At 69.2% G+C, this 229692-nt stretch carries 215 protein-coding genes, 3 tRNA genes and 3 pseudogenes (2 of these 221 only partly in view); 86 read left to right on the forward strand and 135 right to left on the reverse strand.

Annotation, left to right across the window (positions count from 1 at the left end; genetic code table 11):
* Window positions 1-927 carry the 5' portion of a L,D-transpeptidase gene (locus G6N30_RS20020; RefSeq protein WP_134058366.1) on the reverse strand. The gene continues 51 nt to the left of window position 1, outside the view, so the window shows 927 of its 978 coding nt (coding positions 1-927); the start codon lies at window positions 925-927; its stop codon lies off the left edge, out of view.
* An 80-nt stretch (window positions 928-1007) separates the two neighbouring features.
* A complete protein-coding gene (locus tag G6N30_RS20025) occupies window positions 1008-1520 on the reverse strand; it encodes a GNAT family N-acetyltransferase (protein ID WP_234880277.1) in 513 nt (170 codons plus the stop codon).
* 25 nt (window positions 1521-1545) lie between these two features.
* On the opposite strand from G6N30_RS20025, the gene G6N30_RS20030 reads away from it, so the two are divergent.
* Window positions 1546-1872 carry a thiamine-binding protein gene (locus G6N30_RS20030; RefSeq protein ID WP_134058369.1) on the forward strand — a complete coding sequence of 109 codons (327 nt, stop codon included), beginning with the start codon at window positions 1546-1548 and terminating at the stop codon, window positions 1870-1872.
* Here the strand turns inward: G6N30_RS20030 and ricR are convergent.
* Entirely contained in the window at window positions 1840-2163 is a 324-nt protein-coding gene (gene ricR, locus G6N30_RS20035) for a copper-sensing transcriptional repressor RicR (RefSeq protein WP_134058372.1), read from the reverse strand. The genes G6N30_RS20030 and ricR overlap by 33 nt on opposite strands.
* A 2-nt stretch (window positions 2164-2165) precedes the next feature.
* The gene (locus G6N30_RS20040; RefSeq protein ID WP_134058375.1) at window positions 2166-2783 is read right to left on the reverse strand and encodes a DUF305 domain-containing protein; all 618 of its coding nucleotides are present in this window, start codon (window positions 2781-2783) and stop codon (window positions 2166-2168) included.
* A 79-nt stretch (window positions 2784-2862) separates the two neighbouring features.
* On the opposite strand from G6N30_RS20040, the gene ilvD reads away from it, so the two are divergent.
* Complete coding sequence (gene ilvD / locus G6N30_RS20045) at window positions 2863-4596, forward strand: dihydroxy-acid dehydratase (protein WP_134058378.1); 1734 nt, start codon at window positions 2863-2865, stop codon at window positions 4594-4596.
* Between the two features lie 104 nt (window positions 4597-4700).
* Window positions 4701-5327 carry a chymotrypsin family serine protease gene (locus G6N30_RS20050; protein WP_234880278.1) on the forward strand — a complete coding sequence of 209 codons (627 nt, stop codon included), beginning with the start codon at window positions 4701-4703 and terminating at the stop codon, window positions 5325-5327.
* Between the two features lie 7 nt (window positions 5328-5334).
* Here G6N30_RS20050 and G6N30_RS20055 read toward each other — a convergent pair whose 3' ends face one another.
* Window positions 5335-6018: a nitroreductase gene (locus tag G6N30_RS20055; protein WP_134058384.1), complete on the reverse strand. Its 684-nt coding sequence runs from the start codon at window positions 6016-6018 to the stop codon at window positions 5335-5337.
* Between the two features lie 88 nt (window positions 6019-6106).
* On the opposite strand from G6N30_RS20055, the gene G6N30_RS20060 reads away from it, so the two are divergent.
* Window positions 6107-6670, forward strand: a complete 564-nt coding sequence (locus tag G6N30_RS20060) for a TetR/AcrR family transcriptional regulator (protein WP_134058386.1) — start codon at window positions 6107-6109, stop codon at window positions 6668-6670.
* Window positions 6671-6689: 19 nt separating this feature from the next.
* The gene (locus tag G6N30_RS20065; RefSeq protein ID WP_134058389.1) at window positions 6690-7301 is read left to right on the forward strand and encodes a LysE family translocator; all 612 of its coding nucleotides are present in this window, start codon (window positions 6690-6692) and stop codon (window positions 7299-7301) included.
* An 18-nt stretch (window positions 7302-7319) separates the two neighbouring features.
* Here the strand turns inward: G6N30_RS20065 and G6N30_RS20070 are convergent, their stop codons facing one another.
* The 6 genes from G6N30_RS20070 to G6N30_RS20095 all read right to left on the reverse strand — a co-directional run bounded on the left by G6N30_RS20070 (window position 7320) and on the right by G6N30_RS20095 (window position 11623).
* Entirely contained in the window at window positions 7320-7715 is a 396-nt protein-coding gene (locus G6N30_RS20070) for an SRPBCC family protein (RefSeq protein ID WP_134058392.1), read from the reverse strand.
* 40 nt (window positions 7716-7755) lie between these two features.
* A complete protein-coding gene (locus G6N30_RS20075) occupies window positions 7756-8415 on the reverse strand; it encodes an O-methyltransferase (protein WP_134058395.1) in 660 nt (219 codons plus the stop codon).
* A gap of 24 nt (window positions 8416-8439) precedes the next feature.
* A complete protein-coding gene (locus G6N30_RS20080; protein WP_134058400.1) occupies window positions 8440-8955 on the reverse strand; it encodes a TIGR04338 family metallohydrolase in 516 nt (171 codons plus the stop codon).
* Window positions 8952-9701 carry a DUF2786 domain-containing protein gene (locus G6N30_RS20085; protein ID WP_134058403.1) on the reverse strand — a complete coding sequence of 250 codons (750 nt, stop codon included), beginning with the start codon at window positions 9699-9701 and terminating at the stop codon, window positions 8952-8954. The genes G6N30_RS20080 and G6N30_RS20085 overlap by 4 nt, the downstream gene beginning before the upstream one ends.
* 96 nt (window positions 9702-9797) lie before the next feature.
* On the reverse strand, window positions 9798-10787 hold the full coding sequence (locus tag G6N30_RS20090) for a hypothetical protein (RefSeq protein WP_134058406.1): 990 nt from the start codon (window positions 10785-10787) through the stop codon (window positions 9798-9800).
* On the reverse strand, window positions 10784-11623 hold the full coding sequence (locus G6N30_RS20095; protein WP_134058409.1) for an alpha/beta hydrolase: 840 nt from the start codon (window positions 11621-11623) through the stop codon (window positions 10784-10786). The genes G6N30_RS20090 and G6N30_RS20095 overlap by 4 nt, the downstream gene beginning before the upstream one ends.
* Window positions 11624-11667: 44 nt before the next feature.
* Between G6N30_RS20095 and G6N30_RS20100 the strand changes: the two genes are divergently transcribed.
* Entirely contained in the window at window positions 11668-12693 is a 1026-nt protein-coding gene (locus G6N30_RS20100; protein ID WP_134058412.1) for a sigma-70 family RNA polymerase sigma factor, read from the forward strand.
* A gap of 58 nt (window positions 12694-12751) precedes the next feature.
* Here the strand turns inward: G6N30_RS20100 and G6N30_RS20105 are convergent, their stop codons facing one another.
* Window positions 12752-13399, reverse strand: coding sequence for a maleylpyruvate isomerase family mycothiol-dependent enzyme (locus tag G6N30_RS20105; RefSeq protein ID WP_134058415.1), 648 nt, complete (start codon window positions 13397-13399; stop codon window positions 12752-12754).
* A complete protein-coding gene (locus tag G6N30_RS20110; protein WP_234880279.1) occupies window positions 13392-14288 on the reverse strand; it encodes an alpha/beta hydrolase in 897 nt (298 codons plus the stop codon). Before G6N30_RS20110 ends, G6N30_RS20105 begins: the two co-directional genes overlap by 8 nt.
* 76 nt (window positions 14289-14364) lie before the next feature.
* On the opposite strand from G6N30_RS20110, the gene G6N30_RS20115 reads away from it, so the two are divergent.
* Window positions 14365-15018 carry a TetR/AcrR family transcriptional regulator gene (locus G6N30_RS20115; protein WP_134058421.1) on the forward strand — a complete coding sequence of 218 codons (654 nt, stop codon included), beginning with the start codon at window positions 14365-14367 and terminating at the stop codon, window positions 15016-15018.
* A gap of 113 nt (window positions 15019-15131) precedes the next feature.
* The gene (locus tag G6N30_RS20120; RefSeq protein WP_134058423.1) at window positions 15132-16256 is read left to right on the forward strand and encodes an NDMA-dependent alcohol dehydrogenase; all 1125 of its coding nucleotides are present in this window, start codon (window positions 15132-15134) and stop codon (window positions 16254-16256) included.
* On the opposite strand, the gene G6N30_RS20125 is transcribed toward G6N30_RS20120, so the two are convergent.
* On the reverse strand, window positions 16245-16700 hold the full coding sequence (locus tag G6N30_RS20125) for a MarR family winged helix-turn-helix transcriptional regulator (RefSeq protein ID WP_134058426.1): 456 nt from the start codon (window positions 16698-16700) through the stop codon (window positions 16245-16247). The two genes, G6N30_RS20120 and G6N30_RS20125, sit on opposite strands and share 12 nt — an antisense overlap.
* Before the next feature lie 71 nt (window positions 16701-16771).
* Here G6N30_RS20125 and G6N30_RS20130 point away from each other — a divergent pair, with 71 nt between their 5' ends.
* Together G6N30_RS20130 and G6N30_RS20135 are read left to right on the forward strand one after the other, a co-directional pair.
* Complete coding sequence (locus tag G6N30_RS20130) at window positions 16772-17536, forward strand: pirin family protein (RefSeq protein WP_134058429.1); 765 nt, start codon at window positions 16772-16774, stop codon at window positions 17534-17536.
* Entirely contained in the window at window positions 17514-18824 is a 1311-nt protein-coding gene (locus G6N30_RS20135; protein WP_134058433.1) for a PQQ-dependent sugar dehydrogenase, read from the forward strand. Before G6N30_RS20130 ends, G6N30_RS20135 begins: the two co-directional genes overlap by 23 nt.
* Window positions 18825-18879: 55 nt before the next feature.
* On the opposite strand, the gene G6N30_RS20140 is transcribed toward G6N30_RS20135, so the two are convergent.
* Entirely contained in the window at window positions 18880-19170 is a 291-nt protein-coding gene (locus G6N30_RS20140; protein ID WP_134058437.1) for a GlsB/YeaQ/YmgE family stress response membrane protein, read from the reverse strand.
* 235 nt (window positions 19171-19405) lie between these two features.
* Between G6N30_RS20140 and G6N30_RS20145 the strand changes: the two genes are divergently transcribed.
* Window positions 19406-20488 carry a phosphodiester glycosidase family protein gene (locus tag G6N30_RS20145; RefSeq protein WP_407664759.1) on the forward strand — a complete coding sequence of 361 codons (1083 nt, stop codon included), beginning with the start codon at window positions 19406-19408 and terminating at the stop codon, window positions 20486-20488.
* A gap of 51 nt (window positions 20489-20539) precedes the next feature.
* Window positions 20540-22687, forward strand: coding sequence for an acyltransferase family protein (locus tag G6N30_RS20150; RefSeq protein WP_134058440.1), 2148 nt, complete (start codon window positions 20540-20542; stop codon window positions 22685-22687).
* 3 nt (window positions 22688-22690) lie between these two features.
* On the opposite strand, the gene G6N30_RS20155 is transcribed toward G6N30_RS20150, so the two are convergent.
* The 16 genes from G6N30_RS20155 to fadD5 all read right to left on the reverse strand — a co-directional run bounded on the left by G6N30_RS20155 (window position 22691) and on the right by fadD5 (window position 41598).
* Window positions 22691-24982, reverse strand: a complete 2292-nt coding sequence (locus tag G6N30_RS20155) for an ATPase (protein WP_134058443.1) — start codon at window positions 24980-24982, stop codon at window positions 22691-22693.
* A 366-nt stretch (window positions 24983-25348) separates the two neighbouring features.
* Entirely contained in the window at window positions 25349-26119 is a 771-nt protein-coding gene (locus tag G6N30_RS20160) for a fructosamine kinase family protein (RefSeq protein WP_134058446.1), read from the reverse strand.
* Window positions 26116-26796 carry a YoaK family protein gene (locus tag G6N30_RS20165; protein WP_134058449.1) on the reverse strand — a complete coding sequence of 227 codons (681 nt, stop codon included), beginning with the start codon at window positions 26794-26796 and terminating at the stop codon, window positions 26116-26118. The genes G6N30_RS20160 and G6N30_RS20165 overlap by 4 nt, the downstream gene beginning before the upstream one ends.
* Window positions 26797-26811: 15 nt before the next feature.
* Window positions 26812-27687 (reverse strand): mammalian cell entry protein, encoded by an 876-nt coding sequence (locus tag G6N30_RS20170; RefSeq protein ID WP_134058452.1) that lies wholly within the window; start codon window positions 27685-27687, stop codon window positions 26812-26814.
* Window positions 27654-28205 (reverse strand): Rv1363c family protein, encoded by a 552-nt coding sequence (locus G6N30_RS20175; protein WP_134058455.1) that lies wholly within the window; start codon window positions 28203-28205, stop codon window positions 27654-27656. The genes G6N30_RS20170 and G6N30_RS20175 overlap by 34 nt, the downstream gene beginning before the upstream one ends.
* Entirely contained in the window at window positions 28202-29173 is a 972-nt protein-coding gene (locus G6N30_RS20180; protein WP_134058458.1) for an RDD family protein, read from the reverse strand. Before G6N30_RS20180 ends, G6N30_RS20175 begins: the two co-directional genes overlap by 4 nt.
* Window positions 29170-29841 carry an Rv1363c family protein gene (locus tag G6N30_RS20185; RefSeq protein ID WP_059097312.1) on the reverse strand — a complete coding sequence of 224 codons (672 nt, stop codon included), beginning with the start codon at window positions 29839-29841 and terminating at the stop codon, window positions 29170-29172. Before G6N30_RS20185 ends, G6N30_RS20180 begins: the two co-directional genes overlap by 4 nt.
* Window positions 29811-31370, reverse strand: a complete 1560-nt coding sequence (locus G6N30_RS20190; RefSeq protein WP_059097313.1) for a virulence factor Mce family protein — start codon at window positions 31368-31370, stop codon at window positions 29811-29813. The genes G6N30_RS20185 and G6N30_RS20190 overlap by 31 nt, the downstream gene beginning before the upstream one ends.
* Before the next feature lie 3 nt (window positions 31371-31373).
* A complete protein-coding gene (locus G6N30_RS20195; protein WP_059097314.1) occupies window positions 31374-32522 on the reverse strand; it encodes a virulence factor Mce family protein in 1149 nt (382 codons plus the stop codon).
* Window positions 32522-34168 carry a virulence factor Mce family protein gene (locus G6N30_RS20200; protein ID WP_134058461.1) on the reverse strand — a complete coding sequence of 549 codons (1647 nt, stop codon included), beginning with the start codon at window positions 34166-34168 and terminating at the stop codon, window positions 32522-32524. The genes G6N30_RS20195 and G6N30_RS20200 overlap by 1 nt, the downstream gene beginning before the upstream one ends.
* A gap of 14 nt (window positions 34169-34182) precedes the next feature.
* Window positions 34183-35769, reverse strand: a complete 1587-nt coding sequence (locus G6N30_RS20205; protein ID WP_059088704.1) for a virulence factor Mce family protein — start codon at window positions 35767-35769, stop codon at window positions 34183-34185.
* Entirely contained in the window at window positions 35766-36797 is a 1032-nt protein-coding gene (locus G6N30_RS20210) for a virulence factor Mce family protein (RefSeq protein ID WP_059097316.1), read from the reverse strand. The genes G6N30_RS20205 and G6N30_RS20210 overlap by 4 nt, the downstream gene beginning before the upstream one ends.
* Window positions 36794-38014 carry an MCE family protein gene (locus G6N30_RS20215; RefSeq protein WP_134058464.1) on the reverse strand — a complete coding sequence of 407 codons (1221 nt, stop codon included), beginning with the start codon at window positions 38012-38014 and terminating at the stop codon, window positions 36794-36796. Before G6N30_RS20215 ends, G6N30_RS20210 begins: the two co-directional genes overlap by 4 nt.
* A gap of 2 nt (window positions 38015-38016) precedes the next feature.
* Complete coding sequence (locus tag G6N30_RS20220; RefSeq protein WP_134058467.1) at window positions 38017-38910, reverse strand: MlaE family ABC transporter permease; 894 nt, start codon at window positions 38908-38910, stop codon at window positions 38017-38019.
* Window position 38911: 1 nt separating this feature from the next.
* On the reverse strand, window positions 38912-39712 hold the full coding sequence (locus G6N30_RS20225) for an MlaE family ABC transporter permease (RefSeq protein ID WP_134058469.1): 801 nt from the start codon (window positions 39710-39712) through the stop codon (window positions 38912-38914).
* Between the two features lie 212 nt (window positions 39713-39924).
* Complete coding sequence (gene fadD5 / locus G6N30_RS20230) at window positions 39925-41598, reverse strand: fatty-acid--CoA ligase FadD5 (RefSeq protein ID WP_163687699.1); 1674 nt, start codon at window positions 41596-41598, stop codon at window positions 39925-39927.
* Between the two features lie 119 nt (window positions 41599-41717).
* Between fadD5 and G6N30_RS20235 the strand changes: the two genes are divergently transcribed.
* Window positions 41718-42422 (forward strand): GntR family transcriptional regulator, encoded by a 705-nt coding sequence (locus G6N30_RS20235; RefSeq protein WP_234880281.1) that lies wholly within the window; start codon window positions 41718-41720, stop codon window positions 42420-42422.
* A gap of 60 nt (window positions 42423-42482) precedes the next feature.
* Here G6N30_RS20235 and G6N30_RS20240 read toward each other — a convergent pair whose 3' ends face one another.
* Both G6N30_RS20240 and G6N30_RS20245 read right to left on the reverse strand, forming a co-directional pair.
* Window positions 42483-42929 carry an SRPBCC family protein gene (locus tag G6N30_RS20240; protein ID WP_134058475.1) on the reverse strand — a complete coding sequence of 149 codons (447 nt, stop codon included), beginning with the start codon at window positions 42927-42929 and terminating at the stop codon, window positions 42483-42485.
* 16 nt (window positions 42930-42945) lie between these two features.
* A complete protein-coding gene (locus G6N30_RS20245) occupies window positions 42946-43389 on the reverse strand; it encodes an acyl-CoA thioesterase (RefSeq protein WP_134058478.1) in 444 nt (147 codons plus the stop codon).
* A gap of 41 nt (window positions 43390-43430) precedes the next feature.
* Here G6N30_RS20245 and G6N30_RS20250 point away from each other — a divergent pair, with 41 nt between their 5' ends.
* Window positions 43431-44537, forward strand: a complete 1107-nt coding sequence (locus tag G6N30_RS20250; protein WP_134059276.1) for an alcohol dehydrogenase catalytic domain-containing protein — start codon at window positions 43431-43433, stop codon at window positions 44535-44537.
* Here the strand turns inward: G6N30_RS20250 and G6N30_RS20255 are convergent.
* The 4 genes from G6N30_RS20255 to G6N30_RS20270 form a co-directional block, all read right to left on the reverse strand.
* Window positions 44534-45463, reverse strand: coding sequence for a mechanosensitive ion channel family protein (locus G6N30_RS20255; protein WP_134058481.1), 930 nt, complete (start codon window positions 45461-45463; stop codon window positions 44534-44536). The genes G6N30_RS20250 and G6N30_RS20255 overlap by 4 nt on opposite strands.
* A gap of 72 nt (window positions 45464-45535) precedes the next feature.
* Entirely contained in the window at window positions 45536-47302 is a 1767-nt protein-coding gene (locus G6N30_RS20260; protein ID WP_134058484.1) for an acyl-CoA dehydrogenase, read from the reverse strand.
* Window positions 47299-48072, reverse strand: coding sequence for an SDR family oxidoreductase (locus G6N30_RS20265; protein WP_134058487.1), 774 nt, complete (start codon window positions 48070-48072; stop codon window positions 47299-47301). The genes G6N30_RS20260 and G6N30_RS20265 overlap by 4 nt, the downstream gene beginning before the upstream one ends.
* Window positions 48065-48724, reverse strand: a complete 660-nt coding sequence (locus G6N30_RS20270; protein ID WP_134058490.1) for a TetR/AcrR family transcriptional regulator — start codon at window positions 48722-48724, stop codon at window positions 48065-48067. The genes G6N30_RS20265 and G6N30_RS20270 overlap by 8 nt, the downstream gene beginning before the upstream one ends.
* A gap of 149 nt (window positions 48725-48873) precedes the next feature.
* Between G6N30_RS20270 and G6N30_RS20275 the strand changes: the two genes are divergently transcribed.
* Window positions 48874-49002, forward strand: coding sequence for a hypothetical protein (locus G6N30_RS20275; protein WP_134058493.1), 129 nt, complete (start codon window positions 48874-48876; stop codon window positions 49000-49002).
* Here the strand turns inward: G6N30_RS20275 and G6N30_RS20280 are convergent.
* The 5 genes from G6N30_RS20280 to G6N30_RS20300 form a co-directional block, all read right to left on the reverse strand.
* Window positions 48999-49778 (reverse strand): ABC transporter ATP-binding protein, encoded by a 780-nt coding sequence (locus G6N30_RS20280; RefSeq protein WP_134058496.1) that lies wholly within the window; start codon window positions 49776-49778, stop codon window positions 48999-49001. The genes G6N30_RS20275 and G6N30_RS20280 overlap by 4 nt on opposite strands.
* Window positions 49762-50799, reverse strand: coding sequence for a taurine ABC transporter substrate-binding protein (locus tag G6N30_RS20285; protein WP_134058499.1), 1038 nt, complete (start codon window positions 50797-50799; stop codon window positions 49762-49764). Before G6N30_RS20285 ends, G6N30_RS20280 begins: the two co-directional genes overlap by 17 nt.
* A gap of 5 nt (window positions 50800-50804) precedes the next feature.
* Complete coding sequence (locus G6N30_RS20290; protein ID WP_134058502.1) at window positions 50805-51665, reverse strand: ABC transporter permease; 861 nt, start codon at window positions 51663-51665, stop codon at window positions 50805-50807.
* Between the two features lie 132 nt (window positions 51666-51797).
* Entirely contained in the window at window positions 51798-53357 is a 1560-nt protein-coding gene (locus tag G6N30_RS20295) for a Na+/H+ antiporter (RefSeq protein ID WP_179965500.1), read from the reverse strand.
* 40 nt (window positions 53358-53397) lie between these two features.
* A complete protein-coding gene (locus G6N30_RS20300; RefSeq protein ID WP_134058509.1) occupies window positions 53398-54342 on the reverse strand; it encodes an AraC family transcriptional regulator in 945 nt (314 codons plus the stop codon).
* A gap of 82 nt (window positions 54343-54424) precedes the next feature.
* On the opposite strand from G6N30_RS20300, the gene G6N30_RS20305 reads away from it, so the two are divergent.
* Both G6N30_RS20305 and G6N30_RS20310 read left to right on the forward strand, forming a co-directional pair.
* Window positions 54425-54859, forward strand: coding sequence for a pyridoxamine 5'-phosphate oxidase family protein (locus G6N30_RS20305; RefSeq protein WP_134058512.1), 435 nt, complete (start codon window positions 54425-54427; stop codon window positions 54857-54859).
* Window positions 54860-54972: 113 nt separating this feature from the next.
* Entirely contained in the window at window positions 54973-55650 is a 678-nt protein-coding gene (locus G6N30_RS20310) for an SDR family oxidoreductase (protein WP_134058515.1), read from the forward strand.
* A gap of 4 nt (window positions 55651-55654) precedes the next feature.
* On the opposite strand, the gene G6N30_RS20315 is transcribed toward G6N30_RS20310, so the two are convergent.
* The 4 genes from G6N30_RS20315 to G6N30_RS20330 are packed head-to-tail and all read right to left on the reverse strand — an operon-like array spanning window position 55655 to window position 59575.
* Window positions 55655-56470 (reverse strand): glycosyltransferase family 2 protein, encoded by an 816-nt coding sequence (locus G6N30_RS20315; protein ID WP_134058518.1) that lies wholly within the window; start codon window positions 56468-56470, stop codon window positions 55655-55657.
* Entirely contained in the window at window positions 56467-57402 is a 936-nt protein-coding gene (locus G6N30_RS20320; RefSeq protein ID WP_244964975.1) for a glycosyltransferase, read from the reverse strand. The genes G6N30_RS20315 and G6N30_RS20320 overlap by 4 nt, the downstream gene beginning before the upstream one ends.
* Window positions 57403-57449: 47 nt before the next feature.
* Window positions 57450-58541, reverse strand: coding sequence for a glycosyltransferase (locus tag G6N30_RS20325; protein ID WP_134058524.1), 1092 nt, complete (start codon window positions 58539-58541; stop codon window positions 57450-57452).
* Window positions 58538-59575: a glycosyltransferase family protein gene (locus tag G6N30_RS20330; protein WP_234880282.1), complete on the reverse strand. Its 1038-nt coding sequence runs from the start codon at window positions 59573-59575 to the stop codon at window positions 58538-58540. Before G6N30_RS20330 ends, G6N30_RS20325 begins: the two co-directional genes overlap by 4 nt.
* Window positions 59576-59680: 105 nt before the next feature.
* Between G6N30_RS20330 and G6N30_RS20335 the strand changes: the two genes are divergently transcribed.
* Genes G6N30_RS20335 through G6N30_RS20355 form a run of 6 tightly spaced genes read left to right on the forward strand, consistent with a single transcriptional unit; the run spans window position 59681 to window position 67183 of the window.
* Window positions 59681-60628, forward strand: a complete 948-nt coding sequence (locus tag G6N30_RS20335; protein WP_234880283.1) for a WcbI family polysaccharide biosynthesis putative acetyltransferase — start codon at window positions 59681-59683, stop codon at window positions 60626-60628.
* Complete coding sequence (locus G6N30_RS27310; protein WP_234880284.1) at window positions 60625-61623, forward strand: glycosyltransferase family protein; 999 nt, start codon at window positions 60625-60627, stop codon at window positions 61621-61623. The genes G6N30_RS20335 and G6N30_RS27310 overlap by 4 nt, the downstream gene beginning before the upstream one ends.
* Window positions 61620-62963 (forward strand): glycosyltransferase, encoded by a 1344-nt coding sequence (locus G6N30_RS20340; RefSeq protein WP_234880285.1) that lies wholly within the window; start codon window positions 61620-61622, stop codon window positions 62961-62963. Before G6N30_RS27310 ends, G6N30_RS20340 begins: the two co-directional genes overlap by 4 nt.
* Before the next feature lie 52 nt (window positions 62964-63015).
* Window positions 63016-64551, forward strand: a complete 1536-nt coding sequence (locus G6N30_RS20345) for a Re/Si-specific NAD(P)(+) transhydrogenase subunit alpha (protein ID WP_134058537.1) — start codon at window positions 63016-63018, stop codon at window positions 64549-64551.
* Window positions 64552-64555: 4 nt separating this feature from the next.
* Window positions 64556-65995 (forward strand): Re/Si-specific NAD(P)(+) transhydrogenase subunit beta, encoded by a 1440-nt coding sequence (gene pntB, locus G6N30_RS20350; protein WP_134058540.1) that lies wholly within the window; start codon window positions 64556-64558, stop codon window positions 65993-65995.
* 6 nt (window positions 65996-66001) lie between these two features.
* Window positions 66002-67183, forward strand: coding sequence for an acyl-CoA dehydrogenase family protein (locus G6N30_RS20355; RefSeq protein ID WP_134058543.1), 1182 nt, complete (start codon window positions 66002-66004; stop codon window positions 67181-67183).
* On the opposite strand, the gene G6N30_RS20360 is transcribed toward G6N30_RS20355, so the two are convergent.
* From G6N30_RS20360 to G6N30_RS20400, 9 genes are all read right to left on the reverse strand, one after another.
* The gene (locus G6N30_RS20360; RefSeq protein WP_134058546.1) at window positions 67170-67631 is read right to left on the reverse strand and encodes a GNAT family N-acetyltransferase; all 462 of its coding nucleotides are present in this window, start codon (window positions 67629-67631) and stop codon (window positions 67170-67172) included. The genes G6N30_RS20355 and G6N30_RS20360 overlap by 14 nt on opposite strands.
* Before the next feature lie 33 nt (window positions 67632-67664).
* Window positions 67665-68027, reverse strand: coding sequence for a helix-turn-helix domain-containing protein (locus tag G6N30_RS20365; RefSeq protein WP_197906149.1), 363 nt, complete (start codon window positions 68025-68027; stop codon window positions 67665-67667).
* 125 nt (window positions 68028-68152) lie between these two features.
* Window positions 68153-69358: a M20/M25/M40 family metallo-hydrolase gene (locus G6N30_RS20370; protein ID WP_134058553.1), complete on the reverse strand. Its 1206-nt coding sequence runs from the start codon at window positions 69356-69358 to the stop codon at window positions 68153-68155.
* A gap of 132 nt (window positions 69359-69490) precedes the next feature.
* Window positions 69491-70741 carry a hypothetical protein gene (locus G6N30_RS20375; protein ID WP_134058555.1) on the reverse strand — a complete coding sequence of 417 codons (1251 nt, stop codon included), beginning with the start codon at window positions 70739-70741 and terminating at the stop codon, window positions 69491-69493.
* A 29-nt stretch (window positions 70742-70770) separates the two neighbouring features.
* Window positions 70771-72753, reverse strand: a complete 1983-nt coding sequence (locus tag G6N30_RS20380; protein WP_134058558.1) for a hypothetical protein — start codon at window positions 72751-72753, stop codon at window positions 70771-70773.
* Window positions 72753-73283, reverse strand: coding sequence for a hypothetical protein (locus G6N30_RS20385; protein WP_134058561.1), 531 nt, complete (start codon window positions 73281-73283; stop codon window positions 72753-72755). Before G6N30_RS20385 ends, G6N30_RS20380 begins: the two co-directional genes overlap by 1 nt.
* Window positions 73280-74527, reverse strand: coding sequence for a hypothetical protein (locus tag G6N30_RS20390; protein WP_197906150.1), 1248 nt, complete (start codon window positions 74525-74527; stop codon window positions 73280-73282). Before G6N30_RS20390 ends, G6N30_RS20385 begins: the two co-directional genes overlap by 4 nt.
* Before the next feature lie 67 nt (window positions 74528-74594).
* Entirely contained in the window at window positions 74595-75326 is a 732-nt protein-coding gene (locus G6N30_RS20395) for a hypothetical protein (RefSeq protein WP_134058567.1), read from the reverse strand.
* A gap of 19 nt (window positions 75327-75345) precedes the next feature.
* A complete protein-coding gene (locus G6N30_RS20400) occupies window positions 75346-76545 on the reverse strand; it encodes a hypothetical protein (RefSeq protein WP_134058570.1) in 1200 nt (399 codons plus the stop codon).
* Window positions 76546-76803: 258 nt separating this feature from the next.
* On the opposite strand from G6N30_RS20400, the gene G6N30_RS20405 reads away from it, so the two are divergent.
* Together G6N30_RS20405 and G6N30_RS20410 are read left to right on the forward strand one after the other, a co-directional pair.
* Window positions 76804-78033 carry an acyl-CoA dehydrogenase family protein gene (locus G6N30_RS20405; RefSeq protein ID WP_179965648.1) on the forward strand — a complete coding sequence of 410 codons (1230 nt, stop codon included), beginning with the start codon at window positions 76804-76806 and terminating at the stop codon, window positions 78031-78033.
* A complete protein-coding gene (locus tag G6N30_RS20410) occupies window positions 78030-78830 on the forward strand; it encodes a tyrosine-protein phosphatase (protein WP_134058576.1) in 801 nt (266 codons plus the stop codon). The genes G6N30_RS20405 and G6N30_RS20410 overlap by 4 nt, the downstream gene beginning before the upstream one ends.
* A gap of 69 nt (window positions 78831-78899) precedes the next feature.
* Here G6N30_RS20410 and G6N30_RS20415 read toward each other — a convergent pair whose 3' ends face one another.
* The 9 genes and pseudogenes from G6N30_RS20415 to G6N30_RS20455 form a co-directional block, all read right to left on the reverse strand.
* Entirely contained in the window at window positions 78900-79385 is a 486-nt protein-coding gene (locus G6N30_RS20415) for a DUF456 domain-containing protein (protein WP_134058579.1), read from the reverse strand.
* Window positions 79382-80095, reverse strand: a complete 714-nt coding sequence (locus G6N30_RS20420) for a methyltransferase domain-containing protein (RefSeq protein WP_134058582.1) — start codon at window positions 80093-80095, stop codon at window positions 79382-79384. Before G6N30_RS20420 ends, G6N30_RS20415 begins: the two co-directional genes overlap by 4 nt.
* Before the next feature lie 9 nt (window positions 80096-80104).
* Window positions 80105-80810: pseudogene (locus G6N30_RS20425) on the reverse strand (haloacid dehalogenase type II).
* A gap of 89 nt (window positions 80811-80899) precedes the next feature.
* Entirely contained in the window at window positions 80900-81865 is a 966-nt protein-coding gene (locus G6N30_RS20430) for an NADPH:quinone oxidoreductase family protein (RefSeq protein ID WP_134058584.1), read from the reverse strand.
* A 6-nt stretch (window positions 81866-81871) separates the two neighbouring features.
* On the reverse strand, window positions 81872-82738 hold the full coding sequence (locus tag G6N30_RS20435; RefSeq protein ID WP_134058587.1) for an SDR family oxidoreductase: 867 nt from the start codon (window positions 82736-82738) through the stop codon (window positions 81872-81874).
* 76 nt (window positions 82739-82814) lie between these two features.
* Window positions 82815-84224, reverse strand: a complete 1410-nt coding sequence (locus G6N30_RS20440) for an aldehyde dehydrogenase family protein (protein ID WP_134058590.1) — start codon at window positions 84222-84224, stop codon at window positions 82815-82817.
* 73 nt (window positions 84225-84297) lie between these two features.
* On the reverse strand, window positions 84298-85086 hold the full coding sequence (locus G6N30_RS20445) for an SAM-dependent methyltransferase (protein ID WP_134058593.1): 789 nt from the start codon (window positions 85084-85086) through the stop codon (window positions 84298-84300).
* Window positions 85083-86020: pseudogene (locus G6N30_RS20450) on the reverse strand (class I SAM-dependent methyltransferase). Before G6N30_RS20450 ends, G6N30_RS20445 begins: the two are co-directional and overlap by 4 nt.
* Before the next feature lie 112 nt (window positions 86021-86132).
* Entirely contained in the window at window positions 86133-86768 is a 636-nt protein-coding gene (locus G6N30_RS20455; protein WP_134058596.1) for a TetR/AcrR family transcriptional regulator, read from the reverse strand.
* 144 nt (window positions 86769-86912) lie between these two features.
* On the opposite strand from G6N30_RS20455, the gene G6N30_RS20460 reads away from it, so the two are divergent.
* Window positions 86913-87479 carry a TetR/AcrR family transcriptional regulator gene (locus tag G6N30_RS20460; protein WP_134058599.1) on the forward strand — a complete coding sequence of 189 codons (567 nt, stop codon included), beginning with the start codon at window positions 86913-86915 and terminating at the stop codon, window positions 87477-87479.
* Window positions 87480-87511: 32 nt separating this feature from the next.
* Complete coding sequence (locus tag G6N30_RS20465) at window positions 87512-89683, forward strand: FUSC family protein (protein WP_134058602.1); 2172 nt, start codon at window positions 87512-87514, stop codon at window positions 89681-89683.
* A gap of 2 nt (window positions 89684-89685) precedes the next feature.
* Here the strand turns inward: G6N30_RS20465 and G6N30_RS20470 are convergent, their stop codons facing one another.
* Window positions 89686-90660: a pirin family protein gene (locus G6N30_RS20470; protein ID WP_059159185.1), complete on the reverse strand. Its 975-nt coding sequence runs from the start codon at window positions 90658-90660 to the stop codon at window positions 89686-89688.
* A gap of 35 nt (window positions 90661-90695) precedes the next feature.
* The gene (locus G6N30_RS20475; protein WP_134058605.1) at window positions 90696-92435 is read right to left on the reverse strand and encodes a putative PEP-binding protein; all 1740 of its coding nucleotides are present in this window, start codon (window positions 92433-92435) and stop codon (window positions 90696-90698) included.
* Window positions 92436-92476: 41 nt separating this feature from the next.
* On the opposite strand from G6N30_RS20475, the gene G6N30_RS20480 reads away from it, so the two are divergent.
* From G6N30_RS20480 to G6N30_RS20515, 8 genes are all read left to right on the forward strand, one after another.
* Window positions 92477-93244 (forward strand): DeoR/GlpR family DNA-binding transcription regulator, encoded by a 768-nt coding sequence (locus G6N30_RS20480; RefSeq protein ID WP_134058608.1) that lies wholly within the window; start codon window positions 92477-92479, stop codon window positions 93242-93244.
* On the forward strand, window positions 93241-94230 hold the full coding sequence (gene pfkB / locus G6N30_RS20485; RefSeq protein WP_134058611.1) for a 1-phosphofructokinase: 990 nt from the start codon (window positions 93241-93243) through the stop codon (window positions 94228-94230). Before G6N30_RS20480 ends, pfkB begins: the two co-directional genes overlap by 4 nt.
* 20 nt (window positions 94231-94250) lie before the next feature.
* Window positions 94251-96314, forward strand: coding sequence for a PTS fructose transporter subunit IIABC (locus tag G6N30_RS20490; protein ID WP_134058614.1), 2064 nt, complete (start codon window positions 94251-94253; stop codon window positions 96312-96314).
* A 32-nt stretch (window positions 96315-96346) separates the two neighbouring features.
* A complete protein-coding gene (locus G6N30_RS20495; protein ID WP_134058617.1) occupies window positions 96347-96604 on the forward strand; it encodes an HPr family phosphocarrier protein in 258 nt (85 codons plus the stop codon).
* A 190-nt stretch (window positions 96605-96794) separates the two neighbouring features.
* Complete coding sequence (mycP, locus tag G6N30_RS20500; RefSeq protein WP_134059279.1) at window positions 96795-98141, forward strand: type VII secretion-associated serine protease mycosin; 1347 nt, start codon at window positions 96795-96797, stop codon at window positions 98139-98141.
* On the forward strand, window positions 98138-99535 hold the full coding sequence (eccE, locus tag G6N30_RS20505; protein WP_134058620.1) for a type VII secretion protein EccE: 1398 nt from the start codon (window positions 98138-98140) through the stop codon (window positions 99533-99535). The genes mycP and eccE overlap by 4 nt, the downstream gene beginning before the upstream one ends.
* 44 nt (window positions 99536-99579) lie before the next feature.
* Window positions 99580-101214 carry a PPE domain-containing protein gene (locus tag G6N30_RS20510; RefSeq protein ID WP_134058623.1) on the forward strand — a complete coding sequence of 545 codons (1635 nt, stop codon included), beginning with the start codon at window positions 99580-99582 and terminating at the stop codon, window positions 101212-101214.
* 8 nt (window positions 101215-101222) lie between these two features.
* Entirely contained in the window at window positions 101223-101543 is a 321-nt protein-coding gene (locus G6N30_RS20515; RefSeq protein WP_134059282.1) for a YbaB/EbfC family nucleoid-associated protein, read from the forward strand.
* Between the two features lie 5 nt (window positions 101544-101548).
* Here the strand turns inward: G6N30_RS20515 and G6N30_RS20520 are convergent, their stop codons facing one another.
* The 13 genes from G6N30_RS20520 to G6N30_RS20580 all read right to left on the reverse strand — a co-directional run bounded on the left by G6N30_RS20520 (window position 101549) and on the right by G6N30_RS20580 (window position 116166).
* Window positions 101549-101857, reverse strand: coding sequence for a type VII secretion target (locus G6N30_RS20520; protein ID WP_134058627.1), 309 nt, complete (start codon window positions 101855-101857; stop codon window positions 101549-101551).
* A gap of 11 nt (window positions 101858-101868) precedes the next feature.
* Window positions 101869-103398, reverse strand: coding sequence for a type VII secretion integral membrane protein EccD (eccD, locus tag G6N30_RS20525; RefSeq protein WP_134058630.1), 1530 nt, complete (start codon window positions 103396-103398; stop codon window positions 101869-101871).
* Window positions 103395-104837, reverse strand: a complete 1443-nt coding sequence (locus G6N30_RS20530) for a MinD/ParA family ATP-binding protein (RefSeq protein WP_134058633.1) — start codon at window positions 104835-104837, stop codon at window positions 103395-103397. The genes eccD and G6N30_RS20530 overlap by 4 nt, the downstream gene beginning before the upstream one ends.
* 106 nt (window positions 104838-104943) lie before the next feature.
* Window positions 104944-105231 carry a WXG100 family type VII secretion target gene (locus G6N30_RS20535; RefSeq protein ID WP_011557499.1) on the reverse strand — a complete coding sequence of 96 codons (288 nt, stop codon included), beginning with the start codon at window positions 105229-105231 and terminating at the stop codon, window positions 104944-104946.
* A gap of 30 nt (window positions 105232-105261) precedes the next feature.
* Window positions 105262-105561 carry a WXG100 family type VII secretion target gene (locus G6N30_RS20540; RefSeq protein WP_059097366.1) on the reverse strand — a complete coding sequence of 100 codons (300 nt, stop codon included), beginning with the start codon at window positions 105559-105561 and terminating at the stop codon, window positions 105262-105264.
* Window positions 105562-105653: 92 nt separating this feature from the next.
* Entirely contained in the window at window positions 105654-106997 is a 1344-nt protein-coding gene (locus G6N30_RS20545; protein ID WP_134058636.1) for a PPE family protein, read from the reverse strand.
* A gap of 51 nt (window positions 106998-107048) precedes the next feature.
* Window positions 107049-107342, reverse strand: a complete 294-nt coding sequence (locus G6N30_RS20550; RefSeq protein WP_059160478.1) for a PE domain-containing protein — start codon at window positions 107340-107342, stop codon at window positions 107049-107051.
* A gap of 146 nt (window positions 107343-107488) precedes the next feature.
* Window positions 107489-109267 carry a type VII secretion protein EccCb gene (gene eccCb / locus G6N30_RS20555; RefSeq protein ID WP_134058639.1) on the reverse strand — a complete coding sequence of 593 codons (1779 nt, stop codon included), beginning with the start codon at window positions 109265-109267 and terminating at the stop codon, window positions 107489-107491.
* Window positions 109268-109298: 31 nt separating this feature from the next.
* Window positions 109299-111539, reverse strand: coding sequence for a type VII secretion protein EccCa (gene eccCa, locus G6N30_RS20560; RefSeq protein WP_134058642.1), 2241 nt, complete (start codon window positions 111537-111539; stop codon window positions 109299-109301).
* Between the two features lie 30 nt (window positions 111540-111569).
* Window positions 111570-113051, reverse strand: a complete 1482-nt coding sequence (gene eccB, locus G6N30_RS20565; protein ID WP_134058645.1) for a type VII secretion protein EccB — start codon at window positions 113049-113051, stop codon at window positions 111570-111572.
* A 3-nt stretch (window positions 113052-113054) separates the two neighbouring features.
* Window positions 113055-114776 carry a type VII secretion AAA-ATPase EccA gene (gene eccA / locus G6N30_RS20570; protein WP_134058648.1) on the reverse strand — a complete coding sequence of 574 codons (1722 nt, stop codon included), beginning with the start codon at window positions 114774-114776 and terminating at the stop codon, window positions 113055-113057.
* The gene (locus G6N30_RS20575; RefSeq protein WP_134058651.1) at window positions 114769-115305 is read right to left on the reverse strand and encodes a YbaB/EbfC family DNA-binding protein; all 537 of its coding nucleotides are present in this window, start codon (window positions 115303-115305) and stop codon (window positions 114769-114771) included. The genes eccA and G6N30_RS20575 overlap by 8 nt, the downstream gene beginning before the upstream one ends.
* Before the next feature lie 12 nt (window positions 115306-115317).
* Window positions 115318-116166 carry an ESX secretion-associated protein EspG gene (locus G6N30_RS20580; RefSeq protein WP_134058654.1) on the reverse strand — a complete coding sequence of 283 codons (849 nt, stop codon included), beginning with the start codon at window positions 116164-116166 and terminating at the stop codon, window positions 115318-115320.
* A gap of 578 nt (window positions 116167-116744) precedes the next feature.
* Between G6N30_RS20580 and G6N30_RS20585 the strand changes: the two genes are divergently transcribed.
* Window positions 116745-118121: a MinD/ParA family ATP-binding protein gene (locus tag G6N30_RS20585; protein WP_179965501.1), complete on the forward strand. Its 1377-nt coding sequence runs from the start codon at window positions 116745-116747 to the stop codon at window positions 118119-118121.
* Window positions 118122-118238: 117 nt separating this feature from the next.
* The gene (locus G6N30_RS20590; protein WP_134058657.1) at window positions 118239-119234 is read left to right on the forward strand and encodes an MPT63 family protein; all 996 of its coding nucleotides are present in this window, start codon (window positions 118239-118241) and stop codon (window positions 119232-119234) included.
* A gap of 81 nt (window positions 119235-119315) precedes the next feature.
* Here G6N30_RS20590 and G6N30_RS20595 read toward each other — a convergent pair whose 3' ends face one another.
* Together G6N30_RS20595 and G6N30_RS20600 are read right to left on the reverse strand one after the other, a co-directional pair.
* A complete protein-coding gene (locus G6N30_RS20595; protein ID WP_134058660.1) occupies window positions 119316-120251 on the reverse strand; it encodes a hypothetical protein in 936 nt (311 codons plus the stop codon).
* Between the two features lie 133 nt (window positions 120252-120384).
* Window positions 120385-121125 (reverse strand): helix-turn-helix domain-containing protein, encoded by a 741-nt coding sequence (locus tag G6N30_RS20600; protein ID WP_134058663.1) that lies wholly within the window; start codon window positions 121123-121125, stop codon window positions 120385-120387.
* A gap of 358 nt (window positions 121126-121483) precedes the next feature.
* Between G6N30_RS20600 and G6N30_RS20605 the strand changes: the two genes are divergently transcribed.
* Entirely contained in the window at window positions 121484-121777 is a 294-nt protein-coding gene (locus G6N30_RS20605; protein ID WP_134058666.1) for a WhiB family transcriptional regulator, read from the forward strand.
* 176 nt (window positions 121778-121953) lie between these two features.
* Here the strand turns inward: G6N30_RS20605 and G6N30_RS20610 are convergent, their stop codons facing one another.
* Window positions 121954-122232 (reverse strand): DivIVA domain-containing protein, encoded by a 279-nt coding sequence (locus G6N30_RS20610; RefSeq protein ID WP_134058669.1) that lies wholly within the window; start codon window positions 122230-122232, stop codon window positions 121954-121956.
* A 113-nt stretch (window positions 122233-122345) separates the two neighbouring features.
* Between G6N30_RS20610 and G6N30_RS20615 the strand changes: the two genes are divergently transcribed.
* The 3 genes from G6N30_RS20615 to G6N30_RS20625 are packed head-to-tail and all read left to right on the forward strand — an operon-like array spanning window position 122346 to window position 124002.
* Entirely contained in the window at window positions 122346-122816 is a 471-nt protein-coding gene (locus G6N30_RS20615; protein ID WP_134058672.1) for an EVE domain-containing protein, read from the forward strand.
* Window positions 122817-122849: 33 nt separating this feature from the next.
* Window positions 122850-123155 carry a GNAT family N-acetyltransferase gene (locus tag G6N30_RS20620; RefSeq protein WP_134058674.1) on the forward strand — a complete coding sequence of 102 codons (306 nt, stop codon included), beginning with the start codon at window positions 122850-122852 and terminating at the stop codon, window positions 123153-123155.
* A 16-nt stretch (window positions 123156-123171) separates the two neighbouring features.
* Window positions 123172-124002, forward strand: coding sequence for a thioesterase family protein (locus tag G6N30_RS20625; RefSeq protein WP_134058676.1), 831 nt, complete (start codon window positions 123172-123174; stop codon window positions 124000-124002).
* Here G6N30_RS20625 and G6N30_RS20630 read toward each other — a convergent pair.
* The 6 genes from G6N30_RS20630 to G6N30_RS20655 all read right to left on the reverse strand — a co-directional run bounded on the left by G6N30_RS20630 (window position 123980) and on the right by G6N30_RS20655 (window position 131863).
* Window positions 123980-124459 carry a nitroreductase family deazaflavin-dependent oxidoreductase gene (locus G6N30_RS20630; protein ID WP_134058679.1) on the reverse strand — a complete coding sequence of 160 codons (480 nt, stop codon included), beginning with the start codon at window positions 124457-124459 and terminating at the stop codon, window positions 123980-123982. The two genes, G6N30_RS20625 and G6N30_RS20630, sit on opposite strands and share 23 nt — an antisense overlap.
* Window positions 124456-124965 carry a pyridoxamine 5'-phosphate oxidase family protein gene (locus tag G6N30_RS20635; RefSeq protein WP_134058682.1) on the reverse strand — a complete coding sequence of 170 codons (510 nt, stop codon included), beginning with the start codon at window positions 124963-124965 and terminating at the stop codon, window positions 124456-124458. The genes G6N30_RS20630 and G6N30_RS20635 overlap by 4 nt, the downstream gene beginning before the upstream one ends.
* A gap of 46 nt (window positions 124966-125011) precedes the next feature.
* Complete coding sequence (locus G6N30_RS20640; RefSeq protein ID WP_234880287.1) at window positions 125012-126046, reverse strand: FHA domain-containing protein; 1035 nt, start codon at window positions 126044-126046, stop codon at window positions 125012-125014.
* Window positions 126047-126157: 111 nt separating this feature from the next.
* A complete protein-coding gene (locus G6N30_RS20645; RefSeq protein ID WP_134058687.1) occupies window positions 126158-127315 on the reverse strand; it encodes a hypothetical protein in 1158 nt (385 codons plus the stop codon).
* A gap of 1 nt (window position 127316) precedes the next feature.
* Window positions 127317-129809, reverse strand: a complete 2493-nt coding sequence (locus G6N30_RS20650; RefSeq protein ID WP_134058690.1) for a GAP1-N2 domain-containing protein — start codon at window positions 129807-129809, stop codon at window positions 127317-127319.
* Window positions 129806-131863, reverse strand: a complete 2058-nt coding sequence (locus G6N30_RS20655) for a SaeA-related protein (protein WP_134058694.1) — start codon at window positions 131861-131863, stop codon at window positions 129806-129808. The genes G6N30_RS20650 and G6N30_RS20655 overlap by 4 nt, the downstream gene beginning before the upstream one ends.
* A 221-nt stretch (window positions 131864-132084) precedes the next feature.
* Here G6N30_RS20655 and G6N30_RS20660 point away from each other — a divergent pair, with 221 nt between their 5' ends.
* Window positions 132085-132492, forward strand: a complete 408-nt coding sequence (locus G6N30_RS20660; protein ID WP_134058697.1) for a TOBE domain-containing protein — start codon at window positions 132085-132087, stop codon at window positions 132490-132492.
* Window positions 132489-133226 carry a molybdate ABC transporter substrate-binding protein gene (gene modA / locus G6N30_RS20665; RefSeq protein ID WP_407664761.1) on the forward strand — a complete coding sequence of 246 codons (738 nt, stop codon included), beginning with the start codon at window positions 132489-132491 and terminating at the stop codon, window positions 133224-133226. Before G6N30_RS20660 ends, modA begins: the two co-directional genes overlap by 4 nt.
* Window positions 133227-133229: 3 nt before the next feature.
* Here modA and G6N30_RS20670 read toward each other — a convergent pair whose 3' ends face one another.
* Genes G6N30_RS20670 through G6N30_RS20690 form a run of 5 tightly spaced genes read right to left on the reverse strand, consistent with a single transcriptional unit; the run spans window position 133230 to window position 138497 of the window.
* On the reverse strand, window positions 133230-133631 hold the full coding sequence (locus G6N30_RS20670) for a nuclear transport factor 2 family protein (RefSeq protein WP_134058700.1): 402 nt from the start codon (window positions 133629-133631) through the stop codon (window positions 133230-133232).
* Window positions 133628-134044 carry a Zn-ribbon domain-containing OB-fold protein gene (locus G6N30_RS20675; RefSeq protein ID WP_134058703.1) on the reverse strand — a complete coding sequence of 139 codons (417 nt, stop codon included), beginning with the start codon at window positions 134042-134044 and terminating at the stop codon, window positions 133628-133630. Before G6N30_RS20675 ends, G6N30_RS20670 begins: the two co-directional genes overlap by 4 nt.
* A 4-nt stretch (window positions 134045-134048) precedes the next feature.
* Window positions 134049-135257 (reverse strand): thiolase family protein, encoded by a 1209-nt coding sequence (locus G6N30_RS20680; RefSeq protein ID WP_134058706.1) that lies wholly within the window; start codon window positions 135255-135257, stop codon window positions 134049-134051.
* A gap of 13 nt (window positions 135258-135270) precedes the next feature.
* The gene (locus tag G6N30_RS20685; protein ID WP_134058709.1) at window positions 135271-137490 is read right to left on the reverse strand and encodes an acyl-CoA dehydrogenase family protein; all 2220 of its coding nucleotides are present in this window, start codon (window positions 137488-137490) and stop codon (window positions 135271-135273) included.
* On the reverse strand, window positions 137490-138497 hold the full coding sequence (locus tag G6N30_RS20690; protein ID WP_134058712.1) for an NAD-dependent epimerase/dehydratase family protein: 1008 nt from the start codon (window positions 138495-138497) through the stop codon (window positions 137490-137492). The genes G6N30_RS20685 and G6N30_RS20690 overlap by 1 nt, the downstream gene beginning before the upstream one ends.
* A 58-nt stretch (window positions 138498-138555) precedes the next feature.
* On the opposite strand from G6N30_RS20690, the gene G6N30_RS20695 reads away from it, so the two are divergent.
* Complete coding sequence (locus tag G6N30_RS20695) at window positions 138556-139146, forward strand: TetR/AcrR family transcriptional regulator (RefSeq protein ID WP_134058715.1); 591 nt, start codon at window positions 138556-138558, stop codon at window positions 139144-139146.
* Window positions 139147-139194: 48 nt separating this feature from the next.
* On the opposite strand, the gene G6N30_RS27415 is transcribed toward G6N30_RS20695, so the two are convergent.
* Entirely contained in the window at window positions 139195-139674 is a 480-nt protein-coding gene (locus G6N30_RS27415) for a hypothetical protein (RefSeq protein WP_308205130.1), read from the reverse strand.
* A 458-nt stretch (window positions 139675-140132) separates the two neighbouring features.
* On the opposite strand from G6N30_RS27415, the gene G6N30_RS20705 reads away from it, so the two are divergent.
* The 3 genes from G6N30_RS20705 (at window position 140133) to G6N30_RS20715 (ending at window position 144503) form a co-directional block, all read left to right on the forward strand.
* Window positions 140133-141485 (forward strand): protein kinase family protein, encoded by a 1353-nt coding sequence (locus G6N30_RS20705; protein WP_179965503.1) that lies wholly within the window; start codon window positions 140133-140135, stop codon window positions 141483-141485.
* A gap of 76 nt (window positions 141486-141561) precedes the next feature.
* Complete coding sequence (locus G6N30_RS27355; protein ID WP_264007058.1) at window positions 141562-141696, forward strand: hypothetical protein; 135 nt, start codon at window positions 141562-141564, stop codon at window positions 141694-141696.
* Window positions 141697-142154: 458 nt separating this feature from the next.
* Window positions 142155-144503: a tetratricopeptide repeat protein gene (locus G6N30_RS20715; protein WP_163687708.1), complete on the forward strand. Its 2349-nt coding sequence runs from the start codon at window positions 142155-142157 to the stop codon at window positions 144501-144503.
* Between the two features lie 252 nt (window positions 144504-144755).
* On the opposite strand, the gene G6N30_RS20720 is transcribed toward G6N30_RS20715, so the two are convergent.
* Window positions 144756-144838 (reverse strand) — tRNA-Leu (locus G6N30_RS20720).
* A gap of 238 nt (window positions 144839-145076) precedes the next feature.
* On the opposite strand from G6N30_RS20720, the gene G6N30_RS20725 reads away from it, so the two are divergent.
* The 7 genes from G6N30_RS20725 to pknB all read left to right on the forward strand — a co-directional run bounded on the left by G6N30_RS20725 (window position 145077) and on the right by pknB (window position 154632).
* Entirely contained in the window at window positions 145077-146459 is a 1383-nt protein-coding gene (locus G6N30_RS20725; RefSeq protein ID WP_134059290.1) for an FHA domain-containing protein, read from the forward strand.
* A gap of 141 nt (window positions 146460-146600) precedes the next feature.
* Window positions 146601-147065 carry an FHA domain-containing protein FhaB/FipA gene (locus tag G6N30_RS20730; protein ID WP_134058720.1) on the forward strand — a complete coding sequence of 155 codons (465 nt, stop codon included), beginning with the start codon at window positions 146601-146603 and terminating at the stop codon, window positions 147063-147065.
* Entirely contained in the window at window positions 147062-148549 is a 1488-nt protein-coding gene (locus G6N30_RS20735) for a PP2C family protein-serine/threonine phosphatase (protein WP_134058723.1), read from the forward strand. Before G6N30_RS20730 ends, G6N30_RS20735 begins: the two co-directional genes overlap by 4 nt.
* Window positions 148546-149961: a peptidoglycan glycosyltransferase RodA gene (locus G6N30_RS20740; RefSeq protein ID WP_134058726.1), complete on the forward strand. Its 1416-nt coding sequence runs from the start codon at window positions 148546-148548 to the stop codon at window positions 149959-149961. The genes G6N30_RS20735 and G6N30_RS20740 overlap by 4 nt, the downstream gene beginning before the upstream one ends.
* The gene (pbpA, locus tag G6N30_RS20745) at window positions 149958-151433 is read left to right on the forward strand and encodes a D,D-transpeptidase PbpA (RefSeq protein ID WP_134058729.1); all 1476 of its coding nucleotides are present in this window, start codon (window positions 149958-149960) and stop codon (window positions 151431-151433) included. Before G6N30_RS20740 ends, pbpA begins: the two co-directional genes overlap by 4 nt.
* On the forward strand, window positions 151430-152761 hold the full coding sequence (locus G6N30_RS20750; RefSeq protein WP_134058732.1) for a protein kinase domain-containing protein: 1332 nt from the start codon (window positions 151430-151432) through the stop codon (window positions 152759-152761). The genes pbpA and G6N30_RS20750 overlap by 4 nt, the downstream gene beginning before the upstream one ends.
* Window positions 152758-154632, forward strand: a complete 1875-nt coding sequence (gene pknB / locus G6N30_RS20755; RefSeq protein WP_134058735.1) for a Stk1 family PASTA domain-containing Ser/Thr kinase — start codon at window positions 152758-152760, stop codon at window positions 154630-154632. The genes G6N30_RS20750 and pknB overlap by 4 nt, the downstream gene beginning before the upstream one ends.
* Here the strand turns inward: pknB and G6N30_RS20760 are convergent.
* Both G6N30_RS20760 and G6N30_RS20765 read right to left on the reverse strand, forming a co-directional pair.
* Window positions 154610-155296, reverse strand: a complete 687-nt coding sequence (locus G6N30_RS20760; RefSeq protein WP_134058738.1) for an aminodeoxychorismate/anthranilate synthase component II — start codon at window positions 155294-155296, stop codon at window positions 154610-154612. The two genes, pknB and G6N30_RS20760, sit on opposite strands and share 23 nt — an antisense overlap.
* Before the next feature lie 44 nt (window positions 155297-155340).
* The gene (locus tag G6N30_RS20765) at window positions 155341-156177 is read right to left on the reverse strand and encodes a DUF881 domain-containing protein (RefSeq protein WP_163687711.1); all 837 of its coding nucleotides are present in this window, start codon (window positions 156175-156177) and stop codon (window positions 155341-155343) included.
* Between the two features lie 66 nt (window positions 156178-156243).
* Here G6N30_RS20765 and crgA point away from each other — a divergent pair, with 66 nt between their 5' ends.
* A complete protein-coding gene (crgA, locus tag G6N30_RS20770) occupies window positions 156244-156528 on the forward strand; it encodes a cell division protein CrgA (RefSeq protein ID WP_134058742.1) in 285 nt (94 codons plus the stop codon).
* 155 nt (window positions 156529-156683) lie between these two features.
* A complete protein-coding gene (locus G6N30_RS20775; protein WP_134058745.1) occupies window positions 156684-157103 on the forward strand; it encodes a PH domain-containing protein in 420 nt (139 codons plus the stop codon).
* Window positions 157104-157124: 21 nt separating this feature from the next.
* Here the strand turns inward: G6N30_RS20775 and G6N30_RS20780 are convergent, their stop codons facing one another.
* Window positions 157125-157652 (reverse strand): peptidylprolyl isomerase, encoded by a 528-nt coding sequence (locus G6N30_RS20780; protein ID WP_134058748.1) that lies wholly within the window; start codon window positions 157650-157652, stop codon window positions 157125-157127.
* A gap of 97 nt (window positions 157653-157749) precedes the next feature.
* Here G6N30_RS20780 and cwsA point away from each other — a divergent pair, with 97 nt between their 5' ends.
* Window positions 157750-158184 carry a cell wall synthesis protein CwsA gene (cwsA, locus tag G6N30_RS20785; RefSeq protein WP_134058751.1) on the forward strand — a complete coding sequence of 145 codons (435 nt, stop codon included), beginning with the start codon at window positions 157750-157752 and terminating at the stop codon, window positions 158182-158184.
* 29 nt (window positions 158185-158213) lie between these two features.
* Here cwsA and G6N30_RS20790 read toward each other — a convergent pair.
* The 10 genes from G6N30_RS20790 to dnaA all read right to left on the reverse strand — a co-directional run bounded on the left by G6N30_RS20790 (window position 158214) and on the right by dnaA (window position 170203).
* A tRNA-Ala gene (locus tag G6N30_RS20790) sits at window positions 158214-158286 on the reverse strand.
* Between the two features lie 161 nt (window positions 158287-158447).
* A tRNA-Ile gene (locus tag G6N30_RS20795) sits at window positions 158448-158521 on the reverse strand.
* Between the two features lie 59 nt (window positions 158522-158580).
* Window positions 158581-159426 carry a DUF3566 domain-containing protein gene (locus tag G6N30_RS20800; RefSeq protein WP_134058754.1) on the reverse strand — a complete coding sequence of 282 codons (846 nt, stop codon included), beginning with the start codon at window positions 159424-159426 and terminating at the stop codon, window positions 158581-158583.
* A gap of 17 nt (window positions 159427-159443) precedes the next feature.
* Window positions 159444-161954 (reverse strand): DNA gyrase subunit A, encoded by a 2511-nt coding sequence (gyrA, locus tag G6N30_RS20805; protein WP_134058757.1) that lies wholly within the window; start codon window positions 161952-161954, stop codon window positions 159444-159446.
* Between the two features lie 28 nt (window positions 161955-161982).
* Window positions 161983-164010 (reverse strand): DNA topoisomerase (ATP-hydrolyzing) subunit B, encoded by a 2028-nt coding sequence (gyrB, locus tag G6N30_RS20810; protein ID WP_134058760.1) that lies wholly within the window; start codon window positions 164008-164010, stop codon window positions 161983-161985.
* A gap of 221 nt (window positions 164011-164231) precedes the next feature.
* On the reverse strand, window positions 164232-164795 hold the full coding sequence (locus G6N30_RS20815) for a DUF721 family protein (RefSeq protein WP_134058763.1): 564 nt from the start codon (window positions 164793-164795) through the stop codon (window positions 164232-164234).
* Window positions 164792-165934 carry a DNA replication/repair protein RecF gene (gene recF / locus G6N30_RS20820; RefSeq protein ID WP_134058766.1) on the reverse strand — a complete coding sequence of 381 codons (1143 nt, stop codon included), beginning with the start codon at window positions 165932-165934 and terminating at the stop codon, window positions 164792-164794. The genes G6N30_RS20815 and recF overlap by 4 nt, the downstream gene beginning before the upstream one ends.
* Window positions 165935-165952: 18 nt before the next feature.
* On the reverse strand, window positions 165953-166846 hold the full coding sequence (gene gnd / locus G6N30_RS20825) for a phosphogluconate dehydrogenase (NAD(+)-dependent, decarboxylating) (protein ID WP_134058769.1): 894 nt from the start codon (window positions 166844-166846) through the stop codon (window positions 165953-165955).
* 27 nt (window positions 166847-166873) lie between these two features.
* The gene (gene dnaN / locus G6N30_RS20830; protein ID WP_179965650.1) at window positions 166874-168064 is read right to left on the reverse strand and encodes a DNA polymerase III subunit beta; all 1191 of its coding nucleotides are present in this window, start codon (window positions 168062-168064) and stop codon (window positions 166874-166876) included.
* A gap of 648 nt (window positions 168065-168712) precedes the next feature.
* On the reverse strand, window positions 168713-170203 hold the full coding sequence (dnaA, locus tag G6N30_RS20835; protein ID WP_134058773.1) for a chromosomal replication initiator protein DnaA: 1491 nt from the start codon (window positions 170201-170203) through the stop codon (window positions 168713-168715).
* Between the two features lie 547 nt (window positions 170204-170750).
* On the opposite strand from dnaA, the gene rpmH reads away from it, so the two are divergent.
* The 9 genes from rpmH (at window position 170751) to G6N30_RS20880 (ending at window position 177044) form a co-directional block, all read left to right on the forward strand.
* Window positions 170751-170894 (forward strand): 50S ribosomal protein L34, encoded by a 144-nt coding sequence (gene rpmH / locus G6N30_RS20840; protein WP_005142265.1) that lies wholly within the window; start codon window positions 170751-170753, stop codon window positions 170892-170894.
* 21 nt (window positions 170895-170915) lie between these two features.
* Complete coding sequence (gene rnpA / locus G6N30_RS20845; protein ID WP_134058776.1) at window positions 170916-171272, forward strand: ribonuclease P protein component; 357 nt, start codon at window positions 170916-170918, stop codon at window positions 171270-171272.
* Between the two features lie 68 nt (window positions 171273-171340).
* Window positions 171341-171595: a membrane protein insertion efficiency factor YidD gene (gene yidD / locus G6N30_RS20850; protein ID WP_234880305.1), complete on the forward strand. Its 255-nt coding sequence runs from the start codon at window positions 171341-171343 to the stop codon at window positions 171593-171595.
* On the forward strand, window positions 171588-172706 hold the full coding sequence (gene yidC, locus G6N30_RS20855) for a membrane protein insertase YidC (RefSeq protein ID WP_134058782.1): 1119 nt from the start codon (window positions 171588-171590) through the stop codon (window positions 172704-172706). Before yidD ends, yidC begins: the two co-directional genes overlap by 8 nt.
* 35 nt (window positions 172707-172741) lie before the next feature.
* On the forward strand, window positions 172742-173287 hold the full coding sequence (locus tag G6N30_RS20860) for a Jag family protein (RefSeq protein ID WP_134058785.1): 546 nt from the start codon (window positions 172742-172744) through the stop codon (window positions 173285-173287).
* A gap of 60 nt (window positions 173288-173347) precedes the next feature.
* Window positions 173348-174025, forward strand: a complete 678-nt coding sequence (gene rsmG / locus G6N30_RS20865; protein WP_134058788.1) for a 16S rRNA (guanine(527)-N(7))-methyltransferase RsmG — start codon at window positions 173348-173350, stop codon at window positions 174023-174025.
* 2 nt (window positions 174026-174027) lie between these two features.
* Window positions 174028-175026: a ParA family protein gene (locus tag G6N30_RS20870; RefSeq protein ID WP_407664666.1), complete on the forward strand. Its 999-nt coding sequence runs from the start codon at window positions 174028-174030 to the stop codon at window positions 175024-175026.
* 30 nt (window positions 175027-175056) lie between these two features.
* Entirely contained in the window at window positions 175057-176049 is a 993-nt protein-coding gene (locus G6N30_RS20875; RefSeq protein ID WP_134058794.1) for a ParB/RepB/Spo0J family partition protein, read from the forward strand.
* A 218-nt stretch (window positions 176050-176267) separates the two neighbouring features.
* Window positions 176268-177044 carry an acetyltransferase gene (locus G6N30_RS20880; protein ID WP_134058797.1) on the forward strand — a complete coding sequence of 259 codons (777 nt, stop codon included), beginning with the start codon at window positions 176268-176270 and terminating at the stop codon, window positions 177042-177044.
* Here G6N30_RS20880 and G6N30_RS20885 read toward each other — a convergent pair.
* The 7 genes from G6N30_RS20885 to G6N30_RS20915 all read right to left on the reverse strand — a co-directional run bounded on the left by G6N30_RS20885 (window position 177031) and on the right by G6N30_RS20915 (window position 187545).
* Complete coding sequence (locus G6N30_RS20885) at window positions 177031-178227, reverse strand: N-acetylmuramoyl-L-alanine amidase (protein ID WP_134058799.1); 1197 nt, start codon at window positions 178225-178227, stop codon at window positions 177031-177033. The genes G6N30_RS20880 and G6N30_RS20885 overlap by 14 nt on opposite strands.
* Window positions 178228-178372: 145 nt before the next feature.
* Entirely contained in the window at window positions 178373-178705 is a 333-nt protein-coding gene (gene trxA / locus G6N30_RS20890; RefSeq protein ID WP_134058802.1) for a thioredoxin, read from the reverse strand.
* A gap of 32 nt (window positions 178706-178737) precedes the next feature.
* The gene (gene trxB / locus G6N30_RS20895; protein ID WP_134058805.1) at window positions 178738-179709 is read right to left on the reverse strand and encodes a thioredoxin-disulfide reductase; all 972 of its coding nucleotides are present in this window, start codon (window positions 179707-179709) and stop codon (window positions 178738-178740) included.
* 82 nt (window positions 179710-179791) lie between these two features.
* On the reverse strand, window positions 179792-180472 hold the full coding sequence (sigM, locus tag G6N30_RS20900; protein WP_134058807.1) for an RNA polymerase sigma factor SigM: 681 nt from the start codon (window positions 180470-180472) through the stop codon (window positions 179792-179794).
* A 64-nt stretch (window positions 180473-180536) separates the two neighbouring features.
* Complete coding sequence (murJ, locus tag G6N30_RS20905; protein ID WP_179965504.1) at window positions 180537-184331, reverse strand: murein biosynthesis integral membrane protein MurJ; 3795 nt, start codon at window positions 184329-184331, stop codon at window positions 180537-180539.
* Window positions 184328-186787 (reverse strand): DUF6049 family protein, encoded by a 2460-nt coding sequence (locus G6N30_RS20910; RefSeq protein ID WP_134058810.1) that lies wholly within the window; start codon window positions 186785-186787, stop codon window positions 184328-184330. The genes murJ and G6N30_RS20910 overlap by 4 nt, the downstream gene beginning before the upstream one ends.
* Window positions 186769-187545 carry an NUDIX hydrolase gene (locus tag G6N30_RS20915; RefSeq protein WP_179965505.1) on the reverse strand — a complete coding sequence of 259 codons (777 nt, stop codon included), beginning with the start codon at window positions 187543-187545 and terminating at the stop codon, window positions 186769-186771. The genes G6N30_RS20910 and G6N30_RS20915 overlap by 19 nt, the downstream gene beginning before the upstream one ends.
* A gap of 85 nt (window positions 187546-187630) precedes the next feature.
* Here G6N30_RS20915 and G6N30_RS20920 point away from each other — a divergent pair, with 85 nt between their 5' ends.
* The 3 genes from G6N30_RS20920 to G6N30_RS20930 all read left to right on the forward strand — a co-directional run bounded on the left by G6N30_RS20920 (window position 187631) and on the right by G6N30_RS20930 (window position 191029).
* Window positions 187631-189079 (forward strand): CCA tRNA nucleotidyltransferase, encoded by a 1449-nt coding sequence (locus G6N30_RS20920; protein WP_134058815.1) that lies wholly within the window; start codon window positions 187631-187633, stop codon window positions 189077-189079.
* 140 nt (window positions 189080-189219) lie between these two features.
* Complete coding sequence (locus G6N30_RS20925; protein ID WP_134059299.1) at window positions 189220-189717, forward strand: pullulanase; 498 nt, start codon at window positions 189220-189222, stop codon at window positions 189715-189717.
* Window positions 189718-189772: 55 nt separating this feature from the next.
* Window positions 189773-191029 (forward strand): serine/threonine-protein kinase, encoded by a 1257-nt coding sequence (locus tag G6N30_RS20930; protein ID WP_134058818.1) that lies wholly within the window; start codon window positions 189773-189775, stop codon window positions 191027-191029.
* A 1-nt stretch (window position 191030) separates the two neighbouring features.
* Here G6N30_RS20930 and G6N30_RS20935 read toward each other — a convergent pair whose 3' ends face one another.
* Both G6N30_RS20935 and G6N30_RS20940 read right to left on the reverse strand, forming a co-directional pair.
* A complete protein-coding gene (locus G6N30_RS20935; protein WP_134058821.1) occupies window positions 191031-191807 on the reverse strand; it encodes a TIGR03084 family metal-binding protein in 777 nt (258 codons plus the stop codon).
* A 9-nt stretch (window positions 191808-191816) separates the two neighbouring features.
* Window positions 191817-193097, reverse strand: coding sequence for an MFS transporter (locus G6N30_RS20940; protein ID WP_134058824.1), 1281 nt, complete (start codon window positions 193095-193097; stop codon window positions 191817-191819).
* Between the two features lie 129 nt (window positions 193098-193226).
* Between G6N30_RS20940 and G6N30_RS20945 the strand changes: the two genes are divergently transcribed.
* Window positions 193227-193841 (forward strand): YqgE/AlgH family protein, encoded by a 615-nt coding sequence (locus tag G6N30_RS20945; protein ID WP_179965652.1) that lies wholly within the window; start codon window positions 193227-193229, stop codon window positions 193839-193841.
* Between the two features lies 1 nt (window position 193842).
* Here G6N30_RS20945 and G6N30_RS20950 read toward each other — a convergent pair whose 3' ends face one another.
* On the reverse strand, window positions 193843-194193 hold the full coding sequence (locus G6N30_RS20950; RefSeq protein ID WP_134058831.1) for a hypothetical protein: 351 nt from the start codon (window positions 194191-194193) through the stop codon (window positions 193843-193845).
* A gap of 71 nt (window positions 194194-194264) precedes the next feature.
* Window positions 194265-195173, reverse strand: coding sequence for an LpqN/LpqT family lipoprotein (locus tag G6N30_RS20955; protein ID WP_134058834.1), 909 nt, complete (start codon window positions 195171-195173; stop codon window positions 194265-194267).
* Window positions 195174-195384: 211 nt separating this feature from the next.
* Between G6N30_RS20955 and leuS the strand changes: the two genes are divergently transcribed.
* Window positions 195385-198261: a leucine--tRNA ligase gene (gene leuS, locus G6N30_RS20960; protein WP_134058837.1), complete on the forward strand. Its 2877-nt coding sequence runs from the start codon at window positions 195385-195387 to the stop codon at window positions 198259-198261.
* A 93-nt stretch (window positions 198262-198354) separates the two neighbouring features.
* Entirely contained in the window at window positions 198355-199104 is a 750-nt protein-coding gene (locus G6N30_RS20965) for a type IV toxin-antitoxin system AbiEi family antitoxin domain-containing protein (RefSeq protein WP_134058839.1), read from the forward strand.
* Between the two features lie 38 nt (window positions 199105-199142).
* Here G6N30_RS20965 and G6N30_RS20970 read toward each other — a convergent pair whose 3' ends face one another.
* Window positions 199143-199811 (reverse strand): SDR family oxidoreductase, encoded by a 669-nt coding sequence (locus G6N30_RS20970; protein ID WP_134058842.1) that lies wholly within the window; start codon window positions 199809-199811, stop codon window positions 199143-199145.
* Between the two features lie 53 nt (window positions 199812-199864).
* Between G6N30_RS20970 and ggh the strand changes: the two genes are divergently transcribed.
* Complete coding sequence (gene ggh / locus G6N30_RS20975; protein ID WP_134058845.1) at window positions 199865-201205, forward strand: glucosylglycerate hydrolase; 1341 nt, start codon at window positions 199865-199867, stop codon at window positions 201203-201205.
* On the opposite strand, the gene G6N30_RS20980 is transcribed toward ggh, so the two are convergent.
* The 7 genes from G6N30_RS20980 to G6N30_RS21010 are packed head-to-tail and all read right to left on the reverse strand — an operon-like array spanning window position 201202 to window position 208931.
* The gene (locus tag G6N30_RS20980) at window positions 201202-201666 is read right to left on the reverse strand and encodes a MarR family winged helix-turn-helix transcriptional regulator (protein ID WP_134058848.1); all 465 of its coding nucleotides are present in this window, start codon (window positions 201664-201666) and stop codon (window positions 201202-201204) included. The genes ggh and G6N30_RS20980 overlap by 4 nt on opposite strands.
* A gap of 53 nt (window positions 201667-201719) precedes the next feature.
* Entirely contained in the window at window positions 201720-202463 is a 744-nt protein-coding gene (locus tag G6N30_RS20985; protein ID WP_134058852.1) for an amino acid ABC transporter ATP-binding protein, read from the reverse strand.
* Window positions 202463-204238, reverse strand: a complete 1776-nt coding sequence (locus tag G6N30_RS20990) for an ABC transporter substrate-binding protein/permease (RefSeq protein WP_134058854.1) — start codon at window positions 204236-204238, stop codon at window positions 202463-202465. The genes G6N30_RS20985 and G6N30_RS20990 overlap by 1 nt, the downstream gene beginning before the upstream one ends.
* Before the next feature lie 9 nt (window positions 204239-204247).
* Entirely contained in the window at window positions 204248-204910 is a 663-nt protein-coding gene (locus tag G6N30_RS20995; RefSeq protein WP_134058857.1) for a GntR family transcriptional regulator, read from the reverse strand.
* A gap of 19 nt (window positions 204911-204929) precedes the next feature.
* The gene (locus G6N30_RS21000; RefSeq protein ID WP_163687714.1) at window positions 204930-205727 is read right to left on the reverse strand and encodes an LLM class F420-dependent oxidoreductase; all 798 of its coding nucleotides are present in this window, start codon (window positions 205725-205727) and stop codon (window positions 204930-204932) included.
* A gap of 32 nt (window positions 205728-205759) precedes the next feature.
* Window positions 205760-206836, reverse strand: a complete 1077-nt coding sequence (locus tag G6N30_RS21005; RefSeq protein ID WP_134058860.1) for a hypothetical protein — start codon at window positions 206834-206836, stop codon at window positions 205760-205762.
* A 25-nt stretch (window positions 206837-206861) separates the two neighbouring features.
* Window positions 206862-208931 carry a PhoX family protein gene (locus G6N30_RS21010; RefSeq protein WP_134058863.1) on the reverse strand — a complete coding sequence of 690 codons (2070 nt, stop codon included), beginning with the start codon at window positions 208929-208931 and terminating at the stop codon, window positions 206862-206864.
* Between the two features lie 207 nt (window positions 208932-209138).
* On the opposite strand from G6N30_RS21010, the gene G6N30_RS21015 reads away from it, so the two are divergent.
* Window positions 209139-210971: an Ig-like domain-containing protein gene (locus G6N30_RS21015; protein WP_134058866.1), complete on the forward strand. Its 1833-nt coding sequence runs from the start codon at window positions 209139-209141 to the stop codon at window positions 210969-210971.
* On the opposite strand, the gene G6N30_RS21020 is transcribed toward G6N30_RS21015, so the two are convergent.
* The 4 genes from G6N30_RS21020 to G6N30_RS21035 form a co-directional block, all read right to left on the reverse strand.
* Window positions 210968-211858 carry an Rv0045c family esterase gene (locus G6N30_RS21020; RefSeq protein WP_134058869.1) on the reverse strand — a complete coding sequence of 297 codons (891 nt, stop codon included), beginning with the start codon at window positions 211856-211858 and terminating at the stop codon, window positions 210968-210970. The genes G6N30_RS21015 and G6N30_RS21020 overlap by 4 nt on opposite strands.
* Before the next feature lie 84 nt (window positions 211859-211942).
* Window positions 211943-213022 carry an inositol-3-phosphate synthase gene (locus tag G6N30_RS21025; RefSeq protein WP_134058872.1) on the reverse strand — a complete coding sequence of 360 codons (1080 nt, stop codon included), beginning with the start codon at window positions 213020-213022 and terminating at the stop codon, window positions 211943-211945.
* Between the two features lie 72 nt (window positions 213023-213094).
* Window positions 213095-213640, reverse strand: coding sequence for a PadR family transcriptional regulator (locus tag G6N30_RS21030; protein WP_134058875.1), 546 nt, complete (start codon window positions 213638-213640; stop codon window positions 213095-213097).
* A gap of 136 nt (window positions 213641-213776) precedes the next feature.
* Window positions 213777-214655, reverse strand: a complete 879-nt coding sequence (locus tag G6N30_RS21035) for a DUF1707 SHOCT-like domain-containing protein (protein ID WP_134058878.1) — start codon at window positions 214653-214655, stop codon at window positions 213777-213779.
* Window positions 214656-214766: 111 nt separating this feature from the next.
* Between G6N30_RS21035 and G6N30_RS21040 the strand changes: the two genes are divergently transcribed.
* From G6N30_RS21040 to G6N30_RS21080, 9 genes are all read left to right on the forward strand, one after another.
* Window positions 214767-215192 carry a DUF5318 domain-containing protein gene (locus tag G6N30_RS21040; protein WP_134058881.1) on the forward strand — a complete coding sequence of 142 codons (426 nt, stop codon included), beginning with the start codon at window positions 214767-214769 and terminating at the stop codon, window positions 215190-215192.
* A gap of 133 nt (window positions 215193-215325) precedes the next feature.
* The gene (locus G6N30_RS21045) at window positions 215326-217764 is read left to right on the forward strand and encodes a transglycosylase domain-containing protein (RefSeq protein ID WP_134058884.1); all 2439 of its coding nucleotides are present in this window, start codon (window positions 215326-215328) and stop codon (window positions 217762-217764) included.
* A complete protein-coding gene (locus G6N30_RS21050; protein ID WP_134058887.1) occupies window positions 217761-219413 on the forward strand; it encodes a glycosyltransferase family 87 protein in 1653 nt (550 codons plus the stop codon). Before G6N30_RS21045 ends, G6N30_RS21050 begins: the two co-directional genes overlap by 4 nt.
* Window positions 219414-219530: 117 nt before the next feature.
* Window positions 219531-219821: a 30S ribosomal protein S6 gene (gene rpsF / locus G6N30_RS21055; RefSeq protein WP_011562740.1), complete on the forward strand. Its 291-nt coding sequence runs from the start codon at window positions 219531-219533 to the stop codon at window positions 219819-219821.
* A 75-nt stretch (window positions 219822-219896) separates the two neighbouring features.
* Window positions 219897-220424, forward strand: coding sequence for a single-stranded DNA-binding protein (locus G6N30_RS21060; protein WP_134058891.1), 528 nt, complete (start codon window positions 219897-219899; stop codon window positions 220422-220424).
* Between the two features lie 49 nt (window positions 220425-220473).
* On the forward strand, window positions 220474-220728 hold the full coding sequence (gene rpsR / locus G6N30_RS21065) for a 30S ribosomal protein S18 (RefSeq protein WP_059092395.1): 255 nt from the start codon (window positions 220474-220476) through the stop codon (window positions 220726-220728).
* Between the two features lie 29 nt (window positions 220729-220757).
* Window positions 220758-221216, forward strand: a complete 459-nt coding sequence (gene rplI, locus G6N30_RS21070) for a 50S ribosomal protein L9 (protein WP_134058894.1) — start codon at window positions 220758-220760, stop codon at window positions 221214-221216.
* Between the two features lie 449 nt (window positions 221217-221665).
* A complete protein-coding gene (dnaB, locus tag G6N30_RS21075; protein WP_134058898.1) occupies window positions 221666-223048 on the forward strand; it encodes a replicative DNA helicase in 1383 nt (460 codons plus the stop codon).
* 120 nt (window positions 223049-223168) lie between these two features.
* Window positions 223169-224197: a hypothetical protein gene (locus tag G6N30_RS21080; RefSeq protein ID WP_134058900.1), complete on the forward strand. Its 1029-nt coding sequence runs from the start codon at window positions 223169-223171 to the stop codon at window positions 224195-224197.
* Window positions 224198-224486: 289 nt separating this feature from the next.
* On the opposite strand, the gene G6N30_RS21085 is transcribed toward G6N30_RS21080, so the two are convergent.
* The 3 genes from G6N30_RS21085 to G6N30_RS21095 form a co-directional block, all read right to left on the reverse strand.
* Complete coding sequence (locus G6N30_RS21085; protein WP_134058903.1) at window positions 224487-224804, reverse strand: NIPSNAP domain-containing protein; 318 nt, start codon at window positions 224802-224804, stop codon at window positions 224487-224489.
* An 82-nt stretch (window positions 224805-224886) separates the two neighbouring features.
* Window positions 224887-225765 carry an SDR family NAD(P)-dependent oxidoreductase gene (locus tag G6N30_RS21090; protein WP_134058906.1) on the reverse strand — a complete coding sequence of 293 codons (879 nt, stop codon included), beginning with the start codon at window positions 225763-225765 and terminating at the stop codon, window positions 224887-224889.
* A gap of 40 nt (window positions 225766-225805) precedes the next feature.
* Window positions 225806-226522, reverse strand: a complete 717-nt coding sequence (locus tag G6N30_RS21095; RefSeq protein WP_234880288.1) for an SDR family NAD(P)-dependent oxidoreductase — start codon at window positions 226520-226522, stop codon at window positions 225806-225808.
* 67 nt (window positions 226523-226589) lie between these two features.
* Here G6N30_RS21095 and G6N30_RS21100 point away from each other — a divergent pair, with 67 nt between their 5' ends.
* Window positions 226590-227261 (forward strand): TetR/AcrR family transcriptional regulator, encoded by a 672-nt coding sequence (locus G6N30_RS21100; protein ID WP_234880289.1) that lies wholly within the window; start codon window positions 226590-226592, stop codon window positions 227259-227261.
* 15 nt (window positions 227262-227276) lie between these two features.
* On the opposite strand, the pseudogene G6N30_RS21105 reads toward G6N30_RS21100, so the two are convergent.
* A pseudogene (locus G6N30_RS21105) lies at window positions 227277-227848 on the reverse strand (LysR family transcriptional regulator).
* A gap of 248 nt (window positions 227849-228096) precedes the next feature.
* Between G6N30_RS21105 and G6N30_RS21115 the strand changes: the two are divergent.
* Together G6N30_RS21115 and G6N30_RS21120 are read left to right on the forward strand one after the other, a co-directional pair.
* Window positions 228097-228825 carry a MerR family transcriptional regulator gene (locus G6N30_RS21115; RefSeq protein WP_197906151.1) on the forward strand — a complete coding sequence of 243 codons (729 nt, stop codon included), beginning with the start codon at window positions 228097-228099 and terminating at the stop codon, window positions 228823-228825.
* Between the two features lie 227 nt (window positions 228826-229052).
* Window positions 229053-229692, forward strand: partial view of an alpha/beta fold hydrolase gene (locus G6N30_RS21120; protein ID WP_134059308.1) — the 5' portion only. It continues 230 nt past the right edge of the window; 640 of the gene's 870 nt are visible here — the first part of the coding sequence; its start codon is at window positions 229053-229055; the stop codon falls past the right edge of the window.

Below are 229692 nucleotides of genomic sequence, written 5' to 3' on the forward strand. Positions count from 1 at the left end.
CGAGTTCTTGATCACGACCGGATCGCCGCTGCCGAAGTTGTCGTAGAACCACTGGGCGTCCTCCGGGGCGAGGTTGATGCACCCGTGGCTGACGTTGCTGTTGCCCTGCGCACCCACCGACCAGGGCGCGCTGTGCACGAAGACGCCGCTGTTGTCGATGCGGACGGCGTCCTGGACCTTGAGCTTGTAGCCCTCTTCGTCGTCGACCGGCACACCGTAGGTGGACGAGTCCATCACGATGTCCTCGAACTTCTCCAGCACGTAGTAGGTGCCGTTCTTGGTGTCGTAGCCCTTTTTGCCCAGCGACACCGGGAAGGTCTTCACCACCTCCCCGTCGCGCACGATCTCCATCTGCTTGCTGGCGTTGTCCACCGTCGCGACGAGCTGTTCCGGCACGGTGAAGCTGGACTTGGTGCCGGAGGCGTCGATGTTCACCACCGTGCCCGCCGGCCAGAAGTCCTGCGGCCGCCAGCGCACCTGGGTGTCGCTGGTCCAGTAGAAGCGGCCCGGCACCGGCGGGTTCGACGAGATGTGGATGGCCTGCTCGGCCATCGCCCGGTTCCCGATGGGTCGCTGGAAGTTGATGTAGATCGGCTTCGCCGCGCCCACCTTGGATCCGTTGACCGGGTTGAAGGTCGGCGGCGCGAACACCGGCTGCCCGACGTACGGCGTCGGGTTCTGCCCGGCCGGAGTGCCCTCGGGGATCGGCAGCGGCTGCGCGGTCGGCGCGAACGGGTCCGGGGCGGCGGGCGCCGGGAACGCGAACGGATTGGCCGGCGGTGGCGGCGGCGCGAACGGATCCACCGGTGGTGGCGGTGGTGGGGGCGCGGGTTGGGCGAGCGCCGTCGGGGCGCCGAACGCCAGGCCTCCCACGAGTCCGGCCGCGAAGATCGCGGTGGTCAGCTTCCGCACTGTTCGCTGCGGCATGCGATACCTCCAGTCACTGATCAAGGTCCAGTGTCGCACAAGACGCCGAGCACCCACCCGCACACGGCTCACCCGCACCTTCACCGGGCGACGGCCGCCACGGCGATCTCCCAGCGCCACACGGGCCCGTCGTCGGGGTCTTCGATCTCGGCGACCCGCGTGAAGCCGAGCCGGCGCAACACCCCGGTTGAGGGGTTCTCGTGCGCGAGGGTGTGGGCGATGACCGTGGTCAGCCCGCCCGATGCGGACACCGCCTTGTCGATCATCGCCCGCGCGGCGGCGGTGGCCAGGCCGCGCTCGCGGAACTCCGGGGCGATCTCGTAGCCGATCTCCACCACGCCGTTGCGCGGCGGCCCGACGAAGCCGCCGGAACCGACCAGCAGCGCTCCCCCGTCGGCGAGGAAGAAGTGCATCCACCAGTCCGCCTGGTGCGGATGTTCGGTCAGCTTCTCGATCGTGAACTCGATGGACTCCGGGAACTCCGGCCAGCCGTCGGGCACGGCAGCTCCGAGCAGTTCACCGAAGGCGGCCCGGTCGCTGCGCAAGGTGGTGAGGTGCTCGAGGGTGGCGGGCAGCACGACGACGTCGGTCACGGTCGCAGTGTGTCAGGCTGGCGTGGTGATTGCGGCATTCAGCATCAGCCCGTCGGGCGGCGACGAGACCGGCGGTGTGCGCGAGGCCGTTGCGGCGGCGATCCGCGTGGTGCGCGCGTCCGGCCTGCCGAACGAGACCAACGCGATGTTCACCAACATCGAAGGCGAGTGGGATGAGGTGATGGCCGTCGTCAAGCAGGCCGTCGACGCGGTGGCCGCGGTGTCCCCTCGGGTGAGCCTGGTGCTCAAGGCCGACATCCGGCCCGGTTTCACCGGTCAGCTGACCGCGAAGGTCGAGCGGCTCGAAGAGGAACTCGCCTCAGGAGCGGACCAACCGGGCGATCGCCGCTGACGCCTCGGCGAGTTTGGCGTCGGCCTGCTCACCGCCTTCGGCGACGGCCTGGCTCACACAGTGGCCGAGGTGTTCGTCGAGGAGACCGAGCGCTACGGACTGCAGCGCACTGTTCACCGCGCTGATCTGGGTGAGCACGTCGATGCAGTACTTGTCGTCCTCGATCATCTTGGCGATGCCGCGGACCTGGCCCTCGATCCGGCGCAGCCGTTTGGCGTAGTTCTCCTTCTGCGCCGAATAGCCGTGCGTCGCAGTGCTTTCGGGGATGCCTTCGGGACTCGTTATGGACATCGCTAACCCTCCAGCATCTGCTTCATCTGGGCGATCTCCGCCTCCTGGGCCTTGATGATCTCCTCGGCGAGCGCCTTGGCCTCCGGGTTGGCGCCGTTGGCGATCTCGGCCTTGGCCATCTCCACCGCACCCTGGTGGTGGCTGATCATCGATTCCAGCCACAGTGTGTCGAATTCGCGGCCACTGAGCGACTCGAGACGCTGCATGGTGGCGTCGTCGACCATGCCGGGCATCGCCATGCCGTGGCCGCTGTGGTCCATGCCCGACCCGGGGTCCTGCCCCCAGCTGCGCAGCATCGCGGACATCTTCTCCATCTCGGGACCCTGAGCGGCGGCGATTCCCGAGGCCAGTTCCAGCAGCGCCGGATCGCTCGAGCGGTCGCGCGCCAGGTCGACCAATTCGAGCGCCTGCTGGTGGTGCGGCGTCATGTCGCGCGCGAAGGTGATGTCGTCGGCGTTGTGCGGCGCCTGCGCATCGCCGGCGTCACCGCCCGCGTTCTCGCTGTGGGTGTGATCGGTGTGGCCGTCGCTCTGCTGTTCGGTGCTGGTACAGGAGGACAGGAACAATGCCGCGAGAAGCGCGGCGAACAGGGCGAGCGGCCGGAGGGTGCGTGCAGTCATGGCACTAGCGTACCCGCATACCCCAAGGGGGTATGAGAATAGGTTTGGCCGGGCGAAACGCCGAAGGCATAATCGATAGATGCCCTCAGAGACTCCCGCTGACGCTCTTCGCGCAGGCGGCTCATCGCCCGACATCAAACCCAGAAGCCGCGACGTCACCGACGGCTTGGAGAAGACCGCTGCCCGCGGGATGCTCCGCGCGGTAGGGATGGGCGACGACGATTGGGTCAAGCCGCAGATCGGCGTGGCCTCGTCATGGAACGAGATCACGCCCTGCAACATGTCGCTGCAGCGCCTGGCGCAGGCGGTCAAGGGCGGCGTGCACGAGGCCGGCGGGTACCCGCTGGAGTTCGGCACGATCTCGGTGTCCGACGGCATCTCGATGGGCCACGAGGGTATGCACTTCTCGCTGGTGAGCCGTGAGGTGATCGCCGACAGCGTCGAGACCGTGGTGCAGGCCGAACGCCTCGACGGCACGGTGCTGCTGGCCGGCTGCGACAAGTCGATCCCCGGCATGCTCATGGCCGCCGCCCGACTCAACCTCGCGAGCGTCTTCTTCTACAACGGCTCGATCATGCCGGGCGTGGCCAAGCTCACCGACGGCACCGAGAAGGAAGTCACGATCATCGACGCCTTCGAGGCGGTCGGGGCGTGTGCCCGTGGGCTGATGTCCCGCGAGGACGTCGACATCATCGAACGCGCGATCTGTCCGGGTGAAGGCGCCTGCGGCGGGATGTACACCGCGAACACCATGGCCTCGGCGGCCGAGGCGCTCGGCATGTCGCTGCCCGGCAGCGCCTCGCCGGTGGCGATCGACAAGCGCCGCGACGAGTACGCACGCCGCTCAGGTGAGGCGGTCGTGGAGATGCTGCGCCGCGGCATCACCGCCCGCGACATCCTCACCAAGGAAGCCTTCGAGAACGCGATCGCCGTCGTCATGGCGTTCGGCGGCTCCACCAACGCGGTGCTGCACCTGCTGGCCATCGCGTGGGAGGCCAACGTCAAGCTCACGCTGGAGGACTTCACGCGCGTCGGGCAGCGGGTGCCGCACCTGGCGGACGTGAAGCCCTTCGGCCGCCACGTGATGAAGCACGTCGACGAGATCGGCGGCGTGCCCGTGGTGATGAAGGCGCTACTGGACGCAGGTCTGCTGCACGGCGACTGCCTGACCGTCACCGGCAAGACGATGGCCGAGAACCTCGCTCACATCGAACCGCCGGACCCCGACGGCAAGGTGCTGCGCGCGATGAACAACCCGATCCACCCCACCGGCGGCATCACGATCCTGCACGGCTCGCTGGCGCCCGAGGGTGCGGTGGTGAAGTCGGCGGGCTTCGACTCCGACGTCTTCGAGGGCACCGCAAGGGTCTTCGAGCGCGAGCGCGCCGCGCTCGACGCGCTGGAGGACGGCACGATCACCCACGGCGACGTCGTCGTCATCCGCTACGAGGGCCCCAAGGGCGGACCGGGCATGCGCGAGATGCTCGCGATCACCGGCGCCATCAAGGGCGCGGGTCTGGGCAAGGACGTCCTGTTGATGACCGACGGCCGGTTCTCCGGCGGCACGACGGGTCTGTGCGTCGGGCACATCGCCCCCGAGGCCGTCGACGGCGGCCCGATCGCGTTCGTGCGCGACGGCGACAAGATCCGCCTCGACGTGGCCAAGGGCACGCTCGACCTGCTGGTGGACAAGGACGAGTTCGAGTCACGCAAAGCCGGTTTCGAGCCGCTGCCCCCGGTGTACAAGACCGGCGTGCTGGCGAAGTACACCAAGCTGGTCGGCTCGGCGGCCGTCGGCGCGGTGTGCAGCTGAGGACGCGGGCGAGCGCGTTCGCTGTCGTGGGGGGAACGATGCGAAACCGACTGAGGGCTGCGGGCAGCGCGATCGCTGCGCTCGCCGCTCTGACGTGTACGCAGATGCCGGCGTCTCACGCCTTCGGCGAGTATCCCGTGGCCAGTCCGGGGGCCCACCTGGTGAGCACGGTGATGGCAGGAAACGGGCAACCCTTCCAGTGCACCTCGGGCTTCACCGTCCGGACACCGGGTGGAGCACCGGCGATGCTCACGGCGGGACACTGCCGCCGAGACCCGGCCAACGACACCGTCATACAGCGCACCCCGATGGGCGACCGCGTGATCGGGCGTTACGTGCGTTCGGAGGTGCAGCCCGGCGTGCACGACATGGGTCTGGTGGATCTCGCGGGCAGCACGGTGCCCCTGGTGAGCGACGTGGACGCGATGCGGGTGACCCGGGTGATGACGGCCGACGACGTCCGCCGTGAACAACCGCAGCTGTGCAAGTCGGGGGCGCGGACGGGACTGTCCTGCGGTCCGGTCACCGCCGTCACCGATACGCAGGTGTCCTTCCGGGCGTGGGACGACCTCGGCGACTCCGGCGCACCCGTCTACGCCCGCCAGCCCGACGGAACCGCTGCTGCGGTGGGCATTCTGTACGCGCATACCGACGACGCGTTCGGACGCATCGTCCACGCCTCGCTGGTGGCGCCGGTGATGAATCAGTGGGGACTCTCGCTCTGGAGCTGACGGAACGTCACCGGCGAAACCGCGTCGTCTCCGCCAGCTCCGCCCGGGGCACCCGCAGCGTGTTGACCCGTGCGGACTCGTCGGCGTAGCCGAATGAAATACCCATCAACAGCTTTCGCCCGGTGACACCCAGTTCGGTCCGCACGGTGTCGGCGTAGAACGAGAGCAACGCCTGCGGGCACGAGGCGATGCCGTAGGCGGTCATCGCAAGCAGCAACGTCTGGGCGTAGATGCCCATGTCGGCGGCGATCCGCGCCTCGGTCTGGGCCGGCGCGAAGAGCATCGCGACGTGCGGCGCCCCGTAGAAACGCAGGCTCTCGGTGTTGTACCCCTCGAGCAGGTCGGTGGCTTCGCGTGCGATGCCGAGCGTCCCGTAGAGCTGCGCCCCGAACTCCGCGCGCCGGGTCGCCAGCGCGCCGGTGAACAGACCTTCCCGGTAGGGGAAGTCGACGGACTGCGCACCGGCGGCATGGGCCGCGACGAGCGCATCGGCGAGCCGATCCCGGGCCGCGCCGCTGACCACCTCGACGTGCCACGGCTGGGTGTTCGAGTTGGACGGTGCGCGGTTGGCCAGCGCGAAGACTGCCCGCATCGTGTCGTCCGGCACCTCGTCGGGCAGGAACGCCCGGGTCGCGCGCCGGCTGCGGATCACGTGCTCGACCGATTCGCTCAGTGCGGTCGCCGATGTCATGGAAACCTCCTCAAGTACACGCTGACGTTTACCACGGCAACCCTAGCGATTCTCGGCGCCGTTGTAAACGCCAACGTATACTTCCGGCATGGAGACACCTCGGGGCCGCGGCGGCCGGGAGCGCATCCTGGCCGCCGCCACCACCCTGTTCGAGGCCCAGGGCATCACCGCGACCACCATGGAGCAGATCGCCGCCGCGGCCCCGGTGTCCAAACGCACGCTCTACATCCACTTCCCCGCCAAGGAGGACCTGGTCGTCGCCTATCTGCGCCACCTGTCCGACGCCGGGCTGACGATGGAGGGCATGCTCGACCGCGAGGACCTGCCGGCCCGCGACCGCGTCATGGCGCTGTTCCGGGTGCACCGATTCGACGGGCCCGTGCGCGGGTGCCCGTTCACCGCGGCCGCGACCGAATTCCCCGATCCGCAGAGCCCGCCCCACGCCTATACGCGAGAACGCAAGCAGCAGTTCACATCCCGGATCGCCGAACTGCTCGCGGAGTTGGGCGCGCGCGACGCCGACCGACTGGCCGAGCAGCTGGCCATCCTCGCCGACGGGGTCGCGGGCCGGGCCATGGTCTTCGACGATCCGGACCGCGGTGACTATGCCCGGGCGGCCGCCGAGACGCTGCTCGAGGCCGCCCTGCGCTGATGACCAGTAGGGTTTCGGCATGACGCTGGCGTTCCTGTTGACGTCGCTCGTCGTCGTCGCGACGCCGGGTGCCGGCGCGCTGTACACGGTGAGCGTGGGGCTCGCACACGGCACTCGGGCGAGCGTGTTCGCCGCCACCGGCTGCACCGCGGGCATCGCGCCCTCGATGCTGGCCGCGGTCACCGGATTGGCGGCGGTCCTGCACAGCAGCGCCGTCGCCTTCCAGGCCGTCAAGTGGGCAGGGGTGGCCTATCTGCTGTTCCTGGCCTGGGTGACCTGGCGGGACAGATCCGAGTTGACCGCAGGCCCAACGGCTTCGGCGCCTCCGGGAGCCTGGCGCATCATGCGCACAGCGGTCGCGGTGAACACGCTGAACCCCAAGCTGACCATCTTCTTCTTCGCGTTCCTACCGCAGTTCGTCGACCCGGCCCGGCCCGCGGTCGGGCAGATGCTCTGGCTCAGTGCGGTCTTCATGGCGATGACGTTCGTCGTGTTCGCCGGCTACGGCGCCTTCGCGGCGGGCGTCCGCACCACCGTCATCCGCCGGCCACGGGTGGTCACCGCGATGCGGCGCACCTTCGCGGCGACGTACGTGGCGCTGGCCGCGCGGATGGCGGTCACGACCCGCTGAACTGCCGACCGCGGGCCGTCAGCGACTGGTCATCCGGTCGATGCGCTGCAGTGCGATGGCGAGAACCGGGACATACGGGGCGGCCAGGAGCGGCGCCGACATCCACACCCGCGTGCCCGCGTCGACCGGATCGACGCCGTGCGCGGTGGCCGGGATGCCCGCGACCTGCCACGCCCAGCAGCGGCGCGGTTCGAACTGGGTGATCGTGAACGGCAGGGGTACGCCCAGCGGGGTGTAGACCTTCCCCCGCTCACCGAGCCCCAGTTCGGTGCCGTCGAGCAGTTCCGCGCCGGCCACGGTCGGACCCCACTTCGGCCACGCGTCGAGGTCGACGAGCACCGACCACACCGCGGCGGGCGAGGCGTGTACCACGCGGTCGACGGTCACCATCCCGTTTCGGTAGCAGATCCCCATGCGGCATCAGATACCCAGATTCCGGGCTACCTCACGAGGGCTACCTCACGACGGCGACCGCGAAGCCGTCCCAGTTCTTGGCGCCGACCGTCTGGATCGCGGCGGCACTCAACCGCGGGTGGCCGCCGATCATCTCGAGCATCTCGCGCACGGCGGTGGCCTGCAGGTCATCGGGCGCCGGGTCGTAGATGCGGCCCATCCGGGTGACGTTGTCGACCACGATCACCGTGCCCGGCCGGCCCAGCCTGATCGCCCATTCGACGTAGGCGATGTTGTTCTCCTTGTCGGCGTCGATGAAAACCAGGTCGAACGGCGCGGCGTGTTGCAGCGTCGGCAAGGTGTCCAACGCCGCCCCCACCAGCACCTCGACCCGGTCGGCGACACCGGCGCGGGCCAGGTTCGCCCGCGCGACCTCCGCGTGGCGCGGTTCGAATTCGAGGGTGACGACGTGGCCGTCGGGCCCGACGCCGCGGGCCAGGTTGATCGTGCTGTAGCCGGCCAGCGTGCCGATCTCCAGCACCCGCCGCGCGCCGACCATCGTCGCCAGCAGCGACAACAGCCTGCCGTGCTGTGCGGACACCTCGATCTGCGGCATCCCGGCCGCCGCGGCGGACTCCCGCGCGGCGACCAGCGCCTCGTCCTCGGTGTGCAGCAGACGGTCGAAGAGCTGGTCGACGGCCTGCGGATTCGGCTCGCTCACGGCGCCCACGTTAATCCGTGGAACTCAACCCTTGGAGCGGCTACCCAGCCGGACGCCCTCCTTGGCGTACACCACTCGCAGCACATGGGCCACCTCCGGACCCATCACCGCGTCGGCGATCTCGCAGAACGTGGAGGCGAACGCCGGGCCGTGCGGGGGTTGCGCGTCGCTCAGGTGGTGGGCGATCTCGTGCAGCACCACCAGCTCGCGCAGCGCCCAGGTGGTGTGCCGGTCGGGGACGGCGATGACGGCCCGGTCGCCGGCGCGTTCGTAGTGCGCGGCGGTGGCGCCGCGGCGGGCGCGGACGGTCAGTGGGCCGGCGCCGGGCCAGCCGGTGCGGATCCGCGGGTGCGCGAGCACGTCGTCGACGTAGGTCTGGACCGACGCCACCGACGCGAAGCGCGCTTCGGGCGGCAGCGTGAGCTGGGTGCCGAAGAACTCGACCACCTGGTTCCCGTGCTCGGCCGCACGGTCGAACAGCGTGCGGACGAACTGTTCGGCTGCGTAGACCCTGGCGCGCTGGGTGTCGCGGCCGCTCACTTCTCCAGTGCCGTGCGGCCACCCGACAATTCGGGGCTCGGGCCGAGCCGCGCCCGCCGGCCCGCCCGGTCCCCGGCGCGTCGTGCGGCCGAGGAGTACCCGGCCGTCGCGGACGTCGCCCGCCAGGTGCCGCGCGCCTGCGACGCCTCCCGGTAGAAGTCCTTGAGCTCGAGGTCCTTGTTGCGCAGGGCGATCGCGGTGCCGGGCCGGTTGTCGTGGTCCTTGGTCGCGGCTGCCCGCTCCTGGTCACGGGCTTCGCTGAGCCGCAGGCCGATCCGCGCACCGAACGCCAGCTGGAAGTTCAGCCGCGCCGTGATCGTCGGGGTGGGCCGGTGGGCGCCGGAGGCGATGTAGGCCTCCGACGCCTTGACCATCTGCATCACCAGTCCGGCGTAGAGCGCGTGGCTCGCGTCGATGTCCTCGGCGAACCCGTAGGCGTAGACGAACGTCGAGTTCGACGCGACGTCACACTTGACGTCGTTGGCGGCGGCGATGACCACGAACAACTGCACGTAGGTCCGCAGCCCGCGGGTGCCGGCCTCGCCGATCGTGATGGTGCGCTGCACAGGGGTCTGGGCCTTGGTGCGCTGATCGGAGTGTGACCGGGCGACCGCCAGGTCGATCGAGGTCGCCGTGGCCAGGCGTTGCGCGGCGGCCATGAACGCCTCGGCCTCGTGCACGTTGTCGGTGCCTTCGGCCTGGCGCAGCAGGGCCGCGATCCGCGCCAGCATCTTGTCGTCACTCATGCGCAATCCGCTGCGCTTCTTGCTTGTCCCTCATGCGCAATCCGCTGCGCTTCTTGCTTGTCCCTCATGCCACGAACCTAAGCGAGCGACCCGACATCACTTGGTGACGAACCCGTCGAGAGCACCGACCAGCTGTGGAGAAAGTGGCGCCTGTTGAGCGTAGTTCGCGACGTTGTCGCTCGGGTCGTCGCGCAGGACGTGGTTGACGCCCTCGAGCTCCACCACTGTCAGCGCGGTGTGCTTCAGCGCACCGATCAGCGGTCGCAGCGCCTCGCATCTGGCCTGCGCGTCGGAGTCCGAGCAGCTCAGCAGCACCGGCGTGCCCGCGGGTACCTTCGCGGCCAGCGCCAGCGGATCGACCCGGTCGGCCTCGATGACGGCCTTGATGTTGCCTGCGTTGACGATGGCGCCGAGACCCTCGGGCAGCTGCGCGGGCACCGTGCCCTCGGTGCGGATCTCCTCGACCGCGGCCAGCCAGCTCGTCAGCACCTGCGGATCGGCCTCGCCGCGGACGCGTTCGGTGATGATGTCGAGGTAGCGGGCGGCCAGTGGCTGCAACAGCGCCAGCGAATGGACCTTCGGATCACCCGCGGCGGCCAGCGACATGGCGTGGACCGTGCCCTCGCCGAGCGCGTAGACGGACACGCGGTCGCGGTCGGTGTCCGGTTGTGCGGCGAGGAATCGCAGCGCGGCGGCGGCCCCGGACGTGTACACCGCGGTACCGACGTCGGCCGGCCGACTCGCGTACGGGCCGAGGCCGGTCCGTCCGGTGCCCACCTTGTCGTAGCGCAGGCTCGCGACGTCGCGTTCGGAGAGCAGTTCGGCGAGTTGGCGCATGTTGCCGACCGGACCGGCCACCACGTTGTCGCCGTTGCGGTCGGTCTGGCCGCTCTCGGAGATCAGCAGCGCGGCGGGACCGGTCTCGTTCCGATGGCGGTAGGTGCCGTAGAGGGTGAGGCCGTCGGCGGAGAACTCCACCTGGTCATCGACCCAGCCGGTCGAGGCGGCCTGCTCGTCCGAGCCGCACCCGGCGACCAGCAGCGCAGCGGCCGCGAGAGAAACGAACTGTCGGACAGGTCTTTTCACAGGCGCACCCCGATCCACGAGGTGACGTCGTCGAGCACCAGCGCGCGCTCCGGCTCGTTGAACACCTCGTGGAACAGCTCCGGGTAGACCTTGAGGTGGACGTCCTGGCTGGCGACGCACTCCACCAGCCGGTGGCTGCCCTCGAGGGGGATGAGCCGGTCCTGCTCGCCGTGCACCACCAGCAGCGGCGCGGTCACCGCGGCGGCGCGCTGCGGCATCGTCTCTCCCACGGTGAACAGCCCACGCGCGATGCCGGCGGGGAGCTTGCCGTGATAGACGAGCGGATCGGCCTTGTAGGCGGCGACCACCTCCGGATCGCGGGACACCGCGTCGGCGTCGAGCTGTTCGACGGGCACACCGGGCGCGAAGCGGCCGAGCAGCTTCGCGACGGTGACCAGCCAGGGCTTGACCGCGGACTGCGCGTAGACGGCCGGGCCGGACAGCACCATCGCCGCGTAGTCGCCGGGGTGTTCGGCGCCGTAGGCGAACACGATGCCGCCGCCCATGCTGTGCCCGAGCACGATGCGGGGCAGGTCGGGATGTTCCCGGGCCGCGAGCCCGACCAGGGTGTGGAAGTCGGCGGTGTACTCGGAGATGTCGCGAAGGTAGACGCGCTTGCCGCCGGAGCGCCCGTGGCCGCGGTGATCGAGCGCGTAGACGACCAGGCCGGCCTCACCGAACCGCTGCGCGACGTGGTCGTAGCGGCGAGCGTGTTCGGCGTAGCCGTGGGAGAGCACGATCACGCCGCGTGCGGGCACCTCGGGGGTCCAGGTGTCGTAGACGATCCGTACCCCGCCGACGCCGTCGAAATGTCGCTCGCTGCGGGTGCTGGCCATGGCTTGAAAGACTATCGGTCGCCGCGGGGCTGACGGGGTGCCGGATGTCGGCCATGGTGCGTAAGCTCGCCAGCGTGACCGTCCTGGCTCGCACAGTGGATGACGGCCGTGACGACAGCCGCGCCGAAGACGCGTTCCTCGCCGATGCCCAGAAGTATCGGCGCGAACTCCTCGCGCACTGCTACCGGATGACGGGTTCGCTGCACGACGCCGAAGACCTCGTGCAGGAGACCTATCTTCGAGCGTGGAAGTCCTACAAGGGTTTCCAGGGCAAGTCGTCGGTGCGCACGTGGCTCTACCGGATCGCGACGAACACCTCGCTCACCGCGCTCGACGGGCGGGCGCGCCGCCCGTTGCCGACGGGTCTGGGCGCGCCCAGTTCCGACCCGGTCGACGAGATCCACGCGCGCGCCGAAGTGCCCTGGCTCGAGCCGCTGCCCGACGAGGCCGCTGACCCGTCGAGCATCGTCGGATCGCGGGAATCGGTGCGGCTCGCGTTCATCGCGGCGCTGCAGCACCTCTCCCCGCGTCAACGGGCGGTGCTGGTGTTGCGCGAGGTGCTGCAGTGGAAGGCCGCCGAGGTGGCCGATGCGCTCGGCACGTCGACGGCCGCGGTGAACAGCCTGCTGCAGCGCGCGCGGGCGCAACTCGACGCCATCGGCCCCAGCGAGGACGACCAGCTGCGGCCGCCGGAGTCGCCGGAGGCCCAGGACCTGCTGGCCCGCTACATCGCCGCGTTCGAGACCTACGACATCGACAAGCTGGCCGACCTGGTCACCGCGGACGCCGTCTGGGAAATGCCGCCGTTCGACGGGTGGTACCAGGGTCCGCACGACATCGTGCTGCTGTCGAAGACGCACTGCCCGGCCGAACGGCCCGGCGATATGCGGCTCGTCCCCACCACCGCCAACGGTCAGACCGCCGCGGCGCTGTACATGCGCAACCCGGCCACCGGCAGGCACGAGGCGTTCCAGTTGCACGTCCTCGACGTGACGCCCGACGGGGTGTCCCACGTGGTGGCGTTCCACGCGACCACGTTCGCACCGTTCGGGCTGGCCGACACCCTCTAGCTGTACTCGCGCGGCGTGGTTCCCAGCGCGGCCTCCAACCCGCCGGAGTCGCGCGTACTCACGCGTACGGAAGCCTCCGGCTGAGCCGCGACGTCAGCACGTCGACGCCGGCGCCATGGAGGCGGGGCAGCGCATGCGGCCGGTTACCGAGTACCGACACCAGATCCGCGGCTCGGCCCTCGACGACAGGGCCGGCGACGCCGTGCGACCAGTCCGCGTCGGTCGCGCGCAACCGCAGACCTCGGCTGTTGCGGTACGCGGGCACAAACGGGTTCGGTATCGCCACCTGGGTATCGAGCACTGCTCGAAGCGCCGTGACCGGAATCGCGGGCTCGCGGGCGACGGCGAAGACGATGTCGAGTTCGTGGGTGATGTGGTCGCCCAACAGCAGTCGGCGCGGGAACACGCGCCCGAGTCCGCGCGGCCGCTCGATCAACCGCTCGAACTCGTCGACCAGCTCGGTGGGACGGACCTTTTCGGCGAGCGTGCACGCCAGCGCGGTGTTGGCCCGGTCGAACGAACCACGCTGACGCAGGATCGCGGCGGCGGTCGTGGAGATGCCGGTGCGGTAGCCGATCACCAGGTGCGCGAGGACGGCGTGATTGGACCAGTCATCGCACAGGCTCTGGTGTGCCCACTCGTCGGAACTCAGTGTCCTGGCGAGCCTGCAGAAGCGAATATCGTTGAGTCGCAGAGCCTCAGACATTCAGGTGCTCTCGCAGAAAGGCGGTCTGGTCGGCGAGCACGGTACTCACCAGCGGCGGGTGGTAGATCTCGAAGTGGTCGGAGTCGTAGTGACGGGCGACCCCGTGCGGTGCCAGGCGAGCGGCACGGATGGCGTACTCGGGGTCCATCAGGGTCTCCCGATCGCATACGCAAACCAGGAGCGGGGCCTGCACCCTGCGCGCGTGTCGCAGCGCCGATGCCGTCACCATCGTCACCGCGTCCGCGGCGGCGATTCGGTTGTCGAAGCGTCCGCCTGACGGCACAGTCGAGTTCCAGCCGGCCTCCGCGCCTGCGACGGTCACCATCGCGAGACTGCCGGGCGGCCCCACGATCGGCACATGATGTCTGCCGCGCCGAAGTGCCGCACGCAGTAGATCCGCGAAGATCGCCGGGGTGATGCGCAGCGCGGACAGTACGCCGAGGCTGCGCGCTGCGCCTGGTCCGTGCACGATCGGACACTGCACCACCGCCACCGCCACGTCGTCGCGTGCGGCCGCGACGCGAATCACGTTCATGGCGCCGAGGCTGGTCCCCCACAGCCCCACTCGCGTGCGGTCGACGCGCGGGTCGTGCGCCAGGTGTGTCAATGCCGCGGCGACGTCGCTGCACTGCAGTCGCACGGAGATGTGCTGGCGCGGGGAGCCGTCGGAGTCTCCGGTGTGGCGGTAGTCGAACGCCAGCGTGGCGATGCCCGCGGCGGCGAAGTGCTGCTCGTACTGCGCCAGCATCATGTCGTGCGTCGCCCCGAGCCCGTGCACCAGCAGAACGGCCGGATGCGGGCCGTGGCCGACCGGCAACGTCAGCCACGCCGAGCACCGGGTGCCCTGTGACGTGAAGTCGAGCCGTTCGGTCGGGATGGTGGTCGGCATCGCGCCTCCTCGATAAGTACACCGTACGTATAAGTAGACTCCATTACGTACGACGTACTTGTCAAGGAGCGCCCGCGTGCGAGCACGGTTCAGCACCGACGAAATTGCCACGGCGGCATTGGCCCTCGTCGATGAGCGCGGCGTCGGCGCGCTCAGCATGCGCGCGCTGGCCGCCGCGCTGGGCACCGGTCCGATGACGATGTACAACTACGTCCGCGACAAAGAAGGACTCGAGGAACTCGTCGTCGCCGCCGTGGTAGCGAAGGTCGAAATCCCCGCGCCGACCGCAGACTGGATGGCCGACGTGCACGCGGTCGCCGAGGCGATGTGGCGCGGAATCCGTGCGCACCCCGCCGCGGTGTCCCTGGTGCTGACCCGCCGGACGGCCTCGGGCACCGGCTTCCAGGCCGCCGACGCGCTGGTCTCGGCGCTGGACCGCGGTGGGTTGGCCGACACCGACCGGTTGGCCGCTTTCCACGCGGTCCTGGCGTTCGTGGTCGGCGCCGTGCAGACCGAACTGGCCGGGCCCTTGACGCGCGGGCCCGAAGCGGGCGAGGTGGCCGCACGCATCGGCGCCGTGGCGGGTGACAGCCACCCACACATCGCAGCGCTGTCGAAGGTGGCCGTACACACCTCCGTCGAAGCGGATTTCGACCGCGGGCTGCGGATGTTGCTCGACGGGATCGCCGCGCGCAGCACACGCCCCGGGGCGCCACCGGATCCTGTCTGAGCATCGCGCCGGAACCTTGTTCCGCCGGGGAGTTGACGGCGTCTGGTGCGTAAATGCCCAGTTCAATGCGCGCGTTGTACCACAAACTGGAACGTGTTCTATGATCGCTGACCATGAAGACCAAGGGTGCCCTGCTCTGGGAACTGAACGCACCGTTCCGCGTCGACGAGATCGAGATCGGCGACCCCGTCGATGACGAGGTCCAGCTGCGCATGCATGCCGCGGGCATGTGCCACTCCGACTACCACCTGACCACCGGCGCGACCCCGATCGGCCTGCCGGCGCTCGGCGGCCACGAGGGCGCCGGCGTCGTCACCAAGGTCGGCAAGAACGTCACCGGGCTGGCCGAGGGCGACCACGTCATCCTCGCGTTCATCCCCGCCTGTGGGCAGTGTCAGCCGTGTCTCAAGGGCCACCGCTCACTCTGCGACCGAGGTGCGCTGCTGCTCGGCGGCAAGGCCATCGCCGACGGCACCAGCCGCGTTTACGCGGGCAGCACCGAGGTCTCGCCGATGAACCTGCTCGGCACCTTCGCGCCGTACATGACCGTGCACAAGGACTCCGTCGTCAAGATCGACCACGACGTCCCGTTCGAGACCGCCGCGATCATGGGCTGCGCGGTGCCGACCGGCTTCGGCTCGGCCACCAACGTCGCCGAGGTCCTTCCGGGTGAGACGGTGGTGATCATCGGCGTCGGCGGCATCGGACTGTCCGCGCTGCAGGGTGCGGTGATCGCGGGTGCGCGCAACGTCGTCGCCATCGACCCGGTCGCGTTCAAGCGCGAGCAGGCCGTGAAATTCGGTGCCACGCATGTGTTCTCGTCGATGGCCGAGGCGATCAACCCGGTCCTCGAGCTGACCCACGGATTCATGGCCGAGAAGACGATCATCGCGGTCGGGGAGATGCGCGGCGAGTACATCGAAGAGGCGATGACGCTGACCGCCAAGACCGGCACCTGCGTCGTCACCGGCATGGGGTCGATGTTCGAGGCCGACGTCAAGCTGAACCTGTTCCTGTTCACGATGCTGCAGAAGACGTTGAAGGGCAACATCTTCGGCGGCGGCAGCAGCCATGTCGAGACGCCCCGGCTGGTCGGTCTGTACAAGTCGGGCCTGCTCAAGATCGACGAGATGGTCACCAACACCTACCGCCTCGAGGACATCAACCAGGGCTACCAGGACATGCTGGACGGCAAGAACATTCGCGGCGTGATCAAGTTCGACGAATCAGACTGGTGAATTTCGCAGGCGCTCACGCACGGTGTCGATCACCTCGCTGAGCGCCTCGAGCCGCTCGGGCGGCATCCTGTCGAACAGCACTCCCCGCACCAGCGCCGCATGGCCGGGCGCCGCGGTCCGCAACGCGGCCCGGCCGGAGTCGGTCAGCGCCACGGTGGCACCCCGCCGGTCGTCGGTGGCACCGTGGCGGGTCACCAGACCCCGGTCCCGCATGCGCCGCAGCTGGTGCGACAGCCTGCTCTGCTCCCATGACAGCGCCTCGCCGAGCTCGAACATGCGTTGCTCGCCCCGCTCGGACAGCGCCACCAGCACGTCGTAGTCGGCCAGCGACAGTCCGCAGTCCCGTTGCAGCTGCCGGTTCATCGCGCCCTGCAGTTCGGCCACCATCGCGAGATACCCGCGCCACACCCGTTGCTCCTCCGCGGACAGCCACATGGAATACATGACACATCATCCGAGTTGTCGTGTCCAGATGCGCCACCTAGGCTGGCGCACGGTCTTGGAGGAGAAACGACATGACGACTGCCGAACGGATCGACATCCGGCGTTCCGGGGAGCGACCCAGAACCCAGATCTCCTGGCTGGACTCCAAGCAATCCTTCTCCTTCGCCGACCACTACGACCCGGCCAACACCCACCACGGGCTGCTGCTGGTCAACAACGACGACACCGTGACACCCGGCAGCGGCTTCGAGACACACCCCCACCGCGACATGGAGATCGTGACCTGGGTGCTGCGCGGTTCACTCGTCCACCAGGATTCGACGGGCCACTCGGGAGTGATCTATCCCGGTCTGGCGCAACGCATGTCTGCCGGCCGCGGCATTCTGCACTCGGAGAAGAACGACTCCTGGACCCTCACCGGCGGCGACACCCACCGCGAGCCTGTCCACTTCGTGCAGATGTGGGTGGTGCCCGACGAATCCGGCGTCGCCCCGGGTTACCAGCAGCTCGAGATCGACGACGAACTCCTGCGCGGCAAGTTCGTCACGATCGCGTCGGGGATGCCCGAGCATCGTGACGACACCGCGATCACGATCCGCAATCGCTATGCGGCGCTGCACGGTGCGCGACTCGAGCCCGGCGACAGCGTCGAACTCCCCCAGGCGCCGTACCTGCACCTGTTCGTCCCGCGGGGTGAGGTGACCCTCGAAGGCGCGGGCACCCTGAGCGAGGGAGATGCGGTGCGCTTCACCGCATCCGGCGGTCAGCGCGTGACGGCCGTCGAACCGGCGGAGATCCTGGTCTGGGAAATGCATGCGAATCTGGCCGGCGTATAGGGCATTCGGCGCCTGCGCCACGGCGACGGCGGTTCTCGCCGGGTGTGCGACGAACACGCCCGGCGAGACCGCGGCGCCGACCACCACCACCGCGACCGCACCGACTGCGCCGCAGGCGGCCGCCGGTCTCGCGTCGGTGACCGTGGACGTACCGTCGGGACTCGACGAGGCGCCGTTCGACGAACCCCGGCAGGCGTCGATCCCGCAGGGTTGGACGATGTCGGTCTGGGCCCGGGTGCCGAAGGCCCGGCTGGCGCGGTGGACGCCGGACGGCGCGCTGCTGGTGTCGCTGCCCAGCACCGGACAGATCGTGAAACTCACGCCCAGTGACGGCGGTACTCAGTCGACACCGTTGCTCGAGGACCTCACCCAACCGCACGGAATGGCCTTCGCCGGGTCGACGCTCTACATCGCCGAGAGCGACGAGATCGTCGCCTACGACTACGCCGGCGGCAGCGCGACGAACCGGCGCACCGTCGCCGCCGGCCTGCCCGACGACGAAAGCCCCGATCTGCGCGGCGCGTACGCCCACGCGCTCAAGAGCGTCGCGGTCGGCCGTGACGGAGCGGTGTACTTCTCGATCGGATCGACCGGCAACGTCTCGGCCGAGGACCGCGACGCCACCCCGCCGCGCGCCACGATCATGCGGGTGCCTCCTGGCGGCGGTCCCGCCGAACCGTTCGCCACCGGGGTCCGCAACGGCACCGGGCTGGCGGTTGCCCCCGACGGTGCTGTGTGGACGGCGGTGAACGGCCGTGACAACGTCGCCGACCCCGCCACCGGGGAGGTCGACCCCGCCTACGTCAACGACCACCCGCCCGAACAACTGGCGAAGCTCACACCCGGGCGCGAACTGGGCTGGCCGTACTGCAACATCGACGGCGGACCGGCCGACGTCCCGTTCATTCGGGACGTGCAGACGAACGCCGCCGGAGACAAGTTGGACTGCGACGCACTGCCGCCCGTCGAGCAGAGCTTCGGGGCGCATTCGGCGCCGCTGGGGCTGAGCTTCGTCGACGGCGAACTGCCGCCGCCGTATGCGCGCGGGGCGCTGGTCGGCATCCACGGATCGTGGAACCGGCGGCCGCCGCGCGCGCCCGAGGTGTCGTTCTATCCGTGGCGCGACGGCGGTCTGGGCAACCAGCAGACCCTGGTCGGCGGCTTCCAGGCCGACGACGGGTCCCGGTGGGGCCGGCCGGTGGACGCGGTGGCCGGGCCGGACGGCGCGGTCTACATCACCGACGACGACGCCGGCGCCGTCTACCGGTTGGCACCGCCGGGGCGCTGACACGCCGAAGTGGGCTCGAGGCAGGGATGCCCGAGCCCACTTGCGAGCGCGGTTACTACCGGACGGTGGTGCCGGGGCGCGAGCCGCGCTTCCCGGTGATCCCCACGTAGATCATGATCAGCACGATCGCGACGATGATGCCGACGAGGAACGGGATGAACTCGAATCCGCCGTTCGAGTTGCTGTAACCCAGCTGGTAGGTCAGCCAGCTGCCCACGAAGGCGCCGAGCGCACCCAGCACGATGGTCATGATGACGCCGATGTTCTGCTTGCCCGGCAGGATCAGCCGTGCCAGCGCACCGACGATCAAGCCGACGACCAGCGCGCCGAGAATGGTTCCGATCATTTCTGCTCCTTCGATCTTTCCGGGGGGACGTCGATGTCCGGCATGCCTGTCGGCGTCACCGCGTCGACGGGCACGCGATGGGGTTACCCCCGCCGGGCCCGATCCACGCAAACACGTATCGCCGATGCCCGAACAGCGACCATGCCGTTGCCCGACCGCGACCTCGCTGTTACGAAAGTTGACAGAGTGACGCTTGCGAATATCGTTGGAGCGAGGTGACCTCCGGCGAAAGGCGATCGTGGCCGTCCCAGCAAACGCACTGCGTCGCTTCACGGCAGCGCTGGCCGTGTTCTCGGTGTGCGCCGCGCTGGGGACCATGGGCGAACCGCACGCCCGGGCCAGCGATCCCAAGTCGCTGTTGCTCGGCGCCATCGCCAACACCAAGGGCTCCTACCTGGTCTACAACTTCGGCGGCGAGTTCGCGGCGCCGTTCCGCGCCGCCGACGGCCGCGAGTACACGCTGAACAACGGCGGCCACCTGATGACGATCAAGAACGCGTCGTCACGGCTCAACCCCCGGCTCCTCGTCGACACCCACCAGGGCTACCAGGCGCGATGCGAGCGGGACCCCAGGGCGCGCACCGGCGAGGGGCTCTGGCAGGCCTCGGAGACCTTCACCCCGCTGCAGGCATGGCAGGCGCTCGGTCAGCCGACCATCGCGGTCAACGCGAACTTCTTCGACGTCCGCGGCCAGCAGGGCGGCTCCTGGCGCGACACCGGATGCAGTTCGCCGCTGGGCGCCTACGTCGACAACACCCGCGGCCAGGGCCGGGCGAACGCGCCGATCACCGGGACCATCGCCTACGCAGGCAAGCAGGGGCTGTCCGGGGGCGACGAGACCTGGTCGGCGCTGGCGACGATGATCCTGCCGGTCGGCGGAGCGCCGTACGTCGTGATGCCCAAAGGCAAGCAGGACTACGACGCCGCCTCCCCGGAGATCCAGAAGCTGATGGACCGCAACGCCCGGTTCGTCGCCGTCGCGGGGCTCGGCCTGCTCGCACCCGGGGAGACCGGGCAGCTCAACGACGGCGGTCCGAGCGCGGCGCGCACCGCGATCGGCTACAGCGGCGCGGCCGACCAGCTCTACGTGTTCCAAGGCGGGAACTACACGCCCGACAACATCCAGGACCTGTTCCGCGGTCTGGGCGCCGAACACGCGGTGCTGCTCGACGGCGGCGGTTCCTCGGCGATCGTGCTGCGCCGCGACACCGGCGGCATGTGGAGTGGGGCGGGCTCCCCGCGCGGCAGCTGCGACACCCGCCAGGTGCTGTGCGATTCCCGCGAGCGGGCGCTGCCCAGCTGGCTCGCGTTCAACTGACTTCGCCAATACCGGGTTCCCGCCCCTTAACGTGGGAACATCGGGGTCGAAGTGACTGATGTGACGAAACCCCGGGCCACGACCCGCCGCGGCGCCCCCGCAGGCGGCCGCTCGAATGCCCGCGGGTTCCGCACCGACATCGAGGGTCTGCGCGCGGTCGCCGTCCTCGCCGTGGTGCTCTATCACGCCGGGATGCCCGGGCTCGGCGGCGGATTCATCGGCGTCGACGTCTTCTTCGTCGTCTCCGGCTTTCTCATCACCGGGCTGCTGTGGCGTGAGGTTGCGGCAGGCGAGGGTGTGCGCCTGGGCGCGTTCTACGCCGCGCGCGCCCGCCGATTGCTGCCCGCCGCGGCGCTCGTCCTGGTGGTGACCGCGGTCGGCGCGGTCCTGCTGCTGCCCCCGCTGCAGGCCCGCGGCGTGCTCGGCGACGCGATCGCCAACGCCCTCTACGTCGGCAACTACCGCTTCGCGATCGAGGGCACCGACTATCTGGCCGCCACCGATCCCTCACCGCTGCAGCACTATTGGTCTCTCGGTGTCGAAGAGCAGTTCTACCTCGTATGGCCGGTGCTGATCGTCGGCACCGGCTGGCTGATCGGCCGCCGGTTCGGCGCGGCGGCCGCCCGTTCGGTCCTGCCGTACGCGGCTGCGCTGGCCGCGGTGGCGGCGGGCTCTTACGCGGTGTCGATGGCCTGGACGCACGACTGGCCGTCGTGGGCGTTCTTCTCGCTGCCGACCCGCGCGTGGGAGCTGGCAGCGGGCGGCCTGATCGCGCTGAGCGTGCGGTGGTGGCGACGGCTGCCACCCGTCGTCGCGGCGGCGGTCGGCTGGACCGGGCTGGCGCTCATCGTGGTGGCCTGCACGCGGGTCACTGCCGCCACTCCGTTCCCCGGCACCGCCGCGCTGCTCCCGGTCGCCGGCACCGCCCTGGTCATCGTGGCGGGATGCGCCACCCCCAATCTGGGGGTGGGCCGGCTGTTGTCGAAACCCGTGCCGCGGGCGATCGGCCGCGTCTCCTACTCGTGGTACCTGTGGCACTGGCCGGTGTTGATCCTCGCCCCCGCCCTGTTCGGTACGGACCTCGGGCTCGCGAGCCGGCTCGCCATGGTCCTGATCTCGCTCGGCCTGGCGATCCTGACCCTGCACCTCGTGGAGAACCCGGCGCGGTTCGCCGACGCACTGCGCGGCTCGGCGGTGCGGAGCCTGGCGCTCGGCGGTGTCGCGACGGCGGCCGCGGTGTGCGCGGCGATCATGCTGCTCGTCGTCCGCCCGATCCCGACGGGCGCCGGGCCCGCGGCGACCCCGGCGGCGCTCACCGCGCCCGCACCGTCCTCCGCCGCCCCCGGCCCCGGCCGGGTCACACCCACGCCCCGCCAGCAGGTCCAAGCCGCTGTCGCCGCCTCCGCCGAGATGCGCACCGTCCCCGCCGATCTCTCGCCCCCGCTGGGCGACGTCGCCAAACCCGAGGTGTTCGTCAACGGCTGCGTCCTGTCGTGGCGGGACGTCGAACAACCCGACTGTGTGTCGGGAAACGCCGCATCCCCCGTACGGGTCGCCCTCGTCGGCGACTCGCATGCCGCGATGTGGCAGCCGGCTCTGGAAGCAGCTGCAAAGCAACATGATTGGCGGCTGGAGACCCTGAGTAAGGTGACCTGCCCGCTGATGGAGCTGCCGATCACCAGCCCTTACCTGGGCCGGACGTTCAGCGAGTGCGAACAGTGGCGCGTCGACGTGCTCGACCGGCTGGAGGCCGAACGCCCGCAACTGATCGTCGTCGACATGTCCCGCCGCTACGGCGCCGACTTCGGCTTCGCCTCCTACGATCCGGCGTGGGTCGACGGACTCTCCCGGCTCGTCTCACGGTTACGTGCGACGGGAGCCGCCGTACTCGTCCTGGGGCCCGTGCCGGATCCGTTGTCGACGGTGCCGTCCTGCGTCTCCGGCCACATGGACGACGTGGTGGCGTGTTCGCCCGTGCGAGCGGCGGCGTTGAACGACAACGGAATCGCCGCCGAGGCGGGCGCGGTGCAATCGGCCGGCGGCAGGTACGCCGACCTCAGCGATCTGTTCTGCACGGCGCAGCGCTGTCCGGTCATCGTCGGGAACACGTTGGTCTACCGCGACGACAACCACATCACCGGCGAGTACGCCCAGTGGCTGGCCCCGGTGATCGGTGAGATCGCGACCGCACCGGCCTGATCGTCAGGCGGCCTTGGCGTCGCTACCGGTGTCTGCTTTGTCGCCGGTGTCGGCTTTGTCGCCGGTGTCGGCGGTGTCCGTGTCTGTGGCGTCGTCGCCCGACGTCTCGGCGTCGGACGCCTCATCGTCCGCGGTCTCGTCGGCGGTCTCGTCGGCGGGATCCTCGGCATCGATATCGCCGTCCTCGTCGACCGGTGCCTCGTCGACCGGAGCCTCGTCCTCCGGTGCCTCGTCCACCGGTGCCTCGTCCACCGGTGCCTCGTCCACCGGTGTCTCGTCGGCGGACGGCGACTCGGTCTCGGTGGTGTCGGCGTCGGTGTCCGCACCCGTGGCGCCGTCGTCCTCGACGTCGTCCGCGGCGGTCGTCTTGAGCGCGACTCGGGAAGCGTTGTCGTCGGGCACGGCGTTGACAGCGACGCTCGGCGGGCGCGGCAGATCGAGATCGCTCAGCACGCCGTCGATGGTGTCGCGGATCTGGTCGAAGACCCCGTCGAGCCCCAGATTGCCGATCCCGCCCGGCAGCCCGCCGTCCAGACCCAACAGGTTGAGCACGGTGGCCAGGACGTTCTTGACCGGTCCGTCGCGGTTCACCAACCCGTCCTCGAACGCCTGGCGGACGCCGGCACCCAACGCCCCGACGATGTCGCCGGGCACGTTGAACCAGTTGATGTCGGGAAAGGAGCCGAACGCCGTGGGCACCCTGCTGTCGTCGAAGGTGCGGACGTACTCCCAGTAATCGCCGTCGTCGTTCCAGCGCCGCTCCACATCGGTGTAGCCCAGGTTGACCAGGCTGCTCAGCGCGGGCCCCAGCGCGGTCCCGATCGGGTTGTTGAGGTTGGCGCCGGTGAGCAGGTTGATCGCGTCGACGATCAGGTACGTCGGCTCGAGGAGCGGCAACGCGTCGATCGGGATCGTCACGTAGAAGTTGAGCGCCAGCGGGTCGCCCTCGAGCGGACCTTCGACCACCTCGCCGATCTGCGGGGCCAGCTGGTCGGCCACCGCGCCCGCGGTCAGCCCGACATCCAGCCCCCGCAGGTAGTACGTCGGAAGCGCCGATGCGGCAAGGTTGTTCAGCAGCGAGAACGGGTTGGGCCACGCCGCGAAGTCGGAGAAGGGGTCGTACTGCAGGCCGACGTCGATCTTGACGGGGACCAGCGTCGCGCCACCGAGATACAGGCCGCCGGGAAGCGCCAGGCCGCCGCTGTTGCTCAACTCGGTCTCCGGTGTGACGGTGTCGATGCCGAACAGTCCGGCCAGCGGGTAGAACCGGGCGAACAGGCCGCCGTTCGCGCGACCGGGGTTGCGCAGCAACAACATCGGCAGCACGGTGAGGCTGCCCAGCAGCGGCGCGGCCTCGCTGCCGTTGTAGTTCGACCCGCCGGGCTGATTCGGGAGGTCGGCGAGGATGTCCTGATAGGCCATCCCGGCCGCGAATGCTCCGACACCGTCGCCGATCACGATCGGCACCCGCGCCTTGATGGCGTCGGGGATGGCGTCGAGGTTGTCGAGCCCCAGTGCCTCGAGGATGTCGTTGAGCAGCCCGGGAATGGAGATGACGCCGGTGTCCACCAGGTCGAGCAGCCCGTCGACGCCGACGCCGAGGTAGTCGGTGCGGTTCACCTCGTCAGAGACGGAGTTCGGCAGGGTCGGCACCCAGCCCAGGTCGGTGCCGAGGACCTTGAGCAGCGTGAAGACGTGACCGGAGGAGACGAGGTTGACCCCGAGGCGGCCGCCGGTCTCCGACAGGTTGAACGGATCGCTGAGGTCGATGCCAAGGATCCCGAGGACCTCGCCGATCGTGTTGATCCCCGCCTGGTTCAGGCCGTTGCCGAGGATGTCGCCCAGCAGTCCGCCCAGCAGCGGGAGCTGGCTGACCAGGTTGCCGATCGGAAGCGGAATGTTGTTGACGATGCCGAAGATCGGATCGGTCAGCAGCGCCAGCGGCAGGTTCTCCAGCACACGTTCCAGGAGGCTCTGCGGATCGACGCCGGCCGCGCGCGCCAATGCCGCGAGGTTGACATTGTCGAAGATCGACCGGAACACGAAGTCGGCGAACGCGTTCTTGACGTCGTACGCGGCACTCCCCGCACCGTTGGTCAGGTCGGGGATGGCCTGGGGCGGCGGGAACAGGCGGAAGTCGGCCGTCAGATCGACGGCGTCCGTCGAGCGAGTACTCGCGGCCTCGGCCTCGGGTGCGGGCGTGATCCCGACCGTGAGGGCGGTCGCGGTGACGGTGGCCGCCCCGAGTGCAGCAATCTTCTTCGATCGCCGTTTCGCACCGCGATGTTTGGCCATTCGCCCGATCCTCCCCGCAGATTCACAGCTCGACCTCAGGAACCTAGCACCCCCTACTGCCGGCTGCGTCAAATTGCTGGGAAAACGCACGCACTGGGCCCTCCCGACTCAGCCCGCACCCGATGTCCGCCTCCGACGCTGGTGGGCGCCTGTCCTATCGGAGTCAAAGGAATCCGTCAGCCACGCAGAAACGTCACGAACCCGTTGCTGCTTAGGAGCCCCCCGGTCGCTTCGCCCGAGTTAGCCACGCGGCCTCAGGGCGCCGACGACACTGTCGGGATTTTGCGTATTCATCCACCTCATCGCGCATCGGCAACGTGTCATGCCGTCCAGCCATGTGTTCGCTGTAGTTGTGTAGGCAAGTATTCAGCGGGCGGTGCGCAGCACGCCGGCCAGCGCCGACTCCGTCTGCCGGGCGTACCCGCCGCCGAACAGCGCCACGTGGGCGAGCAGCGGATACAGCTGGTGCAGAGCGGTGCGGTCCCGCCACCCGTCGTGCAGCGGACGCACCGACCGGTAGCCCGCGAGCACCTCGCCCAGATGCGGGCAGCCGAACAGGTCGAGCATCGCGAGGTCGGTCTCTCGGTGGCCGCCGTGGGCAGCGGGATCGATCAGCACCACACCGTCCGGGGTCCACATCAGGTTCCCGCTCCACAGATCTCCGTGCAGACGGGCCGGTGCGTCATCGTCGTCGAACCGCCCCGCGCGGCATGCGTCGCGGACCTCCTCCAGGGCGTCGCGCGCCGTGGCGCTCAGCCGTGGCGCGGCGTGCTCCGCCATCGGACCGAGTCGCTCGTCGGCGTAGAACTCGCCCCAGCTGCGGTGCCCCGTCAACGACATCGGCAGCGGTTGATGCAGCGGCCCGAAGAACCCCGGCCCGTCCCAACCATCCGGGCCCGAACCGAACGCGTCGGCGCCGGCATCGTGGGTCACGGCCAGCCGCGCCCCGAACTCCGCCGCCGCCCGTGGTGTCGGCGATGCGGTGGCCAGGCGCGTGAGCGTCAATGAGGCGGCGTCCCAACCGATCACGGGCACACACGCCGCACCACCGGCCGCCGCGAGCCACCGCAGCCCCGCCGCCTCGCACGCGAAGAAGTTCGGTGGCGCGGCGGGATTGCGCTTCACGAATTCGGTCACGCCGGCGCCGCGCGCCCGAAGCGGAAGATCGCCATCGCGGTCGCCACCACACCGCCGGCCAGCGCGATCACCGGGGCGACCGTCACCAGGGACAGCGTGGCTCCGACAACTGCGCCCGCGCACATCGTGAGCACCACCCCGTAGCGCAGCTTTTCCCGATCACCACTGCCCCCGGCCAGTCTGCTGTCGAAGCCGAGCCCGACGATCGTCTGGGTCAGCACCGTGGTGCTCAGCTCCTGTATCCCGAACTGGCGCGCCGTCGCGTTCTGGATCCCGAAAACCACTGCGAGACCGGCGATCAGGATCAGCTTCGTATCGTCGTGGTAGTCGAGCACCCCGGAGCCGGCCAGGACCGCCAGCACCAGGAGTGCCACTACTTCGACGCTCAACGCGGTGGTCAGCCAGCGGCGCGGGTGAGGGCCGAGATGGCGGGCCAGCCGGCCTCCGACCACCGCGCCCGCCACGAAGCTGAGGAACGCGACCAGCGCCGCGGTCAGATCCACGCCCGAGTGCGGGACGAACCAGAAGCCGAGGAAGATCACGTTGCCGGTCATGTTGGCCACGAAGACGTGGCCGAGGACCAGGACACTGATCGCGTCGACCAGACCCGTCGCGAACGTCAGCAGCAGTAACGCGGTGACGGTCAACCGGTTCGAGACCGGTGAGCGGACGGCCATGGCGGAGTGCCGACGCTAGATCTGCGGTGTGAGATCCAGCTTGGTCACCGCGTTCATCCCGGTGATCAGCCAGTCCGAGCCGTCGCGCTCCATGGTCAACCGGTAGGACAGGTAGCGCAGCGACGGCACGTTCTTGCTCACTGGGCTGGTCGACACCGAGTTCGTGTACACCAGGGCGGTGGCCTCCGTCGGCGTGAGGCTCTCGACGGCCGTGCCCATCACCTGCGTCTGATTCGTCACCTTCGCCTGCTGGTTCGTCGACACGATCGCGTCGATGTACCGGCGATACTCCGTGGCGAAATCGCCTGCGAGATAACGCGACGAGCGGTCGGGCAGCGACGCCATGTCGTCCGGGGTGTAGCTCCACAGGGTGGTGATGGCTTCGGCCGCCGTGCGGGCGATGTCCAGTTTCGTGTCGACAGCGGCGCGGTCGGCAAGATACGGCTGGAGGGTGGCGCCGGCGAATGCGGCCGCCCCGACGAAGAGCACCGACGCGGCGGCGGCCGCAGTCAACAGCCGCTTGCCCGCCGGACGGTGCGGAACGAGGACCGGTTCCGGTTGCGGTTCCGTCTCAGCGGTTTCCGACTCGGGCTCGGTGGGGTCGGCTTCAGGCTCGGTGGGGTCGGACTCGGTGACTTCGCGCTCGGTGGCGGGGGGCTCAGCGACATCCTGCTCGGTCTCCAGGCCGGACACCGGGGCCGGCTTCGGCGTCCGACGCGACTTGCCCGTCGGTACCCGCGGCGCGGGCTCCTCGGGCACCACCGTGTCGGCAGCGGCTTCGACCTTCGGATCAGGCTGGGGCGCAACGGTTTTGTTGCGCCGGAACGACCACCGCCGCTTGCGCTGGGGATCGGTGGTCAGATCACCTGAATCAGCTGGCTGATCTTCCACTGCTGTCCCTCCTGAGTCGTGGTCGCCACCCAACGGTTGCCGCTCTCGATCGTCTGCTTACCGTCCGGTGTCTTCGATGTCGTCGTGGTGGCCACCAGCACGTCGACGCTGCCGTTGTCGTTCCAGCGCTGCACGCCGGCCTCGACCACTTTGCCCTCCGTGGGTTCGGCGCGGGCCACCTGGATCACGATCTCGTTCATCTTCTCTTTGAACATCTTCGCGAAGTCGCCGGTGCCCTGCGCCAGCACACGGTCGGCGTAGGCGTTGGCGTTGAACGGGTCCAGCGTGGTGTAGGTCGTCATGAAGCTCCGCACGTAATCCAGTGCGGCGGCGTCGCGCAGTTCGGCGCGCCGGTCGGTTTCATGTGAAACCAGCATGAACGTGCTCCAACCCACCGCCGCGGCGAGCAGCACCCCCGCCAGCGCGGCGATCAGCGGCAGACCCCACCGGCGCGGCGGCCTCGGCGACACCGCGAAGAAGTCCTTTTCGTCGGCGTCGACTCTGCGGCGCGGGCTCACTGACCACCTCCCTGCATCGCCGGTGCCTTGAGCACCGCCAGGCTGTCGACACGCCAGTTGTCACCGATCTTGTCGAAGTCCACGCGCACCGTCGCGGTGATGAACTTCAGGTCCTCGGCCTTGGTGCCGCGCTGCCCCTGCATCGCGAGCAGCATCGCCGCCTCGTTCTTCGACGACGACAGCACGGCGCTGCTGACCGCCCAGTATTCGTTGGTGGTCGCCCCGGCCTTGCGCGCGACGTCCTGCTGCGCCACCAACTGCGGCCGGTAGGCCTCGGTGGTCAGCGACTGCGCCCGGCTGAAGTCCTCGTCCATGGTCTCCACGCCGAAGCTCAGCATCTGCTCGACGATCCGCGGCCCCTGCTCGGCGATCTGTGCCCGCGACTGGTCGAGCGCCTGTTCCTGCCGGTAGACCGTCAGGTAGGTCACGGCCACCGCGACGGCGGCCACCACGACGACACCGATCAGCACCTTGGCGGTGAACCGGCGCATATCGCGCTCCGGGCGTACGACGGGGCGCGCCTCGGTGCGCACCAGCAGGTCCGCGAAGGTGCGGTTGCGCCGGTCCCACAGCGGCCACAGCCATCCGACGAAGAGGCCCGCGGTGTCGAGGAGGTGCGCCAGTTCGCGCAGCAGCAGTCGGCCCAGCCCGGCCTCGCCGCCGTCGCGCCGCACCACGCGGATCCCGACCAGCGCGCGGCCCAGCGTCCAACCGGTCAGCGAAGGCACCAGCACCCGGTTGACGATCACCGCGAGCAGCGCCAGTACGGCCACCGCCGTCAGCACCCACCACGACCACCCGATCCGCGGGCCCGCCAGGAACCACGGCGCGGTCGTCGCGACCACGGCCAGGCCCGGCAGCACGTCGACCGCGAGGGCGCCCGCCCGCACGTGCCACCTGGCGAGCGGCTCGGCGGGCACCGTCTCGGCGATCGGGGCCTCCGGCGGCGCGTCGACGACCGCCGTCATGAGGTCACCTGGTCGAGTTTGGCGACTTTGTACGCGCCTTCGTCGGGAGCCATCTGGACCCGGAGGCGATATCCCTGCTCCTGGTCGGCGGCCTCGGAGTTGGTCACCTTGACCCGCACCGCGACCAGCACGTCGATGGACCCGTCGTCGTTGTGCTTCTCCACCGCCGCGCGCATGTCGGACACCTGCACCTGCACGTTGGCGGCACGGTAGGCGTCGACGAGCAGCCCGCCGTACAACCCGGCCTGTACGCCGAAGTCGCCCGTCGAGCACTCGAGGATCTTGGCCTGGCTCTCGGTCATCGCCGCCGCGTCCGGAGCGTGGGTGGCTGCCACGCAGTCCCGCGCGGCCGCCAGGGCGGCGGCCTCGTTCGACGCGAGTTCCGCGCTGTCCTGGTGCGACCGCATCGCCAGGTATCCGCCGACGCCGGCACCGGCGCCGAGCAGCAGGAGCACGAGGCAGATCGCCGCCAGCCATCCGCGGCCCAGGCGCGGCGGGCGCCGCCCGTCGTCCCCGGTCAGCACACCGGTGTGCGCCTCGGGGCTGTCCTCGACGGGGGATTCGGTTGTGGGGTTGGCTGGGTCGTCTGAAGATACTGCTACCGACTGGTCCGGCGTTTCCTCAGCATCGGTGGGGTTCAGCTGGCGGGTGCCAGCATCTCCTTCCATCCGTCGTCTCCTGGGTTGCTCGAATTGCTGACGTTGTACTTGACGCCGTCAGGTCCGACCACCTCGCCACTGGCTGGGTTGTACACAGCGGTTCCCGGTGGTCCTGGTGCCGGAGTGTAGATGCAGGGGTTGGGCTGCTGTCCACTGCACTGGACGCGGCCCTGCCCCGGCGGGCTCAACGGGTCGCTGACCGGCGACGGCGGCTGCGGGAGCTGATCGGCGGGCAGCGGGTTCATCCCGTTGTTGATCGACGGGGCGGGGATCACGCCGTTGCGGCCCGGGTGCACCGGCTGGTTGCAGCGGGCACCGGCGGCCGGGCAGTCGCGGATCTGATTCGGATCGCCGTACCAGGGGTTGGTGCCCAGCGGCACGTACGGTTCGTCGCTGCGGCACTCCTTCGGCGTCGCCGCCCGCTTACCCGGCACGTCGGCGCACGGATAGTTGCGCGCACCGCGGACGACGTTGGCCTGGAAGTCCTTCGGGATCTTGCAGTAGGTGCCCGACGGCAGCTCTTTCATGCTGGTGTCGGCCGGCGCACGCCACTCCGATGCGGGCAGGAACCCGGTCAGACACGGCGGCGGCTGGTTGATCGACAGACCGAAGTGCAGCAGGCCCTCGCCCTCGAAGATCGTGCCCGCCTGCGCGACCGACGCGCCCTGCGGCAGCACCACCAGGGCCTGTTCCAGGCCCTTGTTGTAGCGCTTGAGCATGTCGATGACCACGGCCAGATTGGCCAGCGTCTGCGGCAACGAGTCCCGCACGCCGCTGAACACCGCGTTGAGCTGGTCGGCGGTCGGCGCGGCCTGCTGCAGCCCGCTGCGCAGTGCGGCGTCCTGTTCGGCCGACTGGGCCGCCAGGATGTTCAGGTTGCGCGACCACTGCGCGATGTTGTCGCCGGAGTTCACCTGGCTCTCCAGGATCGGCGCCGAATTCGCGATGATGTCGTTGACCGGACCCAGGTTGTCCTTGAAGTCCTGGGCGATCAACGTGGTGGAGTCCACCAGCCGCTGCAACGACGGGCCGAGGCCGCCGACCGCGTCCGCGGTCTCGGTGAGCAGCGCGTCGATCTTCTCCCTGGGCAGCACGGCAAGGCCCTCGTTGGCCGCATCGAGTGCGGGTCCCACCTCGCTGGGCACCGTGCTCTTGGTGATGGTCTGCCCGTCGCTGAAGTACTGGCCCGGGTTGCCGGTCGACACCAGGTCGAGGTACTGCTCACCGATGGCCGAGACCGAGTGCACGTTGGCGCTCGCATCGACCGGGATCCTGTACCGGTTGTCGATGCTCATCGTCGCCTTGGCGGCGCGCTCGGTGGGCTCGACCGCGGTGACCTTGCCGATCGTCGTGCCGCGGTAGGTGACGTTGGCGGTTGAGTAGAGGCCGCCCGACCTCGGCAGTTCGGCGTGCAGCGTGTACTGCCCGATCCCGACCAGGCTGGGCACCCGCAGGTAATACCAGCCGAGCACCGCGAGCGCGATCACCGTCAGCACCGTGAAGATGATCAGCTGGATCTTGATGAAGCGAGTCAGCACCGCTCACTCACCCCTTTCGACCAGCGGTCCGTTCGGTGCGCTGTGCGCGTTCGGCGTGAAGCGCACGTCCGGGATCATTGTCGCCGGGTCGCGGCCCCACGACTGTTCGAGCGCGCGGGCCATACCCGACACACCGGTGCCGGACAGGAAAGCGTTATCGAGGGCCGACAACGTCAGGTCCACGTTCAGCGACACGTTGATGTAGTCCCCGCGCACCACCTTCGGGATGTTCTCGATGCTGAACGGGGCGGTCAGCATCAGCTTGAGCGCACCGATCAGGTACGGCGACGACCTGGCCAACTGCTTGAGCGGACGCTGCAGGTTCTGCAGGTTGGTGTTCAGGGGGTCCTGGGCCTGGCCGAGGTAGGTGTCGGCCGCGCGGCTGATGCGGCCCACCGCGATCACGGCGTCGGCGAACAGATCCCGCGTCTCGGCGAAGTGCTCGATCAGCGGCGGGAACTCGGTGAGCACACGGTCGAGGGTGTCGTTGCGGCTCGCCACGATGTTGAGCAACCGGTTCGTCGAGTCGATGGCGCGGGTGAGGTCTTCACGCTGCTGGTTGAGCTCGTCGGTGAACACGTCGAGCCGGCCGAGGAACTCGCGGATCTGCTCCGCCCGCCCGGTCAGCAGGTTGTTCACCTCGGTCTGGATCACCTCGAGGTTGGGGATGCCTCCGCCGCGCAGGATCGTCGCGATGCTGGCGAGCACCCGCTCGGTGGTGGGGAACGCCGAGGCGTTCTTCAGCGGGATGGTGTCCCCGTCGCGAAGCGGCTCCGACGACGGATCCGGTGGTGCCTCCAGCTCGACGTGCTGGGACCCCAGGAGGCTGGTCTGACCGATCTTGGCCAGCGCGTTGGACGGCAGTTCGACACCCGGCTGGATGCCCAGCTTGAGGGTTGCGACCCAGTTCTTCAGCTCGATCGCGCGGACGGTCCCGACGAAGACGTCGGCCACCCGGACCCGGCTGTTGACGTTGAGCGCCAACGTGTCCGGCATCTGGACGTACACCGTCATGGCATCGCCGCCGGTGCCCGGACCGCCGGGCAACGGCACGTTCGCGATGCCCTTCCACGAACCGCACGACGTCAGCACCACCGCGGCCACGGCGAGCGCGACCGTGCGGGTGGCGAGACGACGGATCCTGTGCTTCATCACGGCGCTCCTGCTTCAGCGGGCAACGGCGGGCCTGCCGGTGCGGGTGCCTGCGCGGCGGGCGCGGGTCCTGGCGCCGGACCCGACAGCGGGGAGCCCCCGGGGTCGCCCGGGATGACACCCGGGGCGGGTGCGGGCGGCGGGCCGGGTTGCGGGTACCACGGCGGCGGCAACGGATTGCGTTCGTCGAAGGCGTTCGGCGGGCCGGGCAGGTTGCCGTCGCGCGTGGTGCCGAACGCGGGCGGTGCACCCGGGATCGGCGCGTCGGGTCCGCCGAGCAGCGCGGCCAGCGACTGCGGCGTCAGCATGTTCGCGGTGAACGGCTGCACGTCGACGCCCTGCATCCCCGGGGCGACGACCCAGCCGGGCTCGTGGTTGCCGTGGGAGAACAACGTGTCGCGGGAGAAGATGCCGGGCACCGTGGTGTCCTTGTATCCCGGCGGCGGGCGCAGCCGGTCCTCGGAGTAGGCGATCATCTTCGGCAACGTCATGGCCGTGCTGATCTGGTTCAACCCGAACGGCGGGAAGTTGAACTTCAGCGCATCGAGGATCGGCGCCAGGTACTGCGCGCACAGTTCCGCCGACTCCTGGTAGCCCAGCCGGCTGCCCGCCTGGATCGCACTGCAGATGAACTGCATCGGGTTGGCCATGCCGTTGATGACCGGCACACCGACGATGCCGCCGTTGACCGGTGAGCTGATGTTGAGGATGTTGCCGCCCAGGTTCGGTAACACGTGCAGACCCGTTTCCAGACCGTCGAGCGGTTCGGGCTGCAGGATCGCGTTGGTCACGTCGGCGAGGTTGTTGATGTCCTTGGTCAGGACCTCACTGTTCTCGTCGAGGAACCCGCGCGTGGTGGTGAGCAGCTCGTTGAGGTCCTGCAGCGCGGTCGCCAGCTCGCGGTCGGTGTTGGTGAACGAGTTGGTGAACTGCGCCAGGTCGTCATTGAGGGCGACGAACTGCTGATCGCTGCGGTAGAGCGCGTTGACGAACAACGCGAGGCTCTTGACCACGCTGAAGAAGTCACCGCGGCCCTCGTTGAGGGTGGTCAGCGCCTCCGAGAGGCTGTTCAACGTCGTGTTGATCTGCTTTCCCTTGCCGGACAGACCGTCGGCGAAGGACTCGATCACGTCACCGAACGGACCCTTGGGCTGGTCCGGCGTGGGGCCGAGGTCGGTGAGGATGCGGTCGAGCGAGTCACGCAGCTCGTCGTACTCGACGGGCACCTGGGTGCGGTCGATCGGGATGACCGCGTCATCCTCCATGACCGGGCCGCCCGTGTACGGCGGGGCCAGCTGAATGGTGCGCGAGGCCACCAGGCTCGGGTTGAGGATCGACGCGGTGGCGTTCGCGGGCACCTTGTACTTCGACTCGTAGCTGAAGGTCACCTTCATCTTGTCGCCCGCCGGTTCGATCTTGTCGATCGTGCCGACCCGCACACCCATGATCTGCACCTTGTCGCCGGGGTACAGCGCCAGGGTGTCGGAGAAGTACGCCACGACGGTGTTCGTGGACAGCCTCTTGTACAGCTGCCAGCCCGCGAACGCGGCCACCAGCGCCAGCACCACGACAAGCGTGCCGATGATCACCGAAGCGCGTGACAACGTCGGCATCTTCATGTTCCGCACGTTGAAGATCGTTGACATTGATCAGGCCCCCGTCATTGTTGAGATCCCGGCGGGAGGAACGGTGGATTGCCCGGCAGCGGACCCGTCTGGGCGGGCGACAGCTGCTGGCCCGGCCCCGGCGGCGGCGGCGGACCCGGCAGCGCCGGCGGCGGCGGCACGTTGTTCACCTGACCGCCTACGGCCGTCGGACCGGGGAACGGTCCCGGCGGCTCGTTGCGCGCACCCGGCGGGGCCGGCGGCAGCGGCACGGGCGTACCCGGCACCACGGGCGCCTGCTGACCCGGCACCCCGGAACTGGCGACGCCGGGAGTGGGCAACATGCCGTTCGGGTTCGGCTCCGACGTCGCCACGTTGGGCCGGCCGTGGTAGTTCGGACCGTAGGGATTGTCGCCGAACGGGCCGACGCTCAGGTCCGCACACGGCAGCGGATTGCCCGGTGTGGGCAGGCCGTCGGCCGGCGGGGTGTAGGAACATGGGTCGCCCCTCGGCACCGCGGGATTCGGGTACTCCGGAGTGCCCTGCAGGGTCGCCGGCGCAGGCGGCGGCGCACCGTTGGGCTGACGCACCCCGTTCGGATCCGGGAACTGGTAGGCCGGCAGACCGGCGTCACGCCAGAACTTCTGCGGGTCGATGCCGCGCTTCTTGAACGCCGCGTCGACGTACGGCTGCAGGATCCAGTAGGGCGCCAGGTTGACCAGCATGACCTTGAAGTACGGGCCGGACGCGAAGGCCTCGGCCAGCGATGCGGTGAACTTGCTCAGCGTGGTCAGCACGTCGACCAGGTCGAATTTGCGCTCGACGAGGATGTCGCTGATCACGCGCAGCTGCTCGAGCACCCTGTTGAGGTTCGGGTTGTCGTCGATGAAGCCCTCGACCTGCTCCGAGAACGCCGACACCCGCTCCAGCAGCTGGCCGACGGCGTAGCTGCGCTCGTTGATCGCGGCCAGCAGGGTCTGCGCGTTGACCAGCAGCGCATTCACCTGACCGCTGCGCTCACCCAGCACCCCGGCGATCTTGTTGGCATTGGCCAGCAGCTGTTTGAGCTGCTCGTCGCGCTTACCGATGGTGTCGGAGAAGCGGGCCACCCCGTCGAGCGCCGCGCTCAGGTGCGGATAGGTCTGGTCGATCGTCTCCGACAGCACATTGAGCGACTCGCGCACCGATGTGGTGTCCCAGCCGGATGCCGACTTGGTGAGGTCGAAGAACGCGTCGTAGATCTGGTACGGCGTGGTCGTCTGCCCCAGCGGCAGAATTCCGTTCGCCTCCAGCGCAGTCGACCCACGCGGCTCGATCTCGATGTTCTTGCGGCCCAGAATCGTATCCGTGCGAATCGCCGCGCGGCTGTCACTGCCGATCTGCGTACCGCCCAGCGTGAAGCCGACGACGACCTTGTCGCCCTCGATCTCGGTCTTGAGCACCTCGCCGACGTCGACGCCGGCGATGCGGACCTTGTCGCCGGGGTTGATGCCGCCGGTGTCGCCGAACTGCGCGAAGTACCTCGGCTTGGCGAACAGCATAGGCACGCTGGCGAAGCTCTGTCCGACCCCGACGACGAGCACCAGGATGATGATGCCCATCAACCCGCCGCGGAGGCGGTTCGATCCCTCGAGCGTTCTCATTGCGGAGTGCACCTACCCGTGGGCTGACCCCACACCTTGACGGTGCGCACCGGCCCGCCCGGCTGCAGGCCATTGAGCTTGAGCGTCACGTCGCAGGCGTAGAAGTTGAAGAAGTCGCCGTACACGCCGCCGGCGCGGCCGATGATCTTCAACGCGTTCGGCAACCGGACGAGGATGTCATTGAGCTGACCCTTCTGCTCGACCAGCGGCTGCTGGGTGGCCTCCAGGTAGCCGACCGTGTCCTGCAGCAGCGGCCGGTTCTCGGCGAGCAGGTCGGCCACGGTGCCCGCGGCGTCGCTGATGTCGGCGACCGACGACGCGATCGGGTCGGCGCGGTTCTTCAAACCGGTGATGAGCCGCTCGAAGTTCACCAGCGTTTCGTCGAACTGCTCCTGGTGCCTGACGGTGGTGTCGAGCACGGTGTTGAGGTTGCGGATCACCTCACCGATCGCCTGGTCTCGATCGGCCAGCGCCGACGTCAGCGACGCGGTCTGGTCGAGGATGTCGTTGATGGTGCCGCCCTGCCCCTGGAATACCGTGATGATCGACCTGGCGATGTTGTTGACCTTCTCCGGGTCGAGCGCCCGGAACAGCGGGCGGAAACCGCCGATGAGCGCGTCGAGGTCCAGCGCGGGTTCGGTGCGCTCGACCGGGATGGTGCCGCCGGAGGGCATCTTCCGATCGCTGTCGCCGCGCTTGAGTTCGAGGTAGCGGTCGCCGATCAGGTTCAGGTAGCGCACCGACGCGGTGGACTCGTCGAACAGGGGCAGGGACCGGTCGACCTTGAAGTCGACCTTGACCCGGCTGCCCCCTTCGATCAGCTCGATCTTGGAGACCTTGCCGACCTCGACGCCGGAGGCGCGGACGAACTGGCCGGGCCGCAGGCCGCTGACATTGGTGAAGATCGCCGAGTAGCCGGTGGTGCGATCGAAACGCATCTGACCGAACACCACGATGATGATCGCGGTGAACAGCAGCAGCACCAGCGAGAAGGCGCCGAGTTTGAGTGCGGTACCGGTGATTTTCATGGGTTGATCGTGTTCTCCCCGATCTGGCGTCCCCAGACGTATTCGATGGCGATCGGTTGACCGAGTTCGAGATGGTTGTACGGCGCAAGGGAGGCGCCTGTGTCGAGGACCAGGTACGGCGCGGGCCACAGATCCCGGGTGATGGGCTGCCAGCAGCCGGGCCGCCCCTCCGGACCACCCTTGGCGTTCACGCGCGGCAGGTTGTCCGGGTACACGTACGGGTTGCCCGCGCCGAGGGCCTCGGAGTGGGTGTTGAGCGAATAGCCGTTCCCGCCCAGCGACGACGAGATCTTCGGCTCCACGTCGTGGAAGTTGCGGATCGTGCAGAACAGCGCGGGGCTGTACTCGTCGAGCAGCGCACTCGTCGGGATGAGGTCCTCCGCACCGCGGACCAGGTAGGGACCACCACGTTCGAACACCTCACCGCCGGTGTTGCCGAAGCCGACCGCCGCGATGAGCGCCTGATCGAGGTTGCCGCGCTGTTCGTTGAGCGTGCGGGCCGTGGTCACCGCATTCTCCAGCCCGTCGAACAGATCGGGGGCGGCGTTGGCGTACACCTCGCCGAGGTCGGCCAGCCCGCGGACGTCCCGTCGGATCTGCGGCATCTGCGGGTTGAGGTCGGCCAGGATCGCGTTGCCGTTGACGATCGACTCGCCGAAGCGGTCGCCGAGGCCGTCCAGGGCCTGCGCGGTCGCGGTCAGGGTCTGGTTCAGCTTGACCGGGTCCACCTTCTCCGCCACCGACACGACGGTCTCGAACAGCGTGTTGAACTCCGTCGTCACGCTGGTCACGTCGATGACGTCGGTGGACTTGATCCGCTGCGGGACCGGGTCGGGCGGCGTGGTGAACGAGACGTACTTGTTGCCGAACACCGTGGTCGCCGAGATGTCCGCAAGCACGTTCGCCGGGATCAGCTGCATGTACTTCGTGTCGACCTCGAGCGTGATCCTGGCCCGGGGATCGTTGCCGACGCTGACCGCGTTGACCTCGGCGACGCGGCCGATCTCCACACCGTTGTAGGTGACCTTGGTGCCGGGGTCGAGGTTCAGGCCGGCGCGGGCGGCCATCATGGTCAGCTTCTCGCGCGAAGCGAAGTCGCCGCGGAACTGAAACCACACCACCGTCGCGACGACGGCGAAGACGAGCAGCAGAACGAGTCCGGCGAGCTTGTAAGGAGGCTTGCGCGGATTGTTGACCGGCGCTTGGGGAGAGCTCATCGCTACACCGTGAGGTTGAAGTTCGGGTCGGTGCCGTACAGCGCCAACGAGGCCAACAGGACCACCAGCACGATCGCGATCAGCGAAGCCCGCATCGACCGGCCGACCGCCTCACCGACGCCCACCGGGCCGCCGCTGGCGAAGTAGCCGTAGTAGCAGTGGTTGAGCATGACGATGATCGAGATGACGATCGCCTGCACGAACGACCACGCGACGTCGTCGGGTCGTAGGAACGTTCGGAAGTAGTGCTCGTAGGTGCCGGTCGACTGCCCGTAGAAAAGCGTCGTGGTGACCTGCGCTGACAGGAAGCTCATGATGATCGCCATCGCGTACAGCGGGATGATCACGATGAAGCCGGCCATGATGCGGGTGGAGACGAGGTACGAGATGGACTTGATGCCCATCACCTCGAGGGCGTCGATCTCCTCGCTGATGCGCATGGCGCCGAGTTCGGCGGTCGCCCCCGCGCCGACGGTGGCTGCCAGCGCCTGACCGGACACCACGGGTGCGGCGATACGCACGTTGACCAGTGCGGCGAAGAAGCCGGTGAACGCCTCCACACCGATGTTGCCCAGGGAGGCGAAGCCCTGGATGGCGATCAGCGAGCCACCGGAGAGGGTGACGAAACCGACGATCGCGACGGTGCCGCCGATGACGGCCATCGCGCCGGTGCCCATGCCGATCTCGGCGATCAGCCGGAGCACTTCCTTGCGGTAGTACCGCAGCGCGTGGCCGATCGAGCCGACGGCGGTGACGACGAACCAGGCGACGTGGCCGACGCTGTCCAGACCGCGCGACGGCGCGGCGACGAGCTTCTCGGCCCGGGCGTAGCCACGGGGGAAGCGCTGCCGGAGGACGGTTCCGGTGCTGGTGTTCGCCTGAGATGTGGTTGCCATGTCAGCGCCCCGTTCCGAACCGCACGCCGATGGTCGTCAGCACGACGTTGACCGCGAACAGCGCGACCACGCAGAGGACCAGGGTCTCGTTCACGCCGGTGCCGACGCCCTTGGCGCCGCCGCCGACGGTCAGGCCGCGGTAGCAGCCGACCAGGCCGGCGATCAGGCCGAACGTGGTGGCCTTGACGACCGAGATCAGCACCTCGGGCAGGCCGGTCACCAGCGTCAGCGTGGAGACGTAGGCGCCCGCCGAGACGTTCTGGATGTAGACGCCGAAGATGAAGCCGCCGACCAGGCCGATCGTGATGACCGCGCCGTTGAGCAGCAGCGCGACGAAGGTGGAGGCGACGACGCGCGGGACCACCAGGCGGTGGATCGGGTCGATGCCGAGCACCTCGAGGGCGTCGATCTCCTCGCGGATGGTGCGGGCGCCGAGGTCGGCGCAGATCGCGGTGGAGCCCGCACCGGCCACCACCAGCACCGTGACCAACGGTCCGAGCTGGGTGACCGCGCCGAGCGCGGCACCGGCACCGGAGACGTCGGCGGCGCCGAACTCCGCGAGCAGGATGTTCAGCGTGAAGATGATCAGCACGGTCAGCGGGACGGACACCGCGACCGTGGGCAGGAAGGACACCCGGAACAGGAACCAGGCCTGCAGGATGAACTCGCGCCATTGGAAGGGCGGCCGGAACAGCGCCTTGCCGGTGAGCACGCACATGCGCACGAAGCCGCCGACGGCCTCGAGCCCGGGCCTCACCTGATCGCGTACGTATCCTGTCAGCCCGCCACTGGAGGCGGTCACGAGTGCGCTCCCATGCCGGAACCGTCAAACCCGTGGCGCAACGGCAGAACCTGTCGCACGCCGCCTCCTTGCCCCATCCCGACCCTAGTGACGACTGTCTCCCTACTCACAAGTAGTAAGTGAGACCACAGGACTGTACCCGATGGTTTCGCGACCGTGTACCGCATCGGCCGGATTGGGCACCTAACCGTTAGCAAACCCGTCTCCATCAGCTAACTGTCCGACCGAGCGCCCGAAGGCGTTGCGGCAGTGGAACTTTCGCCAGCGTCAATCGGCTGGTTGCCGGCGTAGCGCTGCCGTAGCTCCGTTTTGAGGACCTTGCCCGCAGGGTTGCGGGGGAGCGCCTCGACGATCTCGAGGGCCTTCGGATGTTTGTACCGGGCAAGCCGCTCGGTCAGGAAATCGTCGAGATCGGCCAGCGACAGCCCCTGCTGCCTCCCCGCGGGGTCCACGGCGACGACGGCGACCGGGACCTCACCCCACTTCTCGTGGGGCCGTCCGATGACGGCCACCTCGGCGATGGCGGGGTGCGCGGCGAGCACGTTCTCGATCTCGGCGCAGTAGATGTTCTCCCCGCCGGAGATGATCATGTCCTTCTTGCGGTCGACGACCCAGATGTAGCCCTCCTCGTCCTGGCGGACCAGGTCGCCGGAGTGGAACCAGCCGCCCGCGAACGCCTCGGCGGTGGCTTTCGGGTTGTTCCAGTAGCCGGCCATCAGGGTCGGCGCGCGGTAGACGATCTCGCCGACCTGACCGATCGGCACGTCGTTCATGTCCTCGTCGACGATGCGCGCGGAGACCGTGGGGATGACCTTGCCCACGGAGCCGAGTTTGCGCAGTGCGTCCTCGCCCAGGAGCATGCAGGTCACCGGAGACATCTCCGTCTGGCCGAACGCGGCGAGGATCTGCGCGCCGGGGAACGTCTCGGCCATGTCGCGCAGCAGGGTGTCCGATGCCGGGGCGGCGCCCCAGGACAGCACCCGCAGCTTGAGGTCGCGCGGATTGGCCCGCTGCGCCGCGCACACCGCCTGCCACTGAGCGGGGACCAGGAAGATGCCGGTCACCTGTTCTTCGGCGAGCACGTCGAGCAGGGCGCCGGGGTCGAACGCGCCCAGCGGGTAGAGGACGGTCGGCCGGCCGAGGAGCAGGCCGACGATCATGTTGCCGATCCCGGCGATGTGGAACAGCGGGACGCCGATGAAGCCGACGTCGTGGTTGAGGTCCACACCGTTGGTGAAGAGGAATGTCATCGCCTGCCCGGCGATGTTGACGTGGGTGAGGACCGCGCCCTTCGGGCGCCCGGTCGTGCCCGAGGTGTACATGATCAGCGCGGGCGAATCGTTGGGGATGTCGACCGGGGCGGGCGCCTCACCGGGTTCGGCGATCAGGTCGTCATAACCCAGGACCGGTTTATCGGAGGCGGACTCGGTGGCGCCGCCGGCGACGATCACGGTCTCGAGCGTGGGATCGAGGTCTCGGACGGCTGTGGCGACGGGGGCCAGGACGGCTTCGGTGACGACCACCCGGGCGGCGCAGTCGCTGACCAGGAACGCGATCTCGGGCGGGGTCATGCGGAAGTTCACGGGCACGGCGATCGCGCCGAGTTTGTTGGCCGCGAGGAACGACTCGATGAACTCGGTGCGGTTGAGCATGAGGATGAGCACCCGGTCGCCGAAGCCGATGCCGCGGCGGCTCAGGGCGCCGGCGAGCTTGGTGACGCGCTGGTCGAGCTCGCCCCAGGTGGTGGTCCGGCCCATGAAGCGCAGCGCGGTGGCCCCGGGCTGCATCAGGGCGTGGCGAGAGAGCTGGTTGGTCCAGTTCTGCCTGCGTGCGAGATACGGCTGCTCAGAGGCGCTGGGCTCGGGGGTCAACGGCGGTGGCTCCATCGTCTCGGGGTTGCGTGTCGTTGATATTTGATCAAACATTGGATGGCCTCGGTCACACTATGGCCTCGGCGGCTCGTGGACAACCCTCGCTTGATCCCGCCCGAGAACCGGAGAGCATCGTGAACGCGCCCGTGAGATCACGTCCGGCGAAGCGGCGTACCAGCCGTCGTGAACAGCTCTCCGATGAGGTGGCGGCGCATCTGCGCGCGGAGATCATGACCGGGGCGCTGCGGCCGGGGACGTTCATCCGGCTCGACGAGACCGCCGCGCAGTTGGGGGTGAGCATCACGCCGGTGCGCGAGGCACTGCGCACGCTGCGCGGTGAGGGGATGGTGCAGCTCGAACCGCACCGCGGACATGTCGTGGTGCCGATGACGCGTGGCGACATCGAGGACATCTTCTGGCTGCAGGCGACGATCGCGGAGAAACTGGCGTTGTCGGCGGCCGAGCGCTTCACCGAACCGCAGATCCAGGAACTCGAACGGTTGAACGATGCGCTGGCCGAGGCGGTGGCACACCACGATCCCGAGGAGGTGGCGTTCGCCGAGTTCGCGTTCCACCGCGCGTTCAACCACGCCTCCGGCCGGATCAAGTTGGCGTGGTTCCTTCTCCATGTGGCGCGGTACCTGCCGCCGCTGCTGTACGCGACGGATCCGAGCTGGGGCGCCGAAGCGGTGGCCAGTCACCGGGAGTTGATCGCGGCGCTGCGGCGCCGGGACGCGGACACGGTGGTCCGATTGACGACCGGACAGTTCATCGACGGTGCACAGCGGCTGATCGCGCGGCTGGAGCAGATCGGGCTCTGGGACGAGAAGGTGCGGTGACTCTGCGGTGAGGGCGGAGAAGTACGAGTGGCCCGCGCCCTGGATGCAGAGTCGACGCGGCTAGGCGCTACCCGCGCTCAACTGTTCGGCCCGGGCCTTGAGGTTGTCGGCCAGATAGTCCAGCGTCTCCCCGATCGCCTTCTTCACCATCGGCTTCGGGATCGCGAGCTTCGTCTCGACGTCCATGTCGACGGTCAGCAGCGACGTCGCCCCGATCGGCACCACCGAGAACCTCTGCTCCTGCTTCTCGAAGTGGTCGCCCTGCTGCAGCATCGTGAAGATCTGGTTCTCCGCGGGGTAGTACACCGCCGTGATGAACGTGCCGGCCTGGCCCTGCACCTCGACGTCGAGTCGCAACTGGCTGGGGCGTCCATCGTCGTAACGCGCGAGGATCCAGCATCCTTTGATCTCCGGGTTCCACTCCGGGAACCTCTCGAAGTCGGCGACGATCGCCATGATCGCCTCGGCGGGCGCATCGACCTCGACGGTCTTGCTCACGATCGGCATCGGACGAGCATATCGACTACTCCACCCGCGCCTTCTCCAGCAGCGACCTGATCGCCTCCGGTATCGGGACGGGACGCCGGTTCTCCCGGTCGACGTACACGTGCACCCAGTGCCCGACGGCGGCGACCTCCGTCGCGTCCCGCTCGAACAAGGCCAACCGGTAGGTGACGCTGCTGTTGCCGAGCCGCGTCACCGCCAGCCCCACCACCAGCGGGTCGGGGAACTTCAGCTCCGCGAAGTACTGGCAGCCCGATTCCGCCACCACGCCCAGCCACGGCGCGGTCACCGGGTCGATGCCCACCGTGGTGTTGATCCACCCGTTGATCGCGGTGTCGAACAGCGCGTAATAGACGGCGTTGTTGAGGTGACCGAACATGTCGTTGTCGGTCCACCGGGTCAGCACCGGCCAGTGCACGGGGAAGTCGGGGCCGGTCGGCCGGCGTTCAGTGTGGGCGGGCATGGTGTCAGTTTCGCAGTCGGGGCAGTCTGGTGAGCATGACGATGACGATCCGCGGCGCCGTCCTCGAGGAGATCGGCCGGCCGCGACCCTTCACCGAGTCCGCACCGCTGTCGGTCTCCGAGTTGCAGCTCGACCCGCCCGGCCCCGACGAACTGCTCATCCGCATCGAGGCCGCGGGACTGTGCCACTCGGACCTGTCGGTCGTCGACGGCAACCGGGTGCGGCCGGTTCCCATGCTGCTCGGCCACGAAGCCGCCGGTGTCGTCGAAGAGGTTGGTCCCGGCGGTTCGGACCTCGCGATCGGGCAGCGCGTCGTCATGACGTTCCTGCCCCGATGCGGCCACTGCGCGGCGTGCGCCACCGACGGCCTGACCCCCTGCGAACCCGGCACCGCCGCCAACAGCGCGGGCACCCTCATGCACGGCGACATCCGGCTGCACCGCGACGGTCAACCCGTGCACCACCACCTCGGCGTCTCCGGATTCGCCACCCACGCGGTGGTGGACCGGCATTCGGTGGTGCCCGTCGACGCCGAGGTGCCGCCGGTGGTCGCCTCCCTGCTGGGCTGCGCGGTGCTCACCGGCGGCGGCGCGGTGCTCAACGTCGGTAAACCGCGACCCGGTCAGACCGTGATGGTCGTGGGGCTCGGCGGCGTCGGGATGGCGGCGATGATCACCGCCATGGCCTACGACGGCGTGGACGTCGTCGGAATCGACCAGCTGGAGGACAAACTCGACCGCGCCCGCTCGATGGGCATCAACGCCGCCTACACCCCCGAGGAGGCCGCCGAACGCAACGTCAAGGCCGACGTGGTGATCGAAGCGGTCGGGCACCCCGCCGCGCTGGAGACCGCGGTCGCGCACACCGCCCCCGGCGGCCGCACGATCACCGTCGGCCTCCCCCGACCGGACGCACGAGTTACGCTGTCGCCGTTGAGATTCGTCGCCGAGGGCCGATCCCTGATCGGCAGCTACCTGGGTTCGGCGGTGCCTGCGCGAGACATCCCACGCTTCGTGGAACTGTGGCGGAACGGGCGACTTCCGGTGGAAACCCTTGTCTCGTCGACGATCTCGCTCGACGACATCAACAGTGGCATGGACCGCCTCGCCGAGGGCAAGGCGGTCCGCCAGGTGATCGAGTTCGACTAGCGGCCTTCGCCGTCGGCGCCGACACCGGCCAGGACGGGCGGCTGTCCGCCGGGCGTCGCGATGCCGTTGCGGCGGAACGCCGCCACGACCAGTGCTCGCATCCGGCGGCCCACCTCGAACTGCTTGCCCGGCAGTGTGCGCGCGACCATCCGCAGGTTGACGCTGTCGACCTCGATGCTCTCCACACCCATCAGCGACGGCTCGTCGAGCAGCAGATCGGGCAGATCGCCGTCACGCATCGCGGCGGCCGAGACCTCGCGCAGCACCTCGTTGACGTGGTTGATGTCCTCGGACTTGGGCACCGGGATGTCGACCACCGCGCGGGCCCAATCCTTCGACAGGTTCAGCGATTTCACGATTTGACCATTGGGGACGGTGAACATCTCGCCGTCACCGGTGCGCAGTTTGGTGACCCGCAGCGTGACGTCTTCGACCGTGCCCCGGGCGTTTCCGCCACCGTTGACGGTCAGGTCGACCAGATCGCCGAAACCGTACTGCTTCTCGGTGATGATGAAGAACCCGCTGAGCAGATCCTGGACGATGCGCTGGGCGCCGAAACCGATCGCGGCACCGAGCACCGCGGCAGGCGCCACCAGCGAGCCGACCGGCAGGCCGAGCTGATTGGCGATGTCCACGCCGACCACCACGTACAGCACGGCGATAGCGACCGACGAGATCACCGATGCGACCGCCTGGCGGTGCTTGACCGTCTCCGAACGAACCATCGCGTCACCGCTGTCGGCCTGGTTGAGGCGTCGGCTGATCCGGCCCGCGACCCAGCGGATGAGCCGGGTGGTGACCACCGCGAAGACCAGGACCAGCACGATGTGCAGGCCCTTCGTGGCCAGCCACTGACCGACGCCACCCTGCCAGAAGGTGTCCCAGGCGCCGGCCGCGTTCACGTGTGTGAGCGTTGAAGTGTCCATATGGCCCAACGCGTTCCCGCTCCCCGCGGGTGGTCAAACGGGCCCGTCGGTGTTACCTGATTCACACGAGGGTCAGAACCAGGCGTCGCGCATCTCCAACGTGGTGCGGTCCAGGCGCTCGAGCAGGTCCAGTTGCGGTCCCACCCTGGGCAGTTCGTACCGGTAGAAGAACCGCGCCGCCTGCCGTTTGCCGTCATAGAAGTCGCCGGTGCGGCCGGCTGCGGCGAGGAACTGCTCGAGCCACATCCACGCGATCACGATGTGGCCGAACGCCTCGAGGTAGACCACGCTGTTGGCCATCGCCGCCTCGATGTCCCCGGAGCTGAACATCGCGGTCGTGACGGTGACCAGGCGCTGCCACCGGGCGTCGAGCTCGGCGGCCAGCGAGGCGGCCTCTCCGCCGATGTCACCGGCGGCGGCGACCGTCGCGCCGATCGCCGAGCCCACGGCCTGCAGGCTCGCGCCCTCGCGCTGGATGACCTTGCGGCCGAGCAGGTCGAGGGACTGGATGCCGTGGGTGCCCTCGTGGATCGGGTTGAGCCGGTTGTCGCGGTAATGCTGTTCGACGTCGTATTCGCGGGTGTAGCCGTAGCCGCCGTGCACCTGGATCGCCAGGTTGTTGGCTTCCAGACACCACTGCGACGGCCAGCTCTTGGCGACGGGCGTGAGGATGTCGAGCAGGTCCTGGTTGTCGCCGAGGTCGACCAGCCGCGCGCAGTACAGCGCGAGCGCCAGCGCACCCTCGACGTAGGACTTCTGCGCCAGCAGCATCCGCTTGACGTCGGCGTGCTCGATGATCGGCACCTGCGGGGTGGCCGGATCCTTCGCCGTCACCGGCCTGCCCTGCGGGCGTTCCCTGGCGTACTGCAGCGACTTCAGGTAGCCGGTGTAGCCGAGGGCGACCGCCCCCATGCCGACGCCGAGCCGGGCCTCGTTCATCATCCGGAACATGTAGGTGATGCCGCGGTGCGGTTCGCCGACCAGATAGCCGACAGCACCGGGTTCGCCGCCCGGGGTGAACACGCCCTCGCCGAAGTTGAGCACGGTGTTGGTGATGCCGCGCTGACCCATCTTGTGGTTCAGCCCGGCCAGCACCACGTCGTTGCGCTCACCCACCGACCCGTCGGCGCCGACCAGGTACTTGGGCACGATGAACAGTGAGATGCCCTTGGTGCCGGGCGGTCCGCCGGGGATCTTGGCCAGCACGAGGTTGACGATGTTCTCGGTGATCTCGTGTTCGGCGCCCGAGATCCACATCTTCGACCCGAACAGCCGGTAGGTGCCGTCGTCCCGGGGTTCCGCGCGGGTGGTGATGTCGGCCAGCGATGATCCGGCCTGGGTCTCCGAGAGCGCCATCGTCCCGGAGAAGCGGCCGGAGAGCATCGGCCGCAGGAATCTGTCGATCTGCTCGTCGGTGCCGAACTCGGCCAGCAGGTTCGCGTTGGCGATCGTGAGCATCACGTAGCCCGACGTCGCCAGGTTGGCCGCCGCGATCCAGGCGAACGCGGCCTGGGCGACCGACGCCGGCAGTTGGGCGCCGCCGAGTGCGGCGTCCAACTCCATGCCCAGCAGGTCGGCAGCGGCGAACGCATCCCATGCCTCTTTGACCTCGGGGATCAGCGTGACCGTCTGGCCGTCGAATGTCGGTTCGTGGGCGTCGCTCTTCTTGTTGTGCGGGGCGAAGTACCGCTCCGCGAGCTGTTCGCACAGGTCGAGCACGCCGGTGAAGGTGTCGTGGGAGTGCTCGGCGAAACGCGGCCGCTGCGTCAGGTCGTCGACCCGTAACCACTCGAAGAGCAGGAAGTCCAGGTCGCGGCGCGACAGCAGCGTCGATTTCATCGGATCGTGCTCACACCGCCGTCGACGGGGATCACCGCGCCGGTGACGTAGGCGCTGGCACGGCTGGCGAGGAACACCGCGATGCCGGCCATGTCGTCGGGTCTGCCGACGCGGCCGAGCGGCAGCGCCGCGCCGACGGCCTCTTCACCCGCCGACAGCAGCACCTTGGTCATCCGCGACGGGAACAGGCCGGGGGCGATCGCGTTGACCAGGATGTGCGGCGCGAGTTCGGTCGCCAGGTGTTTGGTCAGCATGTGCACCGCGGCCTTGCTCGCCGCGTAGGAGAAGTTGTCGCGGCCGCGTTCGGGCGTGTGGAACCCGTCGACGCTGCCGGTGTTGACCACCCGGGCCGGGTCGTCGTCGGCGGCACCGGCGCGCAGCATCGGCACGAGCGCGCGGGTCAGTAGGAACACCCCTTTGACATTGACGTCGAAGACCCGGTCGAATCCCGATTCCGGAAATTCGTCGAACGGCGCACCCCAGTTCGCGCCCGCGTTGTTGAACAGCGCGTGCAGCGCGTCCTCGCGGGCGGCGAGCGCGTCGGTCAGCGTCTGCACGCCGTCGGCGGTACCGAGGTCGGCGGGCACCGCCTCGACGCGGCCGAGCGGCGACAGTTCGGCGACCGCGGCGGTCAGTTCGGCCTCCTTGCGGCTGGACAGGTACACCGAGGCGCCGGCCTGCAGCAGGCCGCGGGCGATCATCACGCCGATTCCGCGTCCGCCGCCGGTCACCACCGCGACCTTGCCGTCGAGCCGGAACAGCTCAGTCATGGGCGGCACCGGCCCGCACGTCGACGCCGAGCGGCGATTCGGTGCGCACGGTCTCGTCACGGATCAGCCCGCGCAGCAGCGCGGTGCTGAACTCCTCGGCGATCTCCTGGGCGGTGCGCCGCCCCTGGGGACGCAGCCAACGGTATGCGCCGAGCGTCATCCCGATGTAGCCCAGCGCCAGCACGTGGGAGTCGCACTCGTGGAACTCGCCGCTGGCGATGCCCCGGTCGATCACGTCGCGGACGTGCTCGTAGACCTGGGTCTCCTTCTCGCGGATGTACTCCACCTGCTCCTCTGTGAACCACTCGCTGATGTAGGGGCCCTCCTGGAAGTACACCGCGGCCCGTTCGATGTCGCTGGCGATCCCGACGAGCAACCGGCGGGTGAAGTGGTAGATCGTCTCGCGCGCCGAGGCCGTCGGGTCGTCGTGCAGGGCGTCGACGGTGAAGTCGGCGGCGCCCTTGTAGATGTCGTAGAGGATCAGCGACTTGCTGGCGTAGTAGTGGTACACGGTGGCCTTGTTCAGGCCAACGGCGTCGGCGACGTCGTCCATACGGGTGCCGTGGTAGCCACGCGCTGCGAACAGCTTGGTGGCGACTCGCAGCAGTTCGTCGCGCCGAGTCGACCCGTTCGGCGGGGCTTCGGGGGACATGGCAACTCACTATCGACGGGCCCGCCGGAGCAGGCATCTATCAACTGGCTGGTTGGTCAGTCTATGGCAATGCCGCCGAGCCCTGTCCACGTCCGGCGCCGTCGGTCTAGACTGCCATCAAAGGCCGCGTCACACCCGGAGGTAATTCGATGGACCCGAATCCCGATTACGACGCGAGCGACGAGATCGAGTTCTTCTTCAGCTATTTCGCCTGGGGCCTGCGCGGAGTGTCCGGCCCGGGCGGGGGTTACCCGCCGCCGGCGTACCCGCCGGTCTAAGCCGCGGCTGCTTTGACGGCGCGCCCGACTTCGGCGCGCAGTTCGACGTACTCCGGCGAGCGCCGTAGCTCGTCGGGGTCCACGCCCGTGCGGGGCAGGTCGACGGGCAGGTCGAGCGCCACCTGACCCGGTCGACGGGTGAGCACCACGATGCGGGAACCGAGGAACGCCGCCTCGTCCGCGCTGTGGGTGACGAACACTGTGGTGCGGCCGGATTCGGCGCTGACCTGCCGCACGTCCTCCTGCAACCGTTCGCGGCTGAGCGCGTCGAGCGCGGCGAACGGTTCGTCGAGCAGGAACAGCGGGGTCTCGGCCGCCAGCGCCCGCGCGATCGCGACCCGCTGCTGCTGCCCGCCGCTGATCTCCCACACGCGCCGGTCGGCGGTGCCCTCGAGCCCGACCCGCGCCAGCAGTTCCTCGCGCCGCGCGGACCGTTGTTCCCGGGGCACCCGGGCGTATTTCAGCGCGAGGTCGACGTTGCCGCCGACGGTGCGCCACGGGAACAGCCTCGGCTGCTGGAACACCACGCCCGCGGTGAGCCCCGGCGTGGGTGGGGCGCCCGCGACGGCCACCGTCCCCTCGGTGGGCGTCTCGAAGCCGGCGAGCAACCGCAGCAGTGTGCTCTTCCCGCAGCCCGACGCGCCGACGAGCACCAGGAAGGATCCGGGTTCGACGGTCAGGTCGACCGGTCCGACCGCAGTGACCTCACGGCCGGCGCGGCCGTACCGGTGCGTGACCGCACGCAGGTGGATCGCCCCGTCACTGCGTGATGGCACCGGGTAGACCCTTGGTGTAGATCGCGGCCTGGAACGTGGCCAGCGGTGCGGCCGACGGGATCTGCTTCTGCTCGGCCAGGAACTGCGAGGCGCTCTGCAGGTTGGCCGCGATGTTGCCCGGTGCGCCGTCGGAGCCCAGCCATTCCGGCGAGGCCACTTCGGCCGGCGTCAGGTACACGCCCTGCTTGAGCTGGCCGGCGACCTCCTCGGGACTCAGCCCGATCTCGGCGGCGATGGCCTTGGCCGCGGCGTCCGGATCGTCCTTGATGACGGTCAATGCCCGCGCCTCCTGCTGGCGCCAGGTGTCGACCACCTCGGGGTGGGAGGTGGCGAATTCGTCGGACACCACGCCGAGGTCGAGGGTGGGCTTGCCGTCGCGGGCGAGCTGGCGGCTGGTGATCAGGTCTTTGCCGTTGGCGCGCAACTGGTCCAGCGTCGGCAGCCACGAGTAGCCGGCGTCGATGTCACCGCGCTCGAACGCGGCCAGGATCGCCTGCGGCTGCAGGTCGACGAGCGCAACGTCGCTGGGCGACAATCCATTCTGGCTCAGCGCAGCCAGCAGGCTGTAGTGCGCGGTCGAGGCGAACGGGGTGCCGACGCGCTTACCGCGCAGATCGGCGATGGTGTTGACCCCGCTGCCGTTACGCGCCACCAGCGCCTCGTTGTCGCCGGCGACGTCGAGGACGAACGCGACCTTGTACGGGATGTTCAGCGGCGCCGACAGCCCGCGCGCTACGGGGCTGGAGCCCAGCGCGCCGAAATCGACCTCCTTGGCGACGAACGCGGTGTTGACGTCGGCGCCCGAGTCGAACTTGGTCCACTTGATGTTGTAGTCCGGCAGCGCGTCCTCGAGCCAGCGGTTGTTCTTCACGATCAGGTCGCCGCTCGGAAAGCTCTGATAGGCAATGCGAATCGTCGGCTTCCCACTGTCATCCGCGGACTGACCCGACCGGTCCACCGAGCACCCGGCCAAGGCCATGGTCGCCGCCGCCAGGACCGCCATCGCCGCCTTGAACCTCATCTGTTCTAGACCTTTCCTCTCCAGGGGACGGCGCGCCGCTCGAGCGTGCGCAGGAGACCGTCGATGATCAGGCCGGAGATGCCGATGGCGAAGATGCCGACCAGCACGACCGGGGTGTTGTTGTAGTTGCTGGCGTCTTTGACCAGCCCGCCGACGCCGGGGATGCCGTTGAACAGTTCGGCGGCGACCACCGACGAGTACGCCATCCCCACCGCGAGCCGGATGCCGGTGAACGTCTCCGGCAGCGCCGACGGCACCACGACGTCGCGGATCACCTCGGCGCGGGAGGCGCCCAGTGCGCGGGCCGCCTCGGTCAGCGCGACGGGTGTGGCCAGCACGGCCGCCGTCGTCGCGACCGCCGCGGGCGGCAGCGCAGCCAGCGCGAGCAGTGTGACCTTGGGCGCCTCGTCGATGCCCAGCCAGATGACGAGCAGGAAGAAATAGGCCAGCGGCGGCAGCGCGCGCAGGAACGTCAGCCACGGCTCCAGCACGCTGCGCACCCAGCCCACCGAACCCATCATCAGCCCGAGCAGCACCCCGAGGACCACCCCGATGACGACGCCGGCCAGCACCCGGCGCAGCGTCATGTAGAGGTGCTCGACCAGCAGGTAGCCGCCGTATCCGCGCACCCCGTCGTGGGTGGTGGACACGTCGATGAACGCCCGCCACACCGTGGCCGGGTACGGCACGAAGGTCTGGTTCCAGATCCCGCTGGCCGCGGCGAGCTGCCAAAGCCCGAAGAACACCGCCACCGAGAGCAGGGGCAGCGCGGCACGGCTGAACCGCCCACCCCACCGCGCGCGCGGGGACGCGGCGGGTGAGTCGAGCTGCGACTCGTCCGGTGCGATATCGACGAAGACCGACACGGTGGCGACTTTCTGTGGCTGAAGGGGTGGGAAGGCTTCAGCGACAACAGCAGTCGTCGGACGGCGCGCGGTTCACCGGGATATTGCTACCGGGGTCCGGAGGCGGGCGGAAGAATTGCGATCGGCGTGAATCTATTCGGGGTGGCTGCCCCTGGCGTCCAGCCGGCGCAGCACGCGGTCGACGATCGTCGGATCGGTGCCCGATTCGGAACGGGCCTCGACCACGGCTTCGCGTGCCGCGGCGAGCATCTCGTCCTTGAGGGCGTTGACCGTCATCGCGTGGTCGGTGTGGGCGTCGGCGGAATCCGCGTCGGGCGGGGCGAATCCGACGGAGTGCCACATCCGGTCGGCGTTCTCGCAGGCGTGGTCGAGAACCTCGGGATCGACGTCCTCGTGATCGCGCAGTTCGTCGAGGCGTTTCATGCCGGCATCGCGAGCACGCCGGATGAGGTCCTGGACGGCCTCGTCCTCTTCGCCGGGCGAGGCCCGTACCCCGAGCCGCCGGACGACCGTCGGCAGCGTGAGGCCCTGCAGCAGCAGCGTGACGACGATGACCACGAACGCGAAGAACACCAGGCGCTCGCGTTCGGGGAAGTTCGGCGGGAGCGCCAGCACGGCGGCCAGCGTGACCACACCGCGCATGCCCGCCCACGAGGAGACGGTCATCTCCCGCCAGCCGATCGGTTCGGCCACATGCTCTTTGCGCCGGTGCAGATGTTCGTCGATGGTGGCGACCGGGAAGATCCACAGGAAGCGCACGACGATCACCACCAGCGTCAGCACCAGGCCCTGGATGATCAGTTCCTGCAACGGGGCGTCGATGCTGTCCGCGACCGCACGGATCTGCAGCCCGACGAACGCGAAAGCCGATCCGGTGAGCAGCAGTTCGATGATCTCCCACGTCGTCCCGGTGGCCAGCCGGGTCTGTGAGGATTCGGTGTCGCCGTAGCGGCTCATCGCCAGCGCGACGGTCACCACGGCGAGCACCCCGCTGCCGTGGACCGCGTCCGCGGCCGCGTACGCCGCGAACGGGACGACGAGGACGAGCCCGCTGCCCGCCGGGTGGGCCGGCAGCTTGTTGATGAGCCAGCGGGTGGCGTAGGCGATGACCAGGCCGACGGCCACCCCGAGGATGACGGCGAGCCCGAGCGCCTCACCGGCGCCCCAGGCGGAGAACGCGCCGGTCATCGTGCCCGCGACCGCGACCTCGTAGAGCACCAGCGAGGTCGCGTCGTTCGACAGGCCCTCCCCTTCGAGGATGGTGCGCAGCCGGCGCGGGATGCCCAGCTTCTGGGCCACCGCGGTGGCGGCGACCGCATCCGGCGGCGCGACCGCAGCGCCGAGGGCGATCGCGGCGATCAGCGGGACCGTGGGCACCAGCGCGTGCAGCGTCGCGCCGACCGCGACGGCGGTGACGCCGACCAGCGCGACCGCCAGCAGCGCGATGGGGCGGCGGTTGTCGAGGAACTCCCGCCACGAGGTGCGGCGGGCGGCGGCGAACAACAGTGGAGGCAGGACCAGCGGAAGGATCAGTTCGGGGTTCGGGGACAGCACCGGGATGCCGGGGATGAACGCCAGCGCCAGCCCGAACGCCAGCATCACGGCCGGATACGGGATGGACAGCCGCTGGGCCGCCGGGGCCAGGACGACGGTGGCCGCCAGCAACGCCAGGAGCAGGGAGAAAGCAGCCAAAGCGAAGGGTCCTTCCGAGTGCGGAGTGTTCTCATACCCGCTATCGCGCCGCCACACCCGCCGCCGCGCGGCGGAACTCGGTCGGGTTCAGCCCGCGCACCCGCTTGAACGCCGCGCTGAAGCCGAACGGGTCGGCGTAGCCGACGGTGCGGGCGACGGCCGCGACGGTCGCCGACTTCTGTTCGACCAGCAGATCCGCCGCCAGCGTCATCCGCCATCGGGTGAGGTAGGTCAGCGGCGGTTCGCCGAGCAGGTCGGCGAAGCGCTTGGCCAGCGTCGCCCGGGAGACCCCGGTGCGTTCGGCCAGCGACGCCACCGTCCAGGGCGCGGCCGGGTCGGCGTGCAGCAGGCGCAGCGCCTCGCCGACCACGGGATCGCGCTGGGCGGCCCACCACGCCGGAGCCTCGCCGCCGGGCCGGTCGAACCATTCGCGCAGCGTGCAGACCAGCATCCAGTCGAGCAGCCGGTCGAGCACCACCTGCTGGCCGGGGATGTCGCGGGCGACCTCGGCGGCGAGGTGGTCGAGCACGGCGTCGCCGGTACCGCCCGCCTCGACGCGCAGCACCACGGGTAGGGCGTCGAGCAGTCGGCGGCTGATCTCGCCGTGCACCGGGTAGGCGCCGACGATCAGGGTGGCGGCACGGGTGTCGCCGGCGCGGTGGTCGGCCCAGCCGAGCCGGTGCGTCGTACCGCCCTGCTCGGGGGCGGAGCAGAATTCGCCGCACGCGACCGGCGGTGCCGTCGTGTCCGGTGTGTCGACGAACAGGAACGTCCCGGGCCCGCGCACGACAACCGTCTCGTAGGCGCCGAGCGGCTCGGGCGGACCATCGTCCGGCACGATCCACCCGGATCCGTCGAGCACGGTGCACAGGGTCAGCGGCGCACCGTCGACGAAGTGCAGTGCCCAGGGCGCGGTCAGCGTGGTGCTGCCGAACAGGGACCCGTGGGCGCGGATCCCACGGAACAGGTCACCGAAGACGTCCACGCGCCGAGATTAGACGATCGGACAGGTTTTCCGGTCGCTCACCCATGGAACAGTCCGGAAAGTGGCGGTTGACTCATGAATCATGATCACTGATGCGAGCCCGCTGACCGCCCAGGACCTCGACCTGCTCCGCCGCCCCCTGCACGGCTTCCTCACGGTCGCCGCCGGGCCGCTCCCGCCGCAGCCGCGGCCGGTGTGGTTCGAGGTCACCGACGCTGGTGCCGTGCAGCTGTTCACACCCCCGGACTCGGTGAAGATCCGGCGGCTGCGCCGCGACCCGCGCGCCTCACTCGTCGTCGCCTCGCCGGTGGGTGAACGCGAACGGTGGGTGTCGGTCGCCGGACCGACCACCGTCGAACCGGACGGCGCGCACGACCTGGCCCGTCGCCTCGCCGCCCGGTACTGGGACCTCGACGACCCGGTCCGCGCCAATGACCTGGCCGAGATCCTGGCCGAAGAACAGGTCCGGCTCGTCATTCATCCGCAGACCGTGCACCGGTACCTGTACGAGGCCTGACAACCGACACCCCATTGCCTTACCGTTACCTTATCTTTCCCTTAACTTCCTTAATTCGGGTGTACGGTGGCGTGCATCGCTCGGTGGGATCGCCCTCGACGGAAGGAACCGACATGCACCATGGACCTGCACGAATCGTCTTGGTGACGGGCGCCTCGAAAGGTGTCGGCGCGGACGTCGCGCGCCACCTCGCCAACCCGGACACCCACGTCGTCGTCCACTACCGCGACGACGTCACACCGGCGAACGCCGTCGCCGAGGCCATCCGCAACGCCGGCGGACAGGCCTCGACCATGGCCGCCGACATCTCCGACGAAGCCGGCGCGGCCGCGATGATGGATTCCGTCTCCGCGCGCTTCGGCCGGTTGGATGCCCTGGTCCTGCATGCTTCGGGCGGCCTCGCACCGGGCGCCGACCCGCACGACGCGGTGCGCCGCAACCGCGAGGCGCAGCGCCGTCTGGTCCAGCTGGCCGTCCCGCTGATGCCCGTCGGCGGGCGCATCGTGTTCGTCACCACCCACCAGGCGCACTTCTTCCCCAACAAGGCGGTCCCGAAAGGCTGTGCCGGGATCGCGGCGAGCCAGCGCGCCGGCGAAACCGCGCTCTACAGAATGCGTTCCACGCTCGCCCACGCCGGTGTCCACCTCACCGTGGTGTCCGGCGACATGATCGACGGCGACCCGCTGCGCGGCGTCGACGCCTTCGCCGAAGCGATCGTCGGCGCGACGTCGGCCCCCAACCCGCCGAGCATCGTCTACGCCGGCCGGGCCGAGTACCTCCAGACCGCCTGACGTCTCAGGCGGGGGTCACGACGATGTCGTCCCCGCGCCGCGAGATGAGTCCGCTGCGCTCGAACGCGTCGAGCCAACCCGGCATCGGCCAGCGGTTCCATCGACGGTGGAAGATCCGGGCGTTGGCCACGATTTCGTCCAGGTGCTCGACCGGCGGATCCGAGACCGGATGGTGCTGGTGATAGGCGTCGGCACCGCCCACCCAGACGAGCGGCACGCCGCGCGTCCGGGCGACCGCACCGAAGTCGGTGTCCTCGCCGCCGTAGCCCGCATACGTCTCGCAGAACCCACCGAGCAGGCGCCATGTCGAGGCGCTCACCGCGAAGGACAGCGACCAGAACAGATCGTGATCGTCGGCGGCGACGAGCTCACCGGGCGGGGGCGCGGGGCGGCCCGGATGCGGCCGGGTCATCGTGGCGAGGGCGTCGATCGGATAGCCGGCATCCAGCGGCGGCGGTAGGTAGGTGACCGGCCCGCTGAACAGCGCGGCGGATCTGTAGGTGGCGCAGGCCTCGGCATACCGGCCGACGAGCGTCTCCCCCGGGATGCAGTCGACGTCGAGGAAGATCACCACGTCCGCGCCGCGCCGCAGCGCGTGCTCCGCGCCGAGGTTCCTGGCCCGCGCCAGGGGCAGGCCGGAAGTTGTTGTCGCACAATCGATCACCTCAGCGCTTCCGTCCACCACGCCGGCCATGCCGGGATCGTCGATCGCCACCACGACGCGCAGGTCCGGCCGTACCCGCGAACGCTCGAGTCCGGCGCTCTGCCGCCGCAGGTGGTCGTGGCGGCCGTGTGCAACCGTCACCAGCGCGGTCGTCACGCGGCGATCACCGCGGCGGCGCGCGCTGCGGCACCGGCCCCCTGCAATCGCCGCCACTGGTCGCCGGTGCTACGGGCCCGCGCCGTGGTGATCAGCGGCGCCCACTCGTCGGGCCGGGGCCACACCGGCGCGGTGGCCACGACGCCCGCGTCGGCCAGCGCGGCCGCTGTCGAATGCTGCTCGCCGAACGGACGGTGCTGCGGAATGACCACGGCCGCAACAGATGCCGCCGCCACGTCGGCGATCGCGCTCTGCCCGGCGTGGGTCACCACGACGCCGGCGCCGCTGAGCAGCGGCCACAACTCCTCCACCCATCCCGCGTCCCCGCCTGCGGCCACCCAGCGGAAGTCGGGCGCCCCGCGCCTGAGCTGGTCGAGCGCGTCAGCAGGCGCCGTCGACCCACCCGCGCCCGCGAGCAGCAGTCCGGTTGTGGGCCGCGAGGGCGACGGAGTGGCCAACGGCGCACCCTCGAAGCGGCTGATCACCCCGACGTAATGCGTTTTGCCGTCATGGCGGGCCAGCCAGTCCGGCCGGTACACCTCGCTCGACCACGGAGCGACGATCTCGTCGGCGATGTCGTATCCCAGCCCGTGCACCGCGTCCCCGCGCTCACCCGGCATCGCCATCACCGTGACCGGGACGCCGGCCAGCCGGCACAGCAGCGCCACCTCGACCGAGACGTCGACCACCATGCGGCGCGGCCGCAACGTCGCGATGGCGTTGACCAGCACTGCCGACCGATCGGCAAGCCCGTCGACGCGCAGCGGAGCCCAGTGCAGCCGGCCGTTGGCCGTCGGGTCGGCGACCTGGCCCTCCCCGCCGGGGACGTCGAGGGGGAGCTGCACCCAGCCGACGTCGGAGTCCAGTTCACGCGGACGCGGCGCCGAGGAGAAGAACACCACCTCTTCGGTGAGGTGTCCGATGATGGCCATCGCCCGCGCCGTGTGACCGCGTCCGTGATGGTGCACGTAGTAACCGATCACGCCGAGACCCGTTCGGGCTCGACGCCGATCAGGTCGGCGAAGTGCTCGAGGTAGCGCGCGACCATCACGCTCTGCGAGCAGTGTGACTCCGCGCGTGCCCGGACCGGACCACGGGGCAGGTGCGCCGCGACGCGCAACGCCCGGCTGAGCGCCTCGATGTCACCCGGTGGCGCGAGCCGCCCGCTGGCGGCGTCGATCGTCTCGGGAATGCCGCCGCGGGCGAAGGCCGCAACCGGTGTGCCGCTGGCCAGCGCCTCGGCCGTGACGAGACCGTAGGGCTCCTCCCAGCGCGGCGTGACGAGCGCGACGGCCGCACCTCCCACCAGTTCGTTGAGCTCGTCGCGGCGCAGGTGACCCTCGTAGGTCACCCCGTCGCCGAGGTGCGGACGCACCGCCTGTTCGAAATATGCCGGGTCGCCCATCGGGCCTGCGATCCGCAGCCGGAAACCCGCCATCCGGGCCGCGGCGATCGCGTCGGGTAGGCCCTTCTCCGGGACCAGGCGCCCGCTCCAGACCGCGTAGTCGCCACCCGGCCCCGGTCGCCACTCGTCGAGGTCGATGCCGTTGGCGATGACGGGCACCGGCCCGTTGACCGGTTCCCACTGCCGTGCGGTGAACGCGCTCACCGCGGTGAACGCGCTGGCCACGCCGCCGGGTAGCGCGACGGCCTGCTCCAGCCACTTCAGCGGCGGGGTGTGCAGTGTGGTCAGCATCGGTACCGTGAGCGTGCGGGCCATGGCCAGCGGCAGGTAGTGGAGGCTGTGGTTGTGCACGATGTCGAACGAATCCCTCAGCCGGTCAGCGAGATTGAGCATCACCGACAGGTAGGCGTGCGTCTCGTGGACCACCCAGTCGGGCACCGAAGGGTCCTGCCGGGACGCTTCACTCATCTCCAGCGTGTGCACCGGAACCACGTCCCAGGGCAGGTCGACCGCGGAGCCCGGCGCGGCGAACATCGTCACGGAATGGCCTGCGGCGGTGAGGGCGTGGGCGAACTGGTACACGAACGCCTCGAGGCCTCCGGCGAACGGTTGGCGCACGGGATACCGCGCCGAGGCGATCAGCGCGACCCGGATGGCAGCGGTCACGCGGCGTCCGCGTCCGCGAGCAGGGTGCGGTAGAGGTTCGTCATCTCCCGCCGGACGTCGTGCAGTTGGCGTTCGCGCTCGCTTCGGCGATCGCCGCCGTGCGCCGTGCGCGCCAGACTCGCGGCAACCGCCTGCGGCAGACCGTCCGGAGCGTCTGCGGTGAAGCGGTACGTCGGGTCGCCGTGCTGCTCGTGGAAGAACCCGCATTCCGGGACGATGGCCGCGACGCCGGCGTCGTAGCACGCCTCCACCCATCCCGAGTGCGTCCCGAACCGGTAGGGCAGGACGAGGGCGTCGATCTCACCGAGGTACTGCCGCAGTTCGTCGTCGGTGAAGCGGGGGTGCACCCGCACGTCGACGCCGCGCCGGCCCAGCTCGTCGAGCCGTTCGGCGGTCAGCGACTCGGCCCGCGGTGAGCGGTGGACGTCCTCGTCGACGTCCAGGCGCAGCCGCCACGCGGACTCCTCGGCGGCGAGCAGCGCGTCGAGCACCGGAAGCGGATCGATGTTGGCGCGCAACGACTTCGCGTGCACGGCGACCACCGCAGGCGTATCCGCGCGGCGATCCGCTCCGACGGCGGCCAGCGGCAGCACGTGCGGGTGCGGCAGCACGGTGGCCCGCCGGCCCCACCGGTCGGCAATGGCGTCAGCCGCTCCCGGCGTGAGCGTCACCACCGCGTCCGCCGCCGGGATCAGCACGTCGAGCCGTGCCAGATGCTCGCTGGGGTCGGCGAAATGCGGATTGTGCAGATCGTGCACGGTCACCACCAGCGGTGCTCGGCGCGCGCTCAGCACGCCGGCGACGTCGCGCAGTACCGCAGGTGGGGTCGAGTCGTATCCGAAGTGCACGTGCATGACGTCGAAGCTCTCGCATCCCTCGGCGAGATACCTCGGATCGAGGAGCCGCGGTGGCCACCATTGACCGGGCAGCGTCGCGCCGATCGGTCGCGGGTCGTCCAGCAGCAGAACGGATTCGGGGTCGGTGATGGCGCGCACGTAGGGGTGCGCAGCAGGGACCGAGGCAACAGCGATCAACCATCCAAACCTGTCGAGCAAGCAGGGGCGGCACACCCTCGCCGCTTGCTAGACGATTGCGCCACGGAAATTTGTATCACGATCTCGGCGCCTACTCTCGACGTGGTGAGCGACGACCATGCGGGACGGGTGTGGCACTACCGGGACTTCTACCGTCCGCCCGGTACCGCGCCGGCGACGTCGGCACCGCTGTGGCTGGTCGTCGGCAACTGTCAGGCCGAAGCGCTGCGGATCCTCCTCGACGCGGTGCCCCAGCGGCCGTACCGGACCGCACGCATCCCCCCGGTGCACGAACTGCAGCGATCGGATCTTCGCCACCTCGACGACCTCCTTGCCGAAACCTCGGTGCTCGTCTGCCAGCCCATCCGGGATGACTACCGGGGACTGCCGGTCGGGACCTCGCAATTGATCGAACGGCTCCCCGCGGGTGCAAAAGTGGTGCGGTGGCCGGTGATTCGGTACGCAGGCCTGTACCCCTTCCAGGTCATCGTGCGCCATCCGGCCGACCGGTCGGTCACCCCTCCCCCGGTGCCCTATCACGATCTGCGCACCATCGTGGCCGCCCGCGACCACCGGCCCGCCGATGCGCAGTGGGACGTCGAGGTGGCCGCGGCGCAGTTCCGGGCGGTCGCCGACGCCAGCTGTGCGGAGCTGGCCCGCCGGGAACGCGCGCACACCGATGTCGGAGTGTCTGATGTGTTGCTACGCCACGGGGCCGAGGCCGCGCACACCATCAACCACCCGGGCAACAGTGTCCTGGCCGAACTGGCGACGCGTGTGCTGCGTCACCAAAATGTCACACTTGCGGTCACGCCGTCGCCGCGGACGATGCTCGGCTCGATTCACGCTCCGCTGGAGGCCAGGGTGCTGGCGGCACTGGGGATCGACGCGGCTCCTCGACCGAAATGGCAAGACATGCAACGAACGTGGCGTCCGGAGGAGGTTCATGCCATCCAGCTGCGATGGTACGAAACCAATCCGGACTACATCGCGCTGGCGCTCGAGCGGCACGCCGGCACGCTGGAACTCCTCGGCATGAGCCGGGCCGCGTGACCATGCCTGTCACCCATCTGATCGTCGGACCCCGCGAACACGGTGTCACCCGGTTCGGCGTGGATCTTGTGGAGTCATTGCGCGCCAACGGATTCCACGCCCCGGCTCTGGAAGCGCTGCAACCGCCACTGTGGGGCGGAATCCACCTGCAGTTCACCGACCGCCTCTTCGGGACCACCCCGCAGCAGGCGGCCGACACGGTGCGCACGCTGGTGGACGACGTCCGGCGGTGCGGCGGGCGGGTCACCGCGACGCTGCACGACCTGCCTCAGCCGTCCGACGGGAACAGTCTGCACCGGCGGCTCGCCGCGTACGGCGAGGTGTCGGCCCTGGTCGACGGGGTGGTGGTCAGCAGCGAACACGAACGGGCGCTGCTGGCCGAGGGTGGGCTGCATCCGCGTCGGGTCGCCGTGGTCCCGCTGCCTCTCGAACCCGACGGCGACACCACGCCCCCGGACCGCGCGGGCGCCCGCGCCGTCGGCGTGTTCGGCTTCCTCTATCCCGGCAAGGGGCACGCCGAGGTGATCGCCGCGCTGGCCGGTTCCGCACCCGACGTCGAGATCCTCGCCCTCGGCGCACCGTCGGCCGGTCACGCCGACCTCGCCGACCAACTGGTCGCCGAATGCGCCCGCACCGGCCGCCGGTTCCGCGTGACCGGGCACCTCCCCGACGCCGACGTCCGCCGCACCCTGCGCAGCGTTACGGTGCCCGTGGCGCCCCACCGCCACGTGTCGGCGTCAGGATCGCTCAACTCGTGGATCAGCGCCGGCCGACGCCCGCTGGCGCCGGCCAACCGCTACACCCGGGAAATCGCGCAGCGCAATCCCGATGCGGTGCTGCTCTACCCGGACACCCCCACCGGTCTGCACGATGCGCTCGAACGCGCCCTGGCCGAGCCTGCGGTGACCTGGTTGCCCGTCGGCACGGCGTGCACGCCGTCTCGCGCCGAGGCCGCCCGCCAGTACGCCGCGCTACTGCAGCGGTGGCACCGGTGACGGCCGGGGACCAGCCGATCCCCCTGAACGACGGCCGCTTCACGGTTCCCGGCAACCGGTGGGACCTGGTGGCGGGGAGCACGGGCTCCGACGCCACCGTCGCCGTCGTCATTCCGTACTACAACCAGCAGCGGGAACTCGACCGGACACTCGCCGCACTGGCGCGGCAGACCTACCCCGCCCACCTCGTGCAGGTGGTCGTCGCCGACGACGGTTCGGCGCGCACGCCCGCGCTGCCTCGCTCGCCACTCGACCTCCGGGTGGTGCGGCAGGAGGATCTCGGGTTCCGCGCCGCGGCCGCCCGCAACCTCGGTGCCGCGGCGACCGATGCCGCCGTGTTGTGCTTCCTCGACGCGGACACCGTGCCCGAACCCGATTACCTGCGTGCCATCACCCGGCTGCCGTCCCGGTTACCCGACGCCCTGGTGGTGGGCCGGCGGCGTTACGCCGACCTCGACGCGGCCGCACCCGGGACGGCTCCGCAACCGCTGCCCGAGCCCCGCTGGCTCGCCGATGCGTACGCGGCCACCGGGGATCTGCTGCACCTCGACCACCGGTCCTACCGTTATGTCATCAGCTCGGTGATGTGCTGCAGCGCGGACCTCTTCTCCGACATCGGCGGCTTCGACGGGTCGTTCGTCGGTTATGGCGGCGAGGACTGGGAGTTCGCCCATCGCGCACTGGCGAACGGAGCGGTGCTCCACCACGCCGGCGACGCGGTGGCCTGGCACCACGGACCCGATTGGGCGGGGCGCGACGTCCCCGGCCGCGCCGCGGTCAAGAACGCCGAGGCGCTCGCACTGTCACGTCGCATCACCGATCCGGACGCCCGCCGCACGGGCTTGCGCTACGCGCTGCCGGACGTCGCCGTCGCCGTCGACAGCGCGGGACACACGGCGAGTTCGCTGGCGCGCACGATCAGCGGATTCCTCGGCGAGGACGTGGGCGTCTGGATACGCGGCGACGCCGCGGAGGCGCTGCTGCGGGCGGTGGGCGCGGACGACGACCGGCTCCGGACCGGGTCGGTCCCCGACGACGTCCTGCGCCGCTGCCGGTTCCTCATCACCACGCAGGGACGCGCGGAGCTGTCCCGCGCCGGCGTGGCGTCCCTGCTGCGCACCTGCTCCGGCGAGGCGGTCGGCGCCGTTACATCGAAGGCACCGGGTGTCGCGGTCACGTGTCGGGCGACCTGGGCGCGCAACCGCGTGCGCCGATGGACGACCGGCACCGTGCGGTTCGCCGACCCCGCCGACGCGGACAGGGTGAGCCGGGCGGTGACCGTCGACGCCGAGTCGATCGGGTTGCGCTGCGGCGCGGAGGAACCAGACCTGTCCTGGTGACACTGCCGGGTCCGCGGTACCGGTGGTCCGGGTGGGATGCCAAACTGTGCCGATGCTGATCGCGATACCACGCGAGTCTTCGCCCGGAGAGACCCGCGTCGCCGCCACCCCGCAGACGGTCGGGCAGATCATCAAGCTCGGGTACTCGGTCATGGTCGAGTCCGGTGCCGGCGCGGCCTCGAGTTTCTCCGACGCCGCCTACGTCGAGGCCGGTGCCGAGATCGGGTCGTTCGAGCAGGTCTGGTCGGCCGATGTGGTGCTGAAGGTCAACGCACCGGACGACGCCGAGATCGCCGCGCTCAAGGACGGTTCGACACTGGTCGGGCTGATCTCACCCGCGCTGAAGCCCGACCTCGTCGAGAAACTGTCCACGCGCCGCATCACCGTGCTGGCCATGGACGCCGTACCCCGCATCTCCCGCGCGCAGTCGCTGGACGTGCTGTCGTCGATGGCCAACATCGCCGGATACCGCGCGGTGGTCGAGGCAGCGCACGCCTTCGGCCGGTTCTTCACCGGTCAGGTGACCGCGGCGGGCAAGGTGCCGCCGGCCAAGGTGCTGGTGGTCGGCGCCGGCGTGGCGGGTCTCGCCGCGATCGGCGCCGCGGGCAGCCTCGGCGCGATCGTGCGGGCCACCGACCCCCGCCCGGAGGTGGCCGACCAGGTCAAATCGCTCGGCGGTGAGTACCTGGCTGTCGACCCGGCAGCGGCCGAGGTGTCGGCGACCGGCTACGCCAAAGAGATGGGCGACGACTACAAGGCCCGCGAGGCGGCGCTGTACGCCGAGCAGTGCAAGGACGTCGACATCATCGTCACCACCGCGCTCATCCCGGGCCGCCCGGCGCCGCGGATCATCACCGCGGACATGGTGGCCTCGATGAAACCGGGCAGCGTGATCGTGGACATGGCCGCGGCCAACGGCGGCAACGTCGAGGGCACCGTCAAGGATCAGGCCGTCGTCAGCGCCAACGGCGTGACGATCATCGGCTACACCGACCTGGCGGGCCGGCTGCCCGCCACGGCCTCCCAGCTCTACGCCACCAACCTGGTCAACCTGCTCAAGCTGCTGACGCCGGAGAAGGACGGGCAGCTCACGCTCGACTGGGACGACGTGGTGCAGCGCTCCGTGACCGTGGTGCGCGACGGGGAGGTCACCTGGCCGCCGCCTCCGGTCCAGGTGTCGGCGGCCCCGGCCGCCGCCGCATCGGTCGCTCCGGTCGAGGCGAAGCCGGCCAAGCAGCCCATGACGACAGCGCGCCGCCTCGGGGTGACGTTCGGCGTCGCCGCGGCGCTGCTCGTGTTGATTGCGCTCTCACCCGCCGCACTGCAGGTCCACCTGACCGTGTTCGCGCTGGCGATCGTGATCGGCTACTACGTGATCGGCAACGTGCACCACGCGCTGCACACCCCGCTGATGTCGGTGACCAACGCGATCTCGGGGATCATCGTCGTCGGCGCGCTGCTGCAGATCGGCCATGGTGACGTGGCCGTGACCGCGCTGGCCTTCGTGGCGATCCTGCTCGCCAGTATCAACATCTTCGGCGGCTTCGCGGTCACGCGCCGCATGCTCGCGATGTTCTCGAGGAGCTAGAACCATGTTCACATTGGAAACCGCCGCCACCGCGGCCTACGTCGTCGCGGCCCTGCTGTTCATTCTGGCGCTGGCCGGCTTGTCGAAGCACGAAACCTCCAGGGCCGGCAACACTTTCGGTATCGCCGGGATGGCCGTGGCGCTGATCGCGACCATCGCGCTGGCGCTGGCCCGGCACATCGAACCGATCGGTCTTGCACTGTTGCTCGTCGCGATGGCCGTCGGGGCGGCGATCGGACTGTGGCGCGCCAAGATCGTCGAGATGACGGGCATGCCCGAACTGATCGCACTGCTGCACAGCTTCGTCGGGCTGGCCGCCGTGCTGGTGGGATGGAACGGCTATCTGCATGTCGAGGGCGACGCCGGCGGCGGTGAGGTGGCCGAACTGGCCGCCGACGGCATGCTCGGCATCCACTCGGCCGAGGTCGTCATCGGCGTCTTCATCGGCGCGGTCACGTTCACCGGCTCGATCGTGGCCAACCTGAAACTCTCGGCGCGCATCAAGTCCGCGCCGATGATGCTGCCCGGCAAGAACATCCTCAATGTCGGCGCGTTGGTCGTCTTCTTCGCGCTCACGGTGTGGTTCGTGATCGATCCGCAGCTGTGGCTGCTCATCGTGGTGACCGTGCTGGCGTTGCTGCTGGGCTGGCATCTGGTCGCCTCGATCGGCGGTGGTGACATGCCGGTGGTGGTCTCGATGCTCAACAGCTACTCGGGCTGGGCCGCCGCCGCGTCGGGCTTCCTTCTCGGCAACGACCTGCTGATCATCACCGGCGCGCTGGTGGGCTCCTCCGGTGCCTATCTGTCCTACATCATGTGCAAAGCGATGAACCGGTCCTTCATCTCCGTCATCGCGGGCGGCTTCGGCATCGAAGCGGGACCGGCCGAGGACAAGGACTACGGCGAGCACCGCGAGATCACCGCCGAGGGCGCCGCCGAGCTGCTGTCCTCCGCCAGTTCGGTGATCATCACGCCGGGCTACGGGATGGCCGTCGCCCAGGCGCAGTACGGCGTCGCCGACCTGACCCGCAAGCTCCGTGACCGCGGGGTGAACGTCCGGTTCGGGATTCACCCCGTCGCCGGCCGCCTGCCCGGGCACATGAACGTGCTGCTGGCCGAGGCCAAGGTGCCCTACGACATCGTCCTCGAGATGGACGAGATCAACGACGACTTCGACGGCACCGACGTCGTGCTGGTCATCGGCGCCAACGACACCGTCAACCCCGCCGCCTCCGAGGATCCGGGCAGCCCCATCGCCGGCATGCCCGTGCTGACGGTGTGGAATGCGAACAACGTCATCGTGTTCAAGCGGTCCATGGCCTCGGGCTATGCCGGTGTGCAGAATCCGCTGTTCTTCCGCGAGAACACCCAGATGCTGTTCGGCGACGCCAAGGACCGGGTCGACGCGATCAACGCGGCGTTGTCGGTCACCGAGAAGGTCTAGGCGAAGATGCCCGTCGACCGCCTGTTGCCCTCCGACGAGGCGCGCGAGCTCATCGCGCTGACCCGCGACATCGGCGACAAGGCGCTCGACCCGATCGTCGACGCCCACGAGAAGTCCGAGACGTATCCGGAGGGGGTGTTCGCCCAGCTCGGCGCCGCGGGCCTCCTCAGCCTGCCGCAGCCTGAGGAGTGGGGCGGCGGCGGCCAGCCCTACGAGGTGTACCTGCAGGTGCTCGAGGAGATCGCGGCGCGGTGGGCGGCGGTCGCCGTGGCGGTGAGCGTGCACAGCCTCTCGTCACATCCGCTGCTGATGTTCGGCACCGACGAGCAGAAGCAGCGCTGGCTGCCCGAGATGCTGTCCGGCGAGCAGATCGGGGCGTACAGCCTGTCCGAACCGCAGGCGGGCTCCGACGCCGCCGCATTGCGCTGCGCGGCAACACCTTCCGAGGGTGGCTATGTCATCACCGGCGAGAAGTCGTGGATCACCCACGGCGGCCGGGCCGACTTCTACACCCTGTTCGCCCGCACGGGTGAGGGCTCGGGATCCGGAGGGCAGGAGCGCAGCGACCGGGGAAGCACGGGGGGCATCTCCTGCTTCCTGATCCCCGGCGACCAGCCCGGGCTGTCCTTCGGTAAGCCGGAGGAGAAGATGGGCCTGCACGCGGTGCCGACGACGTCGGCGTACTACGACCACGCGCCCGTCGACGCCGACCGGCGCATCGGTGCCGACGGCCAGGGCCTGCAGATCGCGTTCTCCGCGCTCGACTCGGGACGGCTCGGCATCGCGGCGGTGGCCGTCGGGCTGGCGCAGGCCGCGCTCGACGAGGCCGTCGCCTACGCCAACGAACGAACCACGTTCGGCCGCAAGATCATCGATCACCAGGGGCTGGGATTCCTGCTGGCGGACATGGCCGCCGCCGTGGTCAGTGCCCGCGCGACCTATCTGGACGCCGCGCGCCGGCGCGACCAGGACCTGCCGTACTCCACGCAGGCCAGCGTCGCGAAACTCGTCGCCACCGACGCGGCGATGAAGGTGACCACCGACGCGGTCCAGGTGCTCGGCGGTGTCGGCTACACCCGCGACTTCCGCGTCGAGCGATACATGCGCGAAGCGAAGATCACCCAGATCTTCGAGGGCACCAATCAGATTCAGCGGCTGGTCATCTCGCGCTCGCTCACGGCGCGCTGAGGCGCCTGGTGAAGAACACCCGTTCGTAGCCGTCGCTGCGGGCGCGGCCGGTCTCGACGTAACCGTGTCGCGGGTAATAGGTGAGGTTCTCGGTCATCGCGACGTTCGTGTAGAGCCGCACCTCGGGCAGGCTCAGTTCGCGGGCGTCGTCCTCGGCGCGGGCCAGCAGCGCGGCGCCGTATCCGCCGCCCCGTACATACGGGGACACCGCGACGGTGTCGAGGAGCAGATGGTCGTCCTGCGGCATGGTGACCAGCACGCCGTCGATGCCGCCGGGGCCGTCGGTCACCCACACGCGCGCGGTGTCCAGCAGGGCGCGGTAGTCGTGGGTCATCGGGGCGGGCGGACGCCCGATGCGCTCGATGTAGGGGGCGAACGCGGCGGCGACGAGCCGTTCGATCGCGGGTACGTCCGCGGCGGTCGCCCGGCGCGGGTCAGGGTGGGTCATCGCGCACGAGGGTAGGCCCGAACGCGGCGTCGATCAGTATCCGCGTTCAATCGCATGGGCGATGTCCGGATCGGCCAGCAGGTGTGCCACCATCTCGGCGCGGCTTGATACGGCGAGCTTGGCGAAGATCCGCCGCAGATGGGTGGAGACCGTCCACACGCTGATTTCCAACGAGCTGGCGATCGCCTGATTGGTGCGGCCATAGGCCACCATTCGAGCGATTTGTTGTTCGCGAGGACTGAGTGCCACGATCCGTTGGGGCGTCAGTTCGACGACAAGACACCGCACATCGCCGAGCACCGCGTCGAGCAGTACACCTTCGTCGGCATTGGTGCGGTACTCACCAAGGCGGATCAGTTCGACGAGCTCACCCAGTAGAGTTTCAAGCGGGCGCACTTGCTCGCATCCTCGTTGCAGGGTGGATGAGCCAGCGCTATCAATGTCTTTGCGTCGGGACGGAATTCGCTCAGCGACAGTAGGCGGGGCCACTAAAGTCACCCGACGCACCTCGTCACGATCCGTCATGGAACCGCCCCCTGAAGTCGCGGGCCTGATGGCCCGCGATGGATGAGCCTAGTACCGAGATCGATGCTGTGTCGCCCCCTTGACACGTCTAAACGAGTGGGAAGCAATTGGAGGAGACACACGGCTGCATCAAGCGACTTTGCCCAGTCGGCCAGATCGATGTGTTCGTCGGGTCCGTGGGCGCCGTCGTCCGGTGGGCCGAGCCCGAGCAGGATCGGTGCCCGGCCTACGGCGTGAGCAAGCATGGCAACCGCGGGTATGGATCCGCCAGAAGGTACCTCCACAGCGCGCTTGCCAAATGCCAGCCGACAGGCACGATCTATCGCAGCACGTGTGTCGGCAGGGTGCCTCATTGAAAGCCCCATCGAGATAGCCGCGCACGCCACCTCGACGTCGACGCGCGGATCGCTCGTACCGCGCAACGCTGCGGTGATCACCGGTAGGAAAGCGGCGGGGTCCACCCCCGCGGGCAGTCGCACGTCGAGCGTCGCCTTGGCCGCCGGCGGAATCGACCCTGGCACAGTGCCTGAGCTGCAGGACGTCACGCTGAGCGCTGCGCCGGCCCTGGCGGAATGAGCGCGGTCTCCACCGGCTCTGACGCGAGTGACTGCGCGGGCGGCGGAGAGCAATCCTGACGCTAGTACGAGCGTCGGATCGGCGACCACACCTCCGTACCGGCCTGCATGCACGGCGGGTCGGCGAGTGGATACCCGGACGTCGAGGCCGAGCATGCCGCGCTGTGAAACGGTGAGCGACGGTTGCCCAGCGGAGACCATCTTGGTGTCCGACACGACGATCGCGGAGATCTCACCACCGGTCAGGCCGGCGCTTCCCGTGAGCGTCGCGGCGAGTCCGGGACTGCCGACCTCCTCGGCCGCATCAACCACCAGGACGACATCGCCAGGCGGGCCACCGACCGAGCCCCACGCTTCGACCGCGGCCACGTGGGCCATCAGCTGCCCCTTGTCGTCGCTGGCGCCGCGCGCGAACAGCCGCAGCCCGCGGCGGACGGGCTCGAATGGCGGGGACGACCAGCCGGGCCCAGGTGGCTTGACGTCGAGGTGTCCGTAGATCACCGTAGTTCCGGCGACATGGCGGCCCCGAACCCGAGCTAGCACAACGGGGTTGGTCGCGGAACCAACGATCCGCACGTTGTCGGTGATGCGCGCCAGCCGGGCAGCGATCCACTCCGCAGCGGCCATCACGTCGCTCCGGTGGGCGGGGTCCCCACTGATCGAGGGTATGCGGAGCCATTGGCCGAGTCCCTTCAGTGCCGGCGAAACCTGCCGCCGGCCGGCGGCTCGCGCCGCCGCGAGCTCATTGGACACTGGTCGTCAGGGTCGCGGATAGGCCGTCACCCTGCGCCCGGACCGGCCCCCGCGGTACGTCCCGCGGCCGTTGCGGCGGGGATAGACCGGTGGGGGCATCGCTCGCGGCGATCGGGTGCGCGGCATGGTCACCGGGCTACGCTCCGCAACTGCGGCCGCAATGCCTGCGCGCCCCAGCTGCTCCCACGGCAGCACGCGGTCGGTGCCGGTGCGCCGTGCCAGGCTCATCGCCTGAGCGGAGGTCAGCCATTCCTCAGCCGGCTCGGCGATCTGCATGAGGAGAGCCTCGAATTCACCACGCGCCGTTTCGAGAATGTGCGGTCCGGCCAACCAGCGCAACACCTCTCGCCCGGTGACCGCCATCCGCTGGCGCGGCGAACTCTGCAGCCGTTCGTCGAAGTACCGGATGAGCACCTCGTCGACGACGTCCCAGGCATTGTCCGCACCAAACAGGTCGATAACGTCCGGGGCGCCGAGGATTCGGAAGCTTTCCTCCAGTACCTGCATCAGTTCAACACGCATGACGTTGAGGTGCCCGAATGACGTGAACTTCAGGTTGTTTCGCAGGTCGAGTCCCGAACGCCGAACGACGGCGATAGAGCCGAAGCTCGGGTCCAGCGCCCGCTCCCGGATGACGTCCGAGATTCGTTTGTCCCGCCAGAATAGAGTGACCTGGTTGACGAATTGCGCGAACAGCATGTGGAAGTCGGTGTTAGGCCGACTCTGCGCCGAGCCGAGACCGCGTCCATAGCCGAGCACCCGACGATAGGCGTCGAGCCGATCTCTGCGGGTGTACCGCAGGACGTCACGCCGGTCGAATTGGTACAGCCGGTAGGCGCCTGGGCCGGCGGACAAGCGAACCGCGCCCGCTTCGAAAAGCTCCTTGAGTTTCTGGACGACCTTGAAGACCCCGATCTGTTCGTGTTGATAGAGGTAGTACAGGTCGCCGACGGCGACGATCCGCTCGGAATTGACTTGCTCGTCGTACGGCACGACGCCGTGGGACGTGGTGGCATCACCGAATTGCTGCGCGGCCTGGGGACCCAAGCCGATCAGCGCCGCGAGCCCACCGTCTGGTGGGGTGGCTTTGGTGGCGTCAGCGTTGGTCGCGGCGTCCACCAGTGCGTCGATCTGGCCGTTTAGCTCTTCGGCTAGCGCCGGATTCGATACGAGACTGCCCGACAACCGCTGCGCGAGCTGCTGCCGTAACGCCTGAATCCTGTCCAGCCGCTCTTGGTATTCCTTCTCAGACAGCATGATGTCCTCTTCCTCAGCGGTGGCGGTTGTCAGCGCGTGGATGACTGAGTTTTCTTCGCACCGGCGGACTTGGCCGGAGCCTTCCTCCCCGCTGCCTTACTCTTCGACGTCTGCGGGCCTCTGCTAGGCGGCACTGACGACTTCGTCGCGCTATGGGTAGGGCTCTCGACGAACCGGTGGACCGGTTCTTCAACAGGGGGACGTTCCCCATTCCCGCCGGACGGCCCGGCTTGCGCGGTGGCGTCCTGCTTCGTGGTATCGGACGGCGGTATCACTGTCGGATCCGGCACTGTGATCGCACAGGCAGGTACGTTGCTGAATCGATCAGCCCGCACAACGCCGTCCCACCGCTTTGTTGGGTTCTTGTGCCAGCCCAGTGGATCGTTGGCCTCCCTGAGCGCTGGCCATGTCAGGGGTGCTGGTGCGTAGATGACCGTTCCGACTTCGCCGTCGAGGATTACTAGCGGCAGGTCTTCGGCCGGAAGATTGACGCTCCAGTTGCCCCCCGTCGTTGCCGTGTCGGCGCTGGCGATCAGCTCTTGCGCTGCCTTCGGGAACAACGGGAGCAGTAGCAGAGGTATGTCGTCGATCCTGAAGAACGCGACCAGGGTGTCGTCGTCTGCCGTCGCGCTATCGGCCAACGGGTAAATGATGTCGTCCTTGAGGTCGAGCTCCTCGAGTGGCGTGCCCGCGGCGAGGCACCGCTTGGTGAAGGCCGGGATGTACGTCGGGCGCAAATTGAACCCCCGGACCTGGATTTCGAATATGCGGTCACGACGATCAACCTTGCTGATCACGACGTTGGTCAGTACCACCGCCGGGAAGCGGCCGATCCGGCGCGCCGCGTTCACCAGGTCGCGGAGCAGCCCGCTCGTGCTCTCGACGGCGATTCGCGCGCGGGCCGACTGCAGACCGGGGGGCGGTGGTGGACGCAAGATCGATCCGCTCACGCCCGGTGTCCCAGGCGTGGGGCTCGGCTTCTTGACCCAATCAGCGAACGTCTTGAACGTCACTTGCAGCTTGGCCAGTGTTGGATTGAGAGCCGCCACGATTCCGTCACGGCCGGTGCCTTCGGCGATACGGCGCCCCTCATCGGTGAGGAACGCTCGCATCCACAGGAAGAGCCCGTCGAGCGTCAGTCGCGTCTCGGGCACGACGATCAGCGTCCTGCGCTCGGCCCTACTGATCAGCACTGAATCGAGTACGCGCTCCAGTTCGTCGACTTGGTCGGCAGTCGCTTCCATCAATCGGGACAGCAGGATGAGTTCCGTCCCGATGAATCCTTGACCGGCGCCGCCGACGAAATTCTTTCGCTGAGCTGCCCACGCGCCCTGCAGGTCGACCACCATGTCGACGAGAGTCCAGAACGAGGTTCGCACCCCCTCCTCCTCGACGGTGTTCACATTCGCATCGAGCAGACCGAAGCGATCACGCAGTGCCCCCAGCTGCCCGCCCACGGTGTCGGGTGTCGTACAGGGCGCCGGGTTCTCGGTACCGGTCAGCGATACGAAGTAGTTGTCGACAACCTCGACGCGCGGACCGCCAGCGGTGCCGAGTTCGTCGACGGCCTGGGTGATAGCGCTGCGAACCATCGTCCGATACGCCTCCATGTCCTGGATGTCGGCGTCGGTGCGAAGCGGCGTCAGCCCGTCGAGGATTCGCAGCATCTCCGCGCGTAGCACCGAAGCGCGCCGGTACAGCGAGGCTTGGCCACCCGACACCGCCCCTAGGTCGGCCTGCACGGCGTACCCTCTCGGCACGAACGTCGCCACGACATGACCCTGCACCGACTTCAGATGGAAGGACGCGGTGAGCGCGTCGACGAAGGCTTTGGGATCTTCGACGCGTGGACGCCATCCCAGCAAGTCGCGTAACACTGCGCTGACTTGTGGGCCTACATCACCGGGAGCAGTGGCGGAGTCCCGCGCGAGGTCGCCGTGGTCCACCATGACAGGGAAGGTCTGGTCGAAGTCCACCACCGGTACGCTGTCGACGAATTGCCCGTCGCTCATCATGGCCTCCTGATATCGGCAGCAATGGCGGAGGCGGACGCCTGCGCCGGTTGTTCGGATGTCGGCAGGTAGAGCCGGAGCAGCTCGCCGATCTCTCGCCACGCCGTGTGTACCGTCTCTACTGACCGTTGAAGTGGTGGCTCACAACGCAACTGCGACTGTTCGACACTGTTCTGCCATGTTCGCCACTCATAGCCCCGAGCGCGAGCGGTGCTGCGCATCCGGGACATTGGACCGTATGACCTGAGATCCCGCCAGTAACGCAGCGCGCATTCAGCCACGGCCTGCTGCACGTCGACCAGCACCACCGGCAGGTCGCGGGCATCGACCGCAGCATCGAGCCGCTCTCCGGCGGCTGCCGCAGTCGCCTGCAGCTCCAACACGACCTCGAGCAGCGCGTCCATCGCTGCGATATCGCTATTGACGGGCCGATCCTCGTGGACAGTCATCACCAGCTCGGCAATCGCGCTTCTGAGCGCGTCGTTGGCCGACTTCAGTTCGATCAAAGCAGTGGTCAAAGACACGATCACCGCCTGGACAGTTCTAGATAGAAGTTGCGCATCAGTGCATCCGGGGCGGCGAGACGGCGGTCGACAGCGACCCTGACCGCACCGATGAGGAAGCGCTCGGGCACCACGCCGGGGTCGATGCCCTTGGCCAGTCGGGCGGCCGCCTCGTCAATCATCGACTGGTGGCGAGGTTCGAACACGATGACCTGGCGTAGCGACCGATTCCCGAGGGCCTCGAACGAGGTGAAGCACACCGCGTCGACGGTCGCGCGGATGCACTCCGGCGACGTGCGGAGAAGCCCGCGGGGAAAGTCGTCGGCGGGCGGCGCAGGGTACAGCCGACGCCAGGCCCGTTCATAGGCGTCGGCCGTATCCCCGAAGCCCATGCGCCGCAGGAGTTCGGTGGATAAGAACGTACGCAGATACGGAGTTGGGTGAACGCCTCCTGGCTGGTAGCCGAGCGCCTGGTCGCGTGATCGTCCGATCACGTCCATCAGGCTGGCAACGAAGGCTTCACCGCCGAGGAGGCAGCCCAGCATGTCGCCGAAGATCTCGCGATTCCAGCGGCCCCATACACGGGCCACCGCGGCCGACGCACCGGCAGCGCGCACCGATCGCACGATCGCCGCAGGCACCGCGTCCTGCAAGTTCAGCTCGTTGTGCAGGTTGTGGCTGACCTCATGCATGATCGCGCCCATGGTCCAAGGATTGACCAGCCGGTGATACGGCAATTGGACGAGCGGGAACGGGTTGAGTTGCCTACCCAGCTTCCTCAAGGGGATATTCCGACGGTAAGTCGCTGGTGAGAAGCCAGTTCGCATGTAGGAGAAGGGCGGCGGGCTGGGAATCGACCTCGCAGCTCCGAGGTGCATGAAGACGTGCTGGTAGCAGTCCAGGGCTATGCGGTCACACGAGAACAACCATTCCCCGTAGGCACCCTGACGCTGTCCGAATAATTCAAAGTAGAAGTCCCACACCCGCTCGGTGGCCCTAACCCAGTCATGGGCACGACTTTTCTGGGTCAACAGCCGTTCGAGTTCACGGTCACCGCCCCGCCGGCGGCTTGCCAGACTTATCCGCTCGACATCGGAGACGGCGGCCTCCAGCGGTCGGCGCAGCCTGGCGAGCAGCATGTTCACGGCCTGGATGTGGCCCTCCGACGGTCGCGCGATCCCAGTGCCGAACTCCGCGCGGGTGAAGTCTCGCAACGCGTCGAGGTGGCGCCGGACATTCACGGCCTGCCCCGCAGTGAATGCCGACAGCACTCGTGCACTAGTAGGCCGTGCGACGGCCACCGGCGCGCTCGACGCCGTTGGCTCCGCCGACGTCAACTCAGCGACCGCGGCCATAGCCGGACCTGCCGTAGGCCACTCTCGGGCTCTGTGCGCGGCTTCCCGCGACGTACCCAGTGCGGCGGCCTTGACGGCCCCGCCGAGCGCGCCGCCGCCACCGGCGGTCGAAGACATCGACGGCGCGCAGAGCCCGCGCGCCGTTGGGCCCGCGGAGGACTCGCCCCGTCATCCGGCCGACCGTCCGCGCGACGGAGTCTGCGTCGATCACTTGTCCGGCGTCGGCCTGGTCGGCCAAACTCTGCGCGGTCCGCTGCAGGACCACCGGTAGCGCCCGCACGAGTTTTCGCGTCTGTGGGTCACGCCGCAGGACCGCCGCAACGCGGCGAGTGCTACGCACCAGTGCCGGAACATTTCCGGCCAACACACGTGTCGCGCGGGGAATGATCCTCGCCGCGAGCGGGACCAACGCGCCGATGAATGCCTCGGCTTCATCTTCGCTCTCGCTCAGCGCTGCCTGCTGAGCGAGATGCGCCATCGTCTCGGCATCGCGATAAATACGACGCACCGGATTGACGAACCCCTCGCCCTCGTCCTCGAACTCGTCCTCGAATTCAGCTTCAAGCTCGGCTTCGGCGGCGGACTCGAACTCGAATTCCCACTCACCCTCGCCTTCGTCTTCGGCATCCGCGAGGCCTTCGAATTCGAAGGCAAACTCCGATTCGTCCTCGAACTCGCCTTGGATGGCCGGATAGTTCCGGTTCAGCGTGCTCATCTCGACTCCCCTCGCTGACTCAGCGCCGCTTACCCGGCACGCTCGCGGGCCGACCGGCCGGTACAGCACCCCGCGGGACCTTGACGTCGCTGACCACCCTGATGGTGCGCGCCGGGGAGCCACCGCGGGCGGGAACGCGCACCGGGGTGACGACGCGGACGAAACCGGGCCGTGGTCGCTTCACACGTGCTGCGGGCGACACCGTGCGGACGTTCATCGGGCGTCGCTTGATGGTGATGCCCCCGGGGTATGGCCGGCGGCGCTGATGCCGACGGCGAACATCGGCCAACCCGCGGGCGTGACGCCGGGTCGCGCCGGCCTGCCAACGCGGATCCGTGAGAACCCGCCGCGTGACGCCGCCGAGCACCGCGGCCACATCGGCCGGACGCGCCCTACCTGCGGCTGAATGCTGCGCAAGCGTCCGGCCTGTCGAGGCAACGATGCCTGGCACGAGGCGCACCGCCTGTCGTGTGCGCGGATTGCGGTGCAGCAGCCGAGTCAGTACGGCGGTGCCTCGGACCAAGTGGGGAAGCATGACCTCCAGCCGCTGCCGGTCGCGGGTGCTCAGCGACATGGTTACCGCCGAGCCGGCGAATGCCTCTGCCTCCGACTGGGATTCGCTCGTCGCGGCCTTCGCGGCCAGATACTCCGCGAACGCCTGCGTGGGTGTGATGGGCGACGCCGCCAACTCTTCGAGTTCGGCCTCCATCTCCTCTTCGAATTCGCCCTCCAGCTGGCGGGTCACCATGCGCGCCACCGCGCCGGCCGCCGGGCCGCCTACCGCGGTGGCGATCATGGGCGCTGCCACTTTCGCGATCTTGCGCAGAACACCGCTATTGCGCTTGATGAAGCGGCCGACCTTCTTGAAGAAGTACTCCTCTTCGTCTTCGGCCTCCCACTCATACTCACCCTCACCGACGAGTGCCTCGTCCTCGAGTTCGAACTCGCCTTCGCCTTCGTCTTCGCCCTCGAGTTCGTATTCGGACTCGTACTCGTACGCGGTCTCGAACTCGTCCTCCAGTTCGAATTCGCCGAGGAGCTGTCGGGAGAACTCGTCTTCGAAGGCTCCCTCGAGCTCCTCCTCTGCCTCGTATTCGTCCTCCAGCTCATACTCGTCCTCCATTTCGAGGGCGCGGCCGGGAGCGAGGCTGTCGAGGGCCTCGTCCTCAGTTTCGAACTCGAGCTCGTCTTCCAGTTCGCGGTCGTACGTCGCAGACATCAGCGTGTCCTTTCTGCCTCTGATCCGGAGTGTTTGCCGGAGGCCGGCGTTTCCGCTGCGGGAATGCCACCGTCATCGAACATCCGGTCATCCGGTTGAGGGCAGTCCCACGTGCAGGGTCCACCCGGCGTGGTCGGTCACGCGCGTTGCCTCAGACGAGGTCGCCAAAAGTAAGTGCTCGGGTGGTGTTAAGGCGCGCGCGCTACTCCATCCGAGGTCGTCCGGATGAGCGACAGACACGTGTCATATCGTGGCGGCATGGACTTCGCGATGTCGGCAAAGGCGCTCGACTACCACCAGCGGCTGACCGATTTCATGGTCGAGCACGTCGTCCCCGCGGAGGCGGAGTACCACCGCTACCGCGAGGACGCCGGTCCGAAGGACCACACGGTGCCACCGATCGTCGAGGACCTCAAGAAGCTCGCGAAGGAACGGGGCCTGTGGAACCTGTTCCTGCCGTCGGAGTCCGGACTGTCCAACCTCGAGTACGCCCCGCTGGCAGAGCTGACGGGCTGGAGCATGGAGATCGCCCCCGAGGTCGTCAACTGCGCCGCCCCGGACACCGGCAACATGGAGACGCTGCACCTGTTCGCCAACGACGAGCAGCGCAAGCAGTGGCTGGAGCCGCTGCTGAACGGCGACATCCGCAGTGCCTTCGCGATGACCGAACCGGCCGTCGCCTCCTCCGATGCCCGCAACATCGAGACCACGATGCTGCGCGACGGCTCCGACTACGTGATCAACGGCCGCAAGTGGTGGATCACCGGTGCCGCCGACCCGCGCTGCAAGCTCCTCATCGTCATGGGCCGCACCAACCCCGACGCCGCCAGCCATCAGCAGCAGTCGATGATCCTGGTTCCCGTCGACACCCCCGGCGTCGACATCCAGCGGTCGCTGCCCGTCTTCGGCTGGCAGGATCAGCACGGCCACTGCGAGATCGTGTTCGACAACGTGCGCGTGCCCGTCGAGAACCTCCTTCACGAGGAGGGCTCCGGCTTCGCGATCGCCCAGGCCCGGCTCGGCCCCGGCCGCATCCACCACTGCATGCGCGCCCTTGGTGCCGCCGAGCGGGCGCTGACACTGATGGTCGACCGCGTGCAGAAGCGGGTGGCGTTCGGTAAGCCGCTGGCCGAACAGGGTGTCGTGCGGGAGGCGATCGCCAAGTCCCGCAACGAGATCGACCAGGCCCGGCTGCTGTGCCATAAGGCGGCGTGGACCATCGACCAGCAGGGCAACAAGGCCGCACACGTGCTGGTGTCGCAGATCAAGGCCGTCGCGCCCCAGGTGGCGTGCGACGTCATCGACCGCGCCATCCAGGTGCACGGTGGCGCGGGCGTGTCCGACGACTTCCCGCTGGCGCGGCTGTATGCCTGGCACCGCGCGATGCGGCTGTTCGACGGCCCCGACGAGGTCCACATGCGCACCATCGCGCGCGCTGAGATCGGCCGCGAGAAGTCGCCCCTCGCGGCGGCGGTGACGGGCGCGTGAGCTCGGCCGGCGACGAGCTGTCCGGCGCGTGGAACTTCCGCGACGTCTCCGAGCAGACCGGTATCGCCCCCGGCGTCTTCTTCCGCGCCAGTGAGCTGTCCAAGCTCGACGACGCGGGACGCGCCACGCTGAGCGGCTACGGCGTCACCGACGTCGCGGATCTGCGGACGCTGCGCGAATTGGAGCGCCACGGCCCCGGGCTGGTACCGGCCGGCGTGGACGTCCACCATCTGCCGTTCATCGAGACCGTCGCCTCGGACGGCGAAGCCCCGCACGAGTACGCCTTCCAGCGGATGATGACCGAGAAGCCGGACGGCGAATCGGTCGGCGCGGCCGCCGCACGGTACATGACCGAGGAGTACGGGCGCATCGCGTCCGCCCCGCTGGCGCAGCGCGCCGTGCGCGAGGTCGTGACGCTGCTGGGGTCGGGGCACCGCGTGCTGGCGCACTGCTTCGCGGGTAAGGACCGCACCGGCTTCACGATCGCGGTCGTGTTGGAGGCCGCCGGCGTCGATCGCGACGCGATCATGGCCGACTACCTGAAGAGCAACGACGCCGTTCCGCGGCTGCGGGAGAGCATCCTGGCGACGATCCGCCAGCGGGCCGCCGAGGCGCCGGAGGTGCTCGACTTGGCCGAAGCGCGGCTGACGGAGTCGGTGCTCGGGGTGCGCGAGGAGTACCTCGACGCCTCGCGCCGCACGATCGTCGACCAGTACGGCTCCATCGACGGGTATCTGGCCGCGGCGGGCGTGACGCCCGAGGAGCTCGCGCAGCTGAGGTCCACCCTGCGCGGCTGAATGCCGCGGCGCCACGGCGGTTTCCGCACCGGATTTCCGCGCAGCGTCACGCAAGGCGCACAGCTCGCACTACTGCGTGAGGTACACCCCGAACACCCAGGCCACGGTCGCGAGCAGCGCGCCGGCCAACTCCACACCCATCGACAGGGCAACGCCCTTGACCGCATGCATCGTCGACGCCCACGCCACTCGCTGGTCGTGCCGTACACCGAGTTCGGCGAGGTACACCCCGCCGACGAAGCCGATCACCAGGCCGACCACCGGGATCACGAAGAACCCGATCACGCCCAGCACACCGCCGACCACCAGGCTCATCGTCCGCACATCGGCCGCCCGCATTCGCCGCATCGGCCACAGGTACTTGATCAGCAGCGCCGCCCCGAGGATCACGGTGACCACGCCGAGCGTCACCCATGCGGTGGCGTTGTGCTCGACGAAGGCCCACACCGCGATCGCGGCGAACACCAGCAGCGTGCCGGGCAGCAGGGGCACCACGATGCCGACCACGCCGACGGCGATCGCCAGCGCGACGAGCAGGATCCCGCCGGCGCTCACGGGCGCTGCCCGCGGACCCACTCGATGAAGCCGTGGGTCTTGGTCCGGACGCCGGTCAGGCCGAGCGTCTCGAACATGTCGCCGAGCTCGTCCTCGGCGAACCACCGCGCTCCCCCGCGAGCCAGGAAGGCGAAGGAGTTCGCCGGCCCCGGAGTCGGCACCATGATCGCGATGCGACCGCCCGGGCGGAGCACGCGCACCATCTCCGACAGTGCCGCAACGGGGTCGGGGATCAGTTGGAACACCGCCAGTGACGTCGCCGCGTCGAAGGTCTCGTCACGGAACGGCAGCCGCTGGGCGTCGGCCCGCAGGAAGCCGACCTGGCGACCCGCTTCCGCCTGAACCGCGCGAGCCAGCATCGGTTCGGAGATGTCGACCCCGAGCGCGAGGCCGTCGGGACCCGCAGCGCGGGCCAGCGCCGCGGTGATGTTGCCGGGGCCGCAGCCGACGTCGAGCGCGGTGCCACCGGCGGGGATGCGCAGCCAGTCGATCGGTGGCCGCGACGCCGCGATCAGCCGGCGGTTCAGCAGCTGGGCGCGGTCGTACAGCATCGACCCGACGGGGGACGCCCACGCCTTCTGGATGGCACCGGTGTTCTTCGGCGTGCTCTCGTCGCGGCCCAGCAGGTCGAGGTAGCCCTTGCCGACGTCCGGGTCGGCCGGCGGATCGGTGAGCAGGTCGAGTGCGCGCTGCAACGCCGTATCGGTCACGTTTCCACGCTACCCATCGAGCTGATCGGCCAGGTCGTCGAAGTCCGAAGCGACGACGTCGAATTCGCCGTCCCGTACGCGCGGCAAATCCCGGCCCGGTCCACGCTCCAGCGGCCGCACGACGTACGCCGTCGCCAGACCCGCGTCCCGCGCGGGCACGCAGATCCGACGGATGCGCGGCGACGAGCATCACCTCGCCGGGCGCCAGGTCGAGGAGCGCCGCACAACCCAGATACGCCTCGGGGTCGGGCTTGTAGTGGCCGAACACTTCGGCCGAGATCACGCAGTCCCACGGCAGGCCGGCGTGTTTGGCCATGTTCGTCAGCAGCGACACGTTGCCGTTGGACAGCGTGGTGATGACGTAGCGCTGCTTGAGCCGGGTCAGCCCCGCGACGGCATCCGGCCACGGGTCGAGCCGGTGCCAGACCCGGTTGAGATGGTCGGCCTCGTCGTCGCTGACCGAGACGCCGGCACGGTCGAGCAGCTCGTCGAGGATCATCCGGTGCAAATTGTCGAGCTTGGTCCACGGCAGCTCACCGCGGCGCACCCGGTCCATGGCGGGGACGTACCCGGCCCGCCAGTCGTCGGCGAACGCCGGCCAGTCGGCGGACACCCCGTGCCGGCGCCCGAACTCGTCCAGTTCGGCGATGACGCTCGACCGCCAGTCGACCACGGTGCCGAAGACGTCGAAGGCCAGCGCCCGAACACTCACCATCGTCGGTTCTTCGCGCGAGCGCTCATCAGGGCTGTCGGTTCTTCGCGCGAGCGCTCATCAGGGCTGTCGGTTCTTCGCGCGGGCGCTCATCACGGCTCGAGGACCAGCTTGCCCTTGATCTCGCCGTCGGCCAGCGCCTGCAGCGCCGCCTGCCCGTCGGCCAGGGGATACCGCACCGGTGGCGGCGGACGCAGACCGTCGGCGACCAGCGCGCCGAGCTCGGCGCCGACCGCGGACTGGGCGCCCGGATTCCGCCGCACGAACTCACCCCAGCCGACTCCGACGACGCTGACATTGCGCAGCAGCAGCCGGTTCACCTTCACGGTGGGGATCCCGCCGCCCGCGGCGAATCCGATCACCAGCAGCCGGCCCTCCGGGGCCAGCACCCGCACCGCGTCGTCGAACGCGGGGCCGCCGATCGGGTCGACCACGATGTCGACGCCGCGCCCACCGGTGGCGTCCATGACGGCCTGTTTCCAGCCGTCGGCCAGCGGCAGCACCACATCGGCACCGAGGCCGGAGATGAACTCCTCGGCGCCCGGCCGGTGCACCATCGCGATCACGGTGGCGCCCTGTGCCTTGGCGAGCTGGATGGCGGCGGTGCCGATGCCGCCGGCCGAACCGAGCACCAGCACGGTCTCCCCGGGCACCAGCCCGCCGCGGCGCGCCAGGGCGAACTGCATCGTGTGGTAGTTGCCCAGCAGCGCGGCCGCCTGCGCGTCGTCGACCCCGTCGGGGGTGGGGATCACGCTGTCCGGCAGCGCCGCCACCTGCGCGGCGAACCCGCCCATCAGCGTGAACGCGGAGACCCGTTGACCGGCAACCAGTCCCGACGCCTCGGGTGCCGAACGGACCGTACCGGCGACCTCCATACCGGGGATGAACGGCGGGTCCAGCTTCAGCTGGTACTCACCGCGCAGCAGCAGGAGATCCGGGAAGCAGACCCCGGCCGCGCCGACGTCGATGATCACCGCCTCGTCGGAGACGGGATCGTCGACATCGGTGTAGACCAGGCCGGGCGGCCCCGAGAGCTCCTGCGCGAGAAGCGCTTTCACGTCCCGTCAGCCGAGCTTGAAGCTGGCCTGCTGCGCTGCGGACAGATCGGTGATCTCGCCCCACTTGGCGGCGACGTCGTCGAGGGTGGGCACCCCGTCGCTGAACGTCACGCCGTCGTTCTGGAACAGGGCGGTGCGCTGCACCTTGCCGCCGCCGACGATGAAGACCGAATCGGTGTCGGAGAGTTCCTCGGTCATCAGGTAGGCCACGATCGGCGCCACGTACTCGGGGGTGAGCTTCTCGAAGACCTCCGGCGGCAAGATGTCCTGCGTCATGCGGGTCGCCGCGATCGGGGCGACGGCGTTGGTCTTGATGTTGTACTTCGCGCCCTCCTGGGCGAGCGTGTTGATCAGGCCGACGAGCCCCAGCTTCGCGGCACCGTAGTTGGCCTGGCCGAAGTTGCCGAACAGCCCGCTGGTCGAGGTGGCGACGACGACGCGGCCGAAGCTCTGCTCCCGGAAGTGCGGCCAGGCCGCGCGGATGACGTTGTACCCGCCGTACAGGTGCACCTTGAGCACGGCGTCCCAGTTCTCGTACGTCATCTTGTGGAAGGTGCCGTCGCGCAGGATGCCCGCGTTGCTGACCACCCCGTCGACCTTGCCGAACTCGTCGATGGCGGTCTTGATGATGTTCTCCGCGCCTTCGGGTTCGGCGACGGAGTCGTAGTTGGCGACCGCGCGGCCGCCGTCTTCCTTGATCTCGTTGACCACCTGGTCGGCCATCGCCGAACCCGCACCGGTGCCGTCGCGCGCACCACCGAGGTCGTTGACCACCACACTGGCGCCCTCACGGGCCAGCGTCAGCGCGTACTCGCGACCGAGTCCGCCTCCGGCACCGGTGACGACGATGACGCGATCCTGCACTCCTGGCATGGGTTTCCTTTCACGAGTTCAGTGGTGATTTCGGCGTGGCTGGTCGCGCCCAGCGCCACCAACTACACCGAAATCGCTAGAAGAGCCGACGGGCGAGCTTCCAAGCCTTCTCTGTATACGGGGGATAGATGAAGGCGCCGACGTCGGGTCGGGTCGGTTTCGTCATCACGGTCTTCTTATGGCTGAACGTCTCGAAGCCGAACCTGCCGTGGTAGGCGCCCATCCCGGACGGGCCCACACCGCCGAACGGCAGCTTGTGGGTGGCGAAGTGGAACAGCAGGTGGTTGACCACCATGCCGCCTGCGGACACGTCCTTGACCACCCGCTCGCGGATGCTCTTGGTCTTGGTGAACAGGTACGCCGCCAGCGGCTTCGGACGCTCGTTGACGAAAGCGATTGCGTCGTCGACGGATTGGACGGTGACGATCGGCAGGATCGGGCCGAAGATCTCGTCGGTCATCAGCGGTTCGGCCGGGTCCGGGTCGACGACCACGGTGGGCTGGATGCTGATCTTCGCCGGGTCCGAGCCGCCGCCGATCACGACGTCGCCCTTGGTGGCGGCCAGCGCGGTGGTGAGGCGGCCGAAGTGCCGCTCGTTGACGATGCGCTTGCCGTCGGGATTCCCCGACTCGAACGTGGTGACCGCGTCCTTGATCTTGTCGACCAGTTCGTCGCGGATCTTCGCGTCGGCCAGCACGTAGTCCGGCGCGATGCAGATCTGCCCGGAGTTGATCAGCTTCGTCCAGGCGATGCGCTTGGCGGCGACGTCGATGTCCGCGTCGGCGGTGACGATCACCGGGCTTTTGCCGCCCAGCTCCAGCGTCACCGGGGTCAGGTGCGGAGCCGCGCCCTCGTAGACCTTGCGGCCGATCTCGGTGCCGCCGGTGTAGAGCAGGTAGTCGAAGCCCTGACCGATGAGTTCCTGGCTGACCGAACCGTCACCCTCGATCACCACGATCGCCTCGTTGTCGAGGTAGCGCGGCACCAGTTCCGCCATCAGCGCCGACGAAGCGGGCGCCACCTCGGACGGTTTGAGCACCACGGTGTTTCCCGCGGCGATGGCGCCGACGGCGGGTCCGAGCGTGAGGGCGAAGGGGAAATTCCAGGCGCCGATGATCAGCACGGTCCCGAACGGTTCGTACTCGACCCAGCCGAGCCCGGGCAGCTGCGACATCTCGAGCATCCGGTAGCGCCGCCGCGTCCACTTGCGCAGGTTCTTCGCGGCGTCCTTGGCCTCGCCGGCGACGCTGGCGATGTCGGCCAACCACGCTTCGAACGGTTTGCGGCCGAGGTCCTGCTCGAGGGCGTCGGCGATCGCGCCCTCGTTGTCCACCATCAGCCGTTCGAGGGCGCGGAGCTGGCGTCTACGCCATTCGATGTCGCGGGTGCGGCCGGTGGCGAACGTCCGGCGTAGCCGGGCGACGGTGGCGGGGATGTCGGTGGTGGCCTGCGCGGCCGTGGCCGAAGTGGCGGAATCAGTGGTCATGGCTGGTCCTTCCTGACCGGAGTGACCTGATCCTAACCAACCGGTTGGCCCGCCCAGAAGGGCTGCGCCGACGCTAGGCGACTTTCTCTGCGGTCACCAGCAGGGCGTCGTCGATGTAGGACTGCGCCCCGTCGTCGCGGCGGCCCGACAGCTCGGGCAGATACCGGACCTCGACGACGTCGGTCCACCAGCCCCGCGCCGTCAACCAGCCGGGCGCATCCGAACGGCCCGAACGCATGCCGAGCACATCGTCGAACGCCAGCAGGCTGCCCGCCGCGCTGAGCCCGTCCATCTCGGTGATCAACGCGTCCTGCGTGGCGTCGGGCAGCGGCAGCAGTCCCTCGGCCAGCCAGGCCGTCGGCTCGTTGTGGTTGAAACCGGATTCCCACAGCCGCGTCGGCCACGGCAAGTCTGACTCGACGCCGACGGGGTGCCAGTCGGCTGCGGGGCGAGCGCCGTGCGCGGTCAGCGCGTTCTCCTTGTAGCGCAGCACCGTCGGCTGGTCGATCTCGAACACCGTCATCCCGTCCGGCCACGGCAGGCGGAACGCCCGGGTGTCCAGTCCGGCCGCGAGCACCACGCACTGCCGGACACCCGCGGCGGCGGCGTCGGCGAGGTAGGCGTCGAAGAACCGGCTGCGCATCGCGTGGTAGTCGGCGATCTGGTGGTGGGCGGCGGCCAGCGCGGGGACCTGGTCGATCAGCTCCGCCGACCGCTGCAGCACCTCGGCGACCTTGGGCCGCCCGAGCAGTACCGCGGCGAGCGGATCGTCGCAGCCGGTGACGCTCGCGACGGCCGCCGCGCGCAGCACCTCGGGACCCACGCGGGTCGCGATGCTCACGCCGGCGCCCTGTTTCCTCACGACACCTTCTCGGCGGTGACGAACGTCGAGAACGCGCTGTCGTCCGTGAGTTCTGCGGGCAGCGCCCATCGGTCCAGCCGGCGCATCTCCTGCTGGGAGTTGACCGCGGTGGCCGTCCAGCCGTGCGCGTCGAGCCACTCGGCGACGTCGGCGCGTTCGGGGTCTTCGTAGATGAGCTGCTGGATGTCCAGCGTCGCGGTCATCTCGAACTTCTCGGCGATGCGCTCGAACCGCTCCCGCATCTCCTGGCGCCGGTCCTCGGCCTGCACCCCGGCGGTTTCGGCGGCGATGCGGCTCCCGGTCGCGGACAGCTCGGTGATCTGCTCGAACAACCGGTCCTGGGCGTCGGCGGGCAGGTACATCAGCAGCCCCTCGGCCAGCCAGGCGGTGGGCTGGGCCGGGTCGAAGCCCGCGGCGCGCAACGCGGCCGGCCAGTCGTAGCGCAGGTCCATCGGCACCTCGCGGCGGGTGGCGGCGGGTTCGACGCCGTGTTCGGCGAGCGTGGCGGCCTTGTACTCGAGGACCTTGGGCTGGTCGATCTCGTAGACGGTGGTGCCCGACGGCCAGGCGAGGCGGTACGCCCGGGAGTCCAGACCCGAGGCGAGGATGACGATCTGGCGGATCCCCGCCGCGCTGGCAGCGGTGAAGAACGCGTCGAAGAAGTGCGTGCGCACCGCCTGGTAGCCGTTCATGTGCTCGAAGATCGCGGCGGCCTCGGTGTCGACCTCGGCGACCTTCTCGACGAAGTCGGCGTCGAGCACCGACTCCCAGATGCCGGTGCCGGCTCCGGTGACGAGCAGCCGGGCGTACGGATCCTGATGAGCGGCGCGTCGCGTTCGGTCTCGGCAGCGCGTGAGGCGGCGACCATCACGGCGGTGGAGCCGACGCTCGTCGCGATGTCCCAGGTGTCGTCGTCGGTCCGAAGAGAGCTCATCGGGGGTTCCTTCCGCCGCGCACGACGCGGCGCTCGGTCAACAAACGTTTGCTGCGCCCATGCTATCCGAATAGCTTAGGCAAGCTATCTGTCTGTGTCCGATCTCACCCGGCTAGGTGGCGAGCTGCCAGAGCTTGTTCGCCATCAGCAGTTCGAACTTCTCGACGATGACCGCGAGCTCCTGCGGACCGCCCACGTAACCGGCGTAGAAACCCATCCCCCACATGACCGCGACGAGCATCTCGACGATCGACGGGATGTCGGTGTCGGTGCGGAGCTCGCCCCGTTCGATGGCGTCGTTGATCGCCCACGACACGAACGACCGCGACATGCGCAGGGCGTCGTGCTCGTCGCTGCGCAGGTCTGGGTGCCGCTGCGATTCGAGGACCGAGGTGACGAGAAACGCGGCGGCCGAACGGTCTTCGGAGTCGGCGTGCATGGCGGCCGAGAAGAACGCCGACAGCCGGCCCAGGAGCGACGTCTGCCCGTGGGCCTTCTCCATGCCCGCGCTAATAACCCAGGCGTTGGTCTGCTCGACGACCTCTCGATACAGGACGCGCTTACTGGAGAAGTAGTGGTTGATCGCCGGCCGCGTCAGGTCCGCCCGGATCGCGATCGCCTGGAAAGTCGCAGCGTCGTAACCGAGTTCGCTGAAGACCTCTCTCGCAGCACGCAGAATGCGCTCACGCGTCTCTGCGGCCTTCGCTGCGGGGGGACGTCCCGGCCCTCGGCTGGCGGTATGCGGCACAGTCAAATTGTGCCATAACTAACGTTGCGCCCCTGCACATGGTGTGGGCGACGCCTTCGCGGGCGCGTTTTCAGCAAATCGGGGCGGCGAGCCATCCCGGGGCATGGCACCCGAATCCGGGTTCAGGAACTACTGTGTCCCCCCATGGGGGCCGTGGTCACTCGGGAGGCGTATTTCGAGACGGGTCTCGCCGTACTCGCCGATCAGGGCTACGGCGGGCTCAAGCTGGCCGAAGTGTGCCACCGTCTCGGGGTCACGACGGGGTCGTTCTACCACTACTTCGCGAACTGGTCGACCTACACCAGGGAGCTCGTCGACTACTGGCGTCAGCAGCGCACCACGCGCATCGTCAACGCGGTCCGGGCCGAGGACAACCCGCACCGTCGCATCGAGACGCTGATCCAGGAGGCACTCGCGCTGCCGCACGGCGCCGAGGCCGCGATCCGGGTGTGGAGTTCGATCGACCCGGACGTCTACACCGTGCAGGCCGGCGTCGACCGCCAGCGTTTCGACATCATGCGCGAATCCTCCCTGGAAGTGGTGGGTGACGAGCGGCAGGCGGAGGTCTTCGCGGCCTGGTGTGTCTACATCCTCGTCGGATACGAGCAGGCCACCCTGCCGCCGGACGAGTCCGCGCTGAGCTGGATCGCCGCCGAGATGATCCACGCGCTGGACTCCGGCCGCTTCAGTTCCGTGTCCGAGAGCCGCTGAACCGTCCCCACCGCCGTCTACCATCGGCGATCATGCTGACCCCGGCCGTCCTGTGGCGCCGGGCGGCCGACCGGATCCAGCGCCGCGACCCCGAACGCGATGCGCTGCGCCGGGCGGCGCGGGCGGCGATCGTGCTGCCGATCGCGGCGGCGGTGAGTTTCACGGTCGCCGGCGGATCGCAGGCGCCGATGTTCACGATCTTCGGTTCGGTGGCGCTGCTGATCCTGGCCGACTTCCCCGGTAACCGCCCGGCCCGGGCACTGGCCTACGCGGGTCTCGGCTTCAACGGCGCGGTGTTGATCACGCTGGGCACGCTGACCGCCCCGCACCCCTGGCTGGCCGTGCTGCTGATGTTCGTCCTCGGCGTCGCGGTGATGTTCTCCGGCGTGCTCAGTGAGGTGGTCGCCGCGGGGCAGCGGGCCACGCTGCTGACGTTCGTGTTGCCCGCGTGCACCGCGCCGGGCCCGATCCACGAACGGCTCACCGGATGGCTGATCGCGCTGGCGGTCTGCGTGCCCGCCGCGCTGTTCCTGTTCCCGCCCCGCCACCACGACGACCTGCGCCGTCATGCCGCGACGGTGTGCCGCACACTCGGGGACTGCCTCGAGGGCGCCGCGTCGACCCGGGACGTCAACCGGGCCATGAACGCGCTGTGGGAGAACTTCGTCAACACCGACTTCCGGCCCGTGGCGCTGACGGCGGGGAGCCGGGCGCTGGTCCGGGTGGTCGACGATCTGGGCTGGCTCTGCGACCGCGTCACCGACGACACCGGGGCCCTGCTGGGCGATATGAAGCCGCCGATCGTGCGGGTGCTGCGCGATGCGGCGGCGCTGCTGCGGATCTCCGACCGCCAGGCCCGCGCCGCCCGCGCCGCCGACCTGGACGCCGCGCTCGGTGAACTGCGGGAGGTGGCGCAGGGCCGCTACCGCGAGGACATCGAGCAGATCCTGGCGGTGCCGGACGACGACACCGCGGTCGCGGTCGCCCGCACCCTGCTCGGGCGCCGCACGTTCTCGGCCACCGTCGGGGTGACCGGACGCATCATCCGCAACGCCGCGCTAGCAGATGCGCGGCCGGTGTGGGCGCGGGTGCTCGGGCGACGGCTGCCCGAGACCGGGGCGGCGGACTGGGTGATGCCCGAGACCACCGCGGTCGCCGCGATCACCAAGGGGTTCGTGGCCACCCGTGCGGTCGTGCTGCGCAACAGCGTGCGTACCGGTCTGGGCCTCGCTCTGGCGGTGACGGTCACGCATGTCTTCCCGATCGAACACGGCTTCTGGGTGGTCCTGGGCGCGATGTCGGTGTTGCGCAGCAGCGCGCTGACCACCGGGACGCGGGTGGTGCGGGCGGTCGCGGGCACCGCGATGGGTTTCCTGCTCGGGGTCGCGGTCATCGAGATCGTCGGCGTCGAGCCGACGGTGATGTGGCTGCTGCTGCCGGTGGTGGCGTTCGGATCGGCGTACGTCCCCGAGATCGCCTCGTTCATCGCCGGTCAGGCGGCGTTCACGATGATGGTGCTGATCATCTTCAACGTCATCCAGCCGACGGGCTGGGCGGTCGGCCTGATCCGGGTGGAGGACGTCGTGCTGGGCGCCCTGGTCGGCGCCACGGTGTCGCTGCTGCTGTGGCCGCGCGGTGCGTCGGCGACGGTGTCGGCCGCGGTGGGTGACGCCTGCGCGGTGGGTGCGGAGTTCCTGCGGTCGGCGGTGCTGCGGGTCACCCGCGGTTCCTCGGAGGACGCCGTCAACCGGGTCACCGCGCTGAGCCATTCCGCGTTGCAGGCCTCGCGGACGCTCGACGACGCGGTGCGCCAGTACCTTTCGGAGAACGGCGGCGAGACCGACGTGCGAGCGCCCGTGGTGCGGGCCGCGAACCGGGCGGTGCGGTTGCGGGCCGCCGCCGAACTGATCGCCGACGTCGTCCCGCCGCCGCTGGATGTGTACGCACAGACCCGCCTGGTGCTCGAAGCCCACGCCGCGCTGGTCTGCAGGCGGCTGGTCGGGCCCGCACCCGAGACCGACCGCACGGCGCCGATCAGCGACGACTTCGCGCTGGCGCTACGCCGCGAGGCCGCAGACCCGGAGTCCGAAGAGAACGAGCTGGCCGTCTCCGCCGCGCTTCCGCTGGTCACCGTGGCGGCGAACCTGGGCGAGCTCGAGTTGCTCTACCCCCGTTCCGAACAACCGCTGGCCGTCGGACACTGACGTCAGCGCCCGGACGTGTGCGGCATCAGCGCGTCCGGCGGGATGGAGCCGAACTTGCCGGCCTCGTAGTCCTCGACCGCTTGGATCAGCTCGGACTTCGAGTTCATCACGAACGGCCCGTAGTGGAAGACCGGCTCACGGATCGGCCTGCCGCCGAGGATCAGCACCTCGAGGGCCGGGCGGTGGGAGTCCTGGGTGGGGTCGGCCGCCACGCTCAGGCGGTCGCCGGGACCGAACACCGCGAGCTGGCCCTGACGGATCGGATGGCCGACGGGTCCGACGGCGCCGCGTCCGGACAGCACGTACATCAGCGCGTTGAAGTCCCGGTTCCACGGAATGTTCAGTCGCGCACCGGGTTCCACGGTCGCATGCGCCATCGTGATCGGCGTGTGCGTCGATCCCGGACCGCGCGCGCCGTCGATGTCGCCGGCGATGATGCGGACCAGTGCGCCGCCGTCCTCGGATGCCAGCAACCTGACCTCGCCACCCTCGATGGCCTGATAACGCGGGGCGGCGAACTTGTCCTTGCGCGGCAGATTCACCCACAGCTGGATGCCGTGGAAGATGCCACCGCTCTCGACGAGTTCGGCGGGCGGGGTCTCGATGTGCAGGATGCCGGAACCGGCCGTCATCCACTGGGTGGCGCCGTCGGTGATCAGGCCGCCGCCGCCATGGGAGTCCTGGTGGGCGAACCGGCCGTCGATCATGTAGGTGACGGTCTCGAACCCGCGGTGCGGGTGCCAGTCGGTGCCGCGGGGTTCCCCCGGCTCGTATTCCACCTCGCCCATCTGGTCCATGTGGATGAAGGGGTCGAGGTCGGCGGCGCTGACGCCGGCGAACGCGCGGACGACGGGGAAGCCCTCGCCTTCGAAGCCGCGGGGACCGGTGGTGATCGAGCGGACGGGCCGCTCGGTGTCGGAGGGCGCGGGTGACGTCACGCGGGGCAGCGTCAGGGTGTCAGCGGTGATGGCAGGCATGTGCACGATAACCGGACTGCGGTCCGATTCATTCCTCAGCCCAGCGCGGCAAGCGCGGCGGCGCGCGCCTCGGCAGGCCCGGCACTGGCCAGAACGGCGTCGGCCGCCTCCCGGCACTGCGGGAGGGTCACCTCCGCGAGCTTCGCGCCGACCCGCCCGATCGCCGCGGACGCCGCCGACAGAGACGACACCCCGAGCCCGGTGAGCACGCAGGCGAGCAACGGATCGGCCGCCGCCTCACCGCATACGCCGACGGGTTTACCGGCCGCGGCCCCGGCGCGGGCCGCCATCGCGACCAGCGCCAGCACCGCCGGCTGCCACGGATCGGTCAGCGCGGCCAGTTCGGCGGACATCCGGTCGGCGGCCATCGTGTACTGGGCCAGATCGTTGGTGCCGATGGACAGGAACTCGACGTGTTCGAGGATCCGGTCGGCCAGCAGGGCGGCGGCGGGCACCTCGACCATCACTCCGGGGGTCAGGCCGAATCGCCGTACCGCCGCGGCGAATTCGCGTGCCTCGTCGGCGGTGGCGATCATCGGCGCCATCACCCACGGCCGGTTGCCGGTGGCCTCGGCCGCGGCGGCGATGCCCGCCAGTTGCCGCTCGAGCAGACCCGGGTTGCCGTGCGCGATACGGACCCCGCGCACGCCGAGCGCCGGGTTCGCCTCCTCGGGCTGACCCGCGAAGGCGAGCGGTTTGTCGGATCCCGCGTCGAGGGTGCGGATGACGACCTTGTGTCCGGCGAATGCGTCGAGCACCTCACCGTAGATCTGCGCCTGTTCGGCCACCGTCGGTTCGGTGTCGCGGTCGAGGAAGCACAGTTCGGTGCGGAACAGGCCGACGCCCTCGGCCGGTGTCTGGCGCGCCGCCCGCGCCGCCGCCCCGTCGGCGATGTTGACCAGGATGCCCACGGGATGTCCGTCGGCGGTCGCGCCGGGCCCGCTCCAGTGCGCCGTGCGGTCCTCGGCCCGTCGCGCGGATGCGACGGCGTCCGCCGCGGCCGACGGGTCGGGTGCGACGGTCACCGTGCCCGCGTCGCCGTCGATCAGCACCATCGCCCCGGCGGGGACGTCGTCGAGTCCACCGACGGCGACCACGCACGGGATGCCCAGCTGTCGGGCGATGATCGCGGTGTGGCTGGTGGGCCCGCCGCCGGAGGTGGCGAACCCGATGACGAGCGACGGGTCGAGGCCCGCCGTGTCGGCGGGCGCGAGGTCCTCGGCGCACAGGATCGACGGGACGTCCGGCAGCGGCACCCCGGGCTCGGGCATCCCGCGCAGTTCGGCGACCACGCGGTCGCGGATGTCCTGCAGGTCGGTGACCCGTTCGGCCATCAGTCCGCCCATCGTGGTGAAGAGGTCGGTGAACTGGGCGACGGCGTCTCGCACGGCGGGTTCGGCCGGCGATCCCGCGGCGATGCGCTTCTCGGCGGCCCCGAGCCAGGCCCGGTCCTCGGCGAGCGTCGCGGTCGCCGACAACACCTCCGCGGCGGCCCCTGCGGTGCGGGAGGCGCGGTCGCGCAGGCGTCCGGCGACGGCGGTGACGGCCGCCCGGAACCGCTCGGCCTCGGCGAGCGGATCCCCCGGTGCGGCCGTGTCCTCCTCCGGGGCCGGGAGGCGCCCCGGCCGCACGACCGGGGCGTACCGCACGCCGACGACGACGGGCACCCCGCGCAGCACCGTGCCGGAGACGGGGACATCACCTGATGTGCTCATGTGAGACAGATTACAGAAATCCGTTGACAACACAACACAAACGGGCGTAGAACCAAACATAACCAATTCATCCCATCGCAATCCCACACAGTCGGAGTCCCATGTACGCCGAAGAACGGCAACAGGCCATCGCCTCGCTGGTGATGCAGAAGGGGCGCGCCTCGGTGACCGAACTGGCCGAGGCCTACGACGTCACGACCGAAACCGTCCGGCGCGACCTGGCGGCCCTCGACCGCGCCGGCCTGTTGCGCCGCGTCCACGGCGGCGCCGTCCCCGCCCGCGCCCTGCACCTCGTCGAGGCGGGCGTCAACGAACGCGACGCCACCCGGGCCGACCACAAGGATGCGATCGCCGCCGCGGCGGTCGACTACGTCCCGGCGAGCGGCGCCAGCGTGCTGATCGACGCGGGCACCACCACCGCCCGGATCGCGGCGCAACTGCCCACCGACCGCGACCTCGTGGTCGTGACGAACTCCGTGCCGATCGCCGCCCGACTGGCCGGGGTGCCGTCGGTGCGCCTGCAACTGCTCGGCGGACGGGTGCGCGGCCTGACCCAGGCCGCCGTCGGCGAGCAGGCGCTGTCCGTACTCGACGACCTGCGGGTGGACGTGGCGTTCATGGGCACCAACGGCATCAGCCTGCGGCACGGCCTGTCCACCCCGGACAGCGAGGAGGCCGCGGTCAAGCGCGCGATGGTGCGGGCGGCCAACTACGTCGTCGCCGCCGCCGACTCGTCGAAGGTCGGCCGCGAGGAGTTGGTCAGCTTCGCGCCGCTGGACTGCGTCGACACGTTGATCACCGACACCGAGATCGATCCCGCGTACCGTGATCGACTGGTCGAGCGGGGTGTGGAGGTGGTGCTGGCATGATCGTCACCGTCACGCCCAACCCGAGCATCGACCGTACGGTCACGCTGCCCGGGCCACTGACCCGCGGTGCGGTGCAACGGATCTCGTCGGTCACCAGCGAGCCGGGCGGCAAAGGCGTCAACGTCGCGCGGGTGCTCACGCAGGCCGGGATGGACGTCATCGCGCTGCTGCCCGCCGCACCCGGCGACCCGCTGGTGACCGCGTTGCATTCCAGCGGCGTGCCGTTCCGCACCGTCGCGGTGACCGAACCGGTGCGCACCAACCTCGCGATCACAGAATCCGACGGCACCACAACCAAAATCAACGAGCCCGGGGCCGCCCTCGATGCCGCCGCCCGCGAGGCGCTGACCCGGTCGATCGTCGACGCCGCCGCCCACGCATCGTGGGTGGTGATGTCCGGATCGCTGCCGCCGGGACTGCCGGACGGCTGGTACGCCGACGTCGTCGCGCTGCTGGCGTCGCTGCCGTGCCGCGTCGCGGTGGACACCTCCGAGGGACCGCTCGCCGCCCTCGCCGCGGGCTTCGACCGGGCCGCACCCGACCTGATCAAACCGAACGCCGAGGAACTGGCCGGCCTCGTGGGCGGCTCCGCCGAACAGTTGGAAGCCGCTGTGGCACAGGGCGACCCGGCACCGGTGGTCGCGGCGGGTGCTCGTCTCGTCGGCCGTGGTGTCGGCGCCGTGCTCGCCACGCTGGGCGCGGCGGGTGCGGTGCTGGTCGACGCGACCGGGGCGTGGCTCGCCACCCCGCCGCCGATCGTGGCACGCAGCACCGTCGGCGCCGGCGACTCATCGCTGGCCGGATACGTTCGCGCGGCCGTCGACGGCGCCGCACCACCGGATCGCCTGCGGACGGCCGTGGCGTACGGTTCGGCCGCCGCGGCGCTACCCGGCACCGCCCTGCCCACCCCCGCGCAACTCGACCTCGACGGCGTGACCGTCACCCCCATCCACCCGTCGGTCACCCCGGCGCCCGTCACCTCCTGATCCCGACCGAAAGACCCGTCATGTCCACACCCGCCGCAGCACCGATCATCACCGCCGACCTGGTGGTGCTCGACACCGGAAACGGCCAGGCCGACCAGGCCGGCACGGCAGACAAGGCCGCCGTCATCGGCCGCCTCGCGCACCGCCTGGCCGACGCCGGGCGCACCACCGACCCCGACGGCCTGGTGGGCGCGGCGCTGGCGCGGGAGGGGCAGTCGGCGACCGGCCTGCCCGGGGGGATCGCGATCCCCCACTGCCGGTCCCCGTATGTGGACACCGCGACCATCGGCTTCGCCCGCCTCGACCCCGGCGTCGACTTCGGGGCCCCCGACGGGCCCGCGGACCTGGTGTTCCTGATCGCCGCACCGGAGTCGGGCGGCGCCGAGCACATGAAGCTGCTGTCGAGCCTCGCCCGCGCGCTGGTCCGCAAGGACTTCGTCGCGTCGCTGCGCGCGGCCGCCACCGCCGACGACGTGGTGTCGCTGGTCGAGGGTGTGGTGAACCCGCAGGCCGCACCCACCGCCCCCGCACCGGCTGCCCAGCCGCCCGCCGCCGAGAAAGCCGCCGCCGAACCCGCCAGGCAGCGGTCCCTCGTCGCGGTGACCGCCTGTCCGACCGGCATCGCGCACACCTACATGGCCGCCGACTCCCTGGTCGCCGCCGCGAAGAAGGCCGGCGTCGCGCTGCACGTGGAGACCCAGGGTTCGTCGGGCAGCACCCCGCTGTCGGCCCAGACCATCGACGAGGCCGACGCCGTCATCTTCGCGACCGACGTCGGCGTGAAGGACCGCCAGCGGTTCGCGGGTAAACCCGTCATCGCCTCCGGCGTCAAACGCGCGATCAACGAACCGGACAAGATGGTCGCCGACGCGCTGGCCGCCGCCGACAACCCGGACGCCGCCCGCGTCGAGGGCAGCGCCGGAGCGTCGGCCGCGGCAGCCCCCTCGGGGGACGTCGGCTGGGGCACCCGCACCCGGCAGATCCTGCTCACCGGCGTGAGCTACATGATCCCCTTCGTCGCGGCCGGTGGTCTGCTGATCGCGCTCGGTTTCCTGTTCGCCGGCTACGACATCGCGAATACGCCTGAAGGCGAGACGAATTCGCTCGGCAACATCATCGCCACCACCAACTCGCTGACCAACCTGCCATCCGGCGGCTTCCTGCAGTACCTCGGCGCCATCCTCTTCACGCTCGGCGGACTGGCGTTCTCGTTCCTGGTGCCCGCACTCGCCGGCTACATCGCGTTCGCGATCGCCGACCGGCCCGGCATCGCACCCGGTTTCACGGCGGGCGCGGTCGCCGTCTACGTGGGCGGCGGCTTCATCGGCGGCATCGTCGGCGGCCTGATCGCCGGCTTCGCGGCGCTGTGGATCAGCCGCATCAAGGTGCCGCAGTGGGCCAGGGGCCTGATGCCGGTAGTGATCATCCCGCTGTTCGCATCGCTTGTGGTCGGCCTGCTGATGTTCCTGCTCCTCGGACGCCCGCTGGCCGCCATCACCTCGGGCCTGACCAACTGGCTCGGTGGCCTGTCCGGCAGCTCGGTGATCATCCTCGGGGTCATCCTCGGCCTGATGATGTGCTTCGACCTCGGCGGCCCGGTCAACAAGGCGGCGTACGCGTTCGCCACCGCCGGCCTCAACGTCGCCGATCCGGCGTCGCTGCGCATCATGGCCGCGGTGATGGCGGCGGGCATGGTGCCGCCGCTGGCGATGGCGCTGGCCTCGACCGTGCGGCCCGCGCTGTTCACCGAACCGGAACGGGAGAACGGCCGCGCCGCCTGGCTGCTGGGCGCCTCGTTCATCTCCGAGGGCGCGATCCCATTCGCGGCGGCCGACCCGCTGCGGGTGATTCCGTCGATGATGTTCGGCGGGGCCATCACCGGCGCGCTCATCATGGCCTTCGACGTCACGCTGAAGGCACCGCACGGCGGCATCTTCGTCTTCTTCGCCATCGGCAACCTGCTGTGGTTCGTGGTCGCCCTCGCGGTGGGCACGGCAGCGGCCGCCGCCGCGGTCGTGGCCGCCAAACAGTTCGCCAAACCCGCCGTGTCCGCGGACCGGACACCCGCCCTCACCAACGCCTGACCCACCCCCGGAACCCACAAGGAGACCTCGCCATGCCCGAAAGAACCGTCACCGTCGGCTCGGCCATCGGCCTGCACGCCCGGCCTGCCGCGATCATCGCCGAGGCCGTCGTCAACGCCGGCGTCCCCGTCACGCTCTCGGTCCCCGGCGGCGAACCCGTCGACGCCGGGTCGGCGCTGATGATCATGACGCTGGGCGCGGGCAACGGCACCGAGGTCACCGTCGCCTCCGACGACCCGGCGGCGCTGGACACCGTCGCCGGACTCGTCGAACAGGACCTCGACGCCTAGCCACCGCACCGGTCGTTCCTCCGACAAGAAACCGCAGCTACCCCCCTCGGCATACCCTTACGCTTGCTAGGTGCATTCGACCGGTCCACATGGCGTGACAAGACGGGCTCCCCTGGCAGCGGTCCCCGGTTTGCTGTCTACACTGAGGCGCGAAGCCGTCGGCAGGTCGTCAAGGGGGGTGCTGGGCACGGTGCAGCGGGTGGGCGTGGTGCTGGCGGCGTTACTGTTGGCGCTGGTCAGTGCGCCGCCGGTGGGGGCGATCGAACCGCCGAGCATCGACCCGGCCGCACTTCCGCCGGATCAGACCGGACCCGATTCGCCGACGGAGCAGCGGCGGGTGTGTTCGGCGCCCACGGTGCTGCCCAACTCGAACTTTGCCGACAAGCCCTGGCCCAACAACTACCTCCAACTGGCCGAGGCGCAGAAATTCGCGACCGGCGCCGGGGTGACCGTCGCGGTCATCGACACCGGGGTGAACGGCTCACCGCGCGTACCCGCCGAACCCGGCGGTGACTTCGTCGACCAGGCCGGCAACGGGATGTCGGACTGCGACTCGCACGGCACGCTGACGGCGTCGATCATCGCCGGCCGCGGCGCACCGACCGACGGGTTCATCGGCGTCGCGCCCAACGCCCGCGTCCTGTCGCTGCGCCAGACCTCCGAGGCGTTCCAGCCCGTCGGCGCCCGTCAGGATCCCAACGACCCGAACACCACCCAGACCGCGGGCTCGCTGCGCAGTTTGGCCCGCGCCGTCGTGCACGCCGCCAACCTGGGCGCACAGGTCATCAACATCAGCGAGGCCGCCTGCTACAAGATCACCCGCCCGATCGACGAGACCGGGCTGGGCGCCGCCATCAACTACGCGGTCAACGTGAAGAACGCGGTCGTCGTGGTGGCGGCGGGCAACACCGGGCAGGACTGCACGCAGAACCCGCCGCCGGATCCCGCGATCCCGACCGATCCGCGCGGCTGGCGGCAGGTGCAGACGATCGTCAGCCCGGCCTGGTACTCGCCGCTGGTCCTGACCGTCGGCAGCATCAACGACAACGGTCAGCCGAGCAACTTCTCCATGTCCGGGCCGTGGGTGGGTGCGGCGGCCCCGGGTGCGAACATCACCGCGCTGGGGTACGACGGACAGCCGGTCAACGCGCTGCAGGGACAGGACGGCCCGATACCGATCGGCGGTACCTCGTTCTCCGCGGCGTACGTCTCGGGCCTGGCCGCGCTGCTCAAGGAGCGCTTTCCCGCCCTGACCCCGGCGCAGATCATGAACCGCATCACCGCGACCGCACGCCATCCCGGCGGCGGGGTCGACAACTACGTCGGCGCCGGCGTGATCGATCCGGTGGCGGCGCTGACCTGGGAGGTCCCCGAGGGCCCGGCCGACATCCCGTACCGGGTCAAACAGCTGCCCCCGCCGGTCTACGTGCCGCCGCCCGACCGCGGCCCGATCACCGCGGTGGTGGTGATCGCCGGCGGGCTCGCCCTCGTGCTGGGAATCGGCGCGCTGACGCGCCGGGCGCTGAGGCGGCGATGAAGACCCTCGCCGGTCAGTTCGGGCTGCGGTTCACCACCGGCCACCTGGTATGGGCGGCGGTGCTGATCCCGGCCTGCATCGCGATCTTCGTCCCGCTGAACCTGCTGTGGGTCGGCGTCATGGTGTCGGTGGTGCTCGCGCTGATCGCGGTCGTGACGGTCCGCGGTCGCCGGCTCACCGGCTGGATCGCCGCCCTGTTCTCCTGGCGGCGCAGGCACCGCAGCACGCCGCCCGCCCCGTCGGAGCCCGCCGTCGGATCGACCGTCATGCCCGGCGATCACGTCGCGGTGCGGTGGCAGGGCGACCACCTGATGTCGGCGATCGAACTGGTGCCGCGGCCGTTCACCCCGACCGTCGTGGTGAACGGGCAGTCGTTCACCGACGACGTCCTCGACACCGCGCTGGTCGAGAAGCTGATCGCCGCGCACTGCCCCGAACTCGAGGCCGACGTGGTGGCGGCTGGCTACCGGGTGGGCAAGACGGCGCCGGCCAGCCTGGTGGCGCTCTACGAACAGGTGGTCGGACCGTATCCGGCGCCGGCGAGCCGGCGGACGTGGATCGTGCTGCGGGCGGACCCGGAACTGACCCGCAAACCCGCCCAGCGCCGCGACACCGGGGTGGCGGGGCTGGCGCGCTACCTGGTGGCCTCGACGACCCGGCTGGCGGATCAGTTGGCCAGCAACGGGATCGACGCCCGCCCCAGCCGCAGCTTCGACGATTTCGACCGCGCCACCGAGGTCAGCTTCGAACGGGAGACGTGGTCGGCGATCAAGGGCCGCAGCACGTTCACCGCTGCCTACAGCGCCCCCGGCGGTCCGGATGTGTGGTGGTCCGCCCGCGCCGACCACACCATCACCCGCATGCGGATCCGGCCCGGCGCGGCGCCGACCACCACCGTGCTGCTCACCACATTGGCGAATCCGTCTACCCCACGCGGCTTTTCGTGTCTGTTCGGCGGGCAGCGCGCCGCCCTGCAGGGCATCAGTCCGGTCACCGACAAGCACTACGAGATGCCGATCGGCTCGGCCGGCATCCTGATCGGCGAGACCGCGGACCGCTATCCGGTGTACATGCCGTTCGACGACGTCGACGTCAGCATCAACCTCGGTGACGCCCGGCTGTTCACGCAGTTCGTGGTCCGGTCCGCGGCAGCCGGCGCGGTGGTGACGCTCGGTCCCCAGTTCGGTGAGTTCGCTGGGTTCGTCAACGGGCGGATCGGCCGGGAGGCCAAGCTGTCGTGGCCGAATGCGACGACGTACCTGAGCCCGCATCCCGGCGTCGGCCGGGTGATCCTGCGGCACAACTTCATCGACACTCCGCGGCACCGGCAGCTGCCGATCCGGTTGATCAACCCGCGCGAGGAAAGTCGCTACCAGATGGCTCTCGAGCAGTGAAGCGGTTCTCACTGCGCGCCGAGCGGTGACCTGAGGAGGAAGACATGTCGGGGGATGAAGTCCGGGTCGAACCCGGTGATCTGCGTGCTCGAGCGAACACTCTCGACGAGGAGATCACCGACGAGTCGACCCGCCCCACCCCGCCGTGCGGGCTCCCGTTCGTGACGGCGTCCGCCGCCGGCATCATGGCGGGCTCGGACACGCTGCGCAGCCACCTCGTCTCCGGCAACCGCGAAGCCGAGCGCCTGGCCGCGGTGCTCAACGAGGCGGCCGATGTCTACCAGCAGATCGACAACCGGGCCGCCCAGGCGCTGGAGTATCCCGACAGCCCCCGCTCGGTGGAGCCGGTACCGGTCAACCCGACGCTGCCGCCGTCGGTTCCGGCGGTCGAGTTCCCCGCGACGGTCCCGTCCATGGCCGGCGGTGACATCGACGCCGGCTTCATGGACGTGAAGGCCGCAGCGCAGATCATCCACTCCGGGGACTCCGGTCCCATGCGGACCTACGGCGAGCAGGCCAAGCGTTTCGCCCAGACGCTGCGCGACCACGCCGAGGACTTCCACCTCGACGGCGTCAACTGGGACGGCACCGCCGCCGAGAGCGCGGGCAACGCGGTCCGCGCGCACAAGGAGTGGCTGGGCAAGCTGGCCGAGAGTTATGAGTTCCTGGGCACGGAGGCCATCGACATGGCCGACGCGCACGACACGGCGGCGGCCGCGCATCCGACGGTCGCCGAGGTCGAGGAGGTCGAGCAGCGGGTCGCCGACGCCGCCAGGACCGGTGACAAGGCGGCCGCGGCGGCCGCCATCGCCGACTACTTCACGCTGCAGCAGAAGTCCGAAGAGGTCCGCACCACCTACAGCGCGGACGTCGCGGGCAAGAGCCTGCCCAAGGTGCCTGATCCACCGCCGGGAGCCGCGCCGGTGTCACCGATCAGCAGCAACGGTGACCCCAGGAAAGCCAAGCAGCAGCCCGGTGAGGGTGAGCCGGGCGGACCGGGCTCGGGTGAGGGCGCCGGCGGAGGCGGCGGCGGTCAACCCGGCGGCCAGCCGGGCGGCCAGCCCGCTGCGTCGGGGATGCGCGCGGAACCCGTTGGGGCGCAAGGGGGCCCGCAGCCCGCGGCGGCGTCGGCCGGCGGCGGTGCTCCGTCGGGAGGCGGCGCACCCGCCGGTGGCGGTGGCGCGCCGTCCGGAGGCGGTGCCCCCGCCGGCGGCGGTATGCCCGGCGGATTGCCCGGCGGGATGCCGGGAGGCCTGCCCGGCGGCGGCCCCGAGGGTCTGCCGCCGCTGGAGGACCCGGCGCTCAAGCCCGCCTCGAGCGGGGGCGGCGGCGGAGGCGCGGGCGGCGGATCCGGCGGCGGTGGCGGCGGCGGTGTCCCGCCCTCGCCCCTGCAACCCGCGGTGGGCGCCGAGACCGTCGCGCCCGGCCCTGCCGGCGCGGGTCGTGGCGGCGCCGCCGCGGCGGCGGGTCCCGCCGGCGCGATGGGTGCGATGGGCGGGATGGGCGGTATGCCGATGGGCGGGCACGGCGCCGGACGCGGCCAAGGCGGCGGCGAGCGCAAGCGCACTCCCGGGCTGGCGCCCGACGAAGACCTCTACACCGAGGACCGGCCGTGGACCGAGGGCGTCATCGGTCACCGGCCTGCCAAGCCGCCGAAGGAAGGCAAGGACTCCAAGTGACCGGTGAGATGCACCCCCAGGTGGCGGCGGTGCTCGCACAGGCGCAACAGCTGCAGTCGATCATGGACGAGCAGCTGCACAAGATGAGCAGCCAGACGTTCACCGGATCCGACGAGACCGAGACGGTCGAGGTCACCCTCGACGGGCACCAGCACCTGACCGGGATCCACATCGAGGAGGGGCTGCTTCGTCAGGGGGCGCACGTCGTCGAGCACCGGCTCAACGAGGCATTGCAGAACGCCACCGAGGCGGCGTCGGCGGCGATCGAAGCGGACCGGGAGCGGATCGACGCACAGGTGGCGGAGCTGACCGAGTCGTGGGAACGCTGAGCGGGTCAGCCCGGTAGGTCGACCTTCGCGATCGCGTCCCGCCCGGCCCGGTCCCCCGCCTCGTAGCGGGTGGCCGCCTCGTGCAGATTCCGGCCGTAGTCGCGGGCGGCGCCGGCGACCGCAGCCGTCATCGCACTGATGTCGGCCTGGGCCTGACGGCAGGCCGCGGCGGTCTGCAGCGCGGGAACCGCCCCGGCCGCGTCGGCAAGTGGCGCGTCGGCCTGCAAGTCGGCGACCCCTGCCCCTGCCTGCTGAAATGCCGTCCCGGCACTGTCGAGCACCGCTGGATTCACCTGCAACACGTCGCCACTCACGGTCGCCCCCTCTAGAAGCGCAGATTGCGCAGTAAGTCGTACACGCCGGCGATCCACAGCAGCAGCGGAATCACCGCGGCGATCGACGCGCCGTCGACCAGTTCGAGGATCCGTTTGGTCACCGGGGACACCCGGCGCACCCCGTCGGTGGCGCCGATGATCACCAGTGCGACCGCGCCGAGCGCGGTGTAGATCGCCAGCACCAGCCACGCGTCGTCGGGGTACCACTGGCACAGCCTGACCATCACGCCGGTCGGGACGATGACCGTTACCGCCAACAGCGCCCACGCACACCAGCGTTCGGCGTACAGCCGGGACCGGAACCCGCAGATCGCGGCGACCAGTCCCGCCACGATCAGGCTGTGGACGAAGAAGTGCCCCGGCACCACCACCGCGATCGCCCCGACCGCGAGGATCAGCGCGCCCGCGGTCAGGAAACCGATCAGCAGCTTCTTGGCCAGCACGCTGCGCTCCTGCAGCCGCGCAGCCGATTCGGGCACCGAGGCGATGATGGCCTGCCACGTCGGCGACTCCTCGTCGACACCTTCGCGCGAGGTGACCGGGTCGAGCAGTTCGTCGTTGGCGACGGTCTCACCGGGTGCGGGGATGGGCGGCAGCGCGATTCGCGCCACGGCCACGGTCAGCTTCGCCGCGTTGGTCAGCACGATGAGGCCGAACGCGACCGCACCCGCGGGCACCCAGTGGTTCCAGCCGTACCCGAACGCCACCGCGGCCGCGGTCAGCGCCGTCGCGGCCACCGCCAGGAACGCGGCGAACTCGGCCCGTTTGCGCGGGCCGCCCCTGGTGGCCAACGTCAACAGCAGCAGAACCGCACCGGCACCGGCGATCTGCGGGGCGCCCAGCGATCCGACACCGTTGGGCAACGGCACCGCCAGCGCCGCGGCGCCGGCCAGCGCGGGCACCGAGGCGATCAGCAGGCTCTCCGCCATGTCCACGTTGGCGTACCGGCTCTGCGCCATGAGGCTGCCGCCGAGCAGGCCGAGCCCCAGCAGCGCCAACGCCAGCGCCCACCACAGGCTCTGGCCCGTGCGATCCCACGAGACCATCGCCATCCCCGTGATCGCCAGCGCGACAACGGGAATCGATACACCGACGAAGCGGTAGAGCGCTCCGCGGTCGAACTCCGGCGACTCGTCGAGCACCGCGATCGCGTCGATGACGTCCTCGACCAGCGGCCGGTAGCGTTCGGTCCGGCTGACCGACACCAAGGTGAGCAGCGACCCGTCGACCACCCCGGCGTCGTCGAGGGATTCGTCGGCCTTCAGCGGCGGTGCGCCGGGACGCGCGAACGCCCACACCCCCTGCGCGGTGAAGTCGAATCCCGCCAGGACGTCCTTCGGAGTGTCCTCGAGGATCTCGGCGAGCACCGCGACGGTTTCGTCGATGTAGGTCTCGATGGGCGCCGCCGCAGGCAGTACGAGGTCCGTCATGCGCCGGCCGGTCAGGATCGTCACCCGGGTGGTCGACGGCCGCCCGGGTGTGACGCTCGAGGTGGAGGAGGCTGCGGCGGTGGTGGTCAACGGCGTTCGAGCCTGTCGAAGTCGTCAGACAAGGCGGCCGCCAGCTCGGTGATGCGTCGCTGGAAGGTCTTGTCCAGCAGGTCGAGCTGGATCTCGGTGCCTGCCGCGATGTGCTTGTCCCACGGCAGCACGATGACACGACCGGGGGCGACGTGTCGCTCGAATTGCTGAACAAGATCGGCGACGTCGATGTTGGGTTTGCCCGGAACGACATGGTTGATCACCACGCACGAGCGGCCCAGCAGGTCCTGGTAGCCGTTCTGGCGCATCCAGTCCATCGTCACCGCGGCTTGCCGGGCCCCGTCGATGGAGGCGCTGGCGACGATCACCAGACCGGAGACCGTGGAGAGCACCGCCCGCGACGCCGGCTGGAACAACCCGGCGCCGCAGTCGGCGAGCACCAGGTTGTAGTAGCGCGACACCACTTCCGTCGCGCCCTTCCAGTCGTCGTCGTTGAACTCGCGGCGAGCCTGGCTGTACTCCTCGGAGGACAGCACCTCCAGGTTGGCGCCGTTCATGCTCGTGTACGCGCGAATGTCGTTGTAGCGGGCCAGTTCCTTGTCCGACAACAGATCGGCGATCGTCGCCGCGGACTGGCGCCCGGCCCGGTCGGCGAGGTTGCCCGCGTCGGGGTCGGCGTCGATCGCGAGGATCCGGTCACCGCGCACCTTGGCCAGCGTCGAGCCCAGCGCCACGGTGACCGCGGTCTTGCCCACGCCGCCCTTCAGGCCGAGCACGCCGATCTGGTAAGAGTCGCGCGCGTTGCGGCGGATCCGCGCATGCAGATCCATCTCGTAGAGCTCGTCCGGCGACAGGCCCAGGTTGATCCGGGTGAGCAGATACAGCACGTGACGCCACCCGCGCTGCGACGGCATCTTCACCGCGGACTTCACCCCGACGTGCGACAGGGCGTCGATGGCGCGGTGGTTGCCCATCGCCGCCGCGGACGTCGGCGCGGGCTGCGCCGGGGGCTGCCCGGGCTGCCAGGCCGTCTCCGCGGGCGGCACGTCGGTGAAGTGCGCGGACGGTGGCGGCGCGGGCGCCGGGCGGGGCGCCGCCGTGGTCGCCTGCCGCGGCGCCTCGAAGCGGGCGCCGCCGGGCAGATTGGTCTGTGGGGTGCGCATCATGCCGTTCGGTGGCCGCTGCGGGGCCGCGGTCTGCGGCGGCGCGGCCTGCGACGGCGGTGCCTGCGTGGTGGGCGGCATCTGGGTGGTGATCTCGGCGTGCCGCGGAGGCGGGGCCGGTGCGGCCTGGGTGCGCGGCGGCGTGATCGGCAACGGGGGCGGCGCCGCGGATTCGGTGCGGTTGGCACCCCCGGTCGGCGCCGGCGCCGCGGTGTTGCCCTGCATCAGGGCGTCACGGTCGACATGCACGGTCGCCTCGTCGGGCGTCTGAGCGGCGTCTGGGGAGTGGAAGAGCCGGTCATAGTCGGCCGACATGGGAAGCCTCTCGATGGTGGGGTTTGCGCCGAAGCGCACGAGGTGGGCGAGGCCGGCCAGCGCGGTGACGGCTGGCCTGTCCCGCCCACCTTCATGCAGCTTGGTGTCAGGCGAACATTCCGGTGACGCCGGCTTCGGTCTGAGCCATGGTGGAGCCGGCCTCGCTGATGGTCTGCGCGAGGTTCTGCAGAGCCGCGTTGAGCTCGGCCGAGGTGTTGTCCCAGCGGGCCTGGACGGCCTGGTAGGCCTCCGAACCCGAACCGCCCCACACCGCCGCCAGCGCGCCGAGCGAAGCCTTGCCCTCGTCGAGCAGCCCCTGGGTGGTGCTGACCGCGCCGTTGATCTCGCCTGCGCCGCCTTCGATGCCCGCGAAGTTCCATACCTGTTCCGACATTGATTTCTCCTTGTGTTGGTCTGTGAGTGGTCAGAGGTTCATGGACGACGCGAGCGTGCCGGCCTGATCCTCGTCGGTCGAGCCGTACTGCGTGCCCGACGTGTGGATGTTGGAGGAGATCTCGGTCAGGGTCTGGATCTGCGCCTGAGCGGCCTCCTGGTAGCGCAGCAGCGCGGCCTGCGCCGCTTCGCCGGCCTGACCACGCCACTGCGGGAGCAGGCTGTTGGCGGTGGCGTCCACCGACCGCATCACGCCCTGCAGTTCGCCCGAGATCCGCTCGAAGTTACTGGCCTCCTTGGCGAGGACAGCAATATCGGTATTCATTGCCATGCTGGATACATTCCTTCTTTTCCTGTGTCCTCACCACGGGAAATGGCGAGTCTTCCGGTCACGTGAACCGGGAAGTCTGTGTCTGCGACGGCCTACCAGTCGTCGCCTTCGTCCTCACCCAGGTCGTGGGCGAGTGGTGCCGGTGCGGTCAGCCCCGGTTTGGAACCGCCGCTCTTGCCCTGCTGTCCGGCCATCCCCATCGGGCCCATGCCGCCGCCGGCACCGGCACCGACCGGTGCCAGACCCCCGACCGCGGCCCCGGCCGCCGCCCCCGCGCCGACCGCGACCGGCGCGGCCTCCACCTTGTCGCCGATCAGGTTGGCCATCAACGGAGTTCGCGCCGAGCTGCCGCCGGCACCGGGCAGCGACGCCGCCCGCACCAGACCGGCGCCCGAACTCGCCCCTGACCCGCCCGCCAGCGGATGGTTGGAGAACGGCGTGGCACCGATCAGGCCGATCTGCGCCTTGTCGCCGCCGAGCCCGCCACCCATCTGGCCGAAGATCGACGACACCTGCTGCAGCGGCTGTGTCAGCATCTGCATCGGGGTCTGCACCATCTGCCCGAACTGCTGTGGCGCCTGGGCGACCATCGAGCCCACCTGCCCGGCCATCTGGACACCCATCTGCACGCCCTGCTGCAGCATCTGCTCCTGCGGCTGCTGCCCGGCCTGCTGAGCGGCGTTCTCCCCCTTCTTCACCGCGCCCTCGGCGCGCTGAGCGGCCATGTTCCCCTGCGACATCGCCCGGCCGGCGTTGAGGCCGACCGACTCCATCTTGGCGCTGGCGCTGGCCGCGGCGATGATCCCGTTGCGCAACGCGCCCATCGGCGCGCGCGCCGCCGCCTGCGCGGCCGCCGCCGCGCCGGTGGTCTCCCCGACCCCGGGGATGACGATCGGCGTCATCGGCGGGATCGGTTCGAACAGCAGGTTCATCTGCGTCTCGGCCTGGTACACGTCCATCGCCGCGGCGGCCTGGTTCCACATCCGGACGAAGTAGTCGAACTCGTTCACCCCGATCGGCACGGTGTTGACCCCGAGGAAGTTCGTCGCCTCGAGCACGGCGTGCGTGATGTGGTTCTGTTCGATCTCCGGGATCGGCGGAGTAGTTGCCATTGCAAGGGTGTACGAGCTCGCCTGGTTTGCCGCCTGCAGCGCCCGCTTCATGGCCTGCGCCGAGGTGGTCCGCAACCACACCACCATCGGCATGGTCGCCGAGACGGCGGTCTCGCTGGCGGATCCGGTCCACATCGAGGACAGATTCGCCAGGCTGGCGGCCAACTCGTCGGCCTGGGTCTCCAGCAGCACGGCGAGCGCCTCCCACCCGGCGGCGGCCTGGAGCATCGGAGCGGGGCCGGCTCCAGCCATCAACCGCCCGGTGTTGACCTCGGGCGGCAGCGCCGTCCAGGTCGGGGGGAGGGGTATGCCCGTCAGTGCCATGGTGAGTGGGTCACTCCGCTAGGAGATCCGCTGGGGACGCTGCGCGCCCGCTCAGAAGGTGCTTGCGTTGGCGGCGTCGACGGCGGCGTAGATGCCGGAGATCTCCATGAACGCCGCACCGGCGCGGGAGAGTTCCTCCTGCGCGAAGGTGTTCAGCGCCAGGGTCTCCGCACCCTCGGCCGCGAACGTGGCGGCCGCCATCGCCGACACCTCGTCGGCACCCGCCGGCACCAGCGCCGTCACGGCCGCGGTGGCGGCCGTCCCACCGGCCAGGCCCCGCGCGCCATTTGCGACGACCTGGCCCCCGATGCCCGCTGCGCCCGGATTGTGTTCGAGAGGTTGCATTTGCGCATTCCCTTCAGTGGTTCCCGATATGCAGGACAAGCGATCGTGAACGGCTCGAGACAGGCGCCCCGTCGTCTCCGGACTCATCCCCCGACTTATTTGCTGGCAGATATCCACCAACGTTGCTGTAACGCTCTGGTTAGATACTAACCGCCCTGCGGGGGTGGTGCGAACACTTCTTCCTCGGGGGGATCGACGTAGGCCGCCTGGACGACCTCCTTACCGTCCGGCGACACCAGAAGCGCCTGGCCAGGTGGCCGTTTACGCAGCTTGATCTCGCTCGACGGGAACTCCGTCTTCTCCCCGGACAGGAACAGCGTGGGGGTCCCCGCGCCATAGGCGGCGCCCACGAACTTGTCCATCGTGGCCCGATGCGCCTGGCTCATCTGGCAGGTCACGATGATGTGCAGGCCGATATCGGCCGCCGCGGGCAGCAGCGGCGCCAGCGGAGCCATCGGCGGGACCATGCCCGAGGCCGCCACGATCATGTGCCAGTCGTCGACGAGGAGCACCACGTCGGGCCCGCTCCACCACGACCGCGACCGCAGCTGGGCGGTCGTGAGGTCGGGCGGCGGCAGCCGCTTCTGGAGGTTGGTTGCCAGCGCCTTGATTGCCGCCTCCAGCGACGCGTGGTTGCGGTTCACCGCACCGGCATCGAGCAGGTGGCTCTGGGGCACCGCGTCCAGCAACGCCGACCGGTAGTCGGCCAGCATGAACCGCACTTGCTGAGGGCTGTTGCGCTGGCAGATCGCCTGCGCCACCGCATGGGCGATCGTCGTTTTGCCGGACTTCGGCGCACCGAAGATCAACAGGTGCGGCGTCATCTGCATCTGGTTGTAGGCGACGCTGAGGTCGGACTCGCGGACGCCCAGCGGAATGCGCCACCGCGTCCGGTAGTCGGAGTCCGGTCCCGGCGGGGCCGGATCGAGCTCGTGGAGGTAGACGCGTTCGGGCAGCACCCGCACCTGCGGCGCCCGCTCGGTGTGCTGCGCCGCGATCTGCGCGACGGCCGCCGAGATGGCCGGGACGAGGTTCGCGGCGCTGTGCGCCCCGTCGAGGCGGGGCACCCCCATCATCAAGTGGTGCTTCTCCATCGAGATCGCCCGGCCCGGCCGGTTCGCCGGGATCTCGCGGGTGATGCGGTCGATCTGCGTCTCGTTGACGTCGCCGAGCCGGAACTCGATCTTGGTGCCGAGGTAGTCGCGGACCCGGGACTTCAGTTCCGTCCAGCGCGGCGTGGAGATGATGACGTGCACGCCGAACGCCAGACCCTGTCCGGCCAGATCCTGCACGACCGGTTCGAGATCGGGGAACTCCGCGACGAACGCCGGCCACCCGTCGATGACCAGGAACACGTCGCCGAACGGATCGGCGGCGGCCGGGTTGTTCGGATCCTCACGCATCTGCCGGTAACCCGCGATCGAACCGACCCGCAGTTCCTTGAAGGTCCGCTCACGCTGGCGCTGAACGGCTTTCACCTCGGCGACCACCCGGTTGACACGGTCGGGTTCGGCGCGGGTGGCGACACCGCCGACGTGCGGCAGGTCCTCGAGGTACATCAGGCCGCCGCCGCCGAGGTCGACACAGTAGAACTGGACGTCACGCGGCGAATGGGTGGCCGCGGCCGACATCATCAGCGTCTGCAGGAACGTCGACTTGCCGGTCTGCGGGGCACCGCCGATCGCGATGTTGCCGCCGGCGGCCGACACGTCGACACCCCAGACCTCCTGACGGTGCCTGCGGGGTTCGTCCATGACGCCCAGCCCGAACCGCAGCGGCCGGCGCTGGTGGTCGCGCTCGACGAGTTCGTTGACCGGCGTCGGATCGGTCAACGGCGGCAACCACATCCGGTAGGCGCGCGTCTCGCCCGTCGTCAGCTGGTCGAGGACGACCTCGCGCAGCACCTTCTGTTCGGCAGTGGTCATGTGCGATCCGCCTCCGGCTCCTCGCTGAAAGTCATGACGACACCGCCGTATCGAAGATCGGGGTCGCGGTGAACTTGTGGATGCGCACCCTGTTGCGGTTGTTCTGGCGCGGTTTGACCTCGCCGTCCTCCTGCACCGTCGCGGCGGGGACGTACGGGTTGCCGGTGTAGACGCTCTGGAACTTCACCGGATCCTCCATACCGACCCGCAGGAATCCGACACCGCTCTCCTTGTTGGTGATGTACTGCGCCTCCGGCGTGCCGATCACCGCCTTGGACTCCGCGGAGCTGGTGGTACGCAACGCGATCCGGTAGGTCAGGTTCGGCTCGAGTTTGTCGATGCGCACGCCGCCGGTGTTCAGCGACTGGGTGGCCAGCAGCAGGTGCACGCGCAGCGACCGGCCGACGCGGCAGATGCGGTCGAACAGGCCGATGAAGTCCGGGTGGTTCTGCAGCAGCTCGGCGAACTCGTCGACGACGACGAACAGCGTCGGCAGTGGGGGCAGGTCGGCGCCGCGTTCGCGGTGCTTCTCGTACTCGGCCACACCGGACAGCGCGCCCGCCGCGCCGACCTGCATACCGGCCTGGCGCAGGATCGACTGGCGGCGGTCCAGTTCGCCGGTGAGCACCTCGCCCATGCGGCTGACGAGTTCGGCTTCCTCTTCCATGTTCGTGACGACCGCGGCGGTGTGCGGGAGCTTCTCCATCCCGAGGAACGTCGAACCGCCCTTGAAGTCGGTCAGCAGCAGGTTCACCTGGTCGGGGTGGTGGGTGGCGGCCAGCGAGAGGATCAGCGTGCGGAGGAACTCCGACTTGCCCGAACCGGTGGTGCCGATCAGCATCCCGTGCGGGCCGGCGCCGAACTCCGCGCCCTCCTTGATGTCGAGGTACATGATGTCGCCGGTGCGCAGCTCGTGCCCGAACGGGATTTTGAGCCGGTCGCGGTCGGTGTCGGCGAACATACGCCAGCGGGCCGGCGTCACCTCCTCGACGGTCTGGGCGCCGACGAGCTGGTGCCATTCGGTGGCGACCTTCTTCTGCACCCGGACGTTCTTGTCGATGATCGCGCCGGTGATCGACCAGCCCGCCAACTTGCGGGCGATGCGCCCGGCCTGCGCCGGGGTGAGCCGGTCGCTGACGTTGGTGACCAAACGGAACGGCGAGTTCGGCAGACGGTCGTCGGCGGTGCCTTCTGGCGACACCCGGATGCGGTAGGTCGAGCCGTTGTGGTTGCCGAGGGTCAGCACGGTGACGCCGGCGCGGCCGTCGGCCGGGAACCCCGCCCGCCCGCCGGTGAGGTCGACGACGACCACGTACGGTCCGCTCGGCACGGAGTCGGCGGTGTGCGGTCCGCGGGCGGTCAGGTCGCTCAGCCCGTCGGGACGGGTGAACACCATGCGCGTCGGGCCTGCGGCGTCGAGGTCGCTCTGGTGCTGCACGTGCGGCAGCCACTTGAGCCAGCTCCAGTCCGGATCCTCGGGATTGTCCGTGAGCACTCGGAGCTGAAGCAGGTCCGGTGGGTGGAACACCGCGAGGTGGCAGATCATCGCCGCCAGCAGAGCGGCCGAACCGTCGGGGTCGCCGCCGATCGCGATGGTCGGAAACGACCGCAGCTGAAGCAGTTTCGGGCAGTCGTGGATGAGGCCGTGGGTGCGCAGGAACTTCGTCACCCACATGTGGCTGACCGGTTCGAGGTGGGGCTGCGGCGCCGCCTGTGGACCGGAGAGCCCGTTCACGTCACCACCGATCGACGGTTTGAGCAGGCGGTCCACCGCGGGTTCGGACCCCAGCCCGATCCGGGTGGCGGCGAAGAACTCGCTGTTGGCCTGCCGCGACCACTGGCGGTTCGTGCCGATGATCGACAGCAGATCCTCGGGATGCGGTGCGTGGTAGTTGAAGAACGTCACCTGCGCGGCCGCCGACGACGTCACGCGGGTGCGCAGCCCCGACAGGTACCGCAGGTACTCCTTGCGGTCGGCGTTGATCTCGGGCACCCGCTTGGCCCCCGACCCACCGCCGGCCATGAAACCCACCGTGGCCATCACCATCATCAGCGGCATCATCAGCATGTACGGCGACAGCTGCCGGACGCCGGTGAAGATCATGATCGCGATCATCCCGAGCATGCAGCCGCCCATCACCCACGGCAGGGCCTTCTGCATCCCCGACGCCGGGATCTCGACGCCCAGGTCGTCGGGCGGTGTCACGGTGATCTCGCCGGGTGTCAGGCGCGGCCCGCGCTTGATCGTCGGGGTGAACTTCTTCGTGGTCATTCAACGACTCCAGTCATCGGGCGCCTCCAGTCATCCGCCACCTCCCGGTTGGGCGCCTGCCACCGCGTCCTGACCCTCGTCGCCGACCTTGCGCGGGTTCGGGTTTGCGGGCAGGGTGTCGTGTTCGAGCAGGGCCGCCTGCTTCGACAGCACGGGGCCGTCGACGAGCAGGCTGACCACCTGCCACGGCGCGGTCAGCGGGCCGACCAGCCCGATGTTCTTCGCGGTCTCCTCGTCGGGGATCCCGTAGCGCACGCCCTGCGGGTCGATGTAGTAGAGGCTCTCGCCGTACCGCGGATCCGGGGACTGCAGGCGGATGTACTGCCCGCCGTCGATGTACACCGTCGACTCGCCGGTGATCTGCTGGATTCCGGTGCCCAGCGCCGAGGCGGCGATCGGCAGGCGCCGGCCGGCGATGACCGTGGTGCGGGGCGCCTGGTCGCCCGCGACGCGCTGCCACGACCAGCACAGCGTCGGATCCTCCTCGCGCAGCAGGATGTCGAGTGCCTTGTCCGGCAGCGGTGAGACGTACACCTGCTCCGGAATGCGCGACACCGCACTGGCTTCCACCAGCGGCGGTTCGATCAGACCGTAGGAGTTGGTGGCACGCAACGCGGCCGCGGTCGGCTCGTTGACCCGGGCCACCCCGTCGGGCAGCACGACGTAGTGCTGCTGTTCGTCGGATTCGGTGACGGTCTTGAACACCGATCCGATCACCAGATTCGCGGGCAGTCCGACGGTGTTGGGTTCACCGGCGCGCGGCACCTGCGGCAGTTGCCAGGGTCCGGCGTTGGGCAGCGCATTGAACAGACCCTCGGAGATCGGGGTGGCCCGCGCGGTCACCGGAATGCCGACCGCCGAGGTCACCGCCCGGTCGGCCAGGTCGATCGAATGCCTGCCGCCCTCGGTCACCAGCCAGTTGGCGCCCTTGAACGAGACCAGCATGCCCTGGTCGGGCCGCAGCGCGCCGACCGTGGAATCGACCACGAGCGGGCGCACCAGCACCGAGGTCTCCACCGTCGGCGCCACGCTCTCCGGTTTGGTGACGGTGTCGCACAGCGTCCACATCGATTCGGCGGCGCCTGACACCGGCGTCGCGTAGGGCGCGCCCGGGATGCCGATCGGTTGGCCCTTCGACATCCGGTTCAGCTCTTCGGATTTCACCGCTACGGGGGTGCCGGGGTTGCCGAGCACCAACCGGGCCGAGGTCAGGTTGTAGACCGGCCGAAGCTCACCGCCGCCGGGCATCACCACGTACAGCTGATTGGTGGTGCGGTCGACCAGGAGCTGGTCACCGCCGCGCTTGCCCAGCGGTTTGAAGTAGGCCATCAGCGCGGCGCCCAGACAGATGAGGACGGCGATGATGATTCCGGCGCTCACCGCGCGGCTGTAGAACTGCAGCGGATCGTCGAACATGCGGGTGTCGCGGCGCACGATCGCGTGTTCGACCCGGCGCAGCAGGAAGCGCCAACCGCTGACCTGCACCTTGGTGGTAAGCCGGAAACTCGCCATTGATCACCCGCTGATGTTCAGGCGGGCATGCACGGCGGCGATCGCCGACGCCATGTCCTCACCGTTGATTTCGCTCAACTGCTCGACCCCGAGGTTCTCGAAGTCCAGGGACCGCGCCAACCGCATGTCGCGGCTCTGCTCACCGGCCTCCACCAACTGCCGGGCGTAGCGACCGTTGCCGGCGATGTCCAGCGCCGGCTTGCCGTTGAGGGTGCGCTGGTCGAGCAGCGTCGCCGCCTCGAGCACCAGCTTGGCGGCCTCCTCGTTGACCAGTGAATCGTTGGACGCGGCAATGACTTTCGCGATCTCCACGATCTCGTCCGGTGAGTACGAGTCGAATTCGATGCGGGTCGCGAACCGCGAACGCAGACCGTCGTTGGTCTCCAGCAGGCGGTCGATGTCCGCGCTGTATCCGGCGATGATCACCACCAGGCGGTCCCGGTCGTTCTCCATCCGCGCCAGCAGGGTGTCGAGCGCTTCCGTGCCGAACGGGTCGGCGCGGCCGTCGCGTTCCTGGACCAGCGTGTAGGCCTCGTCGATGAACAGCACGCCGCCGACGGCCCGGTCGATCGTGCGGGCGGTCTTCACCGCGGACTGACCTTCGTACTCGGCCACGAAGTCCTTGCGGGAGGTCTCGACGAGTTTGGGTTCGGAGATCACCCCGAGCCCGGCCAGGATGTTGGCCACCACTCGCGCGATGGTCGTCTTCCCGGTGCCGGGCGGTCCGGCGAAGATCATGTGCTTGGAGGTCTGGGCCACCTTCATGCCGCGGGCGGCCCGGATCTTGGCCATCTGGGTGGCCGCGCGGTAGGCCTCGATCTGCTCCTTGACCCGGCTCAGCCCGATCTGGCGGTCGAGTTCGGCCTGTGCCTCGGCGAGCAGCTTCTCCCGCCCGGAGGTATCGGCGATCACGCTGGCGGGATCCCAGGGATCGGTGCGCGCCGCGATCTTCTCCGCGGTGGTGGTCACCAGCCGATACGACGGATCCCGGAGGGCGGCCGTCACTTTCGGCTCGGGATGGGTGGCCTGCAGCCACTCCAGCAGCGCGCGGGCGCCCTCTTCGTTGCCCTGGCTGCGGTACGTCATCGCCAGGTACCAGGCGATGGTCTGCGCGCACGCCTGACCGGCGGGCGAGGTGTTCATCTCCGTCAGTCGCCGCTCGGCTTCGGTGAAGAGGCCGAGATTCGCGGCCGCCACGCCGTGCGCCACGCCGGCGGCCGCGGCGAGGAACTTGTCCGGCCAGGTGTTGGCGCCGCGGACCTGGTCGATCACATCGGTCCAGCGTTCGGCCGCACCGTAGATGACGGCCTTCACCCACGCGATCAGGTGGTCGGCGCCGCCGGGCGGCACGTTCTCGAGCGCCTCCATGGCGTCGGCGTAGTTGCCTTCCTTCGCCTCGTGGACCGCGAAGCCCATGGTGATCGCCAAGGGGGACGTGATGGGATAGGTGATCTCCCCGAACAGTCCGCCGATCGGGATACGTGCGGCCAGGCTGTTCATCGAGATCTCGGCGGCACCGGCCAGCTGGCCGAAGTTGCCCCGGGAGTACCACGCCCGGAACAGCGTCACCCGGTCCATGTCGCCGCAGCGGATGCGTCCCACCCATGCGTCGCAGGCGGTCTCGTCGTAGTTGGTGATGTCGGTGAACATCTCGTAGGAACGCGCGGGCGCGTTGGGCAGCATGCCGACCGCGCTGCCGAACAGGCTGGCCAGGTGATCACTCATGGCTACCTGCATACCTGGTGGCGAACACCTCGGCGCGGCGTGCTCGCGCTTCTTCCGGTGTCGGGAGGTCGAGGTCGCGCTGCAGGAAGTCGCGGGTGGCCGGATCGTCGTGGCCCTGTTCGCGCATTCCGTCGAGCATGTACTGGTACTGCGCCGATTTGGCGTCCTGTGTGGCCAGTCCCGCGATCACCACGATCTCCTCAGCGAGTTCGGTTTCGGACATGTTCGCCACCCGTGGTGACAGGTCGATGTGCTGGACCCGGCCGTCGAGGTACGCCGTGACGGTGACGGTCCCGGGTGGGTTGGTCACCGTGAACAGCGGCTCCGGTTCACCTTCGGGCTCCGCGGCGGACACCGCGAGGAGCGGATCCGCATCCGGATCCTCGTCTACGGTAGGGACATACGCGGCGAAGGCGTCGAGCGCGGCGAGGTCGGACCCGTCGTCGTCGGTGACGGGTTGGTAGAAGTCCAGCGCCGACAGGTCGTCGACGTCGTCATCGGGTTCGTGCGGCGAATAGTCACCCACCATGGAGGGTTCCGCTCACTCCCCGTGGAAGGCGTCGGCGTCGCTCTGGTCGAACCACGTCTTCGACGGGAGGAAGTCGATCAGCCCGTCGAGCGCACGTTGCAGGTTCTCCTGGGTGCCGGGCAGGAAGCTGCCGTAGAGCTCACCACTGACCCGGCGCGGAATCGACACGATGCGACCGTGCTGAGAGTCGAGCACCCCGGCCGCCACGTCCGTGGTCGTCTGGGTGCCGCCGGGGTGACGTTCGGTCGCGGTGATCTCCACCCAGCTGGCCGGGTCGGCGATGATGTCGGCGTAGGCGCGCGCGGACGGCAGCGGAATCCCGTAGGCCTGCAGCTCATTCGGTGTGCGGCACTGGGCGAGCTTGCTGGCCACCCCGGTCAGCGGTTCGACGTCGGCGGGCGCGGCGCTGCCGAGCACGGTGGTCACCATGTTGGCCAGCCCGATCTGCGGGGCCACGCGCTGCAGCACCAGCATCTCGTCGTCGCGGGCGGCCACGACGTGCCGGTCGCCCTTGCGGCATACGACGAAGCGCACCATCTTGCCGCCGACGTCGCGGCGCCACCAGCGTCCTTCGAGGACCCGGTCGGACCGGCTCAGGGTGTCCACCATCGCGGCCACCTCGGGGTGCGGATCGCCGTAGAAGTTCAGCACTCCCTGCTCGGTGAGATCCCGCGCCACCTGCTCCCAGACGATCTTGCGCAGGTCGGGCTGCGGGATGTTGAGCCGGATGCCGAGCGACGGAGGAAAGTCCATGACGTTCATCCGGTCGGCGATGACCAGCATGCCGTCGATCGTGACCTCGACAGCGACGACGTCGTCGTAGTGGGTGCCGCTCGACGCGGCCGGTGCGCTGGCCATCATCGACCTTCCGCGACCCGCAGATCACCCATGGACTCCCCAACCTCTTCGGCCGAAGGTCCTCGGAACCTCCGGACAGCCGATCGGCGCCGCGTGCGCGCCGGCTCCTGCCCCGGATTGTTCGTATCTTTGCCGCATCGCGCAACATCACCGGTACATCGCCAGGCCGTGCATCGCATCGCCGCAAGTGAGCGTACCAGCGCACCGCGCACCTCCAGCGCACAATTCTCCGGCCCCGATCACGGCTTTCCCCGCCGCTCGGCAAGGGCGGACAGCAATACGCGACCGCGCATGCATATGGCCCTGAACTGACCAAAGCGTGGCCCACAGCGAATGCCCACCCTCGGCGTCGGACTCGGTATGGACAGGCCACGTCGCGCAATACGCAAAGGCGGGCCGGCCGGCTGGGCGCACCCCCCGCTACCAGCGGCCACAGCGGCGGCCCCTGCTGGGCAGCGGAGCTCCTGCCGCCACCATAACTTTGCTGATGTTGCTCGATCGGCGGCGCTCGGGGAATCGCGGCTGGATTAGTTGATACTGGACGCGACGTCCGCCTCGTCTGATTCCCGGAGGAGCCCGTAGTGACCGACCGCGATGACGCCCTGCGGAGAGAGCTCGGCTGGACCGGCTCCGAGGAGGAGGACTTCGAACCGGACACCGGACCATCAGGCCCCCGCATGCCACCGCCCATCCCGCACCGGCCCCCCGCCGACGGTCCGTCGCCCGCGGTCCCCTACGTCCCGCCGCCCGCCGACGTCCCCACCGTCGTCGGCGACCCGCAACGGCGCGCCAGCTTCCGGGAGACCCAACAGATGCCGGCGGGTCCGCCGCCCCCACCACCGCACCAGCACCCCAGCGGGTGGGGCCAGCCGCCGGGCTGGGAGGTGCCGCGCGGCCAACGGCCGACCGCGGGCCCACCGCCCGCCGGTCCACCGACGATGGGCCCCCCGCCGCAGCAGGTGTGGCCGCAGGAGGGTTACGGACCCGCCGGTCCGATGGCCTCACCCCCCGGCTCGTACGCCGATCGCATCCGGGTCAACGACCTCGTCCCGCCGCGCCGCACTCCGCCGGCCCGGGGATGGCGCCGGCTGGTCTTCAAGGCCAGCTTCGGTCTGATCAATCCCGGGCAATCCCCCGACGAGCTGCGCCAGATCGAGCTCGAGAACCAGATCCGTGGCGTGCTCCGCGGGCATTACAAGGTCGGTGTGATGGGTAAGGGCGGCGTCGGGAAGACGACGGTCTCGGCCAGCGTCGGCTCGGTGTTCGCCGAACTCCGGCAGGACGACCGCGTGGTCGCGATCGACGCCGACACCGCGTTCGGCAAATTGGGCAGCCGCGTTGACCCGAACGCGCAGGGCAGTTACTGGGAGCTCGCCTCCGACCAGCATCTCGAATCGTTCGCCGATGTGCGCAGCCGAGTCGGCAACAACGCGGCCGGGCTGTTCGTGCTCGCCGGGGAGGGGACTCCGGCCCGGCGGCGGGTGCTCGATCCGGCGATCTACCGCGAAGCGACCGCCCGCCTGGACCGGTACTTCTCCATCTCGATCGTCGACTGCAGTTCCACGATGGACTCCCCCGTCACCCAGGAGGTGCTCCGCGATCTCGACGCGCTGATCGTCGTGTCGTCCCCGTGGGTGGACGGCGCGGCCGCGGCAGGGCAGACGCTGGACTGGCTGGCCGCCAGGGGGATGACCGGGTTGCTGCAGCGGACAGTGGTGGTACTCAACGACTCTGACGGCCACGCCGACAAGCGGACCCGCTCGATTCTGGCTCAGCAGTTTGCCGGGCACGGCCAGCGGGTGATCGAGATCCCGTTCGACGGGCATCTGCGGCCGGGCGGGGTGATCAGCGGGACACGGGAGATGTCGCCCGCCGCGCGCCGCAAGTTCCTCGAACTCGCAGCCGCGCTGGCCGAGCACTTCCCGTCCACCGACGACCGTTCCCGGGAACGGGGCTGAGGCCGCCGACCTGCCGACCGGGGGTGCCCAGCAACGTCATCATTTGCTAGGTTCGCTAGCGGGACCGCCTCCAGGAACGGGGGAGTCGGCCGTAGGACGACTCAGGAGTGAACCACGTTGAAGATCACCACTGTTTTTGCAGCAACCGTCGCGACAGCCGGCGCGGTCATGGCCGCACCGATCGCCGCGGCGGAGTCCGGGGCACCGGCAGGACCCGCCATCCACGAGATCGGGCAGCAGGCTGACCTGGTCAACGGATCTGTCGTCCAGGGGTGGACGGTCACCGATCTGAAGACCAGCACCGACACCATCCCCTACGCCGTGCGCGGAACGCTGTGGGAAGCCACCGCCACCGACCAGGCGGTCCAGGGTGCGGCCACGCCGATCGTGTCGAACTTCAACGCGCGGACGAAGGACGGTCAGACCTACCGCGCGCTGTGGCAGGTCGCGACCCCGCAGGGCGTCAACCCCGCCACGCTCGGCCAGGGCCAGCAGACCACCGGCAAGCTGTACTTCGACGTCACCGGCGCCGCACCGGACAGCGTCGTCTACAACGACGGCGGCCGGGACCTGCTCGTGTGGGTGCAGCCGGCCCCGAAGAGCACGCCGTCCGGCCCGCGCTCGAGCTCTTCGCCGTCCGGCAGCACCACCGCGTCGACCCCGCAGGCCGCCGAGTCGACTCCGCCTGCCGCCGCCGAAGCCGTCGAGCCGGGTACGCCCGGTGCACCGGCGCCCGCCAGCGTCGAGGTCGTCCCGGCGCCCGCCGGCAGCTCCGGCACCCCGCTGCCCGCGGTCAGCTCCGGCACGCCGCTTCCGGCGACCAGCTCCGGCACACCGCTTCCCGCGACCAGCGCGGGCACCCCGCTTCCGGCCGGCGTCCAGGGCACTCCGGTGCCCGCCGGTAGCGCAGGCACCCCGGCGCTCGCTCCCGCGGCGCCCGCACCCGCGGCCCCGGCGGCACCCGCGGCCCCGGCAGCTCCGGCCCCGGCGGCCCCCGCCCCGCAGCCCGCGAGCAACGGCCCCGCGCCGATTCCGGTGAGCACCGGCGATCAGGCGCCGGTGCCGCACGGTGGCCTGGTCCTCCCGACCCCCACCCCCACTCCGGTGCCCTGACGCACCGACCGCTCGACACGACGGCGGGGCTGCTGCGGCGAAAGCCGCGGTAGCCCCGCCGTTGTCAGTGGGTGTCGTCGATCAGGAGTGCTGGGTCCACCAGGTGTAGAGCTGGTCGAGGCCGGGCCCCTGCGGGCCGGACTCCACGACCGCCACCAGTGCGGCATCGGTGTTGGTCCACGCGACCACGGGCCGGTCGGCCTGCAGACCGCAGAACAGGACACCGCTGACCTTCTGCGGTGTGGCGTTGCGCCGCCACGGACCGGGCGACTGGATGTTGCCGGGGCAGGTGACGATCGCCGAAGCCTCGACGACATCGTTGAACGCGGTGTCCAGCGCGGTGTCGTCGGCGGTGATCGTGTAGGTCGCCGACGGCGGGCCGCCGGGGTCCGAGTTCGGACCGCAGGACGCCATGGCCAGCGCACCCGCGGGTGGGGTCTGCATCTCGCACGCGTCAGCGGCGTAGCCCCGCGGGAGCAGGGTGCGCAGCTCGGCCTCGGCTCGTGGGTCGGCCGTGCGGGTGGGCGTGGGCGTCGTCGGGCCGGTGGCCGTGTCGCCGTCGTCACCGGACGGTATGAGCAACCACGCCACGACACCGACGACGACGACGGCCGCCACCGCGGCGGCGATCAGCCAGACCGGCTTCTTCTCCGGAGGCGGGGCCATCTGCGGGCGCGGGACGACCGGCGGCGGCGCGGTGTAGGCGGGAGACCATCCGTCCGGCTCCGGGGCAGGCGTTGGGGCGTACTCGGGTTCGGCGGCGTGCCCGGCGACCGGCGCAGGTTCGTGGTGGTCGACTACGGGCTGGTCGATCGGTTGCTCGATCGGCTGGTCGATCGGTTCGGCGAGCGGCTCGGGATTGTCCGCGACGGGATCGGCCAGCGGCTCCCACAGCGGCTCGGGCGCCTGCGCGGGCGCGGGCTCGGTGGCCGACGCAGCGCCGTCGCGGTCGTCCGCGTCGGGCGCGGGACCGGTGGCCCACGGGTCGGACGAAGGGGGCGGGGGCGGCCATGTCATGTCCGGACCTCCACGTACCTCGTCTTCACTTCACGACCCCCACTCGGGTGAACTGGGAAACGTACCCATGGAAGCGTAGTGGGCCGCGCGCCACGGTGTGGCTGCCCAGTAGCTGAGCCGGTGGACGGCCGCATCAATCCAGCTCGCCGATCAGCGCCTCGATCGCGGCTGCCGCCGCGGGTGTGACGGGCTGTTCGGCCTCCGCACCGGCGATGTCGTCGTCGGAGACGCCTGCGGCCTGCGCTGTCTCGCTGATCGTCAGGTTGGCCGCCCGCCGGGCCGCGTAGAGCCGCTGGCCCAGCGTGGCCTGCGGTGCGGTGGCGGCGAGCATCGTGAGTTCGTCGATGCGCCGGCGGACGGCGCTGAGCGCTTTGATGACCGCCGGCGTGACCTTGCTGATCCGGGCCGCACGAGCCGCGACGGCCTCGAGCTGCCGCAGGTCGGACAGGATCGCGGTGACCCGTGGGGTGAAGTCGGGGTGGTCGACCGCGGGCAGGGTCTCTGCGGTCGCGCCCACGGTCCGCACTGCGGTCACGACGGTCTGGGCGATCAGCGGCGCCTCGTCGCCGAGGGTGACCGGTATCGAGGCCTGAGTCCTCACGCCGGTGTTGACCGACTCTCCTCGGCGCAACTTCGCAATGGTGCCCGGCGGCCACTGCAGTACCTCTTCGAGCTTTGCCCGTGTGCGTTCCCGCGGCCAGCTGCGGCCCTTCTCGAAGGCGATCAGCGCCCCAGCGTTGATGATGCCCTCGGCGGCCAGGCTGCGCTGACTGATATCGAGCTCCCGGCGCCGCGCGGCCGCCGCGGCACCCGCGCGCGCAATCCCGGGGTCGAGGACGCCGGTCGCCTCGTCGATCGGCTCGGCGTGGGTCATGGACGGCGTACATCCTCGCTGGCTCGACGGCGGCTCGGTGCCGCAATAGTAACCGCGGGAGACGCTGCCGCTATGACTTGGGTGGGTGTTCTGACGCTGAATCCGTATCAAAGCTACACCTTTGCGGGCACCCCACGTGTCGAGATGCTTCAGTTCCGCCGAGGCGAACCGTTGCGGTTTGACGCTACGGTTTTGCCGTTTTCCCAGCTCGCGAAGCGGTTCCTCGGCGATAACGGGTGCGATGGCGTAGCACACACCGTCCTCGTAACAAGAAACCGTTGCATCGCTACGGTTGTTGCTATAGATTTCCCCGTAATGCGAGGCGCTGGCCCGCACGGCTCGTCCAAAGGAGTAACCCATGAGCAACGTGACCTATCTGGAGATCCCGGTCGGCGCCTGCACCCGCGATCCGGAGCGGTGGACCACGACGGCCGACGAAGAGGCCAAGGCCATCTGCCGCGGGTGCCCGCGGCGGTGGATGTGCGCCCGGGACGCGGTCGAACTGCCCCGCGCGGAGGGCCTCTGGGCGGGCATCGTCATCCCGGAATCCGGCCGCGGTCGCACGTTCGCGCTCAAACAGCTGCGTTCGCTGGCCGAGCGCAACGGCTACCCCGTCCGCGCGATCCGCCGGGTCTTCCCCGAGTCCGCCTGACCCTCGTCGGCGTCACGCCGCGTCCGGGGGGTCCGCGGCGGCCGCAGCGGAATATCGCAGTGGGGGTGGTGGTTACACGATGCGACGGTGCCGGGCATGCCCCGGGCCCCACCACAGAACAGTCGCTTCGAGCGACCACTCGCCGAGAGGCGCAGGCGGCACCGTCCCCAAACTTCTCACTCAGCGTCGAGCGCGGCGATCGCCGCAGCCACCGCCCGCATGTAGTCGTCGACCTCGGCGTCGTGATAACCCCGCCGGCCGATCGGCGGCTTGGGGAACCGGATCGCGCGCACGTCGTCGGCGCACAGGTGGCCGCGGCCCTCGAGTCGGCGCGCGGTGAGCGCCAGGAAATCGTTCACCGACTTCGGGTCATAGCCGCGCTTTCCCCACGGCGGCTTGGAGAAGGTGGCGCTGCGGACGGCTTCGGCGGTCAATCCGCCCGACGGCTCGCTCATCGACTGCGATGGTATCCGGCCGGATCCCCTCCGCTCCTCCCCAGCGCAGCGTCTGTCCACAGGGCCGGCGGCGGGCGCCGCGATCTGTCGGGTCCCCCGCTTAGCGTGCGGGCATGACGAACTGGATCAACACGGTCAGCCGCGACCACGTCGAACGCGGTGTCCGCGGCCGCTTCACGCAGGCCAACCACGGCAAACCGCACGCCCTGCGCCGGATGGCCCGGGGCGACTGGATCATCTTCTACTCACCCCGCGTCAGCCATCCCGACGGCGAGACGTTGCAGGCGTTCACGGCCATCGGTCAGGTGGCCGATGACGAGCCGTACCCCGTCGAGGTGTCCCCAGGGGTGCAGACGTGGCGGCGCAACGTCGACTTCCTCGAGTGTGTGGAGACGCCGATCCGCCCGCTGATCGACAGTCTGGACTTCGTGGAGAACAAACAGCGGTGGGGATACCGGTTCCGCTTCGGGGTCTTCTCCATCGACGACCACGACTTCGAGATCATCCGCACCGCGATGACGCACCCGCGGCAACCGGTGGCCGCCCCGGCGGTCAGCGCTGCGCCCGACGGGGTACACCACTGACGGACAATGTCACCGATCGAACGAGGAGACCACGTGACCACGGACAAGACCGGCGCGCCCACCACCGTCACCGCAGAGGCGGACCGCTTCACCATCGGGGTGGAAGGGCAGACGGTCGGCTTCGCCGCGTTCACCGACCGCGACGGGCAGCGGGTGTTCACCCACACCGAGGTCGACGGAGAGTTCGAAGGGCGCGGCCTGGCCACCATCCTCGTCGGGGAAGCGCTGGAGCAGACCCGCTCCGCGGGTAAGCGGATCGTGCCGGTGTGCGCGCTGGTCGCCAACTACGTCAAGAAGCACGACGAGTACGCCGACATCGTCGACCCCGCCGAGGGGTGACATTAGGGTCGGCGCGGTGACCACGAGCCCCTCCGCGCCTGCCTTCTTTCTTCCCGACGGCGACACCTTCGTTCCGACCACCATCGCCCGCGGCCCCTGGGGTGAGACGGTGAGCGGTACGTACGTCGGCGGCCTCCTCGGCCACGTCCTCGGATGCGACACCAGCGCTGACCCCGAGCTGCATCCGGCGCGCCTGACCGTCGACCTGTCGCGTCCTGTCGGGATGGCGCCGATAGCCACCCGCTCGACCGTGGTGCGACGCGGCCGGCGGCTGTGCCTCGTCGACGCGGAACTCCTGCAGGCCGGCACCGTCGTCGCGCGGGCGAGGGCACTGTTCCTGCGCCGCGGTCCGCAACCGCCGGACGACGCCTGGCCCGGTGCGGCCGAGATGCCGCCGTTGCCGGCGGATCCGGCCGAGACCGATGGCCGCACCACGGTGCTATGGGTGTTCGGCGGCGACGACCCGTCGACACCGACCGCCGATCTGAGCGGATGGCAACAGTCCGGACCCAAATCGGTGTGGGTGCGGGAGATCACGCCCCTGGTCGACGGTGTCGAGCTGACCCCGTTCGTTCGCGCCGCGATCATCGGCGACTACGCCAGCTCGCTGACCAACTTCGGGACCGCCGGCCTGCCGTTCATCAACGCCGACTACACGTTGTCACTGAGCCGGTTGCCCGACGGACCGCACCTCGGGATGGCGGCGCTCACCCATCAGAGCCATGACGGCATCTCCACGGGGGTGGGCACGGTGTTCGACCGTCGCGGTCCGATCGGCAGCGCGACGGTCACCGCGCTGGCCAACCCCGGTTTCTCCCCGGCGCTCAGCGGGGCTGCAGGAGGATGACGGGGATCTGCCGGTCGGTCCAGCTCTGGTAGGTGTCGAAATCCGCATAGAGCTCGACCAGCTTCGGCCAGAGCCGGGCGCGCTGTTCGGCGTCGGCGACGACGGCGCGCACCGCCCGGCGTTCGGCCCCGATCTCGATGAAGACGTCCGGGTTGGCGACGATGTTGCGGTACCACTGCGGGTGCTCCGGCCGCCCGCCCTGCGACGCGACGATCACCACGTCGGCGCCGTCACGCAGATACAGCAGCGGCGTGACGAACACCTTGCCGGACTTGCGGCCGCGGTGCTCGAGCAGCATGGTCGGCACCGGCTTGCGGAACCCGGCGCCGACGCGCCACTTTCCGCCGATCCGGCCGCCGGTGCGCCGGTACACCCAGACGTGCGCCTTGCCCACGTATTTGAAGATCTTCGGCAGCAGCGGGGAGTCCAGCTGCTTGGGGCGCGGCGGCGTCGTCACTGCTCCCCCAGGTACTGGGCGGTGCTGCCGCTCAACGGCATGTCGGGCATCCCCAGCTTCCGGTGGTCCCAGCTGCGCACCCGCTCCGGCACGAGGCGCACCGCGATCCGGTTGTGCATCATCTGGTCGACGAACGGTTTCATGCCGTCGCTGTAGGGTCCGGTGTAGCGCTCCCACACGCTGATCCCCACGCGCAGTAGCAGATCCGGATCCGAGTCCACGATCTCCGCGTGGCCGTCGATGGAGACGCCGCGCAGGGTGTTGTACGTCAGGCCGTCCTCGATCATCACCGTCAACGTCGGGTCGCGCCGCAGGTTGACCGCCTTCTGCGATTTGGCCTTGGTCTCGAACCAGATCTCCCCGTCGAGCACCCCGTACCACATCGCGACCAGATGCGGCCGCCCGCTGGGCAGCACGGTGGCCAGCGTCGCGGTCCGGCTGCGGTCGATGAATTCGGCGATCTCGGCGTCGGACATCACGATCTTCGTCCGTTCGTTCTTGCCCACGCTCTATGCCTATCAGGCCGCGCCCGCCGCCGTCATGGAAGCCCCGTCAGCGGGTGGCGAGCCGGCGCACCAGCGTCTCCAGCGCCGTCGTGTCGGCGGCGCCGACGAAGTGCCCCGCTTCGGCGTCGGCGACCGCCTCGACGCTCACTCCGGCGGCGCCCGCGGTCTCCTCGACGGTCAGCTCCGCGGCGTGCCGCGCGGCGTAGAGCCGCCGGCTCAGCGGTGCGCCGGGCGCCTGCGCGGCCCGCGCCATCACGTCGTTGTAGGTGCGGCGGATGTCGCCGAGGACGACGGCGACGTCCGGCCGCCGTGTCGTCCGACCCGCGTTGCGTGCCATGGTCTCCAGACCCCGCAGGTCGAACAGCAGTCCCGCGACATAGTCCTCGTAGGCCGGATCATCCTGTGGCGGAGCCTTTTTCATGCGGTTCTTCACGTTGCCGAGCGCGATGTCGGCGGCGTCGACCATGACCGCGACCTGCACGGTGTCGGACAGGATCTCGGTGCTCTCGTCCTCGGGCACCTGGTGCCCGGCGCGCACCGCGGCGATGGTGCCCGGCGGCCAGTTCAGGAACTGCTCGAGGCGCGCCCGCACCTCACCGGACGGCCACACCCGGCCGACCTCGAAGTCGGCCAGCGCCTGCTGGGCGATCACCCCGTCGGCCTCCAGCCGGCGCCGCGGGTGGCCGAGTTCCTCGCGGCGATCCGCGACAGCCGCACCGGCGCGCGCGACCCCGACGTCGATGTCCACGGCCGTCGCCGTGCCGACAGTGGTGTCCTCCACCCGCAGGATCACCGCGATGCCCTCGGCGTGACCCAACCGCACCGTCGCGGCGTCGCGGATCGCCACCGAATCGACGCGTCGCCCGTCGACGTACATGCCGTTGGTGCTGCCGGCGTCGGTCATCACCCAGTGGTCACCGTCGACGTCGATGCGGGCGTGGGTGCGGGAGATCCGCGGGTCGTCGAGCCGGATCTGCGCGGGCAGTTCGCGGCCGATCAGGATCGGGGCGTCGCCGCGGCGGACGGTGTAGGGGATCTCACCGCACCGGATCCGCAGGGCGGGAACGGCTTCGCCAGCCACCGGCACCACCGTCCTCCCCCGCGATCACTTCGCCCTGCGATGCTAACCAATGGGTCGCGCATACAACCCGCATGTGGTGCGGCCGGTGCCGCGCCGTTATCGACGCCGGTGTCAGAGAACGCCGTAGGGGGCGGTCACCCATCGCACCGGGTCGACGGTCCGGAACGGCGCGATCCCGCGCGAATGCAGGCGGTTACCGCTGGGCGGCGCGCCGAGCGCGGAGACGGCGAAGTACCGGTGCGGCAGCCGCAGACCGGTGGACGGGTTCTCCACCGCCGCGACGATGGCCCCGCCGTGCAACCGCGTGAGCAGGCTACGCACCTCCTCGTGCAACAGTTGCCCGTCGGTGTCGTCGTACTGCTGGGCATCGGACGAGTCCCGCAGATACCCCGCGCCGGCATTGGACATGATCAGGCTCCACTCGGAACCCTCGACGTCGCGCAGGACGCGCAGCGCGTCGAACTTCGACACGATGACGGCGAGCTTCGGTTGCGCGGGGCCGATCGCGTGCAGCACGTTGTTCAGCACCGCGCGCGGATCGCCGCCGCTGAACGCCTGTGCCGGGAGCAGGTCGTGGAGCTGGTCGCGAATTCCCTTGATGCGCAACGGGTCGAACATGAAGAACACCGCGTCGGCGTTGGCGAAGAACCGGAACGGCGCGGTGTGGAGATCACCGCTCTCCAGATCCTCGCCCGCGACGTCGCGCAGGACGAGGTAGCGCCGCACCCCATGCCACACGCCGATCCCGTAGATCAGCGGTTCGCGTTGGTGCGACGCCTGCGTCTGCACCGTCGGGGTCGGCGGCACCAGGCCGCGCTGGACGTAGAGCGGTGTCTCGTAGTTCATCGAGTATGCGACCGCGGTCGCGCGGGTGGCCGGCTGCATCGAGACCCCGAGGCTTTCACACAGCAGCTCGAGTTGTTTGACCAGCACGCCGATGTAGAGGCTCTTCCCGGTGGCGCGGGCGCCGGCCATCGCGATGCAGACGGCGTGGCCGCTGCGCCAGTCGTCGGGCAGCATGTAGTGGCAGACCGGGCAGATCTCGACGGCCGGACCCTGCAGCGCCTGGCTCGCCTCAGACAGCGGGGGCGGCGGGCCGGTGTAGCCGGGCGGACGGGCCCACGTGTAGAGCGCCCCCGAATCGGCGGGCGCCCCGAGATAGGCCGAGGCGAGATCGTCGCGGTATCGGGTGCCGCCGGCCTGCGGCGGCAGCGTCCACAGATGCTGGTTGGGGTCCAGCACCGAGAAGCACCGCGGGCATTTCGTCACGTCAACGGCTCCAGCGGGTTCGGGCCGTCGGCGCGGGTTGCGCCTCCGGTCGGCGGGCCAGCAGCTTCAGCACGGTCTTGCGGTGCCGGCGCACGGCGCCGTCACCGGGTTCTCCCAGCAGCTGCGCCATGGTGGCGGCGATCATGCCGACGTCGACGGTCTCCGCGCGGCGGGTGGTGAGGATGTGTCTCGCGGCCTGCCAGATGAGGTCCTCGATGCCGTCGACGGCCACCGGTAGTTCGTCACCGTTGTGGCCGAAGCGCAGCGCGGCGACCGCGAGCACCGACATCGGGTTGAGGACATGGTTGTCGAGTAGCGCGGCCAGCTGACCGAACGCGTCAGCGCTGACCTGTGCATCGGCGGTCAGCAGCGCGCTCGCCGACGGGTAGGGCCGGCCGGCCGTGGCGGCGACCGCGCCGAAGGTGGCGAGCCGTACCGCGAAGTCGTGGTGGACACCGCTGGGCCCAACCGTGTCGACCGCCTGCTGCCACAGTGCGGCGTAGGCGTCCTGGTGGCTGGCGGCGTACCCCTGTTCGACCCAGGTTCTCGGGTCGAAGATCCGCAGTGCCGCGCAGGCCACCGCGACGTCGTCGTTGTTGGTGCGCAACACCGCCTGCGCCAGCCGTTCCAACGCCGCGGACGACGGCGCCCCGACCAGGGTGCGTAGGGTGACCGCCCCCGGCAGGGCCGACTCCCCCACGGCGGCGAGCAGTTCGTCGGGGTGCCATACCGAGTTCCCAGCGACCTCGTCGAAGCGCGCCGAGCCGCTGACCCGCAGCCACCACAGGCTGGCCCAGCGGTCCGCCGGGTCACTGGCACCGCGCTGCACTGTGCGCACCCCGCGCAGCGCCGCCCGAGTCCAGACCGAATCCCACGCGTCGGCGCGCCACAGCTCCTGTGGCGGCGGCGCCGTCAGGCCCTCCGCCAGCCAGTCGAGGACGTCTCCTGCGACCGCGGGCGACTCACCGCCGTCGCGCAGCAGCGCCGCGGCCAGCGCCAATCGGGTTGGCGTGCCGATGTTCTCGCGCAGTTCGGCGAGCAGGGTGGGTGCGGCCTGGGAATCGGCGAGCTTGGGGACCACGTCGGCATGTAGCGCGTCGAGCACCCGGTCGTCCTCGACGCCGCAGCGCAGCAACAGATCCGCCAGGCGCGCCACCCGGTACGGACCGTCGGCGCGCGCCGCGCCCAGCGCGGGCTCGATGGCGTCGCGCAGTTCTCGCGGGGCCGAATGCCGCTCGATCCGGCGCTCACGGGCGGGTAGCGGGCCTGGCCGGCTCAGCCACTCGCGGTCCGCGACGGCGCGTGACAGGTAGGTCACGGTGGCCAGATCGGCCGCCGGGCCGTCGGGGGCGTCCTGCACCGCCCGCCACGCGTCGGCGGTGCTGGCGCCCAACGCATCTCGCATCACGTCGGCGATGGTGCGGGTGACCACGGAGTCGCCGGTGGCCCGCGGGGAGTGCGCGGCGATCACCGCATGCGCCTCGGTGAGCGCGTCGGCGTACGCCTCGCGGTGCGCGACCGACATCGCCAGCGGCCACGCCGGGTGCAGGCCGGTGTCGGCCACCTGCCCGGCGTAGTGGTCGATGTCGTCGAGCACCGAGCGCGCCGACTCCGCGTCGAGCAGCACCACCTGCGCCATCGCCGACCACGGGGTGACCGCGATGGTCTGGCCTTCGGCGGTGCGGTGGGGCTCGCGGTCGAGTTCGCCGAGCGACAGGGTGGCGTGCTCGCTGATCGCGACGACGTCGTCGGGCAGGTGCTCGAGGTCGTCGAGGGGCACCGCGGTCACGTGCTGCCTGCTCTGCCGGGCCAGGGTCAGTTGGTCGGCCCGGTCGAACGTCGAGAAGTTCAGCTGCGCAGCGGTTCCCGCCGACATGAGGAAGCTCACCAGCCCGATCCACTGCGCGGCGGAGTCGGCGGATTCCACGCCGAGCACCACCGGCGGTCCGCCGTCCATCGCGGCGGCGACGGCGTCGAGCAGCCCGAACAGCGTCGCCAACCGCCAGGCGGCGGGATCGAGCGCGAACCGAACGACGCTGTCCTTGGTCACCGCCGCGCCCGGCGCCGGCGGCTCACCGGGCAGGGCCGCCTCGGCCACCGCGTGCGGACCGTACGGACACAGCCATCCGGTCGAGCGCCACCATTCGATGGGGCGGTGCGACCGCTCACCGGCGGCCCGGTCCAAAAGCGCGTGGGCGAAAACGTTCCCGGGCCTGCCGGTGCTGTCGGAGCCGGCGGGCACGGTGTGCCAGTATCCGGCGCGGTGCCGGTCGAGGCGGCCGTAGGCCAGCCGGCGCGGGCCGCGTTCGAGTTGTTCGGGCGTCGGGTAGGCGGGCAGTGGCTGCGCCGGTCGGAACACCGTGCGTACCCCGGACGTCAGGGCCTGCACTTCGTCGGGCGACAGGTCGGCGGAGGTCTCCTTGACCTGCCAGCCGCCGGTGTGTTCGGCGGTGTCGAACGAGGTGTAGGTGAGTTGTCCGTAGCGGCCGGTCATGGCGCCGCCGGGGTCAGCCGCAGATGCTCCACCGGCGGGTCGAGCAGCGCGATCAGCCGCAGGCTCGCCGGCGACGGTGTGCTGACGAACAGCCGGATCCAGCCCTGTCGGTCACGAACGTTGGCCGCCCACAGTTCGCTGCCCCCGGTCGTCGTGAGCTGCGACCACCGCAGCTCCTTGGCGGGCGGGGCGGCGAGCTGGCCGTGTTCGTTGAGTGGCGCCACGTCGACCAGGTCCCCGTCGTGCACGCTCAACGGGATCCGGTGCGGGTTGTTGACCAGTACGAACGCCGGTGAGCCGGGCAGATCGTATTCGGAGCGCACCGCGAGCGTGGCGGTGAACGGCCGCCCGTCGGCGTCGCGGCCCACCCGCACCGCGTACTGCAACCGCAGCAGACCCTGGTACTCGATGCTGGCGATGGCGCCCATGACGCGTCGGCCGCCGGTGAACGCGATCGGCGCCAGGTGCAGCGAACAGCCGTGTACGGGAAGCTGTCCCACCAACTGCAGGCCGCCGTACTTCTCGTACTCCTCGAGGGTGATCTCGTAGGTATGCCCGCTCAGGCCGTTACGCGGATCGTGACCGCGGGGTGCGAGGTAGACGACGACGGCCGCCGCACCGTCGGGCCAGTCGAAGGTGAGCACCTGCTTGTTGCAGTACTCGGCGAGTTCGATGTCGCGGATGACGCCGGTGCGCACCGTGGAGAACGTCTTGCCCAGCATCGCGCGGCCACCGATGAGGGTGACGGGGGTGAAGTAGGCCCGGCTCCACTGGTCCGGCCACGCGACGCCGGGCATCGCGGTGCGGATCCGCCCGTCGTCGTCGCGCTCTTCGGTGACCGGTTGCGCCAGACGGAGTTCCGGCGCCAGCCCCACCTGGTCGAGGGCGTCCTCGGGCAGTTCGTCGGCTTCGGCGCCGGCCGTGGGGCCGGTGGGGGTGCGGTAGATCGCGACACGTCCGCCGGGCGGTGTGGTCCACGCCAGGTCGAGCACGGTGGCGTCGGCGGTGCTTCCGGTGATCGTCAGATCGGTGACCGGGGCGAGTACCGCCGACACGTCGAGGTCGGCCTGCGCGGCCTCGGACAGCCGCAGCACGCCGCCGACGGGCGCGGCGCACCGCACGCGGTAGACGTAGCGGTGGCCGCGTTCGACGTCGATGTCGACGAAACCGCCGAGATTGTCCTGCCCGGTGAGGATCCGGTACTGCGGGCCGTCGTGGTGCGCCTCGCCGGCGGGGATCCGGTACACGTAGACCGCACCCACGCCGGGCGGCACGGTGTAGCGGCCGATGACCCGGCCGGAATCCTCGCGCACCGTGAAGTCGGCGATGCGGCTGATCAGCACCCCGGCGGCGTGGAGGACGGGTTGGGCGGCGAGCGCCTCGGCGCGCGAGGCACCGGCATTCGCCCAGACCTGGAAGTAGCGCACCGCGGCGACCGGGGGCCGGTGGTCGGTGGCCGACGTCGTGGTCGTCACCGTGAGCGGGTCCCCCGTCTCGGGCGACCGAGGCGGGGCGTCCTCACCGCTGACCACGCGGTAGACGACGACCGGGTCCTGGGTGTCGACCGGCGGCCAGCGCAGTTCGAGGGCTCCGGTGTCGCGGCGCCGGTGCAGCGTGACGCTGTGCGACGGGCTGGCCGACCCGTCCGCCACGTACGGCGCGAATTCCTCTGCGGCGGAAGCTGTCTCGGGGAGCGGTTCGCTCAGCGGTGGCGGTGCTGTCTGTGCGGGTGGCGCGTCGTCGTCGATCGGCGCGTCGTCACGGTGCCGGCCGGCCGCGTTGTTGGCGGAGGTGACCTCCTCGTCGGCCGCGGGGCCGGGCGGGGCGGGCAATTCGGCCAGGACGCGCGCCATGTCGTCGGCGTGTTCGGACACCGATCCGGGCAGCATGGCGCGGATCTGCTCGACGTCGGTGCGGCCCGAGCGCAGCACCAGCCGCAGGTGCGCCTCCTTGAAGCTGCGCGCGGATACGGCACCGGAGTCGATGAGCCGTTGGCGCCATTCCAGCAGCGCGCCGAGGCGTGGATCGTCGTCGGCGTGCGGTTGTTCGGTCATCGCGGCGACACCATCCGGGCACGCCGGCGCGCCGCACGCCCGCCCGGCGTGCCGTCACCCCCGCACATGTGCATCGCGTCAGATTCCACCATCAAGAGCAGCAAATTATCCACCGATACCGTCGAAGACAATGCGTGCGCTGGAGGCGTTGGGCACTGACTTCCGCATATTCGGAACCAGCAGCTCCATATCTCCGCGCCTGCGGTTGTTAGACTCACGACGTGCCGACGATCCGGGTGCGCCAAGCCGCCGAGCTGCTGGGCGTCAGCGACGACACCGTCCGGCGGTGGATCGACGACGGCACCCTCGCCGCGACGGCCGATGCCTCCGGCCGCAAGGTCGTCGACGGCGCCGAACTGGCGGCGTTTGCGCGAACGCACGCCGCGGCCGCCCCGAAGGATCCGCTCGGTATCGCCAGCTCGGCCCGTAACCGCTTCGCCGGGCTGGTGACGAACGTCGTCAGCGACACCGTCATGTCGCAGGTCGAGATGCAGTGCGGGCCGTTCACGGTCGTGTCGCTGATGAGCACGGACGCGGTGCGGGACCTCGACCTGCGTCCGGGCAGTATCGCGGTGGCCGTCGTCAAGGCCACCACGGTGATCGTCGAGACACCGGGTGGGCAATCCTGACGCGGCTGCTGAGCGTCCTGCTGCTCGTTGCGGCGCTCACCGCCTGCACCCGTGAGTCCGCCGACGAATTGACGGTGTTCGCCGCGGCGTCGCTGAAAACCGCGTTCACCGAGATCGGTGAGCGCTTCGAAGCCGACCATCCCGGCGTCGACGTGGAGTTCTCGTTCGCCGGGTCGTCCGATCTCCTCACGCAATTGACGCAGGGGGCACCTGCCGACGTGTTCGCGGCCGCCGACACCCGCAACATGGACCGGGCGGCGGCGGCCGGGCTGCTCGAGGGCGCCGCGGTGCCGTTCGCGACGAACCGGCTCACCGTCGCCGTCGCACCGGGCAACCCCAAAGGCATCGGCTCGCTGGCAGATCTGGCTCGACCGGGAGTCACGGTGGTCCTGTGTGCGGCGCAGGTGCCGTGTGGTGCGGCGAGTAGGGCCGCCGAACGGGCGGCGGGCGTCGAACTGCGTCCGGTGAGCGAGGAGACGTCGGTCACCGATGTGCTCAACAAGGTGATCAGCGGCCAGGCCGACGCCGGGATGGTGTACGTGACCGACGTTCTCGGTGGGGACGGCAGGGTGTCCGCGGTCGACGTCCCGGAGGCCGCGAGCGCGGTGAACACCTATCCGATCGCGGCGCTCGAGCAGTCCGAGAAGCCTTCGTTGGCAGAGGCTTTCATCAAGACGGTGACGGGCGCCGCCGGTCAGGATGTCCTGCGCGCGGCGGGTTTCGGCCCGCCGTGAGCGTCATGTGCCGACGGTGCTGACCCGGACCGAGGTGAACCGGCGCCGCGCGATCCGCCAGCCGGCACCGGTGCGGACGAGCTCGTCGTCGTAGAAACCGACCGCGTTCACCCCGGTGTTGTTGTCCGGTGCGAAGATCAGCGCGTCGACGTACGTACGGGCGCTGGCGTGGTCACCGTCGACGTCGATCGCGAAGTTCGTCAACCGGTGCAGGGTGTGGCCGGCCATGGCGTGGGCCTGTTCCATGAAGTCGGTGACGGACTGCGCGTCGTGCCACGTGCCGATGTCGCCGTAGTCCAGTTCGCAGTCGTCGGTGAACACGGTGCGGAACAGCCGCCAGTCCCGGCGGTCGATGCCCGTCGCATACCGGGTCAGCGTGCCGGTGATGTCCTCGCGGTCGCTCACGGGACGTCCGGTTCGTAGCGCAGCATCGTCACCTCGTGTTCGGGGTAGTCGAAGAACACCGGGCGCACCCGCATCCCGACCCGGATGTCCTCCGGAGCCACATTGACCAGCTCGGTGGAGAACCGCGGACCCTCGTCCCATTCGACGATCGCCGTCAGCAGCGGCACGCCGTCGGCGAAGTGCGGGCCGACGGGTCTGCGCGCCACGGTGTACGAGTACAGCGTGCCCAGCCCGGAGATCTCCCGCCATTCGAGGTCGTCGGCCAGCGTCCGGGGTGCGCGCACCCGCGGGTAGAACACGTACGCATCCGAGGACGGCGAGTACTGGATACGGATCGTGTGTTCCGCCAACGCATCCCAGAAGGGGGCGGTCGTCGGGGTCTTGACGGGCATCGGCCGCTCGAAGGTGGTCATCGGGTCAGTCGCCTTCCAGGACGAGCGTGGTCTGTTCGCTCAAGATGCCGCCGTTGCCGGAGACGAACGCGCGGTTGCAGTCGGCCACTTGCGCGGCGCCGGCGCGGCCCATGATCTGGCGGGCGGCGTCGCACACGTGGTGCATCCCGCCTGCGAGGCCGGCTTGGCCGAAGCCGAGTTGTCCCCCGGCGGTGTTGAGCGGGAAGTCGCCGCGGAAGGTCAGGTCGTGGTCGCTGACGAAGGCCATCCCCTTGCCCTTCTCGCAGAAGCCGGCGTCTTCGAGGCTGAGCAACACGGTGATCGTGTAGCAGTCGTAGATCGACACCATGTCCACGTCGGCGCGGTCCAGCCCGGACATCGCGAAGGCGAGGTCGGCGGCCTTGGTGATCGGCGTCTGCAGCAGATCGCGGGCATAGGTGGGGGTCTTGAACGGCACGTGTTCGCCGAAGCCCTTGACCCACACCGGCCGTCGCCGTGCCCGCTTGGCGATGTCCGCCCCGGCCACCACCACCGCGGCCCCACCGACACACGGCATCACGATCTCCAGCATGTGCAGCGGGTCGGCGATCACCGGGCTGGCGAGGACGTCGTCGACGGTGAGCGGTTTGTCCTTCCAGATCGCGCCGTCGGTGTGGTTGGCGTTGACCCGCTGGTCGACGACGATCTTGGCCATCGCCCGTTCGTCGTAGCCGTAGACAGCGGCATATCGCTGCGCGACCTGACCGTAGGGTCCGTTCTGGCCGAGGTTGCCGTACGGGATCTCGAATTCGGCCTGCGGCGAACCGAACTGGTTGCTCGACGACCCGAAGAACATCGCGTCGACCAGCGGCGCCGGCTTCTTCTCCGACGTCGGGGTGAGGTAGCGCGCCGGAAGTGCGCACAGCACCACATCGCACAGCCCCAGCTCGATCGCGGCGGCCGCCCGCCAGACCATTCCGACCGCACTCGCGCCGCCCAGGTCGAGCATCTCGGCGAAGTTCGCGTCGACGCCGAGATACTCGGTCACCGTGGACGGGACGAAGATCTCCGATTCCCCGATGTGCGACGTGACGATGCCGTTCACCGACTCTGCCGGCAGACCCGCATCGGCCAGTGCGGCCGCGCTGAGTTCCGCCCACTGCTCGAGCAGGAACGGCGCCGGCCCGGCCTTGTTCAACCGTTCCGGGGGCAGCTCCACATAGCCGACGATGGCGGCCTCACCGCGCAGTCCCATACGTCTCTCCCTGTCATCCACGGGGTAGCCCGAGCACCATCTGAGCGATGATGTTGAGCTGGATCTCTCGGGTGCCGCCACCGACCAGCTCGGCCGGCAGGCGCAGGTACGGCTGCACCACCGGCGGCTCAGTGTCCTCCAGAAGCGCTGCGGGACCGGTCAGTTCGAGGGTGGCCGCGAACGTTCGGCGCAGCATCGCGGCGGTGGCGACCTTCGCGATGCTCGACGCCGGTCCGGCCTGCTGCCCGTCGAGCAGGCGCAGGGTCTCGCGCACACCGAGCGCCTTGATCGCCCCCGAGTAGGCGTCGATCTCGCCGAGCGCCCGCAGCGCCGCGTCCTGGTCGGGTCCTCCGGTGCCGGCCAACGCGCGCAGCGCCCCGGCCCGGTCGTTGTGGACGTAGTTCCCGATCGCCACCCGCTCCTGGGCCATCGTGGCGATGGCCAGGCTCCACCCCGCGGTCGGCTCACCGAGCAGCATCTCGTCGGGCACGAACACGTCGGTGAGGAAGACCTCGTTGAACTCGGCGTCGCCGCTGGCCTGCCGGATCGGTTGCACGTCGACGCCGTCGGCGCGCATGTCGACGACGAAGTAGCCGATGCCGCGGTGTTTGCGGGCGTCCGGATCGGTGCGGGCCAGCAGGGCGCCGTAGTCCGCGCGCTGGGCCGAGGAGGTCCAGATCTTGTGGCCGTTGATCCTCCATCCGCCGTCGACCTTGACCGCGCGTGTCGTCAGCGCGGCGAGATCCGATCCGGCCGACGGTTCACTGAACAGCTGGCACCACGCCAGTTCGCCGCGCAGGGTCGGTGGGATGAGGCGGTCGCGGACGTCGGGATGCGCTGCGCTGATCAGGGACGGCAGGATCCACTCGGAGATGCCGAGCGACGGCCGCACCAGCTCGGGACGGGCAGCGAACTCCTCGTCGATGATCAGCTGCTGCAGCGGCGTGGCGTCGAGTCCCCAGGGCGCAGGCCAGTGGGGCGCGAGCAGGCCGGCGGCGGCGAGCGCGGTCCGCTGCTCGCCGGTCGCGAACTGCTCGTAGTCACCCTGGTGGCGGGGTCCACCGTTGGGCAATGTCACTGCGCGGTCGAGGATTTCGCGGATCTTTGTGCGGAAGTCGGGGTCGGCGTCCCCGAGCCGGACGGTCATGTCCCTGGCGGTGGTGCGGGTGAGCTCGCCGAGCCGTCGTTTCCACCGGGTGCCCGGGCCCAGCGAGGCGGCCAGCGCGGTGGCGCGCCGCCAGTAGAGATGCAGGTCGTGCTCCCAGGTGAAGCCGATCGCCCCGAACATCGTCAGGGTGTCGAGCACGAGGTCGGGTGCGGGCACGGCCGCCATCAGCACGCCGGTGGCGGCGGCGATGGCGTGCTGTTCGGCGGGCTCGTCGACGGATCTCACGGCGTCCCATGCGGCGGCCGTGGCGAGTTCGCTGCTGATCAGCAGGTCGGCGGCGCGGTGCTGCAGCGCCTGGAAGGTGCCGATCGGCTTGCCGAACTGTTCGCGCGTGCGCAGGTGTTCGGTGACCGCGCCCATGCACCACCGGATAGTGCCCGCCGCCGCGCACGCGGTCAGCGCCGCGACCGCGCCGCGAGCCCGGTCGGTGTCGATGCCGCAGAGCCGCCGCTCGGCGGTCACGTGGTGCCCGTCGAACCGCACCCGGCCGACGTCGGTGGTCAGATCGGTGCCGCGCTCGGGTTCGGTCGCCAGGCCGTCCGCGTCGGCGACGAACCACAGCAGTTCGCCGTCCTCGGTGTGTGCGGCGGTGATGACGAGCCGCGCCGCGCAGACGCCCAGCGCCACCGGCGAGACGCCGCTGACCAGCCACCCACCGTCAACGGTGACCGCCTGCAGCGCAGCGTCGTCAGGAAGCACGACGGCCGCGGGGGCGCCCGCGGCCAGGCCGCCGAGAAGCGACTCCCCCACCGGCGTGGTGTCGGCGAGCAGCGCGACGGCGCCCGCGCTCACCGTGGACAACAGCGGCCCCGGCAGCAGCACCTCGGCGGCCACTTCGATGACGCAGGCGGTGTCCACCAGATCGCCGCCCTGGCCGCCGACTCGCTCTGGCAGGTGCACGGCGTGAAAGCCGTTGGCCACCAACTCGTCCCACCAGTGCGGCGCGGTGCCTGCGGCGAGGTCGTCGAACGCCTGCCTGGTCTTGTCGATCGGCGCGTGACGGGCGCCGAACTCGCGGACGGCTTCGGAGAGCGCCGTCTGTTCAGGGGTGAGGGCGATCGGCATCAGCGGCGGTCCCCGGCGGGTCGGCGGCGGGTGCCGACGAAGAACTCGGCGGCCTCGGCCAGCGCTTCGGTGGTCGGCGCCGGCTGCCAGCCCAGTTCGCGTTCGGCCTTCGAATGGTCCATCGGCGACATGATGTGCATGAGCCGGATGGTCAGGGGGGTCAGCCGGGTGTCGCGGCGGCGCACGCGCGCGAGCCATTCGCTCGGCACCGCCGCGGCGGCCAGGGCGCGAATGGGCACACCGCGCCGCGGAGGTGCGACATCAACTGCCGCACAGGCGGTCTGATAGATCTCACGGGCGGTCATCAAGCGTTCCGAGACGATGTAGCGCTCCCCCGGCCGGCCACGTTCACTCGCCAGGATCAGGGCGTCCGCGGCATCGCGGACACCGACCACCTCGGCCTGGGCCCCGTCGATGTAGAACGGCAACTTCCCGCGCACGGCGGCGGCGACGAGCCCGCCGTGTGGGGTCGGCAGATAGTCGCCGGGGCCGTACGTATTGGACACGCACATCGCGACCGCGGGCAGTGCACGCTCGCGGTGGTACCGCAGTACGAGGTTCTCCGCGGCGACCCGGGTCCGGATGTACTCTCCCGCCTGGTCGAGCCAGTTGTTGGCGAGCTCCTCGGTGGCCAGGCCGTGCTCGGCGATCCCGATCGTGGCGATGGAGCTGGTGAACACGAACCGGTAGAGATCCGCGTCGGCGACGGCGCCGAGGACGCGCTGCAGCCCTTCGACATTGGTGCGCCACAACGGCGTCGCGTCGCGCAGCCAGGCGCGCGCGTCGACGACGCAGTAGTACACGACGTCGCATCCGTCGACCGCGGCGCGGACGGCCTCGTCGTCGAAGATGTCGCCGTAGTGCCGTTCGACGGGCAGGTCGTCGATCCCCCGGGTCGAGCTGGTGTGCCGGATCAGCACGCGGACGTCGTCGCCGCGCTCCACCAGGCGGCGCGTGACGTGCGAGCCCAGGAATCCGCTGGCCCCGATGACGAGCTTCTTTCCCACGGATCTCCCGATGTCCGAGACGAGACGGTCCGTCTCGTTTGTGGCAGACTACGGGGCGATGACCCCGCCCGCAACGCCCGCCCAGGACACCGCCGCGCCGAGGCGGCGCAGCGAGAAGTCCCGGGTGGCGATCATCGCCGCGACGCGCGACCTGCTGCTCGAGCGAGGGTTCGACGGGCTGAGCATCGAGGCGGTCGCGGCCCGCGCGGGGGTGGGGAAGCAGACGATCTACCGGTGGTGGCCGAGCCGGCCGGTGCTCGTCGCCGACGTGCTGCTCGAAGACGCCCACGAGATTCTGGTTCCCGTGCGGGACACCGGCGATCTCGTGGACGACGTGGTCTCGTGGGTCGGGAAGTTGGCGGCGACGCTGACCAGCGCCCGGGGCAACGCGATGTTGCGGATTCTCACCGTCGCGTCGATGGAGCACGAGGACACCGCGGCGCGCCTGCGGGCGGGTTTCGGTGATCCGCTGCACTTTTCGGTGCGTGACCGGCTGCTCGCGGCGGCGGTGGACGAATCGCGGGCGGAGTCGGCGGCCGAGGCGATCGTCGGGGGAGTCGTGTACGCGATCCAGCGGGAAGGCCGCTCGTATTCACGAACGCGGGCGCAGCGGACCGCCCGGTTGATCGTCGAGAGCCTGGTCAGCTAGAAGGGGCCGGGTCGTTGCCGACCCGGCCCCTGCTCGCTGTCTTACGTGTTATCCGATACAGCCGACACCGGGGATGCAGCCTTCGACCCCGTCCGGACCGGCCGAGCCGCTGGGGCCGCCGGGGATCGTGGCGGTCACGCCACCCGGGCCTGCGGTACCCGCCGGGCCGCCGGGAATGGCGCCACTCGCGCCGTCAGGGCCTGCCGTACCGGCCGGACCACCCGGGATCGCACCGCTGGCACCGGCAGGGCCCGCTGCACCGGCCGGACCACCCGGGACCGCCGCGCTGGCACCGTCAGGGCCTGCCGTACCGGCGGGACCACCCGGGACCGCCGCGCTGGCGCCACCGGGGCCTGCTGTACCGGCCGGACCACCCGGAATCACACCGCTGGCACCGCCGGGACCGGCGACGCCGCCCGGGCCACCGGGAACGGCGCCCGCTGCACCGCCGGGGCCGGCGACACCGTTGGGTCCGACGACCTCGCACGGCACCCCGTCCGCGCACGGCGGCGGCGGAGGCTGGTTCACGAAACTCCCTGTGCTACCGAAGGCCGCCGGCGCGAGCGCGATCGCAGTTGCGGCAACGCCTGCGAACAGGCCCGGGGCGACGGCTGTACTCATTTTGTTTCGCATGACTAAGCCATTGCCGTCGTTTTCGATCTTCAAACACCATCGATTTCGTGACGGATCCGACGGCACGCGACTGTTTAGTGGCCGGCCGGTTCGGTTATGAGGCCTCGGAAGGGGCGGGCTGCCGCGGACGGACGAGGTGCAGGACATTGACGAGTGGACGTGTTGACCCGAACGCTTCAGCGGATTGGCCGACACAACCGATCACCCTTGCGCCACGGCCGCGCCCGCTGCCCTCAGAGGCGGCGCACGTCCCCGGACGCGTCGTCGCCGGGCGCTATCGGCTTCTGACACCTCATGGCGTCGCCCCGCTGCTGGAATTCTGGCAGGCCGTCGACCTGGCCGCGGGTCGGCCGGTGGCACTCACGCTGGTAGACCCGCGCTGCACCCTGCCGGTCGAGTGGGTGAACGAGATCCTGTCGCTCACGGTGCGGCTGCGCGGCCTCGACACCCCCGGCATCGCCCCGATCCTCGAGGTGCTGCATACCGGCTATTGCGGTGTGGTGGTCGCTGATTGGGTGCCCGGCGGCAGCCTGGCCGAGGTGGCCGACACCGATCCCGCGCCGGTCGCCGTGGCGGCTGCGCTAGAACCGCTGGCGATGGCGACCGAGGTGGCGCACCGGGCGGGCGTTCACCTGAGCGTCGACCATCCCGCGCGGGTTCGGGTGACGACGGCCGGCCACGCACTGCTGGCCTTCCCCGCGACCCTGCCCGACACCACCCCGCAGACCGATCTACGCGGCATCGGACGTTGCCTGTACGCGCTGCTGGCCCGGCGCTGGCCGGATGACGCGGAACCGGCGCCGCTGACGGACTTGCGTCCGGGCACACCGTTTTTGGTGTCGACGACGGCCGCCGGGCTGGTGCGCCCCGAACCGGGAATCACCAGCGCCGCCACGCTGGTGACCATGCTGCGGCAAGCCGCACGCGACGGCGCCGACGACGGGACGGATATCCGTGTCCTGGCGCCGCTGGATCCGCCGCCGCCGGGGGCGTACGCGGCGTTCCGCAACTTCGGGCCCGGTGAACAGGCCCAGGCGGCCCGCAAGGGCGTCCTGCGAGCGACCATCGGCGCCGCGGCCGCCGTGGCGACCGCGGGTGTCGTGATGCTCGGTTCGAGTGTCAACGGCATGCTGAACGCTCCGGACGAGACACCGGCCATGGATGCCGGACAGCTTGGGCTGCAGAGTGATCCGACGCCGACGGCTCCGAAGGCGCCGCAGGAGACGGTCAAGGCCGCCGCCGCGGACGCCCCGGTCAAACCGGTCAAGGCCGAGGTGTACTCGACCGACGGCCGGCCGGACAATCCAGGCGAGGCCGGGCGGGTGATCGACGGCGACGTCGCGACCGGTTGGTCCACGGACAGGTACTACGACGCCGACCCGTTCCCGAAGTTCAAGGAAGGGCTCGGGCTGATGCTGGAACTGCCCGCGCCGACGACCTTGGGGACGGTCACCGTCGAACTGCCCAGTGCAGGAACGGTTGTCCAGATCCGCTCGGCGGGCGGCCCGTCACCGGCCGGCCTCGGGGAGACCACGGAGATCAGCGCGGCCACACCACTGCAGCCCGGCCGCAACACGATCGCGGTGCGTAGCCGCGAGCCGGTCAGGCACGTGCTGGTGTGGGTGAGTGCGCTGGGCAGCACCGACGGCCGCAACCAGGCGTCGATCTCGGAGATCACGCTGCACCCACCCGCGCCACCGGCGTAGGCCGGCCTCCCCAACGCCAATCGCTCGCGTTCGTTACGATCCGCACAGCCAAGACCTTCTTGCCGCGCCATGCGGCATGCAATGGGAAGAGGTGCTGGTTCCGATGGATGAGTTTACCCAGGGCTACTTGGTCTTTGACCTCGGCGACGTGGCGCTGCAGCACGGCGCCACGTTGCGCGACGCCAAAGCTGGCGTACAAGACCCACCGTGAGGTCAATGCCGACAGGACCCGCGCGACGTCTACCAGACGTGGTATTCCGGGCGGCACTGGGACAACGAGTGGCTGATCGGCGGGCATGGCGTTGGACCCGAGGAGCGCTGACCGCCCAGGGGAGGGGGAAGGACCCCACATACCCGTTACTTTCCGCCATGTCGACACACAGTTCATCGGTGGGGTGAAGATGCCGTTCGGCGTGACTGTTCGACGCACTGACGAGGAACGGACCGCGAACTGGGACAGGGGTGCTGATTGCGATGCGATGTACACCGACGGATTCTCCGCGATGGCCGCAGGGTCCGGTCCCCATCGACAGCTTCACTTTTCGCTCGGCACCGGTTTCTCGTCCTGCGCCGAAGCCGACCAACATTGCCTAGAGTTCTCCCGTGAGCTGCTGGGACAAGAGGTCTACCCAGGAATGGACGCGTTTGGTAGCAGTCGCGTCTTTTCTGGTGGCGCTGATCAGCGGGCTCGCCAATCTCGTGCGGACGCTCAGCGACAACAACCGCACTGATGCGCAGCTGTTCTCGGCGATTGGTTGGCTGCTTGCGGCAGCAGTGGCGCTGGTATTCGCGACGGCTGTGGTCATCAACGCTTCCCGGCGTGACCGCCTGACACAAATCCACGCTTTGAGGGTGGCGCCGGTACGGATCTCCACTGTAGATCCCGTCGACCTCGGTGTGGCCGCCCCTACTCCCGGTTACCGACTTCTGGCTGCGAACTATGTGCGGCGCAAGCGGGCGGATACCGAGTTGGACCGCGCCGTCGCTCACGCTCTGTCCGTGCGGTCGATGAAGTGGATCGTCGCGGTCAACGGCCCGGCAACCGTAGGGAAGTCCAGAACACTGTTCGAGGGTTTGTGCCGGCACGGCGACCTGATTGTCGTTGCGCCCCGGAACAACGCGGCTCTGCAGAAGATCCTCGATCCCGGTGAGGCCCGACTGGAGCTTGAGGGGCCAGCAGTTCTGTGGCTCGACCCATTCGAGATCTTTGCGAACGACATCGTCAGTGGTGACCTCCGGCGATGGCGAGAGTCAGGACCAGGTCGGATCGTGGCACTGGCATACGGGGGCAACACCTCCCTCGGGATCGATGTCACTCAGGGCCTCAGCGATCACGTCTGCCGGGTTCTTGTCGACCGGACAACTGCTGAAGAGGTCGAGGTGTTAGCCGACAAGATCGCGCCTGATCAACTCGGCGAAGTGCACAAACACGGTTTGGCCGCCTACCTGGTGGCCGGCCATGACATTGAGAAGAAGCTCATCCACCGCGCCCACCCGGGCGAGCTCGGAGAGAACCTGCCAGGCGCCGCCATCGTCGAGGCGGCGATTGACTGGCACCGCTGTGGACGCATCGATGCGATCAGCCGCCAGGATCTGCGCGACCTTTGGACCTGCTACACACCATCTAGCCCGCACCTGGAAAAGAATTTCCAGGATGCCCTCGACTGGGCCCTGAAGCCGGTGGCCGGCTCCATTTCGCTGCTGCACGACGCCACCGACGGAGACGACCAACGGTACCGCGCCTACCCCTACGCTGTGCACCTTCGCACGGCAAGCCTATCGACTGAGCCACCGGACGAAGTGTGGTCACGCGCGCTGTGCCATGGGTCGCCGCCCCAGGCGCTTCTAGTAGCCGGTGCCGCACTGAAGTACGGACGTACTGACGACGCTGTTACCGCGCTCACCCAGGCCGCCATGCTGTCTGAGGGTCTGCCGACCGACTACGCGATTTACGCATGGGCGCAGGTCGCGGCGATCCACTCAGCCGGTGACAACCACGACGATGCCGTCGACGCCTGCGACAGGCTCATCTCACTGATCAGAAGCGATCGTGACACGTCAACGACGCGGCTCGGGGTGTTGGCGAATGCTCTGGCGACTAGGGCATACCACCTGCTGACAGGCGCGCCTGGTCACCCAGATAGACGGGCTGAGGCGCTTGCCTGTTATGACCTGCTGATCGACTTGTACTTCGAGAATGCTGATCGCGGCGGTGCTGGCGCACTTCGCCTGGCAGCGGCACTCGCGGTCATTCACAAGGTGGAAGCCACTGCAGGGCGGGATGAGTCGTTTCGCTACGACAAGCTGCCAGACGCACTTGAGTTGTGGGACAAGCTGATCACAGACTACTTCGCTGATCCCGGCCTAAACCAAGGCTCCTCTGTGCCCGGCGGTACGTCGTCGGAGGCGTGGGCCGAACTGCGGCGCTTGGTTGCGACGGCGCTCAACCAGAAGAGCGATGCGCTCACCGCGCTTGCCGACGTCGGCGGGGCGGTCTCCGTCGAGTGGGCGAACGAGGGATACGAACGAGTCGTCGCGGTCTTCGGTAGCGATGCTGATCGTGACGTGCGGAACCAGGTTGAGCATGCAGTGCTCCGTCTCGCGAGTTCGTACATCGCGCAACACCGACGTTCGCAGGAGGCGATGGAGGTCATCGCATCCGCCTTAGCGGTGTACGAGCGTTGGATTGCGCAGCACCCACTCGGTGAGAGTCACGAGTCCGCTGTCGCGCTTTACGGCAAGGGTGCCATACTCGCCTACTCAAGATGGGGGCGAGAGCAATCACGAACCTATTATCAGGAGGTCGTGGAGCGTTTCCGAGACTCACAGGATCCGTTCGTCCGATCCGTTGTGGCGACGGCGTTGCTCAACGATGCCGATATCTGCGTCTCATCCGGACTACCGGAGATCGCCCGCTCAAATTACGAGCAGATCATCAGCGACTACGCAGATGATCTTAATCCCAGAACGCGGGCGGCCGTCGACGCGGCTGCTGCCGGCCTGAAGTCGCTCGGCTGATCCACAGCAGTCATTTGGGTTGAGCAGCGGTCTCGAGAAGCCCGGCGGCGGACGACTAAAATCTCGCCGACTACGCCAATGTCGTCTGGGCGCTCGGACTCTCCGACCGCGAAACGACCCAACCGGGACACTTCGGGTGCTCAGTCCACCCGAGCCGAGGGTCATTCTGATTAAGTTTGCCCCCAAAACACAAAGGTCACGAACCATCTGGTTCGTGACCTTGTGGTCGCGATTCCGTGGAACCGCTCTGTGTGGGCGAAGGGGGACTTGAACCCCCACGTCCCGAAGGACACTGGCACCTGAAGCCAGCGCGTCTGCCATTCCGCCACTCGCCCTTACGACCGCAGGAGCCTATCACTCGGCCGCCGTCCTCCCCAAAACGGCAGAATAACGCTCACTGCGCCCGTGATGGGAACCCCTGACCTGCCCAGATGTGATTCTCAGAGTTTCGTTGGTCCCATGGGTCAAACGTGGGTAGATACCATGCAGGAAGAACCGGGGCCAGCCGACACGCGGCGGGCCGACTGCGTGAGCAGGCACGATGCAACGACGACGAGTGAGGCGGGCGGTGACATGGGACTGGTGGACCGCATCGAACGCAAACTCGAGTCCACGGTCGGCGACGCGTTCGCCCGCGTTTTCGGCGGATCGATTGTGCCGCAGGAGGTCGAAGCGCTGCTGCGGCGCGAAGCCGAGGCGGGTATCCGCCCCGTCGGCCGAGGCCGCATTTTGGCCCCGAATGAGTACGTAATTACCCTCAGTGTGCCCGACCATAAGAAGGTAAGCGCTGATCCTGACTTGACCGCGACCACTTTCGCCAAGCATCTGGAGGGATACATCCGTGAGCAGGGGTGGCAAACGTATGGTGATGTGGTCGTCAAGTTCGAACAGTCACCGAATCTGCACACTGGACAGTTCCGCGCTCGTGGTGTGGTCAACCCCGACTCGACCACCGGCGAACCCGCCCCAGCACACCGAGACCATGCGTTTCCCGCAGAATCAGGAGTACCACCGATGAGCGACAACCCGACGTACCGCGGCGGCGGCCAGGGACAGGGGCGGCCCGGCGACGAGTACTACGACGACCGCTACGGGCGTCCGCAGGACGAACCCCGTGGTCAGGAGCCCCGCGCGCCCTACTCGCCGCCCGAACAGGGCGGCTACCCGCCGCGCGGTGGCTACCCCGAGGGCGGCGGCTACCCGGATCAGGGCGGCTACCCCGAGCAGGGCGGCTACGGCGGCGGCTACGGCCGTCAGGACTACGGCCCGCCCGCGGGCGGCGGCTACGACCAGGGTTACCGGCAGGGCCCGGGCAGTTACCCGCCGCCCCCCGGCGGTCAGCCCGGCTACGGCGCCCCCGGCGCGGACTACGACTACGGCCGTCCCCCCGGCCCCGGCCGTCACGAGGACGGCGGCTACGGGCGTCCCGGATACCCCGATCAGGGCGGCTACCCGGATCAGGGCGGGTACGGCGGCGGCTACGGCGCGCCCGCCGGCGGTCGTCAGGACTACGGCCAGGACTACGGCCGCGGCTACGGCGAACCGGGCGGCGGTTACGGCGACCCCGGGTACGGCGAGCCGGCCGGCCGGGATTACGACTACGGCCAGGGTGGGGGCTACGGCGGCGGTTACGGCCAGGGTGACTACCCGGCCGCCGGCGCCGGTGCCGGCACCACGGTGACCCTGCAGCTCGACGACGGCAGCGGCCGCACCTACCAGCTGCGCGAAGGCGCCAACGTCATCGGCCGCGGTCAGGACGCCCAGTTCCGCCTCCCGGACACCGGCGTTTCCCGCCGTCACCTGGAGATCCGCTGGGACGGTCAGGTCGCTCTGCTGTCCGATCTGAACTCCACCAACGGCACCACCGTGAACAACGCTCCGGTCCAGGAATGGCAACTCGCAGACGGTGACGTCATCCGTCTGGGCCACTCCGAGATCATCGTGCGGGTGCACTAGGCACACGCGGCGCCGGTCACGTTCAGGTCAAGCTGTCGGCTTCGTCTTCGCCCCGATCGCTACCCCAAGTATCGTGACGTTGCCAGCAGGCACGCGCCCGACGGTGATACCGGCGTGAGGTGAACACGGAGAGGACGTCAGATGCAGGGGTTGGTGCTGCAGCTGACGCGTGTCGGCTTCCTGCTGCTGCTGTGGTTGTTCATCTGGTCGGTGCTGCGCATCCTGCGCACCGATATCTACGCGCCCACCGGTGCGGTCATGGTGCGCCGCGGTCTGGCGCTGCGCGGCTCCCTGCTGCCCAACCGGCAGCGCAGCGTGGCCCGGCAGCTCGTGGTCACCGAGGGCGCGCTGGCCGGCACCCGGATCACGCTCGGCTCACAGCCGGTGCTGATCGGCCGCGCCGACGACTCGACGCTGGTGCTGACCGACGACTACGCCTCGACGCGGCACGCCCGTCTCTCGCCGCGGGGGTCGGAGTGGTACGTCGAAGACCTAGGATCGACCAACGGCACATACCTTGACAGGGCGAAGGTGACGACTGCGGTAAGGGTTCCGATGGGCACGCCGGTTCGGATCGGCAAGACGGTGATCGAGTTGCGCCCGTGACGCTCGTACTCCGGTATGCCGCGCGCAGTGACCGCGGCCTGGTCCGCGCCAACAACGAGGACTCGGTCTACGCCGGTGCGCGACTGCTGGCGCTGGCCGACGGCATGGGCGGGCACGCCGCAGGCGAGGTCGCCTCGCAACTCGTCATCGCCGCCCTGGCCCATCTCGACGACGACGAACCCGGCGGCGACCTGCTCAGCAAGCTCGACCGCGCGGTGCGCGAGGGCAACTCGGCCATCGCCGCCCACGTGGAGGCCGACCCCGAACTCGAGGGCATGGGCACCACGCTGACCGCGATCCTCTTCGCGGGCAACAGGCTTGGGTTGTGCCACATCGGCGATTCGCGCGGTTACCTCATGCGCGACGGCGAGCTCACCCAGATCACCAAGGACGACACGTTCGTCCAGACTTTGGTCGACGAGGGCCGCATCACCGCCGAGGAGGCGCACAGCCACCCGCAGCGCTCGCTGATCATGCGGGCGCTGACCGGACATGAGGTCGAGCCGACGCTGATCATGCGCGAGGCCCGCGCAGGCGACCGCTACCTGCTGTGCTCGGACGGACTGTCCGACCCGGTCAGCCACGACACCATCGCCGAGGCGCTGCAGATCCCCGACGTCGCCGAAAGTGCCGACCGGCTCATCGAATTGGCGTTGCGCGGGGGCGGACCGGACAACGTCACCGTGGTCGTCGCCGACGTCGTCGACTACGACTACGGCCAGACCGCGCCGATCCTGGCCGGCGCGGTCTCCGGGGACGACGACCAGCCGCCGCCGAACACCGCCGCCGGCCGCGCCTCGGCGTTCAACCCGAAGCGCAATGCGCCCAAACGCGTTGTGGCGCCGCCGGAAGAGCCCGTGAAGAAGCCGCGGTCGCGCCGTCGCATGATCATCGCCGCCACCCTGCTGGTGCTGGTGGTCCTGGCGGGGCTGGCCATCGGCCGGGAGATCGTGCGCAACAACTACTACGTGACGGCGCACGACGGCACCGTGTCGATCATGCGGGGCGTGGACGGTTCGATCCTCGGTTACTCGCTGCAGGAGCCGTACCTCCTCGGCTGCCTCAACGCCCGCAACGAGCTGTCCCTGATCAGCGCGGGTCAGTCCGGTGAGAACCGGGACTGCCAGCTGCTCGACGTGCAGGACATGCGCGAATCCGAACGCGCCCAGGTGATCGCGGGCCTGCCCGGCGGCTCACTCGACGAGGCGATCGCGCAGATCGAGGAACTGGCCCGCAGTTCGGTGCTGCCGATCTGTCCGGCGAACCCGCCGACCACGCGCCGGACGCCGACGCCCGCGCCGCCTCCGACGCCCTCGCCCACGAAAGCCCCTGGGGAGGGCGCTTCCGCATCTCCGCGTCCGGGCACCTCGCCGGCGCCCGAGACACCGACCACGGTCACCCCGCCGCCGTCCCCGTCGCCGACCGTGACTGCGCTGCCGCCCCCGCCACCACAACCGGGAACGACCTGCCGGGCGGCATCATGACCACCCAGCCGCAGTCGCCGGTGACGGTCACCCCGCCGCTGCCGAATCGGCGCAACGCCGAACTGCTACTGCTGGCCTTCGCCGCGGTCATCACCACCGTCGCCCTGCTGATGGTGGAGGCCAACCAGGAACAAGGCATCAGCTGGGACCTGGCCCAGTACGCCGCCGGGTATCTGGCCCTGTTCGGCGGTGCCCATCTCGCCGTGCGCCGGTACGCGCCGTACGCCGACCCGCTGCTGCTTCCGGTGGTGGCACTGCTCAACGGGTTGGGCCTGGTGATGATCCACCGCCTCGACCTCGCCCAGGGTGAGCTGATCGAACGGGGCCTCGGCGGCACCGCCAACCAGCAGATGCTCTGGACGCTGGTCGGTGTCATCGGATTCGCTTGTGTCATCACGTTTCTCAGCGATCACCGGATGCTTGCCCGCTACGGCTACGTGTGCGGGCTGACGGGTCTGATCCTGCTGGCCATCCCCGCGGTGCTGCCGGCCTCCATGTCGGAGCAGAACGGCGCCAAGATCTGGATCGAGTTGCCGGGGTTCTCCATTCAGCCCGCGGAGTTCTCCAAGATCCTGCTGCTCATCTTCTTCGCGGCCGTGCTGGTCGACAAGCGTGAACTGTTCACCAGCGCAGGCAAGCACTTCCTCGGCATGACGCTGCCGCGCCCGCGCGACCTGGCTCCGCTGCTCGCCGCGTGGATCGCCTCGATCGCGGTGATGGTCTTCGAGAAGGACCTCGGAACGTCGCTGCTGCTGTTCGCGTCGTTCCTCGTGCTGCTCTACGTCGCGACCGACCGGATCAGCTGGGTCGCCATCGGACTGAGCCTGTTCGCGGTGGGAAGCGTTGCGGCCTACTACCTTTTCGGCCACGTCCGCGTGCGGGTGCAGACCTGGCTGGACCCGTTCGCCGATCCCGAGGGCGCGGGCTACCAGATGGTGCAGTCGATGTTCAGCTTCGCCACCGGCGGCATCTTCGGCACCGGCCTGGGCAACGGCCAACCCGGAACGGTGCCCGCGGCGTCGACCGATTTCATCATCGCGGCCGTCGGTGAGGAACTCGGCCTGGTCGGCTTCTCCGCCGTGCTGATGCTCTACACGATCCTGGTGATCCGCGGACTGCGCACCGCGATCGCCGTACGCGACAGCTTCGGCAAGCTGCTCGCCGCCGGTCTGGCGTCCACGCTCGCGATCCAGCTGTTCATCGTCGTCGGCGGCGTGACGCGGCTGATCCCGCTGACCGGCCTGACCACACCGTGGATGTCCTACGGCGGTTCGTCGCTGCTGGCGAACTATCTGCTGCTGGCGATCCTGCTGCGCATATCGCACGCCGCGCGCCGCCCGATCGTCAACACCAAACCGCAGCAGCAGACCCCGCTCGCCTCCGCCAGCACCGAGGTGATCGGCAAGGTATGAACACCTCACTGCGACGCATCTCCGTCACGATCATGGTGCTGATCGTGCTGCTGCTCGGCAACGCCACCATCACCCAGGTCTTCACCGCCGACGGTCTGCGCACCGACCCCCGCAACCAGCGCGTGCTGCTCGACGAGTACTCGCGGCAGCGCGGCCAGATCACCGCAGGCGGCCAGTTGCTGGCCTACTCGGTGGCCACGCCGGGCCGGTTCCGGTTCCTGCGCGTCTATCCCAATGCGCAGGCGTACGCGCCGGTCACCGGGTTCTACTCGCTGACGTACTCGAGCACGGGTCTGGAACGCGCGGAGGACACCATCCTCAACGGGTCCGACGAGCGGCTGTTCGGCCGCCGGCTGGCCGATTTCTTCACCGGCCGCGACCCGCGCGGCGGCAACGTGGTGACCACGCTGAACCCGCAGGTGCAGCAGGCCGCGTGGGATGCGATGGCGAATGGCTGCGGCGGCCCCTGCAAGGGCGCGGTGGTCGCGCTGGAGCCGTCGACGGGCAAGATCCTCGCGATGGTGTCCGCACCGTCCTACGATCCGAACCTGCTGGCCACCCACGACGTCGACGAGCAGACCGCGGCGTGGCAGCAGCTGCGCGACAACCCGGACAACCCGCTGGTCAACCGGGCGATCTCGGAGACCTATCCGCCGGGTTCGACGTTCAAGGTGATCACCACCGCGGCCGCACTGCAGAACGGCGCCACCCCCGACACCCAACTCACCGCCGCACCGCGGGTCCCGCTGCCCGACAGCACCGTGACGCTGGAGAACTTCGGCGGCTCGGCCTGCGGCGGCGGACCCACCGCTCCGCTGCGCGAGGCCTTCGCCCGGTCGTGCAACACCGCCTTCGTCGAACTGGGCATCGACACCGGTGCGGAGGCGCTGAAGAACACCGCGTCCAACTTCGGACTGGACACCGCACCCGCGCCGATCCCGCTTCAGGTCGCGGAATCCACCGTCGGCCCCATCAGCGACGCCGCGGCCCTGGGGATGTCCAGCATCGGGCAGCGCGACGTGGCGTTGACACCGCTGCAGAACGCGATGGTCGCTGCCACCATCGCGAATGAAGGGGTAACCATGCGGCCCTACCTGGTCGACAGCCTCCGGGGACCCGACCTGGCAAACCTCACGACCACCGATCCGGTCGAAGAGCGGCGGGCGGTGACACCCGAGGTCGCGGCTACACTGACTGATCTGATGGTCGGCGCCGAGCAGCAGACGCAGCAGAAGGGAGCCATCGCCGGCGTGCAGATCGCTTCGAAGACGGGCACTGCGGAGCACGGGACTGATCCCCGCAACACTCCGCCCCATGCCTGGTACATCGCCTTCGCACCGGCGCAGGCCCCCAAGGTCGCCGTGGCCGTCCTGGTGGAGAACGGCGGCAACCGCCTGTCGGCCACCGGTGGGGCGGTCGCCGCCCCGATCGGCCGTGCCACCATCGCCGCCGCCTTGCGGGAGGGCTCATGAGCCCCCGCGTCGGCGTCACCCTGTCCGGCCGCTACCGGCTGCAGCGACTCATCGCCACCGGCGGCATGGGTCAGGTGTGGGAGGCCGTCGACAGCCGCCTGGGCCGCCGCGTCGCGATCAAGGTCCTCAAGGCCGAGTACTCCACCGACCCGGAGTTCGTCGAACGGTTCCGCGCCGAGGCGCGCACCGTCGCGATGCTCAACCATCCCGGCATCGCCAGCGTCTACGACTACGGCGAGACCGACATGGACGGCGAGGGCCGCACCGCCTATCTGGTGATGGAGCTCGTCAACGGTGAGCCGCTGAACTCCGTGCTGAAGCGCACGGGCCGGCTGTCGCTGCGGCACGCCCTGGACATGCTCGAGCAGACCGGCCGCGCACTGCAGGTCGCGCACACCGCCGGCCTGGTGCACCGTGACGTGAAGCCCGGCAACATCCTCATCACCCCGACCGGCCAGGTGAAGCTCACCGACTTCGGCATCGCCAAGGCCGTGGACGCCGCACCCGTCACCCAGACCGGCATGGTGATGGGCACCGCGCAGTACATCGCCCCCGAGCAGGCCCTCGGCCACGACGCGACCGCGGCCAGCGACGTCTACGCGCTCGGCGTCGTCGGCTACGAAGCCGTCTCGGGGAAGCGGCCTTTCACCGGCGACGGGGCGCTGACGGTGGCGATGAAGCACATCAAGGAGACCCCGCCGCCGCTGCCCGCGGATCTGCCGCCCAACGTGCGCGAGCTCATCGAGATCACGCTGGTCAAGAACCCCGGCTTGCGGTACCGCTCCGGCGGCCCGTTCGCCGATGCGGTGGCCGCCGTGCGCTCGGGGCGGCGCCCGCCGCGGCCGAACCAGGCGCCGACCATCGGGCGTGCCACCCCGGCCGCGGTCCCGTCGGCCGCCCAGGCCCGCGCGGCGGCCGACCTGACCGGCCGGGCGCCGGTGACCGCCGCTCGTGCCCGCCCGACCGGGGCGATCCACCGGCCGCCCCCGCCGCGGCGCACGTTCTCGTCGGGTCAGCGCGCCCTGCTGTGGGCGGCCGGCGTGCTGGGCGCGCTGGCGATCGTCATCGCGATCCTGATCGTGCTCAACGCGCAGGATCGCAAGGACCGCGAGGTGCCGCCGCCGACCGTCACCAACACGATCACCGAGACCACGCCGTACCAGTCGCCGGCCGCGATGCCCGACCGGCGCTCCGATTGGACCTCCTCCGCCGTCATCGGTCATGGTGGAGACATCTTCGGGACAGCCGGTCCCGACGCGGCCGCCGCATCCACGCACCTATGGGCGCTGCCCGCCCCAGCACAGACATGGCTCCGAACACAGACATGACGACCCCACAGCACCTGTCCGACCGCTACGAACTCGGGGAGATCCTCGGCTTCGGCGGAATGTCGGAAGTCCACCTCGCCCGCGACACGCGGTTGCACCGCGACGTCGCGATCAAGGTGCTGCGCGCCGACCTCGCCCGGGACCCGAGTTTCTACCTGCGGTTCCGGCGGGAGGCACAGAACGCGGCCGCACTGAACCATCCCGCGATCGTCGCGGTCTACGACACCGGTGAGGCCGAGACGCCGACCGGACCGCTGCCGTACATCGTGATGGAGTACGTCGACGGCGTCACGCTGCGCGACATCGTGCACACCGAGGGCCCGATGCCCGCCAAGCGTGCGCTCGAGGTCATCGCCGACGCCTGCCAGGCGCTGAACTTCAGCCACCAGCACGGCACGATCCACCGCGACGTCAAACCCGCGAACATCATGATCAGCAAGACCGGCGCGGTGAAGGTGATGGACTTCGGCATCGCCAAGGCGCTGGCCGACGCCAACAGCGTCACCCAGACCGCGGCCGTGATCGGCACCGCGCAGTACCTGTCGCCCGAGCAGGCCCGCGGCGAGAAGGTCGACGCCCGCTCCGACGTGTACTCGCTGGGCTGTGTGCTCTACGAACTGCTCACCGGTGAACCGCCGTTCGTCGGCGATTCACCCGTGGCGGTGGCCTACCAGCACGTGCGGGAGGATCCCATCCCGCCGTCGCAGAAGCATGCCGGCATCACCCCGGATCTCGACGCCGTCGTGCTCAAGGCACTGGCGAAGAACCCCGACAACCGCTACCAGACGGCCGCCGAGCTGCGCGCTGACCTGGTCCGTGTGCACAGCGGCGAACCGCCCGAGGCGCCGAAGGTGTTCACCGACGCCGAGCGCACGTCGATGCTGGCCGCGGCGCCGCACCCCGACCGCACCGAACCGATCTCGCACATGCCGCGGCCGGAGCCGCGCCTCGTCGAGCGCAACCGCGGCGGATCGATCGGCCGCTGGATCGCCGCCGTGGCCGTGCTGGCGGTGCTCACCGTGGTGGTGGCCGTCGCCATCAACACCTACGGCGGCGACACCCGCGCGGTGCAGGTCCCCGACGTGGCCGGCGAGCTGTCGGCCGAGGCGATCGCCGAGCTGCAGAACGCCGGGTTCACCGTGCGCACCCAGCAGGAGCCGAACTCCGAGGTGCCGCCGGACCACGTGATCGGCACGTCGCCCGAGGCCAACACCGAGGCCGACGCCGGCGACGAGATCACCATCAACGTCTCCACCGGTCCTGAGCAGCGCGAGGTGCCCGACGTGAGGTCGCTGACCTACGCCGAAGCCGTGCGCAAACTCACCGACGCCGGGTTCGGGCGGTTCCGCCAGCAGACCTCGCCGTCGACGCCCGAGCTCAAGGACCGGGTGATGGCCACCAACCCGCCGGCCAACCAGACTTCGGCGATCACCAACGAGATCACGATCATCGTGGGCTCCGGCCCCGAGAGCCGCACCGTGCCCGAGGTCGTCGGCCAGACCGTCGACTCGGCCCAGCAGATCCTCACCGCGTCGGGCTTCCGCAATTCGGTCCCCGCCGAGGTGGACAGCATCGAACCGCGCGGCCAGGTGATCGGCACCAGCCCGCTGGCCGGGGAGAGCGTGCCGGTGGACACGCTGATCCAGCTTCAGGTCTCGCGCGGCAACCAGTTCGTGATGCCGGATCTGACCGGACAGTTCTGGGCCGACGCGGAGCCGCGGCTACGGGCGCTGGGCTGGACCGGGGTGCTGGACAAGGGTGGCGACGTGCCGAACAGCGGTCAGCGCACCAACGCCGTCGTCCGGCAGACCCCCGCCCCGGGTGCCGGGGTGAACTTCGACAGCAGGATCACGCTGAACTTCGCGTCGTAGCAGCGGCCGGGCTGGACTGGATGGCGGTGGCGACCTCGTCCTCGAGGCGCTGGACGAGCGCTTCGTCCGGGGCGCTGCCGCAGTAGCCGAGCCAGTTGGCCAGCATCCGGTGTCCGCCCTCGGTGAGGATCGACTCGGGGTGGAACTGCACGCCGTGGATCGGCAGCTCGGTGTGCCGCACGCCCATGATGACGCCGCCGGGGGTGCGGGCGGTGACCTCGAGTTCGTCGGGCACGGTGTCCGGCAGGATCGTCAGCGAGTGGTACCGGGTGGCGGTGAAGGGATCGCGAAGGCCCTGCAGCACACCGGCATTGGTGTGATGCACGACGCTGGTCTTGCCGTGCAGCAGTTCGGGGGCGCGGTCGACGGTGCCGCCGAACGCCACGCCGATCGCCTGGTGGCCGAGGCAGACACCGAGCAGCGGAGTGCCCGCCGCGGCGCACGCGTGGACCAGGGGGATCGACGCGCCTGCGCGCTCGGGCGTTCCGGGGCCGGGGCTGAGCAGCACACCGTCGAAGTCGTCGGCGGCCTTGGCGATGTCCTCGTCGCTGTCGAGGCGCTCGTCGTCGTTACGCCACACCGTCACGTCGACCCCGAGTTGTCCGAGGTACTGGACGAGGTTGAACACGAAGCTGTCGTAGTTGTCGACGACCAAGAACGGCATTCGGCCAGGTTACATGCGGTGCCGAGGTGCGGCGCCGCGGCGGATCAGTACCCGAGCGGCCCGATCGGCTTGGCGTACTGCATGCGGACGGGTTCGGAGTGCCCGACGAGTTCCACCTCGGCGCGCGGTTCCTCGGTGTAGCCGAGGCCGAAGCGCACCACGTACTGCTTGTACAGCGACACCAGGGGAGAGGCCGACAGCGCCGCCTGCATCGCGGCGGTGTCGCCGACGGCGGTGATCACATACGGCGGACTGTAGGTGCGGCCGTTGAGCAGCAGTGTGTTGCCGACGCAGCGTGGGGCCGAGGTGGCGATGATGCGCTGATCCTGCATCTGGACGCCTTCGGCGCCTGCGCTCCACAGCGCGTTGAGCACACCCTGGATGTCTTGCTGGTGGACCACCAGGTCGTCGGGGGAGGCGTCCCTGGGGAACCGGCCCTCGGCGTCACGCTGGGCGTCGTTGAGGGTGACGACCAGTCCCGGGCCCTTCACCGGGTCCAGGCCGGCGTCGACGGCCAGTGCGGCGGAGCGGTCGGTGATCGCGGTCAGCGCCGCGTCCGTGCCGGGGGAGTCCCCGTGGTGACCGTCGACGGCCGCGGACATCTGATCGCGTTCGGCGCCCAGCCGGTCGACGGACTGCTGGGTCTCGCGGACGAGGTCGACGAGCCGGGGGGCGTCGCTGCGGCGGATCTCGTCGCCGCCGGAGACTCCGTGGGTGGCGGCCAGCAACAGCCCGGCGGCCAGACACACCAGCGGCACCCCGAAACGCCACGCCGAGCGGCGCCCGGCCGGCGCGCGCGCCGGCGCCGCGGGGGCCGCCGTCTCCGTGGGCGGCGTTTCCCCAGCGGGTCCTACGTTAGGCTCAGGGGGCATCTGCACCATCGTCGCATTGAGAGGCCGGTCTGCGCACCGGTGGACGTGCGACGCCGACAGCCTCCGAAGGTGACCATGCCCAAGTCGAAAGTCCGTAAGAAGAACGACTTCACCATCAGCCCGGTGAGCCGGACTCCGGTGAAGGTGAAGGCCGGACCGTCCAGCGTGTGGTTCGTCGTGCTCTTCGTCGGGCTGATGCTCATCGGATTGATCTGGCTACTGGTTTTCCAGCTGGCCGCAACCAATCCGGTCGACTCGCCGAGCCTGCTGCAATGGATGGCCGACCTCGGACCGTGGAACTACGCCATCGCGTTTGCCTTCATGATCACCGGACTTTTGCTCACGATGCGTTGGCGCTGAGCCGCGCAACCGGCGAGATGAATTCATTTCGCGGACGGCTGGCGAACGTCTCAGCAACGCCGGGATATGCCAATCACATCGGTGTAGTTCATCCCCATTGGGGATAGCACTTGTGGATAACCTCATCAGCAGCGGTAAAAGGGTGTGCAGAACGCGTGCAGCAAACTGAGTGGAGCCCGTCCCCGCTGGGAATCGCAGGTTGCGGGCTCGTGGGCCTGGTGATGGCTATCGCTTCTGTGATGGTTGTCACAGAGGCCCCGGGGCGACTTCTCACCGGCATTGCCGCAGTGGGATTGATCACGTTTGCAATCATGTCGTGGCGGGCAAGACCAAAGCTGGCAATCACAGCCGAGGGCGTCGCGGTCCGCGGCTGGTTCAGCACCCGTGTCCTCACCCGCGCGGACGTCAAGCTCGTCCGGATCACCGAATTCCGTCGGCTCGCGCGCAAGATGCGGCTACTGGAGATCGAGACGACCGACGACGGGCTGCACGTGCTGACCCGCTGGGATCTGGGCGCCGACCCCCTCGACGTACTCGACGCCCTCACCGCGGCCGGATACACCGGCGCGCAGTGAAGGCGTCGTCAGTTCAGTAGGTCAGGAAATGGTGACCGATTCGATGACCACCGGATCGGTGGGGCGGTCGTTGCGGTCGGTCGCGGTGGAGGCGATCTCGTCGACCACCTTCTGTGAATCCGGATCGACGACCTCACCGAAGATGGTGTGCCGGCGGTTGAGGTGCGGGGTCTGGCCGACGGTGATGAAGAACTGCGACCCGTTCGTGCCCGGGCCGGCGTTGGCCATCGCGAGCAGGTAGGGCTTGTCGAACTGCAGCTCGGGGTGGAACTCGTCGGCGAACTGGTAGCCCGGCCCGCCGCGGCCGGTTCCGGTCGGATCGCCGCCCTGGATCATGAATCCGGCGATGACACGGTGGAACACCGCACCGTCGTAGAACGGGCCCGACGTGCTGCCGGAGGCGTTCTCGCCCTTGTAGTCCTTCGTGCCCTGCGCGAGTCCGACGAAATTCGACACCGTCTTGGGTGCATGATTTCCGAACAGGGCGATCTTGATGTCGCCACGATTGGTGTGGAGGGTGGCCGTCGCGGTCTGAATGGGGCTCGTCACGGGATGTCAGTGTGCCATCGCACCGATAGCGCGCCGACACCGCACCCGTGATGGCAGGCTGGAGCCACCCATCGGACTGCCGCGAAAGAGGTAACGCATGACCCTGACCCCCCTGACGCCCCTGACTCCCCGGCAGCGGTTGGCCCGCGGCTTGAAGTACACCGCCGTCGGCCCCGTCGACGTCACGCGCGGTGCGCTCGGGGTGGGCGTCGAGTTGGGTAGGGACTCAGCACAGGCGACCGCGGCGGAACTGCGCAGGCGCTACCGCAAGGGGCAGCTGCGCCGGGAACTGGCCGGCGCGCAGGAGACCCTCGTGCGCGAGCTGACGGCCGTCCAGGAGGCGGTGAGCAGCCTGCCGGACGCCCGCAACGCCGGCCGCACCCGCAACCGCCGCCGCAAGCGCCTGCTGACCGTCGGGGTGGGTGTCGGCGTGCTGGCCGTGGGTGCGGTGACGTTCTCGATCGTGCGGCGCTCGATGAAACCCGAGCCCTCGCCGCTGCCGCCGAGTGTGGAAGTCACGCCGAAGCCCTGACGGGGCCTGCGCGCGCTGGAAAAGGGGAGTGGAGCCTAGGAGATTCGAACTCCTGACATCTGCCTTGCAAAGGCAGCGCTCTACCAACTGAGCTAAGGCCCCTCGCGGGTCAGGCTGAGTGTTCGTCCAGCGCGTGCCACACCTCGGGGCCGTGCCGTGACCGCCACACCAGAACCGACACGCCCACCGCGGCGAGCACCAGAACGAATCGCACGGTGCCCCCTTCCCGTGGGCGCGGCCGGTGTGACGACCAGCCTGTCCAGTGGGCCTAGGAGGACTCGAACCTCCGACCTCTTCGTTATCAGCGAAGCGCTCTAACCGCCTGAGCTATAGGCCCTTAAGTCGCATACGGACGAGCAGCGAGATTACCGTAACCGCGCCTCTGTCCCCAAATCCCTAGTCGCGGTCGGCCAGCGTGACCTCGACACCGCCCACGAGGTCGGTGGTGAGGTTGTAGATGAACGCCCCCGCTGTCGCCATCGCGGTGAGGATCACGATGTTGACCAGACCGATCAGCGCCGCGCCGCCGAAGATGGTGCCGCTGGACACCAACTCACCGCCGCCGCCGCCGCTCGTGCTGGTCAGCAGGTCGCCGACGTTGCTGTTGAGCTTGTCCCACACGCCCATGCCGCCGAGGACCAGGTAGAGGAACGCCACCGCGATCATCCACACGAAGAACAACGCCACCGACAGCACGAGCGACACCTTCAGCGCGCTCCACGGATCGACGCGGCGGATCTGCATGCTGGCGCGGACCGGTCCGCGCGCGGGCCGGTGGCCCACCTGGGTGCGCGGTGCGGACGCTGACCGGGACGGCGGCTCGGTACTCGGCCGTTCACCCGCGGGCTTGCGCTGCGGCGGACGCGGCACCGGGCCGGACAGATCCGGCAGCTCGCTGGCGTACGCCTCGGGCCGCGGCGCCTCGGTGGTCCGCACGGGCGCGGCCGGCGCGTGCGTCTCCTCGGTGGGAGCCGAACCGCTCACCGGAAACCTGCTGGTGTTCCTGGCCTCGGCGCCCGGCGCGTGCGCCGGGGATCCGCTGCGCGCCGGCTCGGGACGGGCCGGGCCGCCCTGCGGCGGGCGGCTGGGACGGCCACGCTGCCACGGCGGGACGTCCCCGCCCTCGGTTCCCACCCGGCCGGCCGAGCCGTTGTCGCGGCCCGCGCCCGGCGCGGGGGAGCCGTTACCGCCCCCGGGGCTTTCGCCTCCGCGCGGGAATCCCGGCTCGTTCGGTGCACTCACCTACGGCTCCTCACTGATCAGACCGCATCCGGGTCGGTGTTGACCTCGTCGGTGCTGTCGCCCGCTTCGGCGTTGCGCGCAATGGCAATCAGTGTGTCGCCCTCACCCAGGTTCATCAACCGAACGCCCTTGGTCTGCCGCCCGGCCTTGCGGACCTGGCGGGCGCCCGTCCGGATGACACCTCCACCCGAGGTGATCGCGTACAACTCCGTGTCGTCATCGACGATCAACGCTCCGACAAGATTGCCACGTCGACGGTCGTACTGGATCGTCAGGATGCCCTTTCCGCCGCGGCCCTGCGCCGTGTACTCCTCGATCGAGGTGCGCTTGGCGTAGCCACCACTGGTCGCGACCAGCAGATAGGTGTCCGGACGCACCACATTGAGCGAGAGCAGTTCGTCGTCGGCGTTGAACCGCATCCCCTGCACACCCGAGGTCGCCCGGCCCATCGGGCGCAGCGCCTCGTCGGTGGCGGAGAACCGGATCGACTGGCCCTTGGCCGACACCAGCAGCAGGTCGTCCTCGGACGAGCACAGCACGGCGCCGACCAGTTCGTCACCGTCGCGCAGGTTCACCGCGACGATGCCGCCCGAGCGGTTCGAGTCGAAGTCGGTCAGCCGCGACTTCTTCACCAGCCCGTTGCGGGTGGCCAGCACCAGGTACGGCGCATCCTCGTAGCTCTTGATCTGGATGACCTGGGCGATGCGCTCGTTGGGCTGGAACGCCAGCAGGTTCGCGACGTGCTGGCCGCGTGCCGTACGCGACGCCTCGGGCAGCTCGTAGGCCTTCGCTCGGTACACCCGGCCCTGCGTGGTGAAGAACAGGATCCAGTCGTGGGTCGAGCAGACGAAGAAGTGGTTGACGATGTCGTCCTGCTTGAGCCCGGCGCCCTGGACACCCTTGCCGCCGCGCTTCTGGCTGCGGTACAGGTCGGTCTTGGTGCGCTTGGCGTAGCCGGTCTCGGTGATCGTGACGACGACGTCCTCGCGGGCGATCAGATCTTCGTCGCTGACCTCCCCGTCGGCGGGCATGATGCGCGTCCGGCGGTCGTCGCCGTGCTTCTCGACGATCTCGGCGAGCTCGTCGCGCACGATCGCGCGCTGACGTTCCGGCTTGGCCAGGATGTCCTCGAGGTCGGCGATCTCGGCTTCGATCTTGGCCAGATCGTCGACGATGCGCTGCCGTTCCAGGGCGGCCAGGCGACGCAACTGCATGTCGAGGATGGCCTGGGCCTGGATCTCGTCGATGTCGAGCAGCTCGATCAGGCCGGCGCGGGCGATGTCGACGGTCTGCGAGGCACGGATCAACGCGATCACCTCGTCGAGCGCGTCGAGCGCCTTGACCAGACCGCGCAGGATGTGGGCCCGCTCGTTGGCCTTGCGCAACCGGTAGCGGGTGCGTCGCACGATCACGTCGAGCTGATGGTCGACGTAGTAGCGGATCAGCTGGTCGAGACGCAGCGTGCGGGGGACACCGTCGACGATCGACAGCATGTTGGCCCCGAAGCTGGTCTGCAGCTGCGTGTGCTTGTAGAGGTTGTTCAGCACCACCTTCGCCACGGCGTCGCGTTTGAGCTCGACGACGATGCGCAGGCCGACCCGGTCACTGGACTGGTCCTCGATGTTGGAGATGCCGGCGAGCTTGCCGTCGCGGACCTGTTCGGCGATCGAGGTGATGAAGTTGTCGTGGTTGACCTGATACGGCAGCTCGGTGATGACGATGCCGGTGCGGCCGCGGCTGTCCTCTTCGATCTCGACGACGCCGCGCATCTTGATCGAGCCGCGCCCGGTCTTGTACGTGTCGTCGATGCCCTGCGATCCGACGATCAGGCCATGGGTCGGGAAGTCCGGCCCCTTGACCCGCTCGCAGACCGCGGCCAGCGTGGTCTCCTCGTCGGCCTCGAAGTTCTCCAGGCACCAGTAGACGGCCTCGGCGAGCTCCCGCAGGTTGTGCGGCGGGATGTTGGTCGCCATGCCGACCGCGATGCCGCCGGACCCGTTGGCCAGCAGGTTCGGGAACCGGCTGGGCAGGACGGTCGGCTCCTGCACCCGACCGTCGTAGTTCGGGATGAAATCGACTGTCTCCTCGTCGATTTCGCGCAGCATCTCCATCGCCAACGGAGTCAGCCGCGCCTCGGTGTACCGCATCGCCGCCGGCGGATCGTTACCCGGCGAGCCGAAGTTGCCCTGTCCGTCGACCAGCGGGTAGCGCAGCGACCACGGCTGGGCCATCCGGACCAGGGTGTCGTAGATCGACGCGTCGCCGTGCGGATGGTAGTTACCCATCGTCTCGGCAACCGAGCGTGCGGATTTCGCGTGGCCGCGGTCCGGGCGGAACCCGGAGTCGAACATCGCGTAGAGCACTCGGCGGTGCACCGGCTTGAGGCCGTCGCGCACCTCGGGCAGCGCGCGCCCGACGATCACGCTCATCGCGTAGTCGATGTAGCTGCGCTGCATCTCCTGCTGGATGTCGACCGGTTCGATCCGGTCTCCTGCTTCGTCGCCGGGAGGCAACGTGGTATCGGTCATCGATGAGTCCTATGAATCGGTCGGACGTCTAAACGTCAAGGAAGCGAACGTCTTTGGCATTACGGGTGATGAAGCTGCGGCGTGCCTCGACGTCCTCGCCCATCAGGATCGAGAACAGTTCGTCGGCGGCGGCCGCGTCGTCGAGCGTGATCTGGCGCAGCACCCGCACCGACGGATCCATCGTGGTCTCCCACAGCTCCTTGGCATCCATCTCGCCCAGACCCTTGTAGCGCTGGATGCCGTCTTCGGCGTTGATCCGCTTACCCGCCGCACGCCCGGCTTCGAGCAGGCCGTCGCGTTCCCGGTCGGAATAGGCGAATTCCGGTGCGCTGCGCTGCCACTTCAGCTTGTACAGCGGCGGCTGCGCGAGGAACACGTGCCCGTTCTCGATCAGCGGCTTCATGAACCGGAACAGCAGCGTCAGGAGCAGCGTCGAGATGTGTTGTCCGTCAACGTCGGCGTCGGCCATCAGCACGATCTTGTGGTACCGCAGCTTGCTGATGTCGAACTCGTCGTGGATACCGGTGCCGAGCGCGGTGATGATCGCCTGGACCTCGGTGTTCTTCAGCACGCGGTCGATGCGGGCCTTCTCGACGTTGATGATCTTGCCGCGCAACGGCAGGATCGCCTGGAACATCGAGTCGCGACCGCTCTTGGCCGAGCCGCCGGCCGAATCGCCCTCCACCACATACAGTTCGGATTTGCGCGGATCGGTCGACCGGCAGTCGGCCAGCTTGCCGGGCAGGCCGCCGATGTCGGTGGCGCTCTTACGCCGCACCAGTTCGCGCGCCTTGCGGGCGGCCATCCGTGCCTGCGCCGACGAAACCGCCTTGTTCACGATGGTCTTCGCCTCGGCCGGATTGGCCTCGAACCAGTGGCTGAGCTGTTCGTTGCAGATCTTCTGCACGAACGACTTGACCTCGGTGTTGCCGAGTTTGGTCTTCGTCTGGCCCTCGAACTGCGGCTGGGACACCTTCACCGAGATGACCGCGGCCAGGCCCTCGCGGATGTCGTCACCGGTGAGGTTGGGGTCCTTGTCCTTGAGGAGTTTCTTGTCCTTGGCGTACTTGTTCACCACCGAGGTCAGCGCGGTGCGGAAGCCCTCTTCGTGGGTTCCGCCCTCGTGGGTGTTGATGGTGTTGGCGAACGTGTGCACCGACTCGGAGTAGCCGGCGTTCCACTGCATCGCGATCTCGACCTCGTGGCCCTCACCCTTGCCGTCGAAGTCGATGACGCTGGGCTGGATCGGCGTCTTGGTGCGGTTGATGTGCTTGACGAAGTCGACCAGGCCGCCGGGGTAGTGGAAGACCCGGTGCTTGACCTTCTGCGGTTTGGCCGCCTCGGCCGACTTCTCCTCCGCGGTCTTCGGGGCTTCGGCGTGATCGCTCACGACGTCGTCCACGACCTCTTCGGCCGTGACGCGCTCGTCGGTCAACTCGATGGTCAGCCCCTTGTTCAGGAACGCCATCTCCTGCAGTCGCCGGGCGATCGTCTCGAAGTCGTAGTTCGTGGTCTCGAAGATGTCCGGATCCGCCCAGAACCGGATCGTCGTGCCGGTCGCCTTCGTCTTCTCACCCTGCTTGAGGGTGCCCGGCACCGAGCGGTCGTAGGTCTGGAACCACTCGTAGCCGTCCTTGCGGACGTCGGCTTCGAGGCGCGTGGACAGCGCGTTCACCACGGACACGCCCACCCCGTGCAGGCCGCCGGACACCTGGTAGGCGCCCTCCTCGAACTTGCCGCCGGCGTGCAGGACCGTCATGACCACGTCGATGGTGGGGATTCCGGTCGCGTGCATCGCCACCGGGATGCCGCGGCCGTCGTCGGTGACCTGGACGCCGCCGTCCTCGAGGATCCGTACGTCGACCTTCGTGGCGAAGCCGGCCATCGCCTCGTCGACGGCGTTGTCGACCACCTCCCAGATCAGGTGGTGCAGGCCACGTTCGCCGGTGGACCCGATGTACATACCGGGACGCTTGCGAACCGCTTCCAGACCTTCGAGGACCTTGATCGAATCTGCACCGTACTCACTCGGCGCATTCTTCTTCTGGGCAGCCACGTTGGACGCGTCTCCTTGGGGTTCGCGGGCGCGCGGTCCACGGACCGCTGCGTAGTTCCTGTCCAGTCTACCGGGAGATGGCGTCCAGACCGACGCTGCGGCGGCGTTTTCACCTATCTATCCGCGCCGTGCGCGGAATTTCTCGAACTTCGGTGCGTCCAGACGCTTGAGGACTGGGCTGGGGCACGCCTGGCGGCTCTCAGCCCACTGTCGGGGACGACTCATCCGTACGTATCACGGGGCCCGCGGCCGGCGATGTGGTAGCGGCCCTTACGCCAGGACGGCGCCGTCGGGCCGGTGATCTTCAGCGAAGTGACCACCCCGTCGCCGACGGCCGCGGCGATTTTGGCCAACAGCTGTGCCTGCACCATCCGCAGCTGCGTCGCCCACGCGGTGGATTCCGCCGCCACCGTGAGTACGCCCTCCCGCAGGGTCGACGGTGTGGCGTGCTCGGCGATCTGCTCGCCGACCACGGTCGCCCACTGACCGAACACCGCACCCTCGGCCACCCGCGGCGACCAGCCACGGCTGCGGGCGAGGTCGCGGGTCGCCGCGCCGAGTGTCTGGGGATCGCGCGAATCCGGCCCCGGGCCCGACCAGGTGCGGCGCCGGCCGGTGCCCGCGACGCGGCGGGCGGGCGACGAGGTACGCCCGCGGCCGACGTCCTTGCCCTGGCTGCGCGCCGCGCCCCGCGCTTCCTCCAGGGTCCGCCGCACCAGGTCCATACCCTTGAGATCCGCCAGATGGGCCGGCGGCCCGGTCGGGTTGTCGTCGTCGTCGCTCATGCCTCCACCATCGATACGCGCCCGTCCTCACCGTCGTGCATGCGGATCATGATCCGGCGGGCATCCCAGTCCGCCGGGATGTCCTCTTCCACCGCCGCGGTCACCAACACCTGTTCGGCCGACGCGGCCACCTGCGCCAGCGCGCGGCGGCGCGCGGCATCCAGTTCGGCGAACACATCGTCGAGCAACAGCACCGGATCGCTGCCCTCGGTGCGGAGCAGTTCGTAGGCGGCCAGCCGCAGCGCCAACGCCATGGACCACGATTCCCCGTGGCTGGCATAGCCTTTCGTCATCTGATCACCGAGTTTGAGCTCGAGGTCGTCACGGTGGGGCCCGACCAGGCACACTCCGCGTTCGAGTTCGGCGTCGCGTTTGCGCGCCATCGCATCGAGCAGCGCGGCCTCGTAGTACTCCGCGCTCACGTCGTCGTCGGCGTCGATGCTGGTGCGGTACCGGATCCCCGCCGGCCGTGAGCCGGGTGCCAGTAACTGGTAGGCCTTCTCGACCTCCGGCGCCACGTCATGGACGAGTTCGGCGCGCGCCGCCATCAACTGGGCACCGTGCTCGGCGAGGTGACCGTCCCAGACGTCGAGGGTGTCGAGCACGCTGCGGTCTCCGCGGTAGCGGGCGGCCGCGGCGCTCTTCAGCAGCGCGGTGCGCTGCCGGACCACGCGGTCGTAATCCGCGCGCACCCCGGCGATGCGCGGGCGGCGTGTGGTGGCCAGGTCGTCGAGATACCGGCGGCGTTCCCCCGGGTCGCCGCGGACCAGCGCAAGGTCTTCGGGCGCGAAGAGCACCGCCCGCAGCACCCCGAGCACCTCGCGGGGGCTGCGGACCGGGGACCGGTTGAGCCGGGCCTTGTTCGCGCGGCCGGTGGTGATCTCCAGATCGACCGCCAGTTCGCGGCTCTCGTTCACGACGATGGTGGAGACCACCGCCCGTGGCGCACCCTCCCGGATGAGCGGCGCGTCGGAAGCCACCCGGTGCGACCCGAGCGTTGACGAATACCACAGCGCCTCAACAAGATTGGTTTTCCCGAAGCCGTTCGGTCCGACGAACACGGTACGGCCCGGCTCCAGTTCCAGATCGGCGCGCGCCCAGGACCGGAAGTCGGTCAGCGTCAGGTGCCGGACGAACACGTCACTCGCTCCTCGCGGTTACCCTGACTTGCTGATCCTCTGAACGGCGTGGCCACCGAACTGGTTGCGCAGCGCCGAGACCGCCTTCATGGTGGGCGAATCCTCCTGGCGGGACTGGAACCGCGCGAACAACGACGCGGCGATCGACGGCACCGGCACGCGCAGCCGGATCGCTTCCTCGACGGTCCACCGGCCCTCGCCGGAATCCTCGGTGTAGCCGGAGATCTCGGCCAGGCCCGGATCCTCCCGCAGCGCCTTGGCCAGCAGCTGCTGCAGCCAGGATCGCACGACCGTGCCGTTCGTCCAGGCCTGGTAGACCGCCTGCGGATCCTTGATCAGCTGCTCGGCGGCGAGCATCTCGTAGCCCTCGCCGTACGCGGTCATCAACGCGTACTCCACACCGTTGTGCACCATCTTCGCGAAGTGGCCGGCACCGACGGGGCCGGCGTGGACGAAGCCGTCCGCCCGGTCCCCCGGCGGACGCAGGGTGTCGAAGATCGGCATCATGCGTTCGACGTCGGCGTCGTCGCCGCCCACCATCAGGCCGTAGCCTTCGGCCAGACCCCAGATGCCACCCGAGACGCCGGCGTCGATGAACCCGATTCCCTTGGCTCCCAACAACTCCGCGTGCGGGCCGTCTTCGGTGTAGCGCGAGTTGCCACCGTCGATCACCAGATCGCCCTCACCGAGGACCTCGGACAGCGAGACGATCGTGTCGTGGGTGACCGAACCCGACGGCACCATCACCCACACCACCCGCGGCGTGGACAGCGCGTCGGCCAGTGCTGCGAGTGAGGGGACGTCGGTGACCTCGGGGCGCGGGTCGTAGCCGACTACCTCGTGCCCACCTTCGCGTAGGCGTTCGCGCATGTTGAAGCCCATTTTGCCGAGCCCCACCAACCCCAGTTGCATGTGCGCCCCTCTTGTTCAGTTGTGCGGTCAGCCCGGGAGCCGCACCGGCATCAGCAGGTACACGTAATCGGTCTGGAGCGCGGGGAAGGGTCCGGCGCCGCCGCCGGTCTCCTCGTCACCCGCCGGACGCAGCACGGCGGGACGGCTGGGCGTGGTGAACCCGAACGTCACGCGCTCCGAGTGCAGCGACCCCAGCCCGTCGGTGAGGTAGGTGGGGTTGAAGGCGATGGTCAACGGCTCACCGGAGAACGCGACCGCGAGGTCCTCCTCGGCGCGACCGACGTCATCGGCGCCTGCGGAGAGCCGCAGCACGTCGTCGGCGAACTCCATCCGCACCTGCGCACCGCGATCGGCGACCAGCGCGACACGCTTGATCGCCTCGGTGAGCTCGGCGACGCCGATGGTGGCGACCGCGGTGTGTTCGCTGGGCAGCAGCTGGCGGAACTTCGGGAATTCGGCGTCGAGCAGACGGGTGGTGCTGCGCTTGCCCTCACTGCGGATGCCGAGCAGGCCCTCCTTGCCGACGGCCGCACCGGCGCCGAGTGCGAGGTGCACGTCGGATCCGTCGGTACCGGCCCTGGCCGCCTCGGCCAGCGTCTTCGCCGGTACGAGCACCGCGGCCTCGACGTCGGGGGTGCTGGTCGACCAGGTGAGTTCGCGCACCGCCAGCCGGAACCGGTCGGTGGCCGCCAAAACCACGCTGTCACCGGTGATCTCGACGCGGATACCGGTGAGCATGGGCAGGGTGTCATCCCGGCCGGCCGCGACCGCCACCTGGCCGATGGCCTCGGCGAACAGGTCGGCGCCGATGACGCCGGTCTCGTCGGGCAGCGTGGGCAGCGCCGGGTAGTCCTCGACCGCCATCGTCGGCAGCGAGAACCGGGCGCTACCGCAGGTCAGCGACACGCGGGTGCCCTCGACGCTGACGTCGACGGGTTTGGCCGGCAACGCCTTGGTGATGTCGGACAACAGTCGACCCGACACCAAAACGCTTCCCGGAGAGGCGATTTCGGCAGCGACGCGGACCTCGGCCGAGACCTCGTAGTCGAATCCGGAGATGGTCAGGCCGTCGTCGTCACCGGTGAGCAGCACGCCGGCGAGCACGGGAACGGTCGGTCGGGTCGGCAGGTTACGCGCCACCCAGGCCACCGCGTCGGCGAAGTCCTCGCGGACCAGGCGGAACTTCAGATCGGTGTGACCCGCCGTCGTCGGCACCACGTCCATAGCGTCCCTTCGAATAACACCACAATGAGCTCTACCAGCGGTTTCCCCGGTGTCTCGGAACGCGTCGCCCTGATGCGTCTCGACGACCGTAACGGCTGTCGATGAACCACCGTAGAGCTTTCCACTCGAACTTGAAAGCTAATCGATCGGGCTGACATTCGCGCAGCCCGACCGGGTCGGGTGGGACGGTCAGGTGTGTCCCCAAGCCCTCTGTTCTAGAGAGAAGATGAGAGAGATAGACAAGTAACAGTATTAGGGGCTGTGGAGACTGGGGATGAACACCGGTCGGCCCAGCCTGGCATGCGTGTCGACCTGTGCGGTGGCTGTGGACGAATCGCGGCGGCGGCCGCGCCGGCTGTGTAACGCGGCGCAGTTGTGTGATTCCACGCCACTGCTGCACCGATCGCTCACCATGTTGTCCCCAGCGTTGTGCACACCGCCGATGAGTGACGGATGTGACAACCGAGACCGAAATTTTTTCGCGCCCGAGGGGGGACGGGGCGCTTTCGACACGTGACAGAAGGCCGCCGGATGGTCTCCGGCGGCGTGAAATCGAGAAATGTCGGCCCGCCAGTTCGAGGTGGGGGTCGTGGATCGGCCGCACGAGCAGCCTTGGTGGAGAACTCGCGACGCCGCGCAGGGTCAGCGCTTGGCGCGCTGGCGGATGCGGGTGGTGAGCTCCTTGACGTGATCGAACACCTCGCGGCGTTCGGCCATCTCGCCCCGGATCTTCTTCTCCGCGTACATCACCGTGGTGTGGTCGCGGCCGAACGCCTGCCCGATCTTGGGCAGCGACAGATCGGTGAGCTCACGGCACAGGTACATCGCGATCTGGCGTGACTGGGCCAGCGCGCGCGTCTTGCCCGGGCCCCGCAGCTCCTCGATCGACGTCTCGAAGTACTCGGCGGTGGCGGCCATGATCGCGGCCGTCGAGATCTGCATCGTGCTCGCATCGGAGATGAGATCGCGCAACACGATCTCGGCGAGTGACTTGTCGATCGCCGTCTTGTTCAGCGAGGCGAACGCGGTGACGCGGATCAGCGCGCCTTCGAGTTCGCGGATGTTGCGCTCGATGCTGCTGGCGATGAGCTCGAGGACGTCATCGGGGACGTCGAGCCGATCCATCTGCGCTTTCTTGCGCAGGATCGCGATCCGCGTCTCCAGTTCAGGCGGCTGCACATCGGTGATCAGCCCCCACTCGAACCGCGTCCGCAGCCGGTCCTCCAGCGTGGCCAGCTGCTTGGGTGGCCGATCGGAGGAGATGACGATCTGCTTGTTCGCGTTGTGCAGGGTGTTGAAGGTGTGGAAGAACTCCTCCTGGATGCCTTCCTTGCCCTCGATGAACTGGATGTCGTCGACCAGCAGCACGTCGATGTCGCGGTAGCTGCGCTTGAACGAGGCCTTGCGGTCGTCGCGCAGCGAGTTGATGAAGTCGTTCGTGAATTCCTCGGTGGAGACGTACTTCACGCGCATGCCGGGGAAGAGACGCTGGGCATAGTTGCCTGCGGCGTGGAGCAGATGCGTTTTGCCGAGGCCGGACTCGCCCCAGATGAACAGCGGATTGTAGGCCCGCGCCGGCGCTTCGGCGATGGCCAGCGTCGCGGCGTGGGCGAACCGATTGGACGCACCGATGACGAACGTGTCGAAGGTGTAGCGCCGGTTGAGGCTCACCGCGTTCGGATCCTCGGCGACCGGACTCTCCGCGGGGCGCCGGCTGAAGTAGCGCGGCCAGCTCTCCTCGGCGCTGACGCGCGCTTCGGTGTCCTCGTCGACCTCGTCGGGGTCGGTGATCACCGGAGGCGGCGGCGGATCGTCGTCCTCGGGGGAGGGCGTGGCGATCCGGACACCGAGTTCGACGCGCTGGCCGAGATGGCGGCTGAGCGCGGTGATGATCGGTTCACGCAGGTGGCGCTCGATCTCGTTCTGCACGAACGGGGTCGGTACCGACAGCAGAGCAAACCCCTCGGTGATCACCAGCGGCTTGACCAGTTTGAGCCAGGCCCTTTGCTGCGGCGTGAGGGTCGGCAGCGCGCCGTCACCGTTGCGGACCCCGCCGGGGGCGCTGTCGCCGTTGAGTTCGGCGACGACGTTGTTCCAGACGGCGACGAAGGGTGGGTCCGGGTCAGCGGTCAATGACGGCTACCCCCTCGCGGTCGATCCAGAGACGACCAATTGAACGAAGACAAGCTGTCCACAAAGTTATCCACAACCTGTGGAGAACGGGCAGTCGTCGTCGTTCTGTTGTCTACCGGTTGGGACACCACCGGGACGGGGCTCGGCACAGCGGGTGAAGCGGCTGTGGGCTCGCGGCCGGCGGGTCCTCGTTTCGTTGTCGGCGGCCGTTCCTGGTGCGAAACGGCATTGCCAGAAGCTAACAGTTTTCTCTCGGAGTGCCAACAGTTCGACGACATTGAGCGGCCTCATATTTGAGCGCGCGAAATCACGGTGAAGAATGTGACGAATGTCAACGATTCGAGGGCTCGGCAGCGAGGTTTGACCCAGGCAAATCTCGTCAGTACCCTCGAACAGTCGCCCGCACGTGGCGATACGGCTGCGATCCGCTCGGCGGAGACCGCGCCGGCAAGCAGCAAGATGCACGAGCTTAACAACGGCGAACGTGTTCTACCGGAACGACATACCGGTGGTATGCGGACGCCACACGTAACGAGGAGAGATTGCCGTGGCCAAGGGCAAGCGGACGTTCCAGCCCAACAACCGCCGTCGCGCGCGGGTGCATGGGTTCCGGCTGCGGATGCGGACTCGTGCCGGCCGGGCGATCGTCACGGGCCGCCGTCGTAAGGGCCGCCGTTCTCTGACTGCGTGAGTCGACGCAGGATCTCACGCGGTGCTTCCGGCTCGGTACCGGATGACCCGGTCGACGGAGTTCAGTACCACAGTCAGTAAAGGGGTGCGCTCGGCGCAACCCGACCTCGTGGTGCACATGGCGAACGACGCCGACGATCCGACCGGCCCGCGAATCGGTCTGGTGGTCTCGAAGGCGGTCGGTAACGCCGTGGTACGCCACCGGGTTTCGCGTCGGCTGCGGCACAGCGTCTATCCCATGCTCGATCAACTGCAGCCCGGACACCGACTGGTGATCCGCGCGTTGCCCGGTGCCGGCGCCGCATCGTCGGCCCGGCTCACTCACGAACTGTCCGAGGCGCTGCGCCGAGCCCGGCCCCGCGTCGGGGCGTCGGCGTGACCGCGTTCCGACGGGCGAGTACCTCCGCGGCCAGGGCCGTGGTCTACCTCATCCAGCTGTATCGCCACATGATCTCCCCGCTTCGCCTGCCGTCCTGCCGGTTCACGCCGACCTGTAGCCAGTACGCCGTCGACGCGCTGACCGAGTACGGGTTGGTGCGCGGAGGGTGGCTGTCGCTCGTCCGGCTCGCGAAGTGCGGCCCCTGGCATCGGGGAGGATGGGACCCGATCCCCGAACGGCCGACCGCGGCGAGCGCGCCGCCCGAAGACCGCAGCGGTGCGGACGTCACCGCCGACCCCGTCAGGAGCAAGTCGCGTGTTTAACTGGTTCAGCCTCGACATCATCTATTACCCGGTGTCGGCGATCATGTGGGTCTGGTACAAGGCGTTCGCCTTCCTCCTCGGCCCCGACAACTTCTTCGCCTGGGCGCTGTCGGTGATGTTCCTGGTGTTCACGCTGCGCGCCATCCTCTACAAGCCGTTCGTCCGGCAGATCCGCACCACTCGGCAGATGCAGGAACTGCAGCCGCAGATCAAGGCGCTGCAGAAGAAGTACGGCAAGGACCGCCAGCGGATGGCGCTCGAGATGCAGAAGCTGCAGCGCGAGCACGGGTTCAACCCGATCCTCGGCTGTCTGCCGATGCTCGCGCAGATCCCGGTGTTCCTCGGGCTCTACCACGTGCTGATGTCCTTCAACCGGACGCAGACCGGGATCGGCCGACTGGGTCTGTCCGTGGAGGAGAACCGCAGCCTCCCCAACTATCTGTTCAGCGCGACCGACGTCGGGCACTTCCTGGACGCGAACCTGTTCGGTGCACCGCTGGGCGCGACGATGATCCAGCAGCACGGTCTGGAGGCGTTCACCGAATTCAACCGCGTGGCCGTGGTGGCGGTGGGCGTGCCGATCATGCTGCTGGCCGGTATCGCGACGCACTTCAACAGCCGGGCGTCGGTGGCCCGTCAGACAGCGGAGGCTGCGGCCAACCCGCAGACCGCGTTGATGAACAAGCTTGCGCTGTACGTGTTCCCGCTCGGTGTGGTGGTGGGCGGCCCGTTCCTGCCGCTCGCGGTGATCATGTACTGGCTCGCGAACAACATCTGGACCTACGGTCAGCAGCACTACGTGTTCAACAAGATCGAGAAGGAAGAAGAGGCGAAGAAGGCCGAGGCGCTCGAGCGCCGTGCGGCGAATGCGCCTGCCCCGGGAGCCAAGCCGAAGCGTGGGCGCAAAGCGCAGGACACCGCAGATGCTGTCGGCGACGAGACGACCGATGCCGCGGTCACCGATGCGGCGTCCGCGGGCGAGACCGATGGCGTGGCGAGCGGACCCGCCGCCAAGGCCGCCGGCAACGGCGCCGCCCCCAAACCGAGTAGCGGGCAGACCGCGAACCGAACGCCGAGGCCGGGGGCCCGGCCGAAGAAGCGCAAGCGTTGACCAGTCCGGGACTGGCGGGAGAGGGAGAAACAGACATGACTGACGCTGATACGACTGAGCGGGCAGAGGACATCGAGACCCGTGATGGAGCCGAAAGCGAGGCCGTCGAGGATGACCTCGAGGACCGGTTGGTCGCCGAAGGCGAGATCGCGGGCGACTACCTGGAGGAGTTGCTCGACCTCTTGGACTTCGACGGCGACATCGATCTGGACGTCGAGGGTGACCGTGCGGTGGTGAGCATCGACGGCGGCAGTGACCTGAACAAGTTGGTCGGCCGCAAGGGCGAGGTGCTGGACGCGCTGCAGGAACTGACACGGCTGGCCGTCCACCAGAAGACCGGCGAGCGCAGCCGCCTGATGCTCGACATCGCCCGGTGGCGTCGGCGTCGCCGGGATGAGTTGGCCGCGCTGGGGGAGAAGGTGGCCCGCCGTGTGCTCGAGACCGGCGCGCGTGAAGAGCTCGCCCCGATGACGCCGTTCGAGCGCAAGATCGTGCACGACGCCGTCGCGGCCGTCGACGGGGTGCACAGCGAGAGCGAAGGCGTGGAGCCGTCTCGCCGGGTCGTCGTTCTCGCCGACTGATCGAGTTACATCGGTGTAGTTCACGGTCCGGTCGCAGCCGACAGCAGGGGGATGTTTCACGTGAAACACGTCGCGCCGCCGCCCGCCGCGGAGGCGGTGTTCAGTGAGCGCCTCGAGCTGGCCGAGCGGTACGCCGACTTCCTGGTGACCGCAGGCGTCGAACGCGGCCTGATCGGGCCGCGAGAGACGGACCGGATCTGGGAGCGGCACGTGCTGAACAGTGCCGCGCTCGGGGAGCTCGTGGAGGCGGGGGAGCGGATCGCCGACATCGGCAGCGGCGCCGGGCTACCCGGGATACCGTTGGCGCTGGCGCGTCCGGATGTCGATGTCACGCTGATCGAGCCCATGCTTCGGCGTAGCGAGTTTCTCAGCGAGGTGGTGGACATGCTCGGGATCCCGGTACGGGTGGTCCGCGGCCGCGCCGAGGAGCCGGCGGTCCAGCTCGAGGTGGGGGAGATGGACGTGGTGACATCGCGTGCCGTCGCCTCACTCGACAAGCTGGCGACGTGGAGCATGGCAATGCTGCGTCCGGGTGGACGGATGCTGGCCCTCAAGGGCGCACGTTCCGAGGCGGAGATCGACGAGAACCGGCGAGTGCTCGTCCGGGTTGGCGCGGTCGACGTCCGGGTGGTGAGATGTGGCGCGGACTATGTGGATCCGCCCGCCACCGTGGTCGTGGCAGAACGCGGCACGGCGGTCAAGGGCCGCGGCCGACCGGGGCGATCGGGTAGGAGATGAGCATGGGCGAGGGTCCGGACGGATCGAGGGCGCCGCGCGGCGGCGGGCGTGTTTCACGTGAAACATGGCCGACCACGCCGAGGGAAGCCCCGCCCGCGGCCGCACAGGACTGGCAGAACGACGCGGTGATCGACACCCCGATCGGCGCCGAGGCCGAGCGCGCGGTGCGCCTCCTGCACTCGGCCACCCGCGGCGGTCTGCCCCGGCCCGAACGCCAGCGCGTCTTCACCATCGCCAACCAGAAGGGCGGGGTGGGGAAGACGACCACCGCGGTGAACATCGCGGCGGCGCTGGCGCTGCAGGGCCTCAAGGTTCTGGTGATCGATCTCGACCCGCAGGGCAATGCGAGCACGGCGCTCGGTATCGAACACCGGCCCGGGACCGCGTCGTCATATGAGGTGCTGATCGGAGACATCCCGGTGCAGGAGGCGTTGCAGCGGAGCCCGCACAGCGAGCGGCTGTTCTGCATCCCGGCGACCATCGATCTCGCGGGCGCCGAGATCGAACTCGTGAGCATGGTTGCGCGCGAGGGCCGACTGCGGACCGCGCTGGCAGAACTCAAGCACTACGACTTCGACTACGTCTTCATCGACTGCCCGCCGTCCCTCGGACTGCTGACCATCAACGCCTTGGTGGCGGCCCCCGAGGTGCTGATTCCGATCCAGTGCGAGTACTACGCCCTGGAGGGGGTGGGCCAGCTGCTGCGCAACATCGAGATGGTCAAGTCCCATCTCAATCCGGAGCTCACCGTGTCGACCGTGATCCTGACGATGTACGACGGTCGGACCCGCCTGGCCGATCAGGTGGCCCAGGATGTGCGCGCCCACTTCGGCGACAAGGTGCTGCGGACGGTGATCCCCCGCAGCGTGAAGGTCTCCGAGGCCCCCGGTTACGGGATGACGATCCTCGATTACGACCCCGGATCGCGGGGTGCGATGAGCTACCTCGACGCCAGCCGCGAGTTGGCGGAGCGGGGAGCACCCCAGGCCGGCACCCGCTGATGATCGTCAGTGCGCGAAGGAAAGAAGGACATGACGCAGCCCAGTCGTAAGCGGAGCGGCCTCGGCCGCGGCCTGGCCTCCCTCATCCCGACCGGACCCAACGAGGACGGCAGCGCCGCCGCGCTGGGCGGACCGCGCATGGGCAGCGCTGCCGCCGACGTCGTGATCGGCGGCGGGCCGGCGACGGTGCCGCCCGTCGCCGAGGTGGGCGCGGTCTACCGCGAGATCGACCCATCGGCCATCGAACCCAACCCGCGGCAGCCGCGGCAGGTGTTCGACGACGAGGCACTCTCCGAACTCGTGCACTCGATCCGCGAGTTCGGACTCATGCAGCCGATCGTGGTCCGCGCCCTCGAACCCACCGACGCCGGCCCGCGCTACCAACTCGTCATGGGGGAGCGCAGGTGGCGGGCCGCCCAACAGGCGGGCCTCACCGCGATCCCCGCCATCGTGCGCGAGACCGCCGACGACAACCTGCTGCGCGACGCGCTGCTCGAGAACATCCACCGGGTACAGCTCAACCCCCTTGAAGAAGCGGCGGCGTATCAGCAGCTGCTCGACGAGTTCGGGGTCACCCACGATGAACTGGCTTCCCGGATCGGCCGCTCCCGGCCGCTCATCACGAACATGATCCGCCTGCTGCGCCTGCCGATCGCGGTGCAGCGCCGGGTCGCGGCCGGGGTGCTGTCCGCCGGGCATGCCCGTGCCCTGCTCGCGCTCGAGGGGGGTCCGGAGCGGCAGGAGGAACTCGCCGCCCGTATCGTCGCCGAGGGTCTTTCGGTCCGCGCGACGGAGGAGGCGGTCACCCTCGCCAACCGGAGCGACCCGGCCGCCCCGCCGGCGCCGCGGCGCAAGCCGATCCAGATGCCGGGTCTGCAGGACGTTGCTGAGCAGCTGTCGACGGCGTTCGACACCCGCGTCACGGTGAGCCTGGGCAAACGGAAAGGCAAGATCGTCGTCGAGTTCGGGTCGGTGGACGATCTGCAGCGGATTGTCGAGTTGATGAACTCGGCGAAGGACTGACCGAGGACACGGGGGCATTACGTCACTGTGACACCACGCCACGACGCGCACCGCAGGGTCACGCCGACTGCGAGCAGACCGTCTGCGCAGCAACGGTTTTCGGTCACATCGACGGCTCAGCGCCCGCACGGGAGACTGACAGCGCCGCCGGCGGCGGACTCTCCTATCCTGGAGACCGAGTCGCGCCCGTTCGCAGCGCACGAGAAGCGGGGAGCCTAGTGGCGTCACGAATCACGCCCTTGCGTCTGGAAGCTTTCGAGCAGCTTCCCAAGCACGCACGCCGCTGCGTGTTCTGGGAGGTGGACCCGTCGACGCTGAGCCGTGACGATCACCTGTCCGACCCCGAGTTCGAGAAGGAAGCATGGCTGTCGATGGTCATGCTCGAGTGGGGTTCATGCGGACAGGTGGCGGTGCTGTGTCCGGAGGCGATGAGCGACGAAGCGGCGGCGACCGACCCGTCCGCCGAGGAGCCGTGCGTCGGCTACGCGTTCTACGCGCCGCCGCGGGCGGTACCGCGCGCCGGACTCTTCCCGACCGGGCCGGTGAGCGCGGACGCCGTGCTGCTGACGACGGTGGGGGCGGAGCAGGGTGACGAAGCCGCCGGTCTGCCGCACACCCTGCTGACGTCGGTCGTCGGCGATCTGGTGCGGCGAGGTGTCCGGGCCCTGGAGGCCTTCGGCCGAACCGAGGCGGTGACCGAGCTCCTCGACCCCCGGGCGGTACCCGCGGAACTCACGCCGGTCGTGGAGACCCTCGGTGACTGTTCGGTGCACCAGTGCATGGTCGAGGCCGACTTCCTGGAGCAGGTCGGGTTCACCGTCGTCTCCCCGCACCGCTACTTCCCCCGGTTGCGTCTCGAGCTGGAGCAGGGCCTCGGCTGGAAGGCTGATGTGGAAGCGGCGCTCGAACGTCTTTTGGAGTCAGCGCAACTGCAGCAGCCCGTCGGCGCGGGCAGTGCGGTGTTGTCGGCGAAGCAACCGGTCAGCTCGAGCTGAGCCGGCCGGCCTGTTCGACGGACAGTTCGTGCGCCAGCAGTTCGGCGAACGTGAATGTCCCTGTGGGACGGTCGTTCTTACCGAGGAGGTACAGGCGCTTGACCGCGGCGAGGATGCCCTCGGCGACTGCGTCGCGAGTGTGATTGGACACCAGCAACTCCCGGTCGCGCGGGTTGGTGATGTAGCCGACATCGACCTGCACGGTGGGCATCCGGGTCAGGCGCAGCAGATCCCACGTGCGACCGTGGGTGCGGCAGTCGCGTAACCCGGTGCGCGCGACGACCTCTCGCTGGATGAAGTCGGCGAGGTTGCGTCCGATGGTCGACACCGAGCCGTGCGAGTTGCCGAAGTAGAACGACGCCACGCCGTTGGCGGCGGGGCCGGGCTGGGCGGCGCAGCGCAGGCTGATCATCAGGTCGGCGCCGACGGTGTTCGCGGTCGCGGCGCGCTCGGCGTCCGAGGGGCTGCGGTTGGCCGGCCGGGACAGAAAGGTGTCCATGCCGATCGCCGTCATGCGGCCTTCGAGGCGACTGGCCAAGTCCCACAGGATGTCTGCTTCGCTGATCGGACCCTGCGGCCCGTTCATGATGAGTCCGTGGTCGCTGCCGCCGCGGCCCGGATCGATGATGACCCGCTTCCCGGACAGCCGGGGACCGGAGCGGCGCACCAGTTCCTCTTCCCGGATCGCGTGCGGCGAGCCGCCGGTGACGCGGGAGCCGAGGAAGTACAGCGAGCGCAGGGTTTCCGGACCGCAGATGCCGTCGGGGTACAGCCCGTACTCGCGTTGGTAGGACGTGAGCCCGTGGTGGGTCTGCAGACCGAAATGGCCGTCCACCAGACCGGTGTAGAAACCCAGGTCCTGCAGCCGCGCCTGCAGCGTCGCGACGTCGTCGCCGTACATCGGGGCGCCGAACTGATGCATCAGGGTGCGCGCACCCAGACGGTAGGACGCCTCTTTCAGCGCCCGGTAGGTGGCTTCGCCGACGATACCGTCCACCAGCAGACCGCGGTGCTGTTGGAAGGCGCGCACCGCCTGGTCGAGGTCATCGTCGAAATAGTCGGCGACGACGTGCCTTCCGGTCGTGAGGTCGTCGTCAGCGCTCTCCAGCAGCCCGAGGGCGGAGAGCGCTGCGCGGATCTCGGTGACCGCGGCCCCGCGATCACCGTGACGCAGACTCGACATACTCGCCCCTTCGGCTGGCCCCTCAGCTCTGGCTGTCAGTACCCGTGCGGCGCCGACATATGCACGATGGACCCGGGAGCCATTCTCTCAGACGATTCCGTGATTCCGGAAAACGCCAGGCGGAACGGAACCGGGCCGCCGTGCCTCAGAGCAGGTCGGTGAGCTCGCGCAGGAGCGCCGCTTTACCCTTCGCACCGACGATCCGCTTGACCGGTTCACCGTCCTTGAACAGGATCATCGTCGGGATCGACACCACCTGGAAATCACGGGCGGTGGTGGGGTTGGCGTCGACGTCGAGCTTGGCGACCGTCAGCGCGCCGGCCTTCTCGCTCGCGATCTCCTCGAGCACCGGGGCGACCATCTTGCACGGTCCGCACCAGGTGGCCCAGAAATCGACCAGCACAGGCGTGCTGCTGGTCAGCACGTCGTCGGAGAACGAGTCGTCGGTGACGGTGACGGTGGCACTGTTGTCAGCCATGGGTGCTCCTAAGAGGTCGGAATGGAGGTGTGTCAGATCGGTGCGGAGATCTCTTGATCGCTTGGGGCGACGCCGATCTCGGCCAGCCAACGCTCGGCGTCGATGGCGGCCGCACAGCCGCTGCCCGCGGCGGTGATGGCCTGCCGGTAGGTGCGGTCCACGAGATCGCCTGCGGCGAAGACACCTTCGATCGAGGTGTTCGTGGTGCGGCCCTCGACGCGCACGTAACCGTCCTCGTCCACGTCGACCTGACCACGCACGATGTCCGACCGCGGGACGTGGCCGATCGCGACGAACACGCCGGTGACCGCCAGTTTGGTCTCTTCACCGGAGACGGTGTCGCGCAAGCGGATACCGGTCACCTTGGGGGAGCCCTCGATCTCGGTGACCGCGGTGTTGGTCATGAACGTGATCTTCTCGTTGGCGCGGGCACGCTCGAGCATGATGCGGGAGGCGCGGAACTCCTCGCGGCGGTGGATCACCGTCACACTGCGGGCGAACCGCGTGAGGAACGTCGCCTCCTCCATCGCCGAGTCACCGCCGCCGATCACGGCGATGTCCTGGTCGCGGAAGAAGAAGCCGTCACAGGTCGCACAGGTGCTCACGCCCATACCGAGCAGCGCATCCTCACCGGGGACGCCGAGGTGGCGGGCGGCCGCACCCATCGCGAGGATGACCGCGCGGGCCCGGTGGGTCTCGTCGCCGACGGTCACGGTCTTGACCGGGCCGTCGAGGGAGACCTCGTCCACGTCTTCCATCCGCAGGTCGGCGCCGAAGCGCAGCGCCTGCTCGCGCATCTCGTCCATCAGCTCGGGACCGGTGATGCCGTTGCGGAAACCGGGGTAGTTCTCCACCTCGGTGGTGGTCATGAGGGCGCCGCCGAACTGGCTGCCTTCGAACACCAGCGGCTTGAGCTGCGCACGGGCGGCGTACACGGCGGCCGTGTAACCGGCCGGGCCGGAGCCGATGATGATCACATCGTGAACCGTCGATGAGGTTGTCATGTGAGCCTTTCTGCCGTTTCGCACCGGCACGGGTACAACACCAGCCTAGGTCCGGGTGTTCCCGCACGCGTGCAGGCCCACGCTACGGGCGGCCGGCGGGCGGGCACGCGCTCGCATGCATGACGGCGCGTTCGATCGACGGGTGGCGGCTGCCGCGCGCGGACGTCCCGTGCCGGGGCCGGGGCACGGTGGGGCAGCCCCGCCCGGGCGTGGCGGGTGGCTCGTGCAGGCCGCGCAGCGTCTCGGCGAGTTTGGCCCGCGCCCGGCTGCAGCGGCTCTTGACGGTGCCCTCCGCGACACCGAGCATGCGGGCGGTCTCGGCGACCGAATACCCCTGCATGCCGACTGCGACGATCGCGGCGCGCTGTTCGACCGGCAGCCGAAGCAGCGCCCGTTCCACCATGATGGCGGTGTCCACGCGGGCGGTGGGGTCGCCGAGTGGGCTGATGTCGTCGTGCAGGGCGGTGGTGACCAGGTGGCGATCGCGCCGGAGCCGGTCGAGGCACGCGTTGACCACGATGCGGTACAGCCAGCTGCTCACGGCGCAGTCGTGCCGGAACGTCGCGGCGTTGCGGTGCGCCTTGAGCATCGCGTCCTGCAGGGCGTCGGCGGCGTCCTCGTGGTTGCGGCTGGTGATCAGCGCGAGCCGCTGGAGTTGGCGGTGGTGGCGGACGAACAGCTCTTCGAACGCATAGCGGTCACCCGCGACGTGCGCGGCCAGCAGTTGGGCGTCGGACCGGCCGACGGCGTCGCAGCTCCCCACAGCCGAACACTAAGGGCACTTCCGGGTGGTTCCGGGCACGAGTTCACCGTCCTGTGGATAACCCTCAGGAGGTGGTGCCTTTCAGCGTGATCTCCGAGACGTCGGTGCGGCTCTCGCCGTTGACGGTGCCGAGCTTGTCGATCCACACCAGCACGTAGGAGGTGGGGGTGGCGTCGCTGACCTGGATGGTGTTGTTGCCCGTCCGCAGCGGGGTCGACGGCGTCATCTCGGTGGTGCTGTCGAGCGACGACGGTTCGGCCGACTCGGACGACCGGATCTGCACCGAGGTGCCGGTGGAGGACACGTTGATGTCGACCGAGCTCAGCGTCGTGGGCTGGGACAGTTCCAGCATCAACCCGACCCCGTTCTTGAAGTTCGGGAACGGGTTCGGATCGGAGTAGGTGTCGGTGGGCCACACCGTGGTCGAGTTGCCGTCGATGGCGTTGCCGGCCTGGTCGGGGGAGTCGGCGCCGCCGTCGGGGGAGAACACGGTCGCCCGCACCGGGCGTATGACGTTGCCCGCGCCCGGGCTGGCGCCGTCGGCTTCGGCGGAGGTGGTCGGTGCGTTGAGGCCGAGTTCGTCACCGTCGAAACCGCCGCCGACGTCGCCGAAGATCCGGCTCAGCACGGTGGCCAGCACGATCAGCGCGACCACGACGATCACGCCGCCGACGGTGAGGCCGACCATCAGACCGCGTTTACGGCGAGCGTGGGCTTCGGGGTCGTCGTCGGGGCCGGCGCGGAAGCGCGAGCCGCTGCCGGTGTCCGGCCGGTCGACCGGAGCGATGAGATCGGTGCGGTCGGCGACGGCGGTGGCCTGCTGCAGGAGGTTCAGCAGGGTGGGCGCGCTGCGGATTCCGCCGTCGGGCTGGACGGCCCGCGCGGCCGCAGCCGAGATCTGGAACGGGATCTCGCGGTCCACCGCGCGCGGTTCGACCGGGTTGCCCGCCGGATCCGGGTCGGCCGGCGCGAGTCCGCTGGGCTCGCCGGTCTCCGGCAGCGGCCACCGGTTGACCAGCAGCGCGTAGAGCGCGGCCCCGATGCCACGGATGTCGTCCTCGGGGGTGGCGTCGGGCATGGTGGCCGGAAACGCCAGCGCGACATCGCCTTCGATGCTGACGCGGACCCGGCTGGGGTGGTCGATCGACAGCGCCACCCCGGACCGGTGCGCGGCTTCGGCCGCGGCGGCCAGCGACTGCATCGCGCGGGCGCCGCCGATGGGGGAGGGTGCGGTCGCCGCGACCTCGGCCAGCGATCCGCCGCGGATCCACTCCGAGACGATGAGGCCGCCGGATCCGGTGTTGGCGACGTCGAGGACACGGGCCACGCCCGGCATGTCGAGACGACTGAGTTTCAGTGTGCGCGAAAGGATTTCCTGCACGCGCTCGTCGGGCAGGGTGGCATCCGGGTCGACGAACGTCAGCGCCACCTGCCGGTCGAGCGCGGTGTCGAGCGCCTGCCAGAACTGCAGGTTGGGCGGGCCGCCGTGGAACACCAGCAGCCGGTAGCGGCCGCCGGCGATCATCGCACCCGGGATGAGGTGGATGTCCTCCTCGGACGTGGCCGCCTCCACGGGGGGTTCGCGCGGTGCGTCGAAGGGCAGCGATTCGCGGGTGGGATCGCCGCCGTAGTCGGCGGGCGGCCGCCCGGACATCGGCATCTCCGTGGTGGCCGACCGGTCGTCGGGGACGTCGGCGACGTCGGGAAGGAAGTCGTCCGCGGCGGGCCGCGAATAGTCGTCCGCGGCGGGCCGCGAGAACTGGTCCGCGGCGGGCCGCGAGAACTGGTCCGCGGCGGGCCGCGAGATCTTGGTCGTCGCAGCGTTGTCCGGCGGTGCGGCGGAATCGCCCGCGGAGTCGTCGCTCACCGCTGGTCCTCTCCACATGTTTGATCCGGCACCACGCACCGAAGTACCCCGCACCGGAGGCTCACTCCAGCCGGCCGCGGGGCCCCGAATCCCCCGTACCGGACCTGCACTCCTGTGGTCAGAGTACGGGAAGGCGTCCGCGGACCGCGCTTGGTCGGGCCGAGATATTGACGGCGCGGACACCGGTTGGCGGCGGCCGAGACGTCGGCGCACGAACGCGACGGCGGCCGCCGCTTCGGGCACTTTGGCGGCCAGCAGCACACCGACGATGACGGGCAGCATGATCACACCCATCACCGCCAGACGCACCAGCGAGCCCAGGCCGCCGCCGTCGGTGGTCAGCGATTCCAGGCCGAACAACTGGTCCACCACGTAGGCGAGCAGCCCGGCCAGCAGGGACGCCGCGACGGTCACCAGGATCGTGCGGATCACCTGCACGTCGAGCAATCGGCCACCGGGCGGGTTGAGGCTCGACCGCAGCAGGATGTAACCGACTGCCGCACCGGCGAGGAAGCCGAGCCCGTTGGCGAGCCCGAGATAGCCGGCCACCAGGTCCGGGTCGTCGGTCAGCGCGGGCGCCGCGAGCGAGGCGATGATCTTCACCGAGGTCACGACGATGATGACGATGATCGGCGTCCACGGCTGCTCGCGGGCGTAGAACACCCGCAGTTGCAGCAGCACGAGCGCATAGGGGATGAGCGTGAACGCCGACAGGGTGATCGCCATGCCCAGATAGCCGGCGTCGGTCTCACCGAAGTTCCCGTACGCGAACAGCGCGGTGCCGATCGCCGGGCCGCCGACGGTCATGACCGCCACGATCGGGATCAGCGTCACCATGGTGAGCCGGGTGGCCAGGGACAGGTCGCCGAGGACGGCGGGGATGTCGTTGGCGGCGGCGTTGCGGGACAGCCGGGGCATCACCACGGTGAGCACCGTGACGCCGATCATCCCGAACGGCAGCATCAACACCAGCCAGGTGTAGTTGTAGATCGCCGGTCCCGAGGCGGCCGAGGCGCTGGCGATCTGGTTGGTGACGATCAGGCCGACCTGGCTGATGAGCACGTAGAGCACCATCGCCGCGGCCATCCTGCCGAATGACTTGAGCCGCTCGTCGATACCCCACAGCGGGCGCAGGCTGATCCGTTCGCGGCGGATCGCCACGAGCAGCACCGCGGTCTGGGCGAAGACGCCGAGGGTCGTGCCGATGCCGAGCACCAGCAGTTTGGCGTTGCCCATCTCCACCGGGTCGACCGACAGTTCGCCCGGCACGATCACGTACAGCCCGAGGGTGGCGATCGCGACGATGTTGTTGACCACCGGCGCCCAGGCCGGCGGGCCGAACACGTTGCGGGTGTTGAGGATCGCCATGAACACCGAGGACAACCCGTAGAACAGCACCTGCGGCAGCAGCAGATAGGCGAACGCCGTCGTCAGCGGATTGTTGACCTGCGGGTCGTCGCCGAGCATCAACCGCACGAGCAGCGGGGCGCCCACCACCGACAGCACCGTCGCGACCAGCAGCAGCGTCGTCGCGAGCGTCACCAGCCGTCGGACGAACGCGGTTCCGCCGTCGGGGTCGTCGCGTTCGGCGCGGGCCAGCACCGGCACGAAGATCGCGGTGAACGTCGCTTCGAGCACCAGTGCGGCCACCAGGTTGGGCAGCTGGTTGGCCACCGAGAACGCACTCGACAGGGCGGCGCCCAGGATGGCGGCGAGCAGCACGATCCGCAGGAATCCGGTGATACGGCTGACCAGCGTCGCCACCGCCATGCCCCACGAGCGTGACACCACCGCCGCGTCGGACAGTTCCGGACGGCCGGCTCTGCGGCGGGGCGCCGGGCTGCGCGGGACCCGCTGGCGCGGCGGGGGTGGCGGCGGACGCCGGGACGGATCCGGGCGCACCGTACCCGGGCGTGGCGGGATGCGGCGCGGGGCGGCCGTGGGTGGTGGCGGGTCGGGTGGAGCGCCACGGTCCCACCCCGTGGTGCTCATTTCTGGTCGCCGACGGGTTGGTCGCCGCGCGCACCGGCGCGGCGCGGGCTGTCATCCGGTGCGTGGCGGATTGCGGTGTCGAGCGGGTCGGAGCGCAGCGGGACTCCATCGGTGCGGGTGACCGTCGCCCGTTTCGGGCGGTCGAGGTCGGCGGGGTCGGGCTGGCCGCGGAAGCGATGCCAGAGGCGCCGCCCGGCCAGCAGGACCAGCACGGCCGCGGCGCTGAGCGTGATGATGAACAGCACCTTGCCGTAGGCGTTGGAGTGCACCGACAGCCGCACCGTTTCGCCGAGGGGGAGACCGTCGGCGGTGCGCAGGGTCACGTCGACGGCGACGCGCTGGGTGAAGTGCACCTCGATCGGCACCCGAAGCGGCAGGTAGCCGGGCGGCAGGCTGATCTCGCCCATGTCGTCGACCGACATGCCCGGGGGTGCGTCGACCGCCAGCCGCACCCGGATCGGCACCGGCAGGTCGTTGCGCAACGCGAGCGGCAGCGGGCTGCGTTCGGTGGCCAGCGTGTAGGCGCCGCCCGGGTTCATGATGCGCACGGCGCCGAACATGTCCCCGACGGTGTCGGTCACCACCGAGAGCCGCTGCTTGGCCAGATCCTCACGGGCGGCCGGGGGTTCCGATTGGCTCAGCGCGCGCAGCATGTCCTCGCGCAGCGGCGCGGTGTACGCGATGCCGGTCAGTCCGGTGCGCTCGTCGACGCCCAGCGCGGCGGTCAGTCCGGCGAGGCGGCCGTTGGTGGCGGCGATGCCCGAGGTCACCGCATCGTCGACGCGGCCGCGCGAGCCGGCCTCGGCGGACGGCCAGCCGGCGTCCGCGGCGGCGGGCACGGCGTCGGCGTCGGCGATCAGCTCGCCCACCGGCCGGGGGAGGGCCAGGCCGGCGCGGATGGCGGTGCCGACCGAGGTCAGCACGGCCTGCGCGTCGTCGGGGCGCAGCGTCCACACCAGCGGCGGCACCACGACCTCGGTGCGGGGTTCGACCTCGGGCCGCAGCCCGCGCCACAGCAGCGATCCGATGGCGTTCTGGCGCCGCGCGACCGGGGAGTCCTGCCGCAGCGGGACCTCGAGGGAGGAGTGGAGGTACGACGGCGCCGCCGGGTCGGCGCCCGCACCGGCCAGCGCCGCACCGATGGTCGGGTCGAACGGCATCGTGACCAGGTTGGGGGAGTACCGCACGGGTTCGAGATCGGCGGAGGAACCCAGCCCGGTCGCGTCGTCCTGGGCGGTCAGGGGCGCCGCGGTGACGGCCACCGTGCGGCCCTGCCCGGACAGCAGCTGCGCGGCCCCGCCCGTGAGCGGACCGTCGCCGAGAATCGTGACACCGCGGGTGGAGGTGACGCCGAGGATGCGGTCGACGATGTCGGCCGCACCGGTCGTGGCGATCGCGCTCAACGCGGGATCGCCGACCCGCTGAACGGCGTCGAGGTCGGCCTGGGCGTACGGCGTCGGCACCACGCACATCCGCTGGGCCAGCGCCTTGAGCCGGTTCAGCCAGCCGATCGCCGCCTCCTGGCCGGTGCCGGGCCGGGTCGGGGTGGTGGGTCCGCCGTCCGGCCCGTCGTTGACGACGTACCCGGTCGTCATCGCGTTGACCGTCACCACCAGATCGGGGTCGACCGCCAGGCACAGCGCTCGGCCCACGTCACCGCCCGGGTCGACGGTCGGGCTCGTGGCGAAGTCGACGGCGGCGAGCAGCGTCTCCAGCCGGCCGCCCGGCGCCAGCGAGGTCGCGAGCTCGTCGTCGACAAGCCGCACCGGCGCAGTCCCGCCGGGGATGCCGGCGGCCAGCCGGGGTTTGTCGGCCAGCGGCCAGAACATGGTCAGCCGGACCGGTTTCGACGTGTCGGGAGGGACGACGGAGTTCAGGGTCTCGGCGGCCGAATCGGCGCCCGGTTCGGACGGGACGCCGAGCACCGGCAGCAGGAAGCGGGCGTCGTCCAGCCGGGCGGGCGCCCCGTAGTCGGGGGTGCCGTTGACGTTGACCAGCAGCGGGTACACGCCGGGCTGTTCGATGCGCAGCGACGGTCCGTCCGCCGCGCGGATCGGATAGGTGAAGGTGAACGGCACCTCCTGGCCGCGCGGCAGCTCGGGAGTCGCGGTGATGAAGTCGGCGACGGGATCGAACTGGTCGACGTTGCCGGTCAGGTTGGTGCGCAGTCCGGACGACACGTCGACACCGGGGGCGTGTTCGAGGCGCAGCACGACATCGCGAACCGTGCGGTCGCCGATGTTGCGGACGACGCCGGACACGGTCACCAGCGGATCGCTGGTGGTGGTGACGACGTCGGGGGTGACGCGGTCGATGCGCAGCTGCAGGAACGGGGCCGCACCGGGTTCACCGGCGGCGGCCTTGGGCAGCGCGGTCGGCAGGGCGGTCAGCAGCAGCAGCACGAGTGCGGCCAGCACCCGCGGCACCGCCACGGCTCTCACGGCCCTTGTCCGCATCCGTTCGTCCGCCGGCCGGGAGGGGTTTGGCTGGACTCGTCACGACGACGGTTGCGGGTGTGCGAATGGGTCTGCGGGCGTCGCCGCGGCGCAGATCTGGGCAGCGGCGGCAGGGCCGCGGGGCCGTCGGTGTGCAGTTTGTCGATGAGTTCGTCGGCGACCTCGGCGAGGCGGCGTTCGTCGGCGTAGGCCAGCCGGCTGGGCAGTTCTTTGAGCGGCACCCAGGCCACCTCGGTGACCTCGACGTCCTCATCGGACAGTTCACCGTCGAGGAAGCGCATCAGGTAATGGTGCACCGTCTTGTGCACGCGGCGTCCCTCGGTGACGAACCAGTAGTCGATGCTGCCCAGCGCCGCGAGCACGCTGCCCTGGATACCGGTCTCCTCGGCGACCTCGCGGATCGCGGTCTGCTCGGCCGTCTCGCCCATCTCGATGTGTCCCTTGGGCAGCGACCACAGCATGCGGCCGCGCCGGTCGACGCGACCGATCAGCGCCGCGACCTGACTGTCCTTCGGCCCGTCGATACCGTCGATGACCAGACCGCCCGCGGAGGTCTCGTGCACGGTGCGCAACCGTTCGGGGGGTCGGCGGGGCCGGGACTTCCTGGCCTGGTCGGTGGGCGTGACCGTCGGCTGGGGGGCGGCGTCGGTGTTGGCGGTGTCGGTGCGTTCGGCGCTGCCCTGGGGCGGTCCGGCCGCGCGTCGGCCACGACGTCGCCCGCGGCGGCGTCGTGATTTGGGCTGTTCGCCGTCCGACACCCAAGCGATAGTAGCTGCCACGTGCTTTCACTCCCGCCACACTCGCCGGTCGCAGCCGTACCGTGACCCTCTAGGCTCAACGAACGTGTCCGACCACGACCACGACGCAGGAGCCGACGCCGAACTACTGGCGCGCGCCGCGGTGGCACTCAACCGCGACGGCGACCTCCTGCGCGACATCGGGGCGGTGTTCGCCGCGGCCGGTCATCAGCTCTATCTGGTCGGCGGAAGTGTCCGCGATGCGCTGCTGGGGCGGCCGAGCCCCGACCTCGACTTCACCACCGATGCGCGGCCCGAACAGATGCAGGCATTCCTGCGTCCGTGGGCCGACGCGCTGTGGGACACCGGTATCGAGTTCGGCACCATCGGCGTCGGCAAGCGTGACCACCGCCTGGAGATCACGACGTTCCGTGCCGACAGTTACGACCAGGTGTCGCGCAACCCACAGGTGCGGTACGGCGACCGGCTCGAGGACGATCTGGTGCGCCGCGACTTCACCGTCAACGCGATGGCGGTGGCGATCACCGCCGACGGGCTCGGCGCATTCCACGACCCGCTGGGCGGTCTGGCCGCGCTGCGTGCCAGGACGCTCGACACCCCGTCGGCGCCCGAGGTGTCGTTCGGTGACGATCCGCTGCGGATGCTGCGGGCGGCCCGCTTCACCTCGCAGCTGCAGTTCCAGGTGGCGCCGCGGGTGCTGGCCGCGATGACCGCGATGGCCGCGCAGTTGTCGCGGATCACCGTCGAGCGGGTGGCCGTGGAGCTGGACAAGCTGCTCCTGGGCGCAGACCCGGTGGTCGGTATCGACCTGATGGTGCAGACCGGGCTCGGTGACGTCGTGCTGCCGGAGGTCGGTGGTATGCGGATGGCCATCGACGAGCACCACCAGCACAAGGACGTCTACTGGCATTCGCTGACCGTGCTGCGCCAGGCGATCGACCTCGAGGACGACGGGCCCGATCTGGTGTTGCGGTGGGCGGCGCTGCTGCACGACATCGGCAAACCGGCGACGCGGCGCCACGAACCCGACGGCGGGGTGAGCTTCCACCACCACGAGGTCGTCGGCGCGAAGATGGTCCGCAAGCGGATGCGCGCGCTCAAGTACTCCAAGCAGATGGTCGAGGACGTCTCGCAGCTGGTGTTCCTGCACCTGCGGTTCCACGGCTACGGCGACGGCAAGTGGACGGATTCGGCGGTGCGCCGCTACGTCACCGACGCCGGCCCGCTGCTGTCGCGGCTGCACAAGTTGGTGCGCGCGGACTGCACGACCCGCAACAAGCGGCGCGCCGCGCGACTGCAGGCCAACTACGACGATCTCGAGCGGCGGATCACCGAACTGGCCGCGCAGGAGGATCTGCAGCGGGTGCGGCCCGACCTCGACGGCAACGAGATCATGACGCTGCTCGGCATCCCCGCGGGTCCGCAGGTGGGGGAGGCGTGGCGGTATCTGAAGGAACTGCGCCTCGACCGCGGCCCGATGTCGCACGACGAGGCGGTCGACGAACTGATGAAGTGGTGGAACGCCAAGCAGTAGCCCGCCTCGTTCCGCGAGCGTGCGTGTCTGCTCCGCGACACGCCGCCCCGCGCTCTGCGCCTGCGCACCTTCGCGCCGTGCCGAGCGTGCGCGCCACCGGCGAAGGGAACCTGGCCCGGCCGCCCGGCGTCTGAATGCGTATGGAGTACTGCCTGGGCGACGCGGAGGGATCGACCACGATGTGGACCGCTGAACCGGACGTCGACACCGACGCCGACGGGGTGTTCGACGCGGTCGGTCTCGACCTCGACGGAGACGGCCGCATCGACGATGCGCTGGCCGACCACGACGGTGACGGGCTGGCCGAACTGGCCGCGCGCGACCTCGACGACGACGACGTCACCGAGGCGTTCTTCAGCGACGACGGATCGGGCACCTGGATGCTCAGCGTCGACCGCACCGGCCAGGTGCGCTGGTTCGGCCTCGACGGCGTCGAGCAGACAGGTGGGCCGATCGTCGATCTCGACGCCGACGGGCAGGCCGACGACAGGCTCGTCGACAGCGACGGGGACGGGCTGGCCGACCGGGCGTTCAGCGGTGACACCGCGCATGTCGACACCGACCGCGACGGCCGATGGGACGTGAGGTTGTCCGACGGCGACGCCGACGGGCGCGCCGATTCGGCCGCCGAGATGTGACCCCTCTGTCCGCCATACGGTTTACGGCGGGGTAAATCGGGCTACCGCTTCTGCCATGACCGGCCACGAAATGCTCGTCGGCCGCTACGAACTGCGCGACACGCTGGGCCTTGGCGGAATGGCGGAGGTCCGCGACGCTTGGGACACGCGCCTGGACCGTGCGGTCGCGGTCAAGCTGCTGCATCCGTCCCTGCGGGCTCAGCCGGATGTGCGCGGCCGCTTCGAGGCGGAAGCGCGTTCGGCGGCCGCACTCACGCACCCGAACATCGTCGCCGTGCACGACTACGGCGAGGACGACGGCACGCCGTTCATCGTGATGGAGCGGCTGCCGGGCCGCACCCTCGGCGACGTGATCGACGAGGGACCGCTGTCACCGGCGCAGGTGCGGGCCATGCTCGACGAGGTGCTGGCGGCCCTGGAGGTCGCCCATGCGGCCGGCGTGCTGCACCGCGACATCAAACCGGGCAACATCTTGCTCTCGGCCGACGCCAACAGCCTCAAGGTGGCCGACTTCGGCATCGCCAAGACCGGCGGTGCCGCGCTCACGCTGACCGGTCAGCTCGTCGGAACCCTGGCGTACATGAGTCCCGAACGGGTCATGGGGGCGCCGGCGTCGGTCGCCGACGATCTCTACGCCGTCGGTGTGATGGCCTACGAGGCGCTGCTCGGACGGCGGGCCTTCCCGCAGGACAACCCCGCTGCGGTGGCCCGCGCCATCGTGGACGACCCGCCGCCACCGGTGGCCGCGTTGCGCGCCGACGTCGATTCCGTCCTCGCCGGCGTGATCGACCGGGCGATGACCCGGGATCCGCGGCAGCGTTTCGCCGGCGCCAAACAGATGCGCTCCGCCCTCGCGGGCGACCCCGGCGCGCTGTTCACCACGCCGGTCGCCATGCCGGTCGCCATGCCGGTCATGCAGCCGATCACCGCCCCGGTCGGCCCGCCGATCACCCGGACGTTCGCCACACCCACGGCCGGTGTGCCAAAGCGCTCGAGCCGCTCGCCGCGCGCCCGCGCGGTGGCGGGCGCCGCCGCGGTGCTGGCCGCCTTCGCGGTCGCGGTTGTCGCGTTGGCGATGGATCCGTTCTCGCCCGCACCCGCCCAGAAGCCCGTGAGCACCAGCGCCCCCGTGCCGCCTCCACTGCCGCCGACGACACCACCGCCCCCGCCCACACCGCCACCGCCACCGACGATGGCTCCGGTCGTCGAGCAACCGCAGCCGGTGGCGCCACCGAAGAACGAGATGAAGAAGCCGGAGAAGGGCCCGGGCCACAACAACGGCAAGGGCAACGGCAACGGAAAGCGGGGTTAGTTCAGCCGCGACCCTTGCCCGGCGGCCCCGCGAAGGCCTGCGCAATGGTCAGCCACCGCTCGGCGTCCGGGCCGGTGGCAACCAGATCCAGCTCGGCGCGCGCACGGCGCTGGGTGACCAGCAGGCAGAAGTCCTCGGCGGATCCGGTGACCCGCTGTTCGGCGTCGGCCGGCCCCCACCTCCACAGCGACCCGTCGGGTGCGCGTAGTTCCACGTGAAACGGTGCGGTGGGCGCGGGCAGGCCGTGGACGGCGAAGGCGAAGTCTCGGGTGCGCACACCGATGTGCGCGACGGACCGCAACCGCGCGGTCGGTGCGCGGCGCACACCGAGCGCATCGGCGACGTCGAGTCCGTGCGCCCACGTCTCCATCAGCCGGGCGGTGGCCATCGACGGCGCACTCATCGGCGGCCCGAACCACGGCAGCTTGCGGCCGTCCTCGACGGTGAGCAGCGCATCGTGCAGCAGGCGCCGGGTGACCCGCCAGTCCGCGAGCAGCTCCGGCGGCTCGGTTGAAGCGAGATCCTCGGCGGCGCGGTCGACGAAACCCGTCGGATCTTCGGCCGCGCGGCCCAGGACGACGTTGAAGCCGGGCTCGTCGGTGACCGATAGCAGCGCGACCCGGTCGGTCCACAGCAGGTGCGCGATCTGATGGGCGATCGTCCATCCCGGCGCCGGCGTCGCCAGCGACCACTGCTCGTCGGGCAGATCGGCGATCAGCGCATCGAGTTCGTCGCTCTCCGCCCGCAGGTCGGCGACGAGAGGTGCTGCGGAGGCCATGGCCCGAGACTAGTTGCGTGCCTGCCTGCGGCCCAGCACCGCGTGCAACGCCAGCCCGGCGAGGTAGACGCCGACACCCGCGGCCGCCAGACCCGGCGCGCGGCCGTCGGCCGGTATGACCACCGCGGCGGCCGCTATCGCCCCGATGAACGCCATCCAGAACAGCGAATCCTGAACCGTGAAGACGTGGCCGCGCAGCGCGTCGTCGACGTCGATCTGCATCGCGGTGTCGGCGCACAGCTTGACGACCTGCCCGGCCGCTCCGAGCAGCGCTCCGCTGACCACCATCACGGGCAGCTGGAGCCCCACCGCCGCGAGCTGGATGGCCGCGGCCGCGAGCAGGGCTCCGTTGGCCGTGCGGTAGCGGCCCCAGCGGGTGATCAGCGACGGGGTCGCCACGGTGGCGAGGAACGACCCGGTGCCCGTGGCGGCGACGAACAGCACCGCGGTGCCCAGTCCGGCGACGGCCGCGGTGTCGCTGTGGCGCACCATCACCAGCACGAGCAGCGTGTTGATCCCGAAGACGACGCGGTGCGCGCTGAGACCGGCCAGGGTGGCCGCGACCGTGCGCACCGACAGCACGGTGCGCGCCCCGTGCACCCATCCCGTCGCGACCGCGTAGGCGACCGAACCGTGGACGGCGCGTGCGCTGTCGTCGGGACCGAGCACGTGCGGGCCGATCCGCACCGACAGCAGCAGCGCCAGCGCCACCGGCAGCGCGGCGATGAGGATGATCGCCGCGGCACCGGTGTCGTCGGCGCCGAACGCCCAGCGCGGCAGCAACATGAAATTCGCGCCGAGGAACGCGGCCACCGCGCCGGTCGCGGCCGCCACGGAGTTCATCGCGACCACCTGCTCACGCGGCACCACGTGCGGCAGCGCCGCCGAGAGCCCTGAGGAGACGAAGCGGGTGAACCCGTTGACCACCAACGCGCCCAACAGGATCGGCAGGTCGCCGGCCCGGCCGGAGAGCAGCGAGGCCACCCCGAGCACCAGCAGCAGGCGGGCCAGGTTGGCGCCGATCAGCACCAGCCGCCGGTCCCACCGGTCCAGCAGGGCGCCGGCGAACGGACCGAGTATCGAGTACGGCAGGAACAGCACCGCGAACGATCCGGCGATCGCCCACGGGTCCGCGGCGCGGTCGGGGTTGAACAGGATCGCCCCGGCCAGTCCGGCCTGGAACAGGCCGTCACCGAACTGGCTGACGGCGCGGAGTTCGAGCAGCCGCCAGAACTCCGGGAGCCCACGCACCGACCGCCAGACGGCTTTCGGCGCGCGAGCGTCAACCACTTGTTTTCACGTCCTGTCCCGGCGCAAGAGTTTGCGAAGAGGCGCCGAGGTGCACGGCACCGCACCCACATTACAAATGTCGGGCGGGACCCACCTTGTCCACCACATCGGCACCATGCCGGTGACATGATGGTGAACGTGGCGCAGTCAGAGGATCCCGAGGATTTCATCGCGCCCGCGGCGCAGCGGGTGCGCGCGGGAACGCTGTTGCTCGCCAACACCGACCTGCTCGAGCCGACGTTCCGGCGCAGCGTCATCTACATCGTCGAACACAACGACGGCGGAACGCTCGGGGTGGTGCTGAACCGGCCGAGCGAAACCGCCGTGTACAACGTGCTGCCCCAGTGGGCGAAGCTGGCGGCCAAACCGAAGACGATGTTCATCGGCGGGCCGGTGAAGCGGGATGCCGCGCTGTGCCTGGCGACACTGCGCGCCGGCGTGGAGGCCACCGGAGTCCCGGGGCTGCGGCACGTGCAGGGCCGCATGGTGATGGTGGACCTCGACGCGGATCCCGAACCGCTGGCCCCGGTGCTCGAAGGCGTGCGGATTTTCGCCGGATACTCCGGCTGGACCATCGGCCAGCTCGAGGGTGAGATCGAACGCGACGACTGGATCGTCTTGTCCGCGTTGCCCTCTGACGTGCTCATCGAGCCGCGGGTCGACCTGTGGGCGCGGGTGCTACGCCGTCAGCCGCTGCCGCTGTCGTTGTTGGCGACCCACCCGATCGACGTCAGCCGCAACTAGCTCACCGGCAGGACAGCGCGCAGCTGGCGCAGGCGCCCGCACAATCGGCGTCGGCGACCGTCGCCGCCTCGGCCTGGGCGACGACCTTCGCGCTCTGCCAGCAGCCCGCGACCACCGTGCCCAGGGCGCCGACAACACAGGCGATCACGGCCAGCACGCCCGTGTGCGACGGCGCCGCCAGGGCGACCACGCCGCCGGCCGCCAGCATCACAGCGGCGGCGAGCTGGGTGGGGGCCACCGCCCGCAGGATCTGCCGCCGGGGGTCGTCCGTACGGGGCCGGCTCAGCAGCCACAGCCCGAGGATTCCGACCGCGACGGCGGCACACAAGCAGAGCACCGCAGCGACGACCATGGGATCCAAGGATACGAGGCGGGGTTCGAGCGCGTCCCCCGGGCGCCAGGCTTCGCCCGGGGGACGACGTCTCAGGGCAGCCCGAGCGGCGCCGGCAGGGGTGCCAGCCCGGGCGCGGGCGGAGCCGGGGGCGCCGGCGGCGGGGGCGCGACCGCCGGTTGGGCGGTGGGCGACTTGACCTTGAACCCGGTGACGATCGCATCGGTGGCGTCGGCGGCGGGGACCGCCTGCTCGACGGTGGTCGTCACCGCGAGCGACACCAGGTAACGGTCGGGCCCGGAGGAGGCGATGAGGTGGCGCCGAGAGGTGTTCAGCGTCATCGAGTTCTCGCGGTAGGTGCCCTCGATGAGCGAGGACGGCATCCCGTCGTAGGGCGCCAGCGACGCATCGGTGGACCGCCACGCCGGCAGCATCTGGCTGTCGATGAAACCGTGGCTGATGGCCTCGTCGGGGTTGAAGTCGCCCAGCAGCTTGTACACCTTGAGCTGCGCGTTCGACGAGTACAGCCCGTCGCCGCCGACCCGGTCGGCGATCACCGCGAACGCCTCGGGCACGTTGGGGTCGGGGATGTAGGCCCAGCCGCGGGGCATCGGCAGCGTGATGTTGAGCGCTTTGAAGTCGCGCGCGGCCTGCGGCTGCATGGTGACGCCCTTGGCGCGGAAGAACTCGGCGATCGTCCCGGACGAGGCGGGCAGGATGCTGGGCGCGGTCGGTGCGGTCGGTGCCGTCGGTGCGATGGCGGCCGGCACCGTTCCGGCGCTGGGGCTGAGGACCGCGCCGGCGACGCCGGGGGTGGCCACCGCCTCGGGCACCGCCGCCACTGTGGCAGGGGCCACGGCCACGGTGGCCGGACCGGGTACGGGGGGTTGTGGGAAGACGGGTTCTGCCGTTGCGGTCGCACCGGCGAAGCCGACCAGTCCGGCCACGCCTGCAGCCACACCTCCTGCCAGAACCCGCCAGTGACGGGCTTTCTCGATCATCGACGCAGTCCTTCTCCCGTGGTGAGGGGCTCGTCACGCCCCTGAGGTCAGGCGCCGACTGTATCCACGCGCTCACAGCGGTCACCAGGGCTGGAACCGACCTGGGATCAAGCCCTGACTTCGCCGCAACGCAACCGATACCGAGACGTGTCCTGCGGCTGCCCGCAGACGGCCGCGAGCCCCGCCGAAACGCTCCTTATACCCTGTTGGCGTGACCGAGTCCCCGACCACGCAGCCCGACCGGGCAGCCGATGCCGACACCCCGCAGCACCGCTACACCGCAGAGCTCGCGGGGCAGATCGAGCAGACATGGCAGCAGACGTGGGCGGCCGACGGCACCTTCAACGTGCCCAACCCGGTCGGTGAGCTGGCGGCGCCGGACGGTGTGGTGCCGGTCGACAAGATGTTCGTGCAGGACATGTTCCCGTACCCGTCGGGGGAGGGCCTGCACGTCGGGCATCCCCTGGGCTACATCGCCACCGACGTCTACGCCCGCTACTACCGCATGACCGGCCGCAATGTGTTGCACGCGTTGGGTTTCGACGCGTTCGGCCTGCCGGCCGAGCAGTACGCGGTGCAGACCGGCACGCATCCGCGGATCCGCACCGAGGCCAACATCGTCAACTTCCGCCGCCAACTGGGCCGGCTGGGGCTCGGCCATGACACCCGGCGCAGCTTCTCGACCACCGACGTCGACTTCTACACCTGGACGCAGTGGATCTTCCTGCAGATCTACAACGCCTGGTTCGACCGTGACGTGCAGAAGGCCCGCCCGATCGCGGAGCTGGTCGCGGAGTTCGAATCGGGCGCGCGCGCGCTCGACGACGGGCGCCGGTGGTTGGACTTGAGTGCCGGTGAGCGCGCCGACGTCGTGGACTCCTATCGGCTGGTGTACCGCGCCGACTCGATGGTCAACTGGTGCCCCGGGCTGGGCACGGTGCTCGCCAACGAAGAGGTCACCGCCGACGGCCGCAGCGACCGCGGCAACTTCCCGGTGTTCCGGAAGCGTCTGCGCCAGTGGATGATGCGCATCACCGCCTACTCCGACCGCCTGCTTGAGGACCTGGACGTCCTCGACTGGCCGGAGAAGGTCAAGACGATGCAGCGCAACTGGATCGGCCGGTCGACCGGCGCCGTGGTCTTCTTCGGGGTGCCTTCGGCCCCTGACGCCGGTGACATCGAGGTGTTCACCACCCGGCCTGACACGCTGTTCGGCGCGACGTATCTGGTGCTCGCGCCCGAACATCCGCTCGTCGAGCAGTTGACGGCCGCGCAGTGGCCCGACGGCGTCGACACCCGCTGGACGTTCGGCGCGGCGACGCCGGGGGAGGCGGTCGCGGCCTACCGCACCTCGATCGCCGCGAAGAGCGATCTGGAGCGCCAGGAGAACAAGACCAAGACCGGCGCGTTCTTGGGCGCTTACGCCCTCAATCCGGCCAACGGCCAACGGGTTCCGATCTTCATTGCCGACTACGTGCTGATCGGGTACGGAACCGGCGCGATCATGGCGGTGCCGGGCCACGATCAGCGCGACTGGGAGTTCGCACAGGAATTCGGGCTGCCGGTGGTCGAGGTGATCGCGGGCGGCGATGTGTCGGAGGCGGCGTACGCCGGTGACGGTGAGCTGGTCAACTCCGACTACCTCGACGGGTTGGACGTGGCGGCGGCCAAGGCGGCGATCACCGAGCGGCTGGTCGCCGACGGCCGCGGGCGGGCGCGGGTCGAGTACAAGCTGCGCGACTGGTTGTTCGCCCGCCAGCGGTACTGGGGTGAGCCGTTCCCGATCGTCTACGACAGCGACGGCCGTCCGCATCCGTTACCGGAATCCGCGTTGCCCGTTGAGCTTCCGGATGTGCCGGATTACTCGCCGGTGTTGTTCGACCCGGACGACGCGGACAGTGAACCGAATCCGCCGCTGAACAAGGCCACCGACTGGGTGCACGTCGAGCTCGATCTCGGTGACGGGTTGCAGACCTACACCCGTGACACCAACGTCATGCCGCAGTGGGCGGGCAGCTCCTGGTACGAGCTGCGCTACACCGATCCGCTGAACAAGGAAGCGTTGTGCGCCAGGGAGAACGAGGCGTACTGGATGGGCCCGCGGCCCGACGTCCACGGCCCGCAGGATCCCGGGGGAGTGGACCTCTACGTCGGCGGTGTGGAGCACGCGGTGCTGCACCTGCTGTATTCGCGGTTCTGGCACAAGGTGCTCTACGACCTGGGCCACGTGAGTTCGCGGGAGCCCTACCGCCGGCTGGTGAACCAGGGCTACATCCAGGCGTTCGCGTACACCGATTCGCGCGGGTCGTATGTGCCTGCCGCCGAGGTCGTCGAGCGGGACGGGAAGTTCTTCTGGCCCGGCCCCGACGGTGAGGTCGAGGTCTTTCAGGAGTTCGGCAAGATCGGCAAGAGCCTGAAGAACTCGGTCTCGCCGGACGAGATCTGCGACAACTACGGGGCCGACACCCTGCGGGTCTACGAGATGTCGATGGGCCCGCTGGAGGCGTCGCGGCCGTGGGCCACCAAGGATGTCGTGGGCGCGCACCGGTTCCTGCAGCGGGTGTGGCGGCTGGTGGTCGACGAGCAGACCGGTGCGGTGCGCGTCGCCAATCACGAGGCGCTCGACACCGACACGCTGCGGGTGTTGCACCGCACGGTGGCCGGCGTCTCGGAAGACTATGCGGCGCTTCGTAACAACACCGCGGCCGCCAAGCTGATCGAGTACACCAACCACCTCACCAAGGAGGGGGTGACGGCCCGCGCGGCCATCGAACCGCTGGTGCTGATGGTCGCCCCGCTGGCCCCGCATCTGGCCGAGGAACTGTGGCGGCGGATGGGCAACGACACGTCGCTGGCGCACGGGCCGTTCCCGGTGGCCGATCCGCAGTACCTGGTGACCGACACCGTCGAATACCCCGTGCAGGTCAACGGCAAGGTGCGCAGCCGCATCACCGTCGACGCCGATGCGGACAAGGGCACGCTCGAGGCGGCGGCGCTGGCCGACGAGAAGGTGCAAGCGTTCCTGAACGGCGCGACGCCGAGGAAGGTGATCGTCGTCCCCGGCCGCCTGGTCAACCTCGTCATCTAGCGATTTCGGTGTAGTTCGTTGCGCTCGCCGCAATCAACTACACCGAAACCGCCCGATGTGGAACCGGTTGAGCCCAGGTGGCGTCCTTTTGACGTGCTCAACGAGTATCTACGTCGACACGATGGCGTCTTGACACTGGATCAGGCCCTCGAGGTCGGGCTCAGTCGGTACGCCGTGAACAGGCGAGTGAAGTCGGGTCAGTGGCGTCGGTGTTCGCGTGGCGTGTACTTCGTCGACGACCGGCCGTTCACCGACGCGGCGCGCCTGCGCGCGGCGGTATGGGGTTACGGCGGCCACGCCGTCGCTAGTGGGCTGGCCGCCGCCTGGTGGCACGGCCTGACGATGTTCGCCCCGGATGTCGTCGAGGTGACCATGCCCCGCAATGGCAGCGGAAGGAGCCGACCGGGATCCAAGCTTCGCCGGCGTGATCTGGAGTCCGCCGACATCGATGTGCAGCGCGGCCTTCGGGTTACCGCCGTCCCGCTCACCGTCATCGAAGCAGCGGTGCGGATCCGCGGCGGCGCCAAGATCATGGACCGAGCGCTGCAGAACAACATGGAGCTCCGCCAACTCTGGCACGCACACCTACGTAACAAGGGCCGCTACGGCTCACCTGCGGCGCGAATCTTGTTGCAGGCGGCCGACACCGGTGCGCACTCCGAAGCGGAACGACTCTTCATCCGGTTGACTTTCCACAGTGAGTCGGGCGATTTCCACCACGATCGTGTCCGGCAGAACGCCATCACGCTGCTGGGCTGGCAGGTGTTGAGGTTCACCTGGCTGGACCTCACCGAGTATCCCGAACGGGTGATCGCCACCCTTCGCACCGTGATTTCGGTGTAGATCGTCGCGCTCACCGCAACCGACGACACCGAAATCACCTAGCGCGGGCGGACGATCACCTCGTGGATGTGCGCGTCGAGCGGGGCGTTGACCGCGTCGGCAGTCACCCGCGCGACTGTCTCGGCGCTCAGGAAGTCGGTCGGGTTGTAGTCGCGGCCCTCGTAGGCCCGCAGATCTTGCTGCATCTCGGTGGCGATCCGCCCGGGGTGCACGGACGTGACCCGCAGCCCGGGCTCGTCGTTGCGCAGGGAGTCGGCGAACGACCGCAACGCGAACTTGCTCGCCGAATACGACGCCAGCCCGGGTGAGGCGTTGATGCCCGACCCGGAATTGATGAACACCACCTGACCGTCCGAGGCCGCCCGCAGCGCAGGCAGGAGCGCCAGGGTCAGCGCCACTGCGCCGATCACGTTGACGTTCATGGTGGCCCGCCACTCGTCGACGGTCGACTCGGCGACCCGCGCCGGATAGGCGACACCGGCGTTGTGGATGAGCACGTCGAGTTCGACGATCGGTTCGACGGCCGCCGGGATCGCGTCGATGTCGTCGAAGTCGATCTCCCACGTGGTGGCCCCGAGCCGCTGCGCCACCTCGTCGAGCTGCGCCGATGGGCGCCCGGCGAGGAACAGCGTGTGGGTCGGCGCCAGCGCCGTGGCGACGGCCGCCCCGAGGCCGCGGCCGGCGCCTGTGATCATCGCGGTCGGCATGTCGCAACCCTACCGACCTGCGCGCAACGCCCAACCGTCGCATGATTGAACGGATGCCACACGATCCCAGCTTCGCGCCCACGCAACTCGCGGCCCGCGCCGCGTACCTCCTGCGCGGCAACGACCTGGGCGCGATGACCACCGCGGCGCCGCTGCTCTACCCGCACATGTGGAGCTGGGACGCGGCGTTCGTGGCGATCGGGCTGGCGCCGTTGAGCGTCGAGCGCGCGGTCGTCGAACTCGACACGTTGCTGTCCGCCCAGTGGCGCAACGGGATGATCCCGCACATCGTGTTCGCCAACGGTGTCGACGGCTACTTCCCCGGCCCGGCGCGGTGGGCGTGCTCGGCGCTGGCGGCCGACGCGCCCCGCACCCGCCACACGTCGGGCATCACGCAGCCTCCGGTGCACGCGATCGCGGTGCAGCGCATCCTCGACCACGCCAGGACCCGCGGCCGCTCGACGCGCGCGGTGGCCGAGGCGTTCCTCGACCGGCGCTGGGGCGACCTGGTGCGCTGGCACCGCTGGCTCGCCGAATGCCGGGACCAGAACGGTCGCGGCCGCATCACGCTGTACCACGGCTGGGAGTCCGGCATGGACAACTCCCCGCGGTGGGATGCCGCCTACGCCAAGGTGATTCCCGGTGCGGTGCCCGAGTACCAGCGTGAGGACAACGCGATCATCACCGACTCCAGCCAGCGGCCGTCCGACCACGAGTACGACCGCTATCTGTGGCTGCTCGAGGAGATGAAGTCCGCCCGCTACGACGATCATCTGCTCCCGAAGGTGATGAGCTTCGCCGTCGAGGACGTGTTCGTCTCGGCGATCTTCTCGGTGGCCTGTCAGGTGCTGGCCGAGATCGGGGAGGACTACAAGCGCCCGAACGCCGACGTGCGTGACCTCTACTCCTGGGCCGAGCGGTTCCGCGCCGGCGTCATCGAGACGACGGATCAACGCACCGGCGCGGCAAGGGATTTCGATGTTCGGGCGGACAAGTGGGTGGCCACCGAGACCGTCGCCCAGTTCGCCCCGCTGCTGTGCGGCGGGCTGCCGCACAACCGGGAGCGGGCGTTGCTGCGGCTGCTGGAGGGTCCGCGGTTCTGCGGGCACCCGGATCTGAAGTACGCATGCATTCCGTCGACGTCGCCGGTGTCGCGGGATTTCCGGCCGCGCGAATATTGGCGCGGCCCGATCTGGCCGGTGATGACGTGGCTGTTCGCCTGGTGTTTCGCCCGCCGCGGCTGGGCTGAACGGGCCCGGGTGTTGCGGCACGAGGGGTTGCGGCAGGCCAGCGACGGAACGTTCGCCGAGTACTACGAACCGTTCACCGGGGAACCGCTGGGCAGCATGCAGCAGTCGTGGACCGCGGCCGCGGTGCTCGACTGGCTCGGTTAGCTCTTCTCTTCGTGCTGGTCGGCGAGCCGCTCGAGCGGGGCCAGCGCGCTGGCCAGCGTGTGCAGCTCTTCCTCACTGAGCTTGGCCAGCAGTGTGCTCAGGTGTGCGCGCCGGGTGGCGAGTGCCTCGCGGTGCTGCACCAGGCCCTCCGGAGTCACCTCGACCAGCACGGCACGCAGGTCCGAGGGGTCGCGTGAGCGTTTGACCAGTCCGAGCTTCTCGAGCCGGCGGATCGCGACGGTGGTGGTGGGGGTCCGGACGCGTTCGTGCGCCGCCAACTCCGTCATCCGCATGGGGCCGCAGTCGAGCAGCGTCAGCAGGATGGACAGCTGGGCGAGCGTCAGATCGCCGCCCTCGGTACCCCGGTTGGCATCTCCTCGGCGCAGGACGGAGAACACCTTGGACAGCACCCGCTGGAGCTCACCCGCGAGCTCGGTGACCGGCGTCTGGGTCTCCACCATAGTTCGCCAGTCTAACGTGTCGGTGCCTGCCGTAATGCTTTTGGACGTTAATTTCACAGGACCTGGGACAGGAACTTCTGCAACCGTTCGGTCTGGGCGGCGTCGAAGATCTGATCCGGCGGTCCGGCCTCCACGACCTGGCCCTGATCCATGAACACCACCGAGTCGGCCGTCGACCGGGCAAAGCCCATCTCGTGGGTGACCACCACCATCGTCATTCCGTCGGCGGCCAGTTCGGCCATCAGCGCGAGGATGCCCTTGACCAGTTCCGGGTCCAGGGCAGAGGTGGCCTCGTCGAAGAACATCACCTGCGGCGACATCGCCAAGGCACGCGCGATCGCGACCCGCTGTTGCTGACCACCGGACAGCGTGCCGGGCCGCACGTCGGCCTTCTGCCGCAGTCCGACCCGGTCGAGCTGGGCCATCCCGAGTTCGCGCGCCTCCTCGGCGGGCAGCTTCTTCAGCTTGCGCGGCGCCAGCGTGACGTTGTCGAGCACGCTGCGGTGCGGGAACAGGTTGAACTGCTGGAACACCATGCCGATGCGTTGCCGCAGCTGGTCGGGGTTGTCCTTGAGCACCGACCGTCCGTCGAGCAGGATGTCGCCGCGGTCGGGTTCGTAGAGCCGGTTCAGGGTCCGCAGCAGGGTCGACTTGCCCGAGCCCGACGGTCCGATCACCGCGGCGGTCTTGCCGGCGGGCACGTCGATGTCGACGCCGCGCAGCACCTTGTTGGGTCCGAAGGCGACGTGGATGTCGTTGGCGGCCAACGACACCGGATCGATGGATGCGTCGGCCATCAGATCATCTCCTGTGTCGCCGCCGGCGCCACGGTGGGCGGATCCTCCGCGGTGGGCCGCCGTCCGCGGCGCAGCCGGGCGTCGAGGTAGTTGACCAGGTGGGTCAGCGGAATGGTCAGCAGCAGATAGAACAACCCGGCGGCGACGAGCGGGCTCAGGCTGCCGGTCTGGGCGTTGAGGTCTCGGCCCACCTGGAACAGTTCGCGCTGGTCGGCGACGAGTCCGAGGAAGTACACCAGCGACGACGCCTTGAGCAGCGAGATGAACTGGTTCATCAAGGCCGGCAGCACGCGCCGCACCCCCTGCGGGATCACGACCAGCCGCATCGACGACGAGTAACTGAAGCCCAGCGCGCGCGACGCTTCCAGCTGTCCGGTCTCCACGCTCTGGATGCCGGACCGGAAGATCTCGCCGATGTAGGCCGCGGCCATCAGCCCCAGGGCGGCGATGCCCAGCGGGAAGGGATTGTTCCCGGTGAGCCCGCCGACGACGGGTCCGACGCCCAGGCCGATGAGCAGGATGATCACCACTTCGGGCAGCCCGCGGAAGATGTCGGTGTACACTCGCGCCGGCCAGCGCAGCAGCCGGGAACGCGAGATCCCGGCGACGGCCAGCGCCATCCCCAGCACCAGCCCGATGACCGCGGCGCTGACCGTGAGGATCAGCGTGTTGGGCAGGCCGGTCTTGATCAGGTCGGGGACGGCCTGCCGGTAGAGGTCCCAGTTCAGGAAAGAATCCGACAGCTGGCGCAGGGTGGATTTGGGCGCGGCGGGCCCGACGTCGGTTTCCTCCTGCTCGGCGGCGATGGCCGCGAAGTCGGGCAGCTGCGGGGCCGGTGCCGCCTTCGATCCGGGTTTCCAGCCCGGCGGCAGCGCGCGCGGCACCCAGTCGGAGTAGAGCCGCGCCCAGGTGCCGTCGGCGATCACCGCGTCGAGGCCGGAGTTCAGCGCGTCGATCAGCGGCTGGTTCTCCTTGGCGACGGCGTAGGCGATGAAGTTGTCGAGGCTGAACGTGTTCTCGATGATCGCGGCCGGGTCGCCGGCCTGCACGGTGCCCTCCGCCTGCGCCGACGGTGCCACCCACGCGTCGATCTGGCGGGTCTTGAGGCTGGCGTAGACGGTGTTGTAGTCGGGGAAGATCACCGGCTGCAGGCGCAGCGTGTCGACGACGTAGGCCTCCTGCACCGTGCCTTGCACGACGCCGATGCGCTGGCCGGGCCCCAGTTTCTCGAAGCCGTCGATCGGGGAGCCGCTGGGCACGACCAGCGAGAAGTATCCGAAGTCGTAGCCGTTGGTGAAGCCGACAGTGCGCCGGCGGGCGTCGGTGGTGGTGATGGAGGAGGAGCCGACGTCGAAGCGGCGCGCGGCGGTCTGGGCGAGCAGCCCGGAGAACTCGGTGCCGACGAAGTTGACCTGAAGCCCGAGTTTGTCGGCGATGGCGCGCAGCAGTTCGTTGTCGAATCCGGTGAACTGACCGGCGGAGTCGATGCAGATGCTCGGCGGCGCGTCGGACAGCGTGCCGACGGTGATCACGCCGGGCGTGCCGAGTCCGAGGGTGTTGACGTCGATGCTGTCCAGCGGCCGCACGGATTCGGTGGTGTAGCGGTCGGCTTCCGGCCCCTGCGCGGCGGCGGCGAGGTTGGTGGGCAGCGGGCTGGCGCTCTCCACGCCCGGCGGCGCGCACTGGTCGGTCTGTGCGCCGGCAGGCGCGGCGCAACACAGCGTGAGCACCATCAGCATCGTCGTGATCAGTGCCGCGATCCGTCCGACGTTCATGGGTGGACCCTAACCACCGGAGCCCCCGAGCACCCCTCGGCGGGTCAGCTCGGCGATCATGATCGTCGCCATCAGGTCGGATCGTTCGAGGCAGGCGGTGCGCGCACCGACCGGGTCCCGGTCGTGGATGGCCGCCGCCTCCTGCTGGTAGGTCGGCAGGAACTCGGCCCGCACCCGGGGATAGGACAGCCAGAAATCGGATGCGGCGAACCACTGCGACGCGTGGATCGCCGCGCGCAGCCGCGGTCCCGCGCACGCGTTGTTGACGACGTCGCGGAACCGCTGGCAGGAATCCTGGAAGTCCGCCCGGCTCTTGCCTTTTCGCATGTGCTGCAGGGCGTCGTCGACGGCGCCGAGCAGGGCGTCGCTCGGCGCGATGGCCGCCCGCGCGGACGCGATGCCGTTGAGCACCCCGTACAGCTCGTGGTGTTCGGCCAACGACACCTCGTCGAACCGTTCGACGAACGCCCCGCGGTGATAGCGGGTCGACACGATGCCGTCGTGTTCGAGCTGCACCATGGCTTCCTGGATCGGGACGCGGCTGACGCCGAGCGCCGCGGCGATCGCATTGCGATCGATGCGGTGCCCACCGCGCAGCCGGCCCGTCAGCACCTGGTCGATGACGTGCGCGACGACCTGGTCCTTCTCCTTGACCCCGTAGCGTTTCGGCATCCGGCCGGGAGGGGATGCGCTACCGGTTGTCCCGCCAGCGGCACAGCGCTTCGGCGGCGGACAGGTCGTAGTCCGGCCCGTTGACCCCGATCGTGAGGAGGCTGACGCCGAGGCCGACGAGCGCGTCGGCTTCGGCGAGCATCGCCTCCTCGCTGCTTTCGGGCACCCCGGACGACCGCTCGACGGCCGACGGATCGCGTCCGACGTCGGCGCAGTGCCGGTCGAGCACCTCGGCCTTGCCCGGGTAGGTGGCGCGGTCGGTGAACCCGTGCCAGATGTCGGCGTACTCGGCGACCAGCCGCAGCGTCTTGCGCTCGCCCTGCCCGCCGATCAGGATCGGGATGTCGCGCGTCGGGGCGGGGTTGAGTTTGGCCAGCCGCGACGTGATCCGCGGCAGCGCCTGAGCCAGGTCGTCGAGGCGGCTTCCGGCTGTGCCGAACTCGTAGCCGTACTCGTCGTAGTCCTTCTGTTTCCAGCCCGAGCCGATGCCGAGGATCAGCCGGCCGTCGCTGATGTGGTCGACGGTGCGCGCCATGTCGGCGAGCAGTTCGGGGTTGCGGTAGGAATTGCACGTGACCAGCGCGCCGATCTCGATGCGTGAGGTCTGCTCGGCCCAGGCGGCCAGCATGGTCCAGCACTCGTAGTGGGCGCCGTCCGGGTCGCCGTACAGCGGGAAGAAGTGGTCCCAGTTGAAGGCGACGTCGACACCGATGTCCTCGCAGCGGCGCACCGCGTCTCGAATGTGCCGGTACTCCGGGGAATGTTGGGGTTGCAGCTGGACGCCGATGCGCACGGGGCGCCCTGTGGGGGAGGTCACGAAATCCACCGTAGCCGGATGCCGGCCAGTCCTCAGCCGAAGCGGAGCTGAATGCGGTGGTCCTCGTCGGTGACGTAGAACATCTGCCCGGACTCGACCGCGATGCCCTCGACGTTGCGCAGGCCGGGGAAGTCCCGGATCAGCTCGGCCGGCACGCCGGCGTCGTGACCGCCGTCGGTGGGCAGCGTGAAACGCCAATGTGAGCAGTGTTCGACGGCGCCCTCGGGGTGGTCCTCGAGGAGAACCGAGCCCTTGTCGGTCGCGTCGATCGAGCCGACGATCGCGTCGTATGTCTCACCGCCCGTGTGGGAAAGGGCGCGGAAGCCGACCAGGGCACCGTGCGGCGACACGCCGGTCAGCTCCCACACGTGTTCGACGCTCGGCCACGTCTCGTCGGCCTCGAACATGGCGGGCACGCCGGACAGCTCGACGAGGATCGGCTCGCCCTCGGCGGTGGTGGGAAACCGCAACGCCAGCAGCAGGTTCCCGTTGGGGCGGAAGGCGGCTCCCTCGATGTTGATCGGTACGTCGCGGTCGGTCAACCGGTCGACCCAGGTCTTGCTGCGTTGGGTGCCGCGCTCGATGGTGCGGGCGATGAAACGGGTACGCACGCTGTCACCGGGCGTGATCGCGACGACCCGGGAAGCGTCCAGTGCGTCGTTGATCAGCCGGTGCAGGCGGAATTGGTTGCGCCGGATCTCGATCGGGAGCTCCGACTCGGGCACCCTGCGGTCGATCGACTGTTCGTCGAAACGCGCGATGAAGGCGCGCTTGGCCTGCAGCGGCCCTGCCTTGGAGCCGTAGTGCGAGCCCACCACATAGACCCAGCCGTCGTGCCGTGCGACCGCCTCGGCGTCCTCGGTCCGGGCCTGCTCCTCACCGGCGAGTGCCGGCAGGGGGTGGATCTCCCAGCCGCTGTCGGGCGCCGCCCCCGCGGCATGGCCGAGTACCGCGACGGAATCCTCGACCGAACCCTCGTCGAGCACGGTCCAGAAGCCGAAATCCCACCCGTGCGCGTCCAGCAGCGCCTGATTGTCGACGGGTACCAGGTCCGAGGCCTCGTTCCCCGAGTGGGCGAGATCCACAGTGGTGAGCGCCGACGATGTCACCCGGAGATGTTAGCGGCGCCCGATGCTAGACGCCGATCCGCCCACCGGCCTTCCACACCGCCACCACCGAGGGCCGCGCCGTGCCGTTGCCGCCCTCGGGCCACCGGGACAGCGGATTGTCGATGCTGTTGTCGTCGTTCTCGCCGGGATGCTGCACGCACACCGTCACGACGTCGTCGGTGACCACCGGACCGCACGTCTCCGCACCGATGGGAACGGTGAGGAATTGTTTGGTCTCCCCGCGGTTCTCGCCGTCGAGCGCGACGGCGAACAGGCCGTCGTTGGAGTCGAGCGCATTGCCGTCGGTGGAGATCCACAGGTTGCCGTGGCTGTCGAACGCGAGGTTGTCCGGGCAGGAGATCGGGCTGACCTTCGTCTTGTCGAATCCGGCGTAGTAGGTGTCGGCGGCGGCGGGGTCGCCGCACACCAGCAGCAGATCCCAGGTGAAGTCGGTGCCGGCGTGGTTGTCGGTGATCTCGAGGATCTGTCCGCTCTTGTTGTCGTTGCGGGGGTTGGCCGCGTCGACTCCCGGTTCGCCCGGCGCGCCGCGCTCGTCGTTGTTGGTCAGCGCAACGTAGATCTTGCCGGTCTCGGGGTGGGCTTCCACATCTTCGGGGCGGTCCATCTTCGTGGCGCCGGCCTTGTCGGCGGCCATCCGGGTGAACACGGCGGCCTCCTGGGCGGTGATGCCGCCAACCAGCGACTCGGCCTGACCGCCCGGTCCGGACTTCAGCAGCGGCAGCCAGGTGCCGGTGCCGCTGAACGAGCCCTTCTTCGGCAGCGTGCCGGAGCCGTCGATCTCGGCGGCGGGGATGTCGCTGGAGAGTTTGGCGACGTACAGCGTGCCCTCGTCGAGGATGGTCATGTTGTGCGCCATGGCCGCGGCATCGCGTCCGGGCCGGATCTTCTTGGCGGAGACGAACTTGTACAGGTAGTCGAAGCGCTCGTCGTCACCGGTGTAGGCGACGACCGTGCCGTCATCGGCGACGTGGATGTTGGCGCCCTCGTGCTTGAAGCGGCCGAGGGCGCTGTGCTTGACCGGGGTGGACTGCGGATCCCACGGATTGAGTTCGACGACGTAGCCGAACCGGTTCACCTCGTTCGGTGTCTGCGTGACATCGAAGCGGGAATCGAAAGTCTCCCACCGAAGTTCGGACGGTTCCAGAGCCACGCCGTAGCGGTCCTGGCGGTCGGCGACCACCGGCGGAGGCGGGGGCGAGCCCTCTGCGGCGCCGAAGTAGCTGTGGAAGTTCTCCTCCCCGGAAAGCACTGTGCCCCAGGGGGTTACCCCCCCAGCGCAGTTGGCGAAGGTACCGGCGACGGTGCGGCCACTCGGGTCCGCGTCGGTGATGACGAACTCGGTGCCCGCCGCGGGCCCGGTCAGCGTGAACGGGGTGTCGGCGGTGATGCGCCGGTTGTAGCGGCCCATCACCGGCTTGAGTCCCTGCGGTGTGCGCTCGACCTCGACGACGCCCATCCCGATCGCGGCGATCTCGATGTCGAATTGTTCACGGGTCGGTGCGTCGGGGTTGTAACCGGCGAACATGAACTGCGGCGTGACGTATTCGAAGTTGGTGACGAGCAGGAAATGGTCGGGCTGGCCTTCGATCGGCAGCAGTGCGGCGAAGTCGTTGTTGAAGCCGAACTGGCCGCGTTGCGCCGCGCCGCTCTGGCGGGTGACGTCGAAGGCCGGCGCGTCGGGCAGCACAGGATCGCCCCAGCTGATCACCACGGCCTGCTGGTATCCGTCGGGGATCACGACGGCGTCCTCGCTGTTGGGTGCGACCGCGGTGAACTTCATGCCGGGGCGCGGTTCGAGGGGGGCGGCTTCCGACGGGCTCGCCGCCGGGGCGGTGTCGTTGCCGCCGCAGGCCGCGAGCATCGATCCGGCACCGACCGCGAGCACCGTCACGCCGGTGGCCTGCAGGAGCGAGCGGCGGTTGAGCTGCTTGACGATGTCGCCGAAGTACTCGTTGTCGCTGGTGTTGGGAACCGGTTTCGAGCAGGCGTCGCCGCACTTGTAGCGGCAGGTGATGTGTTGGCGCCTGGACTTTCCATCGTGGGAGACAAAGAGATTCAACGGCATCAAGGCCATGGCCGGCGGAGTCCTTCCGTACTGACGGCCGCGGGCTGAGCGGCCGAACGGGCGGAAAGTTACGGCAGCCGGGCGAGCGGCAGGCGATGAACAGGTGAACAGCGGGTTGCCGGATCCGGCCGACTCGTGCGGATTCAACGAATTTGCTGCGCGATCGCGTGGCGGAACGATAACGTCCCGGCAAGAAAATAACGAGGGGGTCAATACATGGCGGTTCGTCGGCACGCACGTCGGGCGGAGGGCTTCGCGGTCCGGCGTTGGTTGCAGGTGGGGGCGGCGTCGGCCGGGGTCGGGGCGGGGTTGCTCGGATTCTCGCTGCTGGGGCCGCAGGTCGGGACGGCGGCAGCGGACACGGCGGGGGAGAGTTCGACGTCCTCGAGCGCCGCGACCTCCGACGACGACGCCAAGCCTGCCGAGTCCGCGAACACACTCGACGACACCGCGACTGACGACACCGCCGCAGACGAGTCGGCGGATGACGACTCCGCGACTGACGACAGCGCCGCGGACGAGGAAGCAGAAGCCGACCTCGACGACGAAGCCGACCTCGCCGAAGAGGCCGCCGAACTCGCCGAAGAGGCCGAGGCCGACGACGCCGATGACCCGACCTCCCGTGACCGGGCGAGCGGGTCTGCCGATGCCGATGCAGACACCGCAGATCTGGCGGAAAGCACTGCCGCCGAGACCGATTCGCCTCGGCCGCCCACCGCTGTCAGGGTCAGTACACCGCGGAATCCCGTCAGCAACTGGAGTGAGTTCGCCGGGCAGTCGATCGACAAGTGGACGACGTCGTCACAGGGCTGGATCAAGTCGCTGCCGGTCGACAGCCAGGCCCAGTACCACCTCGCCGGCGCGCTGTGGGCGACCCGGCGCACCCTGTTCAACCAGGCGCCCGATGTGGCGCCTATCCAGATCAGCGGCAAGCTCGACGGCCCGATGACCGGCACCGTGGGGGCGGTCGACCCCGACGGGGACCGGCTGGTCTACGTACTCACCAGGGGTCCGAGCTCGGGGTCCGTGCAACTCAACGCCGACGGCACCTACACCTACACTCCCGGCGAAGGTTTCGACGGCGTCGACACGTTCCGGGTCGTGGCGATCGACGTCGGCCCGCATGTCAACCTGCTCGACCCGTTCCGCCCGGTGGGTACCCGCGCCACCAATCTGGTCAACCAGCGCGCCATCAGGTTCGACTTCACCTACACCACGGGCAGCGAACACTGGACACCCGAACGCCGGCAGGCGCTGCAGGATGCGGCCGATGACCTGGTGCTGTATTTCCTCGTGACCAAACCGGTCGTCCTCACCTACGAGGTCACCGCGCTGGACGATCCGGACTCGACCACTCTCGCGTCGGCGGGCAGCGATCTCATCAGCGACGACCCCGGCTTCTGGCCGACGATCGTGCAGCACAAGCTGCTCACCGGCGAGGATGCGAACGGGTCGGCCGCCGACGGCGGCATCGACTGGAACTTCGGTAACGAGTGGGCCCTCGGGGATGTTGTCGGCCCCGATGAGTTCGACTTCAACTCGACGGCGATCCACGAACTGCTGCACTCGTTCGGGTTCCTGTCGGGCACGGGAGCCCCCGGTGAGAACGAGGAGGTAGTCGCCTGGGTGCTCTTCGACAAGTTCATGGTCACCCGGGACCGCGCCCGTCCCATCAACCGTGATTTCCAGTGGGACACCGCCTTCGACCCCAATCTCACGGGCGGAGACGGTGGCCTGTACTTCGGTGGCGTCCATGCCGTCAGCGCGTACGGCGATCTGGTGCCGCTGTACACCCCTGACCCGTGGGCAGAGGGCAGCTCGACCAGCCACCTCGATGACGACACGTTCTCCGGTTCGGATCAGAAGGTCATGAACGCCGGATCCGGCACCGGCTTCGTCGTCCGGGCGCTGAGTCCGCTCGAGCTCGGCATCCTGCGGGATCTCGGATACCGCGTCGATGCGCCGCCGCCCGCCGTTGCGGCGATGGCGTTGATCGGCTTCCTGTTCGTCGGCCGGCGGTGGCGTGGGGAAGCCCTCGCGAATCGTTAGCGGTCGAGCACTCCGCGCAGGATCTCGACGAGCGCCTGCGGCTGGTCGCCCTGCACGGAGTGCCCCGAGTTCTCGACCACGTGAGTGCGCTGAAATCCCGGGGCGCTCTTGGCGAAGGCCTCGGCGTCCTCGTCGTTGACGAAGAACGACTTCGCCCCGCGGACCAGCGTGGTGGGCATGGTGATCGAGGGCACGTCGTCCCACAGTCCCTGGAAGCCGTCGCCGGTGCGGAACGAGTCGTAGCGCCAGGTCCAGGTGCCGTCGTCCAGCCGCTTCGAATTGTGGAACACCCCGCGCCGCAACGACTTCCGATCGCGGTGCGGCGAGGCGGCGACTGTCGCGTCGAGCATCGCCTCGAACGACGGGAAGGTGCGGTCGCCGCGCACCAACGCGACCGCACCCAGTTGCGCCTGGGTCATCTGTTCGTGGCGTTCGGGCGCCGAGGGGGTGACGTCGACGAGGACGAGCTCGGGCACCAGTGCCGGTTCGGTGGCCGCGATGCGCAGCGCGGTCAGCCCACCCAGTGACATCCCGACGACCAGCCGCGGGTGCGGCGCCCACTCCCGCAGGACGGGGCGCAACGTCTCGGCGTTGAGCTTGGGGCCGTAGTCGCCGTCCTCCCGCCACGCCGAGCGGCCGTGCCCGGGCAGATCGATCGCCAGGGCTGGCACCCCCAGGCCGAGAATGACGGTGTCCCAGGTGTGGGCGTTCTGTCCGCCGCCGTGCAGGAACACCACCTGCGGCTCGTCGTCGCCCCACTTGATGGCGCTGACGGGTCCGGCGTCGATGCGCGCCACCGGTGGAATCGTCGTGGCGCCGATCTGCTCGGCGTTCTCGGGCAGCAGCGCGAACTCGTCGACGTCGAGCAGTTCAGCATCGGTGACCACCTGCCCTTTATACGACGAAACTGCGGTGAGATCGCCCCTTGGTCGGGAATCGCGATCTCACCGCAGTCTCGGCGAGGAAGAGGGTCAGCCCTCGATGAAGGTCTCCAGCTGGGTGCGGGCGACATCGTCGGGCAGCTGCTTCGGGGGGCTCTTCATCAGGTACGCCGACGCGGCTTCGACGGGGCCGCCGATCCCGCGGTCCTTGGCGATCTTCGCCGCACGCACCGCGTCGATGATGACGCCGGCCGAGTTCGGCGAGTCCCACACCTCGAGCTTGTACTCCAGGTTCAGCGGCACGTCGCCGAAAGCGCGGCCCTCCAGGCGCACGTAGGCCCACTTGCGGTCGTCGAGCCAGCCGACGTGGTCGGACGGGCCGATGTGGACGTCCTTGGTGTTGAACTCGCGCTGCAGGTTGCTCGTGACGGCCTGGGTCTTGGAGATCTTCTTGGACTCCAGCCGCGAACGCTCGAGCATGTTGAGGAAGTCCATGTTGCCGCCGACGTTGAGCTGCATGGTGCGGTCGAGCTGCACGCCGCGGTCCTCGAACAGCTTGGCCATCACGCGGTGGGTGATGGTGGCGCCGACCTGGCTCTTGATGTCGTCACCGACGATCGGCACGCCGGCGTCCTCGAACTTCTTGGCCCACTCGGGATCGCTGGCGATGAAGACCGGCAGTGCGTTGACGAAGGCCACGCCGGCGTCGATCGCGCACTGGGCGTAGAACTTGTCGGCCTCTTCGGAACCCACCGGCAGGTAGGACACCAGCACGTCGACCTCGGCGTCCTTGAGCGCCTTGACCACGTCGACGGCTTCGGCGTCGGAGATCTCGATGGTCTCCTCGTAGTACTTGCCGATGCCGTCGAGCGTCGGGCCGCGCTGCACGACCACGTCGGTCGGCGGGACGTCGGCGATCTTGATGGTGTTGTTCTCCGAGGCGAAGATGGCCTCGGACAGGTCGAAGCCGACCTTCTTGGCGTCCACGTCGAACGCGGCGACGAACTTGACGTCGCGGACGTGGTACGGCCCGAAGCGCACGTGCATCAGACCGGGCACGGTCGCGTTCTCGTCTGCGTCCTTGTAGTACTGCACGCCCTGTACCAGCGAGGACGCGCAGTTCCCAACGCCGACAATGGCGACTCGGATGTCTCCTGCGTGCTCAGTCATGGCCGTTCTCTCCCTCTCGTACTGATATTCGGTAGTGCTGTCCTTGGTCGCCCCGGTTCAAGGCTGCTGTCCTCACGTGTTGTCCGGGCTTCCCTGCCCGAGACGTTCCGCCGCGATGAGTTCGTTGAGCCATTTCACTTCGCGCTCGCTGGACTCCAACCCGAGCTGGTGCAGCTGCCGGGTGTATCGGTCGAATGAGCTGCTGGCCCGCGCCACTGCTTCACGCAGGCCTTCGCGACGTTCCTCCACCTGACGACGGCGACCCTCCAGGATCCGCATCCGGGCCTCGGCCGGGGTGCGGTTGAAGAAGGCGAGATGCACACCGAACCCGTCGTCGGAGTAGTTCTGCGGACCGGTGTCCGCCACGAGCTCGGCGAAGCGCTGCTTGCCGGCGTCGGTCAATTGGTAGACACGTCGTGCTCGGCGCCGCGTCACGGTGCCGGCCGGGGCGGCGTCTTCCACGATCAGCCCGTCGATCTGCATGCGGCGCAGCGCCGGGTACAGCGAACCGTATGAGAAGGCACGGAACGCACCCAGCAGACCGGTCAGGCGTTTACGCAGTTCATAGCCGTGCATCGGCGATTCGAGCAGCAGACCGAGAATGGCGAGTTCCAGCACCCGGAACCACCCCCCTCTTGATCTGCACCGTCGTTACGACGCATCGACACCTCGCAAAATAGTATCGCGCCGATATATTCGACGCCACTTCGGTGCGTTGCCTGCTGTTCCCCTGCGCGTAACCCGCGCCGATCGTTCAGCTGCTCGGTGGCCAGATTGCCTTGGTGCTGCCGTCCGGGTACAGCTCGATGCGCCCGGTGCCGAAGTCGCTGCTCGCGACGATTTCGACGGTGACGAGGTCAGGGGTCGCGGGGTCGGCCGACGGTCCGATCCGCAGCCAGGTGTCGGTGACGTCGGCGCGGTTCATCCCCAGGGTGTCGGGCGCACCCCGCATCACCGCGAGCGTCTTCTCGTAGTCGAACTTCGCCAGGTCCACCAGCCGGTCGTCGCTGCTCAGCGTGCTGGGCGAGCCCCAGGGGTCACCCCATCCGCCGCGATAGTCGTAGTTCTGCTGGCGCCGGTTGTCCGATGGGTCGGGGCGGTCCAGTGAGGCGTAGTCGGCGCGGATGTCCAGTTCGTAGCCCATGGTGCTGCCGAAGCGCTGCCGCATCTGCTCGAACAGCCCGGTGAGCCCGTTGAGCGACTGCAGCTGCCGCGGCGGGGTCAGCACGACGGGTTCGATCCCGTCGGCTTTGGCGCCGGGGTCGGTCTGGAAATCCAGCGGCGAACTGGTGTTGCCGTAGAGGCCCCAGCCGATGCACATGCCCAACACGACGAGCACCGCGGCCATCGCCGCCTTGACGCCCCACCCCGCCCGCACCGGCAGGCGCCGCCGCTTCGGTCTGCTCAGGTCCGGCAGCTGCACCGGCGCGTTGGCCGTCTGGAGGTCAGAGACCAGCGCCTGAAGTTCGCCCAGCGTCGCGGCGTGCGTGGCGGCTTTGACCCGCTCGCCGTGCTCGGCCATCGACAGTTGCCCTTCGCTGAGCGCGGTGTCGAGCACCTGGCAGGTGTCGTTGCGGTCGCTGTCCTTTGCCCGGGTTCCCGCCGTCGGCCGCCCTGAGCTGCTCACTGCCACGCCAGGATCGTAAGAGTTCCACGGTGAACGCCGCAGACCAGACGCGGAATTGGGGGTCACGATGCGGCGTCTGCCGATCGGCGCGCAGAGGGCCGACGTACTCTGGTCTGCGTGCGATTGCAGAGACAGGTGGTGGACTACGCGCTTCGGCGCCGCTCCCTGCTGGCTGAGGTCTACTCGGGGCGCACCGGCGTCTCGGAGGTCTGCGACGCCAATCCCTATCTGCTGCGCGCCGCGAAGTTCCACGGCAAGCAGAGCTCGGTGATGTGCCCGATCTGCCGCAAGGAGCAGCTCACGCTGGTGTCCTGGGTGTTCGGGGATCATCTGGGCCCGGTGTCCGGGTCGGCGCGAACCGCCGAGGAGCTGGTTCTGCTGGCCACCAAGTTCGACGAGTTCTCCGTACATGTGGTGGAGGTATGCCGAACCTGTGAATGGAATCACCTGGTGAAGTCCTATGTGCTCGGCGCGGTGCGGCCTCCGAAGGCCCCGCGCGGTACCCGGCCGGCGCGCAAGAGCGCGCGTACGGCGAGTGAATAGCGAAGGGCGCCACGAACGGTCAGCCGGCGATGTCCGTAGGGGACACGGGGCTGACGGTGTCGGCGCGCCGCCTCCAGCATCCGGCCCCCGGCACGCGGACCGGGGCCGTCCGCCGCGTCCCGCCGACGGACCCGTGCGCCGGCCGCCCGAGCCGCCCCGCGGGAACCGTCCGCCCCGCGCGCCCGACGACGGCCGGACCGCGATCCTGCCGCAGTACCGCGACGAACCGCCGGCCCATCTGCGCGATCCCATCGACGTGGTCAAGGCCGCGCTCGACGGCACCCCTCCGCAGAAGCCGCCGCCCCCTCCGCGTCGACCCGGCGGCGGAGGCGGCAGGGGTGGCGAGGGACCGCCCGGTCCGCCGCCGCCCGGTGCGCGCCCGCACTGGCGCGAGCAGATCAACTGGAAGTGGGTCCGGCGCGGCCTGATCGCCGCGGCCGCCGTCCTGATCGTGCTTCCGCTGGTCACGTTCGGAATGGCCTACATGATCGTCGATGTGCCCAACCCGGGCGACATCCGCACGAACCAGGTGTCGACGATCCTCGCCAGCGACGGCAGTGAGATCGCGAAGATCGTTCCGCCCGAGGGCAACCGCGTCGACGTCAACATCGACCAGATCCCGGTGCACGTGCGCGACGCGGTGATGGCCGCCGAGGACCGCGACTTCTACTCCAACCCGGGTTTCTCGTTCACCGGGTTCGCCCGCGCCATCAAGAACAACGTGCTCGGTGGTGACGTGCAGGGCGGGTCGACGATCACCCAGCAGTACGTGAAGAACGCCCTCGTCGGATCGGAGCGTTCGGGACTGGGCGGGGTGACGCGTAAGGCCAAGGAGTTGGTCATCTCGACGAAGATGTCCAGCGAATGGTCCAAAGACCAGGTGATGCAGTCGTATCTCAACATCATCTATTTCGGTCGCGGCGCGTACGGGGTGGCCGCGGCGTCGAAGGCCTACTTCAACAAGCCGGTCGAACAGCTCACCGTCTCCGAGGGCGCACTGCTCGCCGCGCTCATCCAGCGGCCGTCCGCGCTCGATCCGGCCATCGATCCCGAGGGTGCGGCCGAGCGGTGGAACTGGGTGCTCGACGGAATGGTCGAGATCGGCGCCCTGTCCGAGGCGGACCGCGCCGCGCAGGTCTTCCCGCCGACGGTCCCGCCGGATGTGGCGCAGACCCAGAACCAGACGACGGGTCCCAACGGTCTGATCGAGCGGCAGGTGCAGCGTGAGCTGCTCGAGTTGTTCAACATCAGCGAGCAGCAGCTCAACACCGAGGGGCTGCAGATCACCACGACGATCGACCCGAAGGCGCAGCGCGCCGCCGAGGACGCCGTCGCAGAGTATCTCGACGGCCAGGACCCCGATATGCGCACCGCGGTGGTGTCGATCGATCCGAAGACCGGCGGCGTCAAGGCGTACTACGGCGGTTCGGACGCCAACGGATTCGACTTCGCGCAGGCCGGTCTGCCGACCGGTTCGTCGTTCAAGGTGTTCGCGCTGGTGGCCGCGCTGCAGCAGGGCATCGGCCTGGGCTACCAGATCGACAGCTCACCGCTGGAGGTCGACGGCATCAAGATCGGCAACGTCGAGGGCAACAGCTGCGGCACCTGCAACATCGCCGAGGCACTGAAGCGTTCGCTGAACACGAGCTACTACCGCCTGATGCTCGAGCTGAACAACGGCCCGCAGGACGTGGCCGACGCGGCTCACCAGGCCGGGATCGCCGAAAGCTTCCCCGGTGTCGATCACACGCTGAGCGAGGACGGTAAGGGCGGACCGCCGAACAACGGCATCGTGCTCGGCCAGTACCAGTCCCGCGTGATCGACATGGCGTCGGCGTACGCGACGCTCGCAGCGTCCGGCGTCTACCACAAACCGCACTTCGTGCAGAAGGTCGTCAACTCGCAGGGCGACGTGCTGTTCGACGCCTCGCAGGAGGACAACAGCGGCGAGCAGCGCATCGACAAGGCCGTCGCCGACAACGTCACCTCCGCGATGCAGCCGATCGCGGCGTACTCGAACGGTCACGCGCTGGCGGGCGGGCGGCCGTCGGCGGCCAAGACGGGCACCAACCAGCTCGGCGACACCGGCGCGAACCGTGACGCGTGGATGGTCGGGTTCACCCCGTCGCTGTCGACCGCGGTCTGGGTCGGCACGGTCGACGGCACGAAACCGCTCGAGAACAAGTGGGGTTCCCCGGTGTACGGGTCCGGTCTGCCGTCGGACATCTGGAAGGCCACGATGGACGGCGCGCTCGAGGACACCGACAACGAGTCGTTCCCGAAGCCCGAGGAGATCGGCGGATACGCGGGTGTGCCGCAGGCGCCGCCGCGTCCGACGGCCACCTCGACGCTGGTGCCGACCCCGTCGGAGACGGTCATCCAGCCGACGCTCGAAGTCGCGCCGGGCATCACCATCCCGCTCGGCCCGCCGACGACCGTGCCGGTCGGGCCGCCGCCGCCGGTCGGCGCACCGGTGCCCACGCCGGGCGTGCCGGCACCCGGGGTTCCTGTGCAGCCGCAGCCGGTCGTCCCCGGCGCCCCCGTACCGCCTGGTCCGCTGCCGCCTCCGTGACGGCGGACGAGCAGCCGGACCGGTCCGGATGGGTTGCGCCGGTGCCACCCGCGCCGGACCGGCGTAGCGTCGACGACCGCGATCTGCCCAGCCGTACCGACCGGATCGGGGCGGCGCTGGCGGAGACCGTCGGCGGTCCCGTCGGCCGGCACGCTCTGATCGGCAGGCAGCGGTTCATGACGCCGCTGCGGGTGATGCTCGTCATCGCCGTCGTGTTCCTGGCGCTGGGTTATTCGACCAAGGCCGCGTGCCTGCAGAGCACCGGCACCGGGTCAGCCGATCAGCGGGTGGCCAACTGGGAGAACAACCGCGCCTATTACGAGCTCTGCTATTCCGACACCGTGCCGCTCTACACCGCCGAGCTGCTGAACCAGGGCAAGTTCCCGTACAAGTCGAGTTGGCTCGAGACCGACAGCAGCGGGGAGCCGCGGATCACGTACGACGGTCAGATCGCCGTCCGGTACATGGAGTATCCGGTGCTGACCGGGCTGTACCAGTACGTCTCGATGGCGCTGGCCAAGACGTATTCGGCGGTCACCCGGGCGGTGTCGATCCCGGTGATCGCCGAGGTGGTGATGTTCTTCAACATCGCCGCCGTCGGTCTGGCGCTGGCGTGGCTGGCAACGGTGTGGGCGACGGCGATGCTGGCCGGCCGCCGGGTGTGGGATGGCGCGCTGGTCGCCGCGTCACCGCTGGTGGTCTTTCAGATCTTCACCAATTTCGACGCGCTGGCAACGGCTTTCGCGGTCGGTGCCCTGCTCGCCTGGGCGCGGCGAAGACCGGTGCTCGCCGGTGCGCTGATCGGGTTGGGTGTGGCGGCGAAGCTGTATCCGCTGCTGCTGTTGGTTCCGCTGGTGGTGCTGGCGGTGCGGACGGGGCGGCTGCGCGAGGTCGGGAAGACGGCGGCGACGGCTGCGGCCACCTGGCTGGTGGTCAACCTGCCGATCATGGCGTTGTTCCCGCGCGGATGGTCGGAGTTCTTCCGGCTCAGCACCCGTCGCGGGGACGACATGGACTCGTTGTACAACGTCGTGAAGTCGTTCACCGGGTGGCGCGGGTTCGACCCCGATCTCGGCTTCTGGCAGCCCCCGACCGTCCTCAACACGGTCACCGCGGCGCTGTTCGCCGCCTGCTGCATCGCCATCGCGTACATCGCGTTGACGGCCCGGCAGCGGCCGCGGGTCGCGCAGTTGGCGTTCCTGGTGGTGGCGGCGTTCCTGCTGACCAACAAGGTGTGGAGTCCGCAGTTCTCGCTGTGGCTGGTGCCGCTGGCCGTGCTGGCGTTGCCGCACCGCCGGATCCTGTTGGCGTGGATGACGATCGACGCGCTGGTGTGGATTCCGCGGATGCTCTACCTGTACGGCGAGTCCAACCGCGGGCTGCCCGAGCAGTGGTTCACCGCGACGGTGCTGCTGCGCGACATCGCGGTGATCACGTTGTGCGCGTTGGTCATCCGCCAGATCTACCGGCCCGCCCAGGACCTGGTCCGGTGGGGCGGGCGGGTCGACGACCCGGCGGGCGGGGTGTTCGACCGCGCTCCTGACGACCCACCGCGCTGGCTGCCGGACTGGTTGCGGCCCTCGGACCGGCGGGTCCGGGTGAGCGCCGCACCGGCCGCACCCGAGGCGGAGCCGGCGCCGGTGCGGTGACGATTTCGCAGCTCAGCAGTCTTTCCTGTAGCCTGGGCCGGTTGCCGACGCAGGCGACCCTCCTGCCACGGAATCCTCCGTGGCCGCACTACGACCATAGGAGGTGATGAGGTTCTAATGCGTCCATACGAAATCATGGTCATCCTCGACCCCACCCTTGACGAGCGCACCGTAGCGCCCTCGCTGGAGACGTTCCTGAACGTCATCCGCAAGGACGGCGGAAGTGTCGACAAGGTCGACATCTGGGGCCGCCGGCGGCTGGCGTACGAGATCGCCAAGCACGCCGAAGGCATCTACGCGGTGATCGACGTGAAGGCCGCCCCGGCCACGGTGACCGAGCTCGACCGTCAGCTCAGCCTGAACGAGTCGGTACTGCGCACCAAGGTCATGAGGACCGACAAGCACTGATCACCGAACGGCTGTGGGTGTCATGCGCCTTGCGTAGGCTCGCGCCCAATATGCCGTCCATTTCAGGAGGACCCAGTGGCTGGTGACACCACCATCACCGTCGTCGGAAACCTGACCGCCGACCCGGAATTGCGGTTCACACCGTCCGGTGCGGCTGTCGCCAACTTCACCGTGGCGTCGACACCGCGGATCTACGACCGCCAGAGCGGGGAGTGGAAGGACGGCGAAGCGCTGTTCTTGCGCTGCAACATCTGGCGCGAGGCCGCCGAGAACGTGGCCGAGAGCCTGACCCGAGGGTCTCGAGTGATCGTGACCGGTCGACTCAAGCAGCGCTCGTTCGAAACCCGCGAGGGTGAGAAGCGCACCGTCATGGAGGTCGAGGTCGACGAGATCGGCCCGTCGCTGAAATACGCGACCGCCAAGGTCAACAAGGCCAGCCGCGGTGGCGGCGGTGGCGGCGGCTTCGGCGGTGGCGGCGGCGGCTTCTCCGGTGGCGGATCCCGCGCTGGCGGTGGTGGGCAGTCGGCTCCGGCTGAGGACCCGTGGGGCAGCGCCCCGGCATCGGGTTCCTTCAACGGCGCCGACGACGAGCCCCCCTTCTGAGTGGCTTCCTGAAGCACTCCACAAGCGATTCTGAGAAAGAGATAGCGATATGGCCAAGTCCAACAAGCGGCGGCCGGCACCGGAAAAGCCGGTCAAGACCCGCAAGTGCGTGTTCTGCTCCAAGAAGGGCCAGAACATCGATTACAAGGACACCGCACTGCTGCGCACCTACATCAGCGAGCGCGGCAAGATCCGTGCCCGTCGGGTGACCGGTAACTGCGTGCAGCACCAGCGCGACATCGCGGTTGCGGTGAAGAACGCCCGCGAGGTGGCGCTGCTGCCGTTCGGTTCGTCCACGCGGTAGTCCGCCACCGGAAACGAAAGATCAACGAGATGAAACTGATTCTTACCGCCGAGGTGGATCACCTGGGTGAGCCCGGTGACACCGTGGAAGTCAAGGACGGCTACGGCCGCAACTACCTGCTGCCGCGCGGGCTGGCGATCGTGGCCAGCCGCGGTGCCCAGCGCCAGGCGGATGACATCCGTCGTGCCCGTGAGATCAAGACCGTTCGCGGCCTGGAGCACGCCAACGAGATCAAGCAGGCGATCGAGGCGCTCGAGGGTGTCGAGCTCGCGGTGAACGCCTCGGCCGATACCGGCAAGCTGTTCGGTTCGGTCACGGCCGCCGATGTGACCGCCGCGATCAAGAAGGCCGGCGGGCCGAATCTCGACAAGCGGACCGTTCTGCTGCCGAAGGCACACATCAAGAGCCTTGGCGAGCACCAGGTCACGGTGCGGCTGCACCCGGGTGTGGAAGCCTCGGTGTCGCTGACTGTCGTCGCCGAAGGCTGACGCCAGCGTCAATACGCCCGGGTGGGAACCGATCGTGGTTCCTACCCGGGCGTTGCTGTGTCGTCTGGCGAACATCGGCAATAGTTGTTTCCTTAGCGAACGTTATGCGCTGTTAACCTCCACGCCCCTCCGGCGCTACTCAACACGCCCGGGTAGTCAACCCAACACGACACGCCGGGGAAGTTTCTATCCACAACGATCTACCAGGCCTGTGGTGCGCTTATCTGCGGTGATATCCGAATAACGAACGGTTGTCCACAGGTTCTCCCCAAGACGTCAACACACCTGTCCTGATCTATGCACAGTCGCTCCACAGGTTGGTCAACAGGGTTGTCCGCGGACCGCCTCAGCAACGTCTAACGTTGGCGCTCGCGCGGAGTTGTCGGTGCGGTTTCCTACAGTCGCGGCGAGTGGAAAACGAACTGGCGTTCGATCGATTAGGGGGTCTCGTGGCTGTCGTGGACGACCGTGGTCATCCGGACATGGACGAAGGGCCGCCCCGGGAGGATTTCGGCCGCCAGCCACCGCACGACGCCGCCGCGGAGCAGGCCGTGCTCGGCGGCATGCTGCTCAGCAAGGACGCGATCGCCGACGTGCTGGAGCGGTTGCGTCCCGGCGACTTCTACCGCCCGGTGCACCAGAACATCTACGACGCGATCCTCGATCTGTACGGGCGCGGTGAGCCTGCTGACGCGGTCACGGTGGCCGCCGAATTGGATCGGCGCGGACTGCTGCGGCGGATCGGCGGGGCGCCGTATCTGCACACGCTGATCTCGACGGTGCCGACGGCGGCGAATGCGGGTTTCTACGCGGGCATCGTGTCCGAGAAGGCGCTGCTGCGGCGGCTGGTGGAGGCCGGCACCCGCGTCGTGCAGTACGGCTATGCGGGTGCGGAGGGCGCCGACGTCGCGGAGGTCGTGGACCGCGCCCAGGCCGAGATCTACGACGTGGTCGACCGGCGGTCCTCCGAGGACTTCGCGGTGCTGGAGAGCCTGCTGCAGCCGACGATGGACGAGATCGACGCCATCGCCTCGCAGGGCGGCATCTCGCGTGGTGTGCCGACGGGGTTCACCGAACTCGACGAGCTGACGAACGGTCTGCACTCCGGGCAGATGATCGTCATCGCGGCGCGTCCGGGTATGGGGAAATCGACTCTGGGACTGGATTTCATGCGGTCGTGCTCGATCAACCACCAGCTGCCCAGCGTGATCTTCTCGCTGGAAATGAGCAAGTCCGAGATCGTCATGCGCATGCTGTCGGCGGAGGCGAAGATCAAGCTCGCCGATATGCGATCGGGCCGGATGAGCGATGACGACTGGACGCGGTTGGCGCGCCGCATGAGTGAGATCAGTGAGGCACCGCTCTACATCGACGACTCGCCGAATCTGACGATGATGGAGATCCGCGCAAAGGCACGGCGATTGCACCAGAAGGCCGGGCTGCGGCTGATCGTCATCGACTACCTGCAGCTGATGACGTCGGGCAAGAAGGTGGAGTCGCGCCAGCAGGAAGTCTCGGAGTTCTCCCGAAACATGAAGCTGCTGGCCAAGGAACTCGAAGTCCCGGTGATCGCGATGAGCCAGCTGAACCGCGGTCCGGAGCAACGGACCGACAAGAAGCCGATGCTGTCGGACCTCCGTGAATCGGGCGCCATCGAGCAGGACGCCGACATGGTGATTCTGCTGCACCGGCCGGACGCCTTCGAGCGCGACGACCCCCGCGGTGGCGAAGCGGACCTCATCGTGGCCAAGCACCGCAACGGGCCGACGAAGACGATCACCGTTGCGCACCAACTGCATTTGTCGCGGTTCGCCAACATGGCGCATACGTAGAGGCGGTCGGCGGCGTCTCCGGTTCAATGTCAGTTCCTCACTCGATGTTCAGGCGACGTCCGAAAGGTAAGGAAATGACTCTTCTCGGCTCATCGGATTGAGGGCGGCGGTGCCCAAATCGTGAGCGTAGGTAACCGCGCGGAGCATAAGGTTTCTACTACCGTGAACTGCAACTTCTTTACTACCCTCGAGAGTTTCGGCGAGCGGTTTGAAAGCAAGATCGCGGGACGGCCAGTCACAATCTTGATGCCGGTCATCGAAACCGCAGGCGGAAAGATGGTGGCGCTTGCGCCAGATGCTGACCGCCTCAGCTCGGACGATCTCTACAACGCGCTACTGATGCGCGGAGGATCAATGTGGGCAAGGTTCATACTCGGCGGCGACGGCCCGCTGTATGAGCCCCGGATCGCCAACGTCTCAATGCTTGGCGTCAAGGCAACCCTTCGTGCAGCAGACGTCGCCGACTACGAGTCCCTTCGCAAACTCGAACGTCGCGCCGACGACTGGTGGGCCGCGGTAACGTCTTGGATTGAAGTTCTCAGCGGGCAGGACATCAAACAGATTGGTCCCGCTAGACAGTTGTGGCACAACGGCACACACCTTCAGTTCTTTCCACTTAACGAACAGGAGCGATTGGAGAGCGCTATCAGCGCCGCGACGCCGGATGTGTCCGGAGTCGTCAGCTCAGATCAACTGCGCGCCAGCTTTCTCCACGCAGGAAACGGTCAGCTACCGCCAGACGAGTGGCTGTTTCTGCGCGATGCGCGGTCGTTGCATAGGGCAGGCGAGTACCGCCGAGCACTCATCGATGTGGGTAGTGCTGCCGAAGTGGCCCTGGCGCGAATCGTCGAGAATGAACTGGCAGACAGAAGCGAGTCACCTGCCTTCATCGCCGGAAAATTGAGCGCGATGGAATCGCTAACACTCGGACAGAAGATTGGATACGTGGAGGGTCATCTGAAGCTACGGAAGCTCCCTCCAAGCTTCGAGTCAGTGGTCTTGAATAAGCGGAACGATGCTGTCCACCTACGTCCAACGCGCAAGATCGACGCCGAACGCGCTATCGGGAAGACCACGAAGCTCGTAGAGCGAGCCACACCGTTAGCGTCCCTACTATGCGCGAGTGGGCCAGCTGGTCGTGACGGCTAATTCGGCGAGGCGAGTCCTGACGCACCGAGATAGAGCACACCGCCAAGGCGGCTGAACGCACTCTATGGCGCCCCCGCACTTTGTAGACGTATGGCGCACGGGCGCGCGGTAGCTACTCGAGGCGGACAGTTCGAACGGGCGGTGGCTTCGCGGAAGGCCGCCCCACAGCCAACTCGTTTACGACGTCTTCGCGCCCACGCACCGATCGCCGCGACGGGGGTCGAGCAAGAGGCGGTCAGCAGGAGACCCTTGGCCTGAGTGCGTGATTCCGGGACATGGAGTCGAACCTCTACTGAAGTGGGGAGCTTGGAATCGACTGAAGCCTTACCGTATGCGTCGAGGTGATGAGGGACATGTCGAAGTCCGCGTGGTCCTCGGTGAAGTCGACACTGTGGCGGTAGATGTCGGCGAGTCGTGCCGGGTTGGCACCTGGCGGATACTCGACGAGCGCGACCACTCGGTGCCCGTCCGGGGCGCCGTCGATCCAGACGCCTTGGACGGTGATGCCGTGCTTGCGCAGGCTTTCGATATGGCGAGGCCAGAAGTGCGTGGTGTACTGGCGAAGCGCCTCTGCGCTGGCCAATGTGTAGGTGTGTAGTTCGACCACCTTGCGCTCCTTCTCATTTCCGGGACACGACAGTGCCAACCTCCGTGGTCGCACCGCCGCGATGAGGATCTCCGGCTTCGCCCTAGCGGTCCTCGGATCCGAGGGGGTCCAGTTGATCGTTGGTGGCGTCGTCGGCGGCGGTGGAAACGCTGATGGCCGCCCACTTTTCGTCGGTGGCGAGCAGGTCCCGTCCGGCGGCGGTGGCGTAGCGGTAGGCGTCGGGGCCCATTAGGAGTCGGCTGGGCGGATCGGGCATGTCGACGATCTCGAGCAGCAGCGCGGCGACCTTGGCGGGGTCACTGGCGCCGAGGTTCTCCGGGCTGCTCATGGCGGCGGCAGCGCCGACGGTGGCGGCGTACTCGTCGCGGATGGGGTCGATGCGCATTGAGGAGCCTGCCCAGTCGGTTCGCATGCCGCCGGGTTCCAGGACGGTGACCTTGATGCCCAGCGGCGCGACCTCGCGGGCCAGTACGCCCGAGAATCCGGTGACCGCCCACTTGGCCGACTGATAGGCGGCCAGGCCCGGCCGTGCCAGTCGTCCGCCGACAGAGGACACCTGAACGATATGTCCGGCGCGCTGGGCGCGCATAACGGGTAGTGCCGCCTGGGTCAGTCGCACCACACCGAAGAAGTTGGTGTCGATCTGAGCGCGGAAGTCAGCGAAGTCGACGTCCTCGATGGCCCCCATGTTGGCGTAGCCGGCGTTGTTCACCAGCACGTCGAGCCTGCCGAACGTGCCGACGGCAGTATCGACTGCAGCGCGCACATGTTCTTCGTTGGTGACGTCGAGTTCGACGACGGCCAGGCGGTCGGAGTGCGCCGCGGCAAGGTCGTCGAGCGCCGAGGTCGAGCGGACACCGGCGACCACGCGGTGTCCGGCATTCAGGGCAGCCTCGGTGATGGCACGCCCGAGCCCACGGGAGGCGCCGGAGACGAGGAAGACGTGTGAGTGATCGGTCATGGCAGTTCCTGACTATGAATGGTTGTTTTTTGCGGGAGTCTCACGAGATAGTGCGCACGGTGCCGCCGTCGACGCGGAGGTCGGCACCGCTGATGTAGTCGGCGTGCGAGCTGGCCAGAAAGGTGACGGCAGCGGCGATCTGCTCGGGTCGACCGAATCGGCCGATGTCATTGGGGAACCACTTCGCGGAGGCGGCCTTCTCGATGGCGTCCCAACCCGGACCCCATCCGTGCTCCGCGGCGGCGCGAAGCGTCATGTCGCGGGTGGGCTCGGTGAGGATCGCTCCCGGTGCGACGACGTTGGCAGTGACTCCGGTGCCGGCCAACTCGCGGGCGAGTGACACCGTGAGGTTGTGTCGCGCCGCCAGCGTGGCGGTGTAATGCGGCAGAGTGGCCGCGGGTTGCAGTGCCAATCCGCCGCCGATCGTGATGACCCGGCCCCACCCGCGACGCCGCATGCCGGGTACCAGGTGCTCGATCATGCGCACGCCCGAAACGACGTTGACCTGATAGATCTGCGACCACTGCTCGTCATCCAGTTCCGACCAGCCCCGATCGTCGTAGTAGCCGGCGTTGTTGACCAAGATGTCGACCTCGCCGGCAGCCTCGGCGACGGCGGCGGCCCCGGCACTCGACGCCAGGTCACCGAGCACTGCGACGGCATTGCCGCCGCCCGCGCTGATCTCGCCGGCAACCGCGTGGGTCCGCGCAGGGTCACGCCCGTGAACAACTACCGAAGAGCCCTCTGCGGCAAGCATTGCGGCAATCGACCGACCTAGCCCCGCGCTTGCACCGGTGACCAGAGCTCGCTTTCCAGACAACCCCATGTCCATCACGGCCTCCATAGTCTACGGACGTATACATACCTTCGTGTATACGAACGTAGACTTACGAGGCTGTATTCCCTACCGTGGAGCCATGCCAGCCGGCCCTTCGCGATCGCGTAATGCCGCCGCGACACGCAACGACATTCTGAAGTCCGCCATTCGGCACTTTGCGCGCGCCGGATACGACGGTGTCGGTGTACGCGAGATCGCCGGCGACGCCGGCGTCACCGCCATGTTGGTGAACCGGTACTTCGGGTCGAAAGAGCAGCTGTTCGCCGAGGCAGTCGAGGTCTCATTCGCGCCGCCGGTTTTCGTCGCCGAGAACGCCGACGCCCTCGCCCGCGACGTCGCCACGGCGCTGATCACCCGCTCCGCCAGGGAGACCGATGACCTGGCGCCGTTTCTGATCATGCTGCGGTCGGCTTCGAACCCGCGGGCCATCGAGATCGTGCGCGAGGCGATCGAGCGTCACGTCGGCAAGCGATTGGCCGGCCAGCTTCCCCAGCCGGGGCGACAGGTCCGCAGCGATGTACTGCTGTCGGTGATCAGCGGCGTGCTGCTCATGCGCCGAGTGGTCGGCACTCGGGCGCTCAATGGCCGCAACACTGATCAGCTCGTCGATCTTCTCGAGGCGGTGTTCGACACCATTGCCGAGACCCCGCTGAGCTGACGGTAGGCGGGACTGTCATGGTGACCGCGTGGCGCGCGTGACGTAGCCGGCGATCAATGCGTACATCTGCTCGGTGACTTGATGGGCCGTGCTCATGATGTTGTAGCCGTGATCAACGCCGGTCACCTCGTGGTAATCGACCAATGATCCTGCAGCGTGGAGCTTTTCGGCGTACCTGTGGGCTTCGTTTCGCAGCCGGTCGTGCTCGGCGGTCACCACGACGGCCGGTGCGATGCCGACGATGCTGTCACTGTTGGCGCCCCAGGCCGGCGACGCCAGCCGGTGGCGGCGCTGCTTCCGGTCGGGGATGTACGCGGTATCGAAGACCCGCCCATCCAGGGCTTGAGCATCCTTCGCTAGCCGGGCACGGCGCAGGAGCTGGCGGGCGTGCCTGCGCAGTTCCTCGCCTGCCGGGGTCAATCGGATCTGCTGGCGGGACCGGTCGAACAGCTGAACGGCAGCTCGTCCTCGAGTTTCTTGATCGACGTCGACAGGGCCGACTGGACGACGTGGACGCGTTGCGCGGCGCGAGTGAAACTCATGTCGTCGGCGACGGCCGTGAAGTACTCGAGTTGACGCGGCTCCATCCGAACGAAGCTATCAGCGCAGGCGATGCGCGCCACCGCTCGTCGGATCGTGCCGGCGATGCATGTGACTACGAGGCATGAGCCCGCCCACGGGCAGCCAGACGCCGTCGGACTCGTCGCGCTAACCGAGGCGCCACGGTCCGAAAGCAGGTGTTGACCTTGACGCTACGGCAACTTATAGCGTGGAAATCGGTCACACAGTGAGAGGTCGAGTGTCGGTGAGTTGGTCGATTCAGCAGGTAGCACGCGTGTCCGGCGTGACGGCACGCACCTTGCGCTACTACGACGAGATCGGTCTGCTGCAGCCGGCTCGTGTCGGCGCGAATGGCTACCGCTATTACGAGCATGCGGAGTTGTTGCGGCTGCAGGAAATCCTGTTGCTGCGTGAGCTTGGTTTGGATCTGGCCACGATCGGGGCTGTCGTCAATGCCCAACACGATCCGATCGAGGCGCTACGGCGCTATCACCTGCGTCTCGTCGAGGAGCGGGCCCGGTTGGATCGTCTGTCGGCCACCGTTGCGGCCACGATTCAGCGACTAGAGGAAGGAATCGACATGCCTGTGGAAGACCTGTTCAAGGGTTTCGAGTTCAGCCCGGAGTACATCGAGCGCGAAGCGCACCGCGCCCGCGATACTCGTGACCAGCGCGCGGTTACCGAGATGCAACGCATCACCGCAGACTGGGGTGACGAAGAATTCCGATCGTTCAATGCTGAAGGCGCACAGCTCGAAAGCCGGATGCTGGCTCTACTACGTGACGGTGTGGCTCACGACGACGAGGCGGCATTCGAGGTGCTCGACGAGGACCTCGCGTTGCAGCGCAAGGTGTGGAGTCCCGACAGAGATGGCTACGTCCGACTCGCAGAGGCTCTTACGGAGCCATCGGAATGGAACGCTCACATGGTGTCCCTGGACCCCCGGCTGCCCGCCTATCTCCGTGACGCGATGCTCGCGTACGCCAACGCGCGGATGCAGTAACGGCTTCAGCGAAGCGTTGAGCCACCGGAGACGCCCATGGTGCACGTTCGAGGAGCCGGCATCGACGACGGGCTGCCAGGAGCGTCGTGAACATCGCTGAATACGATACGCCGCACGCCGAGGGAAGACCCTGTCCAACACATGATTCTGCTTCTCTGCTGACGTGGGGTCATGCAGACTTACGTAGGGCACGGGTAAGGGTTCTCGACGGAGGACGTGGCTTGGCGATGGGGGCTGCACCACTGGGAGAGCATCGTCGGCAGACGACCACCGCATCTGGTCCGGTGGGTTACCTCGATGTCGGCCAGGGGCGCACGGCGGTGTTCGTCCATGGTCTGTTGACCAACAGCTTGTTGTGGCGCCATGTCATCTCGGCAGTAGCGTCTGACAGTCGACGTTGCGTGGCGATCGATCTCCCCGGGCACGGTCACACGCCGCCGGCACATGCCGATGCTGATGTCTCGCTGACGGGGCTGGCGCAGCGGGTCATCGAACTGATCGAGCACCTCGGCTTAAAGCGAATCGATCTGGTGGCCAACGACACCGGCGGCGCGGTCGCTCAAATCGTCGCTGCACGTTCGGGCGACAGAATATCGACGTTGACGTTGGCGAACTGCGACACCGAGGGCAATACCCCGCCGTGGCTTTTCGCGCCGGTGACGGCTGTAGCCCGGGCTGGACTTCTTCCCCGGGTCGGTCCGTATCTGGCTGCTCGACGGCGGCTGGTACGGGCAGTGCTCGCCATCGGCTACCAGCATCCGGGCCGGATTCCCGACGAAGTGGTCGAGGCGTACTGTCGTCCCGTTCTGGGCACGCCAGACGCCTCGCGCGCACTCGCGCGGATCATCACCGCGCTGTCGTCGAAAG

The organism is Mycolicibacterium litorale (assembly GCF_010731695.1).
Taxonomy (GTDB): Bacteria; Actinomycetota; Actinomycetes; order Mycobacteriales; family Mycobacteriaceae; genus Mycobacterium; species Mycobacterium litorale.

What these genes read in the sequence shown, in the direction of transcription:
- ricR (WP_134058372.1), bottom strand. Translation starts at nt 2,163, where the DNA reads ATGTCCATAACGAGTCCCGAAGGCATCCCCGAAAGCACTGCGACGCAC.
- G6N30_RS20040 (WP_134058375.1), bottom strand. Translation starts at nt 2,783, where the DNA reads ATGACTGCACGCACCCTCCGGCCGCTCGCCCTGTTCGCCGCGCTTCTC.
- ilvD (WP_134058378.1), top strand. Translation starts at nt 2,863, where the DNA reads ATGCCCTCAGAGACTCCCGCTGACGCTCTTCGCGCAGGCGGCTCATCG.
- G6N30_RS20050 (WP_234880278.1), top strand. Translation starts at nt 4,701, where the DNA reads ATGCCGGCGTCTCACGCCTTCGGCGAGTATCCCGTGGCCAGTCCGGGG.
- G6N30_RS20055 (WP_134058384.1), bottom strand. Translation starts at nt 6,018, where the DNA reads ATGACATCGGCGACCGCACTGAGCGAATCGGTCGAGCACGTGATCCGC.
- G6N30_RS20060 (WP_134058386.1), top strand. Translation starts at nt 6,107, where the DNA reads ATGGAGACACCTCGGGGCCGCGGCGGCCGGGAGCGCATCCTGGCCGCC.
- G6N30_RS20065 (WP_134058389.1), top strand. Translation starts at nt 6,690, where the DNA reads ATGACGCTGGCGTTCCTGTTGACGTCGCTCGTCGTCGTCGCGACGCCG.
- G6N30_RS20070 (WP_134058392.1), bottom strand. Translation starts at nt 7,715, where the DNA reads ATGGGGATCTGCTACCGAAACGGGATGGTGACCGTCGACCGCGTGGTA.
- G6N30_RS20085 (WP_134058403.1), bottom strand. Translation starts at nt 9,701, where the DNA reads ATGAGTGACGACAAGATGCTGGCGCGGATCGCGGCCCTGCTGCGCCAG.
- G6N30_RS20095 (WP_134058409.1), bottom strand. Translation starts at nt 11,623, where the DNA reads ATGGCCAGCACCCGCAGCGAGCGACATTTCGACGGCGTCGGCGGGGTA.
- G6N30_RS20100 (WP_134058412.1), top strand. Translation starts at nt 11,668, where the DNA reads ATGTCGGCCATGGTGCGTAAGCTCGCCAGCGTGACCGTCCTGGCTCGC.
- G6N30_RS20105 (WP_134058415.1), bottom strand. Translation starts at nt 13,399, where the DNA reads ATGTCTGAGGCTCTGCGACTCAACGATATTCGCTTCTGCAGGCTCGCC.
- G6N30_RS20110 (WP_234880279.1), bottom strand. Translation starts at nt 14,288, where the DNA reads ATGCCGACCACCATCCCGACCGAACGGCTCGACTTCACGTCACAGGGC.
- G6N30_RS20120 (WP_134058423.1), top strand. Translation starts at nt 15,132, where the DNA reads ATGAAGACCAAGGGTGCCCTGCTCTGGGAACTGAACGCACCGTTCCGC.
- G6N30_RS20125 (WP_134058426.1), bottom strand. Translation starts at nt 16,700, where the DNA reads ATGTATTCCATGTGGCTGTCCGCGGAGGAGCAACGGGTGTGGCGCGGG.
- G6N30_RS20130 (WP_134058429.1), top strand. Translation starts at nt 16,772, where the DNA reads ATGACGACTGCCGAACGGATCGACATCCGGCGTTCCGGGGAGCGACCC.
- G6N30_RS20135 (WP_134058433.1), top strand. Translation starts at nt 17,514, where the DNA reads ATGCGAATCTGGCCGGCGTATAGGGCATTCGGCGCCTGCGCCACGGCG.
- G6N30_RS20140 (WP_134058437.1), bottom strand. Translation starts at nt 19,170, where the DNA reads ATGATCGGAACCATTCTCGGCGCGCTGGTCGTCGGCTTGATCGTCGGT.
- G6N30_RS20155 (WP_134058443.1), bottom strand. Translation starts at nt 24,982, where the DNA reads ATGGCCAAACATCGCGGTGCGAAACGGCGATCGAAGAAGATTGCTGCA.
- G6N30_RS20165 (WP_134058449.1), bottom strand. Translation starts at nt 26,796, where the DNA reads ATGGCCGTCCGCTCACCGGTCTCGAACCGGTTGACCGTCACCGCGTTA.
- G6N30_RS20180 (WP_134058458.1), bottom strand. Translation starts at nt 29,173, where the DNA reads ATGACGGCGGTCGTCGACGCGCCGCCGGAGGCCCCGATCGCCGAGACG.
- G6N30_RS20185 (WP_059097312.1), bottom strand. Translation starts at nt 29,841, where the DNA reads ATGGAAGGAGATGCTGGCACCCGCCAGCTGAACCCCACCGATGCTGAG.
- G6N30_RS20195 (WP_059097314.1), bottom strand. Translation starts at nt 32,522, where the DNA reads ATGAAGCACAGGATCCGTCGTCTCGCCACCCGCACGGTCGCGCTCGCC.
- G6N30_RS20200 (WP_134058461.1), bottom strand. Translation starts at nt 34,168, where the DNA reads ATGTCAACGATCTTCAACGTGCGGAACATGAAGATGCCGACGTTGTCA.
- G6N30_RS20205 (WP_059088704.1), bottom strand. Translation starts at nt 35,769, where the DNA reads ATGAGAACGCTCGAGGGATCGAACCGCCTCCGCGGCGGGTTGATGGGC.
- G6N30_RS20210 (WP_059097316.1), bottom strand. Translation starts at nt 36,797, where the DNA reads ATGAAAATCACCGGTACCGCACTCAAACTCGGCGCCTTCTCGCTGGTG.
- G6N30_RS20215 (WP_134058464.1), bottom strand. Translation starts at nt 38,014, where the DNA reads ATGAGCTCTCCCCAAGCGCCGGTCAACAATCCGCGCAAGCCTCCTTAC.
- G6N30_RS20220 (WP_134058467.1), bottom strand. Translation starts at nt 38,910, where the DNA reads ATGGCAACCACATCTCAGGCGAACACCAGCACCGGAACCGTCCTCCGG.
- fadD5 (WP_163687699.1), bottom strand. Translation starts at nt 41,598, where the DNA reads ATGGAGCCACCGCCGTTGACCCCCGAGCCCAGCGCCTCTGAGCAGCCG.
- G6N30_RS20240 (WP_134058475.1), bottom strand. Translation starts at nt 42,929, where the DNA reads ATGCCGATCGTGAGCAAGACCGTCGAGGTCGATGCGCCCGCCGAGGCG.
- G6N30_RS20245 (WP_134058478.1), bottom strand. Translation starts at nt 43,389, where the DNA reads ATGCCCGCCCACACTGAACGCCGGCCGACCGGCCCCGACTTCCCCGTG.
- G6N30_RS20250 (WP_134059276.1), top strand. Translation starts at nt 43,431, where the DNA reads ATGACGATCCGCGGCGCCGTCCTCGAGGAGATCGGCCGGCCGCGACCC.
- G6N30_RS20255 (WP_134058481.1), bottom strand. Translation starts at nt 45,463, where the DNA reads ATGGACACTTCAACGCTCACACACGTGAACGCGGCCGGCGCCTGGGAC.
- G6N30_RS20260 (WP_134058484.1), bottom strand. Translation starts at nt 47,302, where the DNA reads ATGAAATCGACGCTGCTGTCGCGCCGCGACCTGGACTTCCTGCTCTTC.
- G6N30_RS20265 (WP_134058487.1), bottom strand. Translation starts at nt 48,072, where the DNA reads ATGACTGAGCTGTTCCGGCTCGACGGCAAGGTCGCGGTGGTGACCGGC.
- G6N30_RS20270 (WP_134058490.1), bottom strand. Translation starts at nt 48,724, where the DNA reads ATGTCCCCCGAAGCCCCGCCGAACGGGTCGACTCGGCGCGACGAACTG.
- G6N30_RS20275 (WP_134058493.1), top strand. Translation starts at nt 48,874, where the DNA reads ATGGACCCGAATCCCGATTACGACGCGAGCGACGAGATCGAGTTCTTC.
- G6N30_RS20285 (WP_134058499.1), bottom strand. Translation starts at nt 50,799, where the DNA reads ATGAGGTTCAAGGCGGCGATGGCGGTCCTGGCGGCGGCGACCATGGCC.
- G6N30_RS20305 (WP_134058512.1), top strand. Translation starts at nt 54,425, where the DNA reads ATGATCACTGATGCGAGCCCGCTGACCGCCCAGGACCTCGACCTGCTC.
- G6N30_RS20310 (WP_134058515.1), top strand. Translation starts at nt 54,973, where the DNA reads ATGCACCATGGACCTGCACGAATCGTCTTGGTGACGGGCGCCTCGAAA.
- G6N30_RS20320 (WP_244964975.1), bottom strand. Translation starts at nt 57,402, where the DNA reads ATGGCCATCATCGGACACCTCACCGAAGAGGTGGTGTTCTTCTCCTCG.
- G6N30_RS20345 (WP_134058537.1), top strand. Translation starts at nt 63,016, where the DNA reads ATGCTGATCGCGATACCACGCGAGTCTTCGCCCGGAGAGACCCGCGTC.
- pntB (WP_134058540.1), top strand. Translation starts at nt 64,556, where the DNA reads ATGTTCACATTGGAAACCGCCGCCACCGCGGCCTACGTCGTCGCGGCC.
- G6N30_RS20355 (WP_134058543.1), top strand. Translation starts at nt 66,002, where the DNA reads ATGCCCGTCGACCGCCTGTTGCCCTCCGACGAGGCGCGCGAGCTCATC.
- G6N30_RS20360 (WP_134058546.1), bottom strand. Translation starts at nt 67,631, where the DNA reads ATGACCCACCCTGACCCGCGCCGGGCGACCGCCGCGGACGTACCCGCG.
- G6N30_RS20370 (WP_134058553.1), bottom strand. Translation starts at nt 69,358, where the DNA reads ATGGCCGCTGCGGAGTGGATCGCTGCCCGGCTGGCGCGCATCACCGAC.
- G6N30_RS20375 (WP_134058555.1), bottom strand. Translation starts at nt 70,741, where the DNA reads ATGCTGTCTGAGAAGGAATACCAAGAGCGGCTGGACAGGATTCAGGCG.
- G6N30_RS20380 (WP_134058558.1), bottom strand. Translation starts at nt 72,753, where the DNA reads ATGAGCGACGGGCAATTCGTCGACAGCGTACCGGTGGTGGACTTCGAC.
- G6N30_RS20395 (WP_134058567.1), bottom strand. Translation starts at nt 75,326, where the DNA reads ATGAGCACGCTGAACCGGAACTATCCGGCCATCCAAGGCGAGTTCGAG.
- G6N30_RS20400 (WP_134058570.1), bottom strand. Translation starts at nt 76,545, where the DNA reads ATGTCTGCGACGTACGACCGCGAACTGGAAGACGAGCTCGAGTTCGAA.
- G6N30_RS20405 (WP_179965648.1), top strand. Translation starts at nt 76,804, where the DNA reads ATGGACTTCGCGATGTCGGCAAAGGCGCTCGACTACCACCAGCGGCTG.
- G6N30_RS20435 (WP_134058587.1), bottom strand. Translation starts at nt 82,738, where the DNA reads ATGCCAGGAGTGCAGGATCGCGTCATCGTCGTCACCGGTGCCGGAGGC.
- G6N30_RS20440 (WP_134058590.1), bottom strand. Translation starts at nt 84,224, where the DNA reads ATGACCACTGATTCCGCCACTTCGGCCACGGCCGCGCAGGCCACCACC.
- G6N30_RS20460 (WP_134058599.1), top strand. Translation starts at nt 86,913, where the DNA reads ATGGGGGCCGTGGTCACTCGGGAGGCGTATTTCGAGACGGGTCTCGCC.
- G6N30_RS20465 (WP_134058602.1), top strand. Translation starts at nt 87,512, where the DNA reads ATGCTGACCCCGGCCGTCCTGTGGCGCCGGGCGGCCGACCGGATCCAG.
- G6N30_RS20470 (WP_059159185.1), bottom strand. Translation starts at nt 90,660, where the DNA reads ATGCCTGCCATCACCGCTGACACCCTGACGCTGCCCCGCGTGACGTCA.
- G6N30_RS20475 (WP_134058605.1), bottom strand. Translation starts at nt 92,435, where the DNA reads ATGTTTGGTTCTACGCCCGTTTGTGTTGTGTTGTCAACGGATTTCTGT.
- G6N30_RS20480 (WP_134058608.1), top strand. Translation starts at nt 92,477, where the DNA reads ATGTACGCCGAAGAACGGCAACAGGCCATCGCCTCGCTGGTGATGCAG.
- pfkB (WP_134058611.1), top strand. Translation starts at nt 93,241, where the DNA reads ATGATCGTCACCGTCACGCCCAACCCGAGCATCGACCGTACGGTCACG.
- G6N30_RS20490 (WP_134058614.1), top strand. Translation starts at nt 94,251, where the DNA reads ATGTCCACACCCGCCGCAGCACCGATCATCACCGCCGACCTGGTGGTG.
- G6N30_RS20495 (WP_134058617.1), top strand. Translation starts at nt 96,347, where the DNA reads ATGCCCGAAAGAACCGTCACCGTCGGCTCGGCCATCGGCCTGCACGCC.
- eccE (WP_134058620.1), top strand. Translation starts at nt 98,138, where the DNA reads ATGAAGACCCTCGCCGGTCAGTTCGGGCTGCGGTTCACCACCGGCCAC.
- G6N30_RS20510 (WP_134058623.1), top strand. Translation starts at nt 99,580, where the DNA reads ATGTCGGGGGATGAAGTCCGGGTCGAACCCGGTGATCTGCGTGCTCGA.
- G6N30_RS20515 (WP_134059282.1), top strand. Translation starts at nt 101,223, where the DNA reads ATGCACCCCCAGGTGGCGGCGGTGCTCGCACAGGCGCAACAGCTGCAG.
- G6N30_RS20530 (WP_134058633.1), bottom strand. Translation starts at nt 104,837, where the DNA reads ATGTCGGCCGACTATGACCGGCTCTTCCACTCCCCAGACGCCGCTCAG.
- G6N30_RS20535 (WP_011557499.1), bottom strand. Translation starts at nt 105,231, where the DNA reads ATGTCGGAACAGGTATGGAACTTCGCGGGCATCGAAGGCGGCGCAGGC.
- G6N30_RS20540 (WP_059097366.1), bottom strand. Translation starts at nt 105,561, where the DNA reads ATGGCAATGAATACCGATATTGCTGTCCTCGCCAAGGAGGCCAGTAAC.
- G6N30_RS20545 (WP_134058636.1), bottom strand. Translation starts at nt 106,997, where the DNA reads ATGGCACTGACGGGCATACCCCTCCCCCCGACCTGGACGGCGCTGCCG.
- G6N30_RS20550 (WP_059160478.1), bottom strand. Translation starts at nt 107,342, where the DNA reads ATGCAACCTCTCGAACACAATCCGGGCGCAGCGGGCATCGGGGGCCAG.
- eccCb (WP_134058639.1), bottom strand. Translation starts at nt 109,267, where the DNA reads ATGACCACTGCCGAACAGAAGGTGCTGCGCGAGGTCGTCCTCGACCAG.
- eccCa (WP_134058642.1), bottom strand. Translation starts at nt 111,539, where the DNA reads ATGACCACGAAGAAGTTCACCCCGACGATCAAGCGCGGGCCGCGCCTG.
- eccB (WP_134058645.1), bottom strand. Translation starts at nt 113,051, where the DNA reads ATGGCGAGTTTCCGGCTTACCACCAAGGTGCAGGTCAGCGGTTGGCGC.
- eccA (WP_134058648.1), bottom strand. Translation starts at nt 114,776, where the DNA reads ATGAGTGATCACCTGGCCAGCCTGTTCGGCAGCGCGGTCGGCATGCTG.
- G6N30_RS20575 (WP_134058651.1), bottom strand. Translation starts at nt 115,305, where the DNA reads ATGGTGGGTGACTATTCGCCGCACGAACCCGATGACGACGTCGACGAC.
- G6N30_RS20580 (WP_134058654.1), bottom strand. Translation starts at nt 116,166, where the DNA reads ATGATGGCCAGCGCACCGGCCGCGTCGAGCGGCACCCACTACGACGAC.
- G6N30_RS20595 (WP_134058660.1), bottom strand. Translation starts at nt 120,251, where the DNA reads ATGACATGGCCGCCCCCGCCCCCTTCGTCCGACCCGTGGGCCACCGGT.
- G6N30_RS20600 (WP_134058663.1), bottom strand. Translation starts at nt 121,125, where the DNA reads ATGACCCACGCCGAGCCGATCGACGAGGCGACCGGCGTCCTCGACCCC.
- G6N30_RS20605 (WP_134058666.1), top strand. Translation starts at nt 121,484, where the DNA reads ATGAGCAACGTGACCTATCTGGAGATCCCGGTCGGCGCCTGCACCCGC.
- G6N30_RS20610 (WP_134058669.1), bottom strand. Translation starts at nt 122,232, where the DNA reads ATGAGCGAGCCGTCGGGCGGATTGACCGCCGAAGCCGTCCGCAGCGCC.
- G6N30_RS20615 (WP_134058672.1), top strand. Translation starts at nt 122,346, where the DNA reads ATGACGAACTGGATCAACACGGTCAGCCGCGACCACGTCGAACGCGGT.
- G6N30_RS20650 (WP_134058690.1), bottom strand. Translation starts at nt 129,809, where the DNA reads ATGACCGGCCGCTACGGACAACTCACCTACACCTCGTTCGACACCGCC.
- G6N30_RS20655 (WP_134058694.1), bottom strand. Translation starts at nt 131,863, where the DNA reads ATGACCGAACAACCGCACGCCGACGACGATCCACGCCTCGGCGCGCTG.
- G6N30_RS20675 (WP_134058703.1), bottom strand. Translation starts at nt 134,044, where the DNA reads ATGACCACCTTCGAGCGGCCGATGCCCGTCAAGACCCCGACGACCGCC.
- G6N30_RS20680 (WP_134058706.1), bottom strand. Translation starts at nt 135,257, where the DNA reads ATGGGACTGCGCGGTGAGGCCGCCATCGTCGGCTATGTGGAGCTGCCC.
- G6N30_RS20685 (WP_134058709.1), bottom strand. Translation starts at nt 137,490, where the DNA reads ATGCCGATCGCCCTCACCCCTGAACAGACGGCGCTCTCCGAAGCCGTC.
- G6N30_RS20695 (WP_134058715.1), top strand. Translation starts at nt 138,556, where the DNA reads ATGACCCCGCCCGCAACGCCCGCCCAGGACACCGCCGCGCCGAGGCGG.
- G6N30_RS27355 (WP_264007058.1), top strand. Translation starts at nt 141,562, where the DNA reads ATGCAATGGGAAGAGGTGCTGGTTCCGATGGATGAGTTTACCCAGGGC.
- G6N30_RS20725 (WP_134059290.1), top strand. Translation starts at nt 145,077, where the DNA reads ATGGGACTGGTGGACCGCATCGAACGCAAACTCGAGTCCACGGTCGGC.
- G6N30_RS20730 (WP_134058720.1), top strand. Translation starts at nt 146,601, where the DNA reads ATGCAGGGGTTGGTGCTGCAGCTGACGCGTGTCGGCTTCCTGCTGCTG.
- G6N30_RS20740 (WP_134058726.1), top strand. Translation starts at nt 148,546, where the DNA reads ATGACCACCCAGCCGCAGTCGCCGGTGACGGTCACCCCGCCGCTGCCG.
- pbpA (WP_134058729.1), top strand. Translation starts at nt 149,958, where the DNA reads ATGAACACCTCACTGCGACGCATCTCCGTCACGATCATGGTGCTGATC.
- G6N30_RS20750 (WP_134058732.1), top strand. Translation starts at nt 151,430, where the DNA reads ATGAGCCCCCGCGTCGGCGTCACCCTGTCCGGCCGCTACCGGCTGCAG.
- pknB (WP_134058735.1), top strand. Translation starts at nt 152,758, where the DNA reads ATGACGACCCCACAGCACCTGTCCGACCGCTACGAACTCGGGGAGATC.
- G6N30_RS20760 (WP_134058738.1), bottom strand. Translation starts at nt 155,296, where the DNA reads ATGCCGTTCTTGGTCGTCGACAACTACGACAGCTTCGTGTTCAACCTC.
- G6N30_RS20765 (WP_163687711.1), bottom strand. Translation starts at nt 156,177, where the DNA reads ATGGTGCAGATGCCCCCTGAGCCTAACGTAGGACCCGCTGGGGAAACG.
- crgA (WP_134058742.1), top strand. Translation starts at nt 156,244, where the DNA reads ATGCCCAAGTCGAAAGTCCGTAAGAAGAACGACTTCACCATCAGCCCG.
- cwsA (WP_134058751.1), top strand. Translation starts at nt 157,750, where the DNA reads ATGACCCTGACCCCCCTGACGCCCCTGACTCCCCGGCAGCGGTTGGCC.
- gyrA (WP_134058757.1), bottom strand. Translation starts at nt 161,954, where the DNA reads ATGACCGATACCACGTTGCCTCCCGGCGACGAAGCAGGAGACCGGATC.
- G6N30_RS20815 (WP_134058763.1), bottom strand. Translation starts at nt 164,795, where the DNA reads ATGAGCGACGACGACGACAACCCGACCGGGCCGCCGGCCCATCTGGCG.
- gnd (WP_134058769.1), bottom strand. Translation starts at nt 166,846, where the DNA reads ATGCAACTGGGGTTGGTGGGGCTCGGCAAAATGGGCTTCAACATGCGC.
- yidD (WP_234880305.1), top strand. Translation starts at nt 171,341, where the DNA reads ATGATCTCCCCGCTTCGCCTGCCGTCCTGCCGGTTCACGCCGACCTGT.
- G6N30_RS20860 (WP_134058785.1), top strand. Translation starts at nt 172,742, where the DNA reads ATGACTGACGCTGATACGACTGAGCGGGCAGAGGACATCGAGACCCGT.
- G6N30_RS20870 (WP_407664666.1), top strand. Translation starts at nt 174,028, where the DNA reads ATGGGCGAGGGTCCGGACGGATCGAGGGCGCCGCGCGGCGGCGGGCGT.
- G6N30_RS20875 (WP_134058794.1), top strand. Translation starts at nt 175,057, where the DNA reads ATGACGCAGCCCAGTCGTAAGCGGAGCGGCCTCGGCCGCGGCCTGGCC.
- G6N30_RS20885 (WP_134058799.1), bottom strand. Translation starts at nt 178,227, where the DNA reads ATGTCGAGTCTGCGTCACGGTGATCGCGGGGCCGCGGTCACCGAGATC.
- trxA (WP_134058802.1), bottom strand. Translation starts at nt 178,705, where the DNA reads ATGGCTGACAACAGTGCCACCGTCACCGTCACCGACGACTCGTTCTCC.
- trxB (WP_134058805.1), bottom strand. Translation starts at nt 179,709, where the DNA reads ATGACAACCTCATCGACGGTTCACGATGTGATCATCATCGGCTCCGGC.
- murJ (WP_179965504.1), bottom strand. Translation starts at nt 184,331, where the DNA reads ATGAGCACCACGGGGTGGGACCGTGGCGCTCCACCCGACCCGCCACCA.
- G6N30_RS20910 (WP_134058810.1), bottom strand. Translation starts at nt 186,787, where the DNA reads ATGCGGACAAGGGCCGTGAGAGCCGTGGCGGTGCCGCGGGTGCTGGCC.
- G6N30_RS20925 (WP_134059299.1), top strand. Translation starts at nt 189,220, where the DNA reads ATGGAGTACTGCCTGGGCGACGCGGAGGGATCGACCACGATGTGGACC.
- G6N30_RS20930 (WP_134058818.1), top strand. Translation starts at nt 189,773, where the DNA reads ATGACCGGCCACGAAATGCTCGTCGGCCGCTACGAACTGCGCGACACG.
- G6N30_RS20935 (WP_134058821.1), bottom strand. Translation starts at nt 191,807, where the DNA reads ATGGCCTCCGCAGCACCTCTCGTCGCCGACCTGCGGGCGGAGAGCGAC.
- G6N30_RS20945 (WP_179965652.1), top strand. Translation starts at nt 193,227, where the DNA reads ATGGTGAACGTGGCGCAGTCAGAGGATCCCGAGGATTTCATCGCGCCC.
- G6N30_RS20950 (WP_134058831.1), bottom strand. Translation starts at nt 194,193, where the DNA reads ATGGTCGTCGCTGCGGTGCTCTGCTTGTGTGCCGCCGTCGCGGTCGGA.
- G6N30_RS20955 (WP_134058834.1), bottom strand. Translation starts at nt 195,173, where the DNA reads ATGATCGAGAAAGCCCGTCACTGGCGGGTTCTGGCAGGAGGTGTGGCT.
- G6N30_RS20970 (WP_134058842.1), bottom strand. Translation starts at nt 199,811, where the DNA reads ATGCCGACCGCGATGATCACAGGCGCCGGCCGCGGCCTCGGGGCGGCC.
- ggh (WP_134058845.1), top strand. Translation starts at nt 199,865, where the DNA reads ATGCCACACGATCCCAGCTTCGCGCCCACGCAACTCGCGGCCCGCGCC.
- G6N30_RS20980 (WP_134058848.1), bottom strand. Translation starts at nt 201,666, where the DNA reads ATGGTGGAGACCCAGACGCCGGTCACCGAGCTCGCGGGTGAGCTCCAG.
- G6N30_RS20985 (WP_134058852.1), bottom strand. Translation starts at nt 202,463, where the DNA reads ATGGCCGACGCATCCATCGATCCGGTGTCGTTGGCCGCCAACGACATC.
- G6N30_RS20990 (WP_134058854.1), bottom strand. Translation starts at nt 204,238, where the DNA reads ATGAACGTCGGACGGATCGCGGCACTGATCACGACGATGCTGATGGTG.
- G6N30_RS20995 (WP_134058857.1), bottom strand. Translation starts at nt 204,910, where the DNA reads ATGCCGAAACGCTACGGGGTCAAGGAGAAGGACCAGGTCGTCGCGCAC.
- G6N30_RS21010 (WP_134058863.1), bottom strand. Translation starts at nt 208,931, where the DNA reads ATGGCCTTGATGCCGTTGAATCTCTTTGTCTCCCACGATGGAAAGTCC.
- G6N30_RS21015 (WP_134058866.1), top strand. Translation starts at nt 209,139, where the DNA reads ATGGCGGTTCGTCGGCACGCACGTCGGGCGGAGGGCTTCGCGGTCCGG.
- G6N30_RS21025 (WP_134058872.1), bottom strand. Translation starts at nt 213,022, where the DNA reads ATGACTGAGCACGCAGGAGACATCCGAGTCGCCATTGTCGGCGTTGGG.
- rpsF (WP_011562740.1), top strand. Translation starts at nt 219,531, where the DNA reads ATGCGTCCATACGAAATCATGGTCATCCTCGACCCCACCCTTGACGAG.
- rpsR (WP_059092395.1), top strand. Translation starts at nt 220,474, where the DNA reads ATGGCCAAGTCCAACAAGCGGCGGCCGGCACCGGAAAAGCCGGTCAAG.
- rplI (WP_134058894.1), top strand. Translation starts at nt 220,758, where the DNA reads ATGAAACTGATTCTTACCGCCGAGGTGGATCACCTGGGTGAGCCCGGT.
- G6N30_RS21090 (WP_134058906.1), bottom strand. Translation starts at nt 225,765, where the DNA reads ATGACCGATCACTCACACGTCTTCCTCGTCTCCGGCGCCTCCCGTGGG.
- G6N30_RS21095 (WP_234880288.1), bottom strand. Translation starts at nt 226,522, where the DNA reads ATGCTTGCCGCAGAGGGCTCTTCGGTAGTTGTTCACGGGCGTGACCCT.
- G6N30_RS21100 (WP_234880289.1), top strand. Translation starts at nt 226,590, where the DNA reads ATGTCCATCACGGCCTCCATAGTCTACGGACGTATACATACCTTCGTG.